Below are 229,765 nucleotides of genomic sequence, written 5' to 3'. Positions count from 1 at the left end.
ATCGCCAGCTCAGGCAGCAGATCCTGCTGGGCTTCAACAGCCAATGGGCCGATTACCCGATTCTGATCGCCAATGGTTTCCGCGTGACGCCCACGGTGGGTTATGAGGAGTTGTTTGCCATGCTGGCCGCCGGGCGCTTCGATGCCCTGCCGCGCGGGCTGAATGAGATTGGCCCGGAACTGGAGATGTTCCGGGCCAAGTATCCCGGGCTGGTCGCCGAGCCCGGATTGGCACTGTTTTTTCCCTTGCCAGTGTATTTCTGGGTCAACCAGAGCAATGCCGCGCTGGCCGAGCGCATTGGTCGCGGGCTCAACGCCGCGCTGGCCGATGGCAGCCTGAAGGCCCTGTTCCAGCAGTACCATCAGCAGGAAATCGCCCGCCTGCGACGCGAGCATCGCCGGGTCATTCTGCTGACCAACCCGCAACTCCCTGCCGGTACACCGCCAACCGATACCAGCTGGTGGTGGCCGCACTAGGGACCCCGTGGATCAGTGCACCACGCTGACCACGCTCCAGTGATCGCCCTCGACCCGTGACAGCGTCACCGGGGCGTTTTGCAGATTGCCGCTGGCGTCAAAGCTGAAGTCGGCGGTCACCCCCTTGTAACGGCTGTTGGCAATCATCGGCAGGAATTTGGCCGGCTCGGTCGAGTTGGCCCGCTTCATGGCATCGGCCACCAGCATCATGCCATCGTAGAACTGCGGTCCGAGCAAGACGACATCCTGATTGAAGCGCGCCTTGTAGCGCGCCACCCAGGCCTTGCCGGCCGGACGTGCTTCCAGCAAGCCCCCCGCTACCGCCGAATAGTGGCCATTGGCATCGGCCCCTGCCAGCTGGATGAAGGTCGGGGTGTTGAGCATGTCTCCGCCCATCAGACGGGCATTGATCCCCAGTTGTTTCAGCTGGCGCGCCATCGGTGCGGCCTGGGCATCGGCCCCGCCATAGAAGATCACATCCGGACGCTGTGCCTTGAGCGCGGTCAGGATGGCGGCGAAGTCGGTCGACTTGTCGGTGGTGTATTGCCGGGCGATCGGTTGCTTGCCCATGCCCTGCAAGGCTTTGACGAATTCATCGGCAATGCCCTGGCCATAGGCGGTGCGATCATCGATGACCGCGATGCGTTTGGCCTTGAGCTGCTGCACGGCATAGCGGCCCAGCGCGCCACCGATCTGGCTGTCGCTGCCGACCAGCCGGAAGGTGGTCTTGTAGCCGGACTTGGTATAGGCGGGGTTGGTCGATACCGACAATTGCGGGATACCGGCTTCGGCATACAAACGCGATGCCGGGATGGATACGCCGGAGTTGAAGTGGCCGATGACCGCCTTCACACCGGCATCGACCAGACGCTGGGCGACCTGGGTACCGATGCGCGGGTCGGCCTGATCATCTTCCGATACCAGCTCGAAGTGGATTTTCTGCCCGCCGACCGTCATCGGTTTGGCATTGAGATCGTCGACGGCCATCTTGATGGCATTCTCGTTGTCCTTGCCATAGTGTGCCTGCGGCCCGGACAGCGGCGAGGCAAAACCGATCTTCACCGTGGTGTCGGCGTAAACCGGCAGCGACAAGGCCAGCGAACCGCCGGCCAACCATGCAGCCCATGTTTTCTGCTTCATCTGCGATGCTCCTCCTGGTGTATCACCGTGGTTGTGCTACTGCGCTCAGAAACGGCCTAGTCGGTAAGGGGTCAGATCCAGCGTGGCCGGACGCTGGCAGATTTGTTCGGTCAGCAGGGCGCCGGTGGTCGCGGCCAGGGTCAAGCCGAGATGGCCGTGACCGGTGGCAAAGTACAGTCCGGGCCGATCCGGCGCCGGGCCGATCAGCGGCACGGTGTCCGGCAAGGAGGGGCGATTGCCCATCCACACGCTCATGTCACGGGTCTCGAAGTCGCCGAGGATCTGCCGCGCCTTGTCAACCAGCAGATGGGCGCGACGCCAGTCTGGCGGCGCATCCCGGTGCGCCAGTTCAACGGTGCCGGCCAGACGCAGCCCGCCATTGGCCATCGGCAGGATGACAAAACTCTCGCTGGCGCATTGCAGGAAATGGTGCAGTGCCACCCCGGCATGTGGCAGGGTGACGTGGTAGCCGCGCTCGCTCTCCAGCGGCACGCGATAGCGATGCTGGCGAAAGAAGCGATCACTCCAGATACCACAGGCGATGAGCACGGCATCGGCCGCCAGGACACCCTGCGCTCTGGTGTCAACGCCGCGGACCACCTGTCCGTCTCCGGTCGTGGCCAGAACCTCGTCCTGGATGAATTGTCCGCCGGCGCGCACAAAGGCATCGAACAACCCCAGGCTGAACAGATAGGGATCGTCGACATGCGACCAGGCCGGCACTTCGACCGCCACTTGCCAGCGCGGGTCCAGCGGTGGCGCCAGCGCCGCCAGCGCCGGTCCGCTGAGCTTGCGCCACTGCACGCCATGCCGCTGCTTGCTTTGCCAGGCCGGTTCGGCCGCACGGAATTCGGCTTCGCTGCGATAGAGTGTCAGCGCACCGTGGCGGCGCCACAGATGACCGATGCCAGCGGCGTCGACCAGTGCGGCATAGTCATCGTTGACACGTTCCAGCAGCGCAGACAGCGCAGTGGTCAGGGTCGCCACCCGGGCGGGGCGACTGGCGGCCACAAAACGCAGCAGCCAGGGCGCCAGGCTCGGCAGATAGCGCCAGCGCACCGCCAGCGGGCCAAGCGGATCAAGCAGCCAGCGCGGCACCTTGGCCAGCACGCCGGGCTCGGCCAGGGGGATGACATCGCTGACCGCCAGTGCCCCGGCATTGCCGAAGCTGGTCTCGCGCGCCGGCTCGCCGCGGTCGATCAGGGTGACGGCACAGCCGGCCAGACGCAGTTGCAGGGCACAGGCGATACCGACAATACCGGCACCGACCACGATGACCGAGGGCTTGAGCCCGATAGCGCTGCGAGCGTTCATTCAGCCCACCACGAAGCCGTGTACATAGGGATCGGCATCGTCCAGCAGGATGCGGTTATAGCCGGTGACGATGGCCCAGCCGGCAATGCCGGGCACGATGGCCGGCAGGCCGGCAACCTCGGTTTCTTCCTCGATGGTGCCAGTGAACTGGCTGCCGATCAGACTCTCATGCACCAGCACATCGCCCTTTTTCATCAAACCGCGCCCATAGCGCTGCGCCAGACGGGCCGAGGTGCCGGTACCACAGGGGGAGCGATCCAGCGCGGCGGCGCCATAGAGCACCGCGTTGGCGGCATGCGAGCCGGGCGTTTTCGGCGCGCCGGTCCACTGCACATGGCGAACGCCGCGAATATTGGGGTCCAGCGGATGCACGATGTCGTAGTGGGCATTGATGAAGTCACGCAGCTCGTTGCCCATGCTGACCAGTTGGGCCGGGGTGTAATCGGCCATGTCGCGATAGTTGGCCTGCGTCTCGACAATCGGATAGAAGTTGCCGCCATAGGCGATATCCACCTTGAGTCGGCCCAGGGCCTGCACTTCGACCTCGACATCGCGCAGCAGCAGGAAGGAGGGCACATTGCTCAGCTTGACCGACTTGACCTTGCCGCCTTCCTGCCGGTAGCTGGCCACCACCTTGCCGGCCGGCGTGTCGAGATTCAGCACCCCGGGGGTTTTCGGCTGTACCAGTTGATGTTCGATGGCCATGGTCACCACACCGATGGTGCCGTGGCCACACATTGGCAGACAACCGCTGGTCTCGATGTACAGCACCGCCACATCGCAATCGTCGCGGGTTGGCGGATAGAGAAATGCCCCGGACATTTGGGCATGCCCGCGCGGCTCATACATCAGACCAGTACGGATCCAGTCATAGCGCGCCAGAAAATCCAGCCGGCGCTCGGCCTGGGTCCGGCCATTCAACGCCGGTGCGCCCCGGGTCACCAGTCGCACCGGATTGCCGCAAGTGTGTCCGTCAATGCATTCAAATTCGCTGACTGCCATCTGGCCTTCTCCTTACCCTGAATGCTTTCACTCTAGAACTGCGCATTTTTGAATACAATAAAACCATTGATATTTGTCAAAATACGACAATCTGCAACATGACAAAACCCAGGTAAAAACTAATCAAAAGCCTTTTATTTATTGAATAATTGGCGATGTTGCAAAAAATCACTCATGCAGTGCCGCCTGCTTTCACGGCATGAATTGCATGCAAAATCTTTGCTTTTTGTATACAAAAATTCCTAGCATGGAAAACAGGAGGCAGCACCGGGCTGCCCGATCCAGACTCAGGAGCGTTGACCATGACCCACCTTTGGCGCGGGGTCTTTCCCGCCGTGACCACCCAATTCCATGCCGATGAATCGCTTGATCTGGCGGCGACCGCCCGGCATATCGCCTGGCAGCTCGACAACGGCGTCGATGGCATCATCGTCTGTGGCTCGCTGGGCGAGGCTTCGACCCTGACGGCAGAGGAAAAGCTGGCCATCCTCCGAACCGCCAAAGAAGTGGCCGGCGACAAGCCGGTGCTGCTGACCGTGGCGGAAGACAGCACGCGTGCCGCCCGTGCCCTGGCCCAGGCTGCGCATGCAGCGGGGGCCGACGGCATCATGCTGCTGCCGGCCATGCGCTATGTGTCGGACGCGCGTGAAACGCTCCATCACTATCAGCGCGTGGCGGATGCCAGCCCCCTGCCGATCATGATTTACAACAACCCCGTGGCCTATGGCGTCAACATCACGCCCGAGATGTATGCCGAAATGGCTCATGAACCAAAATTCGTCGCCATCAAGGAATCCAGCGGCGATATCCGCACCCTGACCAACATCATCAATACCGTCGGCCAGCGCTTTGCCCTGTTCAGCGGCGTGGATGACCTGGCGCTGGAAAGCCTGATGATGGGCGCGGATGGCTGGGTGGCCGGTCTGGTGGTGGCCTTCCCGGCGGAAACGGTGGCGATCTGGCGTCTGGCCCAGGCAGGGCGCTGGCAGGAGGCGCGCGCACTGTATCGCTGGTTTGCACCGTTGTTGCATCTGGATGTGTCGATGAAGCTGGTGCAGAACCTGAAGCTGGCGCAGGCCATGGTCGGACAGGGCAGCGAGCATGTGCGGGCCCCACGCCTGCCGCTGAGCGGCCGCGAGCGCGAACAGGTGGAAGCCATCATCCGCAGCGGACTGGCGACTCGGCCGACCCTGTCGCCGCACTGAGCCTGTGCGGCAATGGTAAGATGGATGCCCCAGAGCGAGCCGCCATCATGACCACCAGCAACGACACCCCACAAAGCCTGACCGCCATCGCCACCGAAACCCTGCGCCAGCGTATTCTGGCCGGGGAATGGGCCGATGGCGGCCAGTTGCGCCAGGAAGCCCTGTCGCGCGAACTGGGCATGAGCCGGGTGCCGATTCGCGAGGCGCTGCGTCAGCTGGAGGCCGAAGGGCTGGTCACCATCATCGAGAATCGCGGCGCGGTGGTGTCCGAGCTGTCCCTGCCGGAAATCGTCGAGCTGCTGCGGGTCAGGGTGCTGCTGGAATGCGATGTGCTGCTGGAAGCGATACCGCGTCAGTGTGCCGCAGACATTGCCGCCGCCGAGGCGCTGCTGGCCGACTTCGAGCGGGCGCTGAACGACCGTGACATCGCCTCCTGGGGCGTGCTCAACGCCCGCTTTCATCTGGCGCTCTATCGCGCTGCCGAACGGCCGCAGACCCTGGCCCTGATCGAGCAGCTGCATAACCGCACCGACCGCTATACCCGCATGCAGATTCTGCTGACCGGCTTCAACGAGCGTGCCCATCAGGAGCACAGCCAGCTGCTGGCACTGTGCAAGGCCAAGGATGCCATCAGTGCCGCCGCCTTTCTGCGCCAGCACATCCTGCATGCCGAAGCAGCGCTCGAAGCCTGGTATCGCAGCCAGGCCCAGGCCAAACCGGCCAGGCGAACCCGCCAGCGCCGCTGACTGTTCAGCCGGGTGCAGCCGGCCTTATCCTGCACCGTCTTTCTTGATTGCCGGATACCACCATGTCCCTGCCCCGTTTTGTTGTCTTCGGTGACGCCCTGACCGACTTCATCCGCCAGCCTGATGATCGCTGGCAAGCCTGCCCCGGCGGTGCCGGGCTGAATCTGGCACGCATCGCCGCCGGCCTGGGTCTTTCCGCCGCCTTTGCCGGTGCCATCAGCGACGATTACTTTGGCCTGCAGCTGGCCCATGAGGCCACGACCGCCGGTCTCGACACACGCTTCCTGCAGCGCCTGCCGCACACGCCCTTGCTGGCCATGGTGCCGGCAACCGAGCCTCCACAATATTTCTTCGTCGGCGACAACAGCGCTGACCTGCATTTCGACCCGGCGGCCCTGCCGGACGGCTGGATGGAGGCCGCCAGGATCGCCTGCTTCGGCGGCATCAGCCTGGCCCGTCCGCCGCTGGCCGACCGCCTGCTGGCCATCGCCGGACAACTGGCGGCCCGTGGCACCCTGATTGCCTTTGACCCGAATTTCCGCCTGCCGATGCGCGCGGCAGACTATCCCGCCCGCTTCGCCGCCATGGCCGCACTGAGTGATTTTGTCAAAGTCTCGGAAGAAGATCTGGCCGGGCTGTTTCCCGATGCCGACGAAGCACGGGCGCTGGATCGCCTGCAGGCCCTGGCGCCGAAGGCGCAGATTCTGCTGACCCGCGGCGCCAGCGGCCTGAGCCTGATCAGCCAGGGTCAGGTCAGCCATGCCAATGCCCTGCCGGTCAGCGTCAGGGATACGCTCGGTTGCGGTGACGCGGCTTTCGGCGGCTGGCTGGCCAGCCGTCTGATGCAGCCCGAAGCCTCCGCCACCGATCAGATGCAACTGGCGCGGGCCTGCGCCGCCTGCTGTGCCGAACAACACGGTTTTCACGCCCCGACCCTGGCGCAGGTGGCGGCTCGCCTCAACGACTGAGCGTCATTGCGGCTTGACGCCGCGATAGTTGGAAAAGAACAGGATGTCTTTCTGGTTCATGTTGTCGTGGGTCAGCAGCGTGACGCCGCTGTCGACTCTGGCAGCACTCGGTCTGGCGCCATGCGCGGCCCGCCAGGCCAGCGTCACGCCGACATAGCCCATCTGGAATGGCCGCTGCAGCACCAGCACCGAGATGGTGCGCTGGCGGATGGCCTCGTAGAGCAGGGGATTGATGTCGAATCCGATCAACATGACCTTGCCGGCCAGACCCAGTTTCTGCACGGTCTGCAAGGTCCCCGAAGTGGTGGTTTCGTTCGGGGTGAAAATCGCGTCGAAGCCCTTGCCCAAGCGACGCAGTACCTGCTCGGACCGGAGCCGGGCATCGCTCTCGGCCGGCCCGAGATAGGGGTCGGCCACCACGGTCAGTCCTGCCTTGCGCACCACGTCAAGAAACCCCTGCTCACGCTCATCGGTCGATTGCACGCCCTTTTTGAAGCGCATCAGCACCACCCGGTGCAGACCGGTTCCGCGCAGGCGGCGCACCATCTGCTCCCCGGCCAATCGGCCGGCGGCATCATTGTCGGTACCGACCAAGGCCAGCGGACGGGCATCGGCCTCGGTACGATCGATGAAGACCACCGGCGTCCCCTGCTGCATCAAGAGCGCACTCTGGCGCGCGCGCTCCGGCGCATTGGGCGCCAGCACCAGGGCTCGACACTTGAGGCTCGCCAACTGGCGAATCAGCTGATCCTGCCCCTGTTTATCGGTTTCTTCGCTCGGATTGAGGTAATGGATGGCGACGCCCAGCTCGCGACCGGCCGCCATGGCGCCCTCGCCAACGGCCCCCCAGAAACTGGGGCTGCCGCCGGCCGAGACCACCTCGATGCAATCCGCCCCCCAGACAGGGACGAACAGCAGCAGGGGCAGCAGGCAACCGAAGCGCATGGCAGTTCTCACGATGAATGGCTGTCCTTCATTGGTAGCCCAAACACCGTGTCATGACAACGCCGTCGTACTGCCGCTCAGTGCTCCTTTTCTGCCGGCGCGGAAGGATGTGGCAGACGACTGTTGAGATAATGCTCCGCCGCGTGCTGCAGCGGCGCTGGCACCGCGCCCAGCCACTGATTGAAGTGCAGCCCCATCAGATGATTATTGCCGGCCCGTGCTGCCATGGCCTCAGCCAGCGAGGCAAACAGGGGGTCCTGCGCGTGCAGATCGGTCGGACGCGCCTGACTGAAGGCATCGGCGTCGCCCGACCAATGGCAGGTCCCTTCGCTGGTCACGCCATAACCCAGCGGCAGACCGGCAGCCAGACGCTTTTTCTGCTGAGCGGCAAACACCTCGGGCTCGAAGATGTAACTGTCGCAATGCCGCCAGACACCATCGATCTCGACCTGAATCACCGCATGAAACAGATCCGGAGGCAGGCACTGATAGACCAGCGCCGGCACGGCATGACGCAACACCCGCTTGTCGAGCTGGACAAAGCGTAACCGGGCAGCCAGGCCGGCCGCCTGCAACAAGGCACACATCAGGTCGGCCTGAGCATTGCAGTGGCCACGGCCTCTGAGCAGGGTTTGTGCCGGGGTGACGGTCTCAAACCAGGTGGTGAAGCCGAAGGCGATGTGATCGCGCACATAGTCGTGGATCGCCACGGCGCGCTCGCGCTGACTGTCAAACGGCACGGTGCGTTGCAGATGCTGCAGGGTTTCCATGAGCGCCATGCACTCTCCCTCCGGTTGGACGTGATCTGATGCCCAAAATGGCATGGTTATTGAGCGATAAATATGACTTTGGAATGAATATACTGCGAAACCGCGTGCCTGACCATGCCGGCAGGGGAAAGCCGTTTCCGGCGTTCCATACACATCATTTCCTTGTCGATCAGAGACATAAGGCGTATCATCGCCGACCTTTTCCCTCGCCTGCTCATATCATGACGCTCCCGACCGCCGCCAAGGCTTGTGGCATCGACTTTGGCACTTCCAATTCGACCGTCGGCTGGCACCATGCTGGCCACGCTCCGCTGATTCCGCTGGAAAACGGCGAGGACACCCTGCCTTCGGTCGTGTTCTTCGACTACGAAGAGGACTGCGTGCATTTCGGCCGCCATGCGCTGGAAATCTACATGCAGGGTGACGAAGGCCGGCTGATGCGCTCGCTCAAGAGCCTGCTCGGTTCCAGCCTGCTGGATGGCCAGACCGAGGTGCAGGGACGCGCCCTGCCATTTCGCCAGCTGCTGACGGTGTTCGTCGCCGAACTCAAGCGCCGTGCCGAAGCGCATGCCGGGCGACGTTTCGAGCACGCCGTGCTGGGCCGCCCGGTGTTCTTTGTCGACGACAACCCCAGGGCAGACAAGCTGGCCGAAGACACGCTGGCCGAGATCGCCCGTGCCATCGGCTTCCAGGAAGTCAGTTTCCAGCTGGAACCGATTGCCGCGGCCATGGATTACGAATCGGTGATTGAGCGCGAAGAGCGCGTGCTGGTGGTGGATATCGGTGGCGGTACCTCGGACTTCACCCTGATCCGCCTGGCACCGGAACGCCGTGCATTGAGCGACCGCCAGTCCGATATCCTCGCCACCGGCGGGGTGCATATCGGCGGCACCGACTTCGACCGCGTGCTGAGTCTGTCGCAGGCCATGCCGCTGTTCGGTTACCGCACGCAACTGAAGAATGGCGCCGAGATGCCCTCCGGCTATTACTTCAACCTGGCGACCTGGCACAGCATCAACACCCTGTATACCCGCAAGGTGTGGATGGAGCTGCAGGATGTCTATCGCGATGCCGTGGCGCTGCCGCTGATCGATCGCCTGTTCAACCTGATCAACCAGCGCGCCGGGCACCGCCTGGCGATGCAGGTCGAGCAGGCCAAGATCGACCTATGCGCCGCGCCGAGCGCGGCACTGGATCTGACCCATCTTGAAACGGGCCTGATTGCCCGCTTTGAACAGAGTCTGATGGAACAGGCCCTGACGCCGCTGATCGACAGCATCGGCCGTACCGCCCACGTGGTATTGCAGGATGCCGGTCTGCGTGACGACCAGATCGACACCCTGTACTTCACCGGTGGCGCCAGTGCCATCCCCTGGTTGCGCCAGCGCATCGCCCAGTTGTTCCCGTCGGCACGCCATGTCGAAGGCAACCGTTTCGGCAGTATTGGCTGCGGGCTGGCGCTGGAAGCGGCACGCCGCTACGGATGATGCAGCGCAATATTTTATTTGCATAGACAAATTCGGCGCGTTAGGATGATCTGCCCACGACAAAAAACAGAAAGGGCAGATCATGCGCCACGTCACCATCCGCCACGCCGAGCCGCGTGACCTCGATGCCATCCACGCGATCTACAGCAGTCCCAAAGCCATGGCCGGGACCCTGCAGCTGCCCTATCCCTCACTCGCCCTGTGGCAAAAACGCCTGACCGAGATCCCGGCAGGCATGACCAATCTGGTGGCCGAACTCGATGGCCAGGTGGTCGGCCAGCTCTCACTGCAACAATGTCCGCAAGTCCGTCGCAAGCATGTCGGTACCATCGGCATGGGCGTGCACGACCGTTTTCAGGGACAAGGCATCGGCAGCCAGTTGCTCGCCGCCGCCGTCGATATGGCCGACAACTGGCTCAATCTGTCACGGCTGGAGCTGGAGGTGTACACCGACAACCAGGCGGCCATCGCGCTCTATCGCAAGTGCGGCTTCGTGATTGAGGGCGAGGCGGTTGAACACGCTTTCCGCAACGGCGAGCTGGTCAACAGCTACTTCATGGCACGCATCAAGGGACGCTAAATGCCCACGCTGCAGCTCCGCACCGTCAGGCCGGCCGACGCGGCCGACCTGGCGGCACTCTATGCCAGCGACGGCGTGCTGGCCGGTACGCTGCAACTGCCTCACGGCAGCGTCGAAGGCTGGCACCGGCGCCTGCAGGCCATCCCGCCCGCCATCCACATTCTGGTGGCGGAGCAGGCCGGGCAGGTCATCGGGCAGGTCATCGGTCAGGTCGTGCTGGAGGTTCAGGCCGCACCGCGACAGCACACCGGTATGCTGGTGCTGGCGGTGGCGCCCGCCTGGCAAGGACAGGGCATTGGCCGCCGCCTGCTGCAGGCCGCCATTGAGCTGGCCGATGAGACACTGGGACTGCGCCGCCTGGAGCTGGCGGTCAACGATGACAATCTGCCGGCCCTGGCGCTGTACCAGCAGTGCGGTTTTCAGTGCGAGGCCACGTGTCCGGGCTTTGCCTTCAGTCAGGGTCGGTATGTACAGGCCCTGCGCATGGCCCGGCGGCGTCCCGCCACACCATGAAATTGAAAATTGGCTTATATTTTCAAAAAAAACACGAAACTGATTCGCCGGATCCGCACTATGCCATCCTGCACGATCCAGTAATGATCTTCGTGGACCAATCTCCCTGATGCGAGGAAAAACCATGCACACCCTGGCCGACATTGTTCAGACCCGCCACGCCACCAAGGCCTTCGACCCGGCGCGCAAATTATCCGACGAGCAGGTCGCGCAGATCGAAACCCTGCTGCGCTTCAGCCCGTCCTCGATCAACTCGCAGCCCTGGCATTACGTGATTGCCTCGAGCGAGGAGGGCAAGGCGCGGCTGGCCAAGGCCGCCGAAGGCCCCTACAGCGCCAATTCGCCGAAAATCCGTCACGCGTCGCATGTGGTGCTGTTCTGCACCCGTGCCAGCATTCAGGACGACTATCTGGCCGAACTGCTGGATCAGGAAACCGTCGACGGCCGCGTACGCAGTGACGAATCGCGCGCCAATGCACAGCGTGCCCGAGCCTTCTATGTCGACATGCACCGTTTTGAGCGGCGCGATGCCCAGCACTGGATGGAAAAGCAGGTTTATCTGGCAGCCGGCACGCTGTTGCTCGGCGCCGGCATGCTGCAAATCGATGCCTGCCCGATCGAGGGCTTCGACCAGGCGGCCATGGATGCCGAGCTGGGCCTGCGCGCCCAGGGCCTGACCAGCAGCCTGATGATTGCGCTCGGCTACCGCAGCGACGACGACTTCAACGCCGCGCTGCCGAAGTCGCGTCTGCCGGCAGAGCGCATCATCACCCGCCTGTAAATGCGTGCCGAGGACCTGAATATCTTCGTACTGGCAGCCGACAACGGCAGTTTGTCGGCTGCGGCGCGTGCGCTGGACATTACCCCGGCGGTCGCCAGCGCGGCCATCAAGCGTCTGGAGCAGGATCTGGGGGCCCGTCTGCTGGCGCGCTCCACCCGCAGCCTGCGGCTGACACGCCAGGGTGAGCAGTACCTGCCTCATGCCCGTACGGCACTGGATGCCCTGCAGGCCGGACGCGACGGTCTGGCCCGCGAGCAACAGGCGATCGGCGGCAAGTTGACCTTGTCCGTGCCCTCGGATCTGGGGCGCCATCTGCTGAGCGATCTGTTGAATACCTTCCTGCAGCAGCACCCGGGGCTGCGTCTGCAGATCCGGCTCGGCGACCGCCTGAGCGACCTGTTCAAACAGCCGGTCGATCTGGCCATTCGTTACGGGCAGCCGGCCGACTCAACACTGGTGGCCGTGCCGCTGGCCGCGGACAACCGCCGCGTGCTGTGTGCCTCGGCCGAATTTTTGCGCCAGCATGGTCAGCCGGGAGAGCCCGCCGAGCTGCCCCGCTACAACTGTCTGCGCTTTGCACTGGATGATGTCACCCACCAGCAATGGACCTTCTGGCGCGACGGGCATGCCAGCAGCGTGCGCGTCAGTGGCGACCGCACTGCCGATGACGGCGAACAGGTGCGGCGCTGGGCGCTGCAAGGCCATGGCCTGGCCTACAAGTCACGGCTCGACGTGCTGGATGATCTGCGCAGCGGCCGCCTGCACACCGTCATGGATGACTGGCAGGGCGAGGCGGCACCGCTATACCTGCTATGCGCACACCGCATGATGCTGTCACCGGCCATCGACAGCCTGCGCCGTTTTCTTCAGCAGCACATCGCCGATTACCTGCAGGCGGGCTGACCCGCCCCTTGTCCGTTCAGTATTCAGAACCCGGCCAGCACGATCTTGCCGCGCGTGGCATTGCGCTCAATCTGCGCATGGGCACGCTTGAGATTGCTGGCATTGATGGTGCCGAAATGGCTGGCCAGCGTGGTTTTCAGGATACCGTCGTCCACCAGGGTAGCCACCCGCTCCAGCAGTGCATGCTGCCGAATCATATCGTCGGTCTGGTACATCGAGCGGGTAAACATCAGTTCCCAGTGCAGCGACACACTCTTGCGCTTGAGCTTGCGCACATCCAGCGACTCGGGATCATCAATCAGGGCCAGGCGTCCCTGCGGCCGGATCACCTCGACCATCTGGTCAAAATGCTGGTCTGACTGGTTCAGACCGGCAATGCAATCCACCTGCCCGATACCGAGCGCCTGCAACTGCGGCAGCCAGGGGCGATGATGATCAATGACATGGTGCGCGCCACGATCCCGCACCCACTCGGCGGTTTCCGCACGCGAGGCGGTACCGATGACGGTCAGCCCGGTCAGTTGGCGTGCCAGTTGGACCAGGATCGAACCGACCCCGCCGGCCGCTCCGATAATCAGCAGCACCTGACCGGTCGCCGCCGTCCCCTCGGCAATCTGCAATCGGTCAAACAACAGCTCCCAGGCGGTAATGGTGGTCAGGGGCAGAGCGGCCGCGGCGGCAAAATCCAGTGTTTGCGGCATGGGGCCGACCAGCCGTTCATCGACCAGCTGCAACTCGGCATTGCTGCCCGGGCGCAGCAGATCACCGGCATACCACACCCGTTCACCGGGGCGGAACAGGGTCACGTCAGCACCGACCGAGCGCACCACACCGGCGGCATCCCAGCCCAGCACACGGGGCTGACCGGTCGGCGGCGTGCTGCCGGCGCGCATTTTGACATCCACCGGATTGACCGAGACGGCATGGACTTCGACCAACAGATCATGTGCTCCCGGCACCGGCTCAGGCAGGGTGATGTCCAGCAGAGACGGCTCGGCCTCAATGGGCAAATTCTGGTAATAGGCAACGGCTTTCATGGCGTTTCTCTCGAGAGGGTCAGGAGGCTGCGCGTGAGCGGATCAAGGTCACGGCAGAGGGGTCTGTTGCCACAGCTTGCGCGCCGGAGGACGGGTGAACCAGTGGCTGGTGGGCAAGACAGTTTCTCTCTCAAAAGGAAAATCCCCATTCACTGGGCGGATGGGTAGAATTCATGACATTCCTGTAGAGAAAGGTTTGCCATGCAGCAATTTGCCCGCGACATCTATACCGAAGACGAAGACCGTGACGTCAACACGCTGAATAATCTGGGGCCGCTGACCCAGATGGCCGGTATCTGGCAAAGCCAGCGTGGCCTGGATGTCAAACCGGTGGCGGAAGGCGGGGAGAAGCAGGCCTATGTAGAGCGCATGGAACTGCAGCCAATCGACCCGCAGCCAAACGGCCCGCAACTGCTGTATGGCCTGCGTTATCACACCCATATCGTCAAACCGGGGGAAGTGGAGACCTATCACGACCAGGTAGGCTACTGGCTGTGGGAACCGGCGACCGGCACGGTGATGCACACGCTGACCATCCCGCGCGGCATGAGCGTGCTGGCGGTCGGCAAGGCCAGTGCCGATGCGCGCCAGTTCGAACTGGTGGCCACCAAGGGTGGCGCCGGCTGTGGCATCAGTTCCAGTGCCTTTCTGGAATATGCCTTCGATACTGTCGAGTTCCGCATTCAGGTGACGCTGCACGACGACGGCAGCTGGACCTATGACGAAGATACGGTGATGAAGATCATGGGCCGCGACGAGCTGTTCCATCACACCGACCGCAACCATCTGCAGAAAATCGGCGAGCCGACCCCCAACCCGCTGGCACTGGCCGAACGCTGAGAACCGTCATGCCCACCGCGCTGATTGCCGACGACGAGCCACGGTTGGCGGAAGACCTGCAGCGCCGGCTCGCGGCGCTGTGGCCGGATCTGCACATCGTGGCCATGGCCGCCAATGGCGTGGAAGCACTGGCCGCCATGGCGCAACACCAGCCGGACATTGCCTTTCTCGATATCCACATGCCCGGTCTGACCGGACTGCAGGTGGCGGCCACGGCGCGCGATTGCCGGGTGGTGTTCGTCACCGCCTACGACCAGTACGCGCTGGCCGCCTTCGAGGCGGCCGCCGTCGACTACCTGCTCAAGCCGGTCAGCGAGCTGCGGCTGGCGCAATGTGTCAGCCGGCTGCAACAACATGACCGCCCGCGCCCTGACTGGTCGCAGCTGGCGTCGGCCTTGCCCGCGGCGAATGATCAGGCCCTGCGCTGGCTGACCGTCGGCCAGGGCCAGACCACCCGGCTGGTGGCGGTGGACGAAGTGCTGTACTTCCGCGCCAGCGACAAATACACCGAAGTGATCACCGCGCATGAGTGTCACCTGATCCGCACGCCGCTGAAGGCGTTGCTGGCGCAATTGCCGTCCGGACGATTCAGCCAGATCCATCGTTCAGTGATCGTCTGTCTGGCAGCGGTCGAGCGTCTGGAGCGCGATGTCTTCGGCCGGGTGCTGCTGCACTTGAAGCAGCGCCCCGAGACCCTGCCGGTCAGCCGCGCCTATGTGGCACAGTTCCGCCAGATGTAGGCCTGCCGCCATTCATCGGCGCCGGCCACCGCTCATCCCCCCTGGCGGTCGCTTCATCCCATCGCCCTGCCGACAGGCGGCACGGACGGCAGACTGCAGACTCGATCCGAATCAAGGGGGCGTCCCATGCGACACACCACACTGAAGTCCGGCCTGCGCGAGCTGCTGGCCCACACCCTGCTGTTTTGCGGCATCGGCCTGGTGCTGACGCTGGCCGGCTGGCTGGGTGCGACCGATCTGCTGGCCCTGCTGCTGAGCCAGCCCGGCCGTCGCTGGCCGATCCTGCTGCTGACACTGATCCTGTCGCTGGCGATCTCCGGCTTTCTGATCTTTGCCCACCGCGCCGCAGCGGATCGCGCCAATCTGGCAGTCATGCAGCAGAAAGCGGCAACGGCACGCCAGGCGGAAATCGCATCCCAGCTGGCCATGCTGCAGGCGCAGATTGAACCGCACTTTCTGTTCAACACGCTGGCCAATGTGCAAAGCCTGATCGACCAGGATGCCGCAACCGCCAAGCAGATGCTGGCGCATCTCAACGATTACCTGCGCGCCACGCTGACGCGCACACGCCTGCCGCAGGGTACGCTGGGCGACGAGCTGACGGTAATCCGCCATCTGCTGTTCATCGCCGGCATCCGGCTCGGTGAGCGTCTGCAGTGGCAGATGGAAGTCGATCCGGGCCTGCTGACCCACCCGCTGCCGCCGCTATTGCTGCAACCGCTGGTGGAAAATGCCCTGAAGCATGGCATCGAACCCGCCCTGCTGGGCGGCCGTCTGCACATCCGTGCCGGTCACCTCGGTGACGAACTGGTGCTGACGGTCAGCGACAACGGCGTCGGCATGCCGCCGTCCGGGCACGGCCACGGTGTCGGACTGGCCAATGTCCGGCAGCGTCTGGACAGCCTGTATGGTGCCGCTGGCCGCCTGCGGCTGCAGCCCAATCCGGAAGGCGGTGTCTGTGCCGCACTTCACCTGCCCTGGCAGGGCGATCAAGCCGGCGACTCGCCCATCAGCCAGGCCTGACGCGCCGCCATCTCGGTGCGCAGATAATCCCATAGCGCCGCGATGCGGCGCAGCTGGCGCAACTCCTCGCGGCAACACAACCAGAAATGCCGTGTCACCTCGATCTGGTTCGGCAATACCGCCACCAGCCGCGGGTCCTGCTCGGCCATGAAGCAGGGCAGAATCGCCAGCGCCCGCCCCTGCAGCACGGCCTGATACTGGGCAATCACGCTGGTACTGCAAAAGCGCGGCTGAGCGCCGGGCAAGGTGCGCTCCAGATACAGCAGCTCATTGCTGAAGGCCAGATCATCCACATAGCCAATGGTGTCGTGCAGCCTGACATCCGCCGGCACCACGACAGGAGGATGGTCTTGCAGGTATTCGCGAGTGGCATACAGACGCAGCCGGTAATCACACAGCCTGACCGACACATACTGACCGCGCTCGGGACGTTCCAGCTGCACCGCCAGATCGGCTTCGCGCTTGGACAGGCTGACAAAGTGCGGCACTGGCAGCAGGTCGATGCTGATGGCCGGGTGACGCGCACTGAACGCGGCCAGCAGCGGTGCCAGCACATAGCTGCCAAAGCCTTCGGTAGCGCCGATGCGCACATTGCCGGCCAGCGAATCCGCGGCGCCGTGGAACTGCTCATGCGCTGCCTGCACCAGACTCTCCATGGCATCGGCACTGGCCAGCAGCTCACGCCCTTCCGCCGTGAGCAGAAACCCGCTGCTGCGCGACTTCTCGAATAACACCGTGCCCAGGGCCAGCTCCAGCTCACGAATGCGGCGAGCCACGGTGGTGTGATCGACCCCCAGACGGCGTGCCGCCCCGCTGGCAGTCTGACTGCGCGCTACCGCCAGGAAGAAGCGCAGATTGTCCCAGTCCAGCATGGCCGTGTGGCTTGTGGATTTTTGCATATCAGATGGGGTTATTTATCTATATGAGCTTGAAATTAGAGTAAATATACTGCGATCACAAGCCCCATCCGGAGACCCGTTGCATGAACCCCTATCCGCTGCAAGCCGGACCTTCCCGAGTCAAGTTGTTGATCAATGGCGAGTTTGTCGAGTCGCAAAGCCAGACATGGCGCGAAGTGGTCAATCCGGCGACTCAGCAGGTGCTGGCCCTGGTGCCCTTTGCCACCCGTGACGAAGTTGCGGCGGCCATCGCCGCTGCCCAGGCTGCATTTGCCGCATGGCGCAGTACGCCGATCAGCGCACGCATGCGCATTATGCTGAAGTTTCAGGAGCTGATCCGCTGTCATTTGCCGCGGATCGCGCGCACGCTGACGGCAGAGCAGGGCAAGACGCTGGCCGATGCGGAAGGAGATATCTTCCGCGGCCTGGAAGTGGTGGAACATGCCTGCTCGGTCGGTACCCTGCAATTGGGCGAATTTGCAGAAAATGTCGCCGGGGGTGTCGATACCTATACCCTGCGTCAGCCCATCGGGGTCTGCGCCGGCATCACCCCGTTCAACTTCCCCGCCATGATTCCGCTGTGGATGTTTCCCATGGCCATCGTCTGCGGCAACACCTTCGTGCTCAAGCCGTCGGAACAGGACCCGCTGTCCACCATGCTGCTGGTCGAACTGGCGCTGGAGGCCGGCATCCCCAGGGGGGTGCTCAATGTGGTGCATGGCGGTAAAGAGGTGGTCGATGCCCTGTGTACGCATGAGGCCATCAAGGCGGTGTCCTTCGTGGGCTCGACCGCGGTCGGCACCCATGTCCACCAACTGGCCAGCGAACACGGCAAGCGGGTGCAGTGCATGATGGGCGCGAAGAACCACGCCGTGGTGCTGCCGGACGCCCACCGCGAACAGACGGTGAACGCCCTGGTCGGCGCAGGGTTTGGTGCCGCCGGCCAGCGCTGCATGGCCACCTCGGTGGCGGTATTGGTCGGTCGGGCCGCCGAATGGCTGCCGGACATCATCGCCAAGACCAAAACGCTCAAGGTCAATGCCGGCCATGAGCCGGGTACCGATATCGGTCCGGTGGTGTCGCGTGCGGCCAAAGAACGCATTCTCGGCCTGATCGACAGCGGTGTGAAAGAAGGCGCCCGTTTGTTGCTGGATGGTCGTGATGTGCAGGTGCCGGGCTATGAGCAGGGTAACTTCATCGCCCCGACCCTGTTTGACAACGTCAGCAGCGAGATGACCCTCTACCGCGAAGAGATCTTTGGCCCGGTGCTGCTGGTCATGACGGTGGACACGCTTGACCAGGCGATTGAGCTGGTCAACCGCAATCCGTTCGGCAATGGCGTCGGGCTATTCACGCAAAGCGGCGCTGCCGCACGCAAGTTCCAGTCCGAAATCGATGTGGGCCAGGTGGGCATCAATGTGCCGATTCCGGTACCGCTGCCCTTCTTCAGCTTCACCGGTTCACGCGGCTCGAAGCTGGGCGACCTCGGTCCCTATGGCAAGCAGGTGGTGCAGTTTTACACCCAGACCAAGACCGTGACCGCGCGCTGGTTCGATGACGAGACCGTCAACGATGGCGTCAACACCACCATCCGTCTGCGCTAAGGAGCCTCAGCATGAAGATCGCCTTTATCGGCCTGGGTAATATGGGCGCCCCGATGGCACACAACCTGCTCAAGGCCGGCCATGCCCTGCAGGTGTTCGATCTGAATCCCGCTGCCCTGCGGGCGCTGCAGGCGGCCGGCGCACAGGTGGTCGCGTCACCGCGGGCGGCCGTAGCCGGGGTGGAATGCGTCATCACCATGCTGCCGGCGGCGGCGCACGTGCGCAGCGTATTGTGTGGCGAAGAGGGGGTGTTGTCGGCGGTGGCACCCGGCATTCCGCTGATCGATTGCAGTACGATCGACCCGGCGAGTGCTCAGGCCTTTGCCGACATGGCCGGTCATCAGGGCAACCCGTTTGCCGATGCCCCGGTCTCCGGCGGCACCGGGGGCGCAGCCGCCGGGACGCTCACCTTCATGGTCGGCGCCGGCGCCGCACTGTTCGAACAGATCCGGCCGCTGCTTGGCGCCATGGGCAAGCACATCGTGCACTGCGGGGCCGTGGGCATGGGACAGACCGCCAAGATCTGCAACAACCTGGTACTGGGGATTTCCATGGCCGCCGTGGCGGAGGCCATGGCACTGGGCGATGCCCTGGGCATCGACAGCAAGGTGCTGGCCGGGGTGATCAATACTTCCAGCGGACGCTGCTGGAGCTCGGAGACTTACAACCCGTTTCCGGGGGTCGTCGAGACCGCTCCGGCAGGGAGAGGCTACAGCGGAGGATTTGGCACCGATCTGATGCTGAAGGATCTGGGACTGGCCACGGAGGCCGCCCGCTCGGTGCATCAGCCAGCCTATATGGGCGCACTGGCTCAGCAGCTTTATCAGGCACTCAGCCAGCGGGGAGATGGCCGTCTGGACTTCTCGGCCATCATCAAACTGTATCAGGGCTAGGAAAAAGGCCAGGGTGCGCCTGTCATGCCGCCCCCTGGCCGCCACACCTCATCAGGCCAGCATGGCCGCCATGTCGGCGTCCACCGTCCCGATCTGACGCAGGCCGAAGCGCTCATTGAGCACACCCAGCAGCGTATCGTTGAGGAAGGCCGGCGCGGTCGGACCGACAGTGATGTTGCGTACCCCCAGCGACAGCAAGGTCAGCAGGATCACGATGGCCTTCTGTTCGAACCAGGACAGCACCAGGCTCAGCGGCAGGTCGTTGACACCACAGCCGAGTTTTTCCGCCAGCGTCACCGCCAGCATCACGGCCGAGTAGGCATCATTGCACTGACCGACATCCAGCAGGCGCGGCAGACCGTTGATGGTGCCGAAATCATGCCGGTTGAAGCGGTACTTGCCACAGGCCAGCGTCATCACCAGGCAGTCCTGCGGGACGGCACGGGCGAAGTCGGCAAAATAGCTGCGCTCCTGACGGCTGCCATCGCAACCTCCGATCAGGAAGACATGACGCAGCTGCTTGGCCGCCACCATGTCGATCACGGTATCGGCAGCCGACAACAGGGTCTGACGTCCGAAACCGACCGTGATCATTTCCGGCGTTTCGCTGGCGGCAAAGCCCGGCATGGCCTGTGCCTGAGCAATCACCGCGGAAAAATCTTCGCCATCCAGATGCTTCACCCCCGGCCAGCCGACAATGCTGCGGGTATAAATCCGGTCGGCATAGCGACCGACATTCGGATCAATGATGCAGTTGGAGGTCATGATGATCGGGCCCGGAAAGGCGGCGAACTCACGCTGCTGATTTTGCCAGGCGCTGCCGTAATTGCCGGCCAGATGCTTGAAGCGCTTGAGTTCCGGATAGGCGTGTGCCGGCAGCATTTCACCATTGGTATAGACCTGGATGCCGGTACCCTCGGTCTGCTGCAGCAGGGCGCGCAGGTCCTTCAGATCATGACCGGAAATCAGGATGGCCTTGCCGGCCACCGGCTTGACGTTGACCTGGGTCGGCACCGGATGACCGAACATGGCAGTTTCGCCGTCATCCAGCATGGCCATGATGCGGAAATTCAGCTGTCCGATCGACATGGCCAGCGCCAGCAGGCTTTCCACCTGGTCAGAAGGCTCGGCCAGCGCCGCCAGCATCTGATGAAAATCAGCGGCAATCGCGGCGTCCTGCCGCGCCAGCACGCGGGCATGCTCCATATAGGCGGCAGCCCCCTTCAGACCATACAGGCAGAGCAGCCGCAGGCCGTGCACTTCTTCGCTGACATCGAACAGATCGCGATCCAGTGCCCATTCAGTGGCCTGGTCCTGCAGGCCGGCCAGGGTATCCGCCGGCTGGATGGCCGCCTGTGGCAAGCTCAGGCTGATCTGCGCTTGCTGGGCGCGGCAGCGTGCGGCCAGGGCCTCACGCAATGTCACGGCCTCGCGGGTATAGGCAATGATGCGTTCGCTGTCGAAGTTGACATTGGTCAGCGTGGCGAACAAGGTGCGCGGCACGAAGGCATCCACGGCAGGATCAACGATGTCCAGAGTCCGGGCCTGCAGTGCCCAGGCCGACAAGCCTTGCAAAACGGCAACCAGCAAGTCCTGCTGATCCGAGGTTTCGGCGCTCTTGCCGCACATCCCCTGAGAAAAACTGCACCCTTTGCCGCCCGGCGACTGCATGGTTTGTTCGCACTGAATACAGAACATGACTCACTCCTTGTTTGGGATCGGAATGGGCCACAGTCTAGCCAGCGCGCCGGGGCCAAAGGGCACCGGCTCGACAACTTTTTGAAATGCTTGACGGCAATCAAGCCGATGGCAACGTCCTGGCTGAAGGCTGTGTTTTTTCAGTCAGACAGCGTCTCGTGGCTGGCCTCGGTGCCATGCTGCCAATAGCTCGACGCACGGATGCGCTGCTTGTCGATGCCTCTGGCCAGCAGGGTCTGGCGCGTCGCACGGACCGTGGCCAGTTCACCCGCCACCCAGATGAAACCCTCGCCCGGCGGCAGGGGCAAGCGGCGCAGCAATTGCTGCAGCGGGCTGTCGTCCGTGGCGTGATCCACGCCGGCCAGCCAGTGCTGCGTCACCTGGGCGACACTGGGCAAGACCAGCGGCTTGACCGGTGGTTCGACCATCAGCACGACATCGACACGCGCCTGTGCCGGCAGGTCTTCCAGCCGTCGGCTGATGGCCGGCATGGCGCTGCTGTCACCGATCAGCCAGTGCCAGTCGAAATGCGGGGGAATCAGCATCGAGCCACGCGGGCCGCCGAAGCCGAGTGTCTGGCCGATGCGGGCCTGAGCCGCCCAGCGGGTCGCCGGTCCGGCGCCGTGCAGCACGAACTCGATCTCCAGCTCGCCGCGCTCGGCATTGAAGCGACGCGGGGTATAGTCGCGGGCGATCGGTCGTTCCGCGCCGGCCACACGCAGCGGCTGACCATCCGCATCGAGCGACGGCAGGCGCGGCAGGGTTTCGCCAGGTGCCGGAAAGAAGACTTTTACGTGGTCGTCGAACCCGGGCGAGTCAAAACCGATCAGTTCCGGCCCGCGAAAGGTCACCCGTACGCGATGCTCGCCACGCGGATGAATTGCCACCACCTGGGCCAGACGCAGACGCAGGGGGTGACGTACACGATGGATTTGCAGATCCTCACGCATCGCTGACTCCCGGTTGTTCGATTTCGCGGATGGCCCGCTGCAGAATGGCGGCAATTCGACGCTGCTCATCCGCATCAGCCTCGGCCTTGAGAACCAGCAAGCGCTTGAGACCATGCCGCGCCGCCAGATACTCGGGCAACCAGCCGGACTCGTCGCCCTCGGCGCTTTCGCCCGCCATGGCACGCCGCATGGTTTCCATTTTCTTGCCCATGTACGCCAGGCTGGCCAGCATCAGTTCCGCCTGGTGTTTTTCCGCGGCCAGCTGTGACTGGCCGGCTGCCGAGACGCGGTACAGCTTGCGGTTGCCGGCGGCCTCCACTTCAACCAGACCGGTTTCTTCCAGATAGGTCAGCGCCGGGTACACCACGCCGGGGCTGGGGGTGTAATAACCTTTCGAGCGCTGCTCGACTTCCTTGATCAGCTCGTAGCCATGGCGCGGCTGTTCGGCCAGCAAGGACAGGAACATCAGTTGCAGGTCCCTGGCGCTGAATTTGCGTCCGCGCGTCAGTGCCTCGCTGTCGTGTGGCTCACCGCCATGATGGCGATGATGGCCATGGCGACCCATGGCATGACTGAGCAAGCGGCGCAGACCAGCACGGTGGCCATGATGACAAGTACGATGCGGCATGTTGCCTCCTGAAAAAACATCTTACGATATGTCGTAAGATATATATCTTGCGATATATTTGCAAGTTATTTTCAGGGGGACAGGGGGTGGGGCAAGGGCTTGACCGCCGCGAAGATGCGCGCCGCCGCCAGCATGCCGGCAGCCAGCAGGGCATCCAGGACAAAGTAGCCGGACGGCCCGAGCCAACTCATGAACAGGGAACACAGCAGCGGGCCAAGGGTGCCGCCCAGCGCATACAGCATCAGCAGCACGGCATTGGCTTCGACGCGCCGGTGTGGCGGCATGGCATCGTTCACGATGCCGCTGAGGGTGCTGTAGAACGTGAAGGCGATGCACACCAGCAGCATGTTCAGCGGCACCAGCAGCCAGGTCGACAGCAACTGGCTCAGCAGCAAGGCCACCACCAGTACGGCCAGCGCACTGCGTGACAACAGTTCGGCCCGGTTACCCTGATCCGCCCACTTGCCCATCGGCCACTGCAACAGGGGTGCCGACAGCAGGGCCAGCCCCATGATGTCGCCGACACGCTCCGGGGTGTGATGCAGCTGTGCCAGCAGCACCGGCATCATGGCGTAGAAACTACTGTTGAAGCAGCCCGCCACCAGGGCGCCAGCCCAGCCGAGCGGTGCGCGCCGGTTCAGTTGCAACAGGGCGCGCAGCGTCTGACGCCAGGCACTGTCGGCAACAGCTTCCTGCTGATCCGGCGGCTGCTCACGGGTCAGGGTGACCGGCACGATGGCCAGGGTAAACAGCATCGCCACCACGATGAATTGCCAGCCGGGCTGGCTGAACGGCAGGCGCAGCATCCACTGCCCGGCGCTGGCACCGAGGTAGGTAATGATCATGTACAGGGCAAACAGCTGGCCGCGCTGGGCATTGCTGACCCGGGCATTGAGCCAGCTTTCCACCACCATGAACACGCCACAGATCGACAGACCGTTACAGAAGCGGCTCAGCAGCCAGATCCACTGACCATGCAGCAGCGATTGCGCCAGCGCGACCAGACAGACCACCGCCGCCAGCACGGCAAAGGCACGGTGGTGGCCATAGACCCGTACCATGCCATTGAAGGCAAAGCCGCCAATAAAGAAGCCGGCGTAATAAGCAGACTGGATCACCCCGGCCATCGCCACCGGCACGCCATCGGCCAGCAGACCCAGCGAGGTCTGGGTATTGGCCAGCGAATTGCCGATCATCAGCAGGGCATAGCCCAGCAACAGGCTGGCGACACTGTGCATCAGGCTCGCTGTCGCGCCCGCTGCCGGCTGCTCGGCCTGTTCGCTCATGGTGTGCTCCAGTAAATGTTTTATTCACTTTCAATATGGCCGAACTTTCACTAATGTGCGGAGGTTCGAAGACAAATTTGGGAGCTCGCGATGACGATTGTGATCCAGCGTGACCGTTCGGCGCCGATGCGCCATACGGTGCAGATTGGCCAGCATCAGCTGGTGGTGGACATGCCGGCCACGGCAGGTGGCAGTGACAGCGGGCCGGATCCGCACGATCTCTATGATGCGGCCCTGGGTGCCTGCAAGGCGCTCACCATGCTGTGGTACGCCCAGCGCAAGGGGATCGAGATGGGCGATATCCGGGTGGAGGTGGCGCGAGACAGCAGTGCCGAGGCGCAGGGGACTTACCGACTGCAGGCCAGTATCACGCTGGATGATGCGCTCGACGCCGACACGCAGCAGAAGTTGCTGGCCATTGCCGATCGTTGTCCGATTCACAAGCTGATGACTCAGGTCACGACCGAAATCGAAACCCTGGCGGGGAAGCCCTGATGAGCGCACTCACCTTGTTGAAAACCCACGAGAAAGACCTGGGGGGTGGCTTCGTGGTCCGGCGCAGCCTGCCGGCCGCCGCACGGCGTGCGGTCGGTCCGTTCGTGTTTTTCGACCACATGGGGCCGGTACGGGAAACACCGGGCAGTCAGCATGATGTTCGCCCGCATCCGCATATCGGTCTGGCGACGGTGACCTACCTGTTTGCCGGCGCGATGATGCACCGCGACAGCCTGGGTTCGGTGCAGCGCATCGAACCGGGTGCCATCAACTGGATGACGGCTGGTCGCGGCATCGTGCACTCCGAGCGCAAGCCGGAAGACCTGCTGGATCAGACCTACGACCTGCACGGTCTGCAATTATGGTGTGCCTTGCCACAGGCCGATGAGGAGTGCGAACCGGCCTTCATCCATACCCCGGCCAGCGCCTTGCCGCAAGTGGACGTCAATGGCGTCAGCGTGCGGGTGTTGATCGGCGAGGCTTACGGCGTCCGCTCGCCGGTCCGTACCTTCAGCGAGACCCTGTATCTGGACATCACCTTGCAGGCCGGGCAGACGCTGACCCTGCCGCACCATGTGGCGGAGCGCGCCGTGTATGCCGTAGAGGGCGAGGTGGCACTGGATGGCCAGGCGGTCAATGCCCGGACCATGGCCGTGATCGAGGATGCGCAGCCCCTGGTGCTGACGGCGCACACGGCGGCCAGGGCGGTACTGATCGGCGGTGCGCCGCTGGATGGTCCGCGCACCATGTGGTGGAACTTTATCTCGTCACGCCGCGAGCGCGTCGAGCAGGCCAAGGCCGACTGGCAGGCGCAGCGCATGGGCCAGATTGCCGGCGAGCACGAGTGGATTCCCTTACCGCCCTGAAACGGCGGCCGTGGCACCGGCCATGAACAGGCGGGCGGCCAGTTCGCCCTCCAGTTCGATCTGAAAATGCTTCTGCAGGCATTGACGCAACATGGCGATATCACTGACCGGCTGCTCCAGCCGGTCGGCGCCGAGGGTGATGATCAGGCGTTGTCCGGACAGGGTCAGCCGCCCGTCCGGGCGCGCTATGGTACACAAGGGCTTGCCGGTGAAGTGCGAGGCGGGCGAGTGCTGGTGGAAATCGCACATGTGCACGAATTCATCGAGTGGATGCGCCTCGAGGGCAAACTGATACAACGGCTGCCAGCCGCGTTCGTCGTCATGACGCTGCAGGACGCACTGCCCATGCACGGACTGCAGGCGGAACTGCCCGCTGGGCTGGCGCTGTACCTCGCCATCCAGTGGCAGGGGCAGCAGGAAGCAATCGCCGAAACCAACATCGGCCAACATGTCGCCCTCGGGGAAATGCACCCAGAGCAGCAGGTGGTCAAAGGGCGGGCCAAACACCTCGCCATCAAATACCCGGGCAGACAGCCGGGATACCTGAAAGCCCAGACTGGTCAGCAGCAGGGAAAAAGCCTGGTTCAGCTCGTAGCAGAAGCCGCCGCGATGACGCGTCAGCAGCTTGTCGAGCAGGCTGGCCTCATCCAGGCGCAGCGGTTCATCGAGAAACAGGCTGAGGTTCTCAAACGGAATGTGCCGCAGGTGCTGCAGGTGCAGGTGCGCCAGACTTTCCGGGCAGGCGGGCCCGACCTCGCTGATCTCCAGCCGGGCCAGGTAGGCAGCGCGCTGTTGTGCATCCATGGACTTCTCCTGTTTAAGCCTCGGCAGGCAGGGCCTCCGGCTGAGTCGATCTAACCGGCGGCTGCGACGGCACCCGCCCCACCCACCACATGCCAAACAGCGCCAGCGCCACCGCCAGCCAGCCCACCTGCCCGTAGCCGAGAATCTGCCCTTGCGCGCCGCTGCTCAGCATCAGACCGCCAATCCAGGCGCCACAGCCCGAGCCCAGTGACTGGATGGCACTGTTGGCACTCAGAAACGCACCGCGATCTGTTTTATCGGTCACCGTGGTCATCAGGGTCTGCATCGGGATCATGCGTCCGGACACCATCACCATGAAGAACGGGAACACCGGCAAAAACAGGTAGAACGACACGTCGGGCAAATGGGTGATCATGAGTACCGGCAACAGGGAGACCAGCCACAGCAGCCGGAACGTGCGTTTGGCCCCCAGCCGGTCGGTCAGCTTGCCGAAGCGGCGGGCAGTAAAGAAGGTGGCGCCGCCGCCCAGCATGTACATCAAGGATAGCTGGGGCGCAGTGACACCGTGATTGGCGACCAGGGTGGGTGAAATGAAGGGAATCACCAGCATATGCGCCACCAGCATCCAGAAAGTCAGCAAAAAGGCCTTGAGATGCGGCTTGCGGGTCAGCAGCAGCCACAGCTGTGGCAGTACCCGGGACAGGGGAGCGGGGCCGGCCCGCAGGTGTTCGGCCAGCGAAGGCACCAGCGCCAGCCCGCCGGCCCAGATCAGTGACGACAGCAGGACCAGCAGCAGGAAGGGTGCCGCCCAGCTGAAATGCGCCCCCAGCAGTACGCCGACCGGCACGCCCAGCACCGCCGCCAGAGAAAACGAGGTCATGACGATGCCGGTGGCCGTGCCGCGCCGGGTCAGCGGGATCACGTCGCTGACGATGGCCATGACGATGGCGCCCATCACGCCGCCGGAGAAGCCGGCAAAGGCACGCGCCATCAGCAGCCAGCCATAGCCGGGCGCCAGGGCACAGGCCAGGTTGGACAGGGCAAACCAGGCATAGACCCACAGCAACAGGCTGCGCCGGTCGAAACGGTCGATATAGGTCGCCGCCAGCAGGCCGGACAGACCGGAACACCAGGAGTAGACCGAAACCGCCGTGGCAAAGCGCGCCGGGGAAATCTGGAAGGCATGCATGATCTGCGGCCCCAGAGGCATCATGACCATGAAATCCATGATCACGGTAAATTGTGTCAGCGCCAGCAGCCACAACAGGCGCCGTTCATGCGCCGCGGACAGGTCTGCCATGAAGGTTCTGCTCCCGGTTCTTGAGCGACCCGCCCGCCACGCCGTGGACCGGCAGGGCATGACAGACGACATCACTGGTTTTGTTCACTATAGTCCGCCCCTCTGGCGGACTCTTAATATATCGTAAGATATATATCTTTAGATACATTTTCAAGGCTCGGGCGGCTTTTTGCACCACTGCCTACAATGGAAGCAGAGCTATTCTCTTCGCATATCCATCTCTTACAGACTGCGAGCTCCCCATGGCCGTCGTGCACGCTGATTCCTCCCACCATGCCACACAGTCGGTACGGTTGTTCGATATGGTCGCGGCGCTTTCCACCACGCTGGATCTTCTCGACCCTCAGTTAGGGTCGCATCAGAAACGCACCTGTCTGATCGCCGCGCAGATTGGCCTGGCCCTGCAACTGAGTCAGGCGGATTATCGCAGCCTGTTCATTGCCTCAATTTTCCATGATATCGGAGCACTGGCCCTGCATGACCGGCTAAGCATGCTGGCGTTCGAGGAGACGGCCCCGCACCTGCATGCGCAAATGGGGGCGCAGTTACTGATACGCTTCGAAGCGTTCCGGCCTCATGCGCCGCTGGTGGCCTATCATCATGTCCCCTGGGACCACGGCAAGGGTAGCCACTTTGACGGTCAGCCCGTGCCTCGCCTGAGTCATCTGATTCACCTGGCCGATCGTATCGAAGTGCTGGCCCAGACCCGCGCCAATATCCTGGCGGACAGCGAAGAGATCCGGCAGCGCATCTGCGAGAAGTCCGGCGTGGTGTTTGATCCCGAACACGTTGATGCCTTTCTTCAGGTCTCGCGCACGGAGCGTTTCTGGCTGGATCTGTTTTCCGTCAATCTGGATCAGATCCTCAAGGCCCTGGCCCCGTTTGAGGATATCGAGCTGGATTTGAACCAGCTGATGATGTTTGCCCGATTTTTCGCCCTGATCATCGACTCGCGCAGTCATTTCACCGCCACCCACTCCGCCGGGGTGGCGATCTGCGCCGAAACCATTGCACGCCACATGGGCATGAGTGACATCGAGGCCACCAGGATGCGCATTGCCGGCTATCTGCACGACACCGGCAAACTCGCCATCCCGAATGAGTACATCAACCGCAATGGGCCGCTGGCCCGGGAAGAAATGGCGCGCATGCGGGCGCACAGCTATATCACCCATGACATTCTGAGCAAGATCAATGGCATGGCAGATATCGCCGAATGGGCCTCCCACCATCACGAGCGCCTGGATGGCAGCGGCTATCCCTTCCACAAAAGTGCCGAGCATCTGAGCCTGGGGGCACGCATCATGGCCGTGGCCGATATTTACACGGCGCTGATCGAGGATCGCCCCTATCGGGCCGGCATGGCGGAAACCGAAGTCTTCGCCCATCTGGCGTCGCTGGTGGAAGCCGGGCAACTGGAGCCGACCGTGGTGGCGACACTGCAGCGCCACCACGACCGCATCGGCCAGTTGTGTCGTGAAGTCCAGCGTCAGGAGGGTGAGGAGCTGAACGAGTTCTGGCGCATGGCCAGCGCAGCGGCCTGAGTCCGCCTCAATCCCCTTCCACCCGTCCCTCGCGCCGAGGGTCGGCGCCGCCGGTCCAGCCGCCCGGTGTGCGCAGGATGGCCGCCAGACCGCTGGTCATGTCGGTCATGACCACCTTGTGACCCAGCGCTTGCAATGTCGGCACCAGCGTCCCCAGCCCACGTCCGGACTCCAGTTCGGTCGGGCCATTGCGGCTGCCGTAATGCGGCAGCGACACCGCCTGCTGCGGATCCAGGTGCCAGTCGAGCAGGCCGATCAGGGTCTGTGCCACGTAATTGATGATCGCGCTGCCACCCGGCGAGCCGGTAACGGCATACAACTTGCCAGATGGGTCAAACACCAGCATCGGCGCCATGGCGCTGCGCGGTCGTTTGCCTCCTTCGATCCGGTTGGCCACTGGTTTGCCCTGATCCTGCGGACTGAAAGAAAAGTCGGTGAGTTGATTGTTGAGCAGGAAACCTCGGCCCGGCACCATGATGCGGCTGCCAAATTGATCCTCGATGGTCGTCGTCATGCTGAGAGCCTGACCGAAGCGGTCGACCACGGCGATCTGGGTGGTGCAGGGCAGCTCCACCGCCTGGTCCCGGCCCCAGGCTGCCACCTGTCCCGGCGGCAGTCCCGGACTGGCCTGCCCCATGCTTTGCCCGGGCTGGATCAACTGGCTGCGTGTCGCCAGATAGGCCGGATCCAGCAGACCGCTGGTCGGTACCGGGACAAAAGCCGGATCAGCCAGATAGCGCGCCCGATCGGCAAAGGCCAGACGGCCGGCTTCGCTGAACAAGTGCACCGCCTGTACCGAAGTCGGCGCCATATCTGTCAGCGGAAAGCGTTCCAGGGTTTTCAGCATTTGCAGCACTGCAATGCCGCCGGAACTGGGCGGGCCCATGCCACACAGCCGATAACCGCGATAGCTGCCACATACTGGCGCGCGCTCGATCGCCCGGTAGTTTTCCAGGTCGTCCGCGGTCATGTCACCGGGACTGCCGGGCGCCTGGTTCACGGCCTTGACGATATCGGCCGCCAGCTTGCCCTGGTAGAACGCCTGCGGCCCCCGCCGGGCGATCAGTCGCAGGGTAGCCGCATAGTCGGGGTTTTTCAGCCGGGTGCCGATGGGCTTTGGACTGCCGTCAGGCCGGTAAAAGTACTGCCGGGCAACCGGGTCCTGCGCCAGGAAGCGCTCACGGCTCAACAGCCCATACAGGCGCGGAGAGATCGGGAATCCCTGTTCGGCCTGCCGGATGGCAGGCTGGAACAGCGTCGCCCAGGGCAATCGCCCGTAACGCCGATGGGCTTGCGCCAGCATGGCCAGCACACCGGGGACGCCGACCGAGCGGCCGCCGACAACCGCACGATAAAAGTCCATGCTCTTGCCATCGGTGCCCAGGAAACGGTCCGGCCGCGCCGCTGCGGGTGCGGTCTCGCGACCATCAAAGGTCGTGACCCGGCCGCCGTCGAAATAGACCAGGAAGGCGCCGCCGCCGATGCCGGAGGATTGCGGCTCGGTCAGGCCGAGCATGGCCTGGGCGGCAATAGCGGCATCCAGCGCACTGCCGCCACGCCGCAGCATGGCCATGCCCGCCGCACTCGACAGCGGCGTGGCCGTGACGATCATCTGGTGCGGCCGGGTGACGGCGGACCGCTCGGTATACCCGGTCGCTGCTTCGGGGGCGGCGGGGCCGGCCATGGCGCCCTGCAGGCTGCTGAGCGCCCAAAACCCTACTGCCAGCAAGTGTTTGAATTTTCTGGCAATGCCACCAATCAACGCTTTCATCGCGTATACTTCCCCTCAACTTTTATGCAATATGCAGTAAACATGTTTTCATTATTAGCACGACAGGCTGGTTCAGTGCCGACGGTGCCCTCCGACGGCCTGATGACAACTCCCGCCAGCCTCATCGTGATTCAGAACAGGTCTTCCATTCATGAGCAAATCTGATCAAGAAAACAGCCTTGCCAGCCATCCGGCATCGGTGCGCATCCGCAGCCGCCTGGTCGCCGCCGGCAAGCGTTTCCATGCCAACGACAACATCGCCGACTTCATTGAGGAAGGCGAACTCGATCAACTGCAGGCCGAAGTGCAGCAGCACATGCAGCAGGTTCTGCAAAGCCTGGTGATCGACACCGAGAACGATCACAACACGCAGGAAACCGCCAAGCGGGTGGCCAAGATGTTCGTACGCGAAGTCTTCAGGGGGCGCTATGTGCCGATGCCGCCCTCGACCGAATTTCCCAATGTCGAACAGCTCAACGAACTGATGATCGTCGGGCCGATCATGGTGCGCAGCGCCTGCTCGCACCACCTGTGCCCGATCATGGGCAAGGTATGGGTCGGCGTGATGCCAAACGAGCACTCCAACCTGATCGGGCTGTCGAAATACGCCCGGCTGATCGACTGGGTCATGACCCGGCCGCAGATTCAGGAAGAAGCCGTTTCCCACATGGCAGACCTGCTGATGAACAAACTGCAGCCGGATGGCCTGGCCATCGTCATGGAAGCCGACCACTTCTGCATGCACTGGCGCGGGGTCAAGGACGATCAGTCCAAGATGACCAATAGCGTGATGCGCGGCTCTTTCCTGCGCGATGCCAATTTGCGTCGTGAATTCCTGTCTTTGATCCACAGGGGATAATCATGTTGGTTCGTTTGATCTACGCCAGTCAGACCGCAGAAACCATTTCGGCCAAGCTGATCGAGGCCATTCTGTCGCAGGCTCAGGTACACAATCCGGCCAACGGCATCACCGGACTGCTGTGCTACAGCCAGAAGACTTTCGTGCAGGTGCTGGAGGGTGGCCGTACCGAGGTCAACCGTCTGTTCCAGCTGCTGGCCAAGGATCCCCGCCACCAGAACGTCACGCTGCTGCAGTACGAAGAGATTGCCGAACGGCGTTACGCCAACTGGGCCATGGCCCGGGTGGCGCTGGACAAGCTGAACATGTCGCTGCTGCTGCGCTTCTCCGACAGCCCGCAACTCGACCCGTACTCGGTCAGCGGCGAAAGCACGGCCCGGTTGCTGGAAGCCCTGGCCGAGGCCGGCGCACTCGGCACGCGGGGCTGATACAGCGCCGGTCCGACAAGAAACCGCCGGACCGGTCAGCCGCACAATGCATCAGGCCAGACGGGCAGCCAGCTCGGCGACCCGCTTGCCCAGCAGGCGGGCTGTTTCCAGATCGCCGGCACGCGGCGCCTCGTCCGGCGAGGCATCGGATGGCGCAATGGCCAGCGCACCGGCAAAGCCGGCGGTCCAGTTGACGTCTGCCGGACCATGCGCCTTGGTATTGGACGGCATCAGGCCGGTGCCGACCCAGATCTGCGAATGCTGCTGTGACAGGGTAAACAGGTATTGAATGGTGGCACCCTTGTCGCCGTTGACGGAGGCCGAGGTGGTAAAGCCGGCAGCCAGCTTGTCTTTCCAGGCCTGCACAAACCACGCCTTGGATGAGGCATCGGCAAATTTCTTGAATTGCCAGGCCGGACCGCCCATATAGGTCGGCGACCCATAGAGGATGGCATCGGCCCCTGCCAGGGCGTCGAAGGTACCATCCGGCAAATTGCCGTCAGCATCAATGCGATACATCACCACCTGGGTGCCGGCAACGCCTGCCGCGCCGTCGCGGACGGCCTCGGCTTGTTTGGCGGTGTGGCCGTAACCGCTGAAGTAGACAATGGCGATGGTTGTCATGGCTGCAAACTCCCTGTTGTTGTGGAAGACGATCAGGATGCCTTCCGGCACCGGTTGTCTGTTTATAGACCATCCGTTGACATGCCCCGGAATTCCGCCATGGCGAAGACTGAAACGATGTATCTGCAGGATTTCACGCTGGGCCAGACCTTTGTCAGTGCCTCCCACGAGATGACGATGGCCGACATCAAGGCCTTTGCCGCCCAATTCGACCCGCAGCCCTTCCATCTGGATGAGGACGCCGCGCGCAACACCCTGTTCGCCGGACTGGCGGCCAGTGGCTGGCATACCGCGGCGGTCACCATGCGTTTGCTGGTGGGCAGCGGCCTGCCGGTTGCCGGCGGGCTGGTGGGGGCGGGCGCCGAACTGCGCTGGCCGCGCCCGACCCGGCCCGGCGACCGTCTACAGGTCACCAGCGAGGTGATCGACATCAAGACTTCCCCTTCGCGCCCCGAGCGCGGTCTGGTTACCCTGAAAAGCGAAACCCGCAACCAGGATGGCGCGCTGGTACAGAGCATGACCTCTCGCTTGTCCGTGCCGATTCGTCCGTCTTGACCCAATGACGTTCGGATTTCCGAACGTCATTCCCCCTGGCTGGTACGGAAATCCAAACGCCGCGCCAGCCGCCTGGTTTTATATTCATACAAATCAACAAGTTAAAAACCACTTCCTCCGCCATGATGCTGGCACGCGATGTGCTAATCAGTAGCCGGGCGATGACAACAAACGGCCACGAGCCGTTCGCGGCAGACAAGACGCCGCCGCATCGTGCACACACACACAACCTGATGGCGCCTCTCGCGGGAGGCTGACCGGAGGACAGGGCTACGCCATGACGGATCAGGGATCGACACCGTTAGCGCGTGCCGGCTTTTTGAACCGGAGATTGTATGAAATCGAACAAAATCACCCTTTGGGTCGGCATCGCGCTGATCCTTGGTATCGTTGTCGGCTTCCTGTGTCACAACTCGCTGACGGCTGAGGCGGCCAAGAATGTGGCCAGCAACTTGTCCATCCTCACCGACGTTTTCCTGCGCATGATCAAGATGATCATCGGGCCGCTGGTGTTCTCGACGCTGGTGGTCGGGATTGCCAGCTCCGACACCAAATCGGTCGGCCGCGTTGGCGGCAAGGCGATGGTCTGGTTCATCCTGGCTTCGCTGGTCTCGCTGCTGATCGGCATGTTCTACGCCAACGTACTGCAACCGGGTGTCGGCTATAACCTGCCGATGCCGACCGGCAGTGCCGGCCTGAAAACCAGCGCGCTGAATCTGCATGACTTCATTTCGCACATGTTCCCGAAGAGCTTCTTTGAGGCCATGACCAATAACGAGATGCTGCAGATTGTGGTGTTCTCGCTGTTCTTCGGTATTTCGATGGCGCAGTTGAAAAACCGCTTCCCGACCACGCTGCGCAATATGCTGGATGATGTGGCACACACCATGCTCAAGCTGACCGGCATTGTGATGGCCTTTGCCCCGCTGGGCGTGTTCGGTGCCGTTGCTGCCACCATCACCACCCAGGGTCTGGGCATCCTGATGATCTATGCCCGTTTCCTCGGCGCTTTCCTGGTCGCCATCGCCACGCTGTGGGCCTTCCTGCTGGCCATTGGCTATCTGTACCTCGGCCGTGATGTCATGGTGCTGATGAAGAAGATTCGCGCCCCGATGATGCTGGGCTTCGCCACGGCCAGCTCGGAAGCCGCCTTCCCCAAGGTGCTGGAACAACTGGATGCCTTCGGGGTCGACAGCCGCATTTCCGGCTTTGTACTGCCGCTGGGCTACTCCTTCAACCTGGCCGCCTCGGTGATGTATGCCTCCTTCGCCGCCCTGTTCATCTCCCAGGTCTATAACGTGCCAATGTCGCTGGGCAGCCAGCTGACCATGCTGCTGGTGCTGATGGTTACCAGCAAGGGGATCGCCGGTGTGCCGCGGGCCTCGCTGGTGGTGGTCGCCGCTGTGCTGCCGATGTTCCATCTGCCGGAAGCCGGGATTCTGCTGATCCTTGGCATTGACCAGTTCCTCGACATGTTCCGTACCGCGACCAATGTGATGGCCAACTCGATTGCCACCGCCACGGTCGCCAAGATGGAGAACATGCTGGGCGCGCCCCAGGCCGAGCAGCAGGATGGCCTCATCGCCGAACCGGTGGTGCAACTGGTCAGCCAGGAAGCCTGAGCTTGAAACCGAAAATGAGGCCGCCAGCTGGCGGCCTTTTTTCATGGCAAAGCTTGATCAGGCGGTTTGCCAGCACAGGGCATTCTGACTATTCTCGCCGGGATGGTAACCCTCTCTTGCTATTACACCTTATGGCCAAACACCGCTCACTGTCAGGCACCCTGCTCTATCTGGCGCTGATTGCCCTGATCGTGGCCGGCTTTGCCTGCTGGGCCTTCAATGCCAGTCTGTCGTCCTCGCTGGCGGAACTGGAAAACAGCGCCAACCAGCGGCTGGATCTGTACAGCGCGACGCTGGACAGTGAGGTGGAGCGTTTTGCCCGGCTGCCCGGGGTATTGGGCTTGTCGCCGGCGGTCGTCGGCCTGCTGCATGCCCCCCGGGACCTGATCCTGCAGAAGCAGGTCAATCGTTATCTGGAACACCTGACCGAGCGCACCAGCGCCACCGCCATCTACATCATGGACAATCAGGGTCAGGTCATCGCCACCAGCAACTGGCAGCAACCTGACAGCTTCCTCGGCGAAAACGACGCTTTCCGCCCGTATTTCAAAGAAGCCATCATCGGCAAGAGCAGCCGCTTCTTCGGCATCGGCACCACGCGCAGCGAGCCGGGCTATTACTTGTCGCAGGCGCTGGATGATAACGGACAGGCCATCGGCGTGGCGGTCGTCAAAATCAGTCTGTCCCGGCTGGAGCACACCTGGAGCCAGAACAAGGCGCTGGTATGGGTGGCCGACGCCAACCGCGTGGTGATTCTGGCCTCGCGGCCGGAGTGGAAATTCGCCTCCCTCGGCACCTTGCCGCCACAAGACCAGCAACGGCTGGACGAAACGCGCCAATACAACCGTCTGAAGTTGCGACCGCTGAAGATCGACTTACTGCATCAGCAATCCAGCGACGCCCGCGTCGTACGCTGGATGGCGCCATCCGGGGTGGCCGATTCGCCCTTGCACCGCTATCTGGAACAAACGCGCCCACTGGCAGGCAGCAACTGGCAACTGTCGGTGCTGGAAAGCCTCGCCCCCGCCTACAGCCTGGCTTACAGCCGCGCCAGCCTGGCGGCCGTGCTGTCCATCCTGCTGTTGACCGGGCTGGTGCTGCTCAACGAGCGCCGCCGGCGCCTGCGCGACAAACTGGCAGCACGCGAGGCCCTGCAGCGTGCCTACCGGCAGCTGGAGCAGAAGGTCGAGGAGCGCACCGCCGATCTGCTGTCGGCCAATCAGCAGCTGCAGGCCGAGGTCACCGAGCGGGCGCGTGCCGAGACTCACTTGCGTCAAACCCAGGCCGAGCTGATTCAGGCCGGCAAGATGGCCGTGGTCGGCCAGCTGTCGGCGCAAATCGCCCATGAACTCAATCAGCCTCTGGCAGCCCTGTCGACCCTGTCGGCCAACACCATCAAGTATCTGGCGCGCGGCAACTTGCCGACCGCCAGCGGCAATCTGGAAACCATCGGCCAGCTGGTTGAACGCATGGGCAAGATTACCGGCGCACTGCGCTCTTTCGCCCACAAATCCCAGGCCAGCGGCGGCCAGGCGGCATTGACGCGTACGCTCGATAATGCGCTGTTCCTGATCGACCAGCGCCTGCGCCACGGGGCCGTCGAGGTGATCCGCGAGGAAACGCCCGATCTGGTCGCGGATTGTGACCCCAACCGGCTGGAGCAGGTACTGGTGAATCTGCTGACCAACTCGCTCGATGCACTGCAAGACATGCCGGGTGCCCGCATCATCATCCGCAGCCGACGGCTGGATCAGCGCGTCGAACTGACGCTGCACGACAACGGCCACGGTTTTTCGGCCAAGAGCCTGCAACACCTGTTCGAGCCGTTCTATACCACCAAACCAGCCGGGGTCGGCCTGGGACTGGGTCTGACCCTGTCGGCCAGCATCCTGGCCGAAGCCGGCGGCAGTCTGTCGGCCGCCAATCATCCGCAGGGCGGGGCGATCTTTACGCTGCTGCTGCCAGCATTGACCGGAGAATCACACCATGACTGACAGCTTGTCGGTATTCATCGTCGAAGACGATCCCAGCGTGCTGCTGGGATGCATGCAGGCTTTCGAGCTGGAGGGCATCCCGGTACAGGGGGCGGCCAGCGCGGAGGAAGCGCTGCAACAGATCGGCTCGGGCTTTGCCGGGGTGGTGGTGAGTGATATTCGCCTGCCGGGTACCGATGGCATGGCGCTGCTGAAAAAGCTGCGTCAGCGGGATGCAGAGCTGCCGGTGATCCTGATCACCGGTCACGGTGATATCAGTCTGGCGGTACAGGCCATGAAGGATGGCGCCTACGATTTCATTGAAAAGCCGTTCTCGCCGGAACGGCTGCTGGACGTCACGCGCCGGGCCCTGGAACAGCGCCGGCTCGGGCTGGCGGTACGCAATCTCGAGCAGCAGCTGCAAAGCAAGTTCACCCTGGAAGCACAGCTGATTGGTCGCTCACCGGCCATGGCACGTATTCGCGCCATGATTGCCGATCTGGCCGACACCGCGGCCAATGTGCTGATCCATGGTGAGACCGGCTGTGGCAAGGAGCTGGTGGCACGCTGCCTGCATCAGGCGAGCAAGCGCAGTGAACGTCCCTTTGTCGCGCTCAATTGCGGCGGCCTGAGCGACACGCTGTTCGAGAGCGAATTGTTCGGCCATGAGGCGCACGCCTTTACCGATGCCAAGAAGAAGCGCATCGGCAAGTTCGAGTACGCCAATGGCGGCACTCTGCTGTTTGATGAAATCGAAAGCATGCCGATTGCCCAGCAGATCAAATTGCTGCGGGTGTTGCAGGAGCGCAGCTTCGAACGACTGGGATCGAATACCCCGGTGCCGCTGGACTGCCGCATCATTGCCGCTACCAAGTTCGATCTCAAGGCCATGAGCGATGCCGGTCAGTTCCGTTCCGATCTCTACTACCGTCTCAATGTGGTCTCGCTGACATTGCCCCCCCTGCGCGAGCGGCGCGAGGATATCCCGCTGCTGTTCGAGCATTTTCTGGTGCAGGCCTGTGCCCGCTTCGACCGCCCCACGCCGGTGCTGGAGCCGGATGAACAGGCGCTGCTGCTGGGCCATGACTGGCCGGGGAATGTGCGCGAACTGCGCAATGTCGCCGAGCGTTTTGCCCTGGGGATCCGCACGCCGCTGTTACCGGAGGCCCGCGGCGCCGACACGCCATCGCTGGCGCAGAGTGTGGAGGATTTCGAGCGGGTCTTGATTGCCGAGGCACTGCGCCGTCACGACGGCAATCTGAGCCGTGCCAGCGAATCATTGAAAATGCCCAAGACCACCCTGTTCGACAAGGTCAGGAAATACGGCCTGTAAGCGCACCGAGCCAGAGGGCGTGCAGGGCATGGCGCAGCTCGGTGCCGAAGTCATGGCGCAGAATGGCCAGATCCGGTTCGTCACGCAGGGCGTGCAGCCCCGGATGGGCGTCCAGCGCCTGCCACAGTCCGACACACAACCCCCATACCTGCAGCAGGAAGGCCGCACCACGGCCTTGCAGGATCGGTGCTTTTTGCTCCAGCAGCGCCCCTTTCTCGGCCAGCCCCTGTGCCAGGCGTCGCTTGAAATCGAGCATTTCATCCAGAGGCAGGTTCTGCTCCAGCACGGCATTGGCCATGCCGGCCAGCGACAGCAGCTCGCGCTGTTGCTCCAGATAGGCCGACAAGGCCGGGGCAATATGCCGGGCCGCCGCCACCGGCTCGGTGGGCATGGCTTGCAGCAGGGGAGTAAAGCCGTCCAGCAGGCGATCGAAACCGGCCTCCAGCAAGGCAATGAAGATGGCTTCCTTGGTCCGGAACGACAGATAGACACTGCCCTTGGCGACACCGGCGGTCTCGGCAATCTGCGATACCGTCGGCAACTGGCCGGTCTGGCGGTACAGCCGCTGTGCGGCTTGCAACAGCGTGGTGCGTCGTGCCCGGCGCTGTTCATCTGTCAGGGCTTTTCTGGCCATGGCAACCATCAGGGGAACAAAAGACACTCAGAGTTTACCACCGCGCTGCACACCACATGACAGCATCTTGCGCCACCACAAGACCGTGCAATTGACATACCATGTACAGCACAAAAGCGAAAAGAGCGGGCAAGAGGAGAAATCATGTACACCCATCACCATCCGTTGCTGTCCCCCAGCCTGGGCAGCCAGCGATCCGTCACCAGCTTCCACTTCGGTCAGCCTGGTCAGGGAGAAAAAATTTACATCCAGGCCAGTCTGCACGCTGATGAATTGCCGGGCATGCTGGTGGCCTGGCATTTGAAGCAACAGCTACTGGCGCTGGAGTCCTCCGGTCAGATCCGGGGAGAAATCGTCCTGGTGCCGGTGGCCAATCCGATCGGTCTGAACCAGAACCAGAGCCTGAACCTGCTCGGTCGTTTTGATCTGCAAAGCGGACAGAATTTCAACCGCCATTACCCGGCACTGGCCCAGGTGATCTATCCCGAAATCCGCACGCAGCTGGGCAAGGATGCCGCGGCCAACACCAGTCTGATCCGCCGCCAGATGCGTCAGCATCTGGCCCGGCTGGATGCCCAGAGCGAACTGCAGTCTCTGCGCCTGACGCTGATGAAGCTGGCCGTGGATGCCGATGTGGTGCTGGATCTGCATTGTGACTTCCGCGCCGGCCTGCATCTCTACACCGGCACACCGCTCTGGCCGCAGTGCAAGCCGCTGGCACACTACCTTGGCGCCTGTGCCAGCCTGCTGGCGACCGACTCGGGGGACCATCCCTTTGACGAAGCCTGCAGCCAGCCGTGGTGGCAGTTGCGCGACATGGCGCAGGCAGAGGGGCTGGAGGTCAACATCGACATGGCCTGCCTGGCGGTCACCGTCGAGTTGCGGGGTCAGAGCGAGGTGCAGCACGCCCTGGCCGAGCAGGATGCCGAGGGAATACTCAACTTTCTGCGTCTGCGCGGGGTGATCGACGATGTGGTCCCGCCGCTGCCGGAACTGCCCTTCCCCGCCACGCCGCTGGCTGGCTCGGAGGATCTGTACGCGCCCCAGGCCGGGGTGATCGTCTATCACGCCCCGGTCGGCAGGCCGGTGAAAAGTGGCGACCTGATCGCCGAAATCTTTGATCCGATCAGCGACCGCTGCAGCGAGGTGCGCGCCCAGCGCCCCGGCATGCTCTATGCCACCAGTCACCGCACCTATGCCACGGCAGGCATGGAAATCGCCAAGGTGGCCAGCCAGGATGCCTTCAAGCAGGGCAAGCTGCTGACTGCCTGAGACGGACAATCAAAAAGGCCACCGCAAGGGTGGCCTTTTTTTGTCCGGCGGCGGCTTATTTCAGGCTGCCGGAGAGGAAGGCCTTCAGGCGTTCGCTGCGGGTGTTGCCGAAGACTTCCTGCGGCGAACCTTCTTCTTCCACCAGCCCCTGGTGCAGGAACATCACGTGGTTGGAGACGTTGCGGGCAAAGCCCATCTCGTGCGTCACCACGATCATGGTACGGCCTTCTTCCGCCAGTGCCTGCATGACCTTGAGCACTTCGCCCACCAGTTCCGGATCGAGAGCCGAAGTAGGTTCGTCGAACAACATGACTTCCGGCTCCATGGCCAGGGCACGGGCAATGGCCACACGCTGCTGCTGGCCACCGGACAGGTGGGCCGGATATTTGTTCTGTGCCCGCTCATCCAGTCCGACCTTGCGCAGATACTTGATGGCACGCTCGGTTGCTTCGGCCTTGCTCATGCCCAGAACATGCACCGGCGCCTCAATGACGTTTTCCAGTACGGTCATGTGGCCCCACAGATTGAAATGCTGGAACACCATGGCCAGCTTGGTGCGCATTTTCTGCAGCTGGTCATGGTCGGCCGGAATCAGCTCGCCACTCTTGACGCGCTGCATGCGCAGCTCTTCACCATTGAGGCGGATACTGCCCTCATGCGGCTTTTCCAGGCAATTGATGCAGCGCAGGAAGGTACTCTTGCCGGAACCGGACGAACCAATGATGCTGATCACGTCGCCTGCCTTGGCGGTCAAAGAAATGCCCTTGAGCACTTCGTGGTCGCCAAAACGCTTGTGAATGTTCTGAATAATCAACTTTTCCATTGTGCAATCCAGTTAGTGTGAGCTGGCCGGGCGCAGGTGCGCGAGCCACTTCTTTTCGGCCTTGCGGAACAGGGCGACCAGAACAAAGGTCACGCACAGATAAATCAGTGCAGCCAGGCCGAAGGCATTGAACGAGTCATAGGTAGCGGAATTAGCATCACGCGCCACCTTGAGGATGTCCGGCACCGTGGCGGTAAACGCCACGGTCGTCGAGTGCAGCATCAGAATCACTTCGTTGCTGTAGGCCGGCAAGGCCCGGCGCAGGGCGGAAGGGATGATGACGCGACGATAAAGGGTGAACTTGCTCATGCCGTAGGCACGACCGGCCTCGATCTCGCCATACGGCGTAGCCTTGATGGCGCCGGCGAAAATTTCCGTCGTATAGGCACAGGTGTTCAGGGCAAAGGCCAGAATCGTGCAATGGTAGCCATCGCGGAAAAAGGCGTTGAGCAGGTCGGTTTCGCGCACGACATCCAGGCTGTACACCCCGGTGTAGAAAAACAGCAGCTGCACATAGAGCGGGGTGCCACGGAACACATAGGTATACAGGCCGACCAGGCGAGCCGCCCACCTGACCTTGGAAACACGCAGCACCGCCAGCGGAATCGAAGCGATGAAGCCCATGGCAATCGACAGGGACAGCAGCCACATGGTCACGGCCAGGCCGGACAGATGATAGCCGTCAGTCCACAGGAATTGGCGCCAGTATTGCTGAATGATCTCAATCACAGTTCGGCCTCCCGCACACCCATCGAATAACGACGCTCCAGCCACATCAGGACCAGATTGGAGACTGTGGTCAACAACAGGTACACCACGCCGGCCACCACCGTGAAGAAAAACACTTTGTAGGTACTCTTGCCGGCATCGATCGACAGCTTGACCACATCGGCCAGACCGATGATGGACACCAGCGCGGTGGCCTTGAGCATCACCTGCCAGTTATTGGAAATGCCGGGCAGGGCAAAGCGCATCATTTGGGGAAACTGGATGCGGTGGAAAACCTGCCAGTGACTCATGCCATAGGCACGGCCAGCTTCGATCTGCCCCGGCGGCACGGCCATGAAGGCCCCGCGCAGGGTCTCGGTAAAGTAGGCGCCATAGATGAATCCCAGCGTGATCACGCCGGAAGCAAACGGGTTGAGGTCGATCTGATCCATGTGCTGCCAGTCGGTCAGATGATTCAGTCCGATTTGCAGGCTGTAGAAGATCAGCAGCATCAACACCAGGTCGGGCACACCGCGAATCAGGGTCGTGTAGACCGTCGACACCATGCTCAGCAAGGGATTGCTGGACAACTTGGCAGCCGCACCGACCAGCCCGATGGCAAAGGCCAGCAGCAGTGACAACACGGCCAGCTCGAGTGTCACCATGGTTCCGTCCCAGATCATGGGACCGAATCCGTACAAAAACATATTGTTCTCCTTCTCAGGACCTGCACCGCGACGTCCCGCCTTGCCGCATCCTGATGCTTCTCTCCAGTGACTGACTACCCGAAAGCCGGATCGCTTCCGGCCTGCAGGGCGTCAGGCAATACCGGACGAAGCCTGCGGCAGGCAGGCTTCGCCCCGGCACACTTATTTGCCGTAAACGTCAAAGGAGAAATATTTCTTCTCGATTTTCTTGTAAGTCCCGTCCTTCAGCATGGCGGCAATCGCCTTGTCGATCGCCGCTTTCAGCGCGGTATCTTCCTTGCGCAGGCCAATGGCGGCACCAGTGCCCAGGGTCTTCGGATCCACGACTTCCGGACCGGCAAAAGCGAAACCCTTGCCTTCCGGCTTTTGCAGGAAGCCCTGGTCAGCCTGCACGGCATCTTGCAGCGAGGCATCGATACGACCGGCCTGCAAGTCGGACAGCACCTGGTTCTGATCCTTGTACGGCACCACTTCTACACCGGACGGCGCCCAGTGTGCCTTGGCATAGGCCTCCTGGATGGTGCCCTGTTCCACCCCGACACGCTTGCCCTTGAGCGAGGCGGCAGTGGGCTGCAGACCGGCACCGCTCTTGGCCACCATGCGGGTCGGCGTATTGAACAGCTTGGTGGAGAAGTTGATTTGCTTCAGGCGTGCATCCGTCACCGACATCGAAGACAGAATGCCGTCAAACTTCTTGGCCTTGAGCGCCGGAATCATGCCGTCAAAGTCATTCTCCACCCACACACACTTGGCTTGCAGACGCTTACAGATCTCGTTGCCCAGATCGATGTCAAAGCCCACCAGCTTGCCATCGGCCGCCTTCGACTCGAACGGTGCATAGCTGGCATCGACACCAAAACGGACTTCTTGCCATTGACCTGCCCATGCCCCCATGGAAGCGGCCATCAGGCCAAAGGCTGCAACAGTTGCAAATGCTTTTTTCACTTGTTTCTCCTCAAGAGACCACATTCACTGCAACGATGAAAAAACCCGCACCATCATCTGGCCGGGTATCGGGATGGACTGCTCGCTATCTCCGGGGTCTGGCGCCCCTCTGTGCTGAATCTTGCTTCCCTGTGTGCGGAAGCTTATGGGTTTGAATGTTATATAAATGTGACGCTATGTCTATAGAATTTATTTTGCGGATAAGGTAGTGGCATTCCTATTCACATCTTGTTTTTCAGCGTGAGTTTGCCTGCCATGGCCCTGGCAGGCAGATGACACTTGGCCTGATCGTTCGATATACGGGAAATATCAGTTATCGCTCATGCTGTTAGCGATACAGACAACAATCGATCAGTCAGACAATCGATCATTAACATTTAGCGGGAAAAAAATCGGCGTACTGTTGCAGTTTTACAATGAAAAAGCCGCCAGCGCATGCGCCGGCGGCTTTTTCAGCAGGGCTCAGTGCCCGTAAACATCGAAGCGGAAGTAGCGTGCCTCGATTTTCTTGTATGTCCCGTCCTTCAACATGGCGGCAATCGCCTGGTCGATGGCCGCCTTGAGCGCGGTATCTTCCTTGCGCAGCCCCACGGCCGAGCCGATACCCAGCGTTTGCGGGTCATTCAGTGCGGCGCCAGCGAAGGCAAAGCCCTTGCCGTCCGGCTTCTGCAGGAAACCCTGGTCAGCCTGCACCGCATCTTGCAGCGAGGCATCCAGACGACCACTCTTCAGGTCGGCCAGTACCTGGTTCTGGCTCTGGTAGGGCACCACCTCCACCCCGGCAACCGCCCAGTGCACCTTGGCGTAAGCCTCCTGGATGGTCCCCTGCTGCACGCCCACGCGCTTGCCCTTGAGCGAGGCGGCCGTCGGCTGCAGACCGGAGCCCGCCTTGGCCAGCATGCGCGTCGGGGTATTGAACAGCCGGCTGGAGAAGGCAATCTGCTTCTGGCGCGCTTCGGTGACCGACATCGACGACAGGATGCCGTCGAACTTGCGCGCCTTGAGGGCCGGGATCAGACCGTCGAAATCGTTTTCCACCCAGACACATCGTGCCTGCAGGCGCTTGCAGATCTCGTTGCCCAGATCAATGTCAAACCCCACCAGCTTGCCGTCGGCAGTCTTCGACTCGAACGGGGGATAGCTGGCTTCGACGCCAAAGCGGATATCCTTCCACTGACTGGCCGAGGCAAACGACGAAACAGCCAGCAAGCCCAGTGCCGCCAGCGAAACCACGATGTTTTTTTTCATTCTTCCATTCTCCTGAATAAACCCTGCCAATCTTCTGACGACTGATTGGTCATTGCTTGTGCGACATGCACACACTATGCAAGTTCATGCACCATGCACAGCCCGCGACAGCCATGCGTGCGACATATCGCCACAGGGCGGGGACTATACACCTAATTATCATTGATAATGACACCTGTTCGCATTCAGCCATTCGGGCTGCGATGCTGCTCAACCCTCATTGCGGAGTTCTCATGTCACGTCTGCCGTTACGCCTGCTGTCCATCTGCGCCCTGTTGCTGTGCACCCAGCAAGCCGCCTGGGCCCATGCCCATCCCGTCTCCCAGTCGCCGGCTGCCGAGGCCTCGGTCACGGCCCCCAAGCAAGTCAGCATGCGCTTTACCGAAACACTGGAGCCCTCGCTGAGCACGCTGGAAGTCACGGATGAACAAGGCAAAAAGGTCAATCAGGCAGCGACCACGGTCGACCCCGCCACCCCGGATACCATGCATGTCAGCCTGCCTGTCCTCGCACACGGTCGCTATGTCGTCAAATGGACTGCCGTGGCCACCGATGGTCATCGCACACAGGGCAAATTCCGCTTCCAGGTCCAATGAGCAGCGACTGGATTGACTGGATCGGGGTACTGTCTGCCACGCTGCTGGACGCCATGCTGGCGCTGCAACTGGCCCTTCGCCTGCCGGGCCTGACCACCAGGCTGCGTGGCAGCCGGCGACTGATGGCACTCGGGCTCGGCGGATACATCGTCAGTGCCACCCTGGTCATGACGGCGTGCGGACTGGCCGGTTTGCCCGCGGCACTCAGTCTGGTCATGCAACACAGTCACTTCGGTCATATGCAGTGGCTGGCGCTGGCCGGCATGGCCTGCCTCATGCTGTCCGACAAGCTGCCCCGCCTCGCCTGGCCGGGTCTGGGACTGCTGTTGTGGTCACGTGCGGCGACTGGCCATGCCGCTTCTGCCGGCATGCTGTCGCTGCCTGTCACCATCCACATGGGGCATCTGCTGGGCATGGCGCTCTGGCTGGGACCCGTGTTGCTGGCGGCGCGCTGCGCAGCACCACAGGGCGTTCAGGCGGCACGACAGGCACGACGCCTGTCCGTCCTGGCCAGCTGGGCACTGGGAATACTGGCCGTCAGCGGTGTGATGAATCTGCTGCGCGTCACCGACGGCATACCGGCGCATGCGAACCCGGAATACCTGACCTGGCTGGGCATCAAGCTCGCCCTGGCCACGGTTGCCATCCTGCTCGGTGCCATGAATCGCTGGCAGTATCTGCCGGCCATTGAGCAGCATGTGACCCATGCCGTCACGCGCTTCTGGACCATTCTGCGACTGGAGTCTGCGGTGCTGGTCCTGTTGCTGCTTTGTGCTACCCGCTTGTCCACGACCATGCCAAACTGAGCGCATGCAAGCATCAACCACCCTTATCCTGCAGGCCATGCAGCGCGTCGTGGCTGAAATCCCCGCCGGGCGGGTCATGAGCTATGGCGCCGTGGCCCGCGCAGCGGGCTTTCCACGCCATGTCCGTCTGGTCGCCAGGGCGCTGGCGTGCGCGCCGTCGCCATTACCCTGGTTTCGTGTGCTGAACGCCCGGGGCAGCATTCCGGTACGCGGCCTGACGGGCGATGAAGCGCTGCAGCGGCTGCTGCTGGAGGAAGAGGGAATCGCCTTCGACCAGAACGGCCGACTGGATATGCGCGCGCTGGCCTGGGCACCGGACGAGCAGCCGCATGGCGACTAAGAGACGGCCTCAGCCGCCGCTTTTCTTCACCACCCACCCCTGTTGCTGCAACCAGGGCAGCAACGCCGCCACATGATCTCCCTGGATCTCTACCACCCCATCCTTGACCGTGCCACCACTACTGCAGCGCTGGCGCATCCCTTTGGCAAAGCTGGCCAGTGCCTCCCCCGCCAGCGGAATACCACTGATCACCGTCACACCCTTGCCCTTGCGCCCCTTGGTTTCACAACGCAGGCGTACCACGCCGTCACCGGCAGGCACAGCGGGAACCTTGCCACATTGGCATTGCGCCTGCGGCAAGCGGCATTGCGGACACATGCGCCCGTGTTCGGTCGAGTACACCAGACCACCAGCTGAGGTTTTCATTTTGCCTTCCTGATTTGAACCGCTGCGAAGCATAGAACTTGCTGTCCGCCACGGCAATCCTTCCCTCGCGGCCAAAACCTTGATCTCAATTAATGGAAGCTGTTAACTATCTGGGATATGCTGGACACAATAATGCGGATGTCATCGCTCAACATATAAATACATCAGGGAGCGGCTACCCAAGGGGGCCGGAGACAACATGCGCAGATTTTCCGATTGGCCGATCTGGTTGCGCCTGACAGGGGCGATCTGGCTATGTCTGGTGCTGGCATGGGGCGCCATGATCGGCTGGGAGACCAAGGTCAGCCGCGAGATTGCCATCGACCAGGCAACCGACATGGCCCACTCGATCAACGAAATGACGCTGGCGGGTTTGACCGGCATGATGATCACCGGCACGGTCAATCAGCGCAATGTGTTTCTGGATCAGATCAAAGAACTCTCTGCCGTGCGCGATCTGCGGGTGGTCCGGGGCAGTGCGGTGGTCAAGCAGTTCGGTCCCGGCGCCGGGTCTGAGGCCCAGCCGCGGGACGAAGCCGAGCGCCAGGCGCTGATAGACGGCAAGCCGGTCATTCGTATCGAGTCTTCTCCCGAAATTGGCGAACACCTGCGCATCATTTATCCGGCACTGGCCTCGACGCAATATCTCGGCAAGAACTGCATCAGCTGTCATATGGTGGCGGAGAAAACGCCGCTTGGTCTGGTCAGCATGCGGATCTCGCTGAAAAAGACCTACGACTCGGTCGCCAGTTTCCGCAATCAGTGCATCGTGTTTGCCATGTTGCTGTCGCTGCCGCTGGTGCTGATCGTGTTCCTGTTTGTCCGTCGTTTCGTCACCCGTCCCCTGCAGTCCATGGAGCACCGACTGGCCACCATCGCCAAGGGGGAAGGTGACCTGACCCAGCGCCTGCATGACCAGCATATGGACGAAATCGGTCGTACCGCGCGACGTTTCAATCAAATGCTCGGCACCATTGCGGATCTGGTACGCCAGGTGGGCAACTCGGCCAATGAGGTGAACGAGGCGGTGCATACACTGTCGGCTCAGACCGCCAGCCTGAGCGAGAGCTCACGCCAGCAGAGCAGTCAGTCGCATGTGGCGGCCGACTCGGTGGTGGAGTTGGCCGGGCACATCAGCGATATCGCCGCCAGTGCCAATCAGGTCAATGACCGGGCCAAGGAAAGCCTGTCCCGTGCGGAAGAGGGTGTGAAGAGTCTGGCGACGCTGCAAAAGGATCTCGGCCAGGTGGAAACCGCCGTCAAGGTCATGGCAGAAGCCGAAAGCGAATTGATGGCATCGACCAGCGCCATTACCGGCATGACGCAGCAAGTGCGGGAAATTGCCGATCAGACCAATCTGCTGGCCCTGAATGCCGCGATTGAAGCTGCGCGCGCGGGGGAGGCCGGACGCGGCTTTGCCGTGGTCGCCGATGAGGTGCGCAAGCTGGCCGAGAAGTCGGCACTGTCCGCCCGGGAAATTGACGAGGTCACCCGTGCCCTGGGCCAGCGCTCCGAGATGGTCCGCCAGACGGTCATGACCAGCCTCGACTACCTGTCGTCCAGCCATCAGTCGGCCGACCGGGTCGCCGGCGTGCTGGACAGCGCCAATGCCTCAGCGGCCGAAGTGTGTGATGGTCTGGCGCAGATTGTGTCTGTCACCGAACAACAACAGCAGGTCAGCAATGCCGTTGCACGCAACATCGACAGTATTGCCGAGCATGCACTGGAGAATGACGCCTCAATTCGCCATACCGTCGAAGCGGCCGAAGAGCTGGAACGGCTGGCTGAACGGTTACATGCGCTGGTTTCACGATTCCACACCTGACAACATCCGGCAAAAGGCACGCCCGCAACGGGCATGCCTTTGATTTACCTGGAAATAAATTTCATTTAGTTGCACAAGGCAACATTTTTCCTCGAACACCTGGACATCTTATGTCACAGGGATTTTCGAGAAATTAGCGACACTTTCCTTCGCCAGACAATTAATTTTCTCTTCTTTGCTTTCACTCTCCCTGCGCATGAAATATAGTTGATTTACAACAATCATCAGAATCGACTGATGGCTTTTTTACGTCAATCTGATTGTTGCTGTATCAAAAGTGATTAATTTTTGTTGGTTGTTGTTGACAACCGCATACTCGAATTATATCTTGCTTTCTGGAGCAGTAAATTATCTTCAGGAATCTGTAATGCAGCCCTCAATCGGAAACTTGCTGCGCGAGCTGACCCGCCTCTACAACCAGGCACAGCGCGAGCATGTAACCAGTGGCCATGACACCTCATCAACCCAAAGCCATGTGCTGATGGAGCTTGGTCAGGCCGGCCTGCTGACCCAGCAGGAACTCGGTCGCCGCCTCAGCCTGGACAAGGGCTGGGTCAGTCGGGCCGTCGAAAGCCTGGTGCAGGCAGAGCTGGTGGCCAAATCCCGCCATGACAACGACCGGCGCAGCCGCTGGCTGGAGTTGACGGCCAAAGGCCGCAAACGCTACCAGGCCTTGAATGTGTCGCTCGACAGCCACGCAGAACAATGGATGCAAACGCTGGATGCCGCGCAGCGCGAGCAGATCCGCAAGGCGCTTGCCATGCTGATCGCCGGCATGCAGGGCAACGAGCAGCCGGAAGCTGCCGCGGCAGCATTGGCCGCCGCACCGGTGTCCGCCACGTCAGCCGCAAGCGAAGAGCCCATGCCTGCCGGGACCACCGAGACAGCGCAAGAGGCGGCCGCTCCCGTCGGCGAAGAAGCCATGGCCGAGCCGGTGAAAGCTGTCGAGGCCACCGCAGCGACCATCGCCGACGAACAGCCTGAAGTTGTCACGGAAGCCGTCGCCGAGACGGTCGCCGTGGAAGTGGAAACGGTCACGGCGGCGTCTGCCGTCGAGGCGCCGGTTGCCAAGGCAGAAACCCCTGCAGCGACACGGCCACACTCCCCCCTGGCGGACAAGGTCCGTCCTCCGGTGCCGGTTGCGCATACCCGGATTGTTGGCTCCAAGACCCTGCCGACACGTCCGCTGTTATCCCGCACCACGCCGCGCACGCCCTTGTCGCGTGCGGCGCAAAAAGGAGAAGACCGCCAGCAGGAAGCGCTCGATGCCCAGTCCCGCGCCCCGGTCACCCCGCCGAGCGAACCGGTGGTTCGTCCGACCATCAGCAGCACCCGGGCGGTCCCGCCGGCAGCGACAACCAATCCCCGTACGCCAGTGACACCGGTCAGCACTCAGCCGGCACAGCGTGCCACGGCCAGCCGACCCGCCGCGCCCGTCACGCCAGCCATGCCGCAAAGCATGGCCGGCGAACCGCAACGCACCGGATCGCTGTTCCAGAAACTGCTGTCTCAGGGCTCGCTGTTCAACAAGCTGCTGCAGCGCGAGCAGATGCAGGAAGCGGAGGTCGAAGAGCAACCGGCCCCCGCTGAAGTCGAACCGGAGGACGGCATTCTGTTTCAGGCCGCCTCCCCCACCGACTGGAACGAGATTCGCAATCTGCTGACCGCCAATCGTCTGCCGGTGCAGGGTGCGCTGAATCACCTGATGAATTTTGTCGTAGCCACCGAGAATGGTCGCGTCATCGGCGCCATCGGCATGGAAGTGTATGGCGATATCGGCCTGATCCGCTCGCTGGTCGTGTCGTCGCACATGCGCGGCAAGTCGGTGGCCAAGCGGCTGCTGCGAGCGCTGATTGAACGAGCCCGCGCCAAGCAGATCGGTGCGCTGTACCTGTTGTCCGGTCCAACCGACGGTCTGTTCTTCGCCCATGGCTTCGACAAGATGGCCCGGGCAGACATGCCGACCAAGCTGTATGTGTCCTCCGAACTGCAAGGTGCCAGCTCCAGCTCCACCACGGCGTTGCGCCTGATCCTCTGAGCAGACACCACGGTCATCCCACACCCCCTGCCGACACGTCGTCGCCAGGGGGTTTTTCATCCCTTCCTTCGCCAGTGGTCTTCACCCGCAGCCCATCCTGTCGGCGCACGCCGGCTCATGCGGCAGGCACACACAGCAAAAACCCCTGGCGTGCACTTGGCTCGGCAGGGGCTTAAAAAATGGCCGGTCTTGCGACCGGCCAAAGTCAGCTTGATAGAAGCTGAGGTACTTGATCTTTACTTAAGCGTTGGCCTGGGCTTCAGCAGCCTGAGCCTTGCGCTTTTGCTTGACCGAATGAGCGATCCAGCCATACATCGGCACGGACAGCAGCATGGTCAGCGCGCCGTAGAACACGATGTCCTTGCCGGAGCCAGCCAGTACGTAGAAGCAGTAAACGATTGCCAGCAGGGCGATCAGACCATACTTGGAGAACTCTGCCTTGCTGACATTGTTTTCCTTCATGATCGGATAGATACCGGCCACAGCCAGGATGTACGGTACCACGTTGGTGAACACGCACAGCAGGGTGATGATCTGGAACTGCGAAGCCAGGTCAGGCGAAACCGTCATATAGCCCAGGAAAGTCATCAGCAGGCCGGTCAGGATCATGCCCTTGAACGGCGTGCCATACTTGTTGGTTTCCGAGAAGATCTTCGGGAACATGCCGTCATCAGCAGCAGCCTTGGACACTTGGCCAGTGGTCAGTACCCAGCCGTTCAGCGAACCCAGGCAGGCCACTACGGCGCAGAAGCTGACGAACGAGCCGGCCCAGCTGCCGAACATGTATTGAGCGGCGGTACTGAACGGTGCGGCAGAAGCAGCCAGTTCCTTGGCCGGTACCACGCCCATGATGGCGAAGGTCGACAGGATGTACACCACGGCAGCGAACAGGGTACCGAGCATGGTAGCGATCGGCACGTTCTTCTTCGGGTTTTCCACCACGCCACTCACGACGCAAGCGGACTCCAGACCCAGGAATGCCCACAGGGTCAGGGAAGAAGCCGACATGATGGCATCCCAGCTGTTCTTGCCGGACACGTTCCAGTTGGCGCTGATGTATTCCGGATGGAAGAAGAACCAGCCCAGAACGGCCATACCAGCTACCGGAATCAGCATCCCCAGCGAAGTGAACTTCTGGATCTTGCCGATGAAGCCGGCACCCGGATAGTTCAGGAAGGTGAAGAACCAGATCGCGACGATGGAGGCGATCGCACCCGTCATCGGGTCCTTCAGTGCCGGGAAGAAGTAGGACATGTAACCGATACCGGCAATGGCAATGGCCACGTTACCGACCCACAGCGACAGCCAGTAGCACCAGGTTTCGGTGAATGCCGCATATTCGCCAACGCCGTCACGGGCGTAAGCGTACATACCGCCCTCTTTCGGGCACAGGAAACTCAGCTTGGAGAAGGAAACAGCCAGGGCAATCGCCCCACCGGTGGACAAGATCCAACCAAAGATACTGATCGAACCGACTTTGGCCAAACTGGCGGGCAGCAGGAAAATCCCGGACCCCATCATGTTCAGCGCAACGAAGATTGTCAGCGCGGACAACCCCATTTTCGACGACTTAGAAGACATATTATTGCTCCCAATGTACTGCAACGAACATTAATCGGTATGGCGTCATGTGGATAAATCCACACCCGTTGACGCCGACCAATTGGCTTTCGCATCCCTGGTGATCGCCAGTTGCCCGACAACCTCCTTGATCCGGCATGCGCCCGGACTCTCGTTACGATAAGACCGGGATTCTGTACAACCCCCGAAACTACCGGGTTACGCCATCGGTCAGGCACACCATGCGTTTGCCCAACCAGAATCGCTACAAGCTGAAGCCCACTGCTTCACGTCACAAATATGAGAAATTGGTAATATTCAGAATTGTATATAATGTGCTTCCGATGACAACTTCACTACTTGATGCACATCAAGTTCCAATTCAATTCCGCACATTGCGCTGCAGCATAAATGCAATGACGAAAGAATAATCGAGACATGCAGTTCGAATTAATTTTGCCCAGTCACGCACCTGGCATTCTGACGCTCAAATTACTGGCAAAAATAAAACAAGCGCTGCACATGCCGGATAGATAAGGCAATTTTCTAATCATGCGCGCCAACTGTGACCACTATCCGACCGCGTCAGGGACGATCCCGCCATAGTAAATACGGGACATGACAGCAGAACGACCGTTCAATATCGCGCAGAAACCAGCACTGGGCCCAAAATCATTAACAGTCGCAGAGAATTTTTTGCGTTATAGCACAGGCGCAAGACAACACCAGCCTGTCTGACAGCACTTTTGACTTAGCTCACATGGGGAAATCTTCCTGATTTTGGCCGTAAAATGCTGTTTTTCCTGATAAAACAGAATGATTCACCGCGATCAGTCAGCGAAAAACACTACAGAGAAGTCGATTTGCGTTCAGCGCAAGGGGCATGATTTGTCGGCACGAACGGGCGACAAGGGGAAAACAGCCGAACATCAGAAAAACGTCGTAAATGAGCATAACTCAGCCACGCAAACAACATCAGAGTTTACTTAAGTATTCACAAATTCAACGACTTATTGTTTTTGACGCGCAAACAACCCTGATCACCACATGGGCAAATAACAATAAATTGGCACGATTATTGCTTTAACGATTTCCGTGCACTCAGGCCAGCAGCAATCTGAGTTTGCTGATCAGGGACTCGCGACGACAGCCCGAGCGGATTTGTTCGGCGACCTCCAGGATTTCGATCCGGTCATCGAGCGCCGAGACGGTCAACAGCAGGCGGGTGCCATGCCCGCTCGCGCGGCGCTGCCGGGCAGCCAGTCCCCCGGTGGACAAGTCGTTCTCTACCGCCAGGAAAGCAAAGGTTTCACGCAGCATACTGCCCACCTGCAGGGCAAAGGCGATGTCATGGCTTTCTGCCGGCAAGATGACAATGTCGCGGCGGACGTGGGTCACCAGTGGCTGGCTGCGGGCCTTCTCAGCCAATTGCAACAATGGCTCGACCATGAAGGCAAATCCGCAGGCCGGCACAGGTCGGCCAATGATGCGCGCCGCCATCTCGTCATATCGGCCACCACGACAGACCACCGAATGTTCCTCCAGCGCAGCCGTCTGCCATTCATGAAAGCTCTGCTGATAGAAGGGTCGGTGTGGGAACAGATCGGTGCGGACACTATGCGGCAAGCCCGCCTGGGTCAGGGCGGACGTCAGGCGCTCCAGCCGGACCAGACTGGCACTGGAAAGACAATTCATGATGCCGGGAGCGGTCTCGATCAGCTCGCGCGGCACGCCGGCCAGGCGACCGCCCAGCAGCACCTCTGGGGCAGAGGCCAGACTACCTTGCGCCAGCGGGTCGAGTCCGGCCAGCACCGGGGCAAAATGCTGCCGCAGCAAGGCCCGATATCGAGCCAGCTCGCGCGGCGTACCCAGACTATTGATCTGCAGCTCGACCCAGGGCAGCAGCTTCAGCCGCTGCAGCAGCGCATGCTCCAGCAGCAATTGCTCCAGCTCGATATCGACATCATCGTAACCCAGGGCTTCGGCGCCGATCTGATGGAACTGCTCCAGCTGACGGCCGTCCAGATGATGCGTGCGGAACATCGGCCCCTGATACCACAGCCGTGCCGGCAGTTCGGTCAGATGCTGTTCGGCAATCGCCTGCAGACAGCCCATGGTGCCATCGCTCAGCAGTCTCGCGGCCCAGTCATCGGCTTCATTGCTCTCATCCAGCAGAGGCAGGCGAATTTCCCGGTAGTCCTCACCCTGCATCACCTGACGTGCCACGCCTTCCAGCCTGGTCCAGTATTCGAGCCGGTCGGGGTAGTGTTTGCGCGGTCGTCCGGCAGGACGCGGCCGCACCGGCACCTGCAGACGACTCTCCAGTGCCAGGCAATCATTCAGATTGGCCAGGACACTATTCTGTCTCAGACAGGTTTCCACCCGGTGGATAAAGGTGGCACCGAGTGCCACCGAAAGAAACTGTCGGTAGCGGGCCTGACGGCCGGAATCATCCGGCGCCAGCGCCAGCCAGGCAGGATGAGGCGTCAGGAAATCCAGCCGGTGCATGCCGAGATGCGCCGGCGCACTGCTCAGCCAGACAGGATCAACCTCGCTGCCGGCTTCCTGCGCCCGCAACTCAATGTACTTCTGACACAGCAGAAAATACCCCGCAGGTTCGATGCCTGCACTGCGATATCGGCCCTCCCACAACACGCCGCTACGCCCGTGACGACGATTGAAGTAGGGCACGTAGACCCGGCCGAGATATTGGGAAAACCGCGCCAGCGTGGTTTTGTCATCGGTGCTCAGCAACAGATAGACCTGGGAGGGCAACAGCCCGAAAGCATGCAATCGGATGCCCGATCGCTCACAGGCCTGGCGCAGATGGCCGACAAAGGTCCGATGATCCGCTTCGTCGTGAAACAACAGCTCACTGTTGTTGCCGCGCAGCGCGATCAGTTGGGGCAGTTCGGTGACCAGCAGTCTTTCCTTGCGCGGCATGCTCAGTCTCCCGCAGCGGACAGGGACTGCATGCGCTGCAGCAGCGCCGGCTGCGACAGGATGCCCAGCGGGCCCTGCGCCAGCGACCAGACCGACAAACGGCCATCCGGCAACAGGGTCAGCCGCCAGTCCACCGGATCAGGGATCTCATCCAGCGCCATGCCGGACAGCAGGGTACGAATACGAAAACCGGGCAGCTGGTCACGCAGGGCATGCCCCAGCAACACCAGATCGGTCGCCTGCTCACGGCTTTCTGCCCTCAGCGACACCCGGGGCACCGCACGGCTATCCGACAAATGGTGTTCGCACAGCACCTGCATCAGTTGTTCGACATCAATGGCCAGACCGGCCACAGACAATGGCCGTCCGCTCAGTTGGGTGGCCAGGTCATCGCAGCGACCGCCGATACACAGACTGTCTTCCTGCGTGGCATCCCGCCAGCGCCAGTCGAAGACCGAATGATTGAAGTAATGCTTGCCGACCGAAGGATCAGCGGCAGGCTGCCAACGGACCCCCAGCTGATCGAGCAGCCGGGTCCATTCGGCAAAATGCTGCCGGCTGGCAACGCCCAGCCGCTGAGCACCGGACCGGGCCTGCTCCTGCCAGGAGCCGAGATTGTGCACCGACAGCGACAGCAGGTGGGCCAGGCCGGTCATGCGGAACACATCCCGCACCAGCAGCACCAATTCGGCCTCGATGGCCGGGGTGGGCATATTGAAGGTCACAATGCCAAACTGCACGGTCTGACGCGGTCCTTGCGGACTGTGCCAGAGCACCGGGCCGATGAACCAGAGTCGTTCGGGGGTACGCCGCGGGGGCTGATGCATGGCGAGCACCGCGCGCACGCAAGAGGGCAGGCCATCCGGGCGCAGACTGGGCGAGACATCGCCGCGCAGGACATCCTCCTCCAGCGCCTGCAGGCGCAACTCCTGATAGCCATAGCGATGCATGACCGTACGGATCTGGCTTTCGACCCGGTAACGCAGATGACTCACCTCTGGCGTACGGCCATATGCTGCATCGCTGGCTATCATGTTCTCCGTCTCCTGGCGCCAAACTCATGTTCCTGGCGTCATTGTGACAGATTTACCACCGTGATCAGGCAGCCACTGCAGCCAGATCGGCCACGACATCATCAATCAGCGCATCAATGGCCTGCGTATCCAGATGATGGGCCGTGGTGATCAGGTGGGCATACTCACCCGAGGTCGCCAGGCAATGCTTCTTCCACACGGCCTCGGACGGGCAAGGGAAGACCACGGTGATCGAGTTGCGGTGGCGCCAGGCATCAATGCCGCAGGCCTGGAAACGATCCACGGCATACTGGGCCATTTGCAGGCAATGTCCGATACGGCGTTTCTGCTCGTCAAACCGGGTCGCATGAATGGCGTACCACAACATCAGCGGCGTATGACCATTACGCGAGCCGGTGATGGTCTTGTCGTGCGCGGCGATATAGTCGATTTCAACCGAGATCTGGTCCACATTGGCCTTGCGCGCCAGCACCACGCCACAAGGCATGGGGGTGCCAATCATTTTATGGCCCGACACACTGATCGAATCGATGCCGTCGGCAAAATTGAAGGGCTGCGGCTCGTCGACATAGGGCAGGATCATGCCGCTCAGTGCGGCATCGCCATGAATATAGTAATCCTCGCGGGCAAAGCCGGCCTGTTGCATCAGGCGCTGAATCCGGCCGATGTCGTCGATCGCTCCCTTGACCGTGGTTCCCAGATTGGCAAACAGAATGGGATGACGATCACCACTCTGGCTGATCTTGCGCATCAGATCCTGATAGTCAATTACGCCATTGGGCAAGGCATCCACCACCTGGGATTTGATGCGCAGCATTTTGACGATCTTGGCTACCGAGTAATGGGTTTCACGCGAATAGAACAGGGTGCTGTCCGGATACAGCTCGCGTGCCAGATAGCAGCCGAACATATTGCCTTCGGTGCCGCCATTGGTGACGTAACCCCAGCTTTGATCGAACGCAATGCGATACAGCTGGGCAAAATGGCGAATGACGTCTTTTTCGAACTCGAAAGAATTCAGCAGGTAGTTGCAGTACTCCCCCCAATCGCCGCAATTGTTCAGGGAAAAGCGCATGAAGCGCTCCAGACTGCCGTAATCGAAGTCGGCCGACTCAGGGTAACCAATATTGAAGTACTGGTTCTTGACACAATGAGCCCAGAAAGCATCCAGCTTGTTCTGGTTTTCGATGGACAGAGGCATTTTGTTTTCCTTTCGGAGCCAGCCGTCCCTGAATTCCTCCAGGTGGTCCTGACGTGCATTTTCAAGAAAGGGGGTAATGTAATCCCCTCATCGGCGCTGAAAAGACACGCAAGGCAAATATGCCCCGATATAGAGAGCTTTTTTCCCCTTCAAGGCACACTTTTTTCCCTGACGGGCGAAACTTTACCCCGTCCCCTTTTTCAAGAAACACTAACTGGGCACCTTCGCCTGTCCGAGAGGGCAGGCCGACGGAAAAATGACTTGCAATATCATTAGGCTAAGTCAATATTTCATCTGTATATCTATCCATATTGGATGACCATCGCCGCAGGCTCCTGAACGCATCTTTCCGGTGAATTTGATTCGTGTCGCTGCGTATCCTGACCGGCACCTTCTGAACAAGTGATTTCCCCGGCGGGCCTTGCCCTGCCGGGCAGGAATGCGAGGGAGATCCCTTGTTCAGAGGGTCCCTGGAGGGAGGGAATCGTCATGCCGGGTCCAGCACCACCCACCATACTGGGGCGTTTGTCTGCCGCCTGGGTCATCCTGTGTCTGCTATCAGTCGCCGGCCTGCTGATGGTCGGTCATCGTCATGACTGGTTATGGCTGCAGCTGCTCATCGGGCTGACGGTACTCATTTTTCCCGCGCCACTGCAGTGGCTGTCGTTTCGTCTGCAATCCTGGGCTCACTTCCGTGCCCGTCTGGCCCCTTTCATTGAGGCCATCCCCAACGCCGTCGTCGTGATCGACCGCGATGGCCGCATCGCCGCACTCAATGCCCGCACTGAAGCGTGGTTCGGCTATAGCCAGCAGGAACTGATCGGCGCACCGGTCGAAACCTTGCTGCCCCCCGCGTTGCGAGGCAAGCATGTCATGCTGCGCCAGGGCTTCATGCAGGCGATGACCAGCCGTGCCATGGGCCAGGGCCGGGAGCTGTTCGCCTGCCGCCGCGATGGCAGCGTCTTTCCGGTCGAGATCGGTCTTAACCCGCTGGCAACCAGCAAGGGCACGATGGTATTGAGCTCCATCATCGACATCTCGGAGCGCCGGGCCGTGGAAGGGCGTTTTCACGCCCAGGCGGCCGAGGTAGAGCGAGCCAGCCGCTACAAATCCGAGTTTCTGGCCAATATGTCGCACGAACTGCGCACACCGCTGAACAGTATCCTGATCCTCAGCGAACAATTGTGTGCCAACCCGCAACACAATTTGCTGCCACGCCAGATCAACTATGCAGAAATCATCCATCAGTCGGGTTGTGATCTGCTGGCACTGATCGAAGACATTCTCGATCTGTCGCGCATCGAGGCGGGAAAACTGGAGGTGCACAAGGAGCAGATGCTCACGTCGGAGCTGTGCAGCTACCTGCAGCGCGCCTTCGCCCCGATGGCAGAGTCACGCCAGCTGTCGCTGCAATGTGAGATGGCGCCCGATCTGCCCGATAGCATCGTACTGGACTTCAAGCGCACCTATCAGATTCTGAAAAACCTGTTTTCCAATGCCTGCAAATTTACCCCCGCGGGCGGGCAAATCCACATACGCCTGGCATTCGCCGAGCCCTGGCTGAGCTTTTCTGTCGCCGACACGGGTTGCGGCATCCCGCCGGACAAGCAGGAAGAAATCTTTCAAGCCTTTGTCCAGCTGGATGGCAGTGCCAGCCGCAAGTTCAGCGGCACGGGTCTGGGACTGGCCATCGCCCGACAGCTCGCCACGCTGCTGGGTGGCGACCTGCAGGTGCGCAGTGAACCACAGCTTGGCAGTACCTTCACCCTGCGACTGCCGCTGCTGCCCGACGAACTGGCTGACACGCCCCTGCGCCGGCTTGACGAGACAAAATCGTCTGCCGATATGCCCCTGGCGCTTCCTCCCGAACTCTCAGGACGCAAAGTGCTGCTGGTCGATGACGAGATCCGCAATGTATTTGCCATGAGCAGCCTGCTGGAAGAGGCCGGGATGAACGTCTGCGTGGCCCGCAATGGCCAGGAGGCGCTGGATATCGTCCGTCAGCAACCGGATATCGAACTGGTGATGATGGACATGATGATGCCGGTGCTGGATGGTTATCAGGCCACAACAGCATTGCGGCAGGAGTTGTGTTTTCACAAACCGATACTGGCCCTGACCGGCCTGGCGATGAAAGGCGACCGGGAAAAATGTCTGGCGGCCGGTGCCGATGACTATCTGGCTAAACCGGTGCAAAGGCAGGCATTGCTGACGCTGCTCAGCAAGCTGCTGCAACCCTCTGCGACATGAGAACACCATGAACGATGCGATTGACTGGGGTCATCTGGCCGCCCCGTCCCCCCCACAGATCCTGCTGGTCGATGACCGTCAGGATAATCTGGTGGTCCTGCAGGCAATCCTGCAGGAGTGCGGCGCCAACCTCCTGCTGGCCGAGTCGGGTGAAACCGCCCTGGAAATTCTTTACAGCGAAGACGTGGCGCTGGTCCTGCTGGATGTCAGCATGCCGGGCATGGATGGTTTCGAAGTCCTGCGTGCCATGCGCTCGAATCGTCGCACCAGTGATGTCCCGGCCATTTTTGTCACCGCCTATGCCCGGGATGAAAAACTGATCATTGATGGCTATCGCGATGGTGCCATCGACTTCATTCTCAAACCCATCAGTGCCGCCATCCTGCGCGGCAAGGTCAAACAGTTTCTGGCCCTGGATCAATACAAGCGCGACCTGCATCGGGTCAATCAGCTGCTGGGGGCACAAAAACAATATTACGAGTCGATGCTCAACGCCGCCGACGAGGGCGTGCTGGGGCTGACCCCGGATGGCCGAGTGGACTTCGCCAATCCGACAGCACTGCGACTGCTGGCAGCCGAGCCAGAACGGCTGCTTGGCCTGCACTTCACCGAAATCGGCCATGTTCATGGTGCGCAAGAGCCGGCCTGGGAGAACACGGTTTTCTATAGCTACTGGAAATCGCGTCGTGCTCTGCGACTCACCGACACCATGCTGCGCCGGCTGGACGGCGATACCTTGCCGGTGGCACTGAGCTGTGCGCCGCTGCCCGGTGAACATAGTGGCTCGGTCATCGTTTTCCAGGACATCAGCCATCACAAGAAACTGGAAGAGCAACTGCGCCGACAGGCCGTCACCGACGCGCTGACCGGCCTGCTCAACCGTCATGGCCTCAAACAGACGCTGGCCGGAGCGGTCTTGCGGGCGGCGCGCTCCGGCCAGCACCTGGCCCTGTTCTTCATCGATCTGGATCATTTCAAGGATATCAACGACACGCTGGGCCATGAGCTGGGTGACCGTGTCCTGCAGGCGGTGGCACAAAGACTGCAGCTCGCCCTGCGCGCCAAGGATGTGGTAGCGCGTCTGGGCGGGGACGAATTCACGGTGATTGTCGATGATCTGGAAGAGGTCGAACATGGCGCACTGGTGGCACGCAAACTGCTGCAAAGCCTGGAGGCGCCCTTTGAGCTCGGCAATCACACCCTCTCATTGGGTGCCTGCATCGGGATTGCCCTGTTCCCCGACAACTGCAGCGATACCGACAATCTGATGCTGGCCGCCGATCTGGCCATGTATCGCGCCAAAAGCCTGGGGCGCAATACCTTCGAATTCTTTACCCCGGAACTGAATGCGCGTGCGCAGGCCAGCATGCTGCTGGAGCAGGGCATTCGCCGCGGTCTGGATCAGCATGAGTTTTATCTGGATTATCAGCCGCAGTTCGATGTCGATGGCCAGCGGCTGATCGGCCTGGAAGCCCTGATGCGCTGGCGCAGAGCCAATACCACCGTACAGCCGGATGTCTTCATTCCCCTGATGGAGCAGACCGGACTGATCAACCGTGTGGGGGAATGGGTGCTGGAAACGGCCATCCGGCAACGTCGCCTCTGGCAACAGGCGGCCGTCCTGCCCGACGACTGTCCGGTCGCCATTAATCTTTCGCCACGGCAATTTGGCAATCCGCAACTGGTATCCACGGTGGCGCGCATCCTGAAGGACAATGCACTTCCCCCCTGCTTGCTGGAGCTGGAAGTCACCGAAGGGATCCTGATGGAAAACACCAGCGACAATCATCAGGTGCTGGAGCAATTGCGCGAACTGGGGGTGCGGCTTTCGATCGATGACTTCGGTACCGGCTATTCTTCGCTGGCCTATCTGATGGATTTTGACATCGATGCGCTGAAAATCGACAAATCGTTCATCGACCACATCGACACCAGCGAAAAGGATGCGGCCATTACCGCCTCCATCATTCAGCTGGCGCATAACCTGCGACTCAAGGTGGTTGCCGAGGGGGTGGAGACCATCGCCCAGCTAAACCTGTTGCGCCAGTTGGGCTGTGACTATGTACAAGGCTTTCTCTGTGCCAGACCAATGGCCCCGGAGCAACTGGCCGAGCTGGCACGCCGAGTCGGCGACACCGGGTCTCAGAGACCTTAGCGACCCGCAGAACAAGTGATTCGCCCTGCGGTCAGGTGCCTAGATCGACACCACCACCTTGTAAATCACCATGCCCATGGCCAGCAGCAGGTAGCCACGCAACAAGGCCATCCACAGCTTGCTGCGTCCGGACATCACCATGGGTGGCAGATTGGCCAGCGCCGGCATGCGCCAACCATACAATTCGGCCGAATCCGGCCGGGCGATGGGCATCGAACCTTGCCTGGCTTCCTGGCGCAGGCCGATGAGCTGCCCCAGCAGCACAATCAGTACACTGGCGCCGCCCCCCGTGATGAGGATGGTCAGGATCGTGTGCTCGGACAGATCGGGAAACAGCACGGCGGCGGTCAAAATGACCGACATCAGCACCAGCAAGGCCACGATCAAAGACGTGAAGACATTGGTGCGGCGGGAATTGACCCAGGGCCCCAGCACTGCCCGGTCATTGCACATCAACAGCAGGAACACCGTGGCACTGGGCAGCAGCACCCCGGCCAGCGATTGAACGGCATTGACCAGCAGACCCAGTGGCACCCCCGGCAACAGCACCAGCACGGCGGCCAGCACGATCAGCCCGCAATACATGGCATAAAACCCGATCGCTTCGGTGGGCTTGCGATGCAGCGAATGCTTGAGACTCAGGACGTCGCCCAGGGCATAGGCAGTCGACAGCGACACCGCCATGGCACCGATCAGGGAAGCATCGATCAGGGCGATGGCAAACAGCACGCCGGGCAGGCGGCCATAATACTTGCCCAGCCCCTGCGCCACGGCACCGGCATCCTGAAAGTGGCCGAATTCGGCATGCCCCGTGAACACCTGGGCGGTAAAGGCGATCATGGCGACGGCCCCGACGATCACCAGCACGATCCCCAGCCACAGATCGGCCCGCTCATATTTGATGAAACGCGGGGTAATGCGTTTGTCGATGATATAGCTCTGCTGGAAGAACAACTGCCAGGGCGCCACGGTGGTGCCGACAATGGCAATGACCAGCAGCATGACATCGGCGGTCTTGCCTCCGGCAGGCATTTGCGGCACCAGAAAATCATGAGCGATCTGGCCGACTGGCGGATGAATCATGACCAGGATGGGCACCAGAATCAGACTGCCCGCCACCAGCAACAGCGAAAAGCGCTCAAAGCGACGGAAATCACCCGTGGCCGCCGAGCCCATGATCAGCAAGGCGGCCAGTACCACGCCCAGCACCTTGGGCACACCGAGATAGTCCATGCCCAGGCTGATACCGATGAACTCGGTGACGATGGTCAGGGCATTGAGCAGGAACAGATCGATGGCGCTGAAAGCGCCCCAGAACTTGCCGAAACGTTCGAGAATCAGGCGGGCATGGCCGACACGCGTCACCGCCCCCAGGCGCAGCACCATCTCCTGATTCACGTAAATCACCGGGATCAGCAGCGCCAGGGTCCACAGCAGGGCAGTACCATGATTCTGGCCAGCCTGGGTATAGGTACTGAAGGCACCGGCATCGTTGTCACCGACCATCACAATCAGTCCAGGCCCCAGAATCGCCAGCAAGGTTTTCAATTTGGCCAGCCAACCACGACGAGCCGCCAGATCATCATGCCGGATGGTACCCAGCGCCCCCTGAATATCGCCCAGGTGTGCGCTGTCCAGCACGGCTGCATTGGCGTCGTTTTTGCTCATGTCCATCGTTCTCTCCAGACCGGTATGGCGCCTGGTGGCAGAATCCTGATGGCAAATGGCCGAACACGCTTCCATTCGCCACTCCCGGCGTACGGATGTGGCGAATGGAAGCCCGGCGACCCATCGTCGATCCTTGGCTCATACCAGGCATTGTCAGGATGAGAGGTCGGGCACAGCGGCCCCCATCCATCCCGACGGATTGATTTCAGTGATCCGATATGTGTAGAGCGCTGGGGGTGATGCAGCCGGTCATGCTGACCGGTACTCGAAGCGCGCTAACCCGTTGCAGCGAGTCAGCGGCAGGGAAAGGCCGTGCGTGGCTAACTCACCAGTACTTCGCTGGCCCAAGCCAGCATGCAACTCTGGGAACTACTGCCCACGTCGGAGCCCTTATGTCATTGATAACGGGCGAATTATAGCCATGAATTAAGAAAAGTCTTAAATATTCACCTCACATCTATTGATTCATCGCAATACTTGACCAGCGATGACAGAAAGGCGTTCCACGTGAAACACTGGCAGTCCGGCCTGATGGCCCTCCTGACCATGACAACGGCCGTGGCGGCCCCGCACACCGTGAGGCTGGCGTCGGGACAAACCGTGGTCGTGGCGAGCGGTCAAGGCGAGCCGCAATCCATCGGCAGTTACAGCATCCGCCTGTATGCCCCAGCCAGCACCCCGGCCTTCGCGCTCGACAACTTTCTCAGTGGGCTGATCCGCCCGCGGGATGGCACCCTGTCCAGGGTCAGTGTGATGCGGCTCGACCCGCACAACGCGCCCATGGTGGTGGTCACCATGCAAAGCGCCGGCAGTGGCGGTTATCTGGCGGCTGATGCCTACAGCGTTGGTGAAACGCATCTGACGTTGCGGACTTGTGTGCGCGGCCTCAGGCCGCGCAGCAATCTGGGCACCGCGTTGCGGCAGGCGCTGTATGCGCCCGCCGCCTGCGGTCAGTAAGGGCGTTCAGGCGACATCTTCCAGACCGAACATTTCGGCCTGGTCATCGTAGGAGAAGATTTCTGCGTAACGGCCCCAGTTGATGACGGAGTCCAGTGTCTCTTCTGCGGCCTCGTCGCTCAGATAGTCTTCCAGCTCCTGCTTGAAGCGATCGCGCGGCGCGCGCTGCTTCGGACGTTCGTTCAGCACCTGCTTGATATGGGCGGCCAGCGGCACGCCGCGCAACAGGCAGTCAGCGAACAGCTGCTTGCGCTCCTGCGTGCCGAAATCGGAATACTGGCGACCATAGTAAGTCAGCGTGATGTCACCTTCGGAAATCTCGGCAAAGCCCAGGTGTTGCAGGAATTCCGCCACCGGGAACAGATCGTCGACCTCCATGTGCAATTGCTGGGCGATTTCCGGCATGTCCGCACGGCCATTGTAGGGTGCGGCAGCCAGCGTCTCGATCAGACCGGCAATCAGGTTGGTCGATACCTGCGGCAGCCAGCTGCGCAGTTCCAGACCGACCTTGCGCTGGGCATCGGTCTGCGGGCGGCGCGTCATCTTGGCATAGATATCGTCGACGAACTGTCGGAAGGCCGGATCCAGGCGATTGCGCGGATGGGCAAACGGCACCTTCACCTCGGCAATCAGCCGTCCCGGATTCGAGGACAGGATCATGATGCGATCGCACATGAACGCCGCCTCTTCAATATTGTGGGTCACGATCAGGATGGACTTGATCGGCAGGCCGCCATCGTTCCACAGGTCGAGCAGATCGGTACGCAGCGTTTCGGCGGTCAGCACGTCCAGTGCGGAGAACGGCTCGTCCATCAGCATCAGGGTAGGGTTGACCACCAGGGCACGGGCAAAGCCGACACGCTGGCGCATGCCACCGGACAGCTCGCGCGGGTAGGCGCTTTCAAAGCCGTCCAGACCAATCAGGTCGATCGCCTTCAGCGCCCGCTCGCGCCGCTCCTTGGCCGGCACGCCGAGCGCCTCCAGTCCGGCCTCGACGTTCTCCAGCACCGTCAGCCAGGGAAACAGGGCAAAGGTCTGAAACACCATCGAGACGCCTTCAACGGGGCCGTCTACCGGTTTGCCGCAATAGCTGACCTCGCCCTCCGTCGCCTTGATGAGGCCGGCGATGATGCGCAGCAGGGTGGACTTGCCCGAGCCGGAACGACCCAGCAGGCCGACGATCTCGCCCTCCTTGAGGGTCAGGTTGACGCCGTCGAGAACCTTGAGCTCACCCTGTGCCTTTTCAAATCCGCAGCAGACTTCGCGCGCTTCGAGAATGGTTGAATTGGTGTTTTCCATAAATTGCATTCTTCCAGAGTAAGCTGTCGATCAACGCAGATGGTTTTCGGCATAGGCGTACATCGGGCGCCACAGCAAGCGGTTGAACAGCACGACGAACAGCGACATCACGGCGATCCCCAGGATGATGCGCGGGAAATCGCCCGCAGCCGTCATTTCGGCAATATAGGACCCCAGGCCATGCGCCTTGAGCTTGATATGTCCCCATTGCACCATTTCCGACACGATGCTGGCGTTCCAGGCGCCACCGGAGGCGGTAATCGCGCCGGTGACGTAATAGGGAAAGATCCCCGGCAGGATCACCTTGCGCCACCACTGCCAGCCGCGGATGCGGAAATTGGCGGCCGCTTCGCGGAAATCATTCGGGAAGGCCGTCGCGCCGGCAATCACGTTAAACAGGATGTACCACTGCGTGCCCAGCACGATCAGCGGAGACAGCCAGATATCGGGATTGGCGCCGAAGTAGGCGATGGGAATGACGAAGACCGGAAACAGCAAGTTGGCCGGAAAGGCCGCCAGGAACTGTGCCAGCGGCTGAAATTTCTCCGCCAGACGCGGACGCAGGCCGATCAGCACGCCCAGCGGTACCCACACCAGCGAAGCCAGCAGGATCAGGATGGTCACGCGCAGCAAGGTGATGAGACCCAGGGTGATGACATGCCAGACATCCCCCAGCCTGACTTCGCTGGCGACGTAACTGAGCACGCGCCAGCTGAGATAGGCGGTCCCCAGTAGTACCAGCGCATTCCACAGCCAGTCGCCGTAGCGGTTGCCACGCGAGGGGGCCGCGCTGCCGCCGGTCGGTCGCGGCAGGCGCAGGGGCATGCGGGCCACACCGGTGATCAGCAGACCAAAGGGCTTGAGCAGGGCCTGAATCAGGCGGGTACGACGGATCATGTCCAGCAGCCAGGACTCCGGCTCATTCTGCGAAGCGGTATCTTCCAAGCGGAACTTGTCCGCCCAGGCCACCAGCGGGCGGAACAGCAGCTGGTCGTAGGCCAGGATAACGACCGTCATGGTAAGAATCACCCAGCCGACCGCCGTCAGATTGCCTTCAGCGATGGCCTGCGCCAGATAGGAGCCGACCCCGGGCAGCGTGACGGTGTTGTTGCCGACGGTTATCGCCTCGGACGCCACCACGAAGAACCAGCCGCCGGACATGCTCATCATCATGTTCCAGATCAGGCCGGGCATGGCATACGGGACTTCCAGCTTCCAGAAACGCTGCCAGCCGGTCAGCTGGAAGCCTTGCGACACTTCGACCAGATCGCGCGGCACCGTGCGCAGCGACTGGTAGAAGCTGAAGGTCATGTTCCAGGCCTGGCTGGTGAAAATGGCAAAGATCGCCGCACATTCGGCACCGATCACCCGTCCTGGAAACAGGGCGATGAAGAAGGTGACGGTGAAGGAGATGTAACCCAGCACCGGCACCGACTGCAGGATATCGAGGATCGGGATCAGCACTTTTTCCGCGCGCCGGCTCTTGGCGGCCAGGGTGCCGTACACCAGGGTAAACAGCAGCGAAGCCACCATGGCGGCCAGCATGCGCAGGATGGTGCGCAGTGAGTACTCCGGCAGACTGGTCGGATCAAGCGAAATCGCCTGCGTCTTGAGCGTCGACATCGGGGCCAGCGTCTCGTGGAAGCCGGTACTGCCCAGTACGATCAGACTCAGGATCAGCGGAAAGGCGATGACATCCCAGCGATTGGGCAGCAAACGCCGCGCGGAGGCGTTGAAGAGCGGCGGCAAGATCAGACGCATCGACCGACTCCCAGCATGTTGTTATTCATATCAGCCTCTGGATAAACAAGGTTCAACGGCCAAAGCGACGGGACCCGGACTCGAGCCGGGCTCGATCTGACAGTCTAGCCTGCTTCGATGACATTTCGACGCTTTGGCATGAAAAACGGGCCAGCTTGATGCTGGCCCGCTATTTTCGCCGATCTGTCGCCGGCAGGGAACCCCGTCAGCGAGCGGCAGAATCGCTGCTGTGTCCGACCTGATAGCCACCGCCCAGCGCCTTGATCAGACCGACCGCTGCGGTCAGCTGACTGTTGAGGATGTCGAACTCGCTGCGCTCGCTGGCCTGTTGCGTGGCATTCGCCTGCGCGACGTTGAGCATGCTGGCAATACCGGCCTGGTATTGATTGAAGGTGATCTGCGCGGACTGGCGCGCCGCCAGCACCGCCTGGTGCTGCAACTCGGCCTCCTGACTGAGAATGCGCAAGGCGGCCAGGTTATCTTCGACATCCTGGAAGGCACTCAGCACGGTCTGGCGGTAAGCCGCCACGGTCTGGTCATAGTTGGCCTGGGCAGCATCGCTTTGTGCGCTGCGCAAGCCGCCATCAAACAGCGTGGCCGCCAGGGTCGGCCCGACCGACCAGACACGGCTGGGCAAGGTAAACCAGTCGGCCAGATTACTGCTGCGATACCCACCACTGGCCCCCAGGGTCAGCGATGGGAACCAGGCGGCCTTGGCCACGCCGATCTGGGCATTGGCCTGCGCCACCAGGCGTTCGGCGGCGGCAATGTCCGGACGACGCTGCAGCAGATCCGAGGGCACGCCCGGTGGAATGGTTGGCACATGCGGCCGGGTCTGACGCTGGCTGAGGTCGAAATCCGACGGCGAGCGACCGATCAGGACGGCAATGGCATGTTGCAGCTTGTCGCGCTGCAGGCCCTTGTCGATCGCCTGGACCTGGAGAGTCTGCAACTGGCTCTGAGCCTGAGCCACGTCCGCCTGTCCGGCGACGCCGGCCGCGTAGCGATTGCGGGTAATGGTCAGTTGCTGCTGGTAGGCGGCGACGCTGTCATCGAGCGAGCGTTTCTGGGCATCTGCGACATACAGCTGAAAATAGGCAATCGCCAGCTGAGCCTGGGCGCTGAGCCTTACATTTTCCAGACTGGCCAGACTGGATTCGGCCTTGGCCTGCCCGGCCTCGGCATTACGCCGCACCTGTCCCCACAAATCGACCTCCCAACTGGCACTCAGTGCCGCGTTGTAAGAGGTGCTGATGGTACTGGCCGCATTACCGCTGCCGACGCTGCGACCGGTCGATTCAGCCGCCGAGGCGCCGATGGTAGGGAAAAAACCGGCCTGGGCTTCGCGCAGCAGGGCCGTCGACTGCCGATACTGAGCCTCGGCCTGCGCAATACTCAAATTGGCGGCATTGAGCTCGGTCTCCAGCCGGTTGAGGTCCGGGTCATTGAACACCTCCCACCAGGCCCCCCGGGCCAGATGATCTGCCGGCGCAGCGGGCTGCCAGCCCTGGCTTTCCTTGTATTGACTGGTCATGACCACCTGGGGGCGCACATAGTCCGGCCCCACGGCACAACCGGCCAGCGCCAATGCACTCAAACCACACAGCCAGCGCCTGTTCATGCCTGCGTCCTCGTTGTCCGGTCCATCATATTGCTTCGCTCAATCACTAAGTTCATGTCAATTGTCCGCTTCTGCAGGTGCCGGCACCCGGCGGCGCCAGGCCTGACACCACAGTCGGAAACGATCCAGATACAGATAAATCACCGGCGTGGTGTACAAGGTCAGCGCCTGGCTGACCACCAGGCCACCCACGATGGCAATCCCCAGCGGCTGGCGCATCTCGGCACCATCACCGTGGCCGAGCGCCAGCGGTATGGCGCCGAACAGTGCCGCCATGGTGGTCATCATGATCGGCCGGAAACGCAGCAGGCAGGCCTGGAAGATGGCATCACGCGTCGACAGCCCCTGCTGGCGCTCTGCCTCAAGGGCAAAGTCGATCATCATGATGGCATTCTTCTTGACGATACCGATCAGCAACAGCACGCCAATCATGGCAATCACGCTAAATTCGGTCTGGCACACCAGCAGCGCCAGCAAAGCGCCGACACCCGCCGATGGCAGGGTGGACAGAATGGTCAGCGGGTGGATGACACTCTCGTAGAGCATGCCCAGCACGATATACACCGCCAGGATGGCCGCCAGAATCAGCAAGGGCTGAGTGGACAGGGAACTCTGGAAGGCAGCGGCCGAGCCCTGGAAGCTGCCGATAATGGACGATGGCAGGCCGATCTGGTGCATGGTGCTGTCGATCGCCTTGGTCGCATCGCTGAGCGACACCCCGACCGGCAGGTTGAAGGAGATGGTCACGGCGGCAAACTGGCCCTGATGGTTGACCGCTAGCGCGGTGTTGCCGGGCTGATAGCGGCTGAAGGCCGAGAGCGGCACCATCTTGCCGCTGGTCGAGGGCACATAGATCCACTGCAGGGCGTCCGGGTTCTGCCAGTATGGCGGCGCCAGCTCCATCACCACGTGATACTGGTTGAGCGGCCGATAGATGGTTGAAACCTGCCGCTGGCCGAAGGCGTCATTGAGGGTGCTGTCGACCGCCTTCTGCGTGACGCCCAGTCGCGCCATGGTATCGCGGTCAAACACCAGGGTGGTCTGCAGCCCCTTGTCCTGCTGGTCAGAGTTGACATCGGCAAGCATTGGCAAGCGCATCATGGCGCGCCGCACCTTCGGCTCCCATTCGCGCAATGTCGCCAGATCGTCCCCCTGCAGGGTGTACTGATACTGGGCATTGCTGGCACGACCACCAATGCGGATATCCTGCACCGACTGCAGGAACAGGGTGGCTCCCGGCTCATGGGCCAGTGACTTGCGCAGTCGGGCAATCACCAGCTCGGCGTTGTCATGCCGCTCAGACAACGGCTTGAGCACGATGAACATATTGGCAGTATTGAGTTGTGCCCCTCCGGTAAAGCCGACCACCGAGGCCACGGCCGGGTCGCGCCGCACGATCGTCATGAATCGGTCCAGTTTGACCTTCATGGCCTGGAAGGACGTCTGCTGGTCGGCACGCAGCATACCCATCAGTCTGCCGGTATCCTGCTGGGGAAAAAACCCTTTTGGGACAGCCTGATACAAGTAGACATTCAGGCATATGGTTGCCAAAAGCAACAGCATCATGCTACGACCGTGCGCCAGTGCCCAGGTCAGCGTATGGCGATAGCCCTGCTGCATCCACAGCAAGGCGCGCTGAGCCCAGTCAATCAGCCAGCCGTGCCGGGCCTGGGCATCATGCGGCTTGAGCCAGCGGGCACACAGCATGGGCGTGGTGGTCAGCGACACCAGCAGCGAAATCAGGATCGCTACCGACAGACTGATGGCAAACTCGCGGAACAGGCGCCCGATGATGCCCCCCATCAGCAGGATAGGGATAAATACCGCGATCAGCGACAAACTCATCGACAACACGGTAAAACCTACCTCTCGAGCCCCCCTGAAGGCCGCCGCCATCGGGCTCATGCCCTCCTCGATATGCCGGGCGATGTTCTCCAGTACCACGATGGTGTCATCGACCACAAAGCCGGTGGCAATGGTCAGCGCCATCAGCGACAGGTTGTTGAGACTGAAGCCGGCCAGATACATCACGCCGAAGGTGCCGATGAGCGACACCGGCACGGTAATGGCGGGAATCAGCGTCGCACGGCCGTTCCGCAGAAACAGGAACACCACCATGATCACCAGGGCGACCGAGATCAGCAGGGTGCGTTCGACATCGGCCAGCGAAGCACGGATGGTCGGCGTACGATCAAGCGGCACGTCCAGCTGAATCCCCTGGGGGATCGAGGCCTGCAGCTGTGGCAACAAAGCACGGACCCGGTCGACGGTGTCAATGATGTTGGCACCCGGCTGGCGGGTCACCACCAGCAGGACCGACTGCTTGCCGTCGACTGAGCCGGCGTTGCGCAGATCCTGCACGGAATCGACCACCTGAGCCACATCGCTCAGCCGTACGGCAGCACCATTGCCATAGTGGATGATCAAGGGCTGGTAATCGCTGGCCTGTACCGACTGGTCGTTGGCCAGAATCTGCCAGTGCTTGTCGCCATCCTCCAGCGCCCCTTTGGGGCGATTGGCATTGTTGGCCGTCAGCACCGTGCGCACCTGCTCCAGGCTGATGCCATATTGATTGAGGGCCTGGGGCTGCAACTCGACCCGTACGGCCGGCAGGGAGCTGCCGCCGACCGTGACGTCGCCCACGCCAGGCACCTGGGCCAGCTTCTGCGCCAGCATGGTGGAGGCGATGTCATACATCTGCCCCTTGCTGAAAGCCCTGGAGGTCAGCGCGATAATCATCACCGGCGCTTCGGACGGGTTGACCTTGCGATAACTCGGATTACTCGGCATCCCGCTGGGCAGCAAGGCACGCGCACCATTGATGGCTGCCTGCACATCGCGTGCCGCGCCATTGATGTCACGGTCGAGGTCGAATTGCAGCGTGATGCGGGTGGAGCCCAGCGCACTGGTGGAGGTGATCTGGTTGACACCGGCAATGCGGCCCAGCGAGCGTTCCAGTGGGGTCGCCACGCTGGAGGCCATCGTCTCCGGGCTGGCGCCGGGCAGTTTGGCCGAAACCGAGATGGTCGGGTAATCAACCTGTGGCAGCGGCGAGACCGGCAACAGTTTAAATGCCAGCGTCCCGGCCAGCACCACCGCCAGGGTCAGCAGGGCGGTGCCGATCGGACGCCGGATGAAGGGAGAGGACAGGTTCATGCCGGTTTCCGCCAGCGGGACGACAAGCGGTCAAACGCCAGGTAGATCACCGGCGTGGTGAACAGGGTCAGCACCTGGCTGACCAGCAGCCCCCCGACCATGGTCAGACCCAGCGGATGACGCAACTCCGACCCGACCCCGGTACCGAGCATCAGCGGCAAGGCGCCCAGCAGGGCCGCCATGGTGGTCATCAGGATCGGGCGGAAACGCAGCAGGCAGGCCTGGTAGATGGCCTCGCGCGGTGCCATGCCCTGAACCCGCTCCGCCTCCAGGGCGAAGTCAATCATCATGATGGCATTCTTCTTGACGATGCCGATCAGCAGCACGATACCGATGATCGCCACCACCCCCAGGTCATTACCGGACACCAGCAAGGACAATAGCGCACCGACACCGGCCGAGGGCAGGGTGGACAGAATGGTCACCGGGTGAATGGTGCTCTCGTACAGCACCCCCAGCACGATATACATGGTGATGATGGCCGCCAGGATCAGCCACAGGGTATTGGACAAGGAGGCCTGGAAGGCCGCCGCCGCCCCCTGGAAGTGGGTCTGGATCGATAGCGGCAACCCCAGATCGGCCTCGGCCTGCTGCACGGCTTCCACCGCTTTACCAAGGGAGGCACCGGGGGCCAGATCAAAGGAAATGGTTGCGGAAGGAAACTGTCCCAGGTGGTTGACCGTCAGCGGGGTATTGCGCTCCTCGACGTGCACGACGGTCGACAACGGCACCTGTGTCCCGCTGGCCGTCGGCAGGTAGACGGCATTGAGCTGCGCCAGCCCCACTTCACCGGCACGCTGCTCAAGGACCACACGATACTGGCTGGTCTGGGTGAAGATGGTGGAAATCTGCCGCTGACCGAACGCGTTGTACAGGGCATTGTCGATGGCCGCCGGCGTGATGCCCAGTCGGGCAGCGCTATCACGATCAATCGACAGATAGGCCTGCAGACCGCGATCGAGCAGATCGCTGGCCACGTTCTTCAGTTGCGCATCCTGGCGCAGCCGGCTGACCAGCTTCGGTACCCACAGGCTCAGATCCTCCTGAGTATTCGCCTGCAGGATGAAGCGATACTGCGAGCGGCTGATGCCGGAATCGATGGTCAGGTCCTGCACGGGCTGCAGATAGCTGTCGATGCCCGGCACCTGCGCCAGCCGGTCGGACAGGCGTGGCAGGATGGTGCTCAGCGCCTCGCGCCGGTTTTCCGGCTTGAGGTTGACCAGCATGCGACCGTTATTCAGTGTCGGATTGTTGCCATCCACCCCGATGAACGAGGACAGGCTCTCCACCGCCGGGTCCTGCAACAGCACACGGGCCACGGCCTGCTGGCGTTGTGCCATGGCCGAGAACGAGATGGATTGCGGCGCCTCGGTGATGACCTGAATGGCACCGGTATCCTGCTGCGGGAAGAAACCCTTGGGAACCCAGACATAAAGCAAACCGGTCAGCAGCAAAGTGCCGAAAGCCACCAGCAAGGTCAGGCGCTGCCGGTCGAGCACCCAGCGCAGCATGCGGCCGTAGCGGTCAATCACCCGCTCGAAGAACTGGCCGCTGGCATGATAGAACCAGCCCTGCTTCTCTTCCGGCACATGCTTGAGCAAACGGGCGCACATCATTGGCGTCAGCGTCAGCGACACAAAGGCCGAAATCAGGATCGACACCGCCAGGGTGACGGCAAACTCGCGGAACAGCCGTCCGACCACATCGCCCATGAACAACAGTGGAATCAGCACAGCGATCAACGAGAAGGTCAGCGAGATGATGGTGAAACCAATCTGTTGCGAGCCCTTGAGCGCGGCGGCAAAGGGCGCTTCGCCCTCCTCAATGTAACGGGCGATGTTCTCGATCATCACGATGGCGTCGTCGACCACAAAGCCAGTGGCAATGGTCAGCGCCATCAGGGTGAGATTATTGATGCTGAAACCCGCCAGATACATCACAGCGAAGGTGCCCACCAGCGACAGGGGCACCGCCACGCCCGGGATAATGGTCGCCGGCACACTGCGCAGGAAGAGGAAAATCACCATCACCACCAGCGCCACGGCCAGCAGGAGTTCAAACTGCACGTCAGCCACCGAGGCGCGCACCGTGACCGTGCGGTCGGTCAGCACACGAACATCGACACTGCCGGGCAGGGTAGCCTGCAGCAGCGGCAGTTGCCGCTTGATGCGATCGACCACCTCGATGACGTTGGCACCGGGCTGACGCTGGATGTTCAGGATCACCGCCGGGGTCTCGTTGGCCCAGGCCGCCAGACGATTGTTTTCCGCTCCGCTCTCGACCGAGGCCACATCGCTCAGACGCAGCGGTGCGCCGTTCTTGTAACTGAGCACCAGCTGGCGATAGTCGTCGGCCGAAGTCAGCTGATCGTTGCCATCGATGGTCGATGCCGTCAGGGCCCCGTCAAAGCTGCCCTTTGCCTGATTGACGTTGGCATTGCCGACGGCAGTGCGCACATCGTCCAGACTCAGACCCGTCGCCGCCAGAGCAGGTGCATTGACGCGGATACGCACCGCCGGACGCTGACCGCCGCCAATACTTACCAGACCCACGCCCGGCACCTGGGACAATTTCTGTGCCAGACGGGTATCCACCAGATCGGTCAGGGTCGGCAGGGGCAGGGTTTTCGAGCTGATGGCCAGTGTGACGATGGGGGTGTCGGCCGGATTGACCTTGCTGTAGATCGGCGGAGCCGGCAAATCCGAGGGCAACAGGTTGGAGGCAGCATTGATGGCCGCCTGGACCTCCTGCTCGGCCACATCCAGGCCGACTTCCAGGCCAAACTGCAGCGTAATGGTCGAGGCGCCGCCGGAGCTGGACGAGGTCATCTGGTCCAGTCCTGGCATCTGGCCGAACTGCCGCTCCAGCGGGGCGGTCACCGAAGAGGTCATCACATCCGGGCTGGCACCGGGGTAGAGCGTGACCACCTGGATGGTCGGATAGTCGACTTCCGGCAAGGCGGAAACCGGCAAGAAGCGGTAGCACATCAGCCCGACCAGCAGGATCGCCAGCATGGCCAGCGAGGTCGCCACCGGACGCAGAATGAACAGGCGGGACGGGTTCATCCGTTGCGGGCTCCGTCATGCTTGTGCGGCTTGCCCTGAGCACCTGCCGCCTCGGGGCTGGCCGTGGCCACGCTGACCTTGCTCCCTTCGCGCAAGCGATCCATGCCATCGGTCACCACCCGGTCGCCTGCTTTCAGTCCGCGATTCACGATCAGTTGATCGCCCTCACTCGGCCCGGGCTCGATCACACGCAGCGTGACCGTATTATCCGGCTGCAGCAGATAGACAAAGATGCCCGGCTGCCCGCGCTGCATTGCCGCCAGCGGAATCACCAGCGCGCCCTTGCGCACTTCGGTGCCCAGTCGCACGTTGACAAACTGGTTGGGGAACAGCGCGTTATCCTGATTGGCAAAGACCGCTTTGAGCTTGACCGTGCCCGTCGTGGTATCAACCTGATTATCGACGGTCAGCAAGCGCCCGCTGGCCAGCCTGGTGCGATTGTCGCGGTCATAGGCATCCACCGGCAGCGTGGCGTTGGCGCGAATCGCGGGCAACACGCGGGCAACCTGGTCTTGCGGCAGGGAGAACAAGACGTTGGTTGGCTGCATCTGGGTGATGACCACGATGCCGTTGCTGTCCGAAGCATGCACGATATTGCCCAGGTCAACCTGCTTGAGACCGACACGTCCGGAGACCGGCGCCGTCACCTGGCTGTAGCTCAGCTGAAGTCTGGCGTTATCGACCGCCCCGCGGTCACTGGTCACTGTGCCCTGATATTGCGCTACCAGCGCCTCCTGCGTCGCGACCTGCTGCTGTGAAATCGAGTTTTGCGCCAGCAGGGTGCGATAGCGGGCCAGATCGATCTGGGCATTTTTCAGCTGCGCCTGATCACGCGCCAGTTGTCCTTGCGCCTGAGTCAGCGCTACCTGGAAAGGTCTCGGGTCGAGTTGCGCCAGCATTTGCCCCTGCCTGACCATCTGCCCCTCGGAGAATCCCAGCTTCATCAGTTGCCCGTCGACCCGACTGCGCACCGTGACCGTATTATTGGGCGTCACCGTCCCCAGTGCGGTCAGATAGATCGTCATGTCGCGACTGACCACGCTGGCCACGGTCACCACTTGCGTCGACGGCTTGTTGCGCTGGCGATCACCGGACGGGCTGGCGGACTGATGCCAGATCAGCCCGCCGACCAGCCATACCAGCAACATCAGGATCCAGAATTTCTTTTGCTTGAACAGGACGGGATTTCCCTGCTGAGGGGTAGCGGACATATCGATAACGGCTCAAGGCGGCGTGACAGGTTGAAGATGCTGAAATGATAACTGAGCATCATGACGGTGTTATGTGCGGATTGCGCGAGAATGACCCTGCTTGATTAACATTCTTTAATTGCACCAACTATGCGGTTTCACGTGAAACCGCGTTCAGACGGCCAGGTAAATCCGCACGGCCGAAACATGGGGCGGTAGCGGCACCGCGCGCAGTCGATCGACCAGGCCGGCCTGGTCGACCGGCAGACGCAATTCGATTTCGATCATGCCGTCGAGATAGTGCAACCACGCCTGCTGTAACAGACCCGCCTGAGCGCCGAGTGCCGCGGCATAGGGCGCCAGCACCGACTGCCTGGATGGCAGGGCAAGATTGGCACCACCATCCTCCTGATCGGCGTCAATATGGATGGTGACATCGGTCAGATCAAACGCCTGCATCAGGCGCTGCTGTGCCCGCAGGCTGATCTGGTGCCCCTCGGAGACACTGATATGCCCCCCCACCAGCAAATGGGCGTCGACGATGACCGAGTCGCCCATTTTCCGCGTGCGCAGGTCATGGGCATCTACCACCCCCTCGGTCTGCAACAGCGTCTGGCGCATCGCCGCCAGCTGTTCGGGAGCCAGCCCGCGATCCATCAGATCCTGCAGGGCGTCATAGCCGAAATGCCAGCCCATGCGTGCCACCATCAGGCCAACCACCCCGGCAGCCAGCGGATCCAGCAATGGCCAGCCACTGAGGTTGCCGATGATCCCAACCGCCACCACCAGCGAAGACGCCGCATCGGAACGGGCATGCCAGGCATTGGCCGTCAGCATGCCCGAGTTCACCCGGCGCGCTACCAGCAGCATGTAGCGGAACAGGCCTTCTTTGGCCAGCAAGGCCACCAGTGCCACCCAGAGGGCCACCAGATGAACGCGCGGGATCAGGGCCGGATCGAGCAGTTTGTGGCCGGCACTCCACAACATGCCGGCCCCGACCACCAGCAACAGGGTGCCCAGCACCAGCGAGGCGGCGGTCTCAAAACGGAAATGGCCGTAGGGGTGATCCTGGTCAGCGGCCTTGTGACTGTATCGATTGGCGATCAGCACGACAAAATCGGCCAGCAGATCGGACAGGGAGTGAATGCCATCGGCGATCAGGCCACTGGAGTGCGCCAGCACGCCGGTGAGGATCTGACCGCAAGTCAACAGCAGATTGACCACGACACTGACCTGGGTACTCAGTCGTGCGGCCTGTTGCTTGTCGCTGCTCATGACACACCGGCCTCTGCAAGGGAAGGAGACGTCTGATTGTAGCAGTTGGCTGATGTATATCTCATTAGCTTAAATTATCGTAAATATTTAACACTGACATATAATCGCCCATTGCTTGTTTTGCCTAATGTCAGGAATTCCATGTCCACCATCCATGCCATTCTTTTTGCCATCATGCAGGGGATCAGTGAGCTGTTCCCGGTGAGCAGCCTGGGTCACGGTGTCGTACTGCCCGACTTGCTGCACTGGGGGCTGAATCGTGAGGATCCCGCCTTTCTGGCCTTTATGGTGATGCTGCATCTGGGCACAGCGCTGGCCTTGCTGGTTTACTTCCGCCGCGACTGGCTGGACCTGCTGGGCGGTTTTGTGCGTGCCGGCGGGCGCCCGGTGACGCCGGAATCACGCCTGGTCTGGCTACTGGTAGGGGGGACGTTGCCGGCCGGGCTGATCGGATTGTTGCTGGAGAAAAAACTGCGCGCCCTGTTCGGTTCGACCACGCTGGTGCTGGTGGTACTGATCATCAACGGCATCATCCTGATTGCCGGTGACATGTTGCGCCGGGGAGGCCGAGGCCGTTCGCTGGATGAGCTGAGCTTCTTCGGCTCACTGAAAATCGGCCTGATTCAGGCGCTGGCGCTGATCCCCGGGATTTCGCGCTCCGGCGTGACGCTGATTGCCGGTCTGAACGAAGGCCTGAGCTATGCCGCCGCCGCACGGTTTTCCTTTCTGCTGGCGACGCCGATCATTCTGGCGGCCGGCGTACTGGAAGTACCGAAGCTGCTGCATCAGGGCAGCCAGATTGCCATTGGCCTGGCGCTGGGCTGTGGTCTGCTGTCCGGCATCTGTGCCTATCTCAGCACCTGGGCGCTGATGCGCTATTTCAACAAGCACGAGATTCAGGCCCTGCGGCCATTCGGCTGGTATTGCATCGGCCTGGGGCTGGTCGGGTTGTTGCTGCGACTTCCGTAATCAATCGTTTTATCCGAGGTGTGATGTTTTATGGCTGAAGAGAAGAAGGAGCCCTGGCTCAATTATCTGGCGCTGACCACGGTGATTTTTGCCGTAGCCGCCACATTGTCGACGTTCAAGGGGGGCGGCTATTCCACCAAGAGTGTCATCAGTCAGGCGCAGGCTTCAGATCAGTGGGCGTTTTATCAGGCCAAGGCCATCAAGGGGGATCTGTATCAGGTGAACCGCGATGCCTTGAAAGTGACGCTGGATGCCCTGCCGTCCAATGCGCCGGCCGCCGCACGCAAGGTCTATCAGGACAAAATGGCCGAGTACGACAAGAAGATCGCCAAATACACCGGCGAGAAAGCCCAGATCATGCAGCAGGCACGGGCGCTGGAAGCGGCACGAGATCATGCCCAGCAGCAGGGCCGGCCATTTGGCGTGGCCGTGATTTTCCTGCAGGTAGCGATCCTGATTTCCTCGATTGCCGGTTTGTTCAAGCAGCGCCAGATCTGGTTTGCCGCACTGCCGGTCGGCTTGCTGGGTCTGCTGTATTTCGCTGATGGCTTTTTCCTGTTCATGTGAATCAGATGGTTGTCATTGGCAAGGAGCCGGCACAGCCGGCTCTTTTCTTTTTTCTTTCAGATATTTCCAGCCCGTTTTTGCCAGTCACCGGCATAATCTGTATCCTGTTTGAATATCCATATACAAAATAAATCCGTTGGTGGTGAAGCATGCTGGTGCTGGTCAAAAATCTGTTTTTCTCGTTGTTGCGTCCGATTGGCCTGGGGCACACCCGTGTCTGGTTTGGCGAATTGCGACCGATTATCACCATGTCAGCGCCACTGATCCTGTCGCAGGCCGCGCAAATCGGCATCATGTTCATCGACTCGGTACTGATGGGACGGCTTGGCCCGGAGCAGCTGGCCAGTGGCGCTCTGGCGCTCTCCAGCTACTTCTTTTGTCTGGTATTGATTGTGGGAATCACCTCGGCGGCAGGCAATCTGGTGGCCCTGGCGCATGGCCGTGGCGATCGGCGTGCCGTGGTGGCTGCCACGCGGGCGGGTCTGTTGGTCAGTACCCTGCTTTGCCTGTTGATCGGCACGCTGTTGTGGCATGCCGAGCCCATCATGCTGCTGCTTGGCCAGCAGGCCGATAATGCACACCGTGCCGCCGGCTTTCTGCGCATCCTGTTGTGGGGCATGCCGTTCAGCATTCTGTTTCTGACCCTGCGCAGCTTTGCCTCCGGCATCAGCAATCCGGGGCCGGTCCCCTTCATCACGGTTTCGTCGCTGTTTGTCGCTCCCGTGATCGGCTTTGTGCTGTCCCAGGGCGTGGGGCAATGGCCGGGTCTGGGCCTGAATGGCATCGCCGTGTCCTCAGTCATCACTTACGCCTACACCGGGCTGACCTTCATGCTGGTCATTGTGAAGAACCCGGTTTTTGCCCGCTATCAGCTGTTTGCCGGTCTGGAGCGATGTGACCTGACCACGATCCGGCCGCTGCTGAAGCTCGGCATTCCCACCTCGGGCACGCTGGCGATGGAGAGTGGGCTGTTTTCCGCCGCCGCCTATCTGATGGGTGCGCTGGGCACCGCCGATCTGGCTGCGCATCAGAGCATGATGCAGATGGTGATTGCCTGTTTCATCATCCCCATGGGGCTGATGCAGGGCACGTCGATGTGTGTGGGGCAGGCGGCCGGTGCCGGCGATTTCGTCCGGGTGCGCCATCTGGGCAGTCTCGGTCAGATGCTGGCGGTGCTGTGGGGCGGGTTGATGTCGCTGATTCTGCTGCTGTTCCCGCAACTGGTGCTGGCGCTGTTTCTGCCACTCAGTCATCCCGGGGCTCAGGAGGCCCGCGCCGTGGCGGTGACGCTGACGCCGATGGTAGCACTGCTGCTGATCTTCGATGGCTGGCAGACGATTGCCAGCGGGGTGCTGCGCGCACTCAAGGACGCTCACAGTACCCTGGTGATCTTTGCCTTTGGCTGCTGGGGCATCGGCATGCCGCTGGCCTGGTGGCTGTCACATCATCTGATCGGCGCGATGGGGGTCTGGGCAGGCATGTCCAGTGGCCTGGGCGTGGTCACGGTGCTGCTGATGCTGCGCTTCCGCCGGGTAGCGCATGAGCTGCAATCCTCGCAGCGCAAGCTGTGAACGGCCATCGATTGCCTTGAACAACCTTTAGCGGGTTTCTTCGTGGGTGCTGAGTTTCAGTGCCCAGTAGGCAGGACACCAGCCGGAAAGACCGGTCAGCAAGGGTACCAGTCCGAACCAGGCCCAGGGCGTCTGCGGGCCGAACAGCGCCAGACTGACGATGCCGGCGCCGATCAGGACCCGGATGATGCGCTCTGCCTTGCCTACATTGCGTTGCATGCTGCTTACTCCGCTTGTGCCCCGTGGCGGGGCCCGGTTCATTCGGACATGGCGGCCAGCAGTTCGGCCTGATGTTCAGCCGTCAGGGCGTCGGTCAGATCGCCCAGATCGCCATCCATGACATATTCCAGCTTGTACAGGGTCAGGTTGATGCGGTGGTCGGTGATGCGCCCCTGCGGGAAATTATAGGTACGAATGCGCTCGCTGCGATCCCCGGAGCCGACCAGGCTCTTGCGCGTGGCGGCTTCTTTCGCCTGTGCCTCACGCATGCGCGCATCCATGATGCGGGCGGCCAGCACCGACAAGGCACGGGCCTTGTTCTTGTGCTGAGAGCGGTCATCCTGGCATTCGACCACGATGCCGGTCGGCAGGTGGGTAATGCGCACCGCCGAGTCCGTCTTGTTGATGTGCTGACCACCGGCGCCGGATGCGCGGAAGGTATCGACCCGGATATCGGCCGGATTGATCTCGACTTCAGCCACTTCATCGGCTTCCGGCATCACCGCCACGGTGCAGGCCGAGGTATGGATGCGGCCCTGGGTCTCGGTGACGGGAACGCGTTGCACGCGATGTCCGCCCGACTCGAATTTCAGGCGCGAATAGGCACCGGCACCGATGATGCGGGCAATGACTTCCTTGTACCCCCCCAGATCGGACTCGGAAGCGGACACAATCTCCACCTGCCAGCGGTTGCGTTCTGCATAGCGGGTATACATGCGCAGCAGGTCGCCGGCGAACAGCGCCGCTTCGTCACCGCCGGTTCCGGCACGGATTTCCAGATAGATGTTGCGTTCGTCGTTCGGGTCTTTCGGCAACAGCAGCTTTTGCAGGTCGATGTCCAGCTGGTCCATGCGCTCGCGCGCGGCGTCGATTTCGGCCTGGGCAAACGCTTTCATGTCCGGATCGGACAACATGTCTTCGGCGGTGGCAATGTCGGTCTGGCACTGCAGCCAGGCCTGCCAGGCCTCGACCACGGGGGTCAGTTCGGCATGCTCGCGCGTCAGCCGGCGATATTGATCCATATCGTTGGTGACACTGGGCTGACCCAGCAGCTGGGTCACTTCTTCAAGCCGGTCGGCCAGTTGCGACAGTTTGGCTGCGATCGACGGTTTCATCAGGACTCCGGGTGCAAGCGGTAAATCCGCGCGACAGCCTGGCGCATGGCCTCGTGGTCTTCGCCACGCTGCGACAGTGCCTGGGTCGGCGGATGCATCAATTTGTTGGTGAGCTGGACCGAGAAGGCTTCCAGCACTTTTTCGGGTGACTCGCCTCGGGCGAGCTGCTTCAGGGCAGCCTCGAGCGCATGGCGGCGTAACCGTTCGCCTTCGTCGCGCAGGGCGCGGATCAGCGGCACACTCTGCCGCTGGCGCAACCACTGGCCGAACTCGTCGACACGCGACACGATAATGCCCTCGGCCTGTTCGGCGGCCACCTGTCGCGCCTCACGACCGACCTCGACCACCTCGGCGATGTCGTCGACGGTATAGAGGAAGACATCGGACAGACTGGCCACTTCGGGTTCGATGTCGCGCGGCACAGCCAGATCCAGCATGAACATCGGCCGGTGACGCCGGCGCTTGATGGCTCGCTCCACCAGGCCCTTGCCGACAATGGGCACCGGGCTGGCGGTGGAGGTCACGACCACATCGAAGCGTTCGAGCTGCTCATGCAGCTCGGCCAGGGTGATGGCCTGGCCATTGAGCTGCGCCGCCAGGGCTCGTCCGCGCTCCAGGGTGCGGTTGGCGACGGTAATGCCGGCAGGCTGGCGGGCAGCAAAGTGAGTTGCCACCAGCTCGATCATTTCGCCAGCGCCGATGAACAGCAGGTTGAGCTCGCCGATGGCCGGGAAGATCTGCTCGGCCAGACGCACGCCGGCGGCAGCCATCGATACCGAACTGGCACCGACAGCCGTTTTGCTGCGGACCTCTTTGGCCACGGAAAACGCCTGCTGGAACAGGGCATTGAGCTGGGTCCCCAGGGTACCGGCCTGCTGGGCCACCCGCACGGCATCCTTAAGCTGCCCCAGGATCTGGGTTTCCCCCAGTACCATCGAATCCAGGCCGCTGGCGACGCGAAAGGCGTGGCGGGCAACGTCGGCCGCATCGAGCCGGTACAGGTACGGTTCGATTTCGGCCGGAGACAGATGATGGAACTGGGCCAGCCAGGCAATGGCCGCCGCCGGATCCGGTGCCGCACAGTAGATTTCGGTGCGATTACAGGTCGAGACGATGGCCGCTTCGCTGGCGGCCTGGCTTTGCGTCAGCAGCCGCAGGGCTTCCGGCAGGATATCTGCCGGAAACGCCAGCTTTTCCCGGATTGCCAGCGGGGCGGTTTGATGGTTGAGACCGAAGGCCAGGAGATGCATGCGAACGTGCCGGACCGCGAATGAAAGGCGTTAGTTTAACTGATCTTGTATCACTCGTCCTGTCAGAGCCCGACGGCTATCGGCACGCCTAGCCGGCGTGCCGTTCACTTCACAGCACCAGCCCGGCGACCATGGCCGACAGAATGCTGACCAGGGTCGAGCCATAGACCAGTTTCAGACCAAATCGCGACACCATATTCCCGCGCTCTTCATCCAGGCCTTTGACGGCTCCGGCGATGATGCCGATCGAGCTGAAGTTGGCGAAAGAGACCAGGAATACCGACAGTGTCCCCAGGGTATAGGGCGACAACTGGGCGGCCTCCTTCTTGAGCGCCATCATGGCCACGAATTCGTTGGTGACCAGTTTGGTGGCCATGATGCTGCTGGCACGGAGAATCTCGCCCCCCGGAATGCCCATCAGCCAGGCCAGGGGATAGAACACATAGCCCAGCACATGCTGGAAATCGACGCCAAAGCACCAGGTGAACACATGGTTGACGGTGGCAATGATGGCAATAAAGCCGATCAGCATGGCCCCGACAATCACCGCCACCTTGAAGCCGGCCAGAATATAGTCGCCCAGCATCTCGAAAAACGACATGCGCGCCACATGGCTGGTGATCAGCTTGTCTTCATCTACGCTGGCATCGTAGGGGTTGATCAGCGACAGGATGATGAAGGTGCTGAACAGATTGAGGATCAGTGCGGTCACCACGAAGCGCGGCGCGATCAGTTGCATGTAGGAGCCGACGATGGACATCGAGACCGTGGACATCGCCGTGGCGGCCAGGGTGTACATGCGTTTTTCGCTGAAGCTGCCGATGATGTTTTTGTAGGCGATGAAGTTTTCCGACTGGCCGACGATCATGGCGCCTACGGCATTGAAGGATTCGATCTTGCCCATGCCGCTGAGCTTGGCCAGCACCAGGCCAATGCCGCGGATAACCCAGGGCAGGACACGCAGATGCTGCAGGATACCGATGAGTACCGAGATATAGACAATGGGCATCAGCACCATCAGGAAGAAGCTGAAGTCGCCCTGATTGAGCAGGCCGCCAAAGACAAAGCGGGTGCCCTCGCCGGCAAAGTTCATCAACTGGTCGAAGGTTTCGGCCATGCCTCCGACGGCGGCAAGGCCATAATCGGTATGCAACAGCACGTAAGCAATGGCCACTTCGGCCAGCAATAATTGCACTACATAACGGATCTTGATGTTTTTGCGGTCGCGGGCAACCAGCTGGGTCAGGACGAGGACGACCAGCAAACCCAGGAGAAACTGGACAATATGCATGATTCTAGTGACGGCTTTCGGATATCAGGGCACGAGGCGAACAGCAGAACCCGGTCGAGGGGGTAGGTCCGGGCGGCGCAAAAAAAGCGGCTATGCTACCTTGTCTTGACGCGAAGATAAACCCCTGTTTTCACATCATTACTGGTCATGCAAACGGCATTGGCGAGCCATGATCCAGCGCAACGCCGGCCATCGAGTTTGTCGCATCCGGCATCGTTCCGGCGGTAAGATACGGGCAGGAGGATTTGACATGTCGCTCAAGCTCGCTGACATCCGCCTGGATTACAGCAAAAAGGAATTATCGCCGGAGGAATGCCTGCCGGATGCCGTGGCTCAGTTTGAAGTCTGGCTCAACGAAGCGATCAGTGCCGAAGTGCCGGAACCAACCGCCATGCATGTTGCCTCGGTGGATGGCGATGGCCGCCCGAGTGCCCGCATCGTGCTGCTCAAGGGCGTGGAAGCCGGACAGTTTCTGTTCTATACCAACTATCTTAGTCGCAAGGGTCAGCAGATTGCCGGCAACCCCTTTGTGTCGCTGACCTTTTTCTGGCCGGAGCTGGAACGTCAGGTCCGTATTGAGGGTCAGGCCAGACCGCTGCCTGGCGAGGTTTCGGACGAGTATTTTGCCAGTCGCCCGTATACCAGCCGTCTCGGCGCCTGGGCATCCGAGCAGAGCACGGAAATCCCGTCCAAGGCCGAGCTGGTGAAACGTGCCGCCATGTTTGGCGTGCGCTATCCCTTCAAGGTGCCGCGCCCTCCGCACTGGGGGGGCTATGCGGTCATTCCTGATCGCATCGAGTTCTGGCAGGGCCGGCCAAGCCGCCTGCATGATCGTGTGCTGTATACCCTGCAGGCAGATGGCAACTGGCAGAAGGTACGCCTGGCGCCCTGATCTTGCCGCCCGCCTGTCCTTCCGGGCTGGCGGGTAGTTCCCCATTCCCGCCCATCGGACAGCTGTCAGGCTGTCACTTCATCCCGCTAGATAGTAGGCCTGCACGACCGCCGGTCGTGTACCAGTCCACCCCGATTTGACCCGTCGCGATTCGAGCGGCTGGTTCCGGGGCTATCGCTAGCGGAGACCGTAATGAAGAAAATGTCGGTTTGTATTGCCCTGTCCTTGTCCAGCATGCTGCAGCCGGCGCTGGCTGCCCGGCTGGTGGATATCCAGACGCTGCTGCGCCAGGGGGTTCGTCCTGCCCAGAACTTGCCGGCGGATTTTCAGCCGGTACGCAGCCAGTCGCTGCCGGGCGGCAAGGTCGTCACCCGCTATCAGCAATATTATCAAGGGGTTCCGGTGTGGGGTCAGGCGGTCATCGGGGTGCGCCAGCCGCAAATGGTTGGTTCCAGCAACCGATTTGACGGACAGGCCGTGACAGGTCTGAACGAAGAGCTGCCCTCGGTAAAGCCGACCCTGTCGGCCAGTCAGGTACTGGCGCAAGCCCGTGCCATGCAGGCGGCTGGACAGCCGGTGATCAATGAAAGTGCCCAGTTGCTGGTCCGGCTGGACCGGCACCAGAACGCCCAGTTGGTGTATCTGGTGTCGTACTTCATCCCGGCCAGCAAGCCGAGCCGTCCGTATTTCATCATCGATGCTCACAGTGGCAGCGTGCTCAAACAATGGAATGGCCTGACCCATCTGGATGCCACGGGCCCCGGCGGCAATCGTAAGACCGGCAAGTATGAGTTCGGCCAGCGCTATGGCTATCTGCCGGTCAGCGATGATTGCAATATGGATAACGGCACGGTCAAGGCCATTGATCTGCAGAACACCGAGAACACCAGCCTGCAGACCCCGTTTCACTTCACCTGCCCGCGTAATACGGCCGATCGCCAGATCAATGGCAGTTACGGTCCGATCAATGATGCCTACTACTTCGGCAATGCCGTGGTGAAGATGTACCGGAGCTGGCTGGGACTGGATCCGCTGAAAGGGCCGCTATATCTGCATGTGCATTACGGCAAACGCTATGAAAACGCCTTCTGGGATGGCAGCAGCATGAATTTCGGCGATGGTGGCCGCGAGCTGTTCCCCCTGGTCTCGGCCGATGTCACCGGCCACGAGATCAGCCATGGCTTTACCGAACAGAATTCAGGGCTGGTTTACGAGGGACAGTCCGGCGGCATCAACGAGGCGTTTTCGGACATCGCCGGGGCGGCTACCGAGTATTTCGTCAAGGGCAGCAACAGCTGGCTGATCGGCATGGACATCACCAAGGGCAAGAAACCGCTGCGCTTCATGGATCACCCTGCCGCAGACGGGCAATCGATCGAGAAGGCCGAGGATTTCCGTGAAGGCATGGACCCGCATGAAAGCAGCGGCGTCTTCAACCGGGCGTTCTATCTGCTGGTGCAAAGCAAGGGCTGGACGGTGCGCCGTGGCTTCGAAGTCTTCGCCGATGCCAACCGGCTCTACTGGAACCCCAATAGTGACTACAACCAGGCGTCTTGCGGGGTGATTCGTGCGGCCAGCGAACGCGGCTATGATCAGCAGGCCGTCACGTCCGCATTTGCCGAAGTAGGGGTGAGCTGCACCCAGGCACGCGGCTAAAAAAATCCGGCAAGCCTTTCGACTTGCCGGATGATGGCAGGCTCATGGCCGGACGCCGTGCTCAGGCATCGCTGATGGCCAGAATGTTCCACTTCTTGGGCAGCAACTTGCCGCGCTTGGCGCGTCGGCCCAGATATTCGGCCAGCGCCACCTTTTCCTCGCCGGCCTTGCCCCGCACGGACAGCACCGAGAGCTGTACCCTGTCACCTCGTGCCAGACCGATGGCTGTCAAGCGTTCGCCTTCATCCAGCTGCATCAGCATCAGGCCGCGTCCCTTGGCCAGATCACGCAATTCACCGGCACTGAAGGCCAGCAGGCGGCCATTGTCGGCGGCCGCCACCAGTTGCAGATCGACCTGGGCAATGTCCGTCGGTACCCGGACCGGAGCCAGCACGTCATCCCCCTGCTCCAGGGTGATGAAGGCCTTGCCGGCCTTCACCCGACCCGCCATGTCGGCCAGGGTGGCGATAAAGCCATAGCCGGAGGAACTGGCGACCACGTAACGGGCATTTTCGGCCGCCGACAGCATATGGCTGGGTTTGCCGTTGTCCTGGAGATCAATGAGCGAGGCCACCGGCACGCCATCGCCACGACCGGTAGGCACATCGGCAGCACTGACGGTATAGGCCCGGCCAAGGTTGTCCAGAACAACAATTGGCCATACCGTCCTTGTCTCCAGCACGGTGTGCAGGGCATCGCCGTCCTTGAAGGCCAGGGTCGACAGATCGAGGTTGTGGCCGACGCGGGCGCGCAGCCAGCCCTTCTGCGACAGGATGACGGTAATCGGCTCGTCGGCCACCGTCTGGGTCAACACGGCGCGTTGTGCCGCCTTGATCTCGGTACGACGGGCATCGCCATACCTGGCCGCATCGGCGCGGATTTCGTCGATGATCAGCTGACGTTTGGCATCCGGCGTATCCAGCAGGTGACGCAGTCCTTCGCGCTCTTCGCGCAGTTCGGACAGTTCCTTTTCCAGCTTGAAGCCTTCCAGTCGGGCCAATTGGCGCAGGCGGATTTCCAGGATGTCCTCGGCCTGGGCTTCGGAGAGGCCGAAGGCCTTGATCAGGTCCGGCTTGGGTTCATCCGACTCGCGAATGACGCGGATCACTTCATCGATGTGGATGAAGGCGATCATCCGGCCTTCGAGGATATGGATGCGCTTTTCCACCTGGGCCAGGCGGTGAGCCAGCCGGCGGGTGACGGTTTCACTGCGGAAGGCCAGCCAGTCCTGCAGGATGGCCTTGAGCCCCTTCTGGCCTGGACGGCCGTCCAGGCCGATCATCACCAGGTTGAGCGAGGCATTGCCTTCCAGGCTGGTCTGCGCCAGCAGCATCTGCACGAATTCTTCCGGATCCTGCCGGCTCGACTTGGGCTCGAACACCAGCCGCACCGGCTGGTTGCTGTCCGATTCGTCGCGCACGCGGTCGAGCATTGACAGCATCAGACTCTTGAGATTTTGCTGCTCCTGCGTCAGCGCCTTCTTGCCCGGGCGCGGCTTGGGGTTAGTGGCCTCTTCGATCTCGGCCAGCACTTTCTGCGCCGAACTGCCTGGCGGCAGTTCCGACACGATGATGCGCCATTGGCCGCGGGCCAGTCGTTCGACCTCCCAGCGGGCGCGTACGCGCACCGAACCACGCCCACTCTCATAGGCGGTCAGGATGTCCTCGCTGGGGGTAATGATCTGACCGCCGCCCGGAAAGTCCGGCCCCGGCACATACTGCATCAGTTCGCTGGTGCTCAGCTCGGGGTTTTCCAGCAGGGCAGCGGCCGCCTGGGCAACTTCGCTCAGGTTGTGCGGCGGAATTTCGGTGGCCAGGCCGACGGCAATGCCGGAGGCGCCGTTGAGCAGCAGCATCGGCAGACGGGCCGGCAGCAGGGCGGGTTCTTCGAAGGCACCATCGTAGTTGGGGACAAAATCCACCGTCCCCATGTCGATTTCCGACAACAGCAAGTCGGCAAAGGGGGTCAGGCGAGCCTCGGTATAACGCATGGCGGCGGCACCGTCGCCATCGCGGCTGCCGAAGTTGCCCTGGCCGTCGATCAGCGGATAGCGCAGGGTGAAGTCCTGCGCCATGCGGACCAGCGCCTCGTAGGCCGAGCTGTCACCATGGGGATGGTATTTGCCGAGGATTTCACCGACCACGCGCGCCGACTTGACCGGCTTGGCACCGGCAGTCAGCCCCATGTCGCGCATGGCGTACAGGATGCGGCGCTGCACCGGCTTCTGGCCATCGGCCACTTCGGGCAGGGCACGGCCCTTGACCACGCTCATCGCGTATTCCAGATAGGCGCGCTCGGCGTAGAGATCGAGGGCAATCCAGTCATCCCCGCTCTGGGCTGGCGGTTCGGCAGGAGGGGGAGGGGCTGGCGGCGTGCCTTCTGCAGTGGCAGTATCGAACAGGTCGCCGCTCAAATGATCTTGGTTATTCATTGGGCTTGGTCGCAATCATGTGGCCAACGGTAAACATTCTTAAGAGCAGGATTGTACATGGCAAGCTTACTGAATTGGCAATGTCACCGCTTCAACGATTTTTCCCTGGAGGGGCTGTACGCGATGTTGCGGCTGCGCGATCAGGTATTCGTGCTGGAGCAGCAGTCGATCTACGGTGACCTCGATAATCTCGACCAGCCGGCCTGGCATGTCTGTGGTCACGATGCCAGGGGACAGCTGCTGGCCTATGCCCGCCTGCTGGCACCGGGCGATAAATATGAACACGCCGTGGCCATCACCCGGGTGGTGGTCGACCCGTCCCTGCGCGGACAGGGCGTGGGGCGCCAGTTGCTGGCCGAATCCCTGCGCCAGGCTGAACAGCGTTTTCCGACGGTGATGCAAAAGCTGTCGGCCCAGGTTTCGGCGCTGGCATTTTATGAGTCCTTTGGGTTCGTCGTGGCTTCCGCGCCTTATGACGACGGCGGCATCATGCATTGCGACATGACGCGGGCCGTACACTGAGCTCGCCGCCGCAGTATCTTCACGTAAAGACAATCCAAAAGCCTGTAATTTTTCAACTACATGACAATATCGTAGCGCATTTTCCCCTCTGCACCCGCGCCGCCAAGCCCTTTAGCACACCGGCATGGCAGCGCGGTTTTCTCGGCTTTCCCCAGCCTGCCGGTTGCCTGATCAGGGTAAAATCGGCGATAATTGCATGATTTTTCAATGGTTGGCTCCCTGGAGCCGGTCTTTGTTCACGTTCTTCACAGTCTCGAGGTTTCTTCCGCATGGTCTCCAGAACCGAGCTCGCCAATGCCATCCGTTTCCTTGCCATGGACGCGGTGGAAAAAGCTAAATCCGGCCACCCCGGCATGCCGATGGGCATGGCCGATATCGCCGAAGTCCTGTGGCGCGACCACCTGAAACACAGCCCGACCCAACCGCTGTGGGCCAACCGCGATCGTTTCGTGCTGTCCAACGGCCACGGCTCGATGCTGCTGTACAGCCTGCTGCATCTCACCGGTTACCGCCTCTCGATCGACGACCTGAAGAACTTCCGCCAGCTGCATGCCAAAACCCCGGGTCACCCGGAGTATGGCTATGCCGAAGGCGTCGAGACCACCACCGGCCCGCTGGGCCAGGGCATCTGCAATGCAGTCGGCATGGCGCTGGCAGAAAAAATGCTGGCCGCCGAGTTCAACCGCCCGGGCCATACCATTGTCGACCACCACACCTGGGTCTTCCTCGGCGACGGCTGCCTGATGGAAGGCATTTCGCACGAAGCCTGCTCGCTGGCCGGCACCTGGGGTCTGAACAAGCTGATCGCCTTCTACGACGATAATGGCATCTCGATTGACGGCGACGTCGACGGCTGGTTCACCGACGACACCCCGGGGCGCTTCGCTGCCTACGGCTGGCAGGTCATCCCCAACGTCAATGGCCATGACCCGAAGGAAATCGCCATTGCCATCGATACCGCCAAGAAATCGGACCGCCCGACCCTGATCTGCTGCAAGACCAAGATCGGCTTTGGCGCACCGAACAAGCAGGGTGGCCACGATGTGCATGGCGCACCGCTGGGTGCCGCAGAAATCAGCGCCGCCCGCGAGTACCTCAAGTGGCCGCACGCGCCGTTCGAGATCCCGGCCGACATCCGCGCGGCCTGGAACGCGGAAGAAGCCGGCAAGGCCCGTGTGGCCGAGTGGGATCAGCGCTTTGCCGCCTATCGCGCCGCCTTCCCGCAGGAGGCCGCCGAATTCGAACGCCGCATGCAGCGCGAGCTGCCGGCAGGCTGGACCGACCATGTCGCCGCCAAGATCGAGCAGGCCAATGCCAAGGCAGAGACCATCGCCACCCGCAAGGCCTCGCAGAATGCCATCGCCGCCCTGGCCGAAGCGCTGCCGGAGCTGGTCGGTGGTTCGGCTGACCTGACGCCGTCGAATCTGACCAACTGGCCGGCAGCCAAGTCGTTCACCGGGGAAGGTGCCGCCAACTATCTCCACTATGGCGTGCGCGAGTTCGGCATGGCCGCCATCATGAACGGCATGACGCTGCATGGTGGTCTGAAGCCGTTCGGCGCTACCTTCCTGATGTTCAGCGAATATGCGCGCAATGCGCTGCGCATGGCCGCGCTGATGAAGATCAATCCGGTATTCGTGTTTACCCACGATTCGATCGGTCTGGGCGAAGATGGCCCGACCCACCAGCCGGTAGAACAGATCTCGACCCTGCGCATGATCCCGAACATGGCCGTATGGCGTCCTTGCGACACCGTCGAGTCCATGGTGGCGTGGGCCGAGGCACTGTCGGCCAAGGATCATCCGAGCTGCCTGATCTTCAGCCGTCAGAACCTGCCTTTCGTTGCCCGCGATCAGGCCACCATCGACAACATCAAGCGCGGCGGCTATGTGATTCGCGATGCCGCCAGCCCGCGCGCCGTTCTGCTGGCGACCGGTTCGGAAGTCGAACTGGCGCTCAAGGCAGCCGAGCAGCTGGCGAGCCAGGGCGTGGCGGTTCGCGTGGTCTCCATGCCGTGCACCAATGCCTTCGACCAGCAGGACAAGGCCTACCGCGCCTCGGTGCTGCCCGCCGGCGTACCGCGCCTGGCCATCGAAGCCGGTGTCAGCAGCTTCTGGCGCCAGTATGTCGGCCTGGAAGGCGACGTGATCGGCATCGACCGCTTCGGCGAATCGGCGCCGGCCGGCGAGCTGTTCAAACTGTTCGGCTTCACTGTCGACAACGTGGTCGCCAAGACCCTGTCGTTGATCGAGCAATAAGTTGTCTGCAAGCCGCCCCTGACCGGGCGGCTTTTTTACACCAGGTTTCACGTGAAACCTGAGGGCTCTGTTGAGGGAGCCTTCACTGCACTTCCGGGAGATTAAAAGAAATGACCATCCGTATCGCGATCAATGGCTACGGCCGTATCGGCCGTCAGGTACTGCGCGCCATCTACGAATACGACCTTGACAAGGAATTCGAGGTTGTAGCCGTCAATGCCAGCGGAGACCTTGCCACCAACGCGCACATCACCAAATTTGATACGGTTCACGGACGCTTCCCGGCCGACATCGGCCATGACGAACATCACCTGCTGATCAATGGCAAGGCGATTCCGTTTTTCAGCACGCGCGATCCGTCGCTGCTGCCCTGGAAGGAACTGAATGTCGATCTGGTGATGGAATGTACCGGGTCATTTACCAGCAAGGCCAAGTGCCAGGCTCACCTGCAGGCCGGTGCCAAAAAAGTGCTGATTTCCGCACCGGGCGGGGACGATGTCGACGCCACCGTGGTGTATGGCGTCAACCATGCCGTGCTCAGGCCCGAGATGACGGTCGTGTCGAATGCTTCCTGCACCACCAACTGCCTGGCGCCGGTCGCCAAGGCGCTTCACGACGAGATCGGCATCGTCAAGGGGCTGATGACCACCATCCACGCCTTTACCAATGACCAGGTACTGACCGACGTCCGTCACAAGGACCTGCGTCGCGCCCGCTCGGCAGTCCAGAACATGATCCCGACCAAGACCGGCGCCGCCAAGGCCGTGGGCCTGGTGTTGCCGGAACTGGCAGGTCGCCTGGACGGCTTCTCGGTTCGCGTACCAACCATCAATGTCTCGCTGATCGACCTGACTTTTGAGTCGGCCCGCAAGACCAGCAAGGACGAAGTCAATGCCGTGGTGCGAGCCGCGGCGGAAGGTTCGATGAAGGGGGTTCTGGGTTACAACACCCTGCCGCTGGTCTCCATGGACTTCAACCACACCACCGAGCCGTCGACCTTTGATGCCACACTGACCAAGGTCACTCACGGAAATATGGTGAAAGTCCTCGCTTGGTACGACAATGAGTGGGGTTTCAGCTGTCAAATGCTGAATACCGCGCGCGCCATGTTTGCCGCCTGAGCCTATGTAGCTCGATGACCGGATCTGTCTCGGCAGGTCCGGATCTGGCGGGGCGCAAAGACGTTTGTCTCATCTGAACAACCAGGACTGAAAAATGGAATTCAAGAAACTGACTGATCTGGATCTGCACGGCAAGCGCGTGCTGATCCGCGTAGACATGAACGTACCGGTCAAGGATGGCGTACTCGGCGACGATACCCGCATCCGTGCCTCCCTGCCTTCCATCGAGCATGCATTGGGCCAGGGGGCCGGCGTGCTGCTGATGACCCACCTCGGCCGGCCGACGGAAGGCGAGCCCAAGCCGGAAGACAGCCTGGCACCGGTGGCCGTACGTCTGTCCGAACTGCTGGGCCGTCCGGTACGACTGGTGGCCGACTGGCAGACCGGCGTCAGCGTCGCGGCTGGCGAAGTGGTCATGCTGGAGAACGTACGCCTGAACAAGGGCGAGAAAAAGAACAATGCCGACCTGGGCCGCGCCTATGCCGCCCTGTGCGACATTTTCGTCAATGATGCCTTCGGTACCGCTCACCGTGCCGAGGCCTCGACACATGCCGTTGCCGCGGCGGCGCCGGTGGCCTGCGCCGGCCTGCTGCTGTCGGCCGAGCTGGATGCCCTGGGCAAGGCCCTGGAACACCCGGCCCATCCGCTGGTGGCCATCGTGGCCGGCTCCAAGGTCTCGACCAAGCTGACGATCCTCGAAGCGCTGGCCGACAAGGTCGATCAACTGATCGTCGGTGGCGGCATTGCCAATACCTTCCTGCTGGCAGAAGGCCACAATATCGGCAAGTCGCTGTGCGAACCGGATCTGGTCGATCAGGCCCGTACCGTGATCGCCAAGATCCGCGCCCGCGGTGGCAATGTGCCGCTGCCGAGCGATGTGGTGTGCGCGACCGAGTTCTCGGCATCGGCACCGGCCACGCTGAAGAACATCAAGGATGTCAGCGCTGACGACATGATCCTGGATATCGGCCCGGATTCGGCCGCCGAGCTGGGCAAGCTGATTGCCAAGGCCGGCACCGTGGTCTGGAACGGCCCGGTCGGTGTGTTTGAGTTTGAAGCCTTCAGCCATGGCACGCGCACGCTGGCGCAGGCAATCGCCGATGCTGACGCGTTCTCGATCGCCGGCGGTGGAGACACCCTGGCGGCGATTGCCCAGTTCGGCATCACCGACCGCATCAGCTATATCTCCACCGGTGGCGGCGCCTTCCTGGAATTCCTTGAAGGCAAGGAACTGCCGGCTGTTGCCATTCTGGAACAACGCGCTCGCGGTTGATCGTGTATGAAGAAAAGGGGTGGCTGACATCATGACGCTCAACATCTGGCTGCTGTTCGTCACCACCACCTTTTTCGTGTCTGCCACGCCCGGCCCCAACATGCTGCTGGCCATGACCCATGGCATTCATTACGGGGTCAGGGCGACCTTCATCACCTGTCTTGGCCTGATGGCCGGCTTGTTGCTCTATATCCTGGTCTCGGCAGCCGGGCTGGGGGCCTTGCTCAGTACCTCGCCCAGACTGTTCACCGCCATCACCTGGCTGGGGGCAGCCTATCTGGTCTATCTGGGCATCCGCACCTGGCGGGCGGCGCCCGTGACGCCATCCGAACGACGCGACAATCAGACGCTCAATGCCCTGCAGCGCTTCCGCCATGGCTTTCTGGTGGCCCTGAGCAATCCGAAGGCGGTGATTTTTTTCACGGCGTTGTTTCCGCAGTTCATGAATTCGCAACGTGCCCAATTGCCGCAGTTGCTGATCCTGACTGCCTCGTTTTATCTGATTGAAGCCGGCTGGCAGTTTGTCTACGCCAGTGGCGGTGCCCGTCTGTCGGGCTGGCTGCAATCGGCGCGGCACATTCGTCTGGTCAACCGCCTGTCGGGCGGGGCATTCGTTTGTGCCGGCATCATTTTGACCGGTGTTTCACACCACTGAAGAAGCTTCGCCGGCCACGCGGCCGGCGTGATAACCATCTGCGCCCTGAGGGAGAAATTCATGGCACTCGTTTCGATGCGTCAACTGCTGGATCATGCGGCCGAATACGGTTACGGCTTGCCGGCGTTCAACGTCAATAACCTGGAACAGATGCGCGCCATCATGGAAGCCGCCGACAAGGTCGACGCACCGGTGATCGTGCAGGCCTCGGCCGGTGCACGCAAATACGCAGGCGCACCTTTCCTGCGTCACATGATTCTGGCGGCCGTGGAAGAGTTTCCGCATATCCCGGTCGTGATGCACCAGGATCACGGCACCAGCCCGGACATCTGCCAGCGCTCGATCCAGCTGGGTTTCAGCTCGGTGATGATGGATGGCTCGCTCAAGAGCGATGGCAAGACCCCGGCCGATTACGACTACAACGTTGAAGTGACCCGTACCGTGGTCAACTTCTCCCACGCCTGCGGCGTGTCGGTAGAAGGCGAGATCGGCTGCCTGGGTTCGCTGGAAACCGGCAAGGCCGGTGAAGAAGATGGTGTCGGCGCCGAAGGCACGCTGGATCACAGCCAGCTGCTGACCGATCCGGAAGAAGCCGCCCGCTTCGTGCGCGATACCGGCGTCGATGCGCTGGCTATCGCCATCGGTACCAGCCATGGTGCCTACAAGTTCAGCCGCAAGCCGACCGGCGATGTGCTGCGTATCGACCGCATCAAGGAAATCCATGCGCGCATTCCCAACACCCACCTGGTGATGCACGGCTCCTCCTCGGTACCGCAGGACTGGCTGGCCATCATCAATCAGTATGGCGGCGAGATTCCGGAAACCTATGGCGTACCGGTGGAAGAGATCGTCGAGGGCATCAAGCATGGCGTGCGCAAGGTGAATATCGACACCGACCTGCGTCTGGCCAGTACCGGTGCCATCCGCCGTTTCTTGGCGACGCATCCGGCCGAATTTGACCCGCGCAAGTATCTGGCCGAGACCATCAAGGCCATGCGCGACATCTGTATCGCGCGCTACGAGGCCTTCGGCTCCGCCGGCCAGGCCAGCAAGATCAAGGCCATCAGCCTCGACAGCATGGCCACTCGCTATGCCAAGGGCGAACTGTCGCAGATCATCAAGTAAGCCCTTCGTCCCGGGTCAATGCAAAACGGCAGCCTCTCTGGAGCGCTGCCGTTTTCTTTTGCCGGGGGAGAGACTCAGCGCTTGCTGCGACGCTGCTGCACGGCCTCGGCCAGCAGGGCCAGCAGCTTTTCACTATCTTCCCAACCGATGCAGCCATCGGTGATGCTCTGACCATATTGCAGTGCGCAACCGGGCTTCAGATCCTGACGCCCCTCGACCAGATGGCTCTCGACCATCACGCCGAAGATGTGCTGGTCGCCGGCGGCCATCTGGGCCGCCACATCCTGCGCCACCTCCATCTGGCGACGGTAATCCTTGCGGCTGTTGGCGTGACTGAAGTCGACCATCAGCTTGGGCGTCAGGCCGACTGCGCCCAGTTCGGAGGCCGCTGCCTTGACGTGCTCGGCGCTGTAGTTCGGCTCTTTGCCCCCGCGCAGGATCACGTGGCAATCGGGATTGCCACCGGTCGAGACAATGGCGGAATGGCCAGTCTTGGTGACAGACAGGAAATGGTGCGGCTGATTGGCCGCACGGATGGCATCGATGGCAATGCGCAGATTGCCGTCCGTGCCGTTTTTGAAGCCGACCGGACAGGACAGGCCCGAGGCCAGCTCGCGGTGCACCTGGGACTCTGTCGTACGGGCACCGATGGCACCCCAGGAAATCAGATCGGCAAAGTACTGCGGCGTGATCATGTCGAGGAATTCCGTCGCAGCCGGCATGCCCATCTGGTTCAGATCGAGCAGCAGGCGGCGAGCCAGGCGCAAGCCGGCGTTGATGTCGTAAGACTCGTCCAGGTGCGGATCATTGATCATGCCCTTCCAGCCCACCGTCGTGCGCGGCTTCTCGAAGTAGACCCGCATCACGATCACCAGCTCGCGCTCATAGGCCTTGCGCAGGGTGAGCAGACGGCGGGCATAGTCTTCTGCCGCCTCGATATCGTGGATCGAGCAGGGGCCGACCACGACCAGCAGACGATCGTCCTCACCGCGCAGAATGTCGGCAATCTCGCGACGGGTATTGAAGATCAGCTCGGATACCATGTCGCTGATCGGCAGCTCGTACAAATGCGCAATCGGTGGCAACAGCTCTTTAATCTCCCGGATGCGTACATCGTCTGTCTGGTGTTGCATGGCAATCCCTTGGTCTCTGTTTTTTATATCGATTTACAGCAAGATACCCTTTTTTGAATAATCAGGACAAGCCTTTTCCCTGCCCGATGCGGCAGTGCAAAAACAAAAACGCCACCGCGAGGGTGGCGTTTCGGGATGCAGCATGGGGCTGATCAGTCAGCGTATTGGCGCTTCATGCGCTCCCGGCGTTCCTGGGCCTCGACAGACAAGGTTGCGGTCGGACGGGCAATCAGACGCTTGAGGCCGATCGGTTCGCCGGTATCTTCACAGAAGCCGTAGGACCCGTCCTCGATTTGACGCAGCGACGCCTGGATCTTTTGCAGCAGCTTGCGCTCGCGATCCCGGGTGCGCAGCTCCAGCGCGTACTCTTCTTCCAGCGTGGCACGATCTGCCGGGTCAGGGGTGGCCTCCTGCTCCTGCAGATGGTTCGCCGTTGCGCTGGCGTTGATCAGCAATTCTTGCTGCATCTGCAACAAACGGTCTTTGAAGAACTCAAGATGGTCGGCGTTCATGTAATCGTCGCCGTCCCAGTTGAGAATATCCTGTTCGGTCAGCTTGGCCATAATTGGTGCTTCCAGCATAGAGTTGGCAGACAGGCGGAGAAGATTACCTACAGCTCCGGCTTTGTGCAACTATCTTGCCAAAGCCCTGTAACATTCCTGCTGCTGAGAACTTGTATAGCGTGATTCCGCTTCGGCTACAAGGTTTTTCATCAAAAGAAAGGCGGCCATGGCCGCCTTCCGTTTTCTTCTTGCCCAGCAACTGGCTTATTTCAGTGCCAGGATACCCTTGACCAGGGTCTTGATGTCCGCGTCGCTGACCTGGCTGTTCGGCGGCATCGGGACCTGGCCCCAGACGCCTACACCACCGGCCTTGACCTTGGCGACCAGCTTGGCTTCGGCACCCTTGTCGCCCTTGTACTTCTTGGCAACATCTTTCCAGGCCGGACCAACCAGTTTGTGGTCAATCGCATGACAGGCGAAGCAGCCGTCTTTTTGCGCCATCGGAACGATATCAGCCATCGCCGGTGCAGCCATCACACCGCTGACGACCGTTGCCAACAGAATTTTTTTCAACATCTGTTCTCTCCCTTTTTGGTTTGCACAATCAAATCTATCCGCAGAATATGACAAATAACCATAAATGCTAGACAAGAATCTTGAGTTGCATCAACAAACCATTCTCCAGCAGTCTGACCGGCAACATCAGAATCACCTGGATGATCAGGAACAAGATGATCGGCGACAGATCCACCCCGCCCACCACGGCACGGCGGAAAGGCCGCAGATAGGGGCGGGTGAGCGAATCGAGGATCGGCGCCAGCGGGTTGTAGGGGTTGATCCAGCTCATCACGGCCTGCACGATCACGGCGCCCATGAGCAGGAACAGAGACTGTTTGAAAAGATACAGTACGGTCAGCAGTGCCAGCGCCAGCAGGGTCTGCGGGGCGGCAAAATTATAGGGCAGGGGGTTGAGTGCCAGCAGCAGGCCATTGGCAATCAGACCGACGACCCAGGCAGCCAGCAGGGTAGCAATGTCATAGCTGCGGTAGCTGGGTACCAGCCGACGCATCGGCAAGACCAGGAAGTTGGTGACCGCCATGGAGAACTGACACAGGGGATGCCGGAAAGGTGCGTGAGCCACCTGCAGGTAGAAGCGCAGCAACAACACCAGCACAAACAGGTCGGATAGGGTTTTGATCAAAAACTGCAGCGTTTCGAAGATCATGTTAGTCCTGACTCAGCTGTTGGCCCATTTCGATGGAACGGGCGCGACAATCCATGGCACCGGCGACAATGGCCGCCTTGACCCCCTCCTGCTCGAAGCGGGCGATGGCCCGTTCGGTGGTACCCCCCTTAGACGTCACATTGCTGCGCAACTGGTCGATGGGCAGGGGCGACTGACGGGCCAGCTCGATGGCACCGTCGAACGTAGCCAGTACCAGATTGCGGGCACTGCTTTCATCGAAGCCCGCCTGGCGTGCCGCCTGCATCATTGACTCGATGAAATAGAACACATAGGCCGGGCCACTGCCGCTGACGCAGGTGATGTCATCGATACCGCTTTCCTGCGCCAGCCAGACCACCTGACCCACAGCAGCCATGACGGTGGCCGCCGCCTCGCGGTCGGCAGCCGACACCGAGGGTGCGGCATACAGACCGGAAACCCCCTTGCCCACCATGGAAGGCGTGTTGGGCATGACGCGAACCAGTCTGGCATTCGACATCCATCGTGCCAGCGCTTCGCTGCGAATACCGGCGGCAATGGAAATGACCAGCGCGCCGCCCAGGCGCGGCGCCAGCTCCCGGCACAGCGCTTTCAGCTGCTGCGGCTTGACGGCCAGCACCACCACATCCTGCGTATCAAAGGTGGCCGGCAAGTCGCGCAAGCCTTCTGTGCCGTACTGGGCAGCCAGGCGATCCAGCTTGTCCTGATTGCGATCCAGCACCCGGATATGATGTCCCGGCTGTTGGCTGAGACCGGCGATGATGGCGGCGGCCATATTGCCGCCGCCGATGAAAGTAATCTGCATGGATTCAGTTTCCGATCTGTCTGTGGCTGTAATCACGTGCGCCGAAAATGGCGGTGCCCACCCTTACCATGGTGGCACCTTGCTGAACTGCAAGCACCATGTCCGACGACATGCCCATCGATAATTCTTCCAGCGCCAGGCCCCGGCCGTTCAGTTCGTCGCGCAGGCTGCGCAGGGTACGAAAACGCGCTGCCAGCAGATCGCTGTCCGGCGTCGGTTCGGGAATGCACATCAGGCCGCGCAGGCGCAGATTCGGCAGGGTCGCAACCTGTTGCGCCAGCCCGGGCAAATCCGCCGGTGCGCAGCCGCTCTTACTGTCCTCTCCGGACACATTCACCTGCAGACACACGTTCAGTGGCGGCATCCCGGCAGGGCGTTGAGCGGAAAGCCGCTCGGCAATCTTGATCCGGTCGACCGAATGCACCCAATGAGCATATTCTGCCACGATACGGGTCTTGTTGGACTGAATCGGGCCAATAAAATGCCACTCGATCCCCAATGCCGTCAGTTCGGCGGCCTTGCCCGCAAACTCCTGCACGTAATTCTCACCGAAAGCCTGCTGACCGGCGGCCACCGCTTCACGAATGGCATCCGCGGGAAACGTCTTGCTTACCGCGATCAGCCGTACCGAACCGGCCGGCCGGTCCGCCTGTGACTCAGCCGTGCGAATTTGCTGGCGGACGTGGTCCAGCGCCATGCTGACAGATTGGGACATCGCAATTCCTGTGGTTGTTGAACGGCCGGCAAACCATCCGGAAGGTAGCCGGCCAGGAGATTATAAATGCAATTGGCGGCACTCCTTAAGCTTTGCTCCGCCCGGCAGGCATCCGATCTGCATCTCTCACCGGGCGAGCCCCCCATCCTGCGCATCCATGGCCGATTGCAGCGGCTGGCAGGCGAAGCCCTGTCTGCCACCAGCCTGCCAGTCCTGTTCGAGGGGCTGCTCAGCCGCTCACAGCGACACACCCTGCATCAACATCAGGCCTGTGATCTGCGGCTGGAGCTGGCCGGCGTGCAGGCCAGAGTTCATCTGTACTGGCAGCAACAAGGGCTGTCCGCAGCCATCCGGCTGCTGCCAGCGTCACCACCGGCACTGGCCACGCTGGGGCTGCCTGATGCCGTGGCGCACTGGCTGACGCTGACCAGCGGGTTGATTCTGGTGTGTGGTGCCACCGGCAGCGGTAAAAGCACCACACTGGCGGCGATATTGCATGAAATCAATCTGCAGCGTGCCTGCCATATCCTCACCCTGGAAGACCCGATCGAATTTCACCACCCCAGTCGCACGGCCCTGGTCACCCAGCGCGAAGTCCTGCACGGGCAGGGAGGGTTCGCTCCCTTGCTGCGCAGTGCACTGCGCGAAGATCCGGATATCATCATGGTGGGCGAGATTCGTGATGCCGACACCCTGCAACTGGTACTGCAGGCCGCAGAGACCGGTCATCTGGTCCTGTCGACCCTGCATACCCGCAGTTGCGCCGATGCCGTCGCCAGACTGTGCGGCATCATGCCGGCCGAGGCTCAGCCCGCCATCCGCCTGCAACTGGCGCAGTGCCTGCATGCCATCCTGGCGCAGCATCTTTTCCCCCATTCAGCCGGTCAGAGCCGGATTCTGGCGCATGAAGTCCTGCAAGCCACGGCCGCTGTTCGACACATCATCCGGGAAAACCGCCTCGATCAGCTGACATCGATTCTGCAGACCGGCAGGCATCAGGGCATGCACACCCTGCAGCAATGCATTGACTCATTGATTGCGCAGCATGTTCTCGACCGCCAGGAAGTCGGCGAGGTGCAGCCTGCATGGTCAACCACATGAAAAAACCGGCTGTTTCACGTGAAACAGCCGGTTTCAGGACGATTCGCTGCTTTACCGCGCAGCCAGCAGATTCGCCATCACCACATACTGTTCGACGCGAATGTTCTCCGGACGCAAGGTCGGGTCCACACCCGCAGCGGCAAAATCCTCGTCGCTCAGCAGGCCCTTGAGATTGTTGCGCAAGGTTTTGCGACGCTGGGCAAATGCTTGACTGACCAACTTCTCCAGCAAGGTTTCATCCTTGGCCAGGCCACAGCGACCCGGAGCCGGCATCATGCGAACCACGGCCGAATCCACCTTGGGCGGCGGCCAGAACGATTCCGGCGGGACGTCGATCAGGCTTTCCATTTCGAAACGATACTGCAGCATCACACTCAGTCGGCCGTAGTCGGCGCAGGAAGGCTCGGCCACCATGCGGTCCACCACCTCTTTCTGCAGCATGAAATGCATGTCGATCACCCGGTCGCCATAAGAGGCCAGGTGGAACAGCAGCGGGGTCGAAATGTTGTAGGGCAGGTTGCCGACAATTTTCAATTGCCCGGGGATGGAAGCGAAATCGAATGCCAGGGCATCGCCGGCATGAATCACCAGCTTGTCGGCCGGAAATTGCTGTTGCAGTCGGCTGATGATGTCTCGGTCGATCTCGACCACATGCAATTTGTTCAGGCGATTCAGCAGGGGCTGGGTAATGGCGCCCAGACCCGGACCGATTTCAATCACACTGTCGTCAGCTGCCGGATTGACGGCATCGACAATGCTTTCAATAATGCGCGAATCCTGCAGGAAGTTCTGCCCGAAACGCTTGCGGGGAATATGTTGATTCATGGTATCTCGATCAGATGAGCCGCCATTTTAACTGCTAACCGTCCATCAGGCAGAATCCGTTCACGCCGCCTGCCATCTGAATGTTGCGCCAGCCGACTTGCTCACCAGAGCCGACAGCGATTCACCCAGCTCCGAACCATCACGGGTATTGATCCATCGACCGTCATCCGTCAGGCTGAAATGGAAACCACCGCTTTTGGCCGCCAGCCAGATTTCCCGATTCGGCAGATGACGGTTGACGATCATCTTTTCTCCCGATTCGAATTCGATTTCCAGCACACCGCCGTTAAGTTCATAATCAAGATCAAGTGCACTTTCATCCAGCGCGGTCTGGAGCGAATCAAGCAGTGAATCGGTCAGATCGAGAAATTCGCTTTCAGTCATTTTTCTTCCTTGGTCATGCTCAGCAACATAGAGCTTTGTTAGTATCCATATTTTGCCACAGCGGATTTTATTGTATGCGAACCCTCACACTTTCTCTGATCATTGCAGTTTGCCTGAGCGCATGCGGCTTCAAGGGTCCGCTGTACCTGCCCGCCAAACCCGCAGCCAAGCCGGCCCCGACCCAAGCGGCGCCAGCGCCGGTGCCTGTCCAACCTCATTCTGATGCCAGCCAGCCATGACCCCGACCCACTACCGAGAAGACGAGCTTTACCTGGAAGATCTGCCACTCAGCGCCATTGCCGCTGAATTCGGCACACCGGCCTATGTGTATTCGGAAAAGGCGCTCAGCGAAGCCTATCAGAATTATCAGACGGCCTTCTCCAGACTGAATCCCCTGCTGTGTTATGCCGTCAAAGCCAACTCCAACCTGTCGATCCTGCAGCACTTCGCCCGTCTGGGCGCCGGTTTCGACATCGTCTCCGGCGGCGAACTGGCCCGCGTCCTGGCCGCGGGGGCCGAAGCCGGCAAAATCGTCTTTTCGGGTGTGGGCAAAACCGAGCAGGAAATGACCCAGGCACTGCTGGCCGGCATCAAGTGTTTCAATGTCGAGTCTCTGAATGAGCTGCTGAAGCTGAATGCCGTCGCCGGCAAACTGGGCAAAAAGGCCCCGATTTCCCTGCGCGTCAATCCGGATGTGGATGCACAGACACACCCCTATATCTCCACCGGTCTGAAGGACAACAAATTCGGCATTGCCTACGATACCGCGCTATCGATTTATCAACAGGCCAGCCAACTGCCCCACCTGCAGATTGTCGGCATTGATTGCCACATCGGCTCCCAACTGACCGACGCCACACCGCTGGTCGATGCCCTCGACCGCCTGCTCGGCCTGATCGATCAACTGGCGGCTCATGGCATTGCTTTGCATCATCTGGACATTGGCGGCGGCCTCGGCATTCGCTACCACCAGGAAACGCCGCCGGATCTGTCTGCCTTTGCCGATGCGCTGGTACAGCGCCTGCAAGGGCGCCAGCTGCAACTGGTGATGGAGCCCGGACGCTCTCTGGTGGGCAATGCCGGCATCCTGCTGACTCGTCTGGAATACCTCAAACTGGGCGAGCACAAGAACTTTGCCGTCGTGGACGCCGCCATGAATGACCTGATGCGGCCTTCCCTGTATTCGGCCTATCACACCATCCTGCCCGCCAAACGCCACGCCGGTCTGAGCGAGATCACCGTCGACGTCGTCGGCCCGATCTGCGAGTCCAGTGACTTCCTCGGCAAGGAACGCTCCCTGGCCATCGTCGAGGGCGACCTGCTGGCAGTCATGTCCTGCGGTGCCTATGGCTCCACCATGGCCAGTAACTACAACACCCGGACCCGCGCCGTTGAAGTTATGGTCCATGGAGATCAGGCCCGTATCATCCGCCAGCGGGAAACCATCGAAGCGCTGCTGGCCAATGAAATAGGCTGTCTCCAGACAGATCGTTGAACAAAACAACCATAAAACAGGGGAAGGCTACATGTCGCGCATTGCCCGCCACTTGCAGGCTCACAACATTCACAACCCCTTTCCGGGGTTGGTGAAGCTGCAGCAGAAACTGGGGCGTGAGATCACAACCCGACTTGGCTCCAACGAAAGTGCTCCCTTGCCCCTGCCGGCACTGACCGACCTGCTGGGCGAACAGGGCATGCTGCTGGCCAGCCAATACCCGGACCCTTACGCTCATGACATCCGCCAGCTGGCGGCCAGCCTCAACCAGGTCGATGGCAGCGAAGTGATCGTCGACAGCGGCGCCGACAGCCTGATCCTGCTCGCCCTGCGCCTTTGCTGCAATCTGGGCGACACCGTCATCACCAGTGCCGGCAGTTATCCCACCTTCCGCTACTTTGCCGAAGGTTGCGGCCAAAGAGTGGTTGAAGTCAGCCTGCAAAGTGGCTCGCAAGGACAACTGGAAGCTGATCTGGGCGCCCTGGCATTCAATGCCCACCAGTACAAGGCACAACTGGTTTATCTGGCCAATCCCGACAACCCGACAGGCCACTATCATTCACAGGCCGAGATCGAACGCTTCCGGCAGAGCCTGCCCGCCGATTGCATCCTGCTGCTGGACGAGGCCTATCTGGAGTTTGCCCTGCCGGGTGAAGCCCTCAGCAAGGTCATGCCCAATACCCTGCGTCTGCGAACGCTGTCGAAAGCCTATGCGCTGGCGGGCCTGCGCATCGGTTATGCGATCGGCCCTGCCGATCTGATTGCCAAGGCAGATGAAATCCGTCCGCAGTTTGCCGTGTCCTCCCTGGCGCAGCAGGCAGCGCGAATCGTCCTGCAGGCGCAGGACACTGTCCATTCCTTGCTAAATGCAACCATTGAACAGCGCAGCGCGCTAAGTGCAACCCTGGTACAGCATGGACTGACCGTTTTACCGAGTCATACCAACTTCATCTGCATTCATTATCCGGATTCCCTGATTGCCGAAAACGTGCAAAAGCGTCTGTTTGACCTCGGTGTGGCTGTCCACCGGCCGAGCCATCCGGCCGTTAATCATCTGATCCGTGTCACCGTGCCGGCCCAGCCGCTACCGGATTTCATTCTCGATGCGCTGATTCAGGCATGAAAAAAAGGGGCCGAGGCCCCTTTTTTTACATCCGCATCGCTTACAGCGCCTTCAGTACCTGCGCGGCCAGTGCAATGGTTTCCTCAATCAACGATTCGCTGTGGGCGTCCGACACAAAGCCCGCCTCGAAGGCCGATGGTGCCAGATACACCCCCTTGTCCAGCATACCGTGGAAGAAACGACGGAAAGCCGCGACATCCGCTGCCGAGACCTCGGCAAACGACGACGGTACCGATTCAGCCATGTACAGACCGAACATCCCGCCCACGCTATCCGCACACATCGGCACACCGGCCGCCCTGGCCGCCTGGCTAATACCCTGAGCCAATTGCGCCGTCCGGGCAGACAACGCTTCATGGAAGCCCGGTCGCTGAATCAGCCGCAGGGTTGTCAGCCCCGCCGCAACGGCCAGCGGATTCCCCGAGAGGGTACCTGCCTGATAGACGCTGCCCAGCGGGGCGATACAGCCCATAATGTCGGCGCGGCCACCAAAGGCCGCCAGCGGCATGCCTCCCCCCACGACCTTGCCCAGCGTGGTCATGTCCGGTGTGATGCCATGCAGGTGCTGGGCACAGTGCAGATCCACGCGGAAACCGGTCATGACTTCGTCGTAGATCAGCACAGAACCGTGCTGGCTGGTCAGGGCACGCAGTGCCTGAACAAAGGCCTGGCTCGGCTTGACCAGATTCATATTGCCGGCGAACGGTTCCAGGATCACACAGGCAATCGAATCACCGATCTCGGCAAAGGTTTTTTGCAACTGCTCGACGTTGTTGTACTCCAGCACCAGGGTGTGCTTGGTAAAGTCGGCCGGCACCCCGCCTGAAGAAGGCGTGCCGAAGGTCAGCAAACCGGAACCGGCCTTGACCAGCAGACTGTCCGAGTGACCGTGATAGCAGCCTTCGAACTTGACGATGGTATCGCGGCCGGTAAACCCCCGCGCCAGGCGGATGGCGCTCATCGTCGCTTCAGTGCCGGATGACACCAGACGCACCTGCTCGATCGACGGCACAAGGCGGCAGATTGCTTCGGCCAGATCAATTTCACCTTCAGTCGGCGCCCCGAACGACAGGCCGCCCAGTGCGGCTTTCTGCACGGCGGCGATCACCTCCGGGTGTGCATGCCCCAGAATGGCGGGTCCCCAGGAACCGACATAGTCGATGAAACGGTTGCCATCGGCATCCCACACATACGGACCATTGGCCCGGGTGATGAAGCGGGGCGTCCCGCCCACCGAACCGAAAGCCCGTACCGGGGAATTCACCCCGCCTGGAATGTGCTGCTTGGCACGCTCGAACAACTGCTGGTTACGCGACATGATGCATCCTGTTCATTCTCAACAAAGTTACTCGGATTGACTGGCCCATTGGCAATAAGGGTGATCCGACAACCAGGCATTGGTGAACCGGCCATCGGCAGTCACCTCCGCCCCCAGCCAGTCCGGCCGTTCAAAAGGGGTCTGTTCATCGGGCAATTCGATTTCCGCCAGAATCAGACCGGCATTGGCGCCGTCAAACTCATCGACTTCCCACAGCATGCCGCCATGCATCACCCGGGTGCGTCGCTTGTCGATCAGCATCGGGCACATGGTGTCCAGCATGGTGAGCGCATCGGCCAGAGGAATTTCATACTCGAACTCATGGCGGGAAGTGTCGGTCACTTTGGCCTTAAGCGTCAGCCAGGCCTGTTTCCCCACAACACGCACCCTGACCGTTCTGGCAGGGTCCACAGACAGATACCCCTGGCGATAGACCACCGGTTCGCCCAGTTCACGCCAGGCATCCCCGGTAACCAGAAAACGCCTTTCGATTTCCATGCCCATCAGACAATCCTGCTAAAAGGGTTTGACGACCACCAGAATGACGATGGCCAACAAAATAAACGTCGGGATTTCGTTAAATACCCGAAACCACACATGAGAACGCTGATTGCGGCCGGCAGCAAAATCACGGTAAATGCGCCCGCAATAATGCTGATACCCCAGCAAAACCAGAACCAGTGTCAATTTGGCGTGCAGCCACCCGCCGGCAAAGCCGAAACCAAGCCAAAGCCAGACACCCAGAATCATCGACATCAGCGAAAGCGGCATCATGAAGCGGTAAAGCTTGCGCGCCATGATCAACAGACGCTGGTATTCATCTCCCGGTTGCACCATCGCCAGATTGACGAAGAGTCGCGGCAGATAAAACAGGCCGGCAAACCAGGAGGTAACGAAGAAAATATGCAATGCCTTGAGATACAGATAACCCAAGATCAACTCCTGTTATTGGAGACAGACGGCAGAAATCAGATTTCCACCATTTCGAAATCATCCTTGCGCGCACCACATTCCGGGCAGGTCCAGTTGGGCGGAACATCTTCCCAGGGCGTACCGGGGGCAATCCCGTCATCCGGAAGACCCGAGGCTTCGTCATAAATGAAACCGCAGATCAGACACATCCAAGTACGCATTTGATTCCCCTTTGTAAGTTAGAATGACGATTCTATATGCAGACAGGACGGAGGTTAACCTTGGAAGCCAAAAACAAGCCTGTGGAAGCGCCGCCAGCCGTATTGACCCTGGCCGGTTCTGATCCGAGCGGCGGTGCCGGCATCCAGGCAGACATTCTGACCCTGGCCAGCCTCGGATGCCACCCCCTTTCGGTGATCACCGCCCTGACTGTACAAGATAGCGCCCGGGTCCACGACCTGATGGTCATCGATGCCGACTGGGTCAACGAACAGGCCCGTCTGCTGATGGAAGATATACCGGTGGCTGCCTTCAAGGTTGGTCTGATCGGCAGCGTGGAAAATGTCGCCGTGATTGCCCAGCTGGCGGCCGACTACCCGGATATTCCCCTGATTCTCGACCCGGTACTGGCCTCCGGCGGTGGGGACGCCTTCGCTGACGAAGACCTGATCGGCGCCATGCGCGACATGCTGCTGCCCCAGGTGACCATCCTGACACCCAACAGCATCGAAGCGCGCCGTCTGGCCAGCAATGATCCGGACGAGGAAGACGATCTGACCCTGGACGAATGTGCGACCCGTCTACTCGGCCTGGGCGCCGAGTATGTCCTGGTCACCGGTACCCATGAAAACACGCCGGAAGTCATCAATACCTTGTATGCCTCCGATGGCACGGCCCGTTCCCAACATTGGGAACGTCTGCCTGGCAGTTATCACGGCTCCGGCTGCACACTGTCTTCGGCCCTGGCGGCCATCCTGGCCTGTGGCAGCACACTGCTGGAAGCCGTCGACGATGCGCAGGAATACACCTATCAAACCTTGATCAATGGCTATCGCCCCGGCATGGGACAACATATTCCGGACCGCCTGTTCTGGGCCCGCGAAACGGAAGAAAATGAACAAAAAAAATAAAATCAGAGGGTTATATGCAATCACACCAGAAATTGCTGATGACAACCTTCTGGTCGAACAGGTCCGTCAGGTCCTGCTGGGTGGTGCCGGCATGGTGCAGTACCGCAGCAAGTCGAGCGATAACGCCATGAAATACCGTCAGGGCAAACAGTTACAACAACTCTGCCGCGAGCACGATGCCTTGTTCATCATTAATGACGACTTGGACCTGACTATCAAACTGAATGCAGACGGCGTGCATCTTGGCCAGGAAGACATGACCATCCGGCAGGCTCGTGTCGCCCTGGGTCCGCGCTGCATCATCGGTGCCTCCTGCTACAACAATCTGGAAACAGCCCGACTGGCGCAACAGGCGGGTGCCGATTACCTGGCCTTCGGCGCCGTCTTCCCCTCCGGCAGTAAACCCAGGGCGGTGCATGCCCCACTGGATCTGTTTGCGGCGGCACGCGTGCTGGAAAGACCCCTGGTTGCCATTGGCGGCATCCATGCCAATAACGCACACACGGTTCTGCAGGCGGGGGCGGATGCGGTCGCGGTCATTCAGGGATTATTCGGTACTCCAGACCCACGGCAGGCAGCCAAAACCCTTGCAGCGTTGTTTCAGTTACCCAGTCGGCCGGCAATCAACTGAACGATCCGCTGACTGGCCCCGCGGTGTTCCTGGCTGAAACGCAGCCCGGCAGCTGACATGGCAGACATGCGCTCTGGATCTGCCAGCAATTCATTGACTTTAACAACCAAATCAGTGCCCGAATCAACCTGCAGGGCAGCACCACCGGCCAGCGCCTTGCTGCAGGCATCGGCAAAGTTGTAGCTCGACGGCCCGATCAGCACTGGTCTGCCAATACTGGCAGGCTCAATCAGATTCTGCCCTCCCAGCGGCATCAGACTGCCGCCAATAAAGACCAGATCGGCGGCATGATAGTAGGCAAACATCTCGCCCATGCTATCCCCCAGCCAGACATCCGTCTCAGGCGCCACCGCCAGCTCATCACTGCGACATTGCACTACCAGCCCGCAGGACCGTGCCAGCGCCGCCACTGCGGAAAATCGCTCCGGATGGCGCGGCACCAGAACCAGCAATGGCCGCTCAGTCATTTCGCGCCAGGCCTGCAGGATCAGATTCTCTTCCCCCTCTCGGGTGCTGGCACAGACGAGTACCGGCCGTGGGCCAATTCTGGCCTTGAAGCCTGCGCCCAGTACGGCCTGTTCCGCCGGAGGGTCAAAATCGTATTTGGTATTGCCACATACCTCGATGTCCCTCCCCCCGATATCTGCCAGTCGTTCGGCATCCGCAGGCGTCTGCGCTGCAATGGCCGTCAATTGCGCCATCGCAGGCCGGATCAAGGCCGCCACACGGCGATAGCCACGACGCGATTTCTCGGACAGACGGGCGTTGACCAGAAACAGCGGCGTTTGGCTGTCATGGGCGGCAGCAATCAGATTCGGCCACAGCTCGGTTTCCATCAGCACACCGAAACGCGGGCGGTAGGCCGCCATGAAGGCGCGAACCGCCTGTGGATAATCGTAGGGCAGGTAACGGATTTCCGCCTCCCGGCCATACAGTGCCTCGGCACAGGCACGTCCGGTAGGGGTCATCTGTGTGATCAGCAGGGGAGCATCAGGCCAGCGCTGGCGCAGGGCGCGAATCAACGGCATGGCCGCGCGGGTTTCCCCCACCGAGACGGCATGCACCCAGATTCCGCCTTGCTGCTGGGGATAAAATGCTTTACCGAAGCGCTCATCCCAGTGATCCAGATAGGCAGGCGACTTGCGCGCACGTTTTTTCAGGTAATAACGCACCAGCGGTGTCAGCAGCCACCAGAGCAGGGAATAAAGCGCACGCCAGATCACTGAAAACCTCTGCGAGAAATCAATGCCTGCATCACCTCATCTACCGTCGGCATTTGGCCAATCCCTCCCAGGTTAATGGCATAGTCGGTCTCGCAGACACCGGTCAGCGCCGGATCCGTATCGGTATAAAGCGCCACCAGTGGCACATCCAGTGCATTGGCCAGATGACTGAGCCCGGTATCGACCCCCACCACGGCAGCCGCATGCCCCAATGCCGCAGCCGCCTGTTCCAGAGTCAAGCGCGGGGCGGCCATGGCATAGTCGGCCCCTGAAGCCAGTCGCTCGGCACGCTGCCGTTCAGTCTCATTCCCCCAGGGGTAGACCACAGCCAGACCGTATTGCTGTTGCAGACGCTGTGCCAGCGCCTGCCAGCAGGATTCCGGCCATTCCTTGCTGGCACGACTGGTTGCGTGAAGCAACATTACATAACGGCCTGCAGGCAGCCATGCCGGTCGTTCCCCGGGCAAAATGCCAAAGACCGGTGATCCCTGTACCGCATAGCCAAAGGCCGATGAGAACAAAGCACGATTGCGTTCTACGGCGGATTGCTGTCGAGACACCCTGAAGCGTTTGTTATAGAGCAGGCTGGCCAGCGGTTCACGCACACTTTGCCAGTCATAACCTGCCAGCGGACCACCACTCAGACGCGCAGGAATGGCACTTTTCAGCAAGCCTTGAGAATCAATCACCAAATCCCACTGCACAGACTGCAAGGCCTGCTTGAGTTGCCGCATCTCCCGCCAGGTCGAAGGTGAACAGATCTGCTTGCGCCAACGACGCCAGGCAAACGGAAACACCGTCTGCACAGCCGGATGCAAACGGGCAATATCGGCAAAATTTTCTTCTGCCAACCATGAAAGACGTAAATTGGGGTAGTGCTTGACCAGTTCGGTGATGGCGGGCCAGGTATGGATCAGGTCGCCCATCGACGACGTCCGCACAATCAAGACATTCATCATGGTCGGCATTGTATACGAGCCTGACAGTGGTTAACTACGTCGTTTTCGCCTTGTGGAAATGTGTATAAGCATGCATTTGCCCAGGTGACTGGATTTATCCACAAATCATCCTGCTGCTGCCAAGCACTTGCCCCCCTGCTTGGCAAACAGGGCAATCCCTTGTAAAAAAACAATAATCCATGGTTATCCACAACTGCAACGACCCTTCATCTTATTCATCAGTTTTTAAAAAGGGCATAATAGTAAACAGAACCATGCCAAACCACGGGTGTACAGACCATGCACACCTGACTGGCAACAACTGCTCGTAAACATGTGGGTAACTGACATCTCATCCCCATGCGGATAGTTATCCACATCCGGTACCCTGTGAAAAACATCAGTTGATAACAGGATTTTTTTGTCTTCAACATATTGATTTTAAGAATAAAAAAAGGCTTATCAACAGACAGGGTCTGCCTTCTACCAGTCTTATCAAATATAAAAAAGGTCAACTAGATACAATGCAATGCTCAGTCAGCGTCGTGCTTATTACCCTGAATGCAGCAGCACACCTGGAAAAGTGTCTGCAAAGTTGCCAATTTGCCGACGAAATCGTGGTGGTCGATTCAGGCAGTCATGATGCAACGCTTGAAATTGCACAACGCTACGGAGCCAGGACCATTGAACAAGCCTGGCTGGGATTCGGACCTCAGAAGCAGTTTGCTGTCGATCAGGCCAGTCATGACTGGGTACTCTGTCTGGATGCCGATGAATGGTTATCTGAAGAATTAGCTAATAATATCAAGGCAATATTGAGTTATCCACAGCATGAGTGCTACCACTTTGCACGCTGCAACAAGTTCATGGGACGCTTCCTGCGTCATGGCGAGGGTTATCCGGATCTGAGCCTGAGATTATTTGATCGTCGCAAGGCACACTGGTCTGACGACAAGGTGCACGAGTATGTGGTGACGAATTCGGCTGTGGGGCGCATTGCCGGAGATCTGATGCATGAGTCGGGGGAAGATATTGCCCACTATCTGAACAAGCAAAACCAATACACTTCACTGCAGGCCAGACAGATGTTTGAGAACAGAAAAAACGTTTCGCTGGCCAAGATGTTGCTCAGCCCGCTGATTCGCTTTATTAAGTTCTATCTGGTTCGACAAGGCTGGCGGGATGGTTTGCCAGGCCTGGTGCATATTTCGATCGGATGCATGAACTCTTTCATAAAGTATGCGAAACTGCGTGAGTTTTACCGTCTGGAGCACGTGGCATGAAGGTATTGGTAACCGGTGCGGCAGGTTTTATCGGCCGTGCAGTCTGTGAAAAACTGCTGGATTGTGGTCAGCACACCGTACTGGCTGTGGATAACCTGAACGACTACTACTCCGTCGAACTGAAACATGCCCGTCTGGCTACTTTGCAAGGACGGCAGGACTTCGAATTTCATCAGCTGGATATTGCCGATGCACCGGCACTGGATGCCCTGTTTGACGGTCAGGGGATCGATTATGTAATTCATCTGGCTGCACAGGCCGGCGTGCGCTACTCGCTCAAGAATCCCCATGCTTATGCACAGAGCAATCTGATGGGGATGACCAATCTGCTGGATGTTTGCCATCGCCACGGTATCAAGCACCTGGTATTTGCCAGCTCGAGCAGTGTCTATGGAAAAAATGCCAAGGTGCCTTTTGCCGAAGACGATCGCACTGACGAACCGGTCAGCTTCTATGCCGCCACCAAGAAGGCTGGCGAGGTGATGGCACACAGTTTTGCCCATCTCTACCAGATGCCGGTGACGGCATTGCGTTTCTTTACGGTCTACGGACCGTGGGGACGTCCGGACATGGCGCCATGGATGTTTACAGAATCTATCCTTAATGGTGAAACCATCAGGGTTTTCAATAATGGCGATTTGCAGCGCGATTTCACCTATATCGACGATATTGTCGAAGGGGTGTTGGCGGTCATGACTCGGATTCCGGATACCCAGGTGCCGTTTGCACTCTTCAATATCGGTAACAATAATCCGGTGCGACTGATGGACTTCATCAGTACGGTGGAGGAGGCCTGCGGTCAGAAAGCCAACAAGACATTCCTGCCAATGCAGGATGGAGATGTTCCCATCACCTATGCCGACACTCGCCGGCTGCACGCAGCCACCGGTTTTGCGCCTTCTACACCGCTGGCCCAGGGAATGAAAAAATTCGTCGACTGGTACAAGGCCTATCACGGTCTGTAAGGCATATCCCGATTGCCGGGACGGCAAGGCGTTTTGAGCGTGTTTGTTTTCAGATTGATAGCAGGAGTCAGGTGAGACAGAGATCGTCGCTTACAGCGTGTTTCTGTGCGATGTTTTTTTCACCCGGGCATAAAAAAACCGCCAGTGAACTGGCGGTTTTTTTTATGAATCCTGGCGAGACAGATCCGTGAGTGGTGATCGCCGCGTGACCATGATCTTGTCGACCCGGGTTTTGTCCATGTCGACCACCTCGAAGCCGAAATCCAGACACTCCATGCGATCTGCAACCTGAGGAACACGACCCAGGCGATACATGATGATGCCCCCCAGGGTGTGAATATTGCCGGTCTCTTCGCCGGGCAGCAGTTCGTCATGGTCGATGTCGAAGAATTCTTTGAACTCATCCAGCGTCACGGTGCCATCCATCAGCCAGCTGTTTTCATCACGCTGGACAATGCTGTCATCTTCCTGATCGGTCGCCGGCAGATCGCCCACAATGGCTTCCAGGACGTCATTCATGGTGACCAGGCCTTCCAGCTCGCCATATTCATCGACCACCAGCGCGATATGGGTACGCGCCATCTTGAACTGTTCCAGCAGTTGTTTCAGCGAGACTGAGGCCGGGACGTAGAGTGGCGGCGTCAGATCTGCCAGGAAATCGACGGCCTGACCGCTGAGCAGGCGATCCAGCATGCGCTTGGATTCGAGGATGCCGATGATGTGTTCCATGCCGCCGCGACCGACGGGAAAGCGCGAATAGGGGCTTTGTTGCAGCAAGGCCGAATTCTCCGCCTCACTGTCTTCCAGGTCGACCGACACAATGTCTTTGCGCGGGGTCATGATCGAGGCGACTTTGCGGTCATCCAGCCGGAAGATGTTCTCGACCAGTTCCTGCTCTGCGCGGTCGAACACGCCTTCGTCCGCGCCTTGTTCCATCAGCACGCGGATCTCTTCTTCAGTAATCGAGGGTTCACGGCTCTGTCTGGCGCCGATCAGGCGCAACAGGCCATCCGTCAGCACGCTCAGCACCTTGACCAGTGGCGCAGCCAGTTGTGACAGGATGGCCATCGGTCGTGCCATGTTGCAGGCAACCAGTTCAGGGTTGTGCATGGCCAGACGCTTGGGCACCAGCTCGCCGAGGATCAGGGACAGGGCAGTGACAAAGACAATCACCAGGGTATCGGCCAGTGCTTTGCTGACGGGCGCCAGCAACGGGTAGGGCTGCAGCCAGGCATGCACATCGCTGGCAATGGAGGCTTCGGCATAGACACCGGACGTGATGCTGATGAAGGTGATACCAATTTGAATGGTCGACAGAAACCGGGTGGGATCTTCGGTCAGATTCAGGGCGGTTTGCGCTCCCTTGTTGCCTTCTTCGGCCCATTGCTGCAAACGGACCTTGCGGGAAGAAACCAATGCCAGTTCGGACATGGCAAACACGGCATTGAAGAGAATCAGCAGCAGCAATATCAGTATGTCCACGGCCCTTGGGTACTTTGTTCAGGAAGCCTTAGGATAGGGCAAGGGCGTGGTCGAGGGAAGCTGTAGATTATTCCGGATGAAAATATCACCCTGCATTCAGATCAATGAAGGTTGAATCTCGGCACGCTGCCAGTCGATTGCTGCTTGTCCCTGTGCCTGCAGCCACTGATTCGCCTGCGAGAAGTGTCCGCACTGCATGAAGCCGCGGCTGGCAGACAGTGGTGAAGGATGCGCTGCCTGCAGGACCAGATGTCGTTGTTGATCAATGCGTTCTGCCTGACTGCGAGCCCAGTTACCCCAGAGCAGGAAGACACAGCCTGGATTCAGGGTATTGACCGCATCCAGCAAGGCCGTGGTGACGGTCTGCCAGCCCAGTTTGCCATGGCTGCCTGCCTGATCGGCTTCCACCGTCAGTACGCTGTTGAGCAGCAGGACGCCCTGACGCGCCCAGTCGGTCAAATCCCCCTGCTTGCGCAGCGGTCTGTCTGTATCCCGTGCCAGTTCCTTATAAATATTGCGCAGAGACGGGGGAATCTTCACCCCCGGCGACACGGAGAAGGACAAGCCCATGGCTTCGCCGGCGCCGTGATAGGGATCCTGACCGAGAATCACCACCCGAACCGATTCAGGGCCAGAGAATGACAGTGCGCGAAAGATGTTGTCTCGTGCCGGATAGATAAGGTGGCCTGCCTGCTGGCGTGCGCTTAACTGTTGATCCAGGGAGTGAAGAGCCGTGCGGACAGCTGGCCGATCCAGAATGGCACGCCAGGCGGGTTCGACACGCTCAAGGGCTGGCGACAGGAAGGAGTAATCAGACATGAATCAATCTTGGCAATGAAAAGAAAAACCCCGCCGGGGCGGGGGATCAGTATCTCGGTACTGAATCATCGATGGTGGCTGACCAGGCATCAATACCGCCGTGCAGGCTGAGTACCTGATCAAAACCGACCTGACGCAGAAAGTGACAGACCTGAAGGCTGCGCATGCCATGATGGCAGACCGTGACGATCAAACGATCGTCCGGCAGTTCGTTATGGCGCAACGGAATCAGATTCATCGGCAGATGCACCGATCCCTCGATATGCGCCATCTGCCACTCCCAGTCTTCGCGGACATCCAGCAGCAGCGGCGCCGGCTCCGACGAATTCAGCCTTGCCGCCAGCGCTTCGCAGGTGATTTCCATCGCCATCAGAAGACGAACTGCTCGGGTTGCAGGGCTTCACTGCCTTGCAGTCTGGGCAGGACCGTTTCGTACAGCTTGGTCTCGGCAAACACGTTGTCGCTTTCACGGCGCACCAGAACCACAGACATGACTGGCAACTGACCGACCGTCACCATCATGCGACCACCCACTGCCAGCTGTTGCTTGAGTACTTCCGGTACCACTGGCAGCGAACCACCGACGAAGATGGCATCGAAAGGCGCATGTTGAGCCAGACCTTCCAGACCGTTGGCATGGATCAGCTGCACGTTTTGACAGCCTGCCTGATGCAGATGATCGGCTGCGATGGCTTGCATGCTGCCATCACAGTCGATGCTGTAGACCTGTTCGACCAGTCTGGACAGCAAGGCGGTGACATAACCGCTGCCGGTACCGATTTCCAGCACCTTGTCGCCTGCCTGCAGGGCAAGATCCTGGATCATGCGGGCTTCTTGCTTTGGTTGCAGCATGCGGCTGCCATTGGGCAAGGGCAGTTCGACATCGGTAAACGCCAGTGCGCGCTGATCATCGGCGACAAAATCTTCGCGTTTCACGTGAAACAGCAAATCGAGGATGGTCGGATCCAGTACTTCCCAGGGGCGGATTTGTTGCTCGACCATGTTGAATCGCGCTTGTTCGAAATCCATTCAGCACACTCCGCAGCATTATGACAATAACTTGCGATTATCCCATATTTGCCTTACCTTCACAGCATCGCTAGGGGTCCTGCCAGTGGTTTTCGTATTCCGACAACACTGACGGGTGAGAAATACCCTTCGAACCTGATCCGGTTAACTCCGGCGTAGGGAAGCGGTGCTGCTCTGTAGCATTTCATGCCCCACGCCGTTTCATCGCCATGGAGGGCATGATGAACGCGCCATCTCATTCTGAATCTCGTATTACACTCGACCAGGCCACCATTCAGCCCTTACCCAATTCGCGCAAGATCTATGTCAGCGGCAGCAGGCCGGATTTGCGTGTCCCGATGCGGGAAATCTCACAAGCCGATACACCGACTCAGCTGGGCGGCGAAGCCAACCCGCCGATCTATGTCTACGACGCCAGCGGACCCTATACCGATCCGTCTGTGAAAATCAGTCTGGAAGACGGGCTCACACCGGTGCGGGCACAATGGATCGCCGAGCGGCAGGATTGCGAAGTGGTCGAAGAACTGGGAAGCATTTATAGCCGGCAACGTGCTGCCGATGCGTCACTGGATGCGCTGCGCTTCAATCTGAAACGTACCCCATTGCGGGCCAGACAGGGGGCCAGGGTGACTCAAATGCATTACGCCCGGCGTGGCATCATTACCCCGGAAATGGAGTTCGTCGCGATTCGGGAAAACCTCAATCGTGAACACTATCTGCAGAGCCTGCAGGCGGCAGGACAGGAGCGCATGCTGAAGCTGTTGTCGCGTCAGCATCCGGGGCAGGGCTTTGGCGCCCGTTTGCCGGAAAGCATCACGCCTGAATTTGTCCGCGCGGAAATCGCGGCCGGCCGGGCCATTATTCCGGCCAACATCAATCACCCGGAAAGTGAGCCGATGATCATTGGTCGCCATTTTCTGGTGAAGATCAATGGCAATATCGGCAACAGTGCATTGTCGTCTTCCATTCACGACGAAGTGGACAAAATGACCTGGGGGATTCGCTGGGGGGCGGACACCATCATGGATCTGTCGACCGGCAAGAACATTCATGAAACCCGGGAATGGATTCTGCGCAACAGCCCGGTGCCGGTCGGTACCGTGCCGATTTATCAGGCACTGGAGAAGGTGAATGGCAAGGCAGAGGATCTGAGCTGGGAAATTCTGCGCGATACACTGATCGAACAGGCCGAGCAGGGGGTGGACTATTTCACGCTGCATGCCGGGGTGCTGCTGCGCTATGTACCGCTGACGGCCAATCGCCTGACCGGCATCGTCTCGCGAGGTGGATCGATTATGGCGAAATGGTGTCTGGCTCATCATCAGGAAAATTTCATCTACACGCATTTCGACGAGCTGTGCCAGCTTCTCGCCCAGTATGATGTGGCGATTTCTCTGGGCGACGGCTTGCGTCCGGGGTCGATTTTCGATGCCAATGATGAAGCACAGCTCGCTGAGTTGAAGACGCTGGGTGAATTGACGCAGATTGCCTGGCGTCATGATGTTCAGGTGATGATCGAAGGGCCCGGCCATGTGCCGATGCAACTGATCAAGGAAAACATGGACAAGGAACTGGACTGGTGTCACGAGGCACCGTTCTACACCCTGGGGCCGCTGACCACCGACATTGCACCGGGCTATGACCACATCACCTCGGCCATTGGGGCGGCGCAGATCGGCTGGTATGGGACGGCGATGCTGTGCTACGTCACGCCCAAGGAGCACCTCGGCCTGCCGGATCGCCATGACGTCAAGGAGGGCATCATCACCTACAAGCTGGCAGCACATGCGGCGGATCTGGCCAAGGGACATCCCGGCGCACAGATCCGTGATAATGCGCTGTCGAAAGCCCGCTTTGAATTCCGCTGGGAAGATCAATTCAATCTGGGGCTCGATCCCGATCGCGCCAGATCATTCCATGATCAGACCCTGCCCAAGGAGAGTGCCAAAGTGGCCCATTTCTGCTCAATGTGCGGACCACAGTTCTGCTCGATGAAGATTACCCAGGATGTGCGCGCCTATGCGGATCGCCAGGGTATTGCTGCCGAATCGGCGCTGCAGCAGGGCATGCAAAGCAAAGCCATCGAGTTTGTCGCTTCCGGGAGTAAACTGTACGACAAAGTCTGAGCTTGTCCGCCAACAGGAGGAAACCCATGAAACTGTATTACGCACCCGGTGCATGTTCTCTGTCTGTGCACATTGCACTGGCAGAATCGGGTTTGGTGTACCAGATCGAGAAAGTCGACATTCGTGCCCAGCCGCATGTCACCGCCAGTGGACAGCCCTTTCAGGCCATCAATCCGAAGGGCAGTGTGCCGGCACTGTTGCTCGACAATGGTGAACTGCTGACTGAAGGGGCCGCCATCGTGCAGTACATCGCCGACCAGGTACCGGAAAAGCAACTGGCACCGGCCAATGGCACCATGGCGCGCTACCGCTTGCAGGAGTGGCTGAATTACATCGGCAGCGAAGTACACAAGTCTTTTGGTCCGCTCTTTTCGCCGGATACGCCTGAGCCGGTGCGGCAGATGGCCCTGGAGCGACTGGGCAAGCGGCTGGATTTTGTTGCCGAACATCTGTCACGTCAGGAAACCTTGCTGCCTGCTTTCAGTGTGGCGGACGGTTATCTGTTCACCTGCCTGCGCTGGTGCCATTACGTCAAGCTGCCGCTGGATCGCTGGCCGGTGCTGCAGGCTTACCAGCAACGTATTGCCCAACGGCCGATGGTGCAAAAAGTCTTGCTGGATGAAGGTCTGAGTTGATCCACTCCGCGCCCGGTGAGCCGTATCTGGCTGACCGGGCGTTTCACGTGAAACCGCTATGAATCAAACCCCTCTGATTGAGGTCTCTGCCTTGCTGGAGGCCCTGCAGCATTTTGCCGATCAACGTGATTGGCAACGCTTTCATACTGCCCGCAATCTGATGCTGGCCCTGACGGGAGAAGTCGGTGAGCTGGCGGAGATTTTCCAGTGGCAAACGGATGAACAGGTGCTGAACATGCCGGTCGATGACCCGGCGCGCTATCAGCATCTGCAGGAAGAAGTGGCGGATGTGTTGTTGTATCTGGTCCGCCTGGCAGGGGTCATGAAGATCGATCTGGACCAGGCAGTACGCAACAAGATGGAGAAAAATGCCCTGAAGTATCCGGTGCCCGGGACGTCGCTGGCACTCAAATGAATTTCAGCGGATCAAGACGCAGTTTCTCCGGTGATTCATGCCGCACGATTTTGTCGGCGCCACCATGTCCCATGCTGCGCGACAGGTCGACAATTTCCGGCGGGATGTGGGCATTGCTCTTCAGACTGAAAAAGACCTTGACCTTGGGCGAGACCAGATTCTTTTCGTTCTGTTCAACGACGACCCCCAGTCGTCCGCTTTCCAGTCTGACCAGCGTACCGACCGGATAGATGCCGATGGTGCGCATGAAGGCTTGTACCAGATCCGGATTGAAGTGAAATTTGGACCATTCATAGATTTTGCGCAGGGCATCGGTCGGTGGCATGCCCTTGTGATAGCAGCGATCGGATGTCAGTGCATCATAGACATCGACAATGGCAGCCATCTGACCTAATTGAGAAATTTCATGGCCTTTCAGGCCTTCCGGGTAGCCGCTGCCATCGTGACGCTCGTGGTGCTGTGCCGCGACGGTAATGGAGGTCTGGGTGATGCCACGTGCCTGGGAGAGAATGGCCTTGCTTTCGACGACGTGGCATTTCATCACGGCGAATTCGCGCTCGGTCAGCCTGTCCGGCTTGTTGAGGATGGCATCGGGAATCTTCATCTTGCCGATATCGTGCAACATGCCGCCAATGCCGGCCTGGTGAATCACTTCCTTGCCCATATTCATCGCATTGCAGAAAGTGACCATCAGCGCCCCCACGCTGACTGAATGCTGAAAGGTATAGTTATCCTTGTCCTTGATGCGGCACAGCGCCAGCAAGGCACCGTCATTGCGCAAAATCGAGCTGGTCATTTTTTCCACCGAGGGGGTGACCAGTTCCAGATCGACCTGTTTGCCCAGACGGACATCGTGCAGGATGCCATGGATGATCTGGTGTGCCTCTTCATGGACCATCCTGGCCCGACCGAATTCTTCCGTGGCGGTTGCGCGTTTTTCGCTGGCCGGCGCCGCTTCCACGCCAATTTCCCGCATTTCGCTTTCCAGCTGCGCTTTGACCTCTTGCAGCGTGGGGGCATGCACGACATCCAAGCCTTTTGACGTGTCGATATACACTTCGTGAATGCCGGATTCAGCGATTTTGCGGATTTCACTTTCGTGCGCGACAACAAAGCGATTTCTCAGGAAAGGATGAGACATCCAGTCGCAGTTGAGATCGTGAATGAACATTCCGACCTTGAGGTCAGAAATATTGATACATTTGATCATCGTGGCCAGGCCATCAGACGGGTATTTGTCTCATCTTAGTGTCTATCTGACCCGTTTGTGAAGTCTGCTGGAAATTGTCATAAGACATATGAATAAATTAGAAGAAGTGAACAGCCGACCAGCCTGTGGCGCCTGCTGTATTGCGCCCTCCATCAGTTCGGCAATCCCGGGTATGCCGGAGGGCAAGCCGGCCAGCATACCCTGTATTCAGCTGGATCATGACTATGGCTGCAAGATTTTCGACTCACCGCTCAGACCGGCCGTTTGTGCCAGTTTGCAGCCAAGTCGGGAAATGTGCGGCCAAAATCGTGAAGAGGCCATCCAGTGGCTGACACAACTGGAAAATTACACTCGCTGAGGTTGCGGGCATGCATTGCCTGGTTTAAACAGGGCGAGTAGCTTGTGAGAATGATGTATCTAAAAAGAACAACAAAATAGTTTGGCAATCATCGCTGCCAACACATATTTTTCTAATAACGAAGTGATAAAGAGAAGCACGGGGGGAATAATGTCAGATAAAAAATGGGGTCACCTCAGCACCCGAATCACCGTCGTGACAGGTCTGGCCGTTGCGGCAGCCTTCATCATCATGATTGGTTTGATCTCGTGGCTCAGCTATCGCAATGCAGTCGATATGGGTTATCAGCTGGCGCAAAGCCAGGCGCGTAACCTGGCGGATTCGACAGAAGCGGATTTCCGTGTCGGCTATGCATTGCCGAAACATCTGGCTCAGGCGGTTTTGGGTATCAAGCGCGGCGGTATGCCCGAGCGCAAGATGGTGGATAACATGCATCTGGAGTTGCTCGACAATGCGCCACAGTCGGTGGGTCTGTGGATGTTGTGGGAACCCAATGCCATGGATGGCAATGACAAGGCCTTCCGTTTCAACAAGCCCTATGAAGACCTGACCGGCCGCTATACCCCGTACTTCACCCGCAATGCGCAGGGCAAGGCCCAGATCGATACCATGTTGTCCGGTGATTACCTCAAGGAACTGGACAAGCTGAAAGATACGCCGGACAGCTATTCCCCGCCGTATGAAAAATCGGGCTGGGGGGATTTTTACATGGTGCCGAAGACGCGCAATCGCGACACCATCACCGAACCCTATCCCTACGAAGTGCAGGGCAAGAAGATACTGGAAAGCTCTTTGGCCGTGGCCATCAAGGATGCCAGCGGCAAATTCCTCGGCGTTTCGGCCACCGACGTCGCCCTGAGTGATCTGCAACAGCGCTTCAGTCAGATTCATCCCTACGACACCGGTTTTGTACGCATGATCTCCGAGGGGGGGCTGTATGTGGTCAACCCGAAGGCAGAAGTGCTGGGCAAAGCGGTCGAGAAGGAGGATCCGCTGGCAGGCCATCTCGACAAGATCAAGGGTGGTCAGCCGTTTGTTTATGAGTCGGATGGCTATACCCACTTCTTCCAGCCGGTGAAGGTCGCGGATACCGGGCAGTTCTGGGCGCTGGGCGTCAGTGTGCCGACCTCGGCCATTACCGCGCCGGCATTGCACCAGAGCCAGCTTGCCGCCGGCATCGGTGTGATCGCCCTGCTGGCCATCATCCTGTTGCTGGCCGGTCTGACCCGCACCCTGACGCGTCCGCTGGATCGTATGGCAGCCAATATGGAACAGCTGGCTTCCGGCAAGGGGGACCTGACGGTACGTATCAATATCAGCAATAACGATGAAATCGGCCGGTCTGCCGCAGCCTTCAACCAGTTCATGCAGTCCTTGTCGGAGATGTTCGGCGAGATCCGCAACCAGAGTCTGGCTGTCAGTCAGGCCGCTACCCATCTGGCGGATTCTGCCGAGCAGGTGGAACAGGCCTCGTCGGTCCAGTCCGATGCGGCCAGCGCGACCGCAGCCGGGGTCGAGCAGGTGACGGTCAGCGTGCATCACATTGCTGATACCGCCAAGGAAGCCGAAAACCTGGCACGTCAGACCGGCGAACTGACCGAGCACAGTGTGTCGACCGTGGCGCAGGTGACCAGCGAAATCCAGAAAATGAACCAGAACATGCATGGTCTGGCTGAGCGTATCAATAGCCTGGGTGCACGTTCCGAAGAAGTGTCCTCGATCATCAACGTGATCAAGGACATTGCGGATCAGACCAATTTGCTGGCCTTGAATGCGGCTATCGAAGCGGCTCGTGCCGGCGAGATGGGCCGCGGTTTTGCCGTGGTGGCCGATGAGGTGCGCAAGCTGGCCGGGCGTTCGGCGGAAGCAACGGTCGAGATCTCCCGCATTGTGACCACCATCGGCAGCGAGACCCGCGATGCCGTCAATGATGTCTCCGGCACGCGTGGCCGGGTCGATATGAGTGTCAAGGTGGCGGAAGAGGCCAATGAAGCCATGCGCAGCGTGCTGCAGTGCAGCCAGGACCTGGCCACCAGTATCGCCGACATTGCCGCCTCGACACGCGAACAGTCCAATGCCAGCAGTGAAATCGCGCAAAACGTCGAACGCATCAGCAATATGGCCCAGTCCAACAGCCAGGTGGTGCATGAAGTGTCGTCTTCGGTACTGCGCCTGCGCGAGTTGTCGGCCAACCTCGAACGTCTGGTGAGCAACTTCAAGCTTTGAGCATCACCGTTCAGAAAAAGCGCAGCGAATTCGCTGCGCTTTTTTTTTGCCACCTTCTTCCCGTATGGCAAAAAATCAGGTTATAATCTGAAAGTTTGTTCGGAAGGGATGTGAATGATGTTTTTTGCCCGTAGCAAGGCCAATCGACGCCGCGGCCGCCAGTCTTCTGGTGCCATGGCCCGACGTCCCTTTCCGATAACCCGTTTTTGAAAAAGCTCCTGTTCTCAGGGGCTTTTTTTTTATCTGAAGAAATTACAAATAAATACAAGGACACGACCATGGCCAACCCGCTTTACCGGAAAAACATCATTTCCATTCCTGACTTTAGCCGTGAAGAGCTGGAACTTGTCGTGGAGACTGCTGCACGCCTCAAGGCGACACCGCGTAACGATCTGCTCAAGGACAAGCTGATTGCCAGCTGCTTCTTCGAACCCTCTACGCGAACCCGTCTGTCGTTCGAAACGGCGGTCCAGCGGTTGGGTGGACGCATCATCGGTTTTGCCGATGGTGGCAATACCTCGGCGCGCAAGGGCGAGACCCTGGCCGATTCGATGAAGATCATTGCCTCGTACAGTGATGCCGTGGTGATGCGCCATCCGCGCGAAGGTGCCGCCCGCCTGGCCAGCGAATTCTCCGCTGTGCCGATCATCAACGGCGGGGACGGCTCCAACCAGCATCCGACGCAGACCTTGCTCGACCTGTTCTCGATCAACGAGACCCAGGGGAAACTGCACGATCTGACGGTCACCTTCGTCGGGGACCTGAAGTATGGCCGTACCGTTCATTCGCTGACCCAGGCGCTGTCGCTGTTCAACTGCCGCTTCTACTTCGTGGCCCCGGAAGCCCTGGCCATGCCGGACTATATCTGCGAAGAACTGGACGAGAAGGGCATCTCCTATACCCTGGCTTCCAGCCTGGAAGAGGTCATTCCGCAAAGCGACATCCTGTACATGACCCGTGTACAGCGCGAGCGCTTTGACGAAGCCGAGTTCAAGAAAATCCAGGGCAAGTTCATCCTGCACGCCGACATGCTGCGCCATGCGCGCGAGAACCTGAAAATCCTGCATCCCTTGCCGCGCGTCGACGAAATTGACGTCGATGTCGATGCCACGCCGTATGCCTATTACTTCGAACAGGCAGAAAATGGTGTCTATGCCCGTCAGGCACTGCTGGCGCTGGTGTTGAATGAAACCGTCTGAGCGGCTGCAACGAACAACGAACAAGGATTGATCATGCAATACACCCGTACTGTAGAAGCCCTGAAAGAAGGCACCGTCATCGACCACATCCCGGCTGGTCAGGGCTTGAAGATTTTGCGACTGTTCCGCCTGGCGGAAACCGGCGAGCGCGTAACGGTCGGCCTGAACCTGTCATCGCGTCACATGGGCAGCAAAGACCTGATCAAGGTGGAAAACATTGCGCTGACTGAAGACCAGGCCAATGAACTGGCACTGTTTGCTCCCAAGGCGACCGTGAATGTCATTGAAAATTTCGAGGTCGTCAAAAAGCATCAACTTGAGCTTCCGGAGACGATTCAGGGCATTTTTGCCTGCCCCAACTCCAATTGCATCTCACATAATGAGCCGGTCGAGAGCTTTTTCTATGTAAAAGCCCATGGTCATGACACAAAAATGAAATGCAAGTATTGCGAAAAGGTATTTAGTAAGGATATTGTTGTAGAAGTGCGCTAAGTCGTACAAAGGGTGAAATAGAAACTGCAAGAAAAAAGCTGCCTCGACAGCAAAAAAAATGAAAAGCGCCACGGATTCCGTGGCGCTTTTCGCATTTCTGCGCGGCGCTAAAGCGTTTTTTGCATCAGCACCAGATCCAGCCAGCGGCCGAACTTGAAGCCGACTTCCGGCATGCGCGCGACTTCGGCAAACCCCAGCCGCTGGTGAAAGCGGATCGACCCCTCATTGGCCGCGTCGATCGCACCGACCATCACATGCTTGCCCAGTGACTGAGCCAGCGGGATCAAGGCCTCCACCAACTGGCGACCGATACCCTGTCCCCGTGCTGCCGGTGCAAGATGCACACTGTGCTCGACGGTAAAGCGGTAACCGGGATAGCTGCGAAAATCGCCGAAACTGGCGTAACCGACAATCTCGTGATCCTGCTCGGCGACCAGCACCGGATAACCGGCTTGCCGGCGAGCACTGAACCAGTCGCGCCGTTCGGCCAGTTCGACCGGATGATCGAGGTAGATGGCCGTGGAATGGCGGATGACTTCGTTGAAAATGGTCAGGATGGCAGGCAGATCGTCTTCGGTGGCAGGGCGGATCAACATGGTGTTCTCGGCAGATGGCATACCGTGGATGCTAGGGGTCTGACCCGGGCTTGTCAAAAAGGACCTGGCTGGCACGGCGCTTGCTGTACACAAGTGACCGCAACCTGACAGGAGCGATGCCATGAGAACCAAGCCCAAGCCGGTGGAGCCCGTAAAAACCAGTGATCTGGTGATGTTCAACTTTCGCCATCCGACCCGTGCCCGATTGATTGGCGGGGCGTTGTGGCTGGTGGAAGCCTATGATGCCGCCAATGATGTCTGGGTGTGGCAGAACGAATCGACCGAAGCGGATGATGCGCTGGAATCCGCGCGTATCCTCAGCATCGGCAAGCCTTGAGATGGTGCGGATTCCCCAAAACCGGGAATCCGCACCAGGATCAGGCAGCCATCAGGCTACCTGGCGCTTTTGGCGAATGGCCAGGAATTGTGCCAGTAGCGGATCGATCGCCTGGCGGGCGTGCTGATAATTACCGGCCTTGATGTGGCCAAAGCCGCGCACGCCCTGCCACAGTGTCACCAGCTCGATCGCCTGCGGCAGATTATCTGCCGTCAAGCCATGAATCAGCTGTTCCACCATCTGCTCGAACTCGCCAATCCATTGTCGTTCCAGCTTGCGATCGGTCTGCCAGGCAAACGGATCCAGCGCCGTGCCGCGCAGGAATCGCATGGCGGCCAGCAAACGCATGGCTTTGAGTGCCCAGGGCCCGAGCGTCTTCTTGGTCGCCTTGCCATGCGTCATCCAGCTCGGACCAAGGTGAAAGTGCAGCCGGACATCCCCTTCGAAGGCGCTGCGGATTTCACTGAGGAACTCACCGTCGGAGTAAAGCCGCGCCACCTCGAACTCGTCCTTGTAGGCAAGCAGCTGTGCGTAAGTCTTGGCCACGGCCAGGGTCAGCGGCGAGCGGTTGGGGGTCAGCCGCGACTCGGCTTCACGTACCCGTTCCACCAGCTTGCGGTATCGTGCAGCCAGCTTGCCATTCTGATAGGCCAGCAGCATCTGGCTGCGCTGATGCACAATGCCTTCGACGGTTTCACGTGGAACAAACTGGATGATGCTGTTATTGGTCAGCAGCGACTCGACGCGCGCCGGATCATGCGCGGTGTGTCGTCCCCACAGGAAGGCCTGGCGGTTGAACTCAACCGCCGCACCATTGAGACGGATAGCTTCCAGGATGGCTTCTTCACTGACCGGTACCAGGCCGCGCTGCCAGGCAAAGCCCAGCATGAACATATTGCTTGCCAGCGCATCGTTGAGCAGCGCTGTGGCCAGCCGGGTGGCATTCACTTCGGCATAGCGCGCGGTGCCCACCGATTGCTGGATGGTCTGTTTCATCGCCTGGGCCGGGAAGCGCAGATCGGGCTGGGTCAGGAAGGCGCTGGTGGGTGCCTCGTAATTGTTGACCACGACATGCGAGAAGCCTTCGCGCATCTTGGCCAGCGCTTCTTCCGACGCGGTGACCACCAGATCACAGCCAAGAACCAGGTTGGCATCTCCTGCCGCGATGCGTACGGCGTGCAGGGACTGCTGATTACGCGCAATGCGTACATGCGACCAGACCGACCCCCCTTTCTGTGCCAGACCGGCCATGTCCAGCACTGTGACGCCCATATCGTCCAGGTGGGCAGCCATGCCAAGGACCTGACCAATGGTGACCACCCCGGTACCGCCAATGCCGGTCACCATGATGGAGTAGGGCTGATCGAGCGCTGGCAGGGCAGGCGAGGGCAGCGCGGGCATCTGCGCCAGTTCTCCCTTCAGCTCGCGTGCCGCCGTGCGCAGCTTGCCGCCTTCCACCGTGACGAAGCTGGGACAGAATCCCTCCTGACAGGAGAAGTCCTTGTTGCAGCTTGACTGGTCGATCTTGCGTTTGCGGCCCAGCGGGGTCTCCAGCGGCAGGATGGACAGACAGCCTGACTTGTTGGAGCAGTCGCCGCAGCCTTCGCAGACGCGGGCATTGATATAGGCACGACGTTGTGGATCCACCAGCTCGCCGCGCTTGCGCCGCCGGCGTTTCTCGGCAGCACAGGTCTGTTCGTGAATCAGGATGGTGGTACCGCTGACCGTACGCAGCTCGGTCTGCAAGCGCTGCAGTTCGCGCCGGTGGTACACCTCGACCCCGGGCGCCAGCCCGGCCATGCCGCGGTATTTTTCCGGGGCATCGCTGCTGATGACGATGCGCGCCACGCCCTCGGCATGCAGCTGACGCGTGATGGTCGCCACATCCAGCGGACCGTCGACATGCTGGCCACCGGTCATGGCCACGGCGTCGTTGTAAAGCAGCTTGTAGGTGATGTTGACCTTCGCTGACACGGCTGCGCGGATGGCCAGCAGACCGGAGTGGAAGTAGGTGCCGTCACCCAGGTTGGCAAAGACATGCGGGGTTTCGGTAAACGGTGCCTGACCGATCCAGGGCACCCCTTCGCCGCCCATCTGCGAGAAGGTCTGGGTATGCGGCTCAATCCACAACGACATGTAATGGCAGCCAATCCCGGCGAGGGCGCGACTGCCTTCCGGCACCTTGGTGGAGATATTGTGCGGACAGCCGGAACAGTAGTGTGGCACCCGTGGCAGGCTGTCGCGCTTCTGTCCCAGCTGGGTTTCCTTCTCTTCATAGAATTTCAGCCGCTCGTGCATCACCGGGCTGTCGAATACCGTGGCCAGCCGGTTGGCAATGGCACGGGCGATGATGGCCGGTGTCAGTTCGCCGGCGGCCGGCAGCAGCCAGTCGCCATGTGGCAGCGCCCATTCCCCCTTTTCGGCAAACTTGCCGACAACGCGCGGACGCACATCCTCGCGCCAGTTGTACAGCTGCTCCTTCAACTGGTATTCGATCACCTGGCGTTTTTCTTCCACCACCAGGATTTCTTCCAGCCCTTCGGCAAAATGGCGCACGCCTTCCGGTTCCAGCGGCCAGACCATGCCGACCTTGAAGATGCGCAGACCGATTTCGGCTGCCAGCGATTCATCAATGCCCAGATCATCCAGTGCCTGCATGACGTCGAGGTAGGATTTGCCGGTGGTGATAATGCCCAGACGTGCCTCAGGCGCATCCAGTACCACACGATTGAGATGATTGGCGCGCGCATAGGCCAGGGCGGCATACAGCCGGTGGTGCAACAGACGTTTTTCCTGCACCAGCGGCGGGTCGGGCCAGCGGATGTTCAGTCCGTCCTCCGGCATGTCGACATCCTGCGGGTACTGGATCTGGATCCGTTCCGGTGAGATGTCCACCACGGCGGAACTCTCGATGGTGTCGCTGATGGCCTTGATCGCCACCCAGCAACCGCTGTAGCGACTCATCGCCCAGCCATGCAGGCCAAAGTCGATCACTTCCTGCACGCCGGACGGGCTGAGTACCGGGATCATCGAGGCAGCCAGGGCGTGATCCGACTGATGCGGGAAGGTGGACGACTTGGCGGCATGATCATCGCCGGCAATGATCAGCACACCACCATGCTTGCTGGTGCCGGCGGCATTGCCATGCTTGAGGACGTCGCCTGAACGGTCTACGCCCGGTCCCTTGCCGTACCACATGGCATAGACGCCATCGTACTTGGCGCCGGGGAACAGGTTGACCTGCTGTGTGCCCCAGACCGCCGTTGCGGCCAGATCCTCGTTCAGCCCCGGATGAAACACCACATTGTGGGCTTTCAGGTGCGCCTCGGCCTTCTGCATGCTCTGGTCGACGCCCCCCAGCGGCGAACCACGATAGCCGGTGACATAGCCGGCGGTATTCAGTCCCTGTGCCCGGTCCCGATCCTGCTGCAGCATGGGCAGGCGCACCAGCGCCTGGATGCCGCTCATCAGAACCTGACCGGTGGGTGCGGTGTATTTTTCTTCTAGCGCACGATGCCGGATCGACATGGTTTCTCCTCCATATATTCGCCTGTGCCCGACACGGACAGATCGGTAGATCCTGGTGCCGGGAGATGCCTTGTGAGCAGCGATAATTTATTTGTAGTTCGGCATGACGGTGTTGGCAGAATATAGTTTACGTTCACGTAAACGTCAAAACATAGAAAAGTAAAATAGTCGGTGATTGCGCTGCTGACCAGCAGGTGACAGAAAAAGGGTGGGCGAGGCATGGGCTTGCGGGTAAGCTGTGTGGATTCTCTAGCAAGTGAAAGTTCAGATGTCTGCCAAATCTGCCGGGCACAGCCAGGGCGTGCTGTATGCCATCGGTGCCTACCTGTGCTGGGGCCTGTTCCCGCTTTACTGGAAACCGCTGCACCACATCGACCCGCTGCAAATTCTCTGTCACCGACTGGTCTGGTCGGCGCTGTTTGTGCTGATCCTGCTCGGGGTGCGTCGTCAATGGGAGTGGCTGCAGCCCTTCCGGCAGGCACCGCAAAAGCTCGGGGTATTTGTGTTGTCTTCGCTGATGTTGTCCGGCAACTGGCTGCTGTATATCTGGGCCGTCAACTCGGGCCATATCGTCGAATCCAGTCTGGGCTATTTCATCAATCCGCTGGTCAACGTATTGCTGGGCCGACTGGTGCTGGGCGAGCGACTGGGCCGCCTGCAGCAGCTGGCCGTTGCACTGGCCGGCGCGGGGGTATTGTGGCTGACCCTGCAACTGGGGACCGTACCCTGGGTGGCGCTGGGGCTGGCCACCACCTTCGGTCTGTATGGGCTGATGCGCAAGCGGGCCCCCCTGCCTTCGCTGGAAGGACTGGCACTGGAGACTTTCCTGCTGGCACCGCTCGCCCTGGCCTGGCTGCTCTGGCTGGAGAGCCACGGACAGGGGGATTTTGGTCATCTGCCTGCCTGGCAGAACCTGATGCTGGCCGGTGCCGGTATTGTCACGGCGGTACCGCTGCTATTGTTTGCCAACGGGGCACGACGGCTGAAGCTGGCCACCCTGGGGGTCATCCAGTACATCAGCCCGACCCTGCAACTCTTGCTGGGGGTGGTGATGTATCACGAAGCGTTCGATCAGACGCGCGCCATCGGTTTTGCCCTGATCTGGACGGCCCTGCTGCTGTACTCACTGGCCAGCCTGCGCAGCCTGTTGCGTCAACGCTGACCGCCCGCTTGTCATAAGCTTGCGCAGGATCATGCAAGCTGCAATTGACTGAAAAATCCTCGTGATGATAAATATAATCTCATCACGAGGATTTTTCTTTTACGCTGACATGAAACTGACCGTCGACGCCGAAGTACTGGCCGATTTCGTGTCCGCCCTGCTGGGGCCGGATTGCGAAATTGCCATTCATGACCTGTCCGACCCGGCAGCGTCCCTGCGCATCATCCGCCATGGCCGCATCTCCGGCCGCGATGTCGGGGCACCGGCCACCGATCTGGCGTTGCGCATGGCACAGGAGTGCAGCGGTCCGGACGGTGGTGATTACCGCATTAATTACCGCAGCAAGACGGCAGGCGGCACCTCGCTGCGCTCATCGACCCTGGTGTTCAAGGACGAGCAGGGGCGGGTGCGGTCGATGTTTTGCGTCAATGCCGATGACAGTCGCTACCAGCGGGCGCTGGAAGCCGTGCAGGCCTTGTTGCCGGCAGACTTGTCGCAGGAGCGGCACCAGGAGAATCTGTCGGCCTCGGTAGACGATGTCGGCGTCGACATCATGAACGAGGTGCTGGATCAGTTCGAGGTGGAGCCACAGCGGCTGTCTCCGGAAGAAAAATCACGGGTCGTGCTGGAGTTTGACCGGCGCGGGCTGTTTTCCATCCGCGGGTTTGTCGCCCGCGCGGCACAGGCGCTGGATATTTCCGAGCCGACCTTGTACCGCTATCTGAAGCTGAGCAGGGAATGAACATGACAATGCAAGCAAGCACGTCTCTCCAACCGACCAACAAACTGTGGACGGAATATCTGAAGGCGCTGCATCAGGAAGTCGTGCCGGCACTGGGTTGTACCGAACCGGTTTCGCTGGCGCTGGCGGCAGCCATTGCCACCCGTGAACTGGGACGCCCGGCCGAGCGGATTGAAGCGCGAGTCTCCGCCAATCTGATGAAAAACGGCATGGGGGTCACCGTACCGGGCACCGGCACGGTCGGCCTGCTGATCGCCGCCGCGGTCGGCTCGATCGGCGGCAATCCGGATGGACGCCTGCAGGTGCTCAAGGGATTGACCGAGGCACAGGTTGCCGCCGCCAAGACCATGATTGCCGAGCACAAGGTCAGTATCGGCGTTGCTGATGTGCCGAATATTCTCTACTCGGAAGCGCTGGTCATGGCCGGTGAGGACCGCGTTCGCGTCTGCATCGCCGATGCCCATACCAATGTGGTACGCATCGAGCGCAACGGACAGGTGCTGTTCGCTGCCGATGAACAGTCTGGGGATGCTGCGGCTGCCTATGACCTGACAGGCGCGACGGCACGTGATGTCTACGAGTTTGCCATGGCGGTCCCGCTGGATCAGATCGATTTTCTGGCCGAAGCGGCCCAGCTGAACGATGCCCTGTCCAATGAGGGTATGAGCGGTGATTACGGCCTGCATATCGGTGCCACGCTCAAGCGTCAGAGCCAATCCGGCCTGATGCCGGAAGGGCTGATGACCGAGATCCTGACCCGAACCACGGCTGCGTCGGATGCCCGCATGGGGGGCGCCACCCTGCCGGCGATGAGCAACTCGGGTTCCGGCAACCAGGGGATCGCCGCCACCATGCCGGTGGTGGTAGTGGCCGAGCACGTTGGTGCCAGCCATGAACAGCTGCTGCGCGCCCTGACGCTGTCGCATCTGATGGCGGTGTATATCCACAGCCGACTGCCCAAGTTGTCCGCCCTGTGTGCGGTCACCACGGCTTCGATGGGGGCCGCTGCCGGCATGGCTTTCCTGCTGGAAGGCGGCGAGCGTGCGGTGAACATGGCCATTTCCAGCATGATTGGCGATCTGGCGGGGATGATCTGCGATGGCGCTTCCAATAGCTGTGCCATGAAGGTGTCGACCTCGGTATCTGCCGCCTGGAAGGCGGTGCTGATGGCGCTGGACGGCACCCGCGTGACCGGCAATGAGGGCATTGTGGCCGAGGATGTCGATGCCTCGATCAGCAATCTCGGCAAACTGGCTTGCCAGGGCATGCAACAGACCGACGAGCAGATTTTGCATATCATGATGCACAAGCACCGCGCAGCCTGATTTCAACCGTCCGGCCCTTCCGGGGCCGGTCTTTAACTCATTCAACAAGGACGATGGCAATGAAAGAGATTTTGCATACCGATGCCGCCCCGGCGGCAATTGGCCCGTACTCCCAGGGGACGGCCTTTGGTCAGCTGGTGTTCACCTCCGGCCAGATCCCGCTGGATCCGAAAACCGGCGAGATCGTTGCCGGCGGCATCAGTGAACAGAGCCGCCGCGCGCTGGAAAACCTGGTCGCCGTACTCAAGGCTGGCGGCACAACGCCGGCCAATGTACTGAAGACCACCTGCTTCCTGGCTGACATGGCCGACTTTGCGGCCTTCAATGCCATCTATGCGGAGTACTTCGGCGAACAGTCCCCGGCTCGTTCCTGCGTGGCCGTGAAAACCCTGCCGAAAAATGTGCTGGTAGAAGTGGAAGCCATCGCCGTACGCGCCTGAGGCCGGTCTGGTGAACAAAAAACCGCCCATCGGGCGGTTTCAGGCTGTTGACAATGGTGGTTTGCGAACAGGTTGGAGGGCCCGGCAAAGCCGGGCCTTGTCACTAACTGACTGATTTTCCAGCCTGATCATCGATTCCCAATCCCCCCGCCCTTGCCCTGCAAGGGGGCGTCCGCTGCGCGGACAAGGGTTTGTCAGCAAGCTGAAACCGCCCATCGGGCGGTTTTTTGTTTGTTCACTGATTGTTGCGTACCCAGCGGTGCCACTGGGCGAACATATCGGCGTCGCGCGCCGCGATCACCGAGCGTTTCCAGGGTTTGTCGGCCCAGAAGTCATCCTGCTGCAGCGAGGCAACACAGCCGCCCGCTTCTTCCAGGATCAGGGCGCCCGCGGCGTAATCCCACAGACGCTGGCCGCCGTGCAGATAGACATCGAAGCGTCCGGCGGCCAGATAACACCAGTCCAGCGTACTGGAGCCCATGCTGCGCTGGCTGCCGAAGGGGGCCACGCTGTTGAGGCGGGAGGCCAGTCTGGCCGAACACAGGTATTTGACATCCACGCCGGCAATGGCTTCACACATCGGATTGGCCTTCTGCTTCAACGGCAGCGGGGTGCCGTTGAGTGTGGCGCCGGCGCCGCGCTCGGCGCAGAACAGCTCCTGGGTCATCGGGTTGTAGATGGCGCCGAGGGTGCTGCGGCCGTTTTGCATCAGCGCGACGGAGATGGCGAAATGCGGCAGGCCGTTGATGAAGTTGGTGGTGCCGTCAATGGGGTCGACGACCCAAAGCCCCTCCATCTGGCGCAGCCAGAGCAGATCCTGCTCCTGGCGGGTCATTTCCTCGCCCAGCACCGGGTAAGGCAGCAACCTGGGCAGGCTGGCTTCCAGTGCTGCCTGACAGGCCAGATCCGCATCGGTCAGCAGGCTGCCGTCATCCTTGCGCGTGTGGCCGACGCAGAGGAAACGCGGCAGGATTTCCTGCGCGGCAATGTCGCGCAGCAAATCGCCTAGCTGTTCAATAACCTGCATGCTGGATTCCTTTATAATTGGCCGACCCGGCGTGTTGGATTGCCGCAATGCACAAGATGATCTGATTGTAACCAAAACACAGGATTGTTGCTGTTATGGCAAGGTTTTTTGTCGATATGCCACTGTCGGAAGACAGTGTCGTGGTACTGCCCGAAACCGTGGTGCGCCACGTCCAGGTGTTGCGGCTGCGAGAGGGCGAGGCATTGACGCTGTTCAACGGACAGGGGGGCGAATATGTCGCCACCTTGACACAGCTCGACAAGCGTCACGCTGAATGCACGGTGAGCCGGCATGATCCTGTTTCACGTGAATCACCGATCTGGCTCGGCCTGGCGCAGGCCATTTCCAGCGGCGATCGCATGGATTTTACCCTGCAGAAGGGGGTGGAAATGGGGGTCAGCGTGTTTCAGCCGCTGGCCGCACAGCGTTCGGTGGTCAAACTGGCCGGTGAGCGTGCCGACAAGCGTCTGCAGCGTTGGCAGGAGATCGTGATTGCCGCCTGCGAGCAAAGCGGCCGCACGGTGATTCCCCGGGTGTTGCCGATCCTCACGGTCAGCGAATGGCTGGCTAGTCGTCAGGCGGCTTCGGTGCAGCTGTTGCTGTCCCCGCTGGGTACACGCAGCCTGCAGGACATTGCCCAACGGCCGGCTTCTGCCTGGCTGATGGCCGGGCCGGAGGGCGGTTATACCCCGGAGGAAGAGGGGGCCGCGCTTGCCGCTGGCTGGACGCCGCTTCGACTCGGGCCGCGCATCCTGCGAACGGAAACGGCCGCTCTCGCGGCCGTTTCGGCGATGCAGACGGTCTGGGGGGATTACGCCTTGAGCTGATAGATCAGCTTGCCGTCGAACAGGATTTCATCCACTCCCAGCTTGATCCCGCCCGGAGGGGCGGCCCGCTCGAAGTGGTAGCGCTGCCCCTGGTATTCGATCCAGCTCGAGATGGTGATGCCGTCGAATTTGCCGAGGATTTCCTCGGAGTGCACGATGTCTTCGCTGTCCTTGAGTACCAGGCCATGCTGGGCCGGGGCCTCTTCTTCCGGCAGTGCCCACTCATGATGATTGACCGGCTGCGGCAGGTTGCGCACGGCCATGCGCAGCCAGAGGGAAAACAGCCAGTCGGGAGCCAGCACGCGGTGGACATGGCGGTTGTCGGTGATGACGCAGGCCACGGAAAAGCGTTTTTGGCATACCGGGCAATGCGCCTTGGCGGCGACGAAAATCCGGTTTTCCAGCAGGGCGGCGATGCCCTGCATGGTGTCGGCAGTCACCATGGTGTTGCAGCGCGGGCAATGCTTGGCAAAACGGCGCACCTTGGTGCCGTTGGCAAAGCTGATTGGCAGGAAACGGGAAATTTTGTCTGGTCTGGCCATGTACGACGGATCCACTGCGGGTAAATCGGAAGTTGGCCTGTCGGGCAAGCTGCCAGAACAGGCTCTCTGCGATTATAGCGGCATCGTCATCAGGCGTGTGCCCAATGTATGACTTTCACCCGGTTCGATGACGCGGGCATCGTCACCGGCATTGGCCGCTTCGATGCAAAAAAAGCTGCGCCAGCCATCATCCGGCAGATCCTTGAGCGCGATCGATTTGTCTGCCCCGGGGTTCCACAGCACGAGACTGTCGGAGCCGGCATTCTCCACCACGATGCGACGTCGCCAGACGTCATCGCGCAGCGTGAGGCCACACAGGCCATACACGATACGATCCAGTTCGCCACGACATGCCAGACTATCCTGATGGTGAATCCCGTCTTGCTGGCAAACCTTGTCGACATAGCGGCTGTGCGCCAATCCCTCGACCCAGGCGTGTTCGGCATCGGCAATCGCCAGATAGGTGTGCAGGGCCGCCGAATAGCGCCGGGCGCTCGAGCTCTGGTTCAGGGTGGTGAGCGTGATGTCGACTCGATCGGCGCTCAGGGTCAGGCAGCTCTCCACTTTCAGGCCGTCATGCTCCGGGCCGCTGAGTTCGACACTGAAGCCCTCCGTGCTGCGGCTGATGTCCGAGAGGGTCCAGCGTGCCGTGCGTGCAACACCGTGCTGCGGCTGCGTCGCATCCTGTGGATGCGGGCCGAACCAGGGCCAGCAAACCGGTACACCTCCACGGATGGCCTTGCCCGGTTGGTGCATGGCCTGTGGCGAGCAATAAATCAGCGGCGGTTGACCGGCAGCATGCCAGGCCGTCAGTTGACCGCCATCCAGCGAAATCTCGGCCTGAAATCCGTCATGGCTGAGCAGCAGCTGCGTGCTGCCCTGGGCATGGGTGCGCAGGGTTGCGCCCGGAACGGGGGATGGGGTGTGCATGATGGCGCCTCTTTCTGTCAGATCCCTTAGTTTATCCGCGTTTGCGGACAGGGACATGATGCATCGGTTGGCGGCCTTGCCGGCCGGCTAGTCCAGCTGGGTTTGCGAACGCAGCTTGTAGCGGGTGCCGGGGTGGACCAGACGGGCAAAACTGACCAGGTTTCGATGCGACCAGGTGCGGCGGAAGACCAGCAGACAGGGCTCGCTGGCGGAGATCTCCAGCAGTGCTTGTTCCTCCCGCTGCGGCATGATGGCCTCGACCGTGTGCTCGATGTCGGTCAGCGGCGCATGTTGCATCAGATAATGGTTCGGGGTGATGCGGGAAAAGTCCTGTGCCAGATATTCCGGTGCCCAGCCTGGGTTGACGTAGCGATCTTCCAGTTGTACCGGAATATCGTCTTCACGATGCACCAGCAGCGAATGGAAGATGGTCGCACCGACATGGACGCCCAGTTGCAGGGCCACCAGCTCACTGGCCGGTTCGGCGCGCAGGGTGATCAGGCTGGTGCTGTGCATATGGCTGCGTGCCTCAATCTCCTGGGCGATATTGTTGACGTCCAGCAGGGGAGACTCGGCCTTGCGCTCGGCGACATAGGTGCCATCGCCGGCAAAACGCAGCAGGATGCCGGCCTCGGCCAGATCACGGATGGCCTTGTTGACGGTCATGCGTGACACGCCGAAATGCTGTGCCAGTTCGATTTCCGGCGGAATTTTACAACCCGGCTGAAAGGTCCTCTGGGCAATGCCTTCGAGGATATAGTCCTTGATACGCTGGTAGCGCGGCTGTCGGGTCTGGCGGCTCGCCATTGTGATCGAATCTTCCATCCGAGCATCTTAGCGATTTGCCATCATGGCCAACACTTCAGACAAGCATTGATTTGTGTTAGATCAAGCTGCCATCTATACAAATAAATGATATGCAAATCAGATATTTATCTGGTATTTTCTGCGCTGCCATACCTGCGCGCCAACGTCGACCGGAAGAGGACACGCCATGACCCTGCAACAGTGGCTGCAAGCCTATGGTGCCAGCCATCAGCACCGACAGAATGTTGCTATACACAAGCTTTGTATCCCGCTGATTATCTTCTCAATTTTCGGCGTTTTGACGGCTTTGCCTTCATCGGTCAGTCCGGCCTGGCTGCTGATCGCTGGCGGTTTGTTGTTCTACCTACGGCTCTCCTGGCGCATGGCGCTGGCCATGTTGTTGCTGTGCGGTACGATGATGTTGCTGCTGTATGGTTTGCAGCGGGCGGGCGTGGATCTGCTGCGCCTCAGCGGGGTGATCTTTGTGCTGGCCTGGATCGGGCAGTTCATCGGGCATCGTATCGAAGGACGCAAACCCTCCTTTCTGGACGATCTGCGGTTTTTGTTGATCGGCCCGGCCTGGACCGTGGCGGGCTTGACACATCGATTCAATATACGCTGGTAATAGGGCATATACGGTCGTTATGGCTGATGTTGCAGCAATGATATACTACATAATCAAATGTTGATATTCATCAAGCCAGCATGAGGTTGCCAGCAGGGAGTGCGCCATATCGGATTAGCATTTCCCTGTTACCCATTCCGGGTTGTGGAGACTGAAACATGCAAGGCAAACGTACTCTTTCCGTGCTGGGCGCTGCGCTTCTGGCGGCATTTGCGACCGATTACTCGCAGGCCTGCTCCAGTGTCATCGTTGGTAAAGGCGCCTCGGCCGATGGCGCCATCATCATTTCGCGCAACGAAGACTATTACATCAACAACTGGAACAAGAAGCTGGTGATCCATCCGCGCCGCGACAGCGACAAGGGGGAAATGATCAGCTTCAAGAACGGTCTGAAAGTGCCGGCGCCACAAACCATGCTGCGCTACACCGGCCTGACCGACTGGAATGGCGACACCACGGCGGCCGATGGTCCGTATGAAGAGCGCGGGGTCAATGAGTTCAATCTGGCGGTTTCCGCCACTAATAGCATGGATGCCAACGACGCGGCCAAGAAGGCCGATCCGCTGGTCGATACCGGTGTGATCGAGGCGGACATCCCGTCCTTCGTGCTGCCGATCGCCAAGACGGCGCGCGAGGCCGTGGCGCTGTTGGGCAAGACCGTCAAGGAGCAGGGCGCTGGCGAAGCCAATGGCATCCTGCTGGCAGACCCCAAGGAAGTCTGGTACATGGAAATTGGCAGTGGTCACCACTGGATTGCCGTCAAGGTGCCGCAAGACAAGTACATGATCGTTGCTAATGGCATGCGTATTCATGATGTCGATCTGAATGATCGCGAAAACGTCATGGGCAGTGACGACCTGGCTGAGTTTGTCAGCAAGAACAAGCTGCTGGACAAGGTGGATGTGCGGCATTTCAACTTTGCCAAGGCCTTTGGTTCGGTTGGCGATCGTTACAACATCGACCGCGAATGGATGGGGCAGCACTTGCTGACGCCGTCGCTGAGCCAGAAAGTCCGTCAGGAACAGTATCCGATGTTCCTCAAGCCGGACCACAAGATCACGGTGGCTGACATTGGCAAGGTGCTGCGTGCGAACTTCAAGGGTACCGAGCTGGAGAAGATCAAGGATGCCGAACGTCCGATGGGCGTGGATCGCACCATCGAGACGCACGTCTACGAACTGCGCAGCGACATGCCGAAGGAGTTGCAGGTGCTGACCTGGCAGGCCTTTGGCAGCCCGAGCGCCGCGGTCTTCATGCCGATGTACGAGAACGCCATGAAGGAAGTGCCTGCAGCGTTGCGCAGCGGTACCGAGGTGTATGAGGGTCAGTCGGCCTACTGGGCCTTCCGTGCCAATGCCACGCTGGCGCAGACCAATCCGTCCAAGTACGCTCCGGTGCTGGCCAAGTGGCAGAGCAATATCGAAGGCACCTTCCAGGGACAGCAGGCTGCGGTTGATCACATGCTCAAGCGCCTGTATGACCAAAGCCCGGAAGCTGCGCTGCGTTTTGCCAACCAGTGGAGCAATGGCAACGTGCTGTGGGCCGTGCAGTCTGCCCATGATGTGTTCCAGTCGCTGATGACCGATATGACCAAGTCGACCGAGAAGAAGTACACCCCGGCCGAGCTGGAAAAGATCAAGGCGCTGTAAGTCGGACGGTCGCCAACAAAAACCGCCTTCGGGCGGTTTTTTGTTGCCTGGGACAATTAATGGCGCTGCAAGCCTTTTGCCAGGCTGCCCAGTGTTTGAATTGCCTCGGCCAGCTTTGCATCCCAGGGGTGGCCGATACTCAGGCGCAGGTGCTGGCGGAAGCGGGGCTCGGCGGAGAAAACCAGCCCCGGCGCAAAGCTGACCGAATGGGCTAGCGCCTGCTGCAACAAGGGCAGGGTATCCACCGGTTCGGGGCAGGCCACCCACAGCAGCATGCCGCCAGAAGGCGACAGGATCTGGGTGCCCAGCGGGAAGGCCTGTAAAACGGCGGCCTGCATCTGGCGCGACTGCTCTTTCAATTGTTGCCGCAAGCGCGCCGCCTGTCTGGCATACAGGCCACTGTTGAGACAGTCGGCCATGGTTGCCTGCAGCAACGAAGAGGTCACGTAGCTGTTACTGACCTTCAGGCGCTCCAGCCTGGCATGGTAGCGGCCGCCTGACAGCCAGCCCAGTCGCAGCGCCGGGGCGAAGGTTTTGGTAAACGAGCTGCAGTAGATCACACCGCCGTGCCGATCCCAGGCTTTCAGCGGTCTGGGGCGTTCGCTGCCGTAATACAGGTCGCCGAAGACGTCGTCTTCGATGATGGGGATGTCACGCCGATGCATCATCTCCACCAGCCGCCGCTTATGGTCGTCAGGCATCAGCGCCCCCGTCGGATTCTGGAAGTTGGCAACCACCACCAGACAGCGGATCGGCGAACCCTGGCGCAGGGCAAATTCCAGCGCCTCCAGCGACAGCCCCTGACCGGGCGTGCAGGGAATCTCCAGTACGCGCAGGCCAAGACTTTCGATGGTTTGCAGCAGGCCAAAATAAACGGGCGTTTCCACCGCCACCACATCTCCCGGACGGGTCAGCCCGCGCAAGGCCAGCTGAATGGCTTCGGTACAGCCGTTGGTCATCAGCAATGCGTCAGCCGGCAGGCTCATCTGCCATTGGTCAGCCAGCCGCTGCAGGCCGGTCAACAGGGCATGACGGTCACTGGCCGGCAGATGCGCTCCCAGCAGCGCTGGTTGGCGCGACAATTTGTGTTGCAGGCGCCGTGCCAGCTCCTCGGCCGGATACAGGCTCTCGTGGGCTTCGGCCATGTGCAGTTGATGTTGCACGGCAGAACCGGACAGCGAGAGCAGATTCGCCACATGATTGTCGACGTTGACCCAGGTGCCCGGCATCGGGGTGGTGGGGGCCGGGACAGACATGGAGAGGTGCTGGCCAGGCTGGACGGCGTAGAAGCCGCTGCGTTCGCGTGCTTCAACGCGTTGTTGCTGTTCCAGCCAGCGATAGGCCTGCAACGCCGTCAGATTGTTGACGGCAAAGCGATGTGCCAGCGCGCGGACCGAGGGCAGGCGACTGCCGGGAGGGTAGTCGCCACGCGACATGTCCTGCAGCAACTGTTCGGCGATGGCGCGGTAGCGCGGTAGCGTCATGATCAGTCCTGTTATATAGAACAGATTGTTTTAGCCTAAACTGTTACAGCCCGACTGCCAAGGCTGTATCAGGTCACTCCCCGGGATGCCGGTTAATCTGTGCAGTGTGTTTGATGGCCGAACAGGGGAGAACAAGCTATGGGGTGGTTAAAGCAGTGGGCAGCCGACAGTTCCCTGTCGGCCATTCAGGCTGGAGTGATTGCGGTGATCGTGTCGTTTGCCGGCCCGTCTGTCTTAATGTATCAGGCCGCACATGCCGCGCATTTCAGTGCGGCCCTGACTTCGTCCTGGCTGGGGGCCGCCTCGATCGGCAGCGGACTGGTCGGACTGGTACTCAGTCTGCGTTATCGCATGCCGGTTGTCATTGCCTGGTCCACCCCGGGCGCGGCCTTGCTGGTGACCATGTTGCCCGGCCATACCCCGGGCGAGGCGGTTGCCGCCTATCTGGCGGCCGCACTACTGATCGGCCTGATTGGCTGGAGCGGGGTGTTCGATGTGCTGATGCGGCGTTTGCCGGCCTCTATCGCTTCGGCCATGCTGGCCGGCATTCTGTTTCGCTTTGGCGCCGAGTTGTTTACCTCGATTGCACTGGATCCGCTGCTGGTACTGAGCATGCTGGCTATCTACCTGCTGATGCGCCGCTGGCGTCCGCGTTATGCCGTACTGGCGGTGTTGCTGGGCGGACTGTTGCTGTTGTTGGCCCAGGGACGGATGCACTGGCCGGATCTGAGCGGCGGGTGGACCCAGCCGGTCTGGGTGACGCCAACATGGTCGTGGCAGGCGGTACTCAACCTCGGCTTGCCCCTGGCGCTGGTGGCACTCAGTGGTCAGTATCTGCCCGGGATGGCGGTACTGCGCGCCGATGGCTATGCCCTGCCAAGCCGTCCGATGGTCGCCGCCAATGCCCTGGTGTCCTTGCTGATTGCGCCGTTCGGCGCACATGGCATCAATCCGGCGGCCATCACCGCCGCCATCTGCACCGGGCCGGAGGCGCATCCACAGCCGCAGCGGCGCTATATTGCCGGGGTGGTCTGCGGGTTGTTGTATCTGCTGGCCGGTCTCGCGGCCGGCTCGCTGATCCTGCTGTTTGCCGCCGTGCCCAAGACCTGGGTCGCAGCCTTGTCGGGCATGGCCTTGCTGGGTGCCATCGGCAACGGGCTGACCACGGCCATGCGTGACGAGTCTCAGCGCGAGGCTGCGCTGATGACCTTTCTGCTGACTGCCTCCGGCATGCATTTCCTAGGCATGGGGGCGGCATTCTGGGGGATTGTGGCCGGCGTGCTGGCCCATGTGGTGAAGCATCTGCACTGGCGCCAGCTGTGGCTGTCGCTGCGTCCCGGGACTTGAGCTGCCGACCGGAATGCGGCTGGCGTACCGGCCCCCCGGGGTGTACATTGTGCATCGTCCCCATTCCGTGAAACCACGATAAAAAGGTTCGAAACAATGTTTGCCGCCGAGGTCTACCAACAACGCCGCAGTCGCCTGCTTGCCGATGCCAAACCGGGTCTGATGCTGTTTATCGGTAACGTGGATGCGCCGATGAATTATCTGCACAATCCTTATCCCTTTGTGCAGGACAGTACTTTCCGTTACCTGTTCGGCCTGAACGATGCCGGCCTGGCCGGGGTCATCGACAGCCGTGACGGCAGCTGTACGCTGTTCGGCAATGATGTCGATGTGGATGACATTGTCTGGACGGGTGAATTGCCGACCCTGGCGCAGCGTGCCGCCACGGTCGGCATCAGTGCCTCGCGTCCGTATGCCGAGCTGGAGCAGGTGCTGCGTGATGCCCTCCTTAACGGTGTGACCGTGCATTACCTGACCCCCTATCGTGGCGAGACCATTCTGGAGCTGGCCCGTCTGCTCGGTCGCACCGCCGATGCCGTCAAGCGTGGCGCCTCGGCGGAGCTGGCTCTGAGCATCGTCGCGCTGCGCGAGGTGAAGGGCCCGGAAGAAATCGCCGAAATCGAGCGTGCACTGACGGTGACCCGTGAAATGCACATTACCGCCATGAAGGCCGCGCGTCCGGGGGTGGTGGAATATCAGGTGGTCGGCGCCATGGAGGGCATTATGCGCAGCCGTGACTGGCAGCTGGCTTATCCGGTGATTTTCTCGCGTCGTGGCGAAGTACTGCACAACCATCGTCATGATCAGGTACTGGAAGCCGGTGACCTGGTGGTCAATGACACCGGCGCCAGTGCCGATTCCGGCTACGCCAGCGACATCACCCGTACCATTCCGGTGGGCGGCAAATTCAGTGAGCGTCAGCGCGCGCTGTATGAAACCGTGCTGGCCATGCAACTGGATGCGATTGCGGCCATGCGTCCGGGCGTCAAATACTTCGACGTACACAAGCTGGCCGCGCGGACCATGGTCGAGCGCATGAAGCAGATGGGCTTCTTCAACGGGCCGGCCGAGAAGGTGGTGGATTCCGGTGCCTATGCCATCGCTTTCCCGCACGGTCTGGGCCACCAGATCGGCATGGACGTGCATGATATGGAAAATCTGGGTGAGACCCTGGTCGGCTACGATGCAGGCCAGCAACGCAGCGAGTTGTTTGGTCTGGGCTATCTGCGCATGGGCAAGGCGCTGCGTGCCGGCATGGTGATTACCGTGGAGCCGGGTATCTATTTCATCCCGGCGCTGATCGATGCCTGGCAGCGCGAAGGCAAGTTTGCCGATCTGATCAACTACGATAAATTCAATGAGTTCCGCGATTTCGGCGGTATCCGCATTGAAGACAACGTGCTGGTGACCGAGACCGGCAGCCGTGTGCTGGGTGAGCCGATTCCGAAGACGGTGGCGGAAGTGGAAGCCGTGATGCAGGGCTGACCGGCCTGATACAGAAAAAGCGTCCATCTGGGAAGATGGACGCTTTTTTTATGGCCGTGATGGTTTCACGTGGAACGTCACCGGGAAACCGGTAACGGCAGTTTGACGGTCACGCGGAACCCCCCTTGCGGCAAATGGGAGAACAGCAGTTCGCCGTGATGTTGTTTGACGATCCGCGACACAATGGCCAGGCCCAGTCCGCTGCCGCCATCGGTGCCGCGATGGGCGGCCAGACGTTCGAAGGGAGCCAGTGCCGCCTGCTGCAGTTCGACCGGAATGCCTTCTCCCTGATCAATCACGCTCAGCATGGCATGACTGAGGTCACGTTCGACCCGCACCTCGATGGGTGTTTTACCGTAACGGCGGGCATTGTCGATCAGATTACTGAGCAGGCGTTCCAGCGCCAGCGGGTCAGCAATGATCTCCGGCTCGGCGGAGACGGACAGGTGAAGGGCCAGTTGCTCGCGACGGAATCGTGCGACAACACTGCTGGCCAGTTCGGCCAGCGCGACCGGTTCGCTGCGCAGATTTTCTTCGCTTCGGGCAAAGTCGATGAACTGGCGCACGATGCCGGACATTTCATCGATATCGCTCAGCATGCCGCTGGCGTCTGCTGAGTCCCCCTGCAATTCGACCATCAGCTTGAGCCGGGTGAGTGGCGTGCGCAGATCATGGGACAGGCCGGCCAGCATCAGGCGGCGCTCAGAAGCGGCCGCTTCCAGGGAACGCGCCATGCCATTGAAGCCCTGACTCAGCGCCTGGATCTCGCTGGAGCCGATGTTTTCGTTCAGGGGCTCGGGAATGCGCCCACGCGCCAGTTCACGCGAGGCTTTGACCGCCTGACTGATTGGCATGGTGGTCCGCCAGGCAATGGCTGAGGCCACCAGAATGGCGCACAGCGAGGCCAGCAGGGCTGCCAGGGACATGGAGCCAATGACGTTGTCGCGGAAGCGACCCATCGGCACCACCAGCCAATAGGGCTGACCAAGCACATGCACCGAGATCCACAGTTGCCGGCGATCCTGCAGCTTGCGCAGTTTTACCGTCAGCGGATAGCCGACCTCCTTGCCCAAACGTTCCGCCAGGATGATTTCGAAATCATTGAGGCGGGTGGTGAAGACCAGTCCCTTGTCGGCATCGGGAGGTTGCAGCTGTGTCAGCCAGGGGCGATTGTATTCCGCCAGATAGGCTGCGCGTTTGGCTGGTGGCACGGTATCCAGCCGACCTTCCAGATCGGCCAGGGTATCGACGACCTGACTGTAGAATTGCTTGGCGATCAATTCTCGCCGCTCAGTGACCACGATCCACCAGGTGATCAGCTGGGTTGCCACGACGGTCAGAATGACCAGCAGGGCCAGACGCAGGAACAGGGAGCCGCCGATTCTGCGCAGCATCATTCTCTCGACTGACCGTCCGGAACAAAGACGTAGCCGTAGCCCCAGACCGTCTGGATATAGCGCGGGCCGGCAGTCTCGCTGTCGAGTGCCTTGCGCAGGCGCGAGATGTGCACATCAATGCTGCGATCCAGCGACTCGCCATTGCCTTTGCCCAGCGCCATCTCCATCAGTTGCTCGCGGGTCAGCGGGCGGCGCGGATGGGTGGCCAGGACGGACAGGACGGCAAATTCGGCGCTGGTGAGCGAGACCGGACGATCGTTTTGCCGCAGTTCCCGTTGTCCCAGGTTGAGGGAAAACTCACCGAAGGTGATCTGGGCATTCTCGTCGTGGCTGGCGGTCAGCGCCGGCGTGGCCAGATGGCGACGCAGTACCGACTGAATCCGCGCGGTCAGTTCACGCGGGTTGAATGGCTTGGGCAGATAGTCATCGGCCCCCATTTCCAGGCCGAGAATGCGATCGATGTCCTCGCCTCGCGCTGTCAGCATGATGACCGGAATCATCTCGCCCTGGGCGCGCAGGCGGCGCACCAGTGCCAGACCATCTTCGCCAGGCATCATGACGTCGAGCACCAGCAGGTCTGGCCGGTTTCGTGCCAGTTTGCGGTCGATGTCCCGGGCATCTGCCAGCGTATCCACGGCGTAACCTTGCTGATCCAGATAGCGCGTCAGCAAGTCCCTGAGTTTGGCGTCGTCATCGACGACCAGAATTTTGCTTTTTTCCATGATGGTCAGAATAGCTGGAATTAATCGGACCGGGACGAACCGGTATGTTCAAGTGTTAACGTAAGGCAAGGGTACATAAATGTTAATGGAATAGCCATGGATGCTAACGGATGAAACATGAGCGGCGGTTAAATTGAGAGGGTGGATCTGGCCAGCTGCTTCAGATCGAAAGACAAGGGTACAATATCGGCATGATGACAAAGGAATCGACACGTTGGTGCGCTGTACTGCTGCTGGGGCTGATGACCCAGGCGCAGGCTGCGTCGAGCGCGCCTGCTCCTGGCAGTCAATGTGCCACCCAGGATCCCCAGCCGGTGTGCGTCTTGCCCAAGCCTCCCTCCGATGAGCTGGCCTTGCGCGCCTTGCGCTTGCAGGAGGCAGTCAACAACGGCGATCTCTCACCGCAGGAAGCGCAGAAAATCCTGCAGGGCAAGCCTTTCCCCCCCAGGCCGCCGCACGGTCCTGGCAGCAGCGCGCCGGGCGCGAGAAACGCCGCAGCGCAGCATCATGACCGTTTCTGGCGCGACGAGCGCCGCCGCATTGCCCCCGCCGAACAGAACTGACAATCCTTCGCGTCTTTTAAGCTGCTCAGGGCAGCAGGATGAGCGAGCCGCTGGTCTGGCGGCTCTCCAGCTCGCGGTGTGCCCGTGCCGCCTCTGCCAGTGGGTAGCGGTGTGACGGGCTGACCTTGATGGCGCCGGACAGGATCCGCTCGAACAAGGCATTGGCCGAGGTTTCCAGCTCCGCCCGGGTACTGATGTAGTCTCCCAGACGGGGGCGGGTGAGGAACAGGGAGCCTTTCTGCGACAGCAGCAGCGGCGAGAACGGTGCAACCGGCCCCGAGGCATTGCCGAAGCTGACCAGCATGCCGCGCCGGGCCAGACAAGCGAGCGATGCTTCGAAGGTATCCTTGCCGACCGAGTCATACACGACCGGCACACCCTTGCCGTCGGTCAGCGCCATGACGCGTGCCACCACGTCTTCTTCACGGTATTGAATCACGTGCCGGCAGCCCAGCGCACGAGCCCGTTCAGCCTTTTCCGCCGAGCCGACGGTTCCGATCACATTGACGCCCAGCGAGTTCAGCCATTGCACGGCAATCTGGCCGACCCCGCCCGCCGCCGCATGCCACAGCACGGTCTGGCCGGCTTCCACGGCAAAGGTGCGGCGAATCAGGTATTCGACTGTCATGCCCTGCAACATGATGCAAGCGGCCACTTCATCGCTGATCCCGTCAGGCAGACGCACCAGATGCTGGGCATCGATCAGCCGCTGCTCGCTGTAGGCGCCCAGAGGGCCCCCGGCATAGGCGACGCGATCGCCGACCTGCAGATGGCTGATGCCCTGGCCAACGGCTTCGACAATGCCGGCTGCTTCTTGCCCCATGGCCGAAGGCAGGGGCTGGGGATAAAGTCCGGCCCGTTGATAGGTATCGATGAAATTGACGCCGATGGCGGTGTGTCGCAGGCGAACCTGGCCGGGAGCGGGGTCGCCGATCTCGATATTGACCAGTTGCAGGACCTCGGGTCCTCCCGTCTGTGCAAAGCGAATGGCTTGGGTCATTGCTCGGATTCTCCATGGTGGGCGAACTGTGCCAGTTGCGGCAGGCACGCCGGCCAGCGCTGCAAGCGATGGTCATCGCCATTGAACAATGTTTGACGACAGCCCTGAAAGCGCCGTGCCGCGTGTCGCCAGTCCAGCACTTCGTCAGCCGTGCCCAGCACCAGCCAGAAACGATCGCGGTCCGGATGGGTAATCTGGTGGTTGCGCAGCGCTGCCTGATCGGCATCATCCAGATAGTAGTGCTCTCCGGTGCCCGGGTGGATCTGGTCACGCGGCAGGTGGGCCAGATCGAGATGGGGTTCGATAGCCGGATTGATCAACACCGCCCGCCGGCTCATGGTTTGTGCCAGCCAGGCGGCGTAAAAACCGCCAAGCGAACTCCCGATCAGCAGCGTGTCGTCCGGCAGGCTGGCCACAACCCTGGCCGCTTGCGGCAGGGCCAGGGCCGGGTGAACCGACAGGCTCGGGCAGTGAAAGCGGCTCGCCGGCTCGTGCCGGGCCAGCCAGTCGGCGGTTTCGCGCGCCTTGAGTGACTGCGGACCGGAGTTGAAGCCGTGCAGGTAGAGATAGTCGGTCATGATGCATCGGTCAGCGAAAGAGAGGATTTCTCATTCTATGCTGCTTATTACTGATAGGTATGCAAGATACTCTTGAATTTTCCCTGCTGGTGCAACCGGTCGATGGCGCGATTCAGTATCGCCAAATCGATGATTGATTTGGGGGAAACGGCACACATGGTCGGGGTGGAGGAAAACTGGAAGTCAGACAGGCGCAACAGGCGGGCGCTGTCGCGGTGTTCGCGCGCCCAGATACTGTATTCCAGCTCGGTGACGATGCCGGCATCGGCGACATGGCTCAATACGGCCTTGATCATCAGCTCCAGGCGGTCTTCGGCATCGCGGCTGGCCTTGCCGGTGGCCCAGGCAGATTCCAGTGCCGGGTAGCTGTAGCCGCGAATGGTGCTGATGCGCTTGCCGTTGAGGTCCTCGAACGAACGGATCGGTGCTTCGTTCACGGGCGAGATGATGCGCTCGACCTGCGGGTAGATTTCGCGTGTCCAGCCCAGTTGGCCGGCGTTGCCAAACCAGGCCGGATTGGCGTTGCAAATGATGTCGACGCTGCCGTTTTCCAGCGCCCACTCCACCCGCTTGCGTGAGATGACAATAAAGTGGGCCTTGCGATCGAGAGACTGCGCCAGTGCCTGGCCGATCTCCATGGCCAGGCCAGACTTGAGGTTGTTTTGCTGAATGACTGCCACCGGCGGACCATCAGAGTCGGCGACCCCGATGCGCAGCATTCCCTGTGCGTTCAGCGGCAGCGAGAGCAGGAGCCCGACCAGCAGGCCAAAGGCAATAGACATCTTGTTCATAAGGGCGGAAAACATTCGTCTAAGGTCGTCTCTGGAGCGTGCAAATGTGCATGCTATGATGGACGACTCGTTAAGTATTTTATCGTTGTAGACTAATCGCGGCTGAATTCCATGACAAATGAAAACTCGCATCCTATCTATGCCCAGCTGGCCCGCCGTATCCTGATTCTGGATGGTGGCATGGGCACCATGATCCAGCGCCATGCCCTGGGCGAAGCGGATTTTCGCGGGGAACGATTTGCGGACTGGCCGCTGGATGTCAAAGGTAATAACGACCTGTTGGTGCTGACCCGGCCGGATGTGATCGCCGGGGTGCATCAGGCCTATCTGGATGCCGGCGCCGACATTCTGGAAACCAATACGTTCAATGCCACCCGCATTGCCATGGCTGACTACGGGATGGAATCGCTGGTGTGGGAAATCAACCATGCTGCCGCCAGCCTGTGTCGCCAGCTGTGCGATGCGCAGACGGCGGCCAGCCCGGACAAGCCGCGTTTTGTGGCCGGCGTGCTCGGACCAACCAACCGGACGTGCTCGATCAGCCCCAAGGTCAGTGATCCGGGTTTCCGCAACGTCCACTTCGACGAGCTGGTCGAGGCGTATCTGGAGTCGATCGATGGTCTGGTGAAGGGCGGCGCCGATCTGCTGTTGATCGAAACCATTTTCGATACCCTGAACGCCAAGGCGGCAGTGTTTGCCGTGCAAAGCTATTTTGACCGGCACGGCATCACGCTGCCGGTAATGATCTCCGGCACCATCACCGATCAGTCGGGCCGTACCCTGACCGGCCAGACGGTCGAAGCTTTCTACAACAGTCTGGAACACGCCGGGGCGGTGTCGTTCGGCCTCAACTGTGCGCTCGGTCCGGACATGCTGCGCCAGTACCTGGAAGAGTTGTCCGGGCTGTGTACTTCCTATGTCTCGGTGCACCCTAATGCCGGCTTGCCCAATGCCTTCGGCGAGTATGACCTGACGCCGGCCATGATGGCCGAATCGATCCGCAGCTGGGCCGAAGAAGGGCTGATGAATATTGTCGGCGGCTGCTGTGGCACCACCCCGGAGCATATTGCCGCCATGGCCGCGGCAGTGCGCGACCTGCCGCCGCGCGCCTTGCCGGCGATTGAGCCCAAGTGCCGGCTGGCCGGTCTGGAGCCGCTGAATATCGGCGAGCGCGACCTGTTTGTGAATGTCGGAGAACGGACCAATGTCACCGGATCGCGCGCCTTCGCCAAGCTGATTCTCAACGACGATTACAACACCGCACTGGAAGTGGCCCGCCAGCAGGTGGAGAACGGCGCCCAGATCATCGACATCAATATGGACGAGGGCATGCTGGACGCCGAGGCGGCCATGGTGCGCTTTCTCAATCTGATTGCCGCCGAGCCGGATATCGCCCGGGTGCCGGTGATGATCGACTCTTCCAAATGGAGCGTGATCGAGGCCGGTCTGAAGTGCTTCCAGGGCAAGGGCATCGTCAATTCCATCTCGCTCAAGGAGGGCAAGGAAGCTTTCGTGCACCACGCCCGCCTGCTGCGTCGCTACGGTGCCGCCGTGGTGGTGATGGCCTTCGATGAGGCGGGGCAGGCCGATACCCTGCAGCGCAAGATCGATATCTGTCAGCGCAGCTATCGCGTACTGGTGGACGAGGTCGGCTTCCCGCCGCAGGACATCATTTTCGATCCAAATATCTTCGCTGTGGCGACCGGGATTGAGGAACACGCCCGCTATGGTCTGGATTTCATCGAGGCCACCGCCTGGATCCGTGCCCATCTGCCCCATGCCAAGGTGTCCGGCGGGGTGTCGAACGTGTCGTTTTCCTTCCGCGGCAACAACAAGGTGCGGGAAGCCATCCACGCCGTATTCCTGTATCACGCCATTCAGCGCGGCATGACCATGGGCATCGTCAATGCCGGTGCGCTGGAGGTGTATGAAGAAATCGATCCGCAACTGCGTCAGCGTATCGAAGACGTGATTCTGTGCCGCCCGCCGCAGGACGGTGGCGATGCAACAGAGCACCTGATCGCCCTGGCCGAAAGCTTCCGCGGCGAGGCCGCTGCCGGCAAGACCGAAGAACTCGCCTGGCGCAGCCTGCCGGTGGAAAAACGCATCGAACATGCGCTGATCAAGGGCATTACCACCCATATCGTGGAAGACACGGAGCTGCTGCGCCAGCACTACCCGCGGCCGATCAATGTGATCGAAGGTCCGCTGATGGATGGCATGAACGTGGTGGGCGACCTGTTTGGCGCCGGCAAGATGTTCCTGCCGCAGGTGGTCAAATCGGCGCGGGTAATGAAGCAGGCCGTGGCCTATCTCGAGCCGTTCATCGAGGAGGAAAAGCGCCTGAGCGGTGCCGCCGATGCCGGCGTCAAGGGCACCATCATCATGGCGACGGTCAAGGGCGATGTGCACGACATCGGCAAGAATATTGTCGGCGTGGTCCTGCGCTGCAATAACTACGAGGTGATCGACCTGGGGGTCATGGTGCCGGCACAGAAGATTCTGGATGCGGCCCGCGAACACAAGGCCGACATCATCGGCCTGTCCGGTCTGATCACGCCCTCGCTGGAAGAAATGAGCCATGTGGCCAAGGAAATGCAGCGCCAGGGCTTTACCGTGCCGCTGCTGATCGGCGGCGCCACCACCTCGCGTGTGCATACCGCGGTGAAGATCGCCCCGCATTACCAGGGCCCGGTGGTGTATGTGCCGGATGCCAGCCGTGCCGTCGGCGTCTGCTCCAATCTGCTGTCCGAGGACCTGGCGGCCGATTTCAAGCTGAAGGTGGCGGATGATTACCGCCTGGCGCGCGAGATTCACGCCGGTCGCGGCGCCGTGAAGCTGGCCTCGCTCGAGGAGGCGCGTGCCAATCGCCATCGCATCGACTGGTCCGCCTACCAGCCACCGAAACCGCAATGGCTGGGGGTGAAGCAGTTCCGCGATTATTCACTGGCCGAGCTGGCGCAGTACATCGACTGGACACCTTTCTTCCAGAGCTGGGAGCTGGCCGGACGTTATCCGGCCATCCTCGATGACGAGGTGGTGGGCGAATCGGCGCGTTCGCTGTGGCATGACGCGCAGCGCATGCTGCAGCAGATCGTCGACGAGCACTGGCTGCAGGCCAACGGGGTGATCGGTCTGTTCCCGGCGCAGTCGGTGAATCAGGAAGACATCCGCATTCTCGATCCGCAGGATGGCCATGAACGCATGACCTGGGTCGGTCTGCGCCAGCAGTTGCCCAAGGCGCGCAGCGAGGATGCCCGGGCCAACTGGGCGCTGGCCGATTTCATTGCCCCGGCCGACAGCGGGGTACAGGACTATATCGGCGCCTTTGCCGTGACGGCCGGCATCGGGATCGATCAACATGTCGCCCGCTTCGAGGCGGCCGGTGATGACTACTCGGCGATCATGCTCAAGGCGCTGGCAGACCGGCTGGCGGAAGCCTTTGCCGAACGTCTGCACCAGCGTGTGCGTACCGAGTTCTGGGGCTATGCCGCCGATGAGCAACTGGACAACGAGGCACTGATCCGGGAGTCCTACCGTGGCATCCGCCCGGCGCCCGGCTATCCGGCCTGCCCGGATCATTCGGTCAAGCCGGCGCTGTTTGCCCTGCTGGATGCGCCGGCCATCGGCATGTCGCTGACCGAAAACCACGCCATGCTGCCGACGGCGGCGGTGAGCGGTTTCTATTTCAGTCATCCGGACAGTCGCTACTTTGGCATCGGTAAGGTAGATCGCGATCAGGTGGCCAGTGTGGCCGAGCGCAAGGGGCAGCCGCTGGGGCAGGTTGAGCGTGACCTGGCATCCAATCTGGGCTACGAGGCCTGAGGCCGGGGGCCCGTCGCTTGCGTGCGGCGGGCGTTGTGCTTATTTCAGCCGGGTGACCGGGACCTGCACATTGGCTGCTGGGCCGGACAGCCACAGCACGCCATCCTGGATGGTGGCCGTCAGCTGCATGCTGCGCTCGCACAGCGTGGCCAGTTCCTGCAGGGTGGCCGGTGAGACGCTCAGGACCTGCAGATTGTCGAAGCGGCCGTACTTGTTTTCGTTCTGCTGCCACCAGATGTCGGCAGCACGGCCACCATAGCTGTAGACCAGTACCTGATCGGCCCGGCCACAGGCCTTGCGCAGACGCTTTTCATCCGGTTCGCCCAGCTCGATCCACAGTTCGATTTCGTCGGAATAATTCTTCTGCCACAGATCCGGTTCTTCGTCGGTGCTGATGCCTTTGGTGAATCCCAGCGTTTCGCTGGCATGCAGGGCAAAGACCGCCAGGCGCAGCATCATGCGCTCGATGGTTTCCGACGGATGCTGGGCCAGGGTCAGGCCATGGCTGGCGTAGTAGCCGCGATCCATGTCAGCGATGCTGATTTCGGCTTTATAGATAGTGGACTTCAACGCCATGGGGCTCTTTCGGTGGGTCGAGAAGCGAGCAGTTTAGCTGTTTTGCCGGCCGATCTCTGTATCTGCATGTACGGATTCGGATAGCCGGAGGTTTTCTTGTCCGACAAATCCCGTTACACTTGCGCACCCCACAAAGAGCCAATTCTTTGTGCGTGGTCTCTTTTGCCTCATTTCACCCCGTCTGCCTGAATTGGTTTCGCACTGGTTGCGAAGGGCCGTCGCTGGAGTTTCATCACTTATGTCCGACAATCAATTTGCCGACCTCGGTCTGGCCGAACCTTTGCTGCGCGCTGTTGCCGATACGGGCTATACCAGCCCGACCCCGATCCAGCTGAAAGCCATTCCGCTGGTGTTGCAGGGCGGCGACCTGCTGGCAGCGGCCCAGACCGGTACTGGCAAAACTGCCGGCTTTACGCTGCCCCTGCTGCAGCGTCTGGCCGACAAGCCCTGCAAGCGCGCCGGCCATCCGCGCGCACTGGTGCTGACGCCGACCCGCGAGCTGGCCGCCCAGGTCGAAGAGGCCGTACGCATCTATGGCAAATATCTGCCGTTGCGCTCCATGGTGATGTTCGGCGGTGTCGGCTTCAATCCCCAGGCCGCCCAGCTGCGCAAGCCGGTCGACGTGCTGGTGGCCACCCCGGGCCGTCTGCTGGACCATGTGTCGCAAAAGACCCTGAGCCTGTCGGACATTGAAATCCTGGTGCTGGACGAAGCCGACCGCATGCTGGACATGGGCTTCATCCACGATATCCGCAAGGTACTGGCGCTGTTGCCGGCCAAGCGGCAGAACCTGCTGTTCTCGGCGACCTTCTCCGACGACATCAAGGCACTGGCTGACCGCCTGCTGGACAACCCGGGGCTGGTGGAGGTCGCGCGCCGCAATACCACCAGCGAGCAGGTGGCACAGCGGGTGCATCTGGTCGACCGCGACAAGAAGACCGAGCTGCTGACCCGTCTGATCAAGGACGGCAACTGGTTCCAGGTGCTGGTGTTTACCCGCACCAAGCATGGCGCCAATCGTCTGGCAGAAAAGCTGGAGAAGAGCGGCATTCCGGCCGCCGCCATTCACGGCAACAAGAGCCAGGGTGCGCGCACCCGTGCGCTTGCCGATTTCAAGAGCAATACCCTGCAGGTGCTGGTGGCAACCGATATCGCCGCGCGTGGTCTGGATATCGATCAGCTGCCGCATGTGGTGAATTTCGAGCTGCCGAATGTCCCGGAGGATTATGTACACCGCATCGGTCGTACCGGTCGCGCCGGCAATACCGGCGAAGCCGTCTCGCTGGTGTGCGTGGATGAATTCAAGTTCCTCAAGGATATCGAGAAGCTGATTCGTCAGCCGATCGAGCAGTTCACCATTCCGGGTTTCGAGGCGGATCTCACGGTCAAGCCGGAACCGATCCTGATGGGAGGCGCGAATCGCCAGGGGCGTGCTCCGCGCGGTCAGGGCGGGGCGCAGGGACGTGGTCAGGGCCATGCCCAGCCGCGTCAGGCCAAGGGCAATCCGGGGACCAATCCGGGGCAGCGCAAGCCCGGCCCCAGCAAGCCGCCGCGCAAGCCGGCGCCGCGTCAGGGCTGATTGTCGTGCACGCTGGTCAGTGTCTCGCGCGCCTGCTGCAGGATATTCTCGGACAGCGAGCGGTCACTGACGGCGCGTGCCAGCATCACCGCACCCAGCATCAGGCTGAGTGCGGCCTGCGGCGCCAGCCGGCAATCCGGCAAGTGCTGCAGATGTTGCAATAACTGTTCAATACCCAGCGTGAAAGCCTGCCGCGAGCGGGTATCGCGTCTGGCCATCTCGCCGGCCAGGGCTGCCGCCAGGCAGCCGGTTTCCGGATGTTCGACATGCTGGCGTGACAGATAGTCCTCTACCAGAGCACGGAATGGCTGCTGCGGATGCGACTGCTGCAACGCTTGCCAATGTTTCAGCTGGCTGGCGAAGGCATGCTCGCAGGTGGCGGCGACCAGTGCCTCCTTGTCGGCAAAGTGGGCGTAGAATCCACCATGTGTCATGCCAAGATCTGCCATCAGGTTGGCAATCCCGACACTGTTGAGTCCTTCCGATCGATATCTTCTGGCGGAAACCGACAGGATCCGCTGGCGGGTTTTCTTTTTATCTTCAGGGTGATAGCGCATGATGGTTGTCAAAAATTCTTTGTTTGTATGATCCCCATCATATAAATAAAGAGTTTTGATTTCAATCAGATAGCTTAATAAGGACAACCATGCTGCCGACAACATTCTGGCGGGTGCCGACTGCCCTGAGCTACCATTTTGTCTATGGAACTGATCAAATTCTTACAGCAGCAGGGACTGGGTTCCCGCAAGGTATGCCGCCAGTTGGTACGGGACGGGCGGGTCAGCCTGGATGGCCGCTGTGTGACCGATCCGGATCTGGCCCTGGATCCGGACGCCATCGGCCAGCTGTGCATCGATGATGAGGTGCGCGAGATCCTGCACTTTCCCCTGTACGTGTTGTTGAACAAACCGGGCGATGTCGAGGTGTCTCACCAGCCGCAACACTATCCGAGCGTGTTTTCCCTGTTGCCACCGTCGCTGCAGCAGGCCGGTCTGGCGGCGGTGGGGCGGCTGGATGCGGATACCACCGGGCTGTTGTTGCTGACAACAGACGGTCAGTTCGTGCACGCACTGACCTCGCCGCGCCGCCATGTGGCCAAACGCTATCGCGTTACGCTCAAGCACCCTCTGACAGATGAAATGCTGGACCGACTTAAAGCTGGCGTCATATTGAAAGACGATATTGAGCCGACCAGAGCCGATGCAGTGGAACCGCTGGATGCCCATACCTTGCTGCTGACGATTTCTGAAGGACGTTACCACCAGGTCAAGCGCATGGTGGCCGCCGCCGGCAATCGGGTCACGGCGCTGCACCGCGAAGCCATGGGGGCGCTGACCCTGGGTGAGCTGGCGGAAGGTAGCTGGCGTTATCTGACGGCGTCGGAACGGCAGGGCTTCGGCTTCTGACTTGTAATCCGCTGGCATGCCTACATTTACTGAGCCACGGCCATGGACTTCTTGCCATGGTTTTTCATGACTGGAAATGGATATGCAGCAGTTTGACGGAACGACCATTGTGTCTGTGCGCCGCGGGCGCCATGTAGCGCTGGGCGGCGATGGCCAGGTGACCCTGGGCAACATCGTGATCAAGGCGAGCGCTCGCAAAATTCGACGTCTGTATCATGACAAGGTGCTGGCAGGTTTCGCCGGGGGCACCGCCGATGCTTTCACGCTGTTCGAGCGCTTTGAGGCCAAGCTGGAAAAGCATCAGGGCCACCTGGTGCGTTCGGCGGTCGAACTGGCCAAGGACTGGCGCACGGATCGCATGCTGCGTCGCCTTGAGGCCATGCTGATTGTGGCGGATACCGAAAATACACTGATCATCACCGGCAATGGCGATGTGCTGGAGCCCGAGCAGGGCATTGCCGCCATCGGTTCCGGAGGCGCGTTTGCCCAGTCGGCCGCCCGTGCCCTGTTCGAGAATACCGAGCTGGACCCGCAGGTGATCGTCAAGAAATCGCTGGAGATTGCCGGCGACATCTGTATCTATACCAACCAGAATCACCTAATCGAAACGCTGGGCGCCGATTGACCGGCCTGCCCGGTCGTCAGCGTGGGAGAGGTCCATGACGCACATGACCCCGCAAGAAATCGTTCATGAATTGAACAAACACATTATCGGACAGGATGCTGCCAAGCGTGCTGTCGCCATCGCCCTGCGCAATCGCTGGCGTCGCCAGCAGGTTGACGAGGCGCTGCGCAATGAAATCACCCCGAAGAATATCCTGATGATCGGCCCGACCGGGGTCGGCAAGACCGAGATCGCCCGCCGACTGGCGCGTCTGGCCAATGCCCCCTTCATCAAGGTCGAGGCCACTAAGTTCACGGAGGTCGGCTATGTCGGCCGCGATGTCGACACCATCATCCGCGACCTGGTGGAGATCGCCATCAAGGATGCACGTGACGGCGCCATCAAGCGCAACCGCTACCGTGCAGAAGACGCTGCCGAAGAACGGATTCTGGATGTGCTGCTGCCGCGACCGCGGCAAAGCACCGGCTTTTTTGCCGATGAGCCCGCCGCCAGTGAAAAGCCGGAAGAAAACGCCACCCGGCAGAAGTTCCGCAAGATGCTGCGCGAGGGCAGTCTGAACGACAAGGAAATCGAGATCGAAGTGGCCGACGCAGCGCCGCGGATGGAAATCATGACGCCACCCGGCATGGAAGATTTTTCCAGTCAGCTGCAAAGCATGTTCCAGGGTCTGGCCAGTGGTCGTACCAAGCCGCGCAAGATGAAGGTGGCCGAGGCGCTGAAGCTGGTGACCGACGAGGAAGCAGCCAAGCTGGTGAATGAGGAAGATCTGAAGCTGGAAGCGCTGCGAAATGTCGAGCAGAACGGTATCGTCTTTATTGATGAGATCGACAAGGTCGCCAGCCGCTCTGAAGGGCAGGGGGCCGATGTCTCGCGTGCCGGCGTTCAGCGCGACCTGCTACCACTGGTCGAAGGCACCACCGTCACCACCAAATACGGCATGGTCAAGACCGACCATATCCTGTTCATTGCCTCCGGTGCTTTCCATCTGGCAAAACCGTCGGATCTGATTCCGGAGCTGCAGGGGCGTTTCCCGATCCGCGTCGAGTTGACCTCCCTGTCGGTTGGCGACTTCCGCCAGATTCTGACCAATACCGATGCCTGCCTGACGCGTCAGTATGAAGCGCTGCTGGCCACCGAAGGCGTCGAGCTGGTCTTCAGTGAGTCCGGGATCGAACGCATGGCCGAGATTGCCTGGTCGGTGAACGAGAAGACCGAGAATATTGGTGCGCGTCGTCTATATACGGTGATCGAAAAGCTGCTGGAGGAAATCTCCTTTGATGCCCGTGCGGGGCGCTTCGAGATCGATGCCGCGTATGTGGACAGTAAGCTTGATGTACTGGCACAACGGGAAGATCTGGCGCGCTACGTTCTATAAATTGCCTTCGGAGGGCAATTTGTTAAAAAAACCGCCCTTGTGGCGGTTTTTTTTCATGCCGGACGGCGAGTTTCAATGGATGGCAGGCAGAATCGACGGCCATCCGGCCAGTGGTCTCAAATGGTAAATAGATGACATTATCGGATCAATCTTTTTAAAATCATGATGTTGGGTAAATAACTAGCCGAATTGCCTGCTTTTTTGAAATTAAGTGTTGACGAGGGTGGTCCTTCCGCGTATAGTTCACCTCCTCAGCTGCAGCAACACCAGCACCGCTCTTTAACAAAACGAACAACCGATAGGTGTGAGTGCCGGGAGAGACCGACACTTGCACTGCAAGAGACAGAAAAAAACCTTACGGGGTTCTTTTGAAGTCCTTGCGTGCCAGATAGTACGAAAAGCATAGAGATTGAACTGAAGAGTTTGATCCTGGCTCAGATTGAACGCTGGCGGCATGCTTTACACATGCAAGTCGAACGGCAGCACGGGAGCTTGCTCCTGGTGGCGAGTGGCGAACGGGTGAGTAATGCGTCGGAACGTGCCGAGTAATGGGGGATAACGCAGCGAAAGTTGTGCTAATACCGCATACGCTCTGAGGAGGAAAGCGGGGGACCTTCGGGCCTCGCGTTATTCGAGCGGCCGACGTCTGATTAGCTAGTTGGTGGGGTAAAGGCCCACCAAGGCGACGATCAGTAGCGGGTCTGAGAGGATGATCCGCCACACTGGGACTGAGACACGGCCCAGACTCCTACGGGAGGCAGCAGTGGGGAATTTTGGACAATGGGGGCAACCCTGATCCAGCCATGCCGCGTGTCTGAAGAAGGCCTTCGGGTTGTAAAGGACTTTTGTCAGGGAGCAAATCCTGCTTGTGAATAATGAGCGGGGATGAGAGTACCTGAAGAATAAGCACCGGCTAACTACGTGCCAGCAGCCGCGGTAATACGTAGGGTGCAAGCGTTAATCGGAATTACTGGGCGTAAAGCGTGCGCAGGCGGTTTTGCAAGTCTGATGTGAAAGCCCCGGGCTTAACCTGGGAACGGCATTGGAGACTGCAAGGCTAGAGTGCGTCAGAGGGGGGTAGAATTCCACGTGTAGCAGTGAAATGCGTAGAGATGTGGAGGAATACCGATGGCGAAGGCAGCCCCCTGGGATGACACTGACGCTCATGCACGAAAGCGTGGGGAGCAAACAGGATTAGATACCCTGGTAGTCCACGCCCTAAACGATGTCAACTAGCTGTTGGGGGTTTGAATCCTTGGTAGCGTAGCTAACGCGAGAAGTTGACCGCCTGGGGAGTACGGCCGCAAGGTTAAAACTCAAAGGAATTGACGGGGACCCGCACAAGCGGTGGATGATGTGGATTAATTCGATGCAACGCGAAAAACCTTACCTGCTCTTGACATGTACCGAAGCCCGAAGAGATTTGGGTGTGCCCGAAAGGGAGCGGTAACACAGGTGCTGCATGGCTGTCGTCAGCTCGTGTCGTGAGATGTTGGGTTAAGTCCCGCAACGAGCGCAACCCTTGTCATTAGTTGCCATCATTAAGTTGGGCACTCTAATGAGACTGCCGGTGACAAACCGGAGGAAGGTGGGGATGACGTCAAGTCCTCATGGCCCTTATGAGCAGGGCTTCACACGTCATACAATGGTCGGTACAGAGGGTCGCGAAGCCGCGAGGTGGAGCCAATCTCAAAAAACCGATCGTAGTCCGGATCGCACTCTGCAACTCGAGTGCGTGAAGTCGGAATCGCTAGTAATCGCAGATCAGCATGCTGCGGTGAATACGTTCCCGGGTCTTGTACACACCGCCCGTCACACCATGGGAGTGGGGGATACCAGAAGTGGGTAGGCTAACCGCAAGGAGGCCGCTTACCACGGTATGCTTCATGACTGGGGTGAAGTCGTAACAAGGTAGCCGTAGGGGAACCTGCGGCTGGATCACCTCCTTTCTAGAGAAAGTCGATCCTGGTACTCACAGCCTATCGGTTGTTCAGCGAGTGGAATGGTAATCAGAGGGCCTGAGGGGTCTTGTGATTAGCGTTTCAAACGCATTGATCTTTAACAAACTGAAGAAGCCGAATACAAAATTGATTCTGAGCCAGGATGGTTTCATCCTCGTTTGGATTCAACTTTGGGTAATTGTATGTATCGACGTTTTGCCGGTAGAGGTATCGGCAAGGCGAGTGCGCAAGGCCCTTGAAATGATAGGGTCAAGCGAGTAAGTGCATCTGGTGGATGCCTTGGCGATCATAGGCGATGAAGGACGTGTAAGCCTGCGAAAAGCGCGGGGGAGCTGGCAATAGAGCTTTGATCCCGCGATGTCCGAATGGGGAAACCCGGCCCTTAGGGGTCACTCCCACCTGAACACATAGGGTGGGTAGAGCGAACGCGGAGAACTGAAACATCTAAGTACCCGCAGGAAAAGAAATCAACCGAGATTCCGTGAGTAGTGGTGAGCGAAAATGGAAGAGCCTGTACGTTTTAGCCGTTGAGTTAGTGGAAGAGTCTGGAAAGGCTCGCCATAGTGGGTGATAGCCCCGTACACGAAAACTGAATGGTGGCACTGAGCGTACGACAAGTAGGGCGGGACACGAGAAATCCTGTCTGAAGATGGGGGGACCATCCTCCAAGGCTAAATACTCATGATCGACCGATAGTGAACCAGTACCGTGAGGGAAAGGCGAAAAGAACCCCGGGAGGGGAGTGAAATAGAACCTGAAACCGGATGCATACAAACAGTGGGAGCCTCGCAAGGGGTGACTGCGTACCTTTTGTATAATGGGTCAGCGACTTACGTTCAGTAGCGAGCTTAACCGAATAGGGGAGGCGTAGCGAAAGCGAGTCCGAATAGGGCGCTTCAGTTGCTGGGCGTAGACCCGAAACCGAGTGATCTATCCATGGCCAGGATGAAGGTGCGGTAACACGCACTGGAGGTCCGAACCCACTAATGTTGCAAAATTAGGGGATGAGCTGTGGATAGGGGTGAAAGGCTAAACAAACTCGGAGATAGCTGGTTCTCCCCGAAAACTATTTAGGTAGTGCCTCATGTATCACTTCCGGGGGTAAAGCACTGTTATGGCTAGGGGGTCATTGCGACTTACCAACCCATGGCAAACTCTGAATACCGGAAAGTGCGAGCATGGGAGACAGACGGTGGGTGCTAACGTCCATCGTCAAGAGGGAAACAACCCAGACCGCCAGCTAAGGTCCCAAATGATCAGTTAAGTGGTAAACGAAGTGGGAAGGCCCAGACAGCCAGGATGTTGGCTTAGAAGCAGCCATCATTTAAAGAAAGCGTAATAGCTCACTGGTCGAGTCGTCCTGCGCGGAAGATGTAACGGGGCTCAAACTGATAACCGAAGCTGCGGATTTGCACGCGAGTGCAAGTGGTAGGGGAGCGTTCTGTAGGTCTGTGAAGGTGTGTCGAAAGGCATGCTGGAGATATCAGAAGTGCGAATGCTGACATGAGTAGCGATAAAGCGGGTGAAAAGCCCGCTCACCGAAAGCCCAAGGTTTCCTACGCAACGTTCATCGGCGTAGGGTGAGTCGGCCCCTAAGGCGAGGCAGAAATGCGTAGTCGATGGGAAACTGGTTAACATTCCAGTACTTTCATACAGTGCGATGGGGGGACGGAGAAGGTTAGGTCAGCCAACTGTTGGAATAGTTGGTTCAAGCTGGTAGGCGGGACACGCAGGCAAATCCACGTGTTCGTTAACGCCGAGAAGTGATAACGAGGGTCTACGGACCTGAAGTGACTGATACCCTGCTTCCAGGAAAAGCCTCTAAGCTTCAGCTGTATGAGAACCGTACCGCAAACCGACACAGGTGGGCAGGAAGAAAATTCTAAGGTGCTTGAGAGAACTCAGGAGAAGGAACTCGGCAAATTGATACCGTAACTTCGGGAGAAGGTATGCCTCTTAGGGTGTAGGACTTCGCGTCCGAAGCTTTGAGAGGTCGCAGAGAATCGGTGGCTGCGACTGTTTATCAAAAACACAGCACTGTGCCAACACGAAAGTGGACGTATACGGTGTGACGCCTGCCCGGTGCCGGAAGGTTAAGTGATGGGGTGCAAGCTCTTGATCGAAGCCCCGGTAAACGGCGGCCGTAACTATAACGGTCCTAAGGTAGCGAAATTCCTTGTCGGGTAAGTTCCGACCCGCACGAATGGCGTAACGATGGCCACACTGTCTCCTCCTGAGACTCAGCGAAGTTGAAATGTTTGTGAAGATGCAATCTACCCGCTGCTAGACGGAAAGACCCCGTGAACCTTTACTGTAGCTTTGCATGGGACTTTGAACAGACTTGTGTAGGATAGGTGGGAGGCTATGAAGCGTGAACGCTAGTTTGCGTGGAGCCGTCCTTGAAATACCACCCTGGTGTGTTTGAGGTTCTAACCTAGGTCCGTGATCCGGATCGGGGACAGTGCATGGTAGGCAGTTTGACTGGGGCGGTCTCCTCCCAAAGTGTAACGGAGGAGTTCGAAGGTCACCTAGGTACGGTCGGAAATCGTGCTGATAGTGCAATGGCAAAAGGTGGCTTAACTGCGAGACCGACAAGTCGAGCAGGTGCGAAAGCAGGACATAGTGATCCGGTGGTTCTGAATGGAAGGGCCATCGCTCAACGGATAAAAGGTACTCCGGGGATAACAGGCTGATTCCGCCCAAGAGTTCACATCGACGGCGGAGTTTGGCACCTCGATGTCGGCTCATCACATCCTGGGGCTGTAGCCGGTCCCAAGGGTATGGCTGTTCGCCATTTAAAGTGGTACGCGAGCTGGGTTCAAAACGTCGTGAGACAGTTTGGTCCCTATCTGCAGTGGGCGTTGGAAGTTTGACGGGGGCTGCTCCTAGTACGAGAGGACCGGAGTGGACGAACCTCTGGTGTACCGGTTGTCACGCCAGTGGCATCGCCGGGTAGCTAAGTTCGGAAGAGATAACCGCTGAAAGCATCTAAGCGGGAAACTCGCCTGAAGATGAGACTTCCCTGAGGGCTAGACCCTCCTGAAGAGTCGTTCGAGACCAGGACGTTGATAGGTCGGGTGTGGAAGCGCTGTGAGGCGTGAAGCTAACCGATACTAATGGCTCGTGAGGCTTGATCCTATCATTTGATGGGCTTTGTGCCCGATACATACGAATTCAAACCAAACGGCTTCTGCAGTTTGTAGACAGTTTATGTCTGGCGGCCATAGCGAGGTGGTCCCACGCCTTCCCATCCCGAACAGGACCGTGAAACGCCTTAGCGCCGATGATAGTGCGGCATTCGCCGTGTGAAAGTAGGACACTGCCAGACTCCCCATGCAAAGCCCAGACCTTCAGGTCTGGGCTTTTTGCTTTGTGCATGCGACAGGTTCAGCAAGTCAGATCGCTTGTAATCGACGCAAAACCTCGTCTGCCGACAAGTTGCCTCCCAGTGTCAGATCGGTCGCGATGAACGTGATCTCATGGCAGACCCCGCGAGCGCTCAGCAGTAGTTGGCTATTGCCGTCTGCCAGTCGCACGGTGGCTGATTCGATGCTGGAAGGCCAGTGCAGTGTATCTACCCCCAACTCGAAGTCGGCGACAGTGTCCTGCCCGTCCAGGTCTTCTGCCTGCCAGACAAACTGGTCGCGCCCGGCACCGCCGTACATCCAGTCGTGGCCCGGGCCGCCATGCAATAGGTCGTCCTCCTCGCCGCCTCGCAGCAAATCATTGCCTGCTCCACCCGACAGGTGGTCCTTGCCCTGGTGTCCATGCAGCTCATCATCGCCGTGGTTGCCCCAAAGTGAATCATGACCGGCAAATCCCTCCAGAAAATCGTCTCCTTCGCCGCCAGAGAGCAGATCGTCACCGTCATCACCTGCGAGATCATCCACCCCGTCGCCCCCGCTCAGACAGTCATGTCCCGGCCCGCCGCGCAAGGTATCGTCACCCTCTTCGCCCCACAGCCAGTCATTACCCGTCTCCCCATAGAGATAATCATTGTCTTCACCGCCAAACATCAGGTCATCACCGTCCTGTCCGTGGAGAAAATCCTCCCGTTGGCCGCCTTCCAGCCAGTCTGGCCCCGGGCTGCCCTGCAGCCGGTCCGATTCGGTGCTGCCGATTATCCATGGGAGGTGGTCCGACGCGAAAGGTGATGCCTGGTACTGCGTTGCAAGCAGCTGCATGGTCTGTCTCCTGTTGGAAAGTGTTGTCGCACGAGGCACCTACCTTAGCTCAGGCAACTGCACCTCAGACAGGGACGGCTCATGTTCTGACTGTGTTTTGGGGATGATGCTGTGTGTTTTACCGCGACGGTCAGAATCCCCCCACAAACATCGCACTGGCTTCGTCGTACGCTGCGGAGGTGCATCCAGCGTGATGTCTGGTGCGAATCTACAGAGGAATAGAGATCATGTTGCAACAGCAGACAGCGGCAAGCGGCAGCGAGCGTGTGACGTCAGGAGGTCGTTTGGTGAAGATGGCTCCGCCGCAAGGTGGGCGTATCGAAGGGGGACACGACAACGATATATTGGTTGGACGGGGACTGGATGATTATCTGTATGGCGCAGCGGGCAATGATGTCCTGATCGGTGGCGCCGGCAATGATTATCTGGAGGGTGGGGAGGGGGATGATCTGCTGTGGGGGCAGAGCGGTGATGATGTGATGCATGGTGGCCCGGGCAATGATCGCTTGCTGGGCGGCTATGGCATGGATGATCTGGGGGGCGAGGCCGGCAATGACCATTTGTATGGTGGACCGGGCGATGACTATATCGAGGGCGCGAGTGGGGATGATGAACTGGATGGCGGCGCGGGAGATGACGAACTGTACGGACAAGAGGGGGCGGATACTTTGTCAGGCGGGCCCGGCAATGACCAGCTGTTTGGCGGGGAGGGTGATGACCGGCTGCGCGGTGGACCGGGCCATGACTGGATCAGTGGTGGAGATGGACATGACCGGTTTATCTGGCTGGCGGAAGAGATGGACGGGCAGGACACCATCGTGGATTTCGAGCTGGGGGTGGATTCCCTGCGATGGCCTGCCTGCGTGGCCTCGATCGGCTTGCAGTCCTCTCCGGCGGGTAGCCGACTGTCGCTGAACGGACCCGAGTGTCACCACGAAATACGCTTTGTTGCCTCGGATCTGACGCTGGCCGGGACGCTCTCGACCGATGAGGTATTGCGCCGCCTGCAGGCGGACTGAACCAGGTCGTCGGCTATCAAGATCACGCCCCGCGGAAAGATCGGCGGGGCGTGGTCTTCCCGGAAGTCGGGATCAGCTGTCGATGCGCTCGATCTGGGCACCGACGGCGCTGAGTTTCTTTTCGATGTGCTCGTAGCCGCGGTCCAGATGGTAGATGCGATCTACATAGGTATCACCATCGGCCACCAGGCCGGCAATCACCAGGCTGGCGGAGGCGCGCAGGTCGGTGGCCATCACCGTGGCGCCGGAGAGCTTCTCGACGCCCTTGATGATGGCAGTATTGCCCTCCACCTCGATCTGCGCCCCCATGCGATTGAGCTCTGGCACGTGCATGAAGCGGTTTTCGAAGATGGTTTCGGTGACGACGGCCGTCCCTTCGGCCACGCAGTTGAGCGTCATCAGCTGCGCCTGCATGTCGGTCGGGAAGGCCGGATAAGGCAGGGTGCGGGCATTGACCGCCTTGGGACGGTGCTTCATGTCGAGCGAGATCCAGTCGCTGCCGGCTTCGATGACCGCGCCGGTTTCGGCCAGCTTGTCCAGAACCGCATCCATGGAGGACGGGTCGGCATTGCGCAGCACCAGATGACCGCGGGTCATGGCGGCGGCAACCAGGAAGGTACCGGCTTCGATGCGGTCCGGCATGATGGCATGTTCAGCACCATGCAGGCGTTCGACCCCATGGATCACCAGTCGATCCGTGCCGATGCCGCTGATGTCGGCGCCCATCTTGTTGAGGCACAGTGCCAGATCGGTGATTTCCGGCTCGCGCGCGGCATTTTCCAGCACGGTGGTGCCTTCGGCCAGCACGGCGGCCATCAGCAGGTTTTCCGTGGCGCCGACACTGACCATATCCATGACGATATTGGTGCCGCGCAGGCGTTTGGCGCGCGCCTTGACGTAACCGTGCTCAATGATGACCTCTGCCCCCATGGCGACCAGCCCCTTGATGTGCAGGTCGACCGGGCGGCTGCCGATGGCGCAGCCGCCGGGCAGGGAGACGGTGGCTTCGCCGAAACGCGCCAGGGTCGGGCCGAGCACCAGGATGGAAGCGCGCATGGTCTTGACCAGATCGTAGGGCGCGACCAGATTGTCGATGGCCGAGGCCGTGATCTCGATTTCATGCACGTTGTCGGTCATGACCCGCGCGCCCATCTCCTGCAGCAGTTTCTGCGTGGTGGCGATATCGCGCAGCATGGGGACGTTGGTCAGCTTGAGGGTGTCGGCGGTCAGCAGACCGGCGCACAGGATGGGCAGGGCGGCGTTCTTGGCACCGGAAACCCGGATTTCGCCCTTGAGCGGGCCGTTGCCGCAAATATGCAATTTTTCCATGATCGCGGTCAGCCCTGCTGTTGCTGCCATTCGTCCGGGGTCTTGGCCTTGACGATGGACAGGGCATGGATTTCATTACTGTCCAGGCGCGATTTGATGACTTCCTTCACCATGCGGTGGCGATCGACCAGCCGCTTTCCGGCAAAGGCCTCGGCGACAACGGTCGCGTAAAAGTGATGGCCATCACCCTCGACTTCGAGGTGGGTGCAGTCCAGTCCGGCGGCAATGTATTGCTTGACCTGTTCGGCGGTAACCATGAGTGTTCCTGAAAAAGAATGCTAGCGGCGCAGCTTGTAGCCGGAATGGATCAGCCACAAGGCCATTGCCGATATGAAGACGAAGCTTGCCCCGACGACGCTGAATGCCAGCCATGGGCTGGTATCCGACTGGGCGAAGAAGCCGTAGCGGAAGCCGTCGATCATGTAGAAGACCGGGTTGAAGTGCGACACGGCCTTCCAGAAGGGGGGCAAGGTGTGTATCGAGTAAAACACCCCTGACAGGAAAGTCAGCGGCATGATCAAAAAGTTCTGAAAGGCAGCCAGCTGGTCGAATTTTTCCGCCCAGATGCCCGCAACGACGCCAAGCGCGCCGAGCGCCCCACAGCCGAGTACGGCAAAGACCAGCACCCAGAGCGGATGCGCCGGCCAGGGCAGTCCGAACCAGGCCGTCACGACCAGGACACCCAGACCGACCACCAGACCGCGTACCACGGCAGCCAGCAGGTAGGCGGCAAAGAAGTCCAGTGCCGACAGCGGCGGCAGCAGGAGGAAGACAATATTGCCGGTGATCTTTGACTGGATCAGGCTGGACGAGCCGTTGGCGAAGGCATTTTGCGCCATCGACATCATGGCCAGGCCCGGGATCAGGAAGGTCGTATAGCTGACTCCCGGGTAGGCTTCGATATGCCGTGCCATGGCATGAGAGAAAATCAGCTGATACAGCAGGGCCGTCATGACCGGCGCGGCCACGGTCTGGAACGATACCTTCCAGAAGCGCACCAGTTCTTTCTTCAACAGTGTCAGGAAGCCCTGCATCAGTTGCCTCCTTGCATCATTTTGACAAACACATCTTCCAGATCGGTTTCGATGACCGACAGTTCGCGGATTTCCACGCCGGCTTCGCGCAGGCAGGCCATCACGGATTCGAGTTTGGCGATATCGCTCAGCTGCAGAACGATGCGATCGTCATCACTGGGGCGCTGCAGCGGCTGAAGGGCTGCCGGCAGCGGGGCGGACAGCTTGAGCGCCACTTCGCGGCGCGCACTGTGCGCCAGCAGCCGGCTCTTGTCTTCCAGCGCGATCAGTTTGCCCTTCTTGAGCATGGCGATGCGGCTGCACAGCTCCTGGGCTTCTTCCAGATAATGGGTGGTGAGCACGATGGTGTGTCCGGCCTGGTTGAGTTCGCGGACGAATACCCACAGGCTTTGCCGCAACTCGACGTCGACGCCGGCTGTCGGCTCGTCCAGCACGATGACCGGCGGACGGTGCACCAGCGCCTGCGCCACCATGACGCGACGCTTCATGCCGCCCGACAAGGCCCGCATATTGGCGTTTGCCTTGTCGGCCAGCCCCAGCTTGAACAACAGCTCATCGATCCAGGCATCGTTGCGTGTCAGGCCAAAATAGCCGGACTGGAACTGCAGGGTTTCGCGCACAGACAGGAAGGGATCGAACACCAGTTCCTGCGGGACGACGCCCAGACTCTGGCGTGCCTGGCGGAAGTCGCGCTGCACGTCGTGCCCCATGACATGGATGCTGCCGCTGTCCGGACGGGTCAGGCCGGCCAGGGCGCTGATCAGGGTGGTCTTGCCGGCGCCGTTCGGGCCGAGCAGGGCGAAGAACTCGCCGGGTTCAACGGTAAAGCTGACTTGATCGAGCGCGGTCAGCGCGCCGAAGTGCTTGCTGACCGACTGAATGGTGATTGCACTAGGCATGGGGGTCCATCATCGGCAAAGAGAGGCGAATTATATGCGCAAGATGGATAACTGTCAGTAGTTGTGGACAGGAAATTGCATAAAAAAGAATGGGTTGTCGGTCATGATATACCGACAACCCATTCGGGGGGCGTGCGTTCAGTGCGCGGCGGAGGCGTCCGGCTTGCGGGCCAGTGGGGCACTGCTTGGTGTCGCGCTGGGCGCGCTGTCCGGGGCCACCAGCTGGTCGATATCGATATCGTCGTTTGGCTTGCCGGCAGCCGGGGCGGAAGCGTCCACCCGATTGCCGTTGATCTGCGCGGCACGGTATTGCAGGTAGGCATCCCGGGTGTAGCTGTAGGGATCCAGCGCGGCCTCGTCGATCGCTTCGCCGGCCTCCAGCAGGCGCTGGCGCTTGTCGACCAGTTGCAGGCCCCAGGCGACGTTGGCGGTGGCTGGTTCCTTGTACAGGATGCGGCGATCCGGCGAGACATAGACCGTGGTCATGGTGCCGATGCCGTCCCGCACGGTGGACGGGCCCAGCAATGGCAGTACCAGGTAGTTGCTGTCTTTCCAGCCCCAGCGGGCCAGCGTGTCGCCCAGGGTGGTCTTGTTGCTTTGCAGGCCCATCGGGGTGGCAAAGTCGACCAGGCCGAAGACCCCGAGGGTGGTATTGACCGCCACCCGCATCAGATCATTCATGGCCTTGACCGGCTGGGCGCTGAGCACATCGTTGACGAAGCTGTAGGCGTCCATCACGTTGTCGAAGAAGTTGCCGACACCGGTACGTACCGGTTGCGGTGTCACCTTGCGATAGGCTTGGGCAACCGGTTTGGCTACTGCACGATCCAGCTTGTCATTGAAGCTGTAGATCGAGCGGTTCAGTGGCTCGTAGGGGTCCTGTGGATTGGCCGGGTGGCTGGCACAGCCGGCTGCCAGCAAGGTGGCGCACAGGGTGGCGATCTGTACGGCTTTCATCAGGAGTTTTCCGTTGACGGTTGAATCAGGCTTTCGATGCCATAGAGTGCTGCCAGCGCCTGCAGGCCGGCAGGCAGACCTTGCAGGTGCAGGCTGGCGCTTTGCGTGCGGCAGGCGCGCTGCAGCTCCAGAATCAGTGCCAGCGCAGCCGAGTCGGCCGTCTGTACGTTGGCCAAGTCCAGCGTCAGGTGGTCGCCCACCTTGAGCTGGCCGGCCAGTTTTTTTGCCAGCTCGCCACAGCGGTCCATGTCGAGCTTGCCTTCAAGCTGGATCTGCATCGATCAGGCACCTGCGTTTTGCGCCAGCTTGGCGTTCTTGTCTTTGAGCGACTTGATCAGGCCGTCGACGCCAGACTTCTGTACCTCGGTATCAAACTGGCTGCGATAGGCGGTAACCAGGCTGGCCCCTTCGACGGTGACGTTGTAGACACGCCAGCCCTGGCTGGTCTTGTACAGGGTGTAATCGACCGATACCGGCTTCTGGTTGCCGCTGCTGTTGGGCAGGGTGACTTCGGTGCGCACGACGGCTTCGGCACCATTGTTGTTCATCACGGCATTCGGCTTGACGTCGATCTGGGCGTTCTTGTAACGCGTCATGGTCGAGGCATAAACGCGGATCAGCAGGGTCTGGAACTGGGTGGTCAGTTCATCCTGCTGGGCCGGTGTGGCGATACGCCAGTTCTTGCCGACGGCGTAGGCGGTCATGCGCTTGAAGTCGAACTTGGGGATGACCATGCTTTCGATCTGGTCACGAACCTTGCGCGTGTTGCGGCCATCTTCCTTCTTCAGGACATCCAGCACTTGCTTGGAGTTGTCGCGCACGAAGTCGACCGGCGACACGTCCGCGTGGGCCAGGGCCGGCAAAGCCAGCGTGAACAGGGACAGCAGGGTAAAGAGCAGTTTTTTCATGGTGCTATTTCATTCCGGCAGTTAAAGTGGTTGTTACTGGGCCGCGCTGGCGTTCTTGCCACTGTGCGCATCGCCCTTTTCGGCAAAATTGAGCATGAACTTGCTGATCAGCTGTTCCAGCACCAGGGCCGACGAGGTAATGGTGATGCGCTCGCCCGGCTTGAGGTTGTCCGGATCGCCGCCTTCGGTCAGGCCGATGTACTGTTCGCCCAGCAGGCCCGAGGTCAGGATTTCGGCACTGGTATCGCGGCTGAACTGGTAACGCTTGTCGACCGCCAGGGTGACATGGGCCACATAGCGCTGCGTGTCCAGGTCAATATTGGTCACACGACCAACCACTACCCCGGAGGACTTCACCGGCGCCTTGATTTTCAGTCCGCCGATATTGTCGAAATCGGCCGTCAGTACATAGGTGCTGTCGGCGCTTTGCGGGGTCAGGTTGGCCACCTTGAGCGACAGGAAGGTGATGCAGGCAATGCCGATGGCGACAAACAAGCCGACCCACAGATCAATAGTAGAGCGTTTCATTGGTTTTTCTTCCTAAAACATGAAGGCTGTCAGCACAAAATCGAGTGCCAGGATCACCAGTGCCGAGGTCACCACCGTGCGGGTGGTGGCGGCGGAGACACCCGCCGCGGTCGGCGTGGCATCGTAACCCTCGAAAACAGCGATCAGTGTGACGGCGATACCGAAGACCAGGCTCTTGATCAGCCCGTTGATGACGTCATAGTGGAGATCGACGGAGTTATTCATCTGGGACCAGTAGGTTCCCTGGTCCAGGCCGATCATTACCACCCCGACCAGATAGCCGCCGAAAATCCCCATGACATTGAACAAGGCCGCCAGGACCGGCATGGAAATCACCCCGGCCCAGAAGCGGGGTGCCACTACCCGTGCCACCGGATTGACGGCCATGACACTCATGGCATCGAGTTGCTCGGTGGTTTTCATCAGGCCGATTTCCGCCGTCATGGCCGAACCGGAGCGGCTGGCGAACAGCAGGGCGGCCAGCACCGGGCCAAGCTCGCGCAGCAGGGACAGGGCGACCAGCGCGCCGAGGGCATCGGCCGAGCCGAAGCGCGACAGCGTGTTGTAGCCTTGCAGCCCCAGCACCATGCCGACGAACAGCCCGGACACGATGATGATGATCAGTGACAGCACGCCGGCGAAATACACCTCGCGAATCACCAGGGAGAAGCGCAGCAGGCTCTGGCCCGAGTACATCAGGATGGCGACCAGGAAGCGGCTGGCATAACCCAGACGCCAGATGCCGTTGATGGTGCTGTGACCCAGCTTGCGCAAGGGAGAGGTCAGAAACTCAGGCATGCGTGCCTCCCTGCAGATCGAGGTCGGCCATCAGCTCGCTGCCGGCCGGATAGGCAAAATGTACCGGGCCGTCGGCCTCGCCGTGCACGAACTGGTGGACCCAGGGGGATTCGGCTGCCCGCACCTGATCCGGCGTGCCTTCGGCAATGATTTCTCCATTGGCGACGAAATACACGTGGTCGACGATATCGAGGGATTTGTGTACGTCGTGCGTCACCATGATGGCACTGGTGCCCAGCGCGTCATTGAGCTTCTTGATCAGCAGCGCAATGACGCCGAGCGAAATCGGATCCAGACCGGTGAAGGGCTCGTCATAGAGCATCAGGGCCGGGTCGAGCGCAATGGCGCGGGCCAGCGCGACCCGGCGCGCCATGCCGCCGGACAGTTCGGACGGCATGAGATTCTGGGTGCCGCGCAGACCGACAGCGTTGAGCTTCATGACCACCAGATCACGGATCATGCTTTCCGGCAGGTCGGTATGCTCGCGCAGCGGGAAGGCGACGTTGTCGAAGACCGACAAGTCGGTGAACAGGGCGCCGAATTGAAACAGCATGCCCATGCGGCGACGATGGGCAAACAGTTCTGCGTGCCCCATCTTCGCCACGTCCTTGCCATCAACCAGCACTTCGCCATGCTGCGGACGATACTGACCGGAGATCAGTCGCAGCAGCGTGGTCTTGCCGCTGCCGCTGCCGCCCATGATGGCGACGAGCTGTCCGCGCGGGATGCGCAAATTGATATTCTTCAGAATCGGTCGTCTGCCATAGGCAAAACTGACGTTTCTGAGCTCAATAAAAAAATCAGAAGACACGGATAACCCGATGTTATTTGAAAGTGAACAAAGGTGAATTATTGCTGTGCATCAATTGCAAGTTTATAGAGTTGCACCAAATAAGCCAAATCTTCGGCAAATTCAATGACAAAGGTGTGTGAAGCGCACCGGCTGGTGCCGGTGCGCCCGGGACGGACTCAAATGCCGCGCAGCAGGTCGTTGATGCTGGTCTTGGCACGGGTCTTGGCGTCCACTTTCTTGACGATGACCGCGCAGTAAAGGCTGTAGGTACCATCCTTCGAGGGCAGATTGCCGGAGACGACCACCGAGCCGGCCGGCACGCGGCCGTAGTGGATTTCACCGGTTTCGCGATCATAGATGCGGGTGGACTGGCCGATGTAGACCCCCATGGAAATGACCGAGCCCTCTTCGACGATCACCCCTTCGACGATTTCTGAACGCGCACCGATGAAGCAGTTGTCCTCGATGATGGTCGGATTGGCCTGAAGGGGCTCCAGCACCCCGCCGATGCCGACACCGCCGGACAGGTGGACATTCTTGCCGATCTGGGCGCAGGAACCGACGGTGGACCAGGTATCGACCATGGTGCCTTCATCCACATAGGCGCCGATATTCACGTACGACGGCATCAGCACGGCGTTCCTGGCGATGAAGGAGCCCTTGCGTACCATCGCATTCGGTACCACGCGGAAACCGCCTTCGCGGAACTGCTTTTCGTTCCAGTCGCCGAACTTGGTCGCCACCTTGTCGTAGTAGCGGGTCACACCATCATCGGTGACCTGGTTCTCGCGGATGCGGAACGACAGCAGCACGGCCTTCTTGACCCACTGGTGCGTGACCCACTGGCCGTCGATTTTCTCCGCCACGCGCAGTCGTCCGCTGTCCAGCTCGCTGATGACCTGGTCGATGGCTGCCTTGAGTTCCGGGCTGACCGTGGTCGGGGTGATATCGGCGCGACGTTCGAAAGATTCTTCGATCAGAGCCTGGATCGGATGCATATGATGTCCTTGCATGGGAATGGGTGGATTCATTGATTCAATTCCGTGATGAATGACTGACAAGATACCGGATACGTTCGGCGGCTTCCACGCATTCTGACAGCGGTGCGACCAGGGCGATGCGGATATAGCCCTGACCCGGGTTGCTGCCATGGGCGTCGCGTGCCAGGAAGGAGCCTGGCAGTACCGTGATGTTTTCCTCGGCCAGCAGGCGGCGGGTAAAGGCCTGGTCATCGCCCCCCGGCACCTTGAGCCACAGATAGAATGATGCGTCCGGCAGCCGGGCACCGAGGCAGTCAGCCAGCAGGGGAACCACCGCATCGAACTTGGCCTGATAGGCGGCGCGGTTGGCTTCGACGTGTGCCTCGTCATCCCAGGCGGCGATGCTGGCGCGCTGGATGGTCGGGCTCATGGCGCTGCCATGATAGGTGCGATACAGCAGGAAGGCTTCCAGCAGCGAGGCATCGCCGGCCACAAAACCGGAACGCAGGCCGGGCGCATTGGAGCGCTTGGACAGGCTGGTAAACATCACGATGCGGCTGAAATCGCGCCCCAGCTGGCGGGCGGCCTGCAGACCGCCGAGCGGCGGCTGACCGAAGTGGATTTCCGAATAGCATTCATCCGAGGCAATCACGAAACCGTGCCGGTCGGAGAGCGCGAACAGCTGACGCCAGTCTTCCAGCGACATCACCGCTCCCGTCGGATTGCCCGGGCTGCAGACGAAGACCACCTGGGTGCGCTGCCAGACTGACTCGGGGACCGATGCCCAGTCCGGCTGGAAATCATTGGCCGCCGTGCAGTTCACATACCAGGGTTCGGCACCGGCCAGCAGGGCCGCCCCTTCATAAATCTGATAGAAGGGATTGGGCGAAATCACCACCGGAGTCTGTTCGCCGCTCGGGTCGATCATGGCCTGAACAAAGGCGAACAGCGCCTCGCGGCTGCCATTGACCGGCAGGATCTCGCGCTCGGTGTCGGCCTCGATGCCATAGCGTCTTTGCAGCCAGCGGCCACAGGCCTGGCGCAGTGCCGGTTCGCCCAGCGTCGGCGGGTAGGCCGCCAGACCGTCCAGCGCACCGGTGAGGGCATCGCACAGCACGGCGGGTGTCGGGTGTTTCGGTTCGCCGATGGACAGATTGATCGGGGTTTTGCCGGCAGCCGGCACGACTCCGGCCAGCAGGGCGCGCAGCCGCTGGAACGGGTAGGGTTGCAGACGCTTCAGCAGAGGATTCACGTGAGGTCTTTCCTGTCGATAAGGCGAATGAAGAATGCAAATAGCTTAACTGAAAAGCCGACCGATTGTACGCAAGCCGGCGCCGGGCCTTGTCAGATCAAACCCTGCAAGGTGTGGTCTCTGGCATGATGGGGGTCTTGCCGCAGTCTATCCATAGGGAGGTTCCGGATGTTTCAGCATGTGATTGTTCGTACCCCATGTCGTGCCCTGATCGATGGCCTGACCTCGAGTGATCTGGGCAAACCCGATTACCAGCGCGCCCTGGCCCAGCACGATGCCTATATCCAGGCCTTGCGGCAGTGCGATGTGGATGTGACCATCCTGCCCCCGGCAGATGATTATCCCGACTCGGTATTTGTCGAAGATCCGGTATTGTGCACCCCGCACTGCGCCATCCTCAACCGTACCGGCGCCGAGTCGCGCCGTGGTGAAACCGCCCTGCTGGCGGATACCATCGGCCGCTTCTACGACCGGGTGGAAAGGATCGAGGCACCGGGCACGGTGGAGGCCGGCGACATCATGATGGTCGGCAGCCATTTCTACATCGGCCATTCGGCGCGCACCAACCCCGAGGGGGCAAGACAGATGATTGCCCTGCTGGAAAAGTACGGCATGACCGGTTCGGTGGTACGACTGGAAGAGGTGCTGCACCTGAAGACCGGTTTGTCCTATCTGGAACACGGCAATCTGCTGGCCGCCGGCGAGTTCGTCAGCAAGCCGGAATTCCAGCAATACAATGTGGTGGAGATTCCGCTGCACGAGGCTTATGCCGCCAACAGCATCTGGGTCAATGACCGGGTTATCATGCCGGCCGGCTATCCGGTGACCCTGGCCAAGGTCAAGGCGCTGGGCTATCAGGTGATCGAGGTCGACACCTCGGAGTTCCGCAAGATCGACGGCGGTGTCAGCTGCATGTCGCTACGCTTCTGAGTCTTCACCCGGTGCCGGCAGCTTGCCGGCACTGATCAGGGCCTTGATCGAATAGATGTCGAAGCGGGTGCTTTTGCCTTCCATCTGCGCCGAGGGCGCCAGGCCTTCGATGACCACACCCAGTCGCGGCCGCTTGACCACCACGCGGTTGAGCGCCGCACCCACGGCGGCCTGCAGCAGCGCGGCACTGTCCAGATCGTCACCGATGACATGCTGGAAGGCCTGCATGTCTTTCTTGGCGGCGGCGCTTTTGCCGGTATCGGGGAACATCGGGTCGACATACACCACGTGCGGACGCTGCGCTTCGGCCAGGGTGGTCAGCCAGTGAATGGCGTCGGCGTGCACCAGGGTCATGCGTGCCGCGATGTCCTGAATGTCGGCCGCGCGGGCGGCACGCTCCAGCGCGTCGTCCAGCAGGGCGGCGGCTACCGGCGAGCGCTCGATCAGGGTGACCTGGCAGCCCAGGCTGGCCAGCACGAAGGCATCGCGCCCCAATCCCGCCGTCGCATCCACCACCCGCATTTCACCCTGATGGCCTTTCAGACCGATGGCCTTGGCCACCGGCTGGCCACGGCCCCCTCCCTGTTCGCGCCGGTGGCGCGCAGCCCCCTCGACGAACTCGGCATACACCGCGCCATGTTTGCCGGTGGTAACAAGCGACAGCCGTTCGAAATCCAGCTCCAGCCAGTAGCCGCTGTCCGGCCGCTGGCGTACCAGAGGCAGGGCATAGCGTTCGGCCAGCTGGGCGGCGCGCTCGCGGCGCGCGTTGTCGGCGCAATACAGAGGAGTGGCAGGCATGGGCTGTCTTGAAGGAGTCATCGGCGCAGGCACGATACGACATGCAGTCGGGACAGGCAACCATTGCGGCAACTCAGTGATCCCTGCACCGTAAATCAGTACATGCCGTGTGGCGTCGCGGCACTTGTCCGCTCGTCGTCCTGACGCCGTTCCCTACCATGACACCATGAGCGCGCTGATCGGATTTGTCTGTGGTGTCACCCTGTGTGTCTGGCTGGCCGAGTTGCCGGACTGGCGCTGGTTGCTGACGTCCTGCCTGCTGTGGCCCCTGCAGCGAAGCGGGCCGCTTTGGTGGCGTCGTGGCTGTGCCGGCTTGCTGGGCATTGGCCTGGGGCTGGCCTGGGGGGTATGGCAGGCCGGGCAGCGACTGGCAGAACGTTTGCCGGGTGCGCTGGATGGTCAGGTGGTGGAACGGGTGGTGACGGTGCGGGATCTGCCGGTGGCCTCCACTTTCGGCCATCGCGTGCTGGCCGAGCTGGCGCCTCAGGCGGATTGGCCGCGGCGGCAGGCGGTGCGCGTGCGCCTGCAACTGGGGCGTGGCCAGCCCTGGCCGGCGGGCAGCCGCTGGCGGGTGCGTCTGCGTTTGCAGCCCTATCACGCCACGGCCAATGGGCATGGTTTTGATGCGGAGGCCTGGCTTTGGGCGCAGGGAATGCTGGTCAGCGCCCGCGTGGTCGGCAGGCCGCAGCGTCTGCCCGATGCGGACGATTGGCAGGCCAGGGTCGACCGGCTGCGCGCCCGGGTGGCGCAAAGAACAGCCCGGGTGCTGGCCGGGCAGCCGCGCGAGGCGGCGCTGGTCACGGCCCTGACAGTCGGCGTGCAACAGGAGATCGCGCGGGAAGATTGGACGTTGTTTGCCCGCACCGGGGTGACGCACATTGTGTCGATTTCCGGCTTGCATGTCGGCATGGTGGCGGGGCTGGCGGCCTGGCTTGTGCGCCAGGGATTGCGTCGATGGCCCTGGCCGGGACGTACCCCGCGTCTGTGGGTTGCGCTGGGCGGGCTGTTGGCGGCCGGTGCCTATTCGCTGCTGGCCGGCTGGTCGGTACCGACCCGACGCACTTTCTTCATGCTGGCGGTGGCCTGTCTGTTGCTGTGCTGGCGCCGTGCCCTGACGCCGATGCATATCTGGTGGCTGGCGCTGGCCGCTGTGTTGTTGCTGGATCCGTTTGCGGTGTATTTCCCCGGTTTGTGGCTGTCATTCGGTCTGGTGGCGGCACTGATGACGGTCACGCTGGGAAGGCGTCAGCCGCCGGATAAATGGCAGGCCATGCTGGCTGCGCAATGGGCGGCGACCGTGATGTCGGTGGTGCCGCTGGTCGGGTTTTTCTCGGCTTTGCCACTGGTCTCGCCTCTGGCCAATGGTTTTGCCATCCCTTGGGTCTCCCTGCTGGTGTCGCCCTTGTGCCTGCTGGCGGCAGCCATCCCGCTGGATGCGCTGCTGTGGTTGTGTGCCTGGTTGTGCCGGGTGTTCTACCTGGTGATGGGCTGGTGTGCCGCGGTGCCGGTCTGGTGGGTGGCGGCGCCTTCCTGGCCGCAACTGCTGGCGGGCGGGCTTGGGGCCTTGTGGCTGATCGCCCCGCTGGGGTGGGCTGCCCGGCTGCTGGGCTCGCTGCTGCTGATTCCCCTGTTGTGCCATGTGCCGGCACGGCCGGCTGCCGGTCAACTGCGTGCGACGGTGCTGGATGTGGGGCAAGGGCTGGCGGTCTGGTTGCAGACGGCACGCCACGATCTGTTGTACGACACCGGTGTGGCGGCCAGTGAGGCGGTGCTGGTCGCCAATCTGCGTGGTAGCGGGGTGCGCCGGCTGGATGCCCTGATGCTGTCGCATCATGACGCCGATCATGATGGCGCTGCGCCGGCCCTGTTGGCGAACATGCCGGTGCAGCAACTCTGGCTGGGGCAGGCCGCCAGTGCGCAGGGGCTGGGTCAGGGGTTTGCCCTGTGTCGTCCAGGGCGGCGCTGGCAATGGGATGGCGTGCGCTTTGAGGTGTTGTGGCCGACGGCGGACTGGCACGAGGACGGCAATAATCCGCACAGTTGTGTGCTGAGGGTGGTGACGCGGCACGGGAGCTTGTTGCTGACCGGCGATATCCCGCAGTCTGTCGAGACGCAACTGCTGACCCGGCAGCGAGCCATGCTGGCCAGTACGGTATTGATTGTGCCGCATCACGGCAGCAAAACCTCGTCCTCCATGGCCTTCCTGCAGGCGGTGGCCCCGCGCTGGGCAGTGATGAGCGTCGGCTGGCGCAACCGCTATGGGCATCCCCACCCCACGGTGCTGGCCAGGTATCAGTCAGCCGGCGTTCAGGTACTGCGCACCGATGAGCTCGGTGCCCTGACGCTGCTGTTTGGCCCCCGACCGGTCGTCAGTGGCTGGCGTCAGCAGGCGCCCCGTCACTGGCGCTCGGGCCCGCCGGTCGTTGCAGGGCAATCTCGGCGGTGACACAACTGCCGTTGCCCTGATAGCGCACGCGGTCAAAGGACAGTTTGCGGGCGATCAGGATGCCGCGGCCATGGCTTTCCAGATAGGAAATGGCCTCGGTGTCGAGGAAGTGCTCCCAGTCAAAACCGTCGCCCTGGTCGGTGATGGTGAAGCGGATGGTGTCCGCACTACGGTGATAGTCCAGCTGTACCTGATGCTGTCCGAGTTGCGGATCAGCGAGCCGCCGACTCAATTCGGCTTCCCATTGTCCTTCGGCCTGCAGCCGGGTCTTTTCGCTGTAGCTCAGTCGCAGGTTGCCATGTTCGATCGCGTTGACCAGCAGTTCGAACAGCCCGGTCGCCACGCGCTCGGGGTGCGGGCAGGCGCGTGCCAGCAGTGCGGTGACCCACTGCGCTTCCTGATGGGTACGGAACGCGAAGCGTGCCTGACTCAGATAGCCCAGTGCCTCCGCCTGCTGATTGGCCAGCTCCCGGAAGTAGGCATGGCGGTCCCAGTGGCTGACGGCAGCCTCGATCACCGCCAGCAGCATTTCGCGGGAAAACGGCTTGGTCAGATAGTAGAAGGCGCCTTGCGACAGACCTTCCTGCACGCTGGCGGCTGCGCCGACGGCGGTTTGCATGATGACCGGCAGGAACTCCAGCTTGGGGTTGCCCTTGATGCGGCGCAGGACCTCGAAGCCGTCGATGCCGGGCATCATTTTGTCCAGCAGCACGGTGGAATAGCTTTCTCCCTCTTGCTCCAGCAACTGCCAGGCCGCTTCTCCGCTCTCCGCGGTGCGGATCTGATAGCCGGCGTCTTCCAGCAGTTCGCTCATCAATTCCAGGTTGAAGGGTTCGTCGTCGACCAGCAGCAGGGTATGGGCCATGGCGATGCTCCTGTCCTAAAGAGGGTGACGCGGGCGCTGCGGGAAGGTGAAGCTGAAGATCGCTCCGCCTTCCGCGGCGTTGTCAGCGCGTATTTCGCCCTGGTGGGCATGAATGATTTCGCGGCAGATGGCCAGGCCAAGTCCGGTACCGCCGGCCCCGGTCTTGGTCGAGCTGCTCTGGATGAATTTGTCGAAGATCGATTCCAGTTCGGAGGGCGGGATGCCCGGCCCCTGGTCGATGACGCGCACCTGCGCCAGCGGGAAGCCGGCTCCGGGCAGCAGACGGGCCTCGACCTTGATCGTGCTGTCCGGCGGGCTGAACTTGATGGCATTGGTCAGCAGATTGCGCAGTACCTGACCGATACGCACGCTGTCGAAGGTGGCGAGCAGTGGTTGCGGGTCGGCATCGAGCTCGATGTGGATGCCGGTTCCTTCGGCCATGCCGGTCAGTTCATCGCAGACATCGCGCAGATGGCGTGGCAGGTCGTCTTCCTGCAGGTTGTACTCCATGCGGCCAACTTCCATTTTAGCCAGATCCAGCAGGTCGTTGAGCAGGGACAGCAGACGATTGCCGCTCGACAGGATGCGCTTGAAGTATTGCTGGATTTTTTCCTGCCCGCTCTGGTCCGCACGGCTTTGGCCCATTTCGGCAAAGCCGAGAATGGCATGCATGGGCGTACGCAGTTCGTGCGACATATTGGCGAGAAACTCGGTCTTGGTGCGGCTGGTTTCTTCGGCCAGTTCCTTGGCGGCACGCAGGGCGTCTTCGGCGGCGCGTTCGGCGGAAAAGTCCTGATAGACCCAGATAGTGCCCAGGCCGGGGACGGCAGGGTTGAGTGCCTTGCCGTGCAGCCGGACCCAGATCAGTTTGCCGCGCCCGGTCTGCAGCTGCAGCTCGGTGGTCACCACCTTGCCTTCGTTGAGCAGGTGGTAGAGCAGCCGGCCGGTGCGGTCGTATTGTTCGTCGCTCTGGTAGAACTGCCGTGTGGTGTAGTTGATGGCACGGCTTTCCTCGCAATCGAACAGTTCGAGGAATGCATGGTTCACCTTCTTGAGATGGCGGTCGACGATATAGGCCATGGCCAGCGGGCTGGCTTCCAGCAGGGCGGCCAACTGCCGGCTCTGCATCTCCACCTGCTCGGCCAGGCTGTTTTTCAGCCGGATCAGTGCGGCTTCCTGTTCCTTGCGCACACTGATGTCGCGGCAGACCAGCAGATAGAACTGGTCATCCGGCAGGGTGACCTGGCTGAGCGACAGCTCGACCGGCAGCTTGCTGGTGTCGTTGCGGATCAACTGTGCTTCGAATGGCATGCCTTCGAAGTTGGCGGCGATGGCGGTGAAATTCTGCTTGCTGCTGTCGTACAGCTCCGGGAACAGCGAGCCGATGGTCAGGCCGGGCAGCGACTCGGCTGTCTGGCCGATCAGACGGGCCGCGGCCGGGTTGGTATTGGTGATGGTGCCACTGCGATCGACCAGGACGATGGCGTCGGAGCTGGCCTGCAAAATGGCGCGCTGGCGCATTTCGCTTTCGGTGCGCGCCTGTTCGGAAGCAATACGTTCGCTGATCTGCTGGCGCAGCAACTGGTTGTTTTGTGCCAGCTGCAGGTTCTGTTCCGTCAGCTGGACCTGGAAGCGCTTGTTGCTGCGTGACAGCCAGAGCACTTGCGCAATAAACAACAGCAATCCAATAGTGGTGAGTAATAGCAGATTTCTGTCGCTCTCATCCAGGATCTTGCTGTCCGGCTGGGACAGCCGATAGGTGCCGAACTGCAGCGTCATGCCGCCGATATTGCTGGTCAGGCTGGCGTTCGGCGCGCCTTCCGGACGAGGCTGGTCCGGATTGGAGTCCAGCAGCAGCATGGGTTGCTGGTTGTTGAGCTTGGTCCAGATCAGCAGCCGCAGATGGTTCTGGAAACTGTCGCCATTGGGCAGAGGCAGGTCGAGAAAGCGCTCGAGATCCAGGTTGAACAGCAGGAAGTGCGTTCGTTTCGGCAGGGCCACCACGATGTCGATGCGGTTTGGCGTGCCGTCTTTGCCGCTGACGGCCAGCAGGGCCGGGATGCCGGTGTTTTGAGCCCGGTTGAGCATGGGCTCCCAGCCGGGCAGGGTGCCCAGATCCAGACCGCGTGGCAGGCCATTGGCATCGTCAGGCAGGTAGCCGATGACCGGGAAGTACTCGGACTTTTTCGGACTGGGGCTCAGATGGTGATTTTGCAGGACCTGGATCGGGCTGTTGATACTGCTTTCAAAGGCGCTGCGCTGGCTGGTGGAGACCTTGGCCAGCAAGGCGGCGCCATTGAAAGGGCTGTTGGGGTGGAAGATGCGCGAACTGACCCGGCCCAGCGTATCGAGCGTGAAGCCGGCGGGTTCGCTATTGTCCGGCTGGGCCAGGATGTTGGCGTAGTCGAGGGCGGCATTGAAACGGTTGGCCAGTGAGTTGAGGCTGTAGGTACCCCACAGTGCACTGCGCTCGGCTTCCCGGCGCTGCGCCGCATTCTGCAGCAGCCAGAATTCCGTCAGCAGCAGGACGATGGCCAACAGGCCGGCTATCACGATCATTCCGGGCCGCCGCAGTTCGTTCATCGCGGCTCCGTCAATCCGCCTGGCTTAGCTGACGATAGAGCTGGTCGAATTCGCGCGTGAGTTTGTGCCGTTGATCCAGAAAGGGCATCGGCCGGCAGGCTTCATGAGACTCGCGAATGCGCACCGAGGCCGAAAGCGGGGTGTCGAGAATCGGCAGTCCCTCGGCCCGCAGCTCGGCCACTTGCCGCGCCGGCAGGCTGGCGCGTGGCTGGAACTGGTTGACGACAATGCCTTCAATGGCCAGTTGCGGATTATGGTCGGCCTGGATCTCGGTCACACTGGTGAGCAGGCCATATAGCGCCTGGCGCGAGAAGCTGTCGCAGTCGAAGGGAATCAGGCAGCGCTGCGCGGCGATCAGTGCCGACAGGGTATAAAAGTTCAACGCCGGCGGGGTGTCGATCCAGACTTCATCAAAGCGCTGAGCGGCGTCGAGGGTATCCAGCGTTTCGCGCAGCTTGTAGATTTTGTGCCGCGCGTCCAGCTTGCCCATCATGTCGCTCAGGCTGGGGTGGGAGGCCAGCAGGGACAGACCGTCAAACGGCGTGGTTTCGATAAAGTCGTCGACCGGCTTGCCGAACAGCGTGATGTTGAGGTACTGATCGAACAGTCCGCCAAGATGGCGCTCGCCGACCGGCGTCCCCATCAGGTAATGACTGCTGTTGCCCTGGGGATCCAGATCGATCACCAGTACCTGTCTGCCCTGCCTGGCAGCGGTGGCGGCCAGGTTCACCGTGATGGTGGACTTGCCGACCCCGCCTTTCTGATTGAATACCACCCGCCTGATTGCAGCCATGCTTCCCCCTTGATGCATGTCGGCTGGTATCGATTTGGCGCCTCAGTTGGCGGCCCCGTTCTGGCACACGAACTGCAACTGTTGGGCACTGGCGGAATTCGGTACCACCGGCATTGGTTTTATCTGTGTGTCATTATAGGTGACACTGGTCACCTGCCTGCCAGTTTCATCAAACAAATTCATGCTCAGCAGACGATAAGTGTTTGCTTCACAGTCAATTTGCCATGTATTGATGGCGACTTTGTGACTCGGGGTGTTCTGGAAGTTCTCCTTGCGCACATCGAAAATGGTTCGGCGTTCGCGGAAGGTGACCAGTCTGCCCTGGCGCACGATCGACAGCTTGTCGACCTCATGCAGGATGTTGCCATTGGGCGACACCCCAAGGTTTTCCCAGTCGGCACTGGGGATAACGGTACTTTGCGCCGGGGCATGACCGGTGCGGGACGGCGCGAGCGGCTGGGTGGCACAGCCGGCCAGCAGGCCGCTCAGCACGGCCATGAAAAGCATACGGGTACGCATGAGGCATTCTCCTGATGAATCGCGGCCAGTGTCGCACAGCCACTGTCTGTGGCCAACCCGCGAGAATTCTTTCCGCACGACTGGAACTTTTCCTGTGGCTTGAAGGTCAATTCCGTACGAGAGCGTTTTTCCTCGTTTCACATTGTCTCCAAATCTTGTCGGCCATCCTCTACACGGGATGGCCTTTTTTTTTGCCTGCCGCGGCGGCGCCCCGTGATGCAGCGTTTCCCGTACAATGTCGTCCTTCTCCAGAAACGACCGCCAGATGCAGGACGCCAACACCCTTCTCCAGAATATTTTCGGCTACCCGTCCTTCCGCGGGCAGCAGGCCGACATCGTGGCGCATGTCGCCGCGGGCGGGCATGCGCTGGTGCTGATGCCGACGGGTGGCGGCAAGTCCCTGTGCTATCAGATTCCGGCATTGATGCGACCCGGGGTCGGCATTGTGGTGTCGCCGCTGATTGCCCTGATGCAGGATCAGGTTGCGGCACTGACCGAGGTCGGGGTGGCGGCAGCCTGCCTGAATTCGGCCACCGGCAGCGAAGAGGCACGCGATATTGCCCGCCAGGCGCGCGCCGGAACGCTGGATCTGCTGTATGTGGCGCCGGAACGGTTGCTGATGCCGCGCTTTCTGGATTTTCTCTCTACCCTCGAGTTGGCGCTGTTTGCGATTGACGAGGCGCATTGCGTCAGTCACTGGGGACATGATTTCCGCCCGGAATACCAGCAGCTCGGTCTGCTGGCCCAGCGCTTCCCCGCCGTGCCGCGACTGGCGCTGACCGCCACGGCCGATCTGCCGACCCGGGCGGATATCCAGCACTATCTCGGTCTGCAGGACAGCCCGGTTTTCCTGTCCAGTTTTGATCGACCCAATCTGTTCTATCAGGTGGTCGAAAAGCACAATGCCAAAAAGCAGCTGCTGAGCTTCATCGAAAACGAGTTTCCCGGTGTCTCCGGCATCGTCTACTGCCTGTCGCGCAAGCGCGTGGAAGAGACCGCCGCCTGGCTGGTGGAGAACGGGATCCACGCTTTGCCCTACCATGCCGGTCTGGGTCACGACGTGCGCGAAGCCAACCAGCGCGCCTTTCTGCGGGATGATGCCGTGGTGATGGTGGCCACCGTCGCCTTCGGCATGGGCATCGATAAGCCCGATGTCCGCTTTGTCGCGCATATCGACATGCCGAAGAGCCCGGAAAGCTTCTATCAGGAGTCTGGTCGTGCCGGGCGCGACGGCCTGCCGGCGACCAGCTGGTTGTGTTACGGCCTCAACGACATGGTGCAGCTGGGACGCATGATTCAGGAGTCCGAGATGGCCGAGGCTCAGAAGCAGGTCGAACTCACCAAGCTCGATGCCATGCTGGGGATCTGCGAAACCGCCAGCTGCCGCCGTCAGCAGATCCTCGCGCACTTTGGCGAGGCCATCGAGCCCTGCGGCCATTGCGACAACTGTCTGGCCCCGCCTGTCACCTTCGATGCCACCGTGGCCGTACAGAAACTGCTGTCCTGCATCTATCGTGTCGGCCAGCGCTACCACGCCGGCCATGTGGTCGATGTCCTGCTCGGGCGCAGCAGCCCGGCCATCAGCGCCGCCGGTCACGAGCAGCTCTCTACCTTCGGCATCGGCAAGGAGCTCAATCAGCGCGCCTGGCGTTCGGTGATCCGTCAGCTGGTGGCGCGCAAGATCCTGCAGGTCGACGTGGTGCGCGGTCAGTCGCTGGTGTTGACCGAGGCTTGCCGCCCTTTGCTCAAGGGCCAAACGCCGATCCGCCTGCGTCCGCTGGCCGACAAGGAGCGCAGCAGCCGCAGCCAGACCGATCGCTGGTTGCGTACCGAGCGCGAAGAACGTCTCTGGCAGGCATTGCGCCGCTGGCGCAAAGAAGTGGCTGACGAGCATAATGTCCCGGCATATGCTGTCTTTTCCGACCGCACATTGCGCCAGTTGGTGGAAGAAAAACCGCAGAACCGCAGCCAGCTGGCACGGGTCTACGGTGTCGGCGAACTCAAGCTGGCACGCTATGGCGACAATCTGCTCAACCTGATGCGACAAATCGGGGATGCATCGTCAGGCGATGAATAAAAAACAGGCAGACGGCATGTCGGATCCGATCGATGACCAGTCTGCCCATTGGCAAAGGGAGAACTTAGTAATGGCCGTCAATTTGAAGTCTCTGGATGACAACACTCTGCTGCCGATCGCGGGGCTCGATCTGCGTGTGGCCGAGGCCGGTGTCAAATATCCCGACCGGCGCGATGTGCTGGTCATGCAGATCGACAAGGGCAACACCGTGGCAGGTGTCTTTACCCAGAATCGTTTCTGTGCTGCGCCGGTGCAATTGTGCAAGCAGCATCTGGATGCCGGTGTGCAAATCCGCGCTTTGGTCATCAATACCGGTAATGCCAATGCCGGCACTGGCGAAGACGGCCGCCAGCGTGCCCGCGCCATCTGCCAGGCGCTGGCCGACGACATGGGCTGTCAGGTCGAGCAGGTGCTGCCGTTCTCGACCGGCGTGATTCTCGAGCCACTGCCCTCCGAGCGCATCATTCAGGCCTTGCCGAAGCGCCAGCCCGCCAACTGGTCCGAGGCGGCCCGCGCCATCATGACCACCGATACCATGCCCAAGGCCGGCAGCCGCAGCCTGACACTGGGCGGTCAGCCGGTGTCGATGACCGGTATCGCCAAGGGCGCCGGCATGATTCACCCCAATATGGCGACCATGCTGGGCTTTGTGGCAACGGATGCCGCCGTGACCCGTCCGGTACTGGATCAACTGGTCAAGGAAATCTGTGATCCCTCCTTTAACTGTATTTCCGTCGATGGCGATACGTCGACCAATGACAGTTTCATTCTGATCTCCACCGGCAAGAGCGCTGCGCCGCTGATTGACTCGACCGACTCGCAGGATTATCAGTTGCTCAGGGCCGCACTGCTTGATCTGGCCACCGAGCTGGCACAGGCCATCGTCCGCGACGGCGAGGGTGCGACCAAGTTCGTCACCGTCGAGGTGGAGGGGGGGCGCAGCGTCGCCGAGTGCAAGACCGTGGCTTATGCCATTGCACGCTCCCCGCTGGTGAAGACGGCGTTCTTTGCTTCGGACCCCAATCTCGGGCGTCTGCTGTGTGCCATTGGCTACGCCGGTGTCCAGGATCTGGATGTCGATCGGCTCGAGCTCTATCTGGATGATGTCCTGGTGGCCAGTCAGGGCGGACGTCACCCGGACTACCGGGAAGAGCAGGGGCAGGCGGTGTTGAATCAGCCGGAGTTCACCGTCAGGGTGCGCCTCAATCGCGGTGCCGCCGCAGCCAGGGTATGGACCTGTGACTTCTCTTATGATTACGTACGCATCAATGCTGACTATCGCAGCTGACTGCGGCCGGGAGTCCGAAAAACCGCCTTTTCAGGCGGTTTTTTTATGTTCGCCCAGCCAGAAAGCCAGGTTTGCAGGCCGTCCGGCGCAAGGCGTTTCAGTAAGAGAAGCCTGAATCAATCATCAAAACAGTGGCTTATCTGACATATGCTGAAATTCAGCGGCTTTTTTGTAATGTCGGTGTTGACGAGTATGATTTCGACGCGTATAGTTCGCCTTCTTCGCTGCAGCAACAACGCAGCACTGCTCTTTAACAAAACGAACAACCGATAGGTGTGAGTGCCGGGAGAGACCGACACTTGCACTGCAAGAGACAGAAAAAAACCTTACGGGGTTCTTTTGAAGTCCTTGCGTGCCAGATAGTACGAAAAGCATAGAGATTGAACTGAAGAGTTTGATCCTGGCTCAGATTGAACGCTGGCGGCATGCTTTACACATGCAAGTCGAACGGCAGCACGGGAGCTTGCTCCTGGTGGCGAGTGGCGAACGGGTGAGTAATGCGTCGGAACGTGCCGAGTAATGGGGGATAACGCAGCGAAAGTTGTGCTAATACCGCATACGCTCTGAGGAGGAAAGCGGGGGACCTTCGGGCCTCGCGTTATTCGAGCGGCCGACGTCTGATTAGCTAGTTGGTGGGGTAAAGGCCCACCAAGGCGACGATCAGTAGCGGGTCTGAGAGGATGATCCGCCACACTGGGACTGAGACACGGCCCAGACTCCTACGGGAGGCAGCAGTGGGGAATTTTGGACAATGGGGGCAACCCTGATCCAGCCATGCCGCGTGTCTGAAGAAGGCCTTCGGGTTGTAAAGGACTTTTGTCAGGGAGCAAATCCTGCTTGTGAATAATGAGCGGGGATGAGAGTACCTGAAGAATAAGCACCGGCTAACTACGTGCCAGCAGCCGCGGTAATACGTAGGGTGCAAGCGTTAATCGGAATTACTGGGCGTAAAGCGTGCGCAGGCGGTTTTGCAAGTCTGATGTGAAAGCCCCGGGCTTAACCTGGGAACGGCATTGGAGACTGCAAGGCTAGAGTGCGTCAGAGGGGGGTAGAATTCCACGTGTAGCAGTGAAATGCGTAGAGATGTGGAGGAATACCGATGGCGAAGGCAGCCCCCTGGGATGACACTGACGCTCATGCACGAAAGCGTGGGGAGCAAACAGGATTAGATACCCTGGTAGTCCACGCCCTAAACGATGTCAACTAGCTGTTGGGGGTTTGAATCCTTGGTAGCGTAGCTAACGCGAGAAGTTGACCGCCTGGGGAGTACGGCCGCAAGGTTAAAACTCAAAGGAATTGACGGGGACCCGCACAAGCGGTGGATGATGTGGATTAATTCGATGCAACGCGAAAAACCTTACCTGCTCTTGACATGTACCGAAGCCCGAAGAGATTTGGGTGTGCCCGAAAGGGAGCGGTAACACAGGTGCTGCATGGCTGTCGTCAGCTCGTGTCGTGAGATGTTGGGTTAAGTCCCGCAACGAGCGCAACCCTTGTCATTAGTTGCCATCATTAAGTTGGGCACTCTAATGAGACTGCCGGTGACAAACCGGAGGAAGGTGGGGATGACGTCAAGTCCTCATGGCCCTTATGAGCAGGGCTTCACACGTCATACAATGGTCGGTACAGAGGGTCGCGAAGCCGCGAGGTGGAGCCAATCTCAAAAAACCGATCGTAGTCCGGATCGCACTCTGCAACTCGAGTGCGTGAAGTCGGAATCGCTAGTAATCGCAGATCAGCATGCTGCGGTGAATACGTTCCCGGGTCTTGTACACACCGCCCGTCACACCATGGGAGTGGGGGATACCAGAAGTGGGTAGGCTAACCGCAAGGAGGCCGCTTACCACGGTATGCTTCATGACTGGGGTGAAGTCGTAACAAGGTAGCCGTAGGGGAACCTGCGGCTGGATCACCTCCTTTCTAGAGAAAGTCGATCCTGGTACTCACAGCCTATCGGTTGTTCAAAGCGCAAAGTCGCATGCAATGACTATCTGGGGGTTTGTAGCTCAGCCGGTTAGAGCACCGTCTTGATAAGGCGGGGGTCGTTGGTTCGAGTCCAACCAGACCCACCAATCCTGCATGTGACCGTTCAAATGGGGGCATAGCTCAGTTGGGAGAGCGCCAGCTTTGCAAGCTGGATGTCGTCGGTTCGATCCCGTCTGCCTCCACCACCCCACTCTTAATGACAATCAGAAGGCTTTCAAGCAGAGCCTTGTGATTGGCGTTAATTGTTTAGCGCACTGATCTTTAACAAACTGAAGAAGCCGAATACAAAATTGATTCTGAGCCAGGATGGTTTCATCCTCGTTTGGATTCAACTTTGGGTAATTGTATGTATCGACGTTTTGCCGGTAGAGGTATCGGCAAGGCGAGTGCGCAAGGCCCTTGAAATGATAGGGTCAAGCGAGTAAGTGCATCTGGTGGATGCCTTGGCGATCATAGGCGATGAAGGACGTGTAAGCCTGCGAAAAGCGCGGGGGAGCTGGCAATAGAGCTTTGATCCCGCGATGTCCGAATGGGGAAACCCGGCCCTTAGGGGTCACTCCCACCTGAACACATAGGGTGGGTAGAGCGAACGCGGAGAACTGAAACATCTAAGTACCCGCAGGAAAAGAAATCAACCGAGATTCCGTGAGTAGTGGTGAGCGAAAATGGAAGAGCCTGTACGTTTTAGCCGTTGAGTTAGTGGAAGAGTCTGGAAAGGCTCGCCATAGTGGGTGATAGCCCCGTACACGAAAACTGAATGGTGGCACTGAGCGTACGACAAGTAGGGCGGGACACGAGAAATCCTGTCTGAAGATGGGGGGACCATCCTCCAAGGCTAAATACTCATGATCGACCGATAGTGAACCAGTACCGTGAGGGAAAGGCGAAAAGAACCCCGGGAGGGGAGTGAAATAGAACCTGAAACCGGATGCATACAAACAGTGGGAGCCTCGCAAGGGGTGACTGCGTACCTTTTGTATAATGGGTCAGCGACTTACGTTCAGTAGCGAGCTTAACCGAATAGGGGAGGCGTAGCGAAAGCGAGTCCGAATAGGGCGCTTCAGTTGCTGGGCGTAGACCCGAAACCGAGTGATCTATCCATGGCCAGGATGAAGGTGCGGTAACACGCACTGGAGGTCCGAACCCACTAATGTTGCAAAATTAGGGGATGAGCTGTGGATAGGGGTGAAAGGCTAAACAAACTCGGAGATAGCTGGTTCTCCCCGAAAACTATTTAGGTAGTGCCTCATGTATCACTTCCGGGGGTAAAGCACTGTTATGGCTAGGGGGTCATTGCGACTTACCAACCCATGGCAAACTCTGAATACCGGAAAGTGCGAGCATGGGAGACAGACGGTGGGTGCTAACGTCCATCGTCAAGAGGGAAACAACCCAGACCGCCAGCTAAGGTCCCAAATGATCAGTTAAGTGGTAAACGAAGTGGGAAGGCCCAGACAGCCAGGATGTTGGCTTAGAAGCAGCCATCATTTAAAGAAAGCGTAATAGCTCACTGGTCGAGTCGTCCTGCGCGGAAGATGTAACGGGGCTCAAACTGATAACCGAAGCTGCGGATTTGCACGCGAGTGCAAGTGGTAGGGGAGCGTTCTGTAGGTCTGTGAAGGTGTGTCGAAAGGCATGCTGGAGATATCAGAAGTGCGAATGCTGACATGAGTAGCGATAAAGCGGGTGAAAAGCCCGCTCACCGAAAGCCCAAGGTTTCCTACGCAACGTTCATCGGCGTAGGGTGAGTCGGCCCCTAAGGCGAGGCAGAAATGCGTAGTCGATGGGAAACTGGTTAACATTCCAGTACTTTCATACAGTGCGATGGGGGGACGGAGAAGGTTAGGTCAGCCAACTGTTGGAATAGTTGGTTCAAGCTGGTAGGCGGGACACGCAGGCAAATCCACGTGTTCGTTAACGCCGAGAAGTGATAACGAGGGTCTACGGACCTGAAGTGACTGATACCCTGCTTCCAGGAAAAGCCTCTAAGCTTCAGCTGTATGAGAACCGTACCGCAAACCGACACAGGTGGGCAGGAAGAAAATTCTAAGGTGCTTGAGAGAACTCAGGAGAAGGAACTCGGCAAATTGATACCGTAACTTCGGGAGAAGGTATGCCTCTTAGGGTGTAGGACTTCGCGTCCGAAGCTTTGAGAGGTCGCAGAGAATCGGTGGCTGCGACTGTTTATCAAAAACACAGCACTGTGCCAACACGAAAGTGGACGTATACGGTGTGACGCCTGCCCGGTGCCGGAAGGTTAAGTGATGGGGTGCAAGCTCTTGATCGAAGCCCCGGTAAACGGCGGCCGTAACTATAACGGTCCTAAGGTAGCGAAATTCCTTGTCGGGTAAGTTCCGACCCGCACGAATGGCGTAACGATGGCCACACTGTCTCCTCCTGAGACTCAGCGAAGTTGAAATGTTTGTGAAGATGCAATCTACCCGCTGCTAGACGGAAAGACCCCGTGAACCTTTACTGTAGCTTTGCATGGGACTTTGAACAGACTTGTGTAGGATAGGTGGGAGGCTATGAAGCGTGAACGCTAGTTTGCGTGGAGCCGTCCTTGAAATACCACCCTGGTGTGTTTGAGGTTCTAACCTAGGTCCGTGATCCGGATCGGGGACAGTGCATGGTAGGCAGTTTGACTGGGGCGGTCTCCTCCCAAAGTGTAACGGAGGAGTTCGAAGGTCACCTAGGTACGGTCGGAAATCGTGCTGATAGTGCAATGGCAAAAGGTGGCTTAACTGCGAGACCGACAAGTCGAGCAGGTGCGAAAGCAGGACATAGTGATCCGGTGGTTCTGAATGGAAGGGCCATCGCTCAACGGATAAAAGGTACTCCGGGGATAACAGGCTGATTCCGCCCAAGAGTTCACATCGACGGCGGAGTTTGGCACCTCGATGTCGGCTCATCACATCCTGGGGCTGTAGCCGGTCCCAAGGGTATGGCTGTTCGCCATTTAAAGTGGTACGCGAGCTGGGTTCAAAACGTCGTGAGACAGTTTGGTCCCTATCTGCAGTGGGCGTTGGAAGTTTGACGGGGGCTGCTCCTAGTACGAGAGGACCGGAGTGGACGAACCTCTGGTGTACCGGTTGTCACGCCAGTGGCATCGCCGGGTAGCTAAGTTCGGAAGAGATAACCGCTGAAAGCATCTAAGCGGGAAACTCGCCTGAAGATGAGACTTCCCTGAGGGCTAGACCCTCCTGAAGAGTCGTTCGAGACCAGGACGTTGATAGGTCGGGTGTGGAAGCGCTGTGAGGCGTGAAGCTAACCGATACTAATGGCTCGTGAGGCTTGATCCTATCATTTGATGGGCTTTGTGCCCGATACATACGAATTCAAACCAAACGGCTTCTGCAGTTTGTAGACAGTTTATGTCTGGCGGCCATAGCGAGGTGGTCCCACGCCTTCCCATCCCGAACAGGACCGTGAAACGCCTTAGCGCCGATGATAGTGCGGCATTCGCCGTGTGAAAGTAGGACACTGCCAGACTCCCCATGCAAAGCCCAGACCACCAGGTCTGGGCTTTTTGCTTTGTGGCCATCGTGCCCCTTGCTTCAGCCTCAAGTCATTTTGTTTGTCAGAATTTCTGGCATGCCGTTCCTCCCAAATTCCTCATCAAAATCAGGCAGATTTGATGCAAGTCAAAAGAATGCTTTCGTCAGGGCGCTTCCTGTCCTACAATCGACGCCTCAGAGATCCGTAGAGGAGAGGCCATGTTGTATCCCGAACTGTTTGCCCAGCTGGAAAAGGCGCGCTGGAATATGGCGCAGGACATTCCCTGGGATGAATTTGACGCTGGCAAACTGTCCGAAGAGCAGGCCAAGACCATCAAGATGAATGCCATCACCGAATGGGCGGCCTTGCCGGCCACGGAGATGTTCCTGCGCGACAACCGCAACGATTCCGATTTTTCCGCCTTCATGTCCATCTGGTTCTATGAAGAGCAGAAGCATGCCCTGGTGCTGATGGAGTATCTGCGTCGTTTCCGCCCGGATCTGCTGCCGAGCGAAGAAGAACTGCATGCTGTCCGCTTTGAGTTCGATCCGGCCCCGCAGCTGGAAACCCTGATGCTGCACTTCTGTGGTGAGGTACGCCTGACGCAGTGGTATCGCTGTGCCGCTGACTGGCATCAGGAGCCGGTCATCAAGCACATCTACAAGACCCTGTCGCAGGATGAGGCACGTCATGGCGGTGCCTATCTCAAGTACATGAAAAAGGCCATTGAGCGCTGTGGCAATGAGGCCCGTGCTGCCTTTGCCAAGATCGGTCTGCTGATGGCTTCTTCTTCCCGTTCCAACAAACCGCTGCATCCGACCAATCTGCACGTCAATCAGAGTCTGTTCCCGAACGACACCGTCCAGTCGCGTCTGCCCGACCCGGCATGGCTGGAAGCCTGGTTGTCGAGTCAGATTCACTTTGATGAAACTTGGGAAGCACGTGTGGTGGGTGGTATCCTTCGCAACTTGTCTAATCTGTTTGAGCGGCCGATTGAAACGATTCAATCCTTGAATCGGTACCGCAAAGAATTGACGGCGAGTCTGAAGGAGCCAAATGTCGTACCCAACCCCGCTGTTTGAGCAAAAACTGTGTGCCCCGGACGAACTGCCTGGCCGTTTGTCCGGCTTACCCCGCCCCCTGGTCTTTACCAACGGCGCCTTCGACATCATCCATCGCGGTCATGTGACCTATCTGGCCCAGGCCCGCAGCCTCGGTCAGGGACTGATCGTGGCGCTCAATACCGATGCCTCGGTCCGTCGTCTGGGCAAAGGTGCCGATCGGCCGATCAATCCGCTGGAAAACCGTGCGGCAGTGATTGCCTCTCTGGAGTGCGTGTCGCTGGTGACCTGGTTTGACGACGATACCCCGGCGGCCCTGATCGAGCTGATCAAGCCCGAGATCCTGGTCAAGGGAGGGGACTGGCCGATCGACAAGATTGTCGGTTCGGCAGAAACCCTGGCCCGTGGCGGTGAGGTGCATTCAATCCCCTTCCTTTTCGCTACCTCGACGACGGCCACACTGCAAAAGATCCGCGCTTCGGAGCCGGGTCATGGCTGATTGGCCGTTTGCCGTGCTGCGTGCGCTGTCGGATGGCAAATTTCATTCCGGCGAAGCCATCGCGCAGCAGCTGGGCTGCTCGCGCACGCTGATCTGGCAAGCTGTGCATACCATCCAGACCGAGTTTCAGCTGCCGGTCTTCAGCGTACGCGGTCAGGGCTACCGTCTGGTCGAGCCGTTCGACTGGCTGGATGTCGCGACCGTGCGTGCCGAGTTGTCTGCAGACTGTGCGGAAACCTGGACGCTCGCCGTCGCCGATCAGGTGGATTCGACCAATACCCAGTTGATGAACCGCGCAAACAGCGATGGCCTGCACGGACTAGTGCTGGCTGCCGAGCTGCAAAGCGCGGGTCGTGGCCGCCTCGGTCGCGCCTGGCATGCCCGGCTGGGGGACTGTCTGATGTTCTCGCTGCTGTGGCGCTTTGACCGTGGCCTGGCCGAGCTGGCTGGCCTGTCCCTGGCCATCGGCCTCGCGCTGGCGCGTGTGCTGCGTGCCCTGGGAGCCCCGGTTGAGCTGAAGTGGCCGAATGATGTGCTGCTGGATGGCCGCAAGATGGCCGGGATCCTCATCGAGCTGTCGGGCGATGCCCTTGGGCCGGCCGCCGTGGTCATTGGCATCGGCATCAACCTGCAAGCTCCGCAGGGAGTGGATCAGGCCGTGGCTGGTCTGCGCGAGTGTGGCATCCGCATCAGCCGCAATCATTTGCTGGCCCTGCTGCTCAACGAGTTGCATCAGGTGCTTTGCGCCTTCAACCAACATGGTTTCGAGCCGCTGGCATCGGAATGGATGGCACTGTCTACCCATCAGGACAAGCCGGTCCGGCTGAGCTTCTCGCATGGCCAGCCGATTGAAGGCGTGGCGCGCGGGGTGGCTGGCAATGGCGCCCTGCTGGTGGATACCCCGCAGGGTCGGCAGGTGTTTCATGTCGGGGAAGTCAGCTTGCGGAGTGCGACATGATTTTGCTGATCGATGCCGGCAATACCCGCATCAAGTGGGCGGTGTATCAGGGCGAGCAATGTCTGGCACAGGGGGCGCTGGAGCATCAGGCCATTGAAACCCTGTCGGCGCAGCTGGCGTCCTTTTCGCTGGCCCGCGCCTATGGTGCCGCCGTGGTGCAGCCCGAAGTTTGTCATCGCATCGAACAGCAACTGCCGTGTCCGCTGCAGTGGGTCGAGACAGCCGTGGTCACCGCCGGGGTACGCAATCATTATGTCGATCCGCGCCAGATGGGGGTGGATCGCTGGCTGGCCGTGCTGGCGGCCCGCCGTCTGGTGCAGGGCGATGTGGTGGTGGCCAGTGCCGGCACCGCGCTGACCGTCGAGGCGCTCACCGCCGAGGGGGACTACCTTGGCGGCCTGATCATGCCGGGCTATCGTCTGATGCTGGATGCACTGGCAAAGAACACTGCGCGGCTGGATCAGCCCGCCGGGCAATGGTGCGATTTTCCACAACAGACAGCCGATGCGCTGGCCAGCGGGGCACTGGATGCCATGGCCGGCGCCATCGGGCGGCTGCGGCTGCGGCTGGCGCAGCATACCGGTCGTCCGCTGGCGCCGTTGCTGCTCAGTGGCGGGGATGCCGGCAAAATCGCCCCGCTGCTCGCAAGCCCCTGTGAGATCGTGGATAATCTGGTACTTACCGGTTTATTAGAAGTGGCGGACAAGACATGAAGTGGTTTCTGGGCCTGGTCGTGGCATTGAATCTGTTTGTCGGCGTGGTGGCCTTGCTGCGCCAGCACGATCCCGTGGATATCCACAGCCATGAAGTCTCACCCGAGCAACTGAAGGTATTGCCGGCCGGCTGGCAGCCGCAGGCGTCGGCAGCCATGGCCGCCTCGGCGCCCTTCGTGGCCTCGGCACCCCTGACCCTGACCCAGACGGTCACTTCGCCGCTCGGCAAGGCCGCATCGGCCCCGGCGGCCTCGGCGCCGACTGCCAAGTCCGCCGTGTCGCCCAAGGGTGACAAGCCTGCTGCCAAGGCACCCGCCCAAAATGACAAGTCCGCCGCGCACGACAAAGCCAAGGTTGCCTCGGTGCCGGCCGCCCATGCCGGCGAGCCGGTGGCCCGCCAGTGCGCCCAGTGGGGTGGCCTGAGCCAGGCGCTGCTGGATCGTGTGAAGGGCGGCTTGCCGACGCTGCGTCTCAAGTCGGCGCAAATGCACAGCCAGCTGGTGGACGACAGCAGTGCGACAGGCGGTAATCTGCGCTACTGGGTTTACATCCCGGCCAAGCTGGCCAGCAGCAAACTGTCCGGTGAGTTGGCGCAAAAGGGATTCGACAACTACGTGGTGCAGAACGAAGGCGACTTCAGGGGGGCGTTGTCGCTGGGCCTGTTCGGCAAGCAGGAGGGGGCACAGGCACTGGTCGACAAACTGAAGAAGGCCGGCTACCCGAAGGCCGAGATCCAGGCTCGGGGCAAAACCCAGCTGACCCGTCTGGATTTCAGCGATCTGAGCGACAGCCAGTTCAAGGCGCTCGGTGCGCTGCAACAGCGCCTGACGCCGGGCATTGCCCTCAAGACCGTCGCCTGCGGACGATAGGCGATCAGGTGATCAGCAGGGGCGGAGCGATCCGCCCCTTTTTCATGCCGCTCCGCCGCCCAATGGCGCGTCCAGTCGCATCAGATAGGCCGGATGATCCTGCAGAATCGACAATTGCACGAAGCCGCCGGGCTGAACCGTGATCAGCCGTGCCACACTCCGTTCCATTTCCAGTAATTCCGCCAGCAGGATGGTAATCACCGGTGCATGGGTCACCAGCACGCGGTGACAGCCGCGCGAGGCGGCGATCCAGGCAGAAAAGCCGCTGAGCACGCGGGTATGGAAGGCTTCCGGCGATTCGCCGCCGGGTGGCGTCAGTTCGCCCTGGCGCCATTGCGCCTCCCAATTCGGTGTCTGTTCGCCCAGCTCGCTCAGCGGCACGCCTTCCCATTCCCCCAGATCCTGTTCGGAAAAACGCTCATCCACCTTGAGGGGGACCGAGGCGGCCAGCGCGCGCCGGACGGCGAATTCGCGGCAACGATTGAGCGGGGAGGTAGCCATGCAGGAGACCGGCGCCAGGGCGGCGATTTGTTGCCAGCTGCGGTCCATCATGGCACTGCCTGCTTCGGTCAGCGCTGCCTCGCGCTGGCCGGTCAGCAGGTTCTGGTGGTCGATGTCGCCGTGACGCAGCAGCGTCAGCGTATAGGGGTTCATGGCAGATCTGTCAGGTTTGACAAAGGCTTATGACCTTATTCCAAGTCAAGTTTTCTGGCAACCACAAACGGGTATAATGCCGCCGTCAGGTGCTTGCCAGCCAGTCGGCCAGGCGAGTGAAACGGGAAGCCGGTGCAAGACCGGCGCTGCCCCCGCAACGGTAAGGTCCGGCGTGTCCCTACGCCAGGGCTTCGCAACCAGCCACTGCCCTCGGGCGGGAAGGCGCGAAGCCAGTGACCAAGCCCGGAGACCGGCCTGGCCAGGGTGTGAGTGGATGCACACCCCACAATGCTTGGCGTATCGCGGGGAAGCGATCACACAGCCTGTATGCCTGCCGGTGTCATTCTGTCGTGCTGTTGTCCTTGGCGTGCCGCAATAAAAATGTTTTTACGGATGACAGAGAACATGTTCCAACTCAGACACGGTGTCGCCCTGGTCGCGCTTTGCTTTGCCGGCGCTGCCCTGGCCGATGATCTTCCCGAATTCAATGGTGGTGACGTGGTTGTGACCGCCAGTGGTGTACCGCAGACACGTGGCGTGGCGCCGGTCAGCGTTAGCGTGATTACCGCGCAGGATATCGCCAACAGCAGTGCCCGCACGGTGCAGGAAGTGCTGTCCTCTGCTGCCGGGATCAATGTAATTAATATGGGTGGAACCTCCTCTCAGGTTGATTTGCATGGATTTGGCATAGGCGGTATCAGCAATACGCAGATTTTGGTCGATGGCGTGAAACAGAATACCAATGATCTTGCCGCCCCTGACCTGAGCTATATTCCTTTAGCCAGTATTGAGCGTATCGAAGTTGTGCGTGGCAGTGGCGCCGTTCAGTATGGGAGTGGTGCAACTGGGGGGGTGATAAATATCATCACCACCGCAGGTTATCCAGAGAAGTCATCGGTGAGTCTGACTCAGATGTTTGGCAGTTTTAACACACGTCAAACAGATGCCCATTTCAATTTGGCAGGGGTACGCTTCAGCCTGGACGGTTATGGCCAGTCTTTGAAAACTGACCATTATCGCCTTAACAATGATGAACGCAGGGACGCAGGTGGTTTGGGGCTAAATTGGAAGCTCGACGATGGCAAAGTGCGCCTGTATGTCCGCTCTAGTAGCGATAGTGAGCGACTACCAGGTCCTGTGTATGTGCAGCCAGCAAACGGCGTGAATCAGTTTAATACTAATCCGACTATCTCGAATAAGTTGTATGACAATGGCTTTGTTAAAAATAATGAGGTTGGCGTGCAGGGTGATCAAGCCATAGGTCTTGGCCGTCTCTATTTCCAATTGGCCTCACGTGATAAACGTACGGATTCGACTTATGGGCCGAATAGCTTTTCTCATACAACTAGTTGGTGGTCGGACCAACGGTTGCTGACTGAAGATAGTGGCAGCCTACGTTATGTCCTGCCTTTTGCTGTGGATAATCGTGTCACAATCGGTACCGACTGGATGTTCGGGAATGCTACGGATAACTCTAATAATCTGCCAAATGCATTTCCCTATCTCAGCTCGACATCTTCCAAGCAACGACATCAGGCACTGTTTTCTGAAGCAGAGTTAGGTCTTTGGTCTGGCGCGCGTATCACCATCGGTGGTCGCGTCCAACGTGTAGATGATCTTGTTCATAACACCAATACTTATGCAACCTTTGGTTCGACCACAGATCTGGAGCTGCATGCATGGCAGTTGGGTATGAGGCAGGCATTAGGGTCAGACTGGAGTCTTTTTGCGAATCATGCCCAGAGCTTCCGCCTGCCAAACTCCGATGAGCTAGTCAATAACAACAATGTTGTTGCCCTCCAACCTCAACTGTCTCACGATCAGCAGCTTGGTGCAGAGTGGGTTAACCGCGATAGTCGTGTTCGAATTGATATATTCCGCTCTGATGTGACTAATGAGATTGCTTATATTCCGAATGCCATTACATTAAATTACGGGGCAAATGTGAATTTGCCTAAGACACGTCACCAGGGGCTTGAAGTAGAGGGGCAAACGCGGCTTATGCAGGTACTTGATCTGCATGGCAACCTAACTTGGCAAAAAGCCACATTTAAAGAGGGTAGTTACAGCGGGAGCAGCCTTGTAGGACGGTCTATTCCAATGGTCCCTCAGGTAATGGCCAACCTTGGGATATCTTGGTCAATAAGAGAGAATACTCGGCTGAATGTGGATGCTCAGTACGTAGGCAAGCAATATATGGACAATGATCAGGTGAATCAATATCCAAACCAGCTACCTGCCTATACTGTGGTGAACACCAAATTGACGCAGAAGTTCTCGCGCAATTTGAGCGGCTCCTTCAGCATCAATAACCTACTGGATAGACACTATGCAACCTATGGTGCTGTGATCCTTGACCCAAGCACGGGCATGGCTACCGGGTATGGTCTTTATCCCTCAGACTCGCGTACCTATCAGGCGACGCTGACCGTTAACTTCTAAGTTCGAACCCCCGCCCACCGCCCGCCATCCCAGCGGGCGGTCTATCATGCCGACTATGCAAACGAATCGATTTTCTGTCCGGTTGACCCTGGCCCTGGTAGGGGTGGTGGCGTCATGGAATACCCACGCCCAGGTCAGCGTGCGCGACGGCACCGGCACGCCGGTGACGCTGGCGCAGCCTGCCCGGCGCATCGTCACGCTGGCGCCGTCCACCACCGAGCTGGTGTATGCCGCCGGGGGCGGTTCGCGCATGGTGGCGACGGTGGCGTTCAGCGATTACCCGCCGGCGGCGAAACAGCTGCCGCAGGTGGGGGATCTGATGGGCGTCAGCCTGGAAGCGATTCTGCGCCAGCGGCCGGATCTGGTGGTGGCCTGGAAGGATGGCAGTGCGCCGCAGCTGTTGCAGCGTTTGCGTGCCCAGGGGGTGGCGGTGTTTGTCAGCCATCCGCTGGCGCTGGACGATGTGGCGCGCGAGCTGCAGTCCCTCGGCCGACTCAGCGGTACGCCGGCGGTGGCCGATCAGGCGGCTGCCGCCTATCGGGCGCGCATTGCCGCCGTGCGGCAGCGTTACCAGGGCCGGCCGCCGGTGACGGTGTTTTATCAGATGAGTCAGTCGCCGCTGTTTACCGTCAGCAATGCCAGCTATGTCGGCGCGGTGCTGCAGCTGTGTGGCGGGCGCAATCTGTTTGCCGGGCTGGCCGCGCCGGCGCCGCAGGTGAGCCGCGAGGCGGTGATTGCCGGACGGCCGCAGGTGATGCTGGCCGCCAGTACGCAGGAGCTGGCGATCTGGGATGGCTGGAAGGCGATTCCGGCGGTGGCACAGGGCACGCGCTATGCGGTGAATGTCGATCTGGCCAGTCGGCCCGGCCCGCGTCTGGCGCTGGGGGCTGAGGCCATTTGCGCCACGCTTGACCATGCGCGTCAGGTGATCGGTTTGACGCCTCGCTGAGGCTTGGCTATGCTCGCCGCCATGGACAAAGAACTTGAATCACTGGAAACCCGGGTCGCGTCGCTGATTGCGCGCATCGGTGAGATGGGGGTGCAGAACACCCGTCTGTCCGAAGCACTGGCACAGGCGCTGAAGGAAAATGCCGATCTGCATTTCCGCCTGGAAGAAACCCGTCAGCGTGTGGCCACGCTGATCGAGCGTTTGCCGGGCACCGAGGAGGACGCATGAGCGAAATCGTGCAAGTGGATGTGTCGCTGCTCGGGCGGCATTTCACCATCGGGACTTCCGCCGAAGAACGCGATACGCTGCTGGAAGCAGTGCATCTGCTGGAAGAAAAGATCGAAGCCATCCGCGGCCAGGGTAAAATTGTTGATGCCGACAAAATTGCCATCATGGCGGCATTGAATATTGCCCACGACTTGCTAAAAACAAAAGTGGGGGAAGGCTTGGAGATGGCGGCCTTTCAACGTAGAATACGCAATATGAGCGAGGCAGCTGAAACCGCCTTGCAAGAAAGCCAGCAGTCACTGTTTGAGTGATTGCCGCTTTAACAGATTTACCGGTTACCCCCTGCGGTGTTTGTGACGGCTCAACAATTCCTTTGAACCAATGCGTTCGCTTTGGTTGCCAGCAGTAAGTAGCACTGGCGCGCCGCGTCCCTCGAGGATGCGCCCGATGTGTGAGGCAGGCGACCCCCTGGAAACAGGGTTCAAGCGAATTTAGCCCGAACGGCACTCGCGGGGGCCTCTCTTCCGATCGTCCCACCCCATGCGGATGATGGTCCCCCAGATGACTCCCCCCCCAATCACCACGCTGCCCGATGACAAACTGGCCCTGCGTCGTGCTGTGCGTCGCGCACGCATGGCCCTGCCGCCGTCGCAGCGGCGGCGCGCCGAGCAGCAGATCGCCCGGCTGGCGGCGCGTTTCCTGCGGCGGGGCAAGCGGATTGGCGGCTATCTGGCTTCTGGCTCGGAGCTGGATATCGAAGCCCTGCTCGGCCGTGCCCTGCAGCGCGGCGCCACAGTGTATCTGCCGGTGATCCCCGACAAGGGGCGCCGTCTGTGGTTCTCGCGCCTTGGCCCGGACGACCGCTGGTATCGCCACCCGCGCTATCCGATTACCGAATATGCCGGCCCGGTGCTGCGCGCCGAGCGGCTGGACGTGCTGTTTGTGCCGCTGCTGGCGGTCGATCAGGATGGCTATCGGCTGGGGCAGGGCGGTGGCTTTTACGATACCACCCTGCACGCTGCCGGTCGGCAGCGCCCCTTGCTGGTCGGGGTGGCGTTTGACTGTCAGCGCGTGGCGCGCGTCCCGCGCGAGGCCTGGGACATCCGCCTCGACTGGCTGGTGACCGAGGCCGGGATTTTCCGCTTTGGCCCGGCCATGACAAACGTTTGCGCTGTCACCGCCAACTCCCGCACAATGCAGGCTGACCTTCAGCCCTGATCGGGAAATCGTTCTCCATGCTTTATCCTGCCATCGCCCCCTACGAAAGCGGCATGCTGCGCCTGGACGAGTTGCACCAGATGTACTGGGAGCAGTGTGGTCGTCCGGATGGTTTTCCGGTGCTGTACCTGCATGGCGGGCCGGGGGACGGCTGTGCGCCGATGTGTCGCCAGTTGTTCGACCCGGGGTTCTACCGCGCGGTGCTGTTCGACCAGCGCGGCAGTGGCCGCTCGGTGCCTCGCGGCGAATTGCGCGCCAATCGCACGGATCTGCTGGTGGCGGATATCGAACGGCTGCGCGAGCACCTGGGGATCGAGCGCTGGCTGGTGTTTGGCGGCTCCTGGGGCAGCACGCTGGCACTGGCCTATGCCGAGGCCCATCCGGAACGGGTGGGCGGCCTGATCCTGCGCGGCATTTTTCTGGGGCGCGAGCGGGATGTCGACTGGTTCATGCATGGCATGGGACGGTTTTTCCCCGAGGCCTGGGCGCAATTCCTGGCACCGATTCCTCCCGAGGAGCGAGGCGATCTGCTGCAGGCCTACTATCGCCGCCTCAGCAGCGACGATCCGAGTGTCTATCTGCCGGTCTGTCAGGCATGGGGAGGCTGGGAGGCCCACTGTGTCTCGCTGTTGCCGCGCGCCGATGCCATTGAGCGTGCCGCCAGCCCCTATCTGTCGCTGCCGCTGGCACGGCTTGAGGCGCATTACTTTGCCCATCAGCTGTTCCTGCAGCCGGATCAGTTGCTGCGGGAGATCGGGCGGATCGCCCATTTGCCGGCCTGTATCGTCCAGGGGCGCTACGATGTGATCTGTCCGCCGGAGGGGGCTTATGCGCTGGCGGCAGCCTGGCCCAAGGCCGAGCTGTGTCTGGTCGAGGCGGCGGGTCATTCGATGTGGGAGCCGGCGGTGCTGGCGGCGCTGATGGATCGCCTGGAACGCTTCAAGCTGTTTCTGGGGCGCGGATCAGTCTGAATTCACGGGTTTTTTCCCTTTTTGACCACGCGCGGGGGACAAATCCTCGCGGTCGGCTTCTGCCATTTACCTTTGCCCGGCTATAATCGTCGGATCGACTTTCAGGCAAAGCATATTTCCCGGGATCACCATGCAAGAACATTACACATCGCACGAGGTTGAAACCTCGGCACAAGAATACTGGGCCAAGAACAAGGTTTTCCAGGCCGTCGAAGACGCATCGCGCGAGAAATACTACTGCCTGTCGATGTTCCCCTATCCGTCGGGCAAGCTGCACATGGGCCATGTGCGCAACTACACCATCGGTGACGTCCTGTCGCGCTTCAAGCGCCTCAATGGCTTCAACGTGCTGCAGCCGATGGGCTGGGATGCCTTCGGCCTGCCGGCGGAAAACGCCGCCATGAAGAACAAGGTGGCGCCGGCCGGCTGGACCTACTCCAACATCGACTACATGAAGAACCAGCTCAAGAGCCTTGGTCTGGCGATCGACTGGGAGCGCGAGCTCGCGACCTGCAAGCCGGATTACTACCGCTGGGAACAATGGCTGTTTACCCGCCTGTTCAAGAAGGGTGTGATCTACAAGAAGGCCGGCGTGGTCAACTGGGACCCGGTCGACCAGACCGTGCTGGCCAACGAACAGGTGATCGACGGCCGCGGCTGGCGTTCGGGGGCGCTGGTCGAGAAGCGCGAGATCCCGATGTATTACTTCAAGATCACCCAGTACGCCGAAGAGCTGCTGAATGATCTCGACAAGCTGGAAGGCTGGCCGGAGCAGGTCAAGACCATGCAGCGCAACTGGATCGGCAAGAGCCGCGGCATGGAAGTGGGTTTCCCCTATGGCGATGGTTCCGGTGACGTGCTGAAGGTATATACCACCCGTCCGGACACCCTGATGGGGGTGACCTATGTCGCCGTGGCGGCGGAGCACCCGCTGGCTACCCGGGCGGCTGCCGGCAATGCCGAACTGAGCGCCTTCATTGCCGAGTGCAAGAAGGGCGGTGTCTCGGAGGCCGATCTGGCTACCCAGGAAAAGAAGGGCATGCCCACCGGTCTGACCGTCAAGCATCCGTTCACCGGCGCCGATGTGCCGGTCTGGGTCGGCAACTATGTGCTGTGGGGCTATGGCGAGGGTGCGGTGATGGCCGTGCCGGCGCATGACGAACGTGACTTCGAGTTTGCCGCCAAGTACCAGCTGCCGATGAAGAGCGTGATTCGCCCCGCCGATGGTTCGTCGCTGGCCGAACCGCTGACCGCTGCCTATACCGAGCAGGGCATCCTGTTCAACTCCGGCGAGTTCGACGGTCTGGATTATCAGGGTGCCTTCGACCGCATGGCCGGGGTGCTGCAGGCCAGGGGGCTGGGTGCGCCGCGTACCCAGTACCGCCTGCGCGACTGGGGCATCAGCCGCCAGCGTTACTGGGGTTGCCCGATTCCGGTGGTGCACTGCCCGCATTGCGGCGACGTGCCGGTCCCGGAAGATCAGCTGCCGGTGGTCCTGCCGGAGAATGTGGTCCCGGATGGCGCCGGTTCGCCGCTGGCCAAGATGCCCGAATTCTACGAAACCACCTGCCCGAGCTGCGGGGCGGCCGCACGGCGCGAAACCGATACCATGGACACCTTTGTCGAGTCCAGCTGGTACTACGCGCGCTATGCCTCGCCCAATTGCAGTGAGGCCATGGTCGACAAGAAGGCCGCGGATTACTGGCTGTCGGTGGATCAGTACATTGGCGGTATCGAGCACGCCATCCTGCACCTGCTGTATGCCCGTTTCTTCCACAAGCTGATGCGTGACGAAGGTCTGGTGTCGACCGACGAGCCGTTCGCCAGCCTGCTGACCCAGGGCATGGTGGTGTGCGAAACCTTCTTCCGTGACGTCGAAGGCGGCCACAAGGACTGGATTGCGCCGAATGACGTGGTGATCGAGCGCGATGCCAAGGGCAAGATCGTCAAGGCGACCCATCGCGTCGACGGCCAGCCGGTGCAGATCGGCGGCATCGAGAAGATGTCCAAGTCGAAGAACAACGGGGTCGACCCGCAAGACCTGATCGAGAAGTTCGGTGCCGATACCGCGCGCCTGTTCATGATGTTTGCCGCGCCGCCGGATCAGTCGCTGGAGTGGTCGGATGCCGGCGTCGAAGGGGCACATCGCTTCCTGCGCCGCTTGTGGAAGACGGTGTACGAGCATGTCAGCCAGGGCGTGGTGACCCGCTATCAGGGCGGTGAGCTGAGCGATGGTCTGAAGGAGCTGCGCTTCAAGCTGCATGGCACCATCCAGAAGGTGACCGACGATTATGGCCGCCGCCAGCAGTTCAATACCGCCATTGCGGCGGTCATGGAGTTGCTCAACACCCATGACAAGACGGATACCGGCAGCGATGTCGGCCGCGCCGTGGCGCAAGAGGTGCTGGAGGCAGCGGTGATCCTGCTGTCGCCGATCGTGCCGCACATCACCGAAACGCTGTGGGCCGAACTGGTACCGGGCAGCCGCCTGCTGGAACAAGGCTGGCCCAAGGTTGATGAGAGTGCCCTGGTCAAGAGCCAGCTGGAGCTGATGGTGCAGGTGAACGGCAAGCTGCGCGGCAGTGTCGTGGTGGCCGCCGATGCTGATCAGGCGACCATTCAGCAGGCCGCACTGGCCAATGCCAATGTGCAGAAGTTCATGGAAGGCAAGCCGGCGCGCAAGGTGATTGTCGTTCCGGGCCGACTGGTCAATATCGTCGTGTAATCCACACCGGGGCAGCGTTCCGGCTGCCCCGTTCTTACAAAGGCATGTCATGACCCGTTTATTCTCGACACTGTCCATGCTGTTCCTGCTTGGCCTGCTGGCCGCCTGCGGCTTCCATCTGCGCGGTCTGGCGGATGGTACCCAGCGACAATTCCCGTTCAGCCGGCTCTATATCGATGTGGGTGCGGGTTCGAGGCTGGCGGCGCCACTGTTGCTCGCCATGAAGTCTTACCCGAACATCCAGGTCATGGATCAGGCGGCGACGGCTGATGGCGTCTTGCGCATCCTCAGCGAGAAGACCAACAAGGATCTGTCCTCGATCGACCGGAGTGGTCAGGCCAGCGAATATCGCCTGAGCTATGTGGTCACGGCGCAGGTGTGGATCAATGGCCGGCAGATCGGTCCGGATATTGTGCTGAACCAGAGCCGTACCATGACCTATACCGACTCGGCCGTACTGGGCAAGGATCAGGAAGAAACCCTGCTCTGGGGCGATATGGCGCGCAACGTGGCGCAATTGATGGTGTATCGCCTGTCCAATACCCGTCTGTTGCGCGAAGCGGCGTCCGAAGCCGCCGCAGTGGCGCCGGCTGCCAGGGCCAGTGATGCCGTCACTCAGCACTGAGGCCTTGCCAGCCAGCCTGTCGCGCGGGCTGGCGCCGCTCTATCTGATCCACGGCGAAGAGGCGCTGGTGGCGCTGGAGGCGGCCGATCAGATCCGGCAGGCCGCCCGCCAGCAAGGTTATCTGGAGCGCGAGGTGTTGACGGTCGAGGCCGGTTTCGACTGGTCGGTGCTGCGCGATGCCATGAGCAGCGTGTCTCTGTTTGCCTCGCTCAAGGTGCTGGAAATCCGGATTCCGGGCGGCAAGCCCGGCAGTGAGGGGGCCGAGGCGCTGAGCATGCTGGCGGCCAACTTGCCGCAGGATACCGTGACGCTGGTGTTGCTGCCGAAGATGGATCGCCAGCAGCAGCAAAGCAAGTGGTTCCAGGCGCTGGAGAAGGCCGCCACCGTGCTGCAGGCCAGTCTGGTGGATCGTCAGGCCCTGCCGGGCTGGGTCAGCCGACGCCTCAAGGCGCAGGGGCAGACGCTCAATGCCGAGGCACTGGCCTTCTTTGTCGACCGGGTCGAGGGCAATCTGCTGGCGGCCCGCCAGGAAGTCGACAAGCTGGCCCTGCTGTATCCGGCCGGTGAGCTGACGCTGGAGATGCTGCGTGCAGCGGTGGCCAATGTGGCCCGTTTCGATGTGTTCCACCTGTCCGAGTCCTGGATGGAGGGCGATGCGCCGCGGGCGACACGCATGCTCGAGGGCCTGGAAGCCGAGGGCGAGGCGCCGGTATTGGTACTTTGGTCGTTTGCCGAAGATGTGCGCATGTTGCTGCGCCTGCGCCAGGGACTCAAGGATGGTCGCAATGTCCGTGACCTTGGCCGCGAGCTGCGTCTGTGGGGCAACAAGCAAAAGCTGGCCGAACCGGCCTTGCGGCGCATCGGTGCCCGACGCCTGATGCAGGCGCTGGAAACCTGTGCCCGCGTGGATCGTCAGATCAAGGGGGTCGAGCAGGGTGAACCCTGGTCAACCTTGAAAGTCCTGGCCCATCAGCTGGCCCTGTGAATGCATGACCTGAGACGCCGTCCGTCGGTCATGGACACCATTTAAGCCCGATAGCATCGGGCTTTTTTTATTTCCATTCCATAAAATGACAAATAGATAACTTCGCTTGCGATAAATTCAGACTCTCCCTAGACTGGCAACCATTAGATTTAAAGTAAAACAATTATTATTTATATATTGTTTAGAAAGAATCTTCCCGGACCAGGAGGCTGAGCGATGGCAAGTGTAGGAAATGGCTTAAACCGTGTGCGCAGCAAGGTGGTGCTGATGGAGAGCATCCACCAGTTGCTGGAAATCTTGCTGGATGCCGGCGAGCCACGGGTCGTGCATTGGGACGGACGGATACTGCGCATGCACAAACTGAGCTCGCGCAAGGCACGACAGATCTTTCAATCCCCGCAGTCCTTCCCGGGGCTGCTGGGGGTGTACGATCACAATGCCATCTACCGTGACATTGCCGACCCGCTGGGCGAGATGCTCGGTATCCAATTGTAGGGTTCACCAGGTTTCCCGGATGGGCAAACCCTCATCACGCAGAATCAGCACCCCGCGCTGCGCCGGGGGCAGCAAGCCGGTGGCAGCACGATAGTGACGCAGGACCCGGGCAACATACTGTGCCGTTTCCGGATAGGGGGGGATGCGGTTGCCGTAGCGCAGCACCGCCCCTTCCCCGGCGTTATAGGCGGCCAGCGCAAGGGGCAGATTGCCGTCAAATCGTTGCAACAGCCAGACCAGGTAGCGACTGCCTGCCTGCAGGTTCTGCACCGGGTCCTCCAGCACCGTGGCACCAAAACGACTGCCGGTGGCGGGGATCAGCTGCATCAGCCCGATCGCTCCCTTGGCCGAGCGTGCCCGCGGGTCGTAGCCCGATTCCACCCTGATCAATGCGTGCAGCAAATCCGGATCAAGACCAAAATGCATGGCGGTTTGAGAAATCAGCTGGAGTAAAGCGGGGGGGGCCATACGACCCTGGCGTTCGGCAGCGCCGGCCTCAGTGGGCCACGCAGGCACCAGCAGCAAGGCAAGGAGATAGGGAAGACGCCACATGTCAGCCGCCAGACGAGATAAATTCTGGATGCTAACGGGCCGTGGGGGAGGTGACCAGAGCGGCCGGCCTAAGGGCCAGCCGCCTGCAGGCAGTGGCTATTCGCGGTGGTAGGGGTGATTGTTGAGAATGCTCACCGCACGGTAGAGCTGTTCGACCAGCAGCACCCGCACCATGCCGTGCGGCATGGTCAGTGCCGAAAGTTGAAGCAAGGTGTCGGCCTTCTGCTTCAGCTCGGCAGACAAGCCGTCTGCGCCGCCGATCACGAAGCACAGATCCTGACCATCCTGCAGCCATTGCTGCATCTGGTTGGCCAGCTGAACCGTGGTCCAGTTGCGGCCCCGCTCATCCAGCACGACCAGCGTTGCGCGCGGCGGTATCGCCGCCATCAGGCGCGCATGTTCTGCTGCGATGCCCTTTTCCGCCGTGACACCACCGCCGCGTTTCTCCGGCTTGATTTCCTTCAGCTCCAGGCTGATATCGCGCCCGAATCGCTTGGCATAGTCTCCGAAGGCGTCATCGACCCAGCGTGGCATTTTCGTGCCAACGGCAAGAATGGTAATCCGCATTGACTTCCTGTCAGCCGGCTAGAGAAGACGGCATCAGCGACTCAGACCACTTTCCACGGCTTGGCGCCGGCCGGAACGAAAGACGGCTTTTCTCCGCCCCAGAGCGCTTCGATATCGTAGTAATCGCGCACCGCAGGCAGCATGACGTGAATCACTACGTCGCCGGCATCCACCAGCACCCACTCGCCGAACTCTTCACCCTCGGTCCCGATGATGTCGGCACCGGCTTCCTTGAGCTTGACGCAGACGTTGTTGGCCAGCGCCTTGACCTGGCGGTTGGAGTCGCCGGTACAAACAATCAGGTGCTGGAACAGCGAGGTCAGATCGCGCGTATCCAGCTCGATAATGTCCTTGCCCTTGATGTCTTCCAGGGCATCGACTGCCACTTTTACGATTTCAGAGATTTCCATGAGTCCCTTCCGGTAAGGCTGGATGCATCATCAGGGATGCATCTGTCGTTATGGGTGAGATCCCGTGCCCTGACCTGACGACTGTCGATAGAGCCCGTGATTATGAATATAGGAGGCGACGGCCGGTGGTACCAGATGTGATATGTCCAGCCCCTTGTCCAGCGCATCGCGCACGGCGCTGGCCGACAAGTCAAGCGGCGGCAGCGCAAGGCGCAGGATTGTACCAGAGGCGGCCGTGTTTTGGGCTGACGATGTCAAGCGGCGCTGCCATTGTGCCGCAATCGCCGGGGGCAGCGACGCCGTACTGGCGCCGGGACGCATGGCTACGGCCAGGTGGGCCAGGGAAAACAGCGATTGCCAGCGGTGCCAGCGCTCGAGCTGCAACAGCGAATCGCCACCGATCAGGAACCACAATGGCACATCCGGGCCGATTTCCTGTCGGATTTCCGCCAGGGTATCAACCGTAAACGACGGACCCTGACGATTCAGCTCCCGCTCGTCCACTTCGGTATCCGGTTCGCCGGCAATGCCCAGCCGGACCATCGCCAGGCGGTCGGCGGCACTGGCCACCGTGCCGGCCCGATGATACGGATCACCGGCAGGCACCAGCCTGAGCCGTGTCAGCCCGGCCTCATGGCGAAACGCGCTGGCCATGCGCAGATGTGCGGTATGAAAAGGATCGAATGTGCCGCCAAAGACACCGACAACCGGATTGGGCACGATCAGGCGTCCTGTGTGGACCTGCCGTCCACGACCAGCTTGAGCAGACCGGTTTCGGGGTGAATGACCAGCCCGTGCACGGGGATATCATGCGGTACCAGCGGATGCTGGCGAATGACGCTGACGGTATGGCGTACGCTGTCCTCGACGTTGGTAAAGCCCTGCAGCCAGTTGTCCAGATCAATGCCGGCCGCGCGCAGGGTATCGATGGTCGCCGTGCTGACGCCGCGGGAAACCGCCGCATCGAGCACCTGTTCGGGATCGATGGCATTCATGCCACAGTCCATGTGAGCCACCACGCAGATCTCGTCGACCCGGAGCTGATAGATGGCCACGACGATGCTGCGCATGACGGAACCCCAGGGGTGCGTTACCAGTGCGCCGGCGTTCTTGATCAGCTTCGCATCGCCATTCTTCAGGCCCATGGCCTTGGGCAACAACTCAACCAGTCGAGCGTCCATGCAGGCAAGAACCAGCAGGTTCTTGTCGGGAAACTTGTCCGTTTTGAACTGTTCGTATTCACGATTGTCTACGAATGTCCGATTGTGTTCGAGCATGGTGCCCAGCACGCTCATCGCGGTACTCCTTGCTGGCCGTTGACCGGCACCGGCTTCTGGCCAGTGTCCGGTACGGCGGGTTTCGATTGCGCTGATAGTAACGCGAGAACCGTCGCAAGGCTACGCTTGCCACGGCGAGGCCGAAACGGGCTGGTCCGGGTCCAGTCCGTTCGGTCAGTTCGGCAAGATTGTGTGAACTCATTCGCTACGCTTTTGTCATTACCTAAGGTCGGCCATTGATTTCAAAGAGGAATCATCACTGGCAGATGCCGTACCCGTGGTCAAACCAATAACAACATCCTCCTCATTACATGCACTGGCTCGAAGGAATAATGTCATGGATTTGTCTGAACTGAAGAAAAACGCCAGCAAGGCAGCCGCGCTGCTGAAGAGCCTGGCCAACGAAGATCGCCTGATGTTGCCGTGCCAGCTGGTTTCGGGCGAAAAGGCCGTTTCCGAACTGGAGAGACTGACCGGCATCCGGCAACCCACCCTGTCGCAACAACTGGGTGTTCTGCGCAACGAAGGTCTGGTGGCCACCCGGCGTGACGGCAAATGGATCTTCTACAGCGTGGCCAGCCGCGAGGCGATGTCCATGCTGTCGACCCTGCAGTCACTCTACTGCACCGAGTCGATCCGCCGGCACGAACTGGCCGATCGCAAGGAGCTGGCGACCAGCCTCTGAAGGCATCTGAATGCAGGCAATATCTTCTAACCGATTTGCGTGCATGATGGTCGTGATGCGGAATATCATAGCTGCATGAAGAAAAAGCTCCTGCTCACTACCCTTTCCCTGAGCCTGCTGCTGTCGGCCGGACGTGCCGACGCCGATCTGCCTGATCTCGGCGACATTTCCCAGGCCTCCATGTCCCTTGCCGATGAGGTGCAAATCGGCCGCAGCGCCATGCAGGCGCTGCGGCAGCAGGACGCCATCAGTGACGATCTCGAGCTTAACGATTACATCAACGCCCTGGGTGGCCGACTGGCCGCCGGCGCGATCGGCAGCGGGCTGCACTTCACCTTCTTCGTCGTCAACGACAGCGGTATCAATGCCTTTGCGATGCCGGGCGGCTACATCGGCGTCAACAAGGGACTGATTCTCGCCACACAAAGCGAAGGCGAGCTGGCTTCGGTGATCGGCCATGAAATGGCCCACGTGACCCAGCATCACATGGCCCGCATGCAGGCCAATACCCTGCCGAACCAACTGACGCTGCTCGCGACCCTGGTTGCCGCGGCCCTGGCCTCCCGGGCGCACAGCTCGGACGCGGTATTCGGTACGCTGAACGCCGGTATCGGCCTGACCCTGGCCAACCAGCTGTCTTTCTCGCGTGATTTTGAGCGCGAGGCAGATCGGGTTGGCATGCAGTATCTGAGCGCGGCAGGTTTCGATGTGCGCGACATGCCCGCCTTCTTCCAGCGTCTGCAGCAATCCGAACATCTCAATGGCGGCGATGCCTATGCCTTCCTGCGCACCCACCCGGTCACCGTGGAACGGATCAGCGAGGCACAAAACCGGGCACAGGATGCGCCGGTGCGCATGCGGGTCAGCAGCACCGACTATCTGCTGGTGCGTGAAAAAATCCGCAACCAGATTCTCGCCCCGGCCGAGGCGGTCAAGTTTTATCAGACCGCACTGGCCAACCGGCAGTATCTCAACGAGGGCGCGCAGTGGTATGGGCTGGCCCTGGCAAGGCTGGGACAGCATGATGCAGCCGCTGCCGGCAAGGCGCTGGCCAGAGCCAGACAGTTGTTGCCGGAGCGTCCGATGTTCTTCAGTCTCGAGGCCTCGATCGCGCGCAGCAGCAAAGACTGGAATGCCGCACTCGCGGCCTACCGCAGCGGCCTGGCCCGCTTCCCCGATAACCGGACCCTGGGCGAAGCACAGATCGATCTGATGATTCAGACCGGTCAGCGCACCGCGGCGCTGCAGGCCATTCGCGCCATGCAGCTCAACACCCCGACCGACCCCGTGCTGTTCCGGCTGCAGTCCCGGCTCTACACCGAAAGCGACAAACTGCGATATCACGCAGCATTGGGCAACGCACTCTACTATGAACAACAGTATGAGCCCGCAATGGAGCAATTCCGCCTGGCAAGCCAGGCCCCGGGTGACGACTTTTATCTGCGTTCATCCATTGAGGCCCGCACCCGGGAACTGGAAAAAATCCTCGCCGACCGCAAACGGGATGGCACCGCGCAAGGGGGCGGCGGGCAATAGCAGAAATGCAACATGCTGCGGCGCGGCAATTGCAGAAATGCTATCGGGTTGGCGCGGAAACCCAAAAAAGCTATTCCAAAACGAACATCATTCGTTTTAAACTCAGTCCTACGCTCACGTTTTTTTCCAAAACGAAAAATAAATATAAAAACGAACAAAAGATCACTGCAAACAGAAGAAAATGTTCACAATTGAACATTTGCCTTACGCGAAGAACCAGGTCGGCACCAGGCCGACTACAAATGATGAGGATGTAGAAATGGCTGAAAGCTTGCCGCAAGACATTGATCCGTTGGAAACCCAGGAATGGCTGCAATCGCTTGAATCCGTTCTGAACGCCGAAGGTCCCGAGCGTGCCCACTTCCTGCTGGAGAGCATGGTTGAGCGCACCCGCGAACGCGGCGGCCACCTGCCGTTCCACCTGACCACCGGCTATCAGAACAGCATCCCGGTTGGCCGCGAAGCCAAATCCCCCGGCAATCACGAGCTGGAAAACCGCATCTGCTCGATCAATCGCTGGAACGCCATGGCCATGATCCTGCGTGCCGGCAAGAAAGACCTGGAACTGGGTGGCCACATCGCCAGCTTCCAGTCCTCCGCCACCCTGTACGATGTCGGCCTGAACCACTTCTGGCGCGCCCACAACGACGAACAGGAAGGCGATCTGGTTTACTTCCAGGGGCACATTGCCCCTGGCATCTACGCCCGTGCCTTCATGGAAGGCCGCCTGAGCGAAACCGACCTCGACAACTTCCGCCAGGAAGTCGACGGCAAGGGCCTGTCCTCCTACCCGCACCCGTGGCTGCAGCCGGACTTCTGGCAGTTCCCGACCGTCTCGATGGGTCTTGGCCCGTTGATGGCCATCTATCAGGCCCGTTTCCTCAAGTACCTGGAAAGCCGCGGGCTGGCCCGTACGCCGGGTCGCAAGGTCTGGTGTTTCTGCGGCGATGGTGAAATGGACGAACCGGAATCGCTCGGCGCCATCAGCCTGGCTGCCCGCGAAGGTCTGGACAACCTGATCTTCGTCATCAACTGCAACCTGCAGCGCCTGGACGGTCCGGTGCGCGGCAACGGCAAGATCATCCAGGAGCTCGAAGGCGAGTTCCGCGGTGCCGGCTGGAACGTGCAGAAAGTCATCTGGGGCAGCCGCTGGGATCCGCTGCTGGCCATGGACACCAAGGGCCTGCTGAAAAAGCGCATGGACGAGTGCGTCGACGGCGACTACCAGACCTTCAAGTCCAAGGACGGCGCCTACGTGCGCGAACACTTCTTCGGCAAATACCCGGAACTGCGCGCCATGGTGGCGAACATGTCCGATGACGAGATCTGGAGCCTGAACCGCGGCGGCCACGATCCGCACAAGGTCTATGCCGCCTACCACGAAGCCACCACCAATGCCGGCGGCCGTCCGACCGTCATTCTGGCCAAGACCATCAAGGGTTATGGCATGGGGGCTTCCGGCGAAGCCCAGAACACCGCTCACCAGGCCAAGAAGATGGACCTGGAGTCCCTGCGTCGCCTGCGCGACCGCCTTGGCATCCCGGTCTCCGATGAAGACCTGCCGAGCGTACCGTATTACAAGCCGGCCGAAGACAGCCCGGAAATGCGTTACCTGCATGAGCGCCGCGCCGCACTGGGCGGCTACCTGCCGCAGCGCAAGCCGGTGAAGGCACCGCTGGCGGTACCGGGCCTGCACCTGTTCGACGCCATGCTGAAAGACTCCGGCGAGCGCGAATTCTCCACCACCATGGCCTTCGTGCGCATGCTGGGCTCCCTGCTCAAGGACAAGGGCATCGGCAAGCAGATCGTGCCGATCGTGCCGGACGAATCGCGTACCTTCGGCATGGAAGGCATGTTCCGCCAGTACGGCATCTGGTCCTCCATCGGCCAGAACTACGTGCCGCAGGACCACGACCAGCTGATGTTCTACAAGGAATCGAAAGACGGTCAGATCCTGCAGGAAGGCATCAACGAGCCGGGCGCCATGTCGTCCTGGATCGCCGCGGCGACCAGCTACGCCAACAACGGCATCCCGATGATTCCGTTCTACATCTACTACTCGATGTTCGGCTTCCAGCGCATCGGCGATCTGGCCTGGGCGGCAGGCGACATGCGTGCCCGCGGCTTCATGCTCGGCGGTACCGCCGGCCGTACCACGCTGAACGGTGAGGGCCTGCAGCACGAAGACGGCCACAGCCACATCCAGGCCGGCCTGATCCCCAACTGCATCAGCTACGACCCGACCTTCGCCTACGAACTGGCGGTGATCCTGCAGGATGGCCTGCGCCGCATGTACGTGGAACAGGAAGACGTCTTCTACTACATCACCCTGATGAACGAAAACTACGCGCATCCGGAAATGCCCATCGGTGCCGAAGACGGCATCCTCAAGGGCATGTACCTGCTGCGCGACGGTGGTGAATCCCAGGTCAAGGTGCAACTGATGGGCTCCGGCACCATCCTGCGCGAAGTGATTGCCGCGGCCGACCTGCTGCGCAACGACTTCGGCATCGGCGCCGACATCTGGAGCGCCACCTCGTTCAACCTGCTGCGTCGCGACGGCATGGCTGCCGAGCGCTGGAACCTGCTGCACCCGACCGCCGAGGCCCGCGTGCCTTACGTGACGGCACAGCTGACCGGCCGCAGCGGTCCGGTGATCGCCGCAACCGACTATATCCGCAACTACGCAGAGCAGATCCGCGCCTATGTCCCGGGTCGCTACACCGTGCTGGGCACCGACGGCTTCGGCCGTTCCGATTCGCGCCAGCAACTGCGCAAGTTCTTCGAAGTGGACCGCTACCACGTCGCCGTGGCGGCCCTCAATGCCCTGGCGCAAGAAGGCAAGATCGAGCGTGCCCGGGTGGCCGAGGCCATCGCCCGCTACGGCATCGATGCCGACAAGCCGGCACCGTGGACCGTCTAAGCCCTTTCGAAGACATCCGGCGCCGGGTCTGACCCGGCGCCCACAGTGGAACCAGACAACATGAGCAATTTGATCGAACTGAAAGTACCGGATATCGGCGGCCACAGCGGCGTTGATGTCATCGAAGTCTTCATTCAGCCGGGCCAGCAGGTCGCCATCGACGACTCGCTGCTCACCCTGGAAACCGACAAGGCCACCATGGAAGTTCCGGCCAGCCATGCCGGCGTGATCAAGGAAGTCCTGATCAAGGTCGGCAGCAAGGTGTCCGAAGGCGACGTCATCGCCCGCATCGAAGCCAGTGATGCCGCCGTCGCAGCCGCCCCGGCCGCCGAAGCTGCTCCGGCGCCGACTGCTGCGCCGGCACCCGTCCCGGCACCCGCGCCGTCGCCGGCCCCGGTGGCGGCCCCCGTTGCCGCGCCGGTCGCTGCCGTCAGCCTGCCCGACAGCAGTCACGTCGATCAGGCGCACGCCGGTCCGTCCGCCCGTCGCCTGGCGCGCCAGCTGGGCGTTGACCTGAGCAAGGTCCAGGGCTCCGGTCGCAAGGGACGCATCGTCGAAGAAGACATCAAGGCCTACGTCAAGAGCGTCATGTCCGGCGCGGCCAGCGCCCCGGTCGCCGCCGCGACCCAGGGTGGCGGTGCCGGTCTCGACCTGCTGCCGTGGCCGAAGGTCGACTTTGCCAAGTTCGGCCCGGTCGACAGCCAGCCGCTGTCGCGCATCAAGAAGATCTCCGGCGCCAACCTGGCGCGCAACTGGGTCATGATTCCGCACGTCACCCAATTTGACGAAGCCGACATCACCGAGATGGAAGCCTTCCGCAAGAGCATGGGCGAAGAACTCAAGGCCGACGGCGTCAAGCTGACCCCGCTGGCCTTCCTGATCAAGGCCTGCGTGGCCGCTCTCAAGAAGTACCCCGAGTTCAATGCCAGCCTGGACTGCGACAACCTGGTCCTCAAGCAGTACTTCCACATCGGCTTTGCCGCCGATACGCCAAACGGTCTGGTGGTGCCGGTGATCCGCGACGCCGACAAGAAGACCCTGATCGAACTGGCGCAGGAATCGGCCGCGCTGGCGAAGAAGGCACGCGAAGGCAAGCTGACCCCGAACGACATGCAAGGCGGCTGCTTCAGCATTTCCAGCCTGGGGGGCATCGGCGGCACAGCCTTCACCCCGATTATCAACGCGCCGGAAGTGGCGATCCTCGGTGTTTCCAAGGCGGCCATCAAGCCGGTCTGGAACGGCAAGGAATTCGCACCGCGCCAGATGCTGCCGTTGTCGCTGTCCTACGATCACCGCGTGATCGACGGTGCCTCTGCGGCCCGCTTTACCAGTTACCTTGGCCAGGCGCTGGCGGACATCCGCCGCCTGATGCTGTAAGTGGAAGAATCCATGAGCAAAATCGTTGAACTGAAAATCCCGGACATCGGCGGCCACAGCGGCGTCGATGTGATTGAAATCTTCGTCAAGGCCGGCGACACCATCGCGGTGGAAGACGCCCTGCTGACCCTGGAAACCGACAAGGCCACCATGGACGTGCCGGCAGCCGAAGCCGGCGTCATCAAGGAACTGCTGGTGCAGGTCGGCAGCAAGGTATCCGAAGGGGATGTCATTGCCCGGCTGGAAGTCGCCGAGCAGGGAGGGGTCGCTTCGGCGCATACCCACACCGGCGAAACCCCGAGCGAAGCCCCGGTGGCCCAAAGTCACAGCGGCGGTGCCGACATCGAGTGCGATGTCCTGGTACTGGGCGGTGGCCCCGGCGGCTATTCCGCCGCCTTCCGCTCCGCCGACCTCGGCCTCAAGACCGTCATCGTCGAGCGCTTTGCCACCCTGGGCGGTGTCTGCCTCAACGTGGGCTGCATCCCGTCCAAGGCCCTGCTGCACAACGCCGAGCTGATGGACGAAGTCATGGAGCTGGCGGCCAACGGCATCAAGTTCAGCAAGCCGGAAATCGACATTGATGCCCTGCGCGGCTTCAAGGAAAAGGTCATCGGCAAACTGACCGGTGGCCTGGCCGGCATGGCCAAGGCCCGCAAGGTCGAGATCGTGCGCGGTATCGGCACCTTCGTCGATCCGCACCACATTTCGGTCGAACTGACCGCGGGCGAAGGCAAGGCCACCACCGGCGAGAAGCAGGTCGTGCGCTTCAAGCATGCCATCATCGCGGCCGGCTCGCGCGTGGTGAACCTGCCGTTCATCCCGCAGGACCCGCGCATCATCGACTCCACCGGCGCCCTGCAACTGGCCGACATTCCGCAAAAAATGCTGATCATCGGCGGCGGCATCATCGGCCTGGAAATGGGCACCGTGTATTCCTCGCTCGGCACCCGGCTGGATGTGGTCGAAATGATGGATGGCCTGATGCAGGGGGCAGACCGCGATCTGGTCCGCGTCTGGCAGAAGCTCAACACCCATCGCTTCGACAACATCATGCTCAAGACCAGGACCGTGGCGGTCGATGCCCGTGAAGACGGCATCTGGGTCACCTTCGAAGGTGAAAACGCACCGAAGGAACCGCAACGTTACGACAAGGTGCTGGTGGCTGCTGGCCGCGCGCCGAACGGCAAGCTGATCGGCGCGGAAAACGCCGGCGTGATCGTCACCGAGCGCGGTTTCATTCCGGTCGACAAGCAAATGCGCACCAATGTGCCGCACATCTTCGCCATCGGCGACCTTGTGGGCCAGCCGATGCTGGCCCACAAGGCAGTGCACGAGGCACACGTTGCTGCCGAAGTCATTGCCGGCCACAAGGCCTTCTTCGATGCCCGCGTGATTCCGGGCGTGGCCTACACCAACCCGGAAGTGGCCTGGGTGGGGATGACCGAAGAAGAAGCCAAGAAGGAAGGCATCGCCGTCGGCAAATCGGTCTTCCCCTGGGCCGCCTCCGGTCGCGCCATCGCCAACGGCCAGGAAGAAGGCTTCACCAAGCTGCTGTTTGACGCCGAGAGCCACCGCATCATCGGTGGCGGGATCGTCGGTGCCCACGCCGGCGACATGATCGGTGAAATCTGCCTGGCGATCGAAATGGGCTGCGATCCGGAAGACATCGGCAAGACCATCCACCCGCACCCGACCCTGGGTGAGTCGATCGGCATGTCGGCCGAAGTGTTTGGCGGGGTCTGCACCGACCTGCCGCCACAGCGCAAGAAGTAAGCCCGGCCAGGAGGACAGTCAGCAGGCCAGCCCTGCGCCTGCCCTCCTGCCGCCTTTTCTGCGAAGATTCCTGAATGACGCTCGCCTCGCTGGCCGGCTTTGGCTAACATGTGCGTATGAGGCGTTTCCCCCTTCTCCCGGCCATCTGCCTGCTGCTCGCCCTGTCATCGCCCTGCCTGGCGGTCGATTACAGCGTGCGCGTGGATGCGCCGTCCGCGCTGACCCCTTTGTTGACCGAACACCTGCCGTTGATCACCGAGCCACAGGACGCCCCGGTCAGTGACAGCGATCTTGAGGTGCTACTGCGGACGACTCCGGACGCTGCGCGCAAACTGCTGGAAACCGAGGGCTATTTTGATGCGCAGGTTACGGTGCGTGACGAAGGGGGGACGCCACGACGCATTCAGGTCAGCGTCGACCCGGGCAAGCCGGTACTGATCGGCCAGATTGACATTGAGCTGGACGGGCCCATCCGGCAGGACAGTGATGTTGCGGCCAGGCGGGCCGCGCTGCTGGCTCAATGGCCGACCGTCGTCGGCAACCGCTTTCGTCAGGCCGACTGGGATGCCGCCAAGGCCGTGACCTTGCAAGGCATCACCGCCGACCGTTACCCACTGGCCCGTATCGCTGCCAGCAGCCAGGTCGACATCGATCCATCCAGCCATACGGCGCACATGAAGCTGGTCATCGACAGCGGTCCGAGCATCCGCTTCGGCGACTTGCAGATTCGCGGCCTGAAGCGTTATCCGGCCTCGCTGGTGCACAAGCTGGCCGACTTCCGGCCCGGTGACCCCTATCGCCTGCAGGTGTTGCTCGATTACCAGGCGGCGCTGCAGCACAGCAGCCAGTTTTCCGCCGCCGTGGTCAGTGCCGATCTGCAGCGTGTTTCGGACGAGGGCAGGGCACCGATTGTGGTCGATCTGGTGGAGTTCCCGCTGAAGAAACTCGAACTCGGCCTGACCTACAATACCGATGTCGGCCCAGGTACCCGCGTGGGCCTCGACCACAACAACCTGTTCGGCACCGGCCTGAGCGGTTCTTCGGTCCTCAGCTGGGACCAGAGCCAGCAGTCGCTCAATTTCGGCATGACGCTGCCACGCACTGCCGACGGCTATGTCCATACCGTCACCGCCGCGCTGAAGCAGACCAACATCCAGAACCTGATTACCCAGTCCCAGGAGGTCGGTGCCTGGCGTGTGCATACCCGTGCCAACGACGAGTGGCGTGTCGGTCTGAACTTCATTCGTGAAGCGCAGCATGCTGTCAACGAAGACAATCAGGTCAACCGGGCCCTGTTGCCCTCGATCGGCCTGACCCGGCGTGATGTCGACAATCTCCTGCGCCCGCGCAGCGGCTATCTGCTCGACGGCATGGTGTCCGGTACCCTGGGTAATTGGCTTTCCAGCACCAACTATTTGCGCGTGTATGGACGGGCTGTCCAGTACTGGACGCCCTCGGCCCCCAGCTGGGGGACCTTTCTCGGCCGGCTGGAGCTTGGCCGGGTCTGGGCCAGCGACAGCAGCAAGGTACCGAGCTCGCAACTATTCCGCGCCGGCGGCATCAACAGCGTGCGCGGTTATGAATACCAGAGCCTGGGTCTGCCCGGCGCCAACAATGCCGTCGTTGGCGGGGCGGTCATGGTCACCGGTACGGTCGAGTACCAGGTGCCGGTCTACAAGGATTTTTCCCTGGCCGTGTTCAGTGATGCCGGCAATGTCTCGGAGTCGTGGTCGAGCTTCAGTCTGAAGCGCAGTTATGGCATCGGTGTGCGCTGGTTCAGCCCGGTGGCGCCGCTGTCTTTCGATATGGCGCGGCCACAGGGGTCGAAAACCATCAGCTGGAACATGAGCCTGGGACTCGCTTTCTGATGCCGCACGAGCCGAACACCACGCCACCCCCCGCGCCCGCCACTGCTGCGCCGCGCCGCACCCGACATGCCGGATGGTGGCTTCTGCTGCTGCCTTGCCTGCTGCTGTTGGCCGGCTATTGGTTCACCGCGACCGAGCGCGGCTTCAGACAGTTGTGCCAGAGCATGGTCCGACTCAGCGGCGGGCAGCTGCAGGTCGCCACGGCCAGCGGCACCCTGTGGCAAGGTTTCAGTCTGCAGGATGTGCAATGGCGCGACGCCGCCATGACCCTGACCATTGACCACCTGCGCCTCGACTGGCAGCCCGCCAGGCTGTGGCAGGGGCAACTGAGTGTGCAGACATTGAGCCTGGGGCTGGTGCATTACACCGCCAACCCCTCGGCCCCGCCGTCACCCTGGCCAAGCCTGCCGGGCAAGCTGTCGCTGCCGCTGCAAGTCGAACTGGCCAACATTCACCTCGATGGCCTGAGCCTTTCCCCGGGCGATTGGTCACTGTATGACCTCAATGCCCGCTATCGATACCAACACGGGCGGCATCAGTTGACCCTGGCCCGGCTGCGCCTGCCACAGGGCGCGCTGCACGGCCAGCTCTCGCTGGCCGACCAGGCGCCGTTTGCGCTGAGCGGGCGATTGCAGGGAGCCGCGGGGCCGGGCAGCAGCGATCTGACGCTGAGCGGCAATCTGCGGCAATTGCTGCTGCGCGGGCAAGTGCGCGCCAGCCCGGTCGTCGTCGACCTCAGCGGCCGCTTCGATCCCTTTGCCAGTCAGCCATCACAGCGGGTGCAACAGCTTGAGCTGCATACCGTCGGCGTCGATCCGCAAGCCATCAATGCCCACTGGCCCCGCGCCGTCCTCGATATGGCCCTGTCAGTCCAGCCTGCCGGTCAGGGCCATGCCCGGGGCAGACTGCAACTGACTAACCGCATGGCCGGTGCCGCCAGTCAGGGCCGTCTGCCGCTGGATCAGGTTCAGGCCGATTTTCTGCTCGACCCCGACAGCATCCAGGTCCGGCAACTGCAGGCCACGCTGGGCGCCGGCCGACTACTGCTGGACGGCCAGATCCACAAAGATCGCCTGCATCTCAATCTGCGTCTGCAAAATCTGGATCCGCACGCGCTGCACGCCGCCATTCCCGCCGATGCCATCAGCGGTGCGGCCAGCCTCAACGGCCAGATCGGTGACTGGCAATTACGTGCCGGCCTCAAAGGCCGCCAATTGGCGCTCCAGCTGCAAAGCACCCTGAGCTATGGTCCTGCGCGCCCCTGGCAATGGCAGTTACAGCGTGGCGTACTCAGCGCCGGCAGCGGCGAACTCACCCTGCAGGGGCAACTGGATGCCAACCGTCGCTTCAAGCTCAACGGCAAACTGCAACATGGCGATCCCCATGCCGTGGCCGATGCCTGGCCTCGCGGCGACCTCAATGCCAGCCTCAGTGCCTCGGGCCGGGCCGACCAGCCTCTGGCCGCCGACCTGCTGTTCGATATCGCGCCGAGCAAGCTGGATGGCGCCCCGGTGGGAGGCCATGTGCGTTTCTCGCTGGCCGGGCACCAGATCCGCAATCTTGCCGCCGACCTGAACCTGGCGGGCAATACCCTGCAGGCACAGGGTGCCTGGGGTGCTGCCGGCGATCAGCTGCAGGCAAAGATTCAGGCACCGGTCCTGGCACGAATCGGCTTTGGCCTGTCCGGCAGCGCCCAGGGGCAAGTCACCCTGAGCGGGACGCCGGCACAGCCACTGGTGGCCCTCGACCTGAGCGCACACCAGATCCGTCTGCCCGGTCTGCTTACGGCACAAAATCTGGCCGTCAACGGCAATCTGCAGGCCGGCGGGAACGGGGTGTTCCGGCTCAAGGCACTGGCGGAGCAAGTCAGTGGCAATCACTGGCGCATTGATCAACTGCGACTGAACAGCGACGGCAACCGTGCGCGACATCGTCTGGTGATGGATGCCCGCCTGGCGCTGGGTAACCAGGCGTACCAGGCCCAGGCGGCGCTGGAGGGCGGGCTGGCGGCCAGCCAGCCTGACTGGCGCGGCAACCTGCAATCGCTGCGCATCAGCGGGCAGCCTGCCCTGCAGCTGCTCAGCCCTCTGTCCATCCATATGGCGCCGGGCATCCTCGAACTGGGCGCGACGCGTTTCAGTCTGGCCGGTGCGCAGATCAGTTTTGCCGGTCTGACTCGCCAGCGCGATGGCAGCCTCAGCAGCCATGGCCGACTCGATGGTCTGGCCCTGGCAGCGCTGAAGCCCTGGCTCGATCTGCCCGGCAGCCATGACCTGGTGGTGGGGGGCAGTTGGGCATTGCAGCCGGATGGCCATGGCAGCCTGAGCATTGAACGCCAGTCAGGCGACATGACGCTGGATGCCGGCAATCGGGCTTATGCCCTGGCCCTGGGCCAGACCCGGGCCAGAATAGACTGGTCGCGTGACCAAACTGCTGTGGACGTGTTGCTGGCGGCTGGTGTCGGGCAGCTGCAGCTGCGGGGCAAGCTGAGTGCCGCGCCATGGCGTCTGAATGCAGCCACCCCCCTGTCGGCCAGTCTGAAACTGGATCTGCCGCATCTGGCTTCCCTGGCTGCCTTGTCCGACCTGGCCGAAACCGGCGGCAGTCTGAGTGCCGATCTGGCGCTGAGCGGCCCGTTGGGCAATCCGCAGGCCAGAGGGCCGATCCAGGGGCGTGAACTGTTGCTGCGTGATCGACGCACCGGCCTGCGGCTGGCCGGCGGTACCCTGGCGGCGCGGCTGGAGGGGCATACCCTGTGGCTGGACCAGCTGCGCTTTGTCTCCGGCCAGGGCGAGGCCAAGGCCAGCGGCCAGTTGCGTCTCAATGACAGCGACGGCACGAGCATGCGCCCGGATGCGGCGGTGCGAGTCGAGATCCGCCAATTCAGCGTCTTCGATCGCCCGGACCGTGTGCTGGTTGTCAGCGGCAACGCCAATCTGAGTGTCAACGACAAGCGCATTGCCCTCACCGGCCGGGTCCATGCCGATCAGGGCCGGCTGGACTTGCCCAAGGCCGGCACCCCGGCACTGTCCGATGACGTGATGGTGATTGGCCGGCCCGTGCCGCAGTCGGCGCTGGCCAGTCTGCCGGTATCGGTCGAGTTGCTGCTGGATCTGGGCAACCACTTTGCCTTCAGTGGCCCCGGTCTGAATGTCGAGCTGTCCGGCCAGGTGAAGGTCAGTGCCCAGCAGGGCATGGCGCCGTCGGCGCGCGGGCAGGTGAATGTGGTCAAGGGGCGTTACAAGGCCTATGGCCAGGAGCTGGACATCGATGCCGGCACCATTACCTTCGTCGGTCCGCTGGACAATCCCAACCTGAACGTGCGTGCCCGGCGCCGCATGTCGCCGGTCGGCGCCGGTGTCGAAGTGCTGGGCTCGGTGTCGCAGCCGCGTCTGCAACTGATCGCCGATGACGCCATGACCGACCGCGACAAACTATCCTGGCTGGTGTTGGGACGGGCGGCGGACGACAGCACTCAGGACAGTAACTTCCTGGCGCTGGCGGCCAGTCAGCTGGCAGCCGGCAGCCTGAACGACAAGGTGGGTTTGTTTGATGATCTGGGATTGACCCGCAAGGAGAGCAAGACCCTGCTCAACGGGACGGTCAGCCCGGCCGAGCAGGTGCTGACCGTCGGCAAACAGCTGAGCCGGACGTTCTACCTCGGCTACGAATACGGTCTGACCAGCTCGCAACAGGCGCTGAAACTCATGTATCAGCTGAGCGGCAAATGGTCGCTGCTGCTGCGCCTGGGCAATAACGCCTCGGCGGAATCGCGTTACACCCTACGATTCGACTGAGGCGTTGCCGGCGGGCTGCCAGCGCTGTCCCATGCTGTCGGCGGACTGCGGTGCGCCGGCCAGAAAGCCCTGGAAACCGCTGCTGCCCATGCGCAACAGACACAGGCGCTGTGCCTCGGTTTCGATGCCCTGGGCCAGGGTCGGAATGTCCAGCGCATGAGCCAGATGGATGATGGCCGAGACGATCGAGGCGTTCTCGCGATTGTCCGGCAAGCCGCTGATGAAGGTGCGGTCGATCTTGATCATGGCCGGCGCGAAGCGCTTGAGGTGCACCGGGCTGGAGTAGCCGATGCCGAAGTTGTCGATCGACAGGCCGACGCCCAGGGCACGGATGCGGTCCAGCGCATTCATCGCCCGTGCCGGATTGCTCATCAGGGCATCTTCGTTCATGTCCAGCATCAGCCTGTCGCCGGCCAGCTTGTGCTTGGCCAGTGCCGCGCGCAAGGTTTCTTCGTAATCCGGGCGCGCCAGCTCGCTGGCCGACACATTCACCGTGACCGGCAGGACCGACAGCCCCTGCTGTTGCCAGGCGGCAATTTGCGCACAGACCCGGTCCAGCACCATGGCGCCGATCTCGATGATCATGCCGGTTTCTTCTGCGACCGGGATGAAGCGCTCCGGGGCGATGAAGCCGATCTCCGGATGGTGCCAGCGCAGCAGGGCCTCGCAGCCGATCAAAGTCTGTCCGTCCATGGCAAACAGCGGCTGGTACACCAGATCCAGATGTTGCTGATCCAAAGCATCGCGCAGGCGCGACTCCAGCATCAGCCTTTCATTGAACTGGCTGTTCATCTGGCTGGAATAGAAGCGGAAAATGTCGCGGCCGCTGGCCTTGGCGTGGTAGAGCGCCAGGTCGGCACTCATCATCAGCCCCTGGATATCACGCCCATCCTTCGGGTACAGACTGATCCCGATGCTGGCCGAGACCTGCACGGCGTGCTCACCCAGCGTGAACGGCTCGGACAGCGCCGCCAGCATGCGCTCTGCCACCTGCGCGGCCTCTTCATGGCGCTTCAGTTGCGTCAGGATCAGGACAAACTCGTCCCCGCCACTGCGTCCCAGGCTGTCGATGTCGCGTACTGTCTGTCCCAGACGCTGTGCCGCCTGCCTGAGCAACTCGTCCCCCAGCGCATGGCCGAGCGAATCGTTGACGCGCTTGAAATGGTCCAGGTCGATAAACAGAACCGCCAGCTCGCTGCCCTGCGACTGTGCCTCGGCAATCGCCTGCTGCATGCGGTCATTGATCAGGGCACGATTGGGCAGATCGGTCAGCGGATCGTACTCCGCCATGTAGCGCATCTCGGCTTCCTGGCGCTTGCTTTCCGTCATGTCGGTGAACAGCGCCACATAATGGCTGATCTTGCCGCGCTCATCGTGCAGCACGCTGATCGTCAGCCACTCCGGGAAAATCTCGCCATTCTTGCGCCGGTTCCAGATCTCGCCCGACCACTTGCCGTGCTCGCGCAGATACTTCCACATCTCGTCATAGAACTGACGCGAGTGCCGTCCCGAGGCCAGGATGGACGGCGTCTGGCCGATGACCTCGTCCTCGCTGTAGCCGGTGCTGCTCAGGAAGGCATCGTTCACCTTCAGGATGCGGTTCTGGCTGTTGGCGATCAGGATGGCTTCGGCACTGGTTTCGAATACCTTGGCGGCCAGACGCAGCGCATCTTCCGCCTGCATGCGCTCGGTGATGTCATGGGCGGTCACCGAGCGGTAACGCTCACCCTCATAGACCATCTCATGCAGCGTGACCTCGAAAATCCGCTGCGGCACATCCTCCGGCAGCAAGACCGCATAGGTCTGCGGCAAGGGCAGCTCGGTATGGCGGAACAACGCCGCCAGCCGCTGATCGCGGATCTGCGGATCATCGCCCAGAATCTGCCGTGCCATATCGTTCTGATAGGCCAGCCGGGCGTGCTGATCCATCAGACAGACGATCTGCGAGGCGTTGTCCATCATGAAGCGCGACAGCAGCAATTCGCGCGAGCGCTCTTTCAACTCGTGATGACTGCTCCACAAGTCACGCCGATAACGGGCGAACAGGGCGTTCATCCAGTTGGCGAACATCCAGGAAAAGAAACCGGCCAGACCCAGCGCCAGCGCCGTCATCAGCAGGGTGGCGCTGATGCGCTGATGCAGGGCGTCCTGCAAGTCACGATCGGCGGCCAGGTCACGGTTGATCATGGTCTGCGTCGGCAGCACGTTCACCAGCGTCCAGCCCCAGCCCGGCAGCTTGCGGCCATAGGCCAGTGCATGCTGGCCACGGAACATGCACGACAGGAAGCCCCCGGTCGGGTTCAGCCCCATCAGATCGACGACTAGGGCGCGGCTCGGTGCCGGCAGGGACAGGAAATGCTTGCCGACCTGCGAGGGATCCTGCGGGAACATCAGCAGAATGCCGTTGCGGTCCAGGACGATGAAATTGTCGCGTCGCGCCAGCTGCAACTGCTCCAGCAATTGCAGGCCGCGCCGCTGCAGGCTGTCGTCGGAGCCGGCCACAAACTCGCTGCTGCCGATGGCCCAGTCTAGCGGCGCAAAACGGCGCACATAGCCGACCTTGTCCAGCATCTCGCTCTGGCCGGGCTCGGACCAGCGGTAGTAACGGTAGCCGGCACCGTCCGGACTCTTGGCCGTTTCCACCAGATCGCGGATCACGTATCGGCCGGCATCGTCGGTCAGCGTCAGCGGATCCTTGTCGTGCAGCACACGCGGATCGGGATGCATGCGCACCTTGCCGTCCAGGCCAAAAATGAAGAAATAGTCCTGGCCGTGATAGAAACGCAGCGGACTGAGAATATCGGTGATTTCCCGGGCGATGACGGCCTTGCTCTTGCGGTGATGCTCGCGTTGCCAGGTGGTCTGGGCGATCGTCCAGGCCTGATCCACCTGCTCGCGCAGCCGATGCTTGAGCGACTGGCTGGCGTGCTCGCGCAGCGCCCCCAGCATCAGCACAGTCTGTTCGCTGGTGGCTTTCAGATGATCGCGGGCACGTTCGGTCGACTGGGCAGACAGCGATGCCTGGCGATTGGAGAAATCGCGCCAGTGGGAAAAGATGAAATAGGCCGACATGCTGACCGCGAGCAGAAACACGATCAGCAAGGAACCGATCAGCTGCAAGCGCGATAGTCTGTTTTGTGTGAGCTCCATGCCCTCCCCCTGAGGCGAGGGGTCAGTATAGCGGGATCGGCAGGGGAGGATAAGGTATTTGCCTGAGCCTTGCGGCATGGCAAACCCTGCTGTTGTATGGAGCTGCCATCGACCAGACCCCC

Annotated in this window: 197 protein-coding genes, 2 tRNA genes, 6 rRNA genes, 1 other RNA gene, 1 pseudogene and 2 riboswitches (1 of these 209 running past the window's edge); of the genes and pseudogenes, 110 read left to right on the top strand and 97 right to left on the bottom strand. The window is 60.7% G+C overall.

Annotated features, from left to right (window positions below; all coding sequences use genetic code 11):
* Positions 1-476, top strand: partial view of an ABC transporter substrate-binding protein gene (locus tag JNO51_RS17070; protein ID WP_215779742.1) — the 3' portion only. The gene continues 349 nt to the left of window position 1, outside the view; 476 of the gene's 825 nt are visible here — the last part of the coding sequence; its start codon lies off the left edge, out of view; its stop codon occupies positions 474-476.
* Positions 477-488: 12 nt separating this feature from the next.
* Here the strand turns inward: JNO51_RS17070 and JNO51_RS17065 are convergent, their stop codons facing one another.
* Genes JNO51_RS17065 through JNO51_RS17055 form a run of 3 tightly spaced genes read right to left on the bottom strand, consistent with a single transcriptional unit; the run spans position 489 to position 3,932 of the window.
* On the bottom strand, positions 489-1,616 hold the full coding sequence (locus JNO51_RS17065) for a branched-chain amino acid ABC transporter substrate-binding protein (RefSeq protein ID WP_215779740.1): 1,128 nt from the start codon (positions 1,614-1,616) through the stop codon (positions 489-491).
* Between the two features lie 45 nt (positions 1,617-1,661).
* Entirely contained in the window at positions 1,662-2,930 is a 1,269-nt protein-coding gene (locus tag JNO51_RS17060) for an FAD-binding oxidoreductase (protein ID WP_215779737.1), read from the bottom strand.
* Positions 2,931-3,932, bottom strand: coding sequence for a 4-hydroxyproline epimerase (locus JNO51_RS17055; protein WP_215779735.1), 1,002 nt, complete (start codon positions 3,930-3,932; stop codon positions 2,931-2,933).
* A gap of 302 nt (positions 3,933-4,234) precedes the next feature.
* On the opposite strand from JNO51_RS17055, the gene JNO51_RS17050 reads away from it, so the two are divergent.
* The 3 genes from JNO51_RS17050 to JNO51_RS17040 all read left to right on the top strand — a co-directional run bounded on the left by JNO51_RS17050 (position 4,235) and on the right by JNO51_RS17040 (position 6,851).
* Positions 4,235-5,137: a dihydrodipicolinate synthase family protein gene (locus tag JNO51_RS17050; RefSeq protein ID WP_215779733.1), complete on the top strand. Its 903-nt coding sequence runs from the start codon at positions 4,235-4,237 to the stop codon at positions 5,135-5,137.
* A gap of 47 nt (positions 5,138-5,184) precedes the next feature.
* Positions 5,185-5,883: a GntR family transcriptional regulator gene (locus tag JNO51_RS17045; protein WP_215779731.1), complete on the top strand. Its 699-nt coding sequence runs from the start codon at positions 5,185-5,187 to the stop codon at positions 5,881-5,883.
* Positions 5,884-5,945: 62 nt separating this feature from the next.
* On the top strand, positions 5,946-6,851 hold the full coding sequence (locus JNO51_RS17040; protein ID WP_215779729.1) for a carbohydrate kinase: 906 nt from the start codon (positions 5,946-5,948) through the stop codon (positions 6,849-6,851).
* Positions 6,852-6,854: 3 nt separating this feature from the next.
* Here the strand turns inward: JNO51_RS17040 and JNO51_RS17035 are convergent, their stop codons facing one another.
* Both JNO51_RS17035 and JNO51_RS17030 read right to left on the bottom strand, forming a co-directional pair.
* Positions 6,855-7,808, bottom strand: coding sequence for a substrate-binding domain-containing protein (locus JNO51_RS17035; RefSeq protein WP_215779725.1), 954 nt, complete (start codon positions 7,806-7,808; stop codon positions 6,855-6,857).
* Between the two features lie 65 nt (positions 7,809-7,873).
* Positions 7,874-8,575, bottom strand: coding sequence for a transglutaminase-like domain-containing protein (locus JNO51_RS17030; protein WP_215779723.1), 702 nt, complete (start codon positions 8,573-8,575; stop codon positions 7,874-7,876).
* A gap of 212 nt (positions 8,576-8,787) precedes the next feature.
* On the opposite strand from JNO51_RS17030, the gene JNO51_RS17025 reads away from it, so the two are divergent.
* From JNO51_RS17025 to JNO51_RS17005, 5 genes are all read left to right on the top strand, one after another.
* On the top strand, positions 8,788-10,053 hold the full coding sequence (locus JNO51_RS17025; protein WP_215779721.1) for an Hsp70 family protein: 1,266 nt from the start codon (positions 8,788-8,790) through the stop codon (positions 10,051-10,053).
* Between the two features lie 82 nt (positions 10,054-10,135).
* Positions 10,136-10,633 (top strand): GNAT family N-acetyltransferase, encoded by a 498-nt coding sequence (locus JNO51_RS17020; RefSeq protein ID WP_215779718.1) that lies wholly within the window; start codon positions 10,136-10,138, stop codon positions 10,631-10,633.
* Entirely contained in the window at positions 10,634-11,146 is a 513-nt protein-coding gene (locus JNO51_RS17015; protein ID WP_215779715.1) for a GNAT family N-acetyltransferase, read from the top strand.
* A gap of 124 nt (positions 11,147-11,270) precedes the next feature.
* Complete coding sequence (nfsB, locus tag JNO51_RS17010) at positions 11,271-11,927, top strand: oxygen-insensitive NAD(P)H nitroreductase (protein ID WP_215779713.1); 657 nt, start codon at positions 11,271-11,273, stop codon at positions 11,925-11,927.
* Positions 11,928-12,830, top strand: a complete 903-nt coding sequence (locus JNO51_RS17005; protein WP_215779711.1) for a LysR family transcriptional regulator — start codon at positions 11,928-11,930, stop codon at positions 12,828-12,830.
* Between the two features lie 23 nt (positions 12,831-12,853).
* Here the strand turns inward: JNO51_RS17005 and JNO51_RS17000 are convergent, their stop codons facing one another.
* A complete protein-coding gene (locus JNO51_RS17000; protein WP_215779709.1) occupies positions 12,854-13,867 on the bottom strand; it encodes a zinc-binding alcohol dehydrogenase family protein in 1,014 nt (337 codons plus the stop codon).
* 201 nt (positions 13,868-14,068) lie between these two features.
* On the opposite strand from JNO51_RS17000, the gene JNO51_RS16995 reads away from it, so the two are divergent.
* The 3 genes from JNO51_RS16995 to JNO51_RS16985 all read left to right on the top strand — a co-directional run bounded on the left by JNO51_RS16995 (position 14,069) and on the right by JNO51_RS16985 (position 16,470).
* The gene (locus JNO51_RS16995; protein WP_215779707.1) at positions 14,069-14,707 is read left to right on the top strand and encodes an FABP family protein; all 639 of its coding nucleotides are present in this window, start codon (positions 14,069-14,071) and stop codon (positions 14,705-14,707) included.
* Between the two features lie 8 nt (positions 14,708-14,715).
* Positions 14,716-15,447, top strand: coding sequence for a LytTR family DNA-binding domain-containing protein (locus JNO51_RS16990; RefSeq protein WP_215779705.1), 732 nt, complete (start codon positions 14,716-14,718; stop codon positions 15,445-15,447).
* Between the two features lie 126 nt (positions 15,448-15,573).
* Positions 15,574-16,470 carry a sensor histidine kinase gene (locus JNO51_RS16985; RefSeq protein ID WP_215779703.1) on the top strand — a complete coding sequence of 299 codons (897 nt, stop codon included), beginning with the start codon at positions 15,574-15,576 and terminating at the stop codon, positions 16,468-16,470.
* Here the strand turns inward: JNO51_RS16985 and JNO51_RS16980 are convergent.
* Positions 16,437-17,369 (bottom strand): LysR family transcriptional regulator, encoded by a 933-nt coding sequence (locus JNO51_RS16980; protein WP_215779701.1) that lies wholly within the window; start codon positions 17,367-17,369, stop codon positions 16,437-16,439. The genes JNO51_RS16985 and JNO51_RS16980 overlap by 34 nt on opposite strands.
* Positions 17,370-17,452: 83 nt before the next feature.
* Here JNO51_RS16980 and JNO51_RS16975 point away from each other — a divergent pair, with 83 nt between their 5' ends.
* Positions 17,453-18,973: a CoA-acylating methylmalonate-semialdehyde dehydrogenase gene (locus JNO51_RS16975; protein ID WP_215779699.1), complete on the top strand. Its 1,521-nt coding sequence runs from the start codon at positions 17,453-17,455 to the stop codon at positions 18,971-18,973.
* 11 nt (positions 18,974-18,984) lie between these two features.
* Complete coding sequence (gene mmsB / locus JNO51_RS16970; protein ID WP_215779697.1) at positions 18,985-19,866, top strand: 3-hydroxyisobutyrate dehydrogenase; 882 nt, start codon at positions 18,985-18,987, stop codon at positions 19,864-19,866.
* A gap of 51 nt (positions 19,867-19,917) precedes the next feature.
* Here mmsB and hcp read toward each other — a convergent pair whose 3' ends face one another.
* From hcp to JNO51_RS16950, 4 genes are all read right to left on the bottom strand, one after another.
* Positions 19,918-21,564, bottom strand: coding sequence for a hydroxylamine reductase (gene hcp, locus JNO51_RS16965; RefSeq protein WP_215779683.1), 1,647 nt, complete (start codon positions 21,562-21,564; stop codon positions 19,918-19,920).
* Positions 21,565-21,704: 140 nt separating this feature from the next.
* On the bottom strand, positions 21,705-22,514 hold the full coding sequence (locus JNO51_RS16960) for a siderophore-interacting protein (protein ID WP_215779678.1): 810 nt from the start codon (positions 22,512-22,514) through the stop codon (positions 21,705-21,707).
* On the bottom strand, positions 22,507-23,142 hold the full coding sequence (locus tag JNO51_RS16955; protein ID WP_215779675.1) for a PadR family transcriptional regulator: 636 nt from the start codon (positions 23,140-23,142) through the stop codon (positions 22,507-22,509). The genes JNO51_RS16960 and JNO51_RS16955 overlap by 8 nt, the downstream gene beginning before the upstream one ends.
* 71 nt (positions 23,143-23,213) lie before the next feature.
* Positions 23,214-24,428, bottom strand: coding sequence for an MFS transporter (locus tag JNO51_RS16950; RefSeq protein WP_215779673.1), 1,215 nt, complete (start codon positions 24,426-24,428; stop codon positions 23,214-23,216).
* A gap of 90 nt (positions 24,429-24,518) precedes the next feature.
* On the opposite strand from JNO51_RS16950, the gene JNO51_RS16945 reads away from it, so the two are divergent.
* Complete coding sequence (locus tag JNO51_RS16945) at positions 24,519-24,923, top strand: OsmC family protein (protein ID WP_215779671.1); 405 nt, start codon at positions 24,519-24,521, stop codon at positions 24,921-24,923.
* Positions 24,923-25,789, top strand: a complete 867-nt coding sequence (locus tag JNO51_RS16940) for a pirin family protein (RefSeq protein WP_215779664.1) — start codon at positions 24,923-24,925, stop codon at positions 25,787-25,789. Before JNO51_RS16945 ends, JNO51_RS16940 begins: the two co-directional genes overlap by 1 nt.
* On the opposite strand, the gene JNO51_RS16935 is transcribed toward JNO51_RS16940, so the two are convergent.
* Both JNO51_RS16935 and JNO51_RS16930 read right to left on the bottom strand, forming a co-directional pair.
* Positions 25,778-26,593 (bottom strand): arylamine N-acetyltransferase, encoded by an 816-nt coding sequence (locus JNO51_RS16935; protein WP_215779663.1) that lies wholly within the window; start codon positions 26,591-26,593, stop codon positions 25,778-25,780. The genes JNO51_RS16940 and JNO51_RS16935 overlap by 12 nt on opposite strands.
* 13 nt (positions 26,594-26,606) lie before the next feature.
* The gene (locus tag JNO51_RS16930) at positions 26,607-27,854 is read right to left on the bottom strand and encodes an MFS transporter (RefSeq protein WP_215779662.1); all 1,248 of its coding nucleotides are present in this window, start codon (positions 27,852-27,854) and stop codon (positions 26,607-26,609) included.
* 242 nt (positions 27,855-28,096) lie between these two features.
* Between JNO51_RS16930 and JNO51_RS16925 the strand changes: the two genes are divergently transcribed.
* Positions 28,097-29,398, top strand: a complete 1,302-nt coding sequence (locus JNO51_RS16925; protein WP_215779661.1) for an HD-GYP domain-containing protein — start codon at positions 28,097-28,099, stop codon at positions 29,396-29,398.
* A gap of 7 nt (positions 29,399-29,405) precedes the next feature.
* Here the strand turns inward: JNO51_RS16925 and ggt are convergent, their stop codons facing one another.
* Positions 29,406-31,169 carry a gamma-glutamyltransferase gene (gene ggt / locus JNO51_RS16920; RefSeq protein ID WP_215779660.1) on the bottom strand — a complete coding sequence of 588 codons (1,764 nt, stop codon included), beginning with the start codon at positions 31,167-31,169 and terminating at the stop codon, positions 29,406-29,408.
* A gap of 151 nt (positions 31,170-31,320) precedes the next feature.
* On the opposite strand from ggt, the gene folE reads away from it, so the two are divergent.
* Both folE and JNO51_RS16910 read left to right on the top strand, forming a co-directional pair.
* Positions 31,321-32,028 (top strand): GTP cyclohydrolase I, encoded by a 708-nt coding sequence (gene folE, locus JNO51_RS16915; RefSeq protein WP_215779659.1) that lies wholly within the window; start codon positions 31,321-31,323, stop codon positions 32,026-32,028.
* A 2-nt stretch (positions 32,029-32,030) separates the two neighbouring features.
* Entirely contained in the window at positions 32,031-32,456 is a 426-nt protein-coding gene (locus JNO51_RS16910; protein ID WP_215779656.1) for a BLUF domain-containing protein, read from the top strand.
* Positions 32,457-32,507: 51 nt separating this feature from the next.
* On the opposite strand, the gene JNO51_RS16905 is transcribed toward JNO51_RS16910, so the two are convergent.
* Positions 32,508-33,080, bottom strand: coding sequence for a flavodoxin family protein (locus JNO51_RS16905; RefSeq protein WP_215779654.1), 573 nt, complete (start codon positions 33,078-33,080; stop codon positions 32,508-32,510).
* Between the two features lie 99 nt (positions 33,081-33,179).
* On the opposite strand from JNO51_RS16905, the gene JNO51_RS16900 reads away from it, so the two are divergent.
* The 4 genes from JNO51_RS16900 to JNO51_RS16885 all read left to right on the top strand — a co-directional run bounded on the left by JNO51_RS16900 (position 33,180) and on the right by JNO51_RS16885 (position 38,563).
* A complete protein-coding gene (locus JNO51_RS16900; RefSeq protein WP_215779652.1) occupies positions 33,180-33,635 on the top strand; it encodes a MaoC family dehydratase in 456 nt (151 codons plus the stop codon).
* A gap of 335 nt (positions 33,636-33,970) precedes the next feature.
* Positions 33,971-35,257: a dicarboxylate/amino acid:cation symporter gene (locus JNO51_RS16895; protein WP_215779650.1), complete on the top strand. Its 1,287-nt coding sequence runs from the start codon at positions 33,971-33,973 to the stop codon at positions 35,255-35,257.
* A 116-nt stretch (positions 35,258-35,373) separates the two neighbouring features.
* On the top strand, positions 35,374-37,251 hold the full coding sequence (locus JNO51_RS16890) for an ATP-binding protein (RefSeq protein WP_215779648.1): 1,878 nt from the start codon (positions 35,374-35,376) through the stop codon (positions 37,249-37,251).
* On the top strand, positions 37,244-38,563 hold the full coding sequence (locus JNO51_RS16885) for a sigma-54 dependent transcriptional regulator (protein WP_215779644.1): 1,320 nt from the start codon (positions 37,244-37,246) through the stop codon (positions 38,561-38,563). Before JNO51_RS16890 ends, JNO51_RS16885 begins: the two co-directional genes overlap by 8 nt.
* Here JNO51_RS16885 and JNO51_RS16880 read toward each other — a convergent pair.
* Complete coding sequence (locus tag JNO51_RS16880) at positions 38,544-39,197, bottom strand: TetR family transcriptional regulator (protein WP_215779642.1); 654 nt, start codon at positions 39,195-39,197, stop codon at positions 38,544-38,546. The two genes, JNO51_RS16885 and JNO51_RS16880, sit on opposite strands and share 20 nt — an antisense overlap.
* Positions 39,198-39,341: 144 nt before the next feature.
* Here JNO51_RS16880 and JNO51_RS16875 point away from each other — a divergent pair, with 144 nt between their 5' ends.
* Positions 39,342-40,469: a succinylglutamate desuccinylase/aspartoacylase family protein gene (locus JNO51_RS16875; RefSeq protein WP_215779640.1), complete on the top strand. Its 1,128-nt coding sequence runs from the start codon at positions 39,342-39,344 to the stop codon at positions 40,467-40,469.
* Positions 40,470-40,524: 55 nt separating this feature from the next.
* Here the strand turns inward: JNO51_RS16875 and JNO51_RS16870 are convergent, their stop codons facing one another.
* The 5 genes from JNO51_RS16870 to JNO51_RS16850 form a co-directional block, all read right to left on the bottom strand.
* Positions 40,525-41,292, bottom strand: coding sequence for an ABC transporter ATP-binding protein (locus tag JNO51_RS16870; RefSeq protein WP_215779638.1), 768 nt, complete (start codon positions 41,290-41,292; stop codon positions 40,525-40,527).
* Positions 41,293-41,304: 12 nt separating this feature from the next.
* Positions 41,305-42,021, bottom strand: coding sequence for an ABC transporter permease (locus JNO51_RS16865; protein WP_215779636.1), 717 nt, complete (start codon positions 42,019-42,021; stop codon positions 41,305-41,307).
* A complete protein-coding gene (locus JNO51_RS16860) occupies positions 42,018-42,683 on the bottom strand; it encodes a histidine ABC transporter permease HisQ (protein ID WP_338620005.1) in 666 nt (221 codons plus the stop codon). Before JNO51_RS16860 ends, JNO51_RS16865 begins: the two co-directional genes overlap by 4 nt.
* A 186-nt stretch (positions 42,684-42,869) precedes the next feature.
* Positions 42,870-43,652, bottom strand: coding sequence for an ABC transporter substrate-binding protein (locus JNO51_RS16855; RefSeq protein ID WP_256444956.1), 783 nt, complete (start codon positions 43,650-43,652; stop codon positions 42,870-42,872).
* 462 nt (positions 43,653-44,114) lie between these two features.
* Positions 44,115-44,900, bottom strand: coding sequence for an ABC transporter substrate-binding protein (locus JNO51_RS16850; protein ID WP_215779630.1), 786 nt, complete (start codon positions 44,898-44,900; stop codon positions 44,115-44,117).
* A gap of 233 nt (positions 44,901-45,133) precedes the next feature.
* On the opposite strand from JNO51_RS16850, the gene copC reads away from it, so the two are divergent.
* From copC to JNO51_RS16835, 3 genes are read left to right on the top strand one after another with little or no spacing between them, the layout of a single operon-like run.
* Positions 45,134-45,496 carry a copper homeostasis periplasmic binding protein CopC gene (copC, locus tag JNO51_RS16845; RefSeq protein ID WP_215779626.1) on the top strand — a complete coding sequence of 121 codons (363 nt, stop codon included), beginning with the start codon at positions 45,134-45,136 and terminating at the stop codon, positions 45,494-45,496.
* On the top strand, positions 45,493-46,302 hold the full coding sequence (locus tag JNO51_RS16840) for a copper resistance D family protein (protein ID WP_215779623.1): 810 nt from the start codon (positions 45,493-45,495) through the stop codon (positions 46,300-46,302). The genes copC and JNO51_RS16840 overlap by 4 nt, the downstream gene beginning before the upstream one ends.
* A gap of 4 nt (positions 46,303-46,306) precedes the next feature.
* Positions 46,307-46,642 carry an MGMT family protein gene (locus JNO51_RS16835; RefSeq protein ID WP_215779621.1) on the top strand — a complete coding sequence of 112 codons (336 nt, stop codon included), beginning with the start codon at positions 46,307-46,309 and terminating at the stop codon, positions 46,640-46,642.
* A 9-nt stretch (positions 46,643-46,651) separates the two neighbouring features.
* Here JNO51_RS16835 and JNO51_RS16830 read toward each other — a convergent pair whose 3' ends face one another.
* Entirely contained in the window at positions 46,652-47,008 is a 357-nt protein-coding gene (locus tag JNO51_RS16830; RefSeq protein WP_215779619.1) for a translation initiation factor Sui1, read from the bottom strand.
* A 199-nt stretch (positions 47,009-47,207) separates the two neighbouring features.
* Between JNO51_RS16830 and JNO51_RS16825 the strand changes: the two genes are divergently transcribed.
* Positions 47,208-48,833, top strand: coding sequence for a methyl-accepting chemotaxis protein (locus JNO51_RS16825; RefSeq protein ID WP_252346132.1), 1,626 nt, complete (start codon positions 47,208-47,210; stop codon positions 48,831-48,833).
* Positions 48,834-49,200: 367 nt separating this feature from the next.
* The gene (locus tag JNO51_RS16820; protein ID WP_215779617.1) at positions 49,201-50,871 is read left to right on the top strand and encodes a GNAT family N-acetyltransferase; all 1,671 of its coding nucleotides are present in this window, start codon (positions 49,201-49,203) and stop codon (positions 50,869-50,871) included.
* 240 nt (positions 50,872-51,111) lie between these two features.
* Here JNO51_RS16820 and potE read toward each other — a convergent pair whose 3' ends face one another.
* The 4 genes from potE to JNO51_RS16800 all read right to left on the bottom strand — a co-directional run bounded on the left by potE (position 51,112) and on the right by JNO51_RS16800 (position 57,609).
* Positions 51,112-52,452: a putrescine-ornithine antiporter gene (gene potE / locus JNO51_RS16815; protein ID WP_215779614.1), complete on the bottom strand. Its 1,341-nt coding sequence runs from the start codon at positions 52,450-52,452 to the stop codon at positions 51,112-51,114.
* 1,080 nt (positions 52,453-53,532) lie between these two features.
* On the bottom strand, positions 53,533-55,374 hold the full coding sequence (locus JNO51_RS16810; protein WP_215779612.1) for an ATP phosphoribosyltransferase regulatory subunit: 1,842 nt from the start codon (positions 55,372-55,374) through the stop codon (positions 53,533-53,535).
* Between the two features lie 2 nt (positions 55,375-55,376).
* Positions 55,377-56,408 (bottom strand): ATP phosphoribosyltransferase regulatory subunit, encoded by a 1,032-nt coding sequence (locus JNO51_RS16805; RefSeq protein ID WP_215779610.1) that lies wholly within the window; start codon positions 56,406-56,408, stop codon positions 55,377-55,379.
* A 64-nt stretch (positions 56,409-56,472) separates the two neighbouring features.
* Positions 56,473-57,609, bottom strand: coding sequence for a histidine decarboxylase (locus JNO51_RS16800; protein ID WP_215779606.1), 1,137 nt, complete (start codon positions 57,607-57,609; stop codon positions 56,473-56,475).
* A 489-nt stretch (positions 57,610-58,098) separates the two neighbouring features.
* Here JNO51_RS16800 and JNO51_RS16795 point away from each other — a divergent pair, with 489 nt between their 5' ends.
* Complete coding sequence (locus JNO51_RS16795; protein WP_215779604.1) at positions 58,099-59,859, top strand: ATP-binding protein; 1,761 nt, start codon at positions 58,099-58,101, stop codon at positions 59,857-59,859.
* A gap of 7 nt (positions 59,860-59,866) precedes the next feature.
* Complete coding sequence (locus tag JNO51_RS16790; RefSeq protein ID WP_215779602.1) at positions 59,867-62,014, top strand: bifunctional diguanylate cyclase/phosphodiesterase; 2,148 nt, start codon at positions 59,867-59,869, stop codon at positions 62,012-62,014.
* Positions 62,015-62,053: 39 nt separating this feature from the next.
* Here JNO51_RS16790 and JNO51_RS16785 read toward each other — a convergent pair whose 3' ends face one another.
* Positions 62,054-63,688: an NRAMP family divalent metal transporter gene (locus tag JNO51_RS16785; RefSeq protein ID WP_252346131.1), complete on the bottom strand. Its 1,635-nt coding sequence runs from the start codon at positions 63,686-63,688 to the stop codon at positions 62,054-62,056.
* 501 nt (positions 63,689-64,189) lie between these two features.
* Between JNO51_RS16785 and JNO51_RS16780 the strand changes: the two genes are divergently transcribed.
* Positions 64,190-64,639, top strand: coding sequence for a PliI family lysozyme inhibitor of I-type lysozyme (locus tag JNO51_RS16780; RefSeq protein ID WP_215779599.1), 450 nt, complete (start codon positions 64,190-64,192; stop codon positions 64,637-64,639).
* A gap of 6 nt (positions 64,640-64,645) precedes the next feature.
* Here the strand turns inward: JNO51_RS16780 and JNO51_RS16775 are convergent, their stop codons facing one another.
* From JNO51_RS16775 to JNO51_RS16745, 7 genes are all read right to left on the bottom strand, one after another.
* The gene (locus JNO51_RS16775) at positions 64,646-65,938 is read right to left on the bottom strand and encodes an AAA-associated domain-containing protein (RefSeq protein WP_215779597.1); all 1,293 of its coding nucleotides are present in this window, start codon (positions 65,936-65,938) and stop codon (positions 64,646-64,648) included.
* Between the two features lie 30 nt (positions 65,939-65,968).
* Entirely contained in the window at positions 65,969-67,699 is a 1,731-nt protein-coding gene (locus tag JNO51_RS16770; protein ID WP_215779595.1) for an ABC transporter permease subunit, read from the bottom strand.
* Between the two features lie 205 nt (positions 67,700-67,904).
* On the bottom strand, positions 67,905-69,320 hold the full coding sequence (locus JNO51_RS16765; protein WP_215779592.1) for an efflux transporter outer membrane subunit: 1,416 nt from the start codon (positions 69,318-69,320) through the stop codon (positions 67,905-67,907).
* 57 nt (positions 69,321-69,377) lie between these two features.
* Positions 69,378-72,476 carry a multidrug efflux RND transporter permease subunit gene (locus JNO51_RS16760; protein WP_215779590.1) on the bottom strand — a complete coding sequence of 1,033 codons (3,099 nt, stop codon included), beginning with the start codon at positions 72,474-72,476 and terminating at the stop codon, positions 69,378-69,380.
* Positions 72,473-75,541, bottom strand: a complete 3,069-nt coding sequence (locus JNO51_RS16755; RefSeq protein ID WP_215779588.1) for an MdtB/MuxB family multidrug efflux RND transporter permease subunit — start codon at positions 75,539-75,541, stop codon at positions 72,473-72,475. Before JNO51_RS16755 ends, JNO51_RS16760 begins: the two co-directional genes overlap by 4 nt.
* Positions 75,538-76,752: an MdtA/MuxA family multidrug efflux RND transporter periplasmic adaptor subunit gene (locus tag JNO51_RS16750; protein WP_215779586.1), complete on the bottom strand. Its 1,215-nt coding sequence runs from the start codon at positions 76,750-76,752 to the stop codon at positions 75,538-75,540. The genes JNO51_RS16755 and JNO51_RS16750 overlap by 4 nt, the downstream gene beginning before the upstream one ends.
* 153 nt (positions 76,753-76,905) lie before the next feature.
* Entirely contained in the window at positions 76,906-78,006 is a 1,101-nt protein-coding gene (locus tag JNO51_RS16745; RefSeq protein ID WP_215779583.1) for a cation diffusion facilitator family transporter, read from the bottom strand.
* A gap of 141 nt (positions 78,007-78,147) precedes the next feature.
* Between JNO51_RS16745 and JNO51_RS16740 the strand changes: the two genes are divergently transcribed.
* The 3 genes from JNO51_RS16740 to JNO51_RS16730 all read left to right on the top strand — a co-directional run bounded on the left by JNO51_RS16740 (position 78,148) and on the right by JNO51_RS16730 (position 81,113).
* Positions 78,148-78,975 carry an undecaprenyl-diphosphate phosphatase gene (locus JNO51_RS16740; protein WP_215779581.1) on the top strand — a complete coding sequence of 276 codons (828 nt, stop codon included), beginning with the start codon at positions 78,148-78,150 and terminating at the stop codon, positions 78,973-78,975.
* A 30-nt stretch (positions 78,976-79,005) separates the two neighbouring features.
* Entirely contained in the window at positions 79,006-79,542 is a 537-nt protein-coding gene (locus JNO51_RS16735) for a DUF4337 domain-containing protein (RefSeq protein ID WP_215779579.1), read from the top strand.
* Positions 79,543-79,691: 149 nt separating this feature from the next.
* Positions 79,692-81,113 carry an MATE family efflux transporter gene (locus tag JNO51_RS16730; RefSeq protein ID WP_215779577.1) on the top strand — a complete coding sequence of 474 codons (1,422 nt, stop codon included), beginning with the start codon at positions 79,692-79,694 and terminating at the stop codon, positions 81,111-81,113.
* A gap of 27 nt (positions 81,114-81,140) precedes the next feature.
* Here the strand turns inward: JNO51_RS16730 and JNO51_RS16725 are convergent, their stop codons facing one another.
* The 4 genes from JNO51_RS16725 to JNO51_RS16710 all read right to left on the bottom strand — a co-directional run bounded on the left by JNO51_RS16725 (position 81,141) and on the right by JNO51_RS16710 (position 84,988).
* Positions 81,141-81,332, bottom strand: coding sequence for a DUF2892 domain-containing protein (locus tag JNO51_RS16725; RefSeq protein WP_215779575.1), 192 nt, complete (start codon positions 81,330-81,332; stop codon positions 81,141-81,143).
* 38 nt (positions 81,333-81,370) lie between these two features.
* Positions 81,371-82,447, bottom strand: coding sequence for a peptide chain release factor 1 (gene prfA / locus JNO51_RS16720; RefSeq protein ID WP_215779572.1), 1,077 nt, complete (start codon positions 82,445-82,447; stop codon positions 81,371-81,373).
* A complete protein-coding gene (gene hemA / locus JNO51_RS16715; protein WP_215779569.1) occupies positions 82,447-83,697 on the bottom strand; it encodes a glutamyl-tRNA reductase in 1,251 nt (416 codons plus the stop codon). Before hemA ends, prfA begins: the two co-directional genes overlap by 1 nt.
* 109 nt (positions 83,698-83,806) lie before the next feature.
* On the bottom strand, positions 83,807-84,988 hold the full coding sequence (locus tag JNO51_RS16710) for a NupC/NupG family nucleoside CNT transporter (RefSeq protein ID WP_215779567.1): 1,182 nt from the start codon (positions 84,986-84,988) through the stop codon (positions 83,807-83,809).
* Between the two features lie 250 nt (positions 84,989-85,238).
* Between JNO51_RS16710 and pdxH the strand changes: the two genes are divergently transcribed.
* Together pdxH and JNO51_RS16700 are read left to right on the top strand one after the other, a co-directional pair.
* Positions 85,239-85,880 (top strand): pyridoxamine 5'-phosphate oxidase, encoded by a 642-nt coding sequence (gene pdxH / locus JNO51_RS16705; protein WP_215779563.1) that lies wholly within the window; start codon positions 85,239-85,241, stop codon positions 85,878-85,880.
* A 192-nt stretch (positions 85,881-86,072) separates the two neighbouring features.
* Positions 86,073-87,536 (top strand): M4 family metallopeptidase, encoded by a 1,464-nt coding sequence (locus JNO51_RS16700; protein ID WP_215779561.1) that lies wholly within the window; start codon positions 86,073-86,075, stop codon positions 87,534-87,536.
* Between the two features lie 61 nt (positions 87,537-87,597).
* On the opposite strand, the gene parC is transcribed toward JNO51_RS16700, so the two are convergent.
* Positions 87,598-89,967 (bottom strand): DNA topoisomerase IV subunit A, encoded by a 2,370-nt coding sequence (gene parC / locus JNO51_RS16695; RefSeq protein ID WP_215779559.1) that lies wholly within the window; start codon positions 89,965-89,967, stop codon positions 87,598-87,600.
* Between the two features lie 57 nt (positions 89,968-90,024).
* On the opposite strand from parC, the gene JNO51_RS16690 reads away from it, so the two are divergent.
* From JNO51_RS16690 to fba, 6 genes are all read left to right on the top strand, one after another.
* Positions 90,025-90,489, top strand: a complete 465-nt coding sequence (locus tag JNO51_RS16690) for a GNAT family N-acetyltransferase (protein ID WP_215779557.1) — start codon at positions 90,025-90,027, stop codon at positions 90,487-90,489.
* A gap of 269 nt (positions 90,490-90,758) precedes the next feature.
* Positions 90,759-92,747, top strand: coding sequence for a transketolase (gene tkt / locus JNO51_RS16685; RefSeq protein WP_215779555.1), 1,989 nt, complete (start codon positions 90,759-90,761; stop codon positions 92,745-92,747).
* A gap of 110 nt (positions 92,748-92,857) precedes the next feature.
* A complete protein-coding gene (gene gap, locus JNO51_RS16680) occupies positions 92,858-93,868 on the top strand; it encodes a type I glyceraldehyde-3-phosphate dehydrogenase (protein WP_215779553.1) in 1,011 nt (336 codons plus the stop codon).
* 94 nt (positions 93,869-93,962) lie between these two features.
* The gene (locus JNO51_RS16675; RefSeq protein WP_215779551.1) at positions 93,963-95,141 is read left to right on the top strand and encodes a phosphoglycerate kinase; all 1,179 of its coding nucleotides are present in this window, start codon (positions 93,963-93,965) and stop codon (positions 95,139-95,141) included.
* 31 nt (positions 95,142-95,172) lie between these two features.
* The gene (locus JNO51_RS16670) at positions 95,173-95,796 is read left to right on the top strand and encodes a LysE family translocator (RefSeq protein WP_215779549.1); all 624 of its coding nucleotides are present in this window, start codon (positions 95,173-95,175) and stop codon (positions 95,794-95,796) included.
* A 60-nt stretch (positions 95,797-95,856) separates the two neighbouring features.
* Positions 95,857-96,921, top strand: coding sequence for a class II fructose-bisphosphate aldolase (gene fba / locus JNO51_RS16665; protein ID WP_215779547.1), 1,065 nt, complete (start codon positions 95,857-95,859; stop codon positions 96,919-96,921).
* A gap of 74 nt (positions 96,922-96,995) precedes the next feature.
* On the opposite strand, the gene aroG is transcribed toward fba, so the two are convergent.
* From aroG to JNO51_RS16635, 6 genes are all read right to left on the bottom strand, one after another.
* On the bottom strand, positions 96,996-98,054 hold the full coding sequence (gene aroG / locus JNO51_RS16660; protein WP_215779545.1) for a 3-deoxy-7-phosphoheptulonate synthase AroG: 1,059 nt from the start codon (positions 98,052-98,054) through the stop codon (positions 96,996-96,998).
* A 152-nt stretch (positions 98,055-98,206) separates the two neighbouring features.
* Positions 98,207-98,617 (bottom strand): RNA polymerase-binding protein DksA, encoded by a 411-nt coding sequence (gene dksA, locus JNO51_RS16655; protein WP_215779543.1) that lies wholly within the window; start codon positions 98,615-98,617, stop codon positions 98,207-98,209.
* A 204-nt stretch (positions 98,618-98,821) separates the two neighbouring features.
* A complete protein-coding gene (locus JNO51_RS16650) occupies positions 98,822-99,133 on the bottom strand; it encodes a c-type cytochrome (protein WP_338620037.1) in 312 nt (103 codons plus the stop codon).
* Between the two features lie 67 nt (positions 99,134-99,200).
* Entirely contained in the window at positions 99,201-99,782 is a 582-nt protein-coding gene (locus JNO51_RS16645) for a YggT family protein (RefSeq protein WP_215779541.1), read from the bottom strand.
* 1 nt (position 99,783) lies between these two features.
* Positions 99,784-100,587 carry a pyrroline-5-carboxylate reductase gene (proC, locus tag JNO51_RS16640; RefSeq protein WP_215779539.1) on the bottom strand — a complete coding sequence of 268 codons (804 nt, stop codon included), beginning with the start codon at positions 100,585-100,587 and terminating at the stop codon, positions 99,784-99,786.
* Positions 100,588-100,591: 4 nt separating this feature from the next.
* Positions 100,592-101,302, bottom strand: a complete 711-nt coding sequence (locus JNO51_RS16635) for a YggS family pyridoxal phosphate-dependent enzyme (RefSeq protein WP_215779537.1) — start codon at positions 101,300-101,302, stop codon at positions 100,592-100,594.
* A 66-nt stretch (positions 101,303-101,368) separates the two neighbouring features.
* Between JNO51_RS16635 and JNO51_RS16630 the strand changes: the two genes are divergently transcribed.
* Positions 101,369-102,403, top strand: coding sequence for a type IV pilus twitching motility protein PilT (locus JNO51_RS16630; protein WP_215779534.1), 1,035 nt, complete (start codon positions 101,369-101,371; stop codon positions 102,401-102,403).
* A gap of 51 nt (positions 102,404-102,454) precedes the next feature.
* Here the strand turns inward: JNO51_RS16630 and rsmA are convergent, their stop codons facing one another.
* A complete protein-coding gene (gene rsmA / locus JNO51_RS16625; RefSeq protein WP_215779532.1) occupies positions 102,455-103,228 on the bottom strand; it encodes a 16S rRNA (adenine(1518)-N(6)/adenine(1519)-N(6))-dimethyltransferase RsmA in 774 nt (257 codons plus the stop codon).
* A gap of 60 nt (positions 103,229-103,288) precedes the next feature.
* Positions 103,289-103,612, bottom strand: coding sequence for an iron donor protein CyaY (gene cyaY, locus JNO51_RS16620; protein WP_215779530.1), 324 nt, complete (start codon positions 103,610-103,612; stop codon positions 103,289-103,291).
* Between the two features lie 74 nt (positions 103,613-103,686).
* Between cyaY and JNO51_RS17580 the strand changes: the two genes are divergently transcribed.
* From JNO51_RS17580 to JNO51_RS16610, 3 genes are read left to right on the top strand one after another with little or no spacing between them, the layout of a single operon-like run.
* Positions 103,687-103,851 carry a lipoprotein gene (locus tag JNO51_RS17580; protein WP_338620046.1) on the top strand — a complete coding sequence of 55 codons (165 nt, stop codon included), beginning with the start codon at positions 103,687-103,689 and terminating at the stop codon, positions 103,849-103,851.
* Positions 103,848-105,107 (top strand): diaminopimelate decarboxylase, encoded by a 1,260-nt coding sequence (lysA, locus tag JNO51_RS16615; RefSeq protein WP_215779527.1) that lies wholly within the window; start codon positions 103,848-103,850, stop codon positions 105,105-105,107. Before JNO51_RS17580 ends, lysA begins: the two co-directional genes overlap by 4 nt.
* A gap of 31 nt (positions 105,108-105,138) precedes the next feature.
* The gene (locus tag JNO51_RS16610; protein ID WP_215779525.1) at positions 105,139-106,230 is read left to right on the top strand and encodes a histidinol-phosphate transaminase; all 1,092 of its coding nucleotides are present in this window, start codon (positions 105,139-105,141) and stop codon (positions 106,228-106,230) included.
* A gap of 40 nt (positions 106,231-106,270) precedes the next feature.
* On the opposite strand, the gene hemL is transcribed toward JNO51_RS16610, so the two are convergent.
* Genes hemL through JNO51_RS16590 form a run of 4 tightly spaced genes read right to left on the bottom strand, consistent with a single transcriptional unit; the run spans position 106,271 to position 108,681 of the window.
* Complete coding sequence (gene hemL, locus JNO51_RS16605; RefSeq protein WP_215779522.1) at positions 106,271-107,548, bottom strand: glutamate-1-semialdehyde 2,1-aminomutase; 1,278 nt, start codon at positions 107,546-107,548, stop codon at positions 106,271-106,273.
* A 27-nt stretch (positions 107,549-107,575) separates the two neighbouring features.
* Positions 107,576-108,052 carry a CYTH domain-containing protein gene (locus tag JNO51_RS16600; RefSeq protein ID WP_215779520.1) on the bottom strand — a complete coding sequence of 159 codons (477 nt, stop codon included), beginning with the start codon at positions 108,050-108,052 and terminating at the stop codon, positions 107,576-107,578.
* A gap of 12 nt (positions 108,053-108,064) precedes the next feature.
* Positions 108,065-108,481, bottom strand: a complete 417-nt coding sequence (locus JNO51_RS16595; protein WP_215779518.1) for a CopD family protein — start codon at positions 108,479-108,481, stop codon at positions 108,065-108,067.
* A gap of 35 nt (positions 108,482-108,516) precedes the next feature.
* Positions 108,517-108,681 carry a rubredoxin gene (locus tag JNO51_RS16590; protein WP_252346130.1) on the bottom strand — a complete coding sequence of 55 codons (165 nt, stop codon included), beginning with the start codon at positions 108,679-108,681 and terminating at the stop codon, positions 108,517-108,519.
* Positions 108,682-108,741: 60 nt separating this feature from the next.
* On the opposite strand from JNO51_RS16590, the gene JNO51_RS16585 reads away from it, so the two are divergent.
* Positions 108,742-109,590, top strand: a complete 849-nt coding sequence (locus JNO51_RS16585) for a hydroxymethylpyrimidine/phosphomethylpyrimidine kinase (RefSeq protein WP_252346129.1) — start codon at positions 108,742-108,744, stop codon at positions 109,588-109,590.
* Positions 109,505-110,221 (top strand): thiamine phosphate synthase, encoded by a 717-nt coding sequence (gene thiE / locus JNO51_RS16580; RefSeq protein ID WP_252346128.1) that lies wholly within the window; start codon positions 109,505-109,507, stop codon positions 110,219-110,221. The genes JNO51_RS16585 and thiE overlap by 86 nt, the downstream gene beginning before the upstream one ends.
* Here thiE and waaA read toward each other — a convergent pair.
* Positions 110,191-111,444 (bottom strand): lipid IV(A) 3-deoxy-D-manno-octulosonic acid transferase, encoded by a 1,254-nt coding sequence (gene waaA / locus JNO51_RS16575; RefSeq protein WP_215779513.1) that lies wholly within the window; start codon positions 111,442-111,444, stop codon positions 110,191-110,193. The two genes, thiE and waaA, sit on opposite strands and share 31 nt — an antisense overlap.
* Positions 111,441-112,403 (bottom strand): lipopolysaccharide heptosyltransferase I, encoded by a 963-nt coding sequence (gene waaC, locus JNO51_RS16570; protein ID WP_371822857.1) that lies wholly within the window; start codon positions 112,401-112,403, stop codon positions 111,441-111,443. Before waaC ends, waaA begins: the two co-directional genes overlap by 4 nt.
* Before the next feature lie 524 nt (positions 112,404-112,927).
* On the opposite strand from waaC, the gene JNO51_RS16565 reads away from it, so the two are divergent.
* A complete protein-coding gene (locus JNO51_RS16565; protein ID WP_252346127.1) occupies positions 112,928-113,665 on the top strand; it encodes a glycosyltransferase family 2 protein in 738 nt (245 codons plus the stop codon).
* Positions 113,662-114,630 (top strand): NAD-dependent epimerase/dehydratase family protein, encoded by a 969-nt coding sequence (locus JNO51_RS16560; RefSeq protein WP_215779511.1) that lies wholly within the window; start codon positions 113,662-113,664, stop codon positions 114,628-114,630. Before JNO51_RS16565 ends, JNO51_RS16560 begins: the two co-directional genes overlap by 4 nt.
* A gap of 162 nt (positions 114,631-114,792) precedes the next feature.
* On the opposite strand, the gene JNO51_RS16555 is transcribed toward JNO51_RS16560, so the two are convergent.
* From JNO51_RS16555 to JNO51_RS16540, 4 genes are all read right to left on the bottom strand, one after another.
* Entirely contained in the window at positions 114,793-116,112 is a 1,320-nt protein-coding gene (locus JNO51_RS16555) for a hemolysin family protein (protein ID WP_215779501.1), read from the bottom strand.
* 96 nt (positions 116,113-116,208) lie between these two features.
* Positions 116,209-116,931: a uracil-DNA glycosylase gene (gene ung / locus JNO51_RS16550; RefSeq protein WP_215779499.1), complete on the bottom strand. Its 723-nt coding sequence runs from the start codon at positions 116,929-116,931 to the stop codon at positions 116,209-116,211.
* Positions 116,932-116,977: 46 nt separating this feature from the next.
* Complete coding sequence (locus JNO51_RS16545) at positions 116,978-117,301, bottom strand: rhodanese-like domain-containing protein (protein ID WP_215779496.1); 324 nt, start codon at positions 117,299-117,301, stop codon at positions 116,978-116,980.
* Positions 117,301-117,960 (bottom strand): protein-L-isoaspartate O-methyltransferase, encoded by a 660-nt coding sequence (locus tag JNO51_RS16540; RefSeq protein WP_215779494.1) that lies wholly within the window; start codon positions 117,958-117,960, stop codon positions 117,301-117,303. The genes JNO51_RS16545 and JNO51_RS16540 overlap by 1 nt, the downstream gene beginning before the upstream one ends.
* A 62-nt stretch (positions 117,961-118,022) precedes the next feature.
* Positions 118,023-118,139: riboswitch (TPP riboswitch) on the top strand.
* Positions 118,140-118,181: 42 nt separating this feature from the next.
* Here JNO51_RS16540 and thiC point away from each other — a divergent pair.
* The 3 genes from thiC to JNO51_RS16525 are packed head-to-tail and all read left to right on the top strand — an operon-like array spanning position 118,182 to position 121,136.
* A complete protein-coding gene (gene thiC, locus JNO51_RS16535) occupies positions 118,182-120,086 on the top strand; it encodes a phosphomethylpyrimidine synthase ThiC (RefSeq protein ID WP_215779492.1) in 1,905 nt (634 codons plus the stop codon).
* Positions 120,087-120,112: 26 nt separating this feature from the next.
* Positions 120,113-120,721 (top strand): glutathione transferase GstA, encoded by a 609-nt coding sequence (gstA, locus tag JNO51_RS16530; protein WP_215779489.1) that lies wholly within the window; start codon positions 120,113-120,115, stop codon positions 120,719-120,721.
* Between the two features lie 58 nt (positions 120,722-120,779).
* Complete coding sequence (locus JNO51_RS16525; protein WP_215779487.1) at positions 120,780-121,136, top strand: nucleotide pyrophosphohydrolase; 357 nt, start codon at positions 120,780-120,782, stop codon at positions 121,134-121,136.
* On the opposite strand, the gene JNO51_RS16520 is transcribed toward JNO51_RS16525, so the two are convergent.
* Entirely contained in the window at positions 121,129-122,307 is a 1,179-nt protein-coding gene (locus JNO51_RS16520) for an HD-GYP domain-containing protein (protein ID WP_371822855.1), read from the bottom strand. The two genes, JNO51_RS16525 and JNO51_RS16520, sit on opposite strands and share 8 nt — an antisense overlap.
* Positions 122,308-122,434: 127 nt before the next feature.
* On the opposite strand from JNO51_RS16520, the gene JNO51_RS17575 reads away from it, so the two are divergent.
* From JNO51_RS17575 to pyrI, 4 genes are all read left to right on the top strand, one after another.
* Positions 122,435-122,704 carry a YkgJ family cysteine cluster protein gene (locus tag JNO51_RS17575; RefSeq protein WP_371822854.1) on the top strand — a complete coding sequence of 90 codons (270 nt, stop codon included), beginning with the start codon at positions 122,435-122,437 and terminating at the stop codon, positions 122,702-122,704.
* A 150-nt stretch (positions 122,705-122,854) separates the two neighbouring features.
* Positions 122,855-124,930, top strand: a complete 2,076-nt coding sequence (locus JNO51_RS16515) for a methyl-accepting chemotaxis protein (protein WP_252346126.1) — start codon at positions 122,855-122,857, stop codon at positions 124,928-124,930.
* Between the two features lie 278 nt (positions 124,931-125,208).
* A complete protein-coding gene (gene pyrB / locus JNO51_RS16510) occupies positions 125,209-126,129 on the top strand; it encodes an aspartate carbamoyltransferase (protein ID WP_215779483.1) in 921 nt (306 codons plus the stop codon).
* Between the two features lie 33 nt (positions 126,130-126,162).
* Positions 126,163-126,621, top strand: coding sequence for an aspartate carbamoyltransferase regulatory subunit (gene pyrI, locus JNO51_RS16505; RefSeq protein WP_215779480.1), 459 nt, complete (start codon positions 126,163-126,165; stop codon positions 126,619-126,621).
* Between the two features lie 107 nt (positions 126,622-126,728).
* Here pyrI and JNO51_RS16500 read toward each other — a convergent pair whose 3' ends face one another.
* The gene (locus JNO51_RS16500) at positions 126,729-127,217 is read right to left on the bottom strand and encodes a GNAT family N-acetyltransferase (protein ID WP_215779478.1); all 489 of its coding nucleotides are present in this window, start codon (positions 127,215-127,217) and stop codon (positions 126,729-126,731) included.
* 121 nt (positions 127,218-127,338) lie between these two features.
* On the opposite strand from JNO51_RS16500, the gene JNO51_RS16495 reads away from it, so the two are divergent.
* Positions 127,339-127,554 carry a hypothetical protein gene (locus tag JNO51_RS16495; RefSeq protein WP_215779475.1) on the top strand — a complete coding sequence of 72 codons (216 nt, stop codon included), beginning with the start codon at positions 127,339-127,341 and terminating at the stop codon, positions 127,552-127,554.
* Positions 127,555-127,605: 51 nt separating this feature from the next.
* Here the strand turns inward: JNO51_RS16495 and JNO51_RS16490 are convergent, their stop codons facing one another.
* On the bottom strand, positions 127,606-131,082 hold the full coding sequence (locus JNO51_RS16490) for an indolepyruvate ferredoxin oxidoreductase family protein (protein WP_215779473.1): 3,477 nt from the start codon (positions 131,080-131,082) through the stop codon (positions 127,606-127,608).
* A 268-nt stretch (positions 131,083-131,350) separates the two neighbouring features.
* Between JNO51_RS16490 and rarD the strand changes: the two genes are divergently transcribed.
* The 4 genes from rarD to JNO51_RS16470 all read left to right on the top strand — a co-directional run bounded on the left by rarD (position 131,351) and on the right by JNO51_RS16470 (position 134,751).
* The gene (rarD, locus tag JNO51_RS16485) at positions 131,351-132,244 is read left to right on the top strand and encodes an EamA family transporter RarD (RefSeq protein WP_215779470.1); all 894 of its coding nucleotides are present in this window, start codon (positions 131,351-131,353) and stop codon (positions 132,242-132,244) included.
* Between the two features lie 109 nt (positions 132,245-132,353).
* A complete protein-coding gene (locus tag JNO51_RS16480; RefSeq protein ID WP_215779468.1) occupies positions 132,354-132,986 on the top strand; it encodes a transcriptional regulator in 633 nt (210 codons plus the stop codon).
* Between the two features lie 2 nt (positions 132,987-132,988).
* Positions 132,989-134,311: a serine dehydratase subunit alpha family protein gene (locus JNO51_RS16475; protein WP_305798422.1), complete on the top strand. Its 1,323-nt coding sequence runs from the start codon at positions 132,989-132,991 to the stop codon at positions 134,309-134,311.
* A gap of 59 nt (positions 134,312-134,370) precedes the next feature.
* The gene (locus tag JNO51_RS16470) at positions 134,371-134,751 is read left to right on the top strand and encodes a RidA family protein (RefSeq protein ID WP_215779465.1); all 381 of its coding nucleotides are present in this window, start codon (positions 134,371-134,373) and stop codon (positions 134,749-134,751) included.
* Positions 134,752-134,986: 235 nt separating this feature from the next.
* Here the strand turns inward: JNO51_RS16470 and JNO51_RS16465 are convergent, their stop codons facing one another.
* The gene (locus JNO51_RS16465) at positions 134,987-135,778 is read right to left on the bottom strand and encodes an inositol monophosphatase family protein (RefSeq protein ID WP_215779462.1); all 792 of its coding nucleotides are present in this window, start codon (positions 135,776-135,778) and stop codon (positions 134,987-134,989) included.
* A gap of 95 nt (positions 135,779-135,873) precedes the next feature.
* On the opposite strand from JNO51_RS16465, the gene JNO51_RS16460 reads away from it, so the two are divergent.
* Positions 135,874-136,605, top strand: coding sequence for a 16S rRNA (uracil(1498)-N(3))-methyltransferase (locus JNO51_RS16460; protein WP_215779460.1), 732 nt, complete (start codon positions 135,874-135,876; stop codon positions 136,603-136,605).
* On the opposite strand, the gene JNO51_RS16455 is transcribed toward JNO51_RS16460, so the two are convergent.
* The 3 genes from JNO51_RS16455 to hutC form a co-directional block, all read right to left on the bottom strand.
* Positions 136,590-137,147: a hypothetical protein gene (locus JNO51_RS16455; protein WP_215779458.1), complete on the bottom strand. Its 558-nt coding sequence runs from the start codon at positions 137,145-137,147 to the stop codon at positions 136,590-136,592. The genes JNO51_RS16460 and JNO51_RS16455 overlap by 16 nt on opposite strands.
* 72 nt (positions 137,148-137,219) lie before the next feature.
* A complete protein-coding gene (locus tag JNO51_RS16450) occupies positions 137,220-138,077 on the bottom strand; it encodes a D-hexose-6-phosphate mutarotase (RefSeq protein WP_215779454.1) in 858 nt (285 codons plus the stop codon).
* Positions 138,078-138,164: 87 nt separating this feature from the next.
* On the bottom strand, positions 138,165-138,902 hold the full coding sequence (gene hutC, locus JNO51_RS16445; RefSeq protein ID WP_215779452.1) for a histidine utilization repressor: 738 nt from the start codon (positions 138,900-138,902) through the stop codon (positions 138,165-138,167).
* Between the two features lie 169 nt (positions 138,903-139,071).
* Between hutC and JNO51_RS16440 the strand changes: the two genes are divergently transcribed.
* Both JNO51_RS16440 and JNO51_RS16435 read left to right on the top strand, forming a co-directional pair.
* Positions 139,072-139,509 (top strand): DUF962 domain-containing protein, encoded by a 438-nt coding sequence (locus JNO51_RS16440; protein ID WP_215779450.1) that lies wholly within the window; start codon positions 139,072-139,074, stop codon positions 139,507-139,509.
* A gap of 158 nt (positions 139,510-139,667) precedes the next feature.
* Positions 139,668-141,158 (top strand): C69 family dipeptidase, encoded by a 1,491-nt coding sequence (locus JNO51_RS16435; protein ID WP_215779448.1) that lies wholly within the window; start codon positions 139,668-139,670, stop codon positions 141,156-141,158.
* A gap of 56 nt (positions 141,159-141,214) precedes the next feature.
* On the opposite strand, the gene JNO51_RS16430 is transcribed toward JNO51_RS16435, so the two are convergent.
* Entirely contained in the window at positions 141,215-142,642 is a 1,428-nt protein-coding gene (locus JNO51_RS16430; protein WP_252346125.1) for a PLP-dependent aminotransferase family protein, read from the bottom strand.
* Positions 142,643-142,780: 138 nt separating this feature from the next.
* On the opposite strand from JNO51_RS16430, the gene JNO51_RS16425 reads away from it, so the two are divergent.
* Together JNO51_RS16425 and JNO51_RS16420 are read left to right on the top strand one after the other, a co-directional pair.
* A complete protein-coding gene (locus JNO51_RS16425; RefSeq protein WP_215779446.1) occupies positions 142,781-143,989 on the top strand; it encodes a benzoate/H(+) symporter BenE family transporter in 1,209 nt (402 codons plus the stop codon).
* 96 nt (positions 143,990-144,085) lie between these two features.
* Positions 144,086-145,474: an aminopeptidase P family protein gene (locus JNO51_RS16420; RefSeq protein ID WP_215779443.1), complete on the top strand. Its 1,389-nt coding sequence runs from the start codon at positions 144,086-144,088 to the stop codon at positions 145,472-145,474.
* Positions 145,475-145,551: 77 nt separating this feature from the next.
* On the opposite strand, the gene JNO51_RS16415 is transcribed toward JNO51_RS16420, so the two are convergent.
* Both JNO51_RS16415 and ompR read right to left on the bottom strand, forming a co-directional pair.
* Positions 145,552-146,871: an ATP-binding protein gene (locus JNO51_RS16415; RefSeq protein ID WP_252346124.1), complete on the bottom strand. Its 1,320-nt coding sequence runs from the start codon at positions 146,869-146,871 to the stop codon at positions 145,552-145,554.
* Positions 146,868-147,593 (bottom strand): two-component system response regulator OmpR, encoded by a 726-nt coding sequence (gene ompR, locus JNO51_RS16410; protein ID WP_215779441.1) that lies wholly within the window; start codon positions 147,591-147,593, stop codon positions 146,868-146,870. The genes JNO51_RS16415 and ompR overlap by 4 nt, the downstream gene beginning before the upstream one ends.
* 191 nt (positions 147,594-147,784) lie before the next feature.
* Here ompR and JNO51_RS16405 point away from each other — a divergent pair, with 191 nt between their 5' ends.
* Positions 147,785-148,156 (top strand): hypothetical protein, encoded by a 372-nt coding sequence (locus JNO51_RS16405; protein WP_215779428.1) that lies wholly within the window; start codon positions 147,785-147,787, stop codon positions 148,154-148,156.
* Between the two features lie 25 nt (positions 148,157-148,181).
* Here JNO51_RS16405 and JNO51_RS16400 read toward each other — a convergent pair whose 3' ends face one another.
* The 3 genes from JNO51_RS16400 to JNO51_RS16390 are packed head-to-tail and all read right to left on the bottom strand — an operon-like array spanning position 148,182 to position 150,516.
* Positions 148,182-149,156, bottom strand: coding sequence for a quinone oxidoreductase (locus JNO51_RS16400; protein WP_215779426.1), 975 nt, complete (start codon positions 149,154-149,156; stop codon positions 148,182-148,184).
* Complete coding sequence (locus JNO51_RS16395) at positions 149,153-149,734, bottom strand: YqiA/YcfP family alpha/beta fold hydrolase (RefSeq protein ID WP_215779423.1); 582 nt, start codon at positions 149,732-149,734, stop codon at positions 149,153-149,155. The genes JNO51_RS16400 and JNO51_RS16395 overlap by 4 nt, the downstream gene beginning before the upstream one ends.
* A gap of 47 nt (positions 149,735-149,781) precedes the next feature.
* Entirely contained in the window at positions 149,782-150,516 is a 735-nt protein-coding gene (locus JNO51_RS16390) for an ABC transporter substrate-binding protein (RefSeq protein WP_252346123.1), read from the bottom strand.
* Positions 150,517-150,636: 120 nt separating this feature from the next.
* Between JNO51_RS16390 and metH the strand changes: the two genes are divergently transcribed.
* Positions 150,637-154,350, top strand: a complete 3,714-nt coding sequence (gene metH, locus JNO51_RS16385) for a methionine synthase (protein WP_215779419.1) — start codon at positions 150,637-150,639, stop codon at positions 154,348-154,350.
* A gap of 39 nt (positions 154,351-154,389) precedes the next feature.
* Here metH and JNO51_RS16380 read toward each other — a convergent pair whose 3' ends face one another.
* On the bottom strand, positions 154,390-154,926 hold the full coding sequence (locus JNO51_RS16380; RefSeq protein ID WP_215779416.1) for a YaeQ family protein: 537 nt from the start codon (positions 154,924-154,926) through the stop codon (positions 154,390-154,392).
* A 238-nt stretch (positions 154,927-155,164) separates the two neighbouring features.
* On the opposite strand from JNO51_RS16380, the gene JNO51_RS16375 reads away from it, so the two are divergent.
* Positions 155,165-156,505, top strand: a complete 1,341-nt coding sequence (locus tag JNO51_RS16375) for a DEAD/DEAH box helicase (protein WP_215779414.1) — start codon at positions 155,165-155,167, stop codon at positions 156,503-156,505.
* Here JNO51_RS16375 and JNO51_RS16370 read toward each other — a convergent pair.
* Positions 156,496-157,062 (bottom strand): TetR/AcrR family transcriptional regulator, encoded by a 567-nt coding sequence (locus JNO51_RS16370; protein WP_215779411.1) that lies wholly within the window; start codon positions 157,060-157,062, stop codon positions 156,496-156,498. The two genes, JNO51_RS16375 and JNO51_RS16370, sit on opposite strands and share 10 nt — an antisense overlap.
* A 144-nt stretch (positions 157,063-157,206) precedes the next feature.
* Here JNO51_RS16370 and JNO51_RS16365 point away from each other — a divergent pair, with 144 nt between their 5' ends.
* The 6 genes from JNO51_RS16365 (at position 157,207) to rrf (JNO51_RS16340) (ending at position 165,200) form a co-directional block, all read left to right on the top strand.
* On the top strand, positions 157,207-157,911 hold the full coding sequence (locus tag JNO51_RS16365) for a pseudouridine synthase (RefSeq protein ID WP_215779409.1): 705 nt from the start codon (positions 157,207-157,209) through the stop codon (positions 157,909-157,911).
* 82 nt (positions 157,912-157,993) lie between these two features.
* Positions 157,994-158,536 (top strand): ATP-dependent protease subunit HslV, encoded by a 543-nt coding sequence (gene hslV / locus JNO51_RS16360; protein ID WP_215779407.1) that lies wholly within the window; start codon positions 157,994-157,996, stop codon positions 158,534-158,536.
* A gap of 34 nt (positions 158,537-158,570) precedes the next feature.
* On the top strand, positions 158,571-159,911 hold the full coding sequence (hslU, locus tag JNO51_RS16355; RefSeq protein ID WP_215779405.1) for an ATP-dependent protease ATPase subunit HslU: 1,341 nt from the start codon (positions 158,571-158,573) through the stop codon (positions 159,909-159,911).
* Between the two features lie 411 nt (positions 159,912-160,322).
* A 16S ribosomal RNA gene (locus JNO51_RS16350) occupies positions 160,323-161,860 on the top strand.
* Between the two features lie 259 nt (positions 161,861-162,119).
* Positions 162,120-165,010: ribosomal RNA gene (locus tag JNO51_RS16345) — 23S ribosomal RNA — on the top strand.
* A gap of 75 nt (positions 165,011-165,085) precedes the next feature.
* A 5S ribosomal RNA gene (rrf, locus tag JNO51_RS16340) occupies positions 165,086-165,200 on the top strand.
* Together the 16S, 23S and 5S rRNA genes form the textbook arrangement of a ribosomal RNA operon.
* Positions 165,201-165,267: 67 nt before the next feature.
* Here the strand turns inward: rrf (JNO51_RS16340) and JNO51_RS16335 are convergent.
* Positions 165,268-166,056, bottom strand: coding sequence for a calcium-binding protein (locus JNO51_RS16335; RefSeq protein WP_215779403.1), 789 nt, complete (start codon positions 166,054-166,056; stop codon positions 165,268-165,270).
* A gap of 227 nt (positions 166,057-166,283) precedes the next feature.
* Here JNO51_RS16335 and JNO51_RS16330 point away from each other — a divergent pair, with 227 nt between their 5' ends.
* Entirely contained in the window at positions 166,284-167,075 is a 792-nt protein-coding gene (locus JNO51_RS16330) for a calcium-binding protein (protein ID WP_215779401.1), read from the top strand.
* A 72-nt stretch (positions 167,076-167,147) separates the two neighbouring features.
* Here JNO51_RS16330 and murA read toward each other — a convergent pair whose 3' ends face one another.
* The 12 genes from murA to dapC form a co-directional block, all read right to left on the bottom strand.
* Positions 167,148-168,404: a UDP-N-acetylglucosamine 1-carboxyvinyltransferase gene (gene murA, locus JNO51_RS16325; RefSeq protein ID WP_215779398.1), complete on the bottom strand. Its 1,257-nt coding sequence runs from the start codon at positions 168,402-168,404 to the stop codon at positions 167,148-167,150.
* An 8-nt stretch (positions 168,405-168,412) separates the two neighbouring features.
* The gene (locus JNO51_RS16320; RefSeq protein WP_215779396.1) at positions 168,413-168,661 is read right to left on the bottom strand and encodes a BolA family protein; all 249 of its coding nucleotides are present in this window, start codon (positions 168,659-168,661) and stop codon (positions 168,413-168,415) included.
* Between the two features lie 21 nt (positions 168,662-168,682).
* Positions 168,683-169,438 (bottom strand): ABC transporter permease, encoded by a 756-nt coding sequence (locus JNO51_RS16315; RefSeq protein ID WP_215779394.1) that lies wholly within the window; start codon positions 169,436-169,438, stop codon positions 168,683-168,685.
* Entirely contained in the window at positions 169,438-170,337 is a 900-nt protein-coding gene (locus tag JNO51_RS16310; protein ID WP_215779391.1) for an ABC transporter ATP-binding protein, read from the bottom strand. The genes JNO51_RS16315 and JNO51_RS16310 overlap by 1 nt, the downstream gene beginning before the upstream one ends.
* Positions 170,338-170,475: 138 nt before the next feature.
* On the bottom strand, positions 170,476-171,294 hold the full coding sequence (locus JNO51_RS16305; RefSeq protein WP_215779388.1) for a VacJ family lipoprotein: 819 nt from the start codon (positions 171,292-171,294) through the stop codon (positions 170,476-170,478).
* The gene (locus JNO51_RS16300; RefSeq protein ID WP_215779386.1) at positions 171,294-171,572 is read right to left on the bottom strand and encodes a lipid asymmetry maintenance protein MlaB; all 279 of its coding nucleotides are present in this window, start codon (positions 171,570-171,572) and stop codon (positions 171,294-171,296) included. Before JNO51_RS16300 ends, JNO51_RS16305 begins: the two co-directional genes overlap by 1 nt.
* A gap of 3 nt (positions 171,573-171,575) precedes the next feature.
* Positions 171,576-172,202 carry a phospholipid-binding protein MlaC gene (locus JNO51_RS16295; RefSeq protein WP_215779383.1) on the bottom strand — a complete coding sequence of 209 codons (627 nt, stop codon included), beginning with the start codon at positions 172,200-172,202 and terminating at the stop codon, positions 171,576-171,578.
* Between the two features lie 33 nt (positions 172,203-172,235).
* Complete coding sequence (gene mlaD / locus JNO51_RS16290) at positions 172,236-172,730, bottom strand: outer membrane lipid asymmetry maintenance protein MlaD (RefSeq protein ID WP_215779381.1); 495 nt, start codon at positions 172,728-172,730, stop codon at positions 172,236-172,238.
* Between the two features lie 12 nt (positions 172,731-172,742).
* Positions 172,743-173,528 (bottom strand): lipid asymmetry maintenance ABC transporter permease subunit MlaE, encoded by a 786-nt coding sequence (gene mlaE, locus JNO51_RS16285; protein ID WP_215779379.1) that lies wholly within the window; start codon positions 173,526-173,528, stop codon positions 172,743-172,745.
* Positions 173,521-174,339, bottom strand: coding sequence for an ABC transporter ATP-binding protein (locus JNO51_RS16280; protein WP_215779377.1), 819 nt, complete (start codon positions 174,337-174,339; stop codon positions 173,521-173,523). The genes mlaE and JNO51_RS16280 overlap by 8 nt, the downstream gene beginning before the upstream one ends.
* Before the next feature lie 158 nt (positions 174,340-174,497).
* Positions 174,498-175,319, bottom strand: a complete 822-nt coding sequence (gene dapD, locus JNO51_RS16275; protein ID WP_215779375.1) for a 2,3,4,5-tetrahydropyridine-2,6-dicarboxylate N-succinyltransferase — start codon at positions 175,317-175,319, stop codon at positions 174,498-174,500.
* A 37-nt stretch (positions 175,320-175,356) separates the two neighbouring features.
* On the bottom strand, positions 175,357-176,553 hold the full coding sequence (gene dapC, locus JNO51_RS16270; RefSeq protein ID WP_215779372.1) for a succinyldiaminopimelate transaminase: 1,197 nt from the start codon (positions 176,551-176,553) through the stop codon (positions 175,357-175,359).
* A 168-nt stretch (positions 176,554-176,721) separates the two neighbouring features.
* Here dapC and ddaH point away from each other — a divergent pair, with 168 nt between their 5' ends.
* Positions 176,722-177,483 carry a dimethylargininase gene (gene ddaH / locus JNO51_RS16265; protein ID WP_215779370.1) on the top strand — a complete coding sequence of 254 codons (762 nt, stop codon included), beginning with the start codon at positions 176,722-176,724 and terminating at the stop codon, positions 177,481-177,483.
* On the opposite strand, the gene JNO51_RS16260 is transcribed toward ddaH, so the two are convergent.
* Positions 177,472-178,281 (bottom strand): class I SAM-dependent methyltransferase, encoded by an 810-nt coding sequence (locus JNO51_RS16260; protein WP_215779367.1) that lies wholly within the window; start codon positions 178,279-178,281, stop codon positions 177,472-177,474. The two genes, ddaH and JNO51_RS16260, sit on opposite strands and share 12 nt — an antisense overlap.
* A gap of 166 nt (positions 178,282-178,447) precedes the next feature.
* On the opposite strand from JNO51_RS16260, the gene JNO51_RS16255 reads away from it, so the two are divergent.
* Positions 178,448-180,727, top strand: a complete 2,280-nt coding sequence (locus JNO51_RS16255; protein ID WP_215779365.1) for a DNA internalization-related competence protein ComEC/Rec2 — start codon at positions 178,448-178,450, stop codon at positions 180,725-180,727.
* On the opposite strand, the gene JNO51_RS16250 is transcribed toward JNO51_RS16255, so the two are convergent.
* The 4 genes from JNO51_RS16250 to JNO51_RS16235 are packed head-to-tail and all read right to left on the bottom strand — an operon-like array spanning position 180,651 to position 185,487.
* Entirely contained in the window at positions 180,651-181,592 is a 942-nt protein-coding gene (locus JNO51_RS16250) for a response regulator (RefSeq protein ID WP_215779362.1), read from the bottom strand. The genes JNO51_RS16255 and JNO51_RS16250 overlap by 77 nt on opposite strands.
* Before the next feature lie 15 nt (positions 181,593-181,607).
* Positions 181,608-184,175, bottom strand: a complete 2,568-nt coding sequence (locus tag JNO51_RS16245; protein ID WP_215779360.1) for an ATP-binding protein — start codon at positions 184,173-184,175, stop codon at positions 181,608-181,610.
* A gap of 10 nt (positions 184,176-184,185) precedes the next feature.
* On the bottom strand, positions 184,186-184,959 hold the full coding sequence (locus tag JNO51_RS16240) for a ParA family protein (protein WP_371822937.1): 774 nt from the start codon (positions 184,957-184,959) through the stop codon (positions 184,186-184,188).
* A gap of 51 nt (positions 184,960-185,010) precedes the next feature.
* A complete protein-coding gene (locus tag JNO51_RS16235; RefSeq protein WP_215779356.1) occupies positions 185,011-185,487 on the bottom strand; it encodes a surface-adhesin E family protein in 477 nt (158 codons plus the stop codon).
* Positions 185,488-185,752: 265 nt separating this feature from the next.
* Here JNO51_RS16235 and recQ point away from each other — a divergent pair, with 265 nt between their 5' ends.
* From recQ to JNO51_RS16175, 12 genes are all read left to right on the top strand, one after another.
* Positions 185,753-187,564: a DNA helicase RecQ gene (recQ, locus tag JNO51_RS16230; protein ID WP_215779354.1), complete on the top strand. Its 1,812-nt coding sequence runs from the start codon at positions 185,753-185,755 to the stop codon at positions 187,562-187,564.
* 70 nt (positions 187,565-187,634) lie between these two features.
* Positions 187,635-188,852, top strand: coding sequence for a bifunctional glutamate N-acetyltransferase/amino-acid acetyltransferase ArgJ (gene argJ, locus JNO51_RS16225; RefSeq protein ID WP_215779352.1), 1,218 nt, complete (start codon positions 187,635-187,637; stop codon positions 188,850-188,852).
* A gap of 382 nt (positions 188,853-189,234) precedes the next feature.
* Positions 189,235-190,772 (top strand): 16S ribosomal RNA (locus JNO51_RS16220).
* Positions 190,773-190,847: 75 nt separating this feature from the next.
* A tRNA-Ile gene (locus JNO51_RS16215) sits at positions 190,848-190,924 on the top strand.
* Positions 190,925-190,947: 23 nt separating this feature from the next.
* A tRNA-Ala gene (locus JNO51_RS16210) sits at positions 190,948-191,023 on the top strand.
* A gap of 226 nt (positions 191,024-191,249) precedes the next feature.
* Positions 191,250-194,140: ribosomal RNA gene (locus tag JNO51_RS16205) — 23S ribosomal RNA — on the top strand.
* A gap of 75 nt (positions 194,141-194,215) precedes the next feature.
* Positions 194,216-194,330, top strand: a 5S ribosomal RNA gene (rrf, locus tag JNO51_RS16200).
* A gap of 224 nt (positions 194,331-194,554) precedes the next feature.
* Entirely contained in the window at positions 194,555-195,418 is an 864-nt protein-coding gene (locus tag JNO51_RS16195) for a ferritin-like domain-containing protein (protein ID WP_215779350.1), read from the top strand.
* The gene (locus tag JNO51_RS16190; RefSeq protein WP_215779348.1) at positions 195,393-195,896 is read left to right on the top strand and encodes an adenylyltransferase/cytidyltransferase family protein; all 504 of its coding nucleotides are present in this window, start codon (positions 195,393-195,395) and stop codon (positions 195,894-195,896) included. Before JNO51_RS16195 ends, JNO51_RS16190 begins: the two co-directional genes overlap by 26 nt.
* Positions 195,889-196,854 (top strand): biotin--[acetyl-CoA-carboxylase] ligase, encoded by a 966-nt coding sequence (locus tag JNO51_RS16185; RefSeq protein WP_215779345.1) that lies wholly within the window; start codon positions 195,889-195,891, stop codon positions 196,852-196,854. The genes JNO51_RS16190 and JNO51_RS16185 overlap by 8 nt, the downstream gene beginning before the upstream one ends.
* On the top strand, positions 196,851-197,567 hold the full coding sequence (locus JNO51_RS16180; protein ID WP_215779343.1) for a type III pantothenate kinase: 717 nt from the start codon (positions 196,851-196,853) through the stop codon (positions 197,565-197,567). Before JNO51_RS16185 ends, JNO51_RS16180 begins: the two co-directional genes overlap by 4 nt.
* A complete protein-coding gene (locus JNO51_RS16175) occupies positions 197,564-198,436 on the top strand; it encodes an SPOR domain-containing protein (RefSeq protein WP_215779340.1) in 873 nt (290 codons plus the stop codon). The genes JNO51_RS16180 and JNO51_RS16175 overlap by 4 nt, the downstream gene beginning before the upstream one ends.
* A 42-nt stretch (positions 198,437-198,478) precedes the next feature.
* On the opposite strand, the gene JNO51_RS16170 is transcribed toward JNO51_RS16175, so the two are convergent.
* The gene (locus JNO51_RS16170; RefSeq protein WP_215779338.1) at positions 198,479-199,090 is read right to left on the bottom strand and encodes a histidine phosphatase family protein; all 612 of its coding nucleotides are present in this window, start codon (positions 199,088-199,090) and stop codon (positions 198,479-198,481) included.
* A 70-nt stretch (positions 199,091-199,160) separates the two neighbouring features.
* A riboswitch (cobalamin riboswitch) is annotated at positions 199,161-199,364 on the top strand.
* A 131-nt stretch (positions 199,365-199,495) separates the two neighbouring features.
* Here JNO51_RS16170 and JNO51_RS16165 point away from each other — a divergent pair.
* From JNO51_RS16165 to JNO51_RS16115, 11 genes are all read left to right on the top strand, one after another.
* The gene (locus tag JNO51_RS16165; RefSeq protein WP_215779336.1) at positions 199,496-201,532 is read left to right on the top strand and encodes a TonB-dependent receptor; all 2,037 of its coding nucleotides are present in this window, start codon (positions 199,496-199,498) and stop codon (positions 201,530-201,532) included.
* A 55-nt stretch (positions 201,533-201,587) separates the two neighbouring features.
* Positions 201,588-202,481, top strand: a complete 894-nt coding sequence (locus tag JNO51_RS16160) for a cobalamin-binding protein (RefSeq protein ID WP_215779334.1) — start codon at positions 201,588-201,590, stop codon at positions 202,479-202,481.
* Positions 202,482-202,502: 21 nt separating this feature from the next.
* On the top strand, positions 202,503-202,709 hold the full coding sequence (locus tag JNO51_RS16155) for a hypothetical protein (protein WP_215779331.1): 207 nt from the start codon (positions 202,503-202,505) through the stop codon (positions 202,707-202,709).
* The gene (locus JNO51_RS16150; protein ID WP_215779329.1) at positions 202,706-203,020 is read left to right on the top strand and encodes a cell division protein ZapA; all 315 of its coding nucleotides are present in this window, start codon (positions 202,706-202,708) and stop codon (positions 203,018-203,020) included. The genes JNO51_RS16155 and JNO51_RS16150 overlap by 4 nt, the downstream gene beginning before the upstream one ends.
* Positions 203,021-203,045: 25 nt before the next feature.
* Positions 203,046-203,229, top strand: a non-coding RNA gene (gene ssrS / locus JNO51_RS16145) — 6S RNA.
* A gap of 41 nt (positions 203,230-203,270) precedes the next feature.
* Positions 203,271-203,927, top strand: coding sequence for a 5-formyltetrahydrofolate cyclo-ligase (locus JNO51_RS16140; protein WP_215779327.1), 657 nt, complete (start codon positions 203,271-203,273; stop codon positions 203,925-203,927).
* Positions 203,928-203,944: 17 nt separating this feature from the next.
* Complete coding sequence (gene pip / locus JNO51_RS16135; protein WP_215779325.1) at positions 203,945-204,898, top strand: prolyl aminopeptidase; 954 nt, start codon at positions 203,945-203,947, stop codon at positions 204,896-204,898.
* 130 nt (positions 204,899-205,028) lie between these two features.
* On the top strand, positions 205,029-207,623 hold the full coding sequence (leuS, locus tag JNO51_RS16130; RefSeq protein ID WP_215779322.1) for a leucine--tRNA ligase: 2,595 nt from the start codon (positions 205,029-205,031) through the stop codon (positions 207,621-207,623).
* A gap of 49 nt (positions 207,624-207,672) precedes the next feature.
* On the top strand, positions 207,673-208,248 hold the full coding sequence (gene lptE / locus JNO51_RS16125) for an LPS assembly lipoprotein LptE (protein ID WP_215779320.1): 576 nt from the start codon (positions 207,673-207,675) through the stop codon (positions 208,246-208,248).
* Positions 208,229-209,233 (top strand): DNA polymerase III subunit delta, encoded by a 1,005-nt coding sequence (gene holA, locus JNO51_RS16120; protein ID WP_215779317.1) that lies wholly within the window; start codon positions 208,229-208,231, stop codon positions 209,231-209,233. Before lptE ends, holA begins: the two co-directional genes overlap by 20 nt.
* A 216-nt stretch (positions 209,234-209,449) precedes the next feature.
* Positions 209,450-209,728, top strand: coding sequence for a hypothetical protein (locus tag JNO51_RS16115; protein ID WP_252346122.1), 279 nt, complete (start codon positions 209,450-209,452; stop codon positions 209,726-209,728).
* 3 nt (positions 209,729-209,731) lie between these two features.
* Here JNO51_RS16115 and JNO51_RS16110 read toward each other — a convergent pair whose 3' ends face one another.
* The 5 genes from JNO51_RS16110 to JNO51_RS16090 form a co-directional block, all read right to left on the bottom strand.
* Positions 209,732-210,280: a lytic transglycosylase domain-containing protein gene (locus JNO51_RS16110; RefSeq protein WP_215779314.1), complete on the bottom strand. Its 549-nt coding sequence runs from the start codon at positions 210,278-210,280 to the stop codon at positions 209,732-209,734.
* Positions 210,281-210,376: 96 nt separating this feature from the next.
* On the bottom strand, positions 210,377-210,847 hold the full coding sequence (rlmH, locus tag JNO51_RS16105) for a 23S rRNA (pseudouridine(1915)-N(3))-methyltransferase RlmH (RefSeq protein WP_215779312.1): 471 nt from the start codon (positions 210,845-210,847) through the stop codon (positions 210,377-210,379).
* 41 nt (positions 210,848-210,888) lie between these two features.
* The gene (gene rsfS / locus JNO51_RS16100) at positions 210,889-211,257 is read right to left on the bottom strand and encodes a ribosome silencing factor (protein ID WP_215779310.1); all 369 of its coding nucleotides are present in this window, start codon (positions 211,255-211,257) and stop codon (positions 210,889-210,891) included.
* 48 nt (positions 211,258-211,305) lie between these two features.
* Positions 211,306-211,977 (bottom strand): nicotinate-nucleotide adenylyltransferase, encoded by a 672-nt coding sequence (gene nadD / locus JNO51_RS16095; protein WP_252346121.1) that lies wholly within the window; start codon positions 211,975-211,977, stop codon positions 211,306-211,308.
* Positions 211,978-211,979: 2 nt separating this feature from the next.
* Positions 211,980-212,552, bottom strand: a complete 573-nt coding sequence (locus JNO51_RS16090; protein ID WP_215779308.1) for a carbonic anhydrase — start codon at positions 212,550-212,552, stop codon at positions 211,980-211,982.
* Between the two features lie 319 nt (positions 212,553-212,871).
* On the opposite strand from JNO51_RS16090, the gene JNO51_RS16085 reads away from it, so the two are divergent.
* The 7 genes and pseudogenes from JNO51_RS16085 to JNO51_RS16055 all read left to right on the top strand — a co-directional run bounded on the left by JNO51_RS16085 (position 212,872) and on the right by JNO51_RS16055 (position 226,493).
* Entirely contained in the window at positions 212,872-213,219 is a 348-nt protein-coding gene (locus tag JNO51_RS16085) for a metalloregulator ArsR/SmtB family transcription factor (protein WP_215779305.1), read from the top strand.
* Positions 213,220-213,294: 75 nt separating this feature from the next.
* Complete coding sequence (locus JNO51_RS16080; RefSeq protein ID WP_215779303.1) at positions 213,295-214,755, top strand: M48 family metalloprotease; 1,461 nt, start codon at positions 213,295-213,297, stop codon at positions 214,753-214,755.
* Between the two features lie 259 nt (positions 214,756-215,014).
* Entirely contained in the window at positions 215,015-217,678 is a 2,664-nt protein-coding gene (aceE, locus tag JNO51_RS16075) for a pyruvate dehydrogenase (acetyl-transferring), homodimeric type (protein WP_215779300.1), read from the top strand.
* 21 nt (positions 217,679-217,699) lie between these two features.
* Positions 217,700-219,055: pseudogene (gene aceF, locus JNO51_RS16070) on the top strand (dihydrolipoyllysine-residue acetyltransferase); the annotation flags it as partial.
* A 12-nt stretch (positions 219,056-219,067) separates the two neighbouring features.
* On the top strand, positions 219,068-220,828 hold the full coding sequence (gene lpdA / locus JNO51_RS16065) for a dihydrolipoyl dehydrogenase (RefSeq protein ID WP_215779296.1): 1,761 nt from the start codon (positions 219,068-219,070) through the stop codon (positions 220,826-220,828).
* A 116-nt stretch (positions 220,829-220,944) separates the two neighbouring features.
* Positions 220,945-222,696 carry an autotransporter assembly complex family protein gene (locus JNO51_RS16060; protein ID WP_215779293.1) on the top strand — a complete coding sequence of 584 codons (1,752 nt, stop codon included), beginning with the start codon at positions 220,945-220,947 and terminating at the stop codon, positions 222,694-222,696.
* Positions 222,696-226,493, top strand: coding sequence for a translocation/assembly module TamB domain-containing protein (locus JNO51_RS16055; RefSeq protein ID WP_215779290.1), 3,798 nt, complete (start codon positions 222,696-222,698; stop codon positions 226,491-226,493). The genes JNO51_RS16060 and JNO51_RS16055 overlap by 1 nt, the downstream gene beginning before the upstream one ends.
* Here the strand turns inward: JNO51_RS16055 and JNO51_RS16050 are convergent.
* Entirely contained in the window at positions 226,479-229,643 is a 3,165-nt protein-coding gene (locus tag JNO51_RS16050) for an EAL domain-containing protein (protein ID WP_215779288.1), read from the bottom strand. The genes JNO51_RS16055 and JNO51_RS16050 overlap by 15 nt on opposite strands.
* Between the last annotated feature and the right edge of the window lie 122 nt (positions 229,644-229,765).

This window comes from Paludibacterium sp. B53371 (assembly GCF_018802765.1).
GTDB lineage: Bacteria > Pseudomonadota > Gammaproteobacteria > Burkholderiales > Chromobacteriaceae > Paludibacterium.
Note: the sequence above shows the minus strand (reverse complement) of the source record. Positions and strands in the feature narration are given on the sequence as shown.

Excerpts from the sequence above, each read along its gene's own strand:
- dapD (WP_215779375.1), bottom strand. The coding sequence starts at position 175,319 with ATGCATCCGATCCAGGCTCTGATCGAAGAATCTTTCGAACGTCGCGCC.
- thiE (WP_252346128.1), top strand. The coding sequence starts at position 109,505 with ATGGCTATCGCCCCGGCATGGGACAACATATTCCGGACCGCCTGTTCT.
- JNO51_RS16985 (WP_215779703.1), top strand. The coding sequence starts at position 15,574 with ATGCGACACACCACACTGAAGTCCGGCCTGCGCGAGCTGCTGGCCCAC.
- JNO51_RS16495 (WP_215779475.1), top strand. The coding sequence starts at position 127,339 with ATGAGAACCAAGCCCAAGCCGGTGGAGCCCGTAAAAACCAGTGATCTG.
- folE (WP_215779659.1), top strand. The coding sequence starts at position 31,321 with ATGAGCAAATCTGATCAAGAAAACAGCCTTGCCAGCCATCCGGCATCG.
- JNO51_RS16740 (WP_215779581.1), top strand. The coding sequence starts at position 78,148 with ATGTCCACCATCCATGCCATTCTTTTTGCCATCATGCAGGGGATCAGT.
- gstA (WP_215779489.1), top strand. The coding sequence starts at position 120,113 with ATGAAACTGTATTACGCACCCGGTGCATGTTCTCTGTCTGTGCACATT.
- prfA (WP_215779572.1), bottom strand. The coding sequence starts at position 82,447 with ATGAAACCGTCGATCGCAGCCAAACTGTCGCAACTGGCCGACCGGCTT.
- JNO51_RS16470 (WP_215779465.1), top strand. The coding sequence starts at position 134,371 with ATGAAAGAGATTTTGCATACCGATGCCGCCCCGGCGGCAATTGGCCCG.
- JNO51_RS16155 (WP_215779331.1), top strand. The coding sequence starts at position 202,503 with ATGGACAAAGAACTTGAATCACTGGAAACCCGGGTCGCGTCGCTGATT.
- thiC (WP_215779492.1), top strand. The coding sequence starts at position 118,182 with ATGAACGCGCCATCTCATTCTGAATCTCGTATTACACTCGACCAGGCC.
- JNO51_RS16375 (WP_215779414.1), top strand. The coding sequence starts at position 155,165 with ATGTCCGACAATCAATTTGCCGACCTCGGTCTGGCCGAACCTTTGCTG.
- JNO51_RS16710 (WP_215779567.1), bottom strand. The coding sequence starts at position 84,988 with ATGCATATTGTCCAGTTTCTCCTGGGTTTGCTGGTCGTCCTCGTCCTG.
- JNO51_RS17580 (WP_338620046.1), top strand. The coding sequence starts at position 103,687 with ATGCGAACCCTCACACTTTCTCTGATCATTGCAGTTTGCCTGAGCGCA.
- JNO51_RS16515 (WP_252346126.1), top strand. The coding sequence starts at position 122,855 with ATGTCAGATAAAAAATGGGGTCACCTCAGCACCCGAATCACCGTCGTG.
- JNO51_RS16940 (WP_215779664.1), top strand. The coding sequence starts at position 24,923 with ATGAGCGCACTCACCTTGTTGAAAACCCACGAGAAAGACCTGGGGGGT.
- JNO51_RS16755 (WP_215779588.1), bottom strand. The coding sequence starts at position 75,541 with ATGAACCCGTCCCGCCTGTTCATTCTGCGTCCGGTGGCGACCTCGCTG.
- argJ (WP_215779352.1), top strand. The coding sequence starts at position 187,635 with ATGGCCGTCAATTTGAAGTCTCTGGATGACAACACTCTGCTGCCGATC.
- lysA (WP_215779527.1), top strand. The coding sequence starts at position 103,848 with ATGACCCCGACCCACTACCGAGAAGACGAGCTTTACCTGGAAGATCTG.
- JNO51_RS17005 (WP_215779711.1), top strand. The coding sequence starts at position 11,928 with ATGCGTGCCGAGGACCTGAATATCTTCGTACTGGCAGCCGACAACGGC.
- JNO51_RS16590 (WP_252346130.1), bottom strand. The coding sequence starts at position 108,681 with ATGCGTACTTGGATGTGTCTGATCTGCGGTTTCATTTATGACGAAGCC.
- JNO51_RS17025 (WP_215779721.1), top strand. The coding sequence starts at position 8,788 with ATGACGCTCCCGACCGCCGCCAAGGCTTGTGGCATCGACTTTGGCACT.
- JNO51_RS16770 (WP_215779595.1), bottom strand. The coding sequence starts at position 67,699 with ATGCGTCTGATCTTGCCGCCGCTCTTCAACGCCTCCGCGCGGCGTTTG.
- dksA (WP_215779543.1), bottom strand. The coding sequence starts at position 98,617 with ATGGCCAAGCTGACCGAACAGGATATTCTCAACTGGGACGGCGACGAT.
- JNO51_RS16745 (WP_215779583.1), bottom strand. The coding sequence starts at position 78,006 with ATGAGCAGCGACAAGCAACAGGCCGCACGACTGAGTACCCAGGTCAGT.
- hslV (WP_215779407.1), top strand. The coding sequence starts at position 157,994 with ATGCAGCAGTTTGACGGAACGACCATTGTGTCTGTGCGCCGCGGGCGC.
- aroG (WP_215779545.1), bottom strand. The coding sequence starts at position 98,054 with ATGCAACACCAGACAGACGATGTACGCATCCGGGAGATTAAAGAGCTG.
- JNO51_RS16785 (WP_252346131.1), bottom strand. The coding sequence starts at position 63,688 with ATGGACATGAGCAAAAACGACGCCAATGCAGCCGTGCTGGACAGCGCA.
- JNO51_RS16990 (WP_215779705.1), top strand. The coding sequence starts at position 14,716 with ATGCCCACCGCGCTGATTGCCGACGACGAGCCACGGTTGGCGGAAGAC.
- JNO51_RS16430 (WP_252346125.1), bottom strand. The coding sequence starts at position 142,642 with ATGACGCTACCGCGCTACCGCGCCATCGCCGAACAGTTGCTGCAGGAC.
- JNO51_RS16650 (WP_338620037.1), bottom strand. The coding sequence starts at position 99,133 with ATGTTGAAAAAAATTCTGTTGGCAACGGTCGTCAGCGGTGTGATGGCT.
- JNO51_RS16260 (WP_215779367.1), bottom strand. The coding sequence starts at position 178,281 with ATGCCTGCCACTCCTCTGTATTGCGCCGACAACGCGCGCCGCGAGCGC.
- JNO51_RS16335 (WP_215779403.1), bottom strand. The coding sequence starts at position 166,056 with ATGCAGCTGCTTGCAACGCAGTACCAGGCATCACCTTTCGCGTCGGAC.
- JNO51_RS16450 (WP_215779454.1), bottom strand. The coding sequence starts at position 138,077 with ATGCACACCCCATCCCCCGTTCCGGGCGCAACCCTGCGCACCCATGCC.
- JNO51_RS16800 (WP_215779606.1), bottom strand. The coding sequence starts at position 57,609 with ATGCCTCTGTCCATCGAAAACCAGAACAAGCTGGATGCTTTCTGGGCT.
- JNO51_RS16080 (WP_215779303.1), top strand. The coding sequence starts at position 213,295 with ATGAAGAAAAAGCTCCTGCTCACTACCCTTTCCCTGAGCCTGCTGCTG.
- JNO51_RS16365 (WP_215779409.1), top strand. The coding sequence starts at position 157,207 with ATGGAACTGATCAAATTCTTACAGCAGCAGGGACTGGGTTCCCGCAAG.
- JNO51_RS16725 (WP_215779575.1), bottom strand. The coding sequence starts at position 81,332 with ATGCAACGCAATGTAGGCAAGGCAGAGCGCATCATCCGGGTCCTGATC.
- JNO51_RS17050 (WP_215779733.1), top strand. The coding sequence starts at position 4,235 with ATGACCCACCTTTGGCGCGGGGTCTTTCCCGCCGTGACCACCCAATTC.
- JNO51_RS16455 (WP_215779458.1), bottom strand. The coding sequence starts at position 137,147 with ATGGCCAGACCAGACAAAATTTCCCGTTTCCTGCCAATCAGCTTTGCC.
- JNO51_RS16795 (WP_215779604.1), top strand. The coding sequence starts at position 58,099 with ATGCCGGGTCCAGCACCACCCACCATACTGGGGCGTTTGTCTGCCGCC.
- rsfS (WP_215779310.1), bottom strand. The coding sequence starts at position 211,257 with ATGGAAATCTCTGAAATCGTAAAAGTGGCAGTCGATGCCCTGGAAGAC.
- JNO51_RS16400 (WP_215779426.1), bottom strand. The coding sequence starts at position 149,156 with ATGACCCAAGCCATTCGCTTTGCACAGACGGGAGGACCCGAGGTCCTG.
- pip (WP_215779325.1), top strand. The coding sequence starts at position 203,945 with ATGCTTTATCCTGCCATCGCCCCCTACGAAAGCGGCATGCTGCGCCTG.
- pyrB (WP_215779483.1), top strand. The coding sequence starts at position 125,209 with ATGGCCAACCCGCTTTACCGGAAAAACATCATTTCCATTCCTGACTTT.
- JNO51_RS16905 (WP_215779654.1), bottom strand. The coding sequence starts at position 33,080 with ATGACAACCATCGCCATTGTCTACTTCAGCGGTTACGGCCACACCGCC.
- JNO51_RS16180 (WP_215779343.1), top strand. The coding sequence starts at position 196,851 with ATGATTTTGCTGATCGATGCCGGCAATACCCGCATCAAGTGGGCGGTG.
- JNO51_RS16930 (WP_215779662.1), bottom strand. The coding sequence starts at position 27,854 with ATGGCAGACCTGTCCGCGGCGCATGAACGGCGCCTGTTGTGGCTGCTG.
- mmsB (WP_215779697.1), top strand. The coding sequence starts at position 18,985 with ATGAAGATCGCCTTTATCGGCCTGGGTAATATGGGCGCCCCGATGGCA.
- JNO51_RS16295 (WP_215779383.1), bottom strand. The coding sequence starts at position 172,202 with ATGAAAAAACTGCTCTTTACCCTGCTGTCCCTGTTCACGCTGGCTTTG.
- JNO51_RS16115 (WP_252346122.1), top strand. The coding sequence starts at position 209,450 with ATGGCAAGTGTAGGAAATGGCTTAAACCGTGTGCGCAGCAAGGTGGTG.
- lpdA (WP_215779296.1), top strand. The coding sequence starts at position 219,068 with ATGAGCAAAATCGTTGAACTGAAAATCCCGGACATCGGCGGCCACAGC.
- JNO51_RS16490 (WP_215779473.1), bottom strand. The coding sequence starts at position 131,082 with ATGTCGATCCGGCATCGTGCGCTAGAAGAAAAATACACCGCACCCACC.
- JNO51_RS16830 (WP_215779619.1), bottom strand. The coding sequence starts at position 47,008 with ATGAAAACCTCAGCTGGTGGTCTGGTGTACTCGACCGAACACGGGCGC.
- potE (WP_215779614.1), bottom strand. The coding sequence starts at position 52,452 with ATGTCTTCTAAGTCGTCGAAAATGGGGTTGTCCGCGCTGACAATCTTC.
- JNO51_RS16255 (WP_215779365.1), top strand. The coding sequence starts at position 178,448 with ATGAGCGCGCTGATCGGATTTGTCTGTGGTGTCACCCTGTGTGTCTGG.
- JNO51_RS16790 (WP_215779602.1), top strand. The coding sequence starts at position 59,867 with ATGAACGATGCGATTGACTGGGGTCATCTGGCCGCCCCGTCCCCCCCA.
- JNO51_RS16730 (WP_215779577.1), top strand. The coding sequence starts at position 79,692 with ATGCTGGTGCTGGTCAAAAATCTGTTTTTCTCGTTGTTGCGTCCGATT.
- fba (WP_215779547.1), top strand. The coding sequence starts at position 95,857 with ATGGCACTCGTTTCGATGCGTCAACTGCTGGATCATGCGGCCGAATAC.
- murA (WP_215779398.1), bottom strand. The coding sequence starts at position 168,404 with ATGGAAAAATTGCATATTTGCGGCAACGGCCCGCTCAAGGGCGAAATC.
- JNO51_RS16170 (WP_215779338.1), bottom strand. The coding sequence starts at position 199,090 with ATGAACCCCTATACGCTGACGCTGCTGCGTCACGGCGACATCGACCAC.
- JNO51_RS16955 (WP_215779675.1), bottom strand. The coding sequence starts at position 23,142 with ATGCCGCATCGTACTTGTCATCATGGCCACCGTGCTGGTCTGCGCCGC.
- JNO51_RS16700 (WP_215779561.1), top strand. The coding sequence starts at position 86,073 with ATGAAGAAAATGTCGGTTTGTATTGCCCTGTCCTTGTCCAGCATGCTG.
- JNO51_RS16750 (WP_215779586.1), bottom strand. The coding sequence starts at position 76,752 with ATGTCCGCTACCCCTCAGCAGGGAAATCCCGTCCTGTTCAAGCAAAAG.
- ddaH (WP_215779370.1), top strand. The coding sequence starts at position 176,722 with ATGTTTCAGCATGTGATTGTTCGTACCCCATGTCGTGCCCTGATCGAT.
- JNO51_RS16185 (WP_215779345.1), top strand. The coding sequence starts at position 195,889 with ATGGCTGATTGGCCGTTTGCCGTGCTGCGTGCGCTGTCGGATGGCAAA.
- JNO51_RS16840 (WP_215779623.1), top strand. The coding sequence starts at position 45,493 with ATGAGCAGCGACTGGATTGACTGGATCGGGGTACTGTCTGCCACGCTG.
- JNO51_RS16150 (WP_215779329.1), top strand. The coding sequence starts at position 202,706 with ATGAGCGAAATCGTGCAAGTGGATGTGTCGCTGCTCGGGCGGCATTTC.
- parC (WP_215779559.1), bottom strand. The coding sequence starts at position 89,967 with ATGAATAACCAAGATCATTTGAGCGGCGACCTGTTCGATACTGCCACT.
- JNO51_RS16420 (WP_215779443.1), top strand. The coding sequence starts at position 144,086 with ATGTTTGCCGCCGAGGTCTACCAACAACGCCGCAGTCGCCTGCTTGCC.
- aceE (WP_215779300.1), top strand. The coding sequence starts at position 215,015 with ATGGCTGAAAGCTTGCCGCAAGACATTGATCCGTTGGAAACCCAGGAA.
- JNO51_RS17030 (WP_215779723.1), bottom strand. The coding sequence starts at position 8,575 with ATGGCGCTCATGGAAACCCTGCAGCATCTGCAACGCACCGTGCCGTTT.
- holA (WP_215779317.1), top strand. The coding sequence starts at position 208,229 with ATGCCGTCACTCAGCACTGAGGCCTTGCCAGCCAGCCTGTCGCGCGGG.
- JNO51_RS16415 (WP_252346124.1), bottom strand. The coding sequence starts at position 146,871 with ATGATGCTGCGCAGAATCGGCGGCTCCCTGTTCCTGCGTCTGGCCCTG.
- JNO51_RS16825 (WP_252346132.1), top strand. The coding sequence starts at position 47,208 with ATGCGCAGATTTTCCGATTGGCCGATCTGGTTGCGCCTGACAGGGGCG.
- JNO51_RS16910 (WP_215779656.1), top strand. The coding sequence starts at position 32,031 with ATGTTGGTTCGTTTGATCTACGCCAGTCAGACCGCAGAAACCATTTCG.
- JNO51_RS17000 (WP_215779709.1), bottom strand. The coding sequence starts at position 13,867 with ATGAAAGCCGTTGCCTATTACCAGAATTTGCCCATTGAGGCCGAGCCG.
- JNO51_RS16885 (WP_215779644.1), top strand. The coding sequence starts at position 37,244 with ATGACTGACAGCTTGTCGGTATTCATCGTCGAAGACGATCCCAGCGTG.
- waaC (WP_371822857.1), bottom strand. The coding sequence starts at position 112,403 with ATGATGAATGTCTTGATTGTGCGGACGTCGTCGATGGGCGACCTGATC.
- JNO51_RS16945 (WP_215779671.1), top strand. The coding sequence starts at position 24,519 with ATGACGATTGTGATCCAGCGTGACCGTTCGGCGCCGATGCGCCATACG.
- JNO51_RS16975 (WP_215779699.1), top strand. The coding sequence starts at position 17,453 with ATGAACCCCTATCCGCTGCAAGCCGGACCTTCCCGAGTCAAGTTGTTG.
- JNO51_RS16480 (WP_215779468.1), top strand. The coding sequence starts at position 132,354 with ATGAAACTGACCGTCGACGCCGAAGTACTGGCCGATTTCGTGTCCGCC.
- JNO51_RS16330 (WP_215779401.1), top strand. The coding sequence starts at position 166,284 with ATGTTGCAACAGCAGACAGCGGCAAGCGGCAGCGAGCGTGTGACGTCA.
- hemA (WP_215779569.1), bottom strand. The coding sequence starts at position 83,697 with ATGCATCTCCTGGCCTTCGGTCTCAACCATCAAACCGCCCCGCTGGCA.
- JNO51_RS16055 (WP_215779290.1), top strand. The coding sequence starts at position 222,696 with ATGCCGCACGAGCCGAACACCACGCCACCCCCCGCGCCCGCCACTGCT.
- JNO51_RS16175 (WP_215779340.1), top strand. The coding sequence starts at position 197,564 with ATGAAGTGGTTTCTGGGCCTGGTCGTGGCATTGAATCTGTTTGTCGGC.
- JNO51_RS16395 (WP_215779423.1), bottom strand. The coding sequence starts at position 149,734 with ATGACCGACTATCTCTACCTGCACGGCTTCAACTCCGGTCCGCAGTCA.
- proC (WP_215779539.1), bottom strand. The coding sequence starts at position 100,587 with ATGCAGATTACTTTCATCGGCGGCGGCAATATGGCCGCCGCCATCATC.
- JNO51_RS16860 (WP_338620005.1), bottom strand. The coding sequence starts at position 42,683 with ATGATCTGGGACGGAACCATGGTGACACTCGAGCTGGCCGTGTTGTCA.
- JNO51_RS16820 (WP_215779617.1), top strand. The coding sequence starts at position 49,201 with ATGCAGCCCTCAATCGGAAACTTGCTGCGCGAGCTGACCCGCCTCTAC.
- JNO51_RS16735 (WP_215779579.1), top strand. The coding sequence starts at position 79,006 with ATGGCTGAAGAGAAGAAGGAGCCCTGGCTCAATTATCTGGCGCTGACC.
- recQ (WP_215779354.1), top strand. The coding sequence starts at position 185,753 with ATGCAGGACGCCAACACCCTTCTCCAGAATATTTTCGGCTACCCGTCC.
- rarD (WP_215779470.1), top strand. The coding sequence starts at position 131,351 with ATGTCTGCCAAATCTGCCGGGCACAGCCAGGGCGTGCTGTATGCCATC.
- JNO51_RS16810 (WP_215779612.1), bottom strand. The coding sequence starts at position 55,374 with ATGCCGCGCAAGGAAAGACTGCTGGTCACCGAACTGCCCCAACTGATC.
- JNO51_RS16900 (WP_215779652.1), top strand. The coding sequence starts at position 33,180 with ATGGCGAAGACTGAAACGATGTATCTGCAGGATTTCACGCTGGGCCAG.
- JNO51_RS17575 (WP_371822854.1), top strand. The coding sequence starts at position 122,435 with ATGAATAAATTAGAAGAAGTGAACAGCCGACCAGCCTGTGGCGCCTGC.
- pdxH (WP_215779563.1), top strand. The coding sequence starts at position 85,239 with ATGTCGCTCAAGCTCGCTGACATCCGCCTGGATTACAGCAAAAAGGAA.
- JNO51_RS16960 (WP_215779678.1), bottom strand. The coding sequence starts at position 22,514 with ATGCGTGAGGATCTGCAAATCCATCGTGTACGTCACCCCCTGCGTCTG.
- rlmH (WP_215779312.1), bottom strand. The coding sequence starts at position 210,847 with ATGCGGATTACCATTCTTGCCGTTGGCACGAAAATGCCACGCTGGGTC.
- JNO51_RS16370 (WP_215779411.1), bottom strand. The coding sequence starts at position 157,062 with ATGCGCTATCACCCTGAAGATAAAAAGAAAACCCGCCAGCGGATCCTG.
- JNO51_RS17015 (WP_215779715.1), top strand. The coding sequence starts at position 10,634 with ATGCCCACGCTGCAGCTCCGCACCGTCAGGCCGGCCGACGCGGCCGAC.
- JNO51_RS16475 (WP_305798422.1), top strand. The coding sequence starts at position 132,989 with ATGACAATGCAAGCAAGCACGTCTCTCCAACCGACCAACAAACTGTGG.
- nfsB (WP_215779713.1), top strand. The coding sequence starts at position 11,271 with ATGCACACCCTGGCCGACATTGTTCAGACCCGCCACGCCACCAAGGCC.
- JNO51_RS16995 (WP_215779707.1), top strand. The coding sequence starts at position 14,069 with ATGCAGCAATTTGCCCGCGACATCTATACCGAAGACGAAGACCGTGAC.
- JNO51_RS16235 (WP_215779356.1), bottom strand. The coding sequence starts at position 185,487 with ATGCGTACCCGTATGCTTTTCATGGCCGTGCTGAGCGGCCTGCTGGCC.
- JNO51_RS16670 (WP_215779549.1), top strand. The coding sequence starts at position 95,173 with ATGACGCTCAACATCTGGCTGCTGTTCGTCACCACCACCTTTTTCGTG.
- JNO51_RS16540 (WP_215779494.1), bottom strand. The coding sequence starts at position 117,960 with ATGGATTTCGAACAAGCGCGATTCAACATGGTCGAGCAACAAATCCGC.
- mlaD (WP_215779381.1), bottom strand. The coding sequence starts at position 172,730 with ATGAAACGCTCTACTATTGATCTGTGGGTCGGCTTGTTTGTCGCCATC.
- JNO51_RS16250 (WP_215779362.1), bottom strand. The coding sequence starts at position 181,592 with ATGGCCCATACCCTGCTGCTGGTCGACGACGAACCCTTCAACCTGGAA.
- JNO51_RS16925 (WP_215779661.1), top strand. The coding sequence starts at position 28,097 with ATGGCCGTCGTGCACGCTGATTCCTCCCACCATGCCACACAGTCGGTA.
- JNO51_RS17045 (WP_215779731.1), top strand. The coding sequence starts at position 5,185 with ATGACCACCAGCAACGACACCCCACAAAGCCTGACCGCCATCGCCACC.
- JNO51_RS16435 (WP_215779448.1), top strand. The coding sequence starts at position 139,668 with ATGCAAGGCAAACGTACTCTTTCCGTGCTGGGCGCTGCGCTTCTGGCG.
- JNO51_RS16465 (WP_215779462.1), bottom strand. The coding sequence starts at position 135,778 with ATGCAGGTTATTGAACAGCTAGGCGATTTGCTGCGCGACATTGCCGCG.
- JNO51_RS16600 (WP_215779520.1), bottom strand. The coding sequence starts at position 108,052 with ATGGGCATGGAAATCGAAAGGCGTTTTCTGGTTACCGGGGATGCCTGG.
- JNO51_RS16090 (WP_215779308.1), bottom strand. The coding sequence starts at position 212,552 with ATGAGCGTGCTGGGCACCATGCTCGAACACAATCGGACATTCGTAGAC.
- JNO51_RS16195 (WP_215779350.1), top strand. The coding sequence starts at position 194,555 with ATGTTGTATCCCGAACTGTTTGCCCAGCTGGAAAAGGCGCGCTGGAAT.
- JNO51_RS16500 (WP_215779478.1), bottom strand. The coding sequence starts at position 127,217 with ATGTTGATCCGCCCTGCCACCGAAGACGATCTGCCTGCCATCCTGACC.
- JNO51_RS16245 (WP_215779360.1), bottom strand. The coding sequence starts at position 184,175 with ATGAACGAACTGCGGCGGCCCGGAATGATCGTGATAGCCGGCCTGTTG.
- JNO51_RS16320 (WP_215779396.1), bottom strand. The coding sequence starts at position 168,661 with ATGGTTACCGCCGAACAGGTCAAGCAATACATTGCCGCCGGACTGGAC.
- JNO51_RS16895 (WP_215779650.1), top strand. The coding sequence starts at position 33,971 with ATGAAATCGAACAAAATCACCCTTTGGGTCGGCATCGCGCTGATCCTT.
- JNO51_RS16935 (WP_215779663.1), bottom strand. The coding sequence starts at position 26,593 with ATGGATGCACAACAGCGCGCTGCCTACCTGGCCCGGCTGGAGATCAGC.
- JNO51_RS16635 (WP_215779537.1), bottom strand. The coding sequence starts at position 101,302 with ATGTCCCAATCTGTCAGCATGGCGCTGGACCACGTCCGCCAGCAAATT.
- JNO51_RS16390 (WP_252346123.1), bottom strand. The coding sequence starts at position 150,516 with ATGTCTATTGCCTTTGGCCTGCTGGTCGGGCTCCTGCTCTCGCTGCCG.
- JNO51_RS16085 (WP_215779305.1), top strand. The coding sequence starts at position 212,872 with ATGGATTTGTCTGAACTGAAGAAAAACGCCAGCAAGGCAGCCGCGCTG.
- JNO51_RS16760 (WP_215779590.1), bottom strand. The coding sequence starts at position 72,476 with ATGAACCTGTCCTCTCCCTTCATCCGGCGTCCGATCGGCACCGCCCTG.
- JNO51_RS16300 (WP_215779386.1), bottom strand. The coding sequence starts at position 171,572 with ATGCAGATCCAGCTTGAAGGCAAGCTCGACATGGACCGCTGTGGCGAG.
- JNO51_RS16880 (WP_215779642.1), bottom strand. The coding sequence starts at position 39,197 with ATGGCCAGAAAAGCCCTGACAGATGAACAGCGCCGGGCACGACGCACC.
- JNO51_RS16425 (WP_215779446.1), top strand. The coding sequence starts at position 142,781 with ATGGGGTGGTTAAAGCAGTGGGCAGCCGACAGTTCCCTGTCGGCCATT.
- hutC (WP_215779452.1), bottom strand. The coding sequence starts at position 138,902 with ATGGAAGATTCGATCACAATGGCGAGCCGCCAGACCCGACAGCCGCGC.
- pyrI (WP_215779480.1), top strand. The coding sequence starts at position 126,163 with ATGCAATACACCCGTACTGTAGAAGCCCTGAAAGAAGGCACCGTCATC.
- JNO51_RS16165 (WP_215779336.1), top strand. The coding sequence starts at position 199,496 with ATGTTCCAACTCAGACACGGTGTCGCCCTGGTCGCGCTTTGCTTTGCC.
- JNO51_RS16380 (WP_215779416.1), bottom strand. The coding sequence starts at position 154,926 with ATGGCGTTGAAGTCCACTATCTATAAAGCCGAAATCAGCATCGCTGAC.
- JNO51_RS17060 (WP_215779737.1), bottom strand. The coding sequence starts at position 2,930 with ATGAACGCTCGCAGCGCTATCGGGCTCAAGCCCTCGGTCATCGTGGTC.
- JNO51_RS16140 (WP_215779327.1), top strand. The coding sequence starts at position 203,271 with ATGACTCCCCCCCCAATCACCACGCTGCCCGATGACAAACTGGCCCTG.
- JNO51_RS16520 (WP_371822855.1), bottom strand. The coding sequence starts at position 122,307 with ATGTTCATTCACGATCTCAACTGCGACTGGATGTCTCATCCTTTCCTG.
- JNO51_RS16980 (WP_215779701.1), bottom strand. The coding sequence starts at position 17,369 with ATGCAAAAATCCACAAGCCACACGGCCATGCTGGACTGGGACAATCTG.
- JNO51_RS16110 (WP_215779314.1), bottom strand. The coding sequence starts at position 210,280 with ATGTGGCGTCTTCCCTATCTCCTTGCCTTGCTGCTGGTGCCTGCGTGG.
- JNO51_RS16160 (WP_215779334.1), top strand. The coding sequence starts at position 201,588 with ATGCAAACGAATCGATTTTCTGTCCGGTTGACCCTGGCCCTGGTAGGG.
- JNO51_RS16305 (WP_215779388.1), bottom strand. The coding sequence starts at position 171,294 with ATGAAAGCCGTACAGATCGCCACCCTGTGCGCCACCTTGCTGGCAGCC.
- leuS (WP_215779322.1), top strand. The coding sequence starts at position 205,029 with ATGCAAGAACATTACACATCGCACGAGGTTGAAACCTCGGCACAAGAA.
- JNO51_RS16630 (WP_215779534.1), top strand. The coding sequence starts at position 101,369 with ATGCAATTGGCGGCACTCCTTAAGCTTTGCTCCGCCCGGCAGGCATCC.
- JNO51_RS16060 (WP_215779293.1), top strand. The coding sequence starts at position 220,945 with ATGAGGCGTTTCCCCCTTCTCCCGGCCATCTGCCTGCTGCTCGCCCTG.
- JNO51_RS17020 (WP_215779718.1), top strand. The coding sequence starts at position 10,136 with ATGCGCCACGTCACCATCCGCCACGCCGAGCCGCGTGACCTCGATGCC.
- JNO51_RS16315 (WP_215779394.1), bottom strand. The coding sequence starts at position 169,438 with ATGCAGGGCTTCCTGACACTGTTGAAGAAAGAACTGGTGCGCTTCTGG.
- gap (WP_215779553.1), top strand. The coding sequence starts at position 92,858 with ATGACCATCCGTATCGCGATCAATGGCTACGGCCGTATCGGCCGTCAG.
- JNO51_RS16610 (WP_215779525.1), top strand. The coding sequence starts at position 105,139 with ATGTCGCGCATTGCCCGCCACTTGCAGGCTCACAACATTCACAACCCC.
- JNO51_RS16440 (WP_215779450.1), top strand. The coding sequence starts at position 139,072 with ATGACCCTGCAACAGTGGCTGCAAGCCTATGGTGCCAGCCATCAGCAC.
- JNO51_RS16835 (WP_215779621.1), top strand. The coding sequence starts at position 46,307 with ATGCAAGCATCAACCACCCTTATCCTGCAGGCCATGCAGCGCGTCGTG.
- rsmA (WP_215779532.1), bottom strand. The coding sequence starts at position 103,228 with ATGAATCAACATATTCCCCGCAAGCGTTTCGGGCAGAACTTCCTGCAG.
- JNO51_RS16545 (WP_215779496.1), bottom strand. The coding sequence starts at position 117,301 with ATGGCGATGGAAATCACCTGCGAAGCGCTGGCGGCAAGGCTGAATTCG.
- JNO51_RS16775 (WP_215779597.1), bottom strand. The coding sequence starts at position 65,938 with ATGGAAAACACCAATTCAACCATTCTCGAAGCGCGCGAAGTCTGCTGC.
- JNO51_RS16690 (WP_215779557.1), top strand. The coding sequence starts at position 90,025 with ATGGCAAGCTTACTGAATTGGCAATGTCACCGCTTCAACGATTTTTCC.
- ung (WP_215779499.1), bottom strand. The coding sequence starts at position 116,931 with ATGTCTGATTACTCCTTCCTGTCGCCAGCCCTTGAGCGTGTCGAACCC.
- JNO51_RS16310 (WP_215779391.1), bottom strand. The coding sequence starts at position 170,337 with ATGCCTAGTGCAATCACCATTCAGTCGGTCAGCAAGCACTTCGGCGCG.
- lptE (WP_215779320.1), top strand. The coding sequence starts at position 207,673 with ATGACCCGTTTATTCTCGACACTGTCCATGCTGTTCCTGCTTGGCCTG.
- JNO51_RS16460 (WP_215779460.1), top strand. The coding sequence starts at position 135,874 with ATGGCAAGGTTTTTTGTCGATATGCCACTGTCGGAAGACAGTGTCGTG.
- metH (WP_215779419.1), top strand. The coding sequence starts at position 150,637 with ATGACAAATGAAAACTCGCATCCTATCTATGCCCAGCTGGCCCGCCGT.
- JNO51_RS16190 (WP_215779348.1), top strand. The coding sequence starts at position 195,393 with ATGTCGTACCCAACCCCGCTGTTTGAGCAAAAACTGTGTGCCCCGGAC.
- cyaY (WP_215779530.1), bottom strand. The coding sequence starts at position 103,612 with ATGACTGAAAGCGAATTTCTCGATCTGACCGATTCACTGCTTGATTCG.
- JNO51_RS16950 (WP_215779673.1), bottom strand. The coding sequence starts at position 24,428 with ATGAGCGAACAGGCCGAGCAGCCGGCAGCGGGCGCGACAGCGAGCCTG.
- JNO51_RS16870 (WP_215779638.1), bottom strand. The coding sequence starts at position 41,292 with ATGGAAAAGTTGATTATTCAGAACATTCACAAGCGTTTTGGCGACCAC.
- JNO51_RS16645 (WP_215779541.1), bottom strand. The coding sequence starts at position 99,782 with ATGATCTTCGAAACGCTGCAGTTTTTGATCAAAACCCTATCCGACCTG.
- JNO51_RS16560 (WP_215779511.1), top strand. The coding sequence starts at position 113,662 with ATGAAGGTATTGGTAACCGGTGCGGCAGGTTTTATCGGCCGTGCAGTC.
- JNO51_RS16850 (WP_215779630.1), bottom strand. The coding sequence starts at position 44,900 with ATGAAAAAAAACATCGTGGTTTCGCTGGCGGCACTGGGCTTGCTGGCT.
- copC (WP_215779626.1), top strand. The coding sequence starts at position 45,134 with ATGTCACGTCTGCCGTTACGCCTGCTGTCCATCTGCGCCCTGTTGCTG.
- JNO51_RS16675 (WP_215779551.1), top strand. The coding sequence starts at position 93,963 with ATGGAATTCAAGAAACTGACTGATCTGGATCTGCACGGCAAGCGCGTG.
- ompR (WP_215779441.1), bottom strand. The coding sequence starts at position 147,593 with ATGGAAAAAAGCAAAATTCTGGTCGTCGATGACGACGCCAAACTCAGG.
- JNO51_RS16525 (WP_215779487.1), top strand. The coding sequence starts at position 120,780 with ATGAATCAAACCCCTCTGATTGAGGTCTCTGCCTTGCTGGAGGCCCTG.
- JNO51_RS17040 (WP_215779729.1), top strand. The coding sequence starts at position 5,946 with ATGTCCCTGCCCCGTTTTGTTGTCTTCGGTGACGCCCTGACCGACTTC.
- JNO51_RS16805 (WP_215779610.1), bottom strand. The coding sequence starts at position 56,408 with ATGATAGCCAGCGATGCAGCATATGGCCGTACGCCAGAGGTGAGTCAT.
- JNO51_RS16050 (WP_215779288.1), bottom strand. The coding sequence starts at position 229,643 with ATGGAGCTCACACAAAACAGACTATCGCGCTTGCAGCTGATCGGTTCC.
- hslU (WP_215779405.1), top strand. The coding sequence starts at position 158,571 with ATGACGCACATGACCCCGCAAGAAATCGTTCATGAATTGAACAAACAC.
- JNO51_RS17055 (WP_215779735.1), bottom strand. The coding sequence starts at position 3,932 with ATGGCAGTCAGCGAATTTGAATGCATTGACGGACACACTTGCGGCAAT.
- JNO51_RS16405 (WP_215779428.1), top strand. The coding sequence starts at position 147,785 with ATGATGACAAAGGAATCGACACGTTGGTGCGCTGTACTGCTGCTGGGG.
- JNO51_RS16765 (WP_215779592.1), bottom strand. The coding sequence starts at position 69,320 with ATGAACAGGCGCTGGCTGTGTGGTTTGAGTGCATTGGCGCTGGCCGGT.
- JNO51_RS17065 (WP_215779740.1), bottom strand. The coding sequence starts at position 1,616 with ATGAAGCAGAAAACATGGGCTGCATGGTTGGCCGGCGGTTCGCTGGCC.
- hemL (WP_215779522.1), bottom strand. The coding sequence starts at position 107,548 with ATGTCGCGTAACCAGCAGTTGTTCGAGCGTGCCAAGCAGCACATTCCA.
- JNO51_RS16875 (WP_215779640.1), top strand. The coding sequence starts at position 39,342 with ATGTACACCCATCACCATCCGTTGCTGTCCCCCAGCCTGGGCAGCCAG.
- tkt (WP_215779555.1), top strand. The coding sequence starts at position 90,759 with ATGGTCTCCAGAACCGAGCTCGCCAATGCCATCCGTTTCCTTGCCATG.
- mlaE (WP_215779379.1), bottom strand. The coding sequence starts at position 173,528 with ATGCCTGAGTTTCTGACCTCTCCCTTGCGCAAGCTGGGTCACAGCACC.
- ggt (WP_215779660.1), bottom strand. The coding sequence starts at position 31,169 with ATGAAAGCGTTGATTGGTGGCATTGCCAGAAAATTCAAACACTTGCTG.
- hcp (WP_215779683.1), bottom strand. The coding sequence starts at position 21,564 with ATGTTCTGTATTCAGTGCGAACAAACCATGCAGTCGCCGGGCGGCAAA.